We start from the raw sequence: 228,066 nt of genomic DNA on the forward strand, positions 1-228,066 counted from the left end.
CCGCCCGGTGACGCCACCGCGGTGTACGTGGTCGAACTCGACCCGTCCGACGGCCTCTACCCGCTCCCCTACATGGCGCGGCAGGCGGACGGATCGGCCTGGGAGGAGACCTCGGCGTCCCCGTACGCGCCGCCGGAGGCGGCCCGCCAGACCTTCTACCCGGACGCCCGCCGCCTCTACGAGGAGATCGAGCGGTTCGGCCTCGCCGACCACGGCACCCCCGTCGAGCTGCGGTCCCTCGCCGACTTCGCGTTCTTCCGCGCCGCCCCGTCCGGCGGCCCCACCGCGGGCCCCGGATCCGAGCGCCTCGGGCGGGACTTCTTCGTCTACTACCCGTACCACCTCCAGAGCGAGCCGGGCCTGGCGGAGCTCGCCCGGGCGACCAACCAGGTCCAGGAGGTCCTCGCCACGGGCGAGTTCGCCGGGGTGCAGTGGCTGGAGGGGAGCCCGACCGTCGACGAGACCCTGTACTGGCTCGGGCTGCTGATCGACACGAAGGTGCCGCTGGTCGGGCACGCGGCGCAGCGCCGCCACCAGTCCCTGAGCGCCGACGGCGACCGCAACGTGGTGGACGGCGTGAAGTACATCGCGTCGGGCGTCGCCCTGGACGAGCGGGGCGAGGACCGCGTCGGCGCCTGCGTGATCGTCGACGAACTCGTCTACTCGGCCCGGGACGTGACGAAGGTCGACGCCCGGCCGGGCGGCTACGAGGTCACCGGCGGCCACGGGGGGGTGGTCGCCGACCTCGGCGGCTACGGCCCCCCGCAGCTCACCTACCTGCCGGCCCGCAGGCACACCCACCGCTCGGAGCTGCGCCTCACCGTGCTCCCCGAGCGGGTGACCGGCGTGACCGGACGCCTGGACACCGGCGTGACCACGCTCGACGTCCGGACGAAGGACGACGGGGGCCTCGTGCCGGAGGCCGTGCCGTACGTGTCGATCACCAAGTACAGCCGGTACGCGGCGACCGGGACCGGCACCGACGATCCGCCCGTCGCCGAGGAGGAGGTCGAGATCCTGGCCCGGATCGACGCCAACCTCGCCCGCGCGCCGCTGTCGGGCTTCGTCTGCGAGGGCATGTCGCCGTTCGGGATGGCCGATCCGACGAGGAACGCGGCGCTCGGCGTCGCCGTCTTCGCCGGCATGCCGGTGGTCCGCACGGGCCGCGGCAACACCGGGGGCATGGCCTACCGCACCGATCCGACGTTCGTCTCGGGCAACAACCTGACGGCCACCAAGGCGCGCCTGCTGCTCATGGCCGCCCTGCTCAGGTTCGGCGCCCTGCCCCCGGCCGCGGACCCCTTCCGCCCGACCCCCGACGAGCGCGCGGCCACCGAGAAGGCGGTCGCCCGCTACCAGGACCTCTTCGACACCCACTGACCCTCCCCCGACGCCCCTGACGCCCTCCTTGGAGAACGGAACCCATGGGTACGTACGAGTACGTGGTGGCCGACGTCTTCACCGACGTCCCGCTGGAAGGAAACCCGACCGCGGTCTTCCTGGACGCCTCCGGCCTCTCCGCCGAGCGCATGCAGCGGATCGCGCGGGAGATGCAGCTGTCCGAGACCGTCTTCGTCCTCCCCGCCGAGGGGGACGGCGACGTGCGGGTCCGCATCTTCACCCCGGTGAACGAGCTGCCGTTCGCCGGACACCCCACCCTGGGCACGGCCGTGGTGCTCGGCGAGACGCACCCGGGGAAGGACCTCCGGATGGAGACCGCCAGGGGCACCGTGGTCTTCGAACTGGAGCGGGACGACGACGGGCGCACCGTCGCGGCCGGCATGTGGCAGCCCCTGCCCGTCTGGGGGCCCTACGACCGCGCGGACGAGCTGCTCACCGCCCTCGACCTGACGGACACCGGCAGCACCCTGCCGGTCGAGGTCTACGACAACGGGCCGCGGCACGTGTTCGTCGGCCTGGACGGCGTGCCCGCGCTCTCCGCCCTGGAGCCGGACCAGCGGATCCTCGCGAGGCTGCCCGACATGGCGGCCAACTGCTTCGCCGGATCCGGCACCCGGTGGCGGCTGCGCATGTTCTCGCCCGCCTACGGCGTGGTGGAGGACGCGGCCACCGGCTCGGCCGCGGGCTCGCTCCCCGTACACTTGGCCCGGCACGGACTGATCCCGTTCGGGGAGTGGATCGAGATCCGCCAGGGGGTCGAGATGGGGCGCCCCTCCACGATGCGCGCCCGCGCGACGGGGACACCGGAACGGATCGAGTCGGTCCAGGTGGCGGGGTCCGCCGTGGTCGTCGCCCGGGGCACGCTGTACGCGTAGCCGCCGGGGACGTACGACCGACCTGTCCACGGAGGAAGGGCCGCCGCGCGTGTCCATCAGATCATCGTCCCCCGACCGTTCCGGGCACCACGGCGTGCCGCGTACCGAAGGGCGGGGGGAGTGAGGGCCGCCGAGGACGACGGGCTGTTCGCGTTACCGGCGCCGGACGGCCCCCCGCCCGCACGGGCGGACGACCCGCCCCCCGCGGAGCCCGCGGGGGCGGGCGGGCCGCTGGCGGCGCGGATGCGGCCGCGCACGCTCGCCGAGTTCGTCGGCCAGACGCACCTGCTGGGTCCCGGCGCGCCGCTCCGGCGCCTCGCGGAGGGCGGGGAGGCGGTGTCGGTACTGCTCCACGGCCCGCCCGGCACCGGGAAGACCACCTTCGCGCGCCTGCTCGCCGGCGCCGCCACCCGGCACTTCGTCGCCCTCTCGGCGCTGTCCAGCGGGGTCAAGGAGCTGCGCGACGCGATGACCGAGGCGCGCCGCCGCCAGGGCCGCCAGGGCCGGCAGACCGTGCTGTTCGTCGACGAGGTGCACCGCTTCTCCCGGACCCAGCAGGACGCGCTCCTCGGCGCCGTCGAGGACAGGCTCGTGCTGCTCGTCGCCGCCACCACGGAGAACCCGTCGTTCTCGGTGGTGTCCCCGCTGCTCTCGCGCCTGCTGGTGCTGCGGTTCCGGCACCTGACCGAGGACGAGCTCCGCGCGCTGCTGCGCCGGGCGGTGCGGGACGAGCGCGGCCTCGACGGCGCGGTCACCCTGTCCCCGGAGGCCGAGGACGCCCTCGTGCGCCTCGCGGCCGGCGACGCGCGGAGCGCGCTGACCGCGCTGGAGGCGAGCGCCGACGGGGTGACGGGCACCGGCGGCACGGTGGTCGACGTACCGGCCGTGGAGCGGGCCGTCGCCGAGACGACCGTGCGCTACGACCGGCAGGGCGACCAACACCACGACGTGGTCAGCGCGTTCATCAAGTCGATCCGCGGCTCGGACCCCGACGCCGCGCTGCACTACCTGGCGCGCATGCTCGTGGCCGGGGAGGACCCGCGGTTCGTCGCCCGGCGGCTGGTGGTGCACGCCAGCGAGGACGTCGGCCTCGCCGACCCCACGGCCCTGCAGGCCGCCGTGGCCGCGGCGCAGACGGTCCAGCTCGTCGGCATGCCCGAGGCGCGCCTCGCCCTGGCCCAGGCCACCGTGCACCTGGCCACGGCACCGAAGTCGATCGCGGTGCTCACCGCGATCGACGAGGCGATGTCCGACGTACGGGCGGGCGCCGTCGGCGAGGTCCCCGCCCACCTGCGGTACAGCCGGTACGCGGGCGCGAAGGAACAGGGCAACGGCGTCGGCTACCGCTATCCCCACCGGAGGCCCGAGGGGGTGCTGGAGCAGCAGTACCCGCCGGACGAGCTGGTGGGGAAGGACTACTACCGCCCCACGGAGCACGGCGGGGAGCGCACCCTGCGCGAACGCCTGACCCGGCTCCGCCGCGCCGTCCGCGGCGGCGGCCCCGGTGGCTCCGGCGGTTCCGGAGGTTCCGGTGGTCCCGACGGGGAGCGGTAGGCGCCGGGAGCGCACCGAAGCGCCGGCCCCGTGTCCACGGGGCCGGCGCTCCGAAGGGCGTCACGCGACGGCGGTGCCCTCCAGCTCGATCATCTGACCGGGGATGGCCAGGCGCGTCACGCCGAGCATGGTGGTGGTCGGCGCGACGCCGGCGGCGCCCAGGCGGCCCGCCAGTACGCCGTAGTGCTGGAAGAGGAGGTCGACGTCGGTCGTGTAGACGTTCAGCCGGACGAGGTTCGCCAGGGACATGCCGGCCTCGGAGAGGACCGCCTCGATGTTGTCGATGCTCAGCGCCAGCTGGGCGGCCATGTCGCCCTCGTGCTCCGGCCTGCCTTCCTTGCTCATCGCCGTCTGACCGGAGATGTACAGGGTGCGCGAGTGCCCGGAGACGACCTCACCCTGGTTGAAGCCCATCTCGACCGACCACGACACCGGGTTGACCGCGTTACGTTCCATTGCCGCACCTGCTCCGTTCGGTTCACTGACACTACGGACGCCCATCGACCCGGCAGCCGCCGGGAACTGGCGTCGTGCGAAGGAGCCTGCCAACAAAACGTGACACCTATGGTCATGTATTTCGTTAGTGTTTTCTCATGCGCGCCGACCGGCTGGTCTCCCTGGTCCTCCTGCTGCGCCGGCACGGGCGGATGACCGCGGACGCGCTCGCCCGTGAGCTGGAGGTCTCCACGCGGACGGTGCTGCGCGACATCGAGGCGCTGTCCGTGGCCGGCGTCCCGGTCTACGCCGAGCGCGGCCGGCACGGCGGATTCGCGCTGCTGCCCGACTTCCAGACGACGCTCACCGGGCTGAACCACGACGAGGCGCTCGCCCTGCTGGTCGCCGGATCGCGGCGCGGCGCACAGGTCTTCGGCCTCGGCTCGGCGCTCGCCTCGGCCATGCTCAAGGTGGTCGACGCCCTGCCCGAGAACCTGCGGGACGACGCGGCCGGAGCGGCGCAGCGCCTGCTCGTCGACCCGGAGACCGACCTCCTCTCGCGCCGGGTGGCCCCCGAGGAGCTGTCCGACGCCGTCGTGGCCGAGGTCCGGCGCGCGGTGCTCGCCGGACACCGGCTGCGCATCCGCTACGAGGCCGTGGGCCAGGCCCCGAAGTGGCGCACCGTGGATCCGATCGGCCTGGTCACCGTGCGCGAGCAGGGCTATCTGCTGGCCAGGCGGGCCGACGAGGACCGCACGTACCGGCTGTCGCGCGTCCTGGCCGCCGAGGAGCTCGACGAGCCCGCGCGGCGCCCGGACACGGTCGATCTGGACCGGGCCTGGCAGGAGCGCAACGCGCGGTTCCGGACCGGCGGCGACAAGGTCGCCGTGCTCGTCCGGGTCAAACCGTCGCGCCGCGAGCACCTGGTCGGCACCGCCCTCGCCGTCTGCGCCGAGGAGACCGACGCGGACGGCTGGATACGCCTGAACGTGATCTTCCAGGACTCCCGCCACGCCGAATGGGCCCTGTGGCAGCACGCCGTCGACGCGGAGGTCCTCGCCCCCCAGTGGCTCCGCACGACCCTGCACGAACGCGCCGTCACGATCGCCGCCCGCTACGCCCGCCCCGACGCGCCCCCGCACCGCCCCGCACGGCCCGACCGGGGCCGGGCCGGTCGGCAAGAGGGGTACTAGCACCCCTGAGATCCGTGCGGCCGATCGTCATGCTGAGAACACAGCGAGACAGCGGCAAGTGCGAAGTGAGGGCGGGAAATGAATGCACGCACGGGCGAGATCGAGAAGACCGGCCGGAGCCTCGGTGGTTCCGTGGCGATGATGCTGCGGGGCGTGGCCCTGACGGGTTTGGCGATCTACGAGGCGCTGCTGCTCCTGTGGGTGTCGCTCATCGTCTGCCTCTGCCTCGTCGGTATCGGAATCCCGCTCCTGCCGGGCGCGTTGAACGCGGTCCGCAAGGACGCGCGAACCCAGCGCAGGCTGGCCGGGGAATGGTCCGGCATCCGGGTCGCGTCCTCGCACCTGCCCGAACCGGCCACTCCCCCCGGCCCGGCCTGGAAGCGGGCCCATCGGATGCTCGGTGACGGCGCCACCTGGCGGGACCTGCTCTGGGCCCTGGTCAACCCGCTGGTCGGCCCCCTGATGGCGCTCCTCCCCGCGGCCGCGGTCGTGGGCGGACTCTGGGGCCTGAGCCTCACGTTCCTGTGGGACGGCCTGCCCGAGTCCTGGAACGGCGTCTGGTTCACCTTCATCCCCGTGAACAGCCAGACCACGGCGATCCTGGCGGGGGCCCTCGGCCTCGTGGAGCTCGCGGCCGGCCTGACCCTGCTGCCCCGCCTGATGCTGCCGCTGCACGGCCGCTGGGTGCGCCTGATGCTGGGCTCCACCCGTGCCGCGCTGACCAACCGTGTCGAGCACCTCGCCAGCACCCGTTCCGACGCCATGGACATGAACGCCACCGAACTGCGCCGGATCGAGAGGGACCTGCACGACGGTGCCCAGGTGCGTCTCGTGGCCCTGGGCATGACCCTCTCCGCCGCCGAGTCCCTGGTCGAGCGGAACCCCGAGGCCGTACGTGCCCTCCTCGCCGAGGCCAAGGACAACTCGGCCAAGGCCCTGAACGAACTCCGCGACCTGGTGCACGGCGTACACCCGCCGCTGCTCGCCGACCGGGGCCTGGTGGACGCCATCCGCACCCTCGGCCTGGAACTCCCCCTGCGGGTCCACGTCACCGGCTCGATTCCCGGCCGGCTGCCGGCCCCGGTGGAGTCCGCCGCGTACTTCGCCATCGCCGAGCTGCTCAGCAATGTCACCAAGCACGCCAAGGCCTCCGAGGCCACCGTCGACATCCGGTACTCCGACCACAGCCTGCGGGTCGCCGTCCACGACGACGGTGTCGGCGGCGCCGACCCCCGCAACGGCACCGGCCTGGCCGGGGTCGAGCGCCGGCTGGCCGCCTTCGACGGCCTCCTCGTGGTCACCAGCCCGCTGGGCGGCCCCACTTCGGCCGCCTTCGAGATCGCCTGCGAACTCCTCAGCGGTTCCGCGACCGACGACGTCCCGGCGACCTGACCCCCGGCTCCGCTCCACTCCGCTCCAGGAAACGACATGTGCCCGACGCTCTTACCACCGACCGAAGGACCTCTCGACATGCCGGTCAGCAATCGCCACTTCGCCTCGCGGATGGGGCGCTGGGGCGCCACCCATCCGTGGACGGCCATCCTCCTCTGGCTGGTCGTGGTCGTGGGCGCCTTCTCCATCGGCACCGTGATCGAGACCAAGCAGGCCACCAACCAGGACCTGCTGGTCGGCGAGGCCGCCGAAGCCGCCCGGCTCATCGAGGAGAACGGGCTGCGGAACCCCGCCGCGGAGAACATCCTGATCGGCACCCGCGCCGACCGGGCGACCGCCGCGCAGACGGCCGAGCGGACCGCCGCGGCCACCGAGCTGCGCCGACGGCTGGCGGCCCTCCCCGAGGTCGCCTCGGTGAGCGACCCGATCGGCTCGCCGAACGGCAGGGCACTGCTGCTCCAGGTCTCGATGAAGGGTGACGCCGACACCGCCGCGGACCGGGTGACCCCGCTCCTGACGGCCACCGCCGACACCCAGAAGCAGCACCCCGGCCTTCTCATCGAGCAGGCCGGCGACGCGTCCGTCAAGCACGACTTCCAGGAGTGGCTCGCCAAGGACCTCCAGAAGGCGACCGTGATCAGCGTCCCCGTGACCCTGGCGATCCTGCTCCTCATCTTCGGCGCGCTCGTCATGGCCGGTGTGCCGGTACTGCTCGGCCTGATGGCGGTCGCCTCGACGATGGGCCTGTGGGCCCTGGCCTCCCATCTCGTGCCGGACCCCGGCATGGTGACGGACGTGATCGTCCTGATGGGCCTCGCGGTCGGTGTCGACTACTGCCTCTTCTACCTGCGCCGCTACCGCGAGGAGTGCGCCAACGGCTACGACCCGGCCTCCGCGGTCGGCATCGCGGCCGCCACCTCCGGTCACTCCGTGATGGTCTCCGGGATCGCGGTGATCGTCTCCGCCGCGGGCCTCTACCTCTCCGGTGACGTGATGCTGGCCTCCATGGCCACCGGAGCGATCATCGTGGTCGCCGTCGCGATGGTCTCCGCGGTCACCGTCCTCCCCGCCCTGCTGGTCAAGCTCGGCCGTGCCGTCGACCGCCCCCGCGTCCCGCTCGTTCGGCGGCTCTCGCAGCGCAACGGAACCCCCCGTGTGTGGGGATTCCTCCTCCGCCCCGCCACCCGGCGCCCGCTGATCTCCCTCGTCGTCGCCGTCGGCGGCCTGGTGGCCCTGGCGCTGCCCGCCCTGGACATGAACCTGAAGGCCACGCAGGTCGACGACTTCCCCCGCTCGCTGAGCACGATGCGGACCTACGACCGCCTGGTCGACGCGTTCCCCTCCACCGCGAACACCGACACCGTCGCCGTACGGGTTCCGGCCGGCGAGAGCGAGCAGCTGCGCGCCCGGATGACCCGGCTGTCCGAGTCCGTCCGGCAGGACCCCCTGTTCGCCACGGACAGCCCGCCCCGGATCCGCTACTCCGCGGACGGCCGCGGCGCGGTCCTGGAAGCCGGCACGCCGACCGCCCCGGGCACCGACCCGGCCCGTGACTCCGTCACCCGCCTGCGCGCCGACCTGGTACCGGACGCGCTGCGGGGCGTGCCGGGCGTCGAGTACGCCGTGGGCGGGGCGCAGGCCGAGGACATGGACTACACGTCCAACCTCAACAGCCGGCTGCCCCTGGTGATCGGGGGCGTGTTCGCGCTGACGTTCCTGATCATCCTGCTCGCCTTCCGCTCGGTGGTCGTGGCCATGACCACCGTGGTGCTGAACCTGCTGTCCGTCGCCGCCTCGTTCGGCTTCCTCTGCCTGGTCTTCCAGCGGAACTGGGCCGAGGACCTGCTGGACTTCACCTCGACCGGGCACGTGGTGTCCTGGGTGCCGATCCTGCTGTTCGTGATCCTGTCCGGGCTCTCGCTCGACTATCACGTCTTCGTGGTCAGCCGGATCAGGGAGAGCGTGGTCGCCGGCATGACGACGAAGAACGCGGTGGTGGACGGGATCACCCGCACCGCCGGTGTCGTGACCGGGGCCGCGGCGGTCATGGTCGCGGTGTTCGCCACCTTCGGCACGCTGACCTTCATCGAGATGAAGCAGATCGGCGTCGGTCTCGCGGTGGCGATCGTCATCGACGCGACGATCATCCGGATCTACGTCCTGCCCGCCGCGATGACCCTCCTCGGCCGGGCCAACTGGTGGCCGTCGCGGACCGGCCCCTCCGGCAGCCTCCCCGAGTCGCGGCGCTCCGCGGAGACGTTCCGGGACACGGCCCGCGTCTGATCCGCACGCGGCGGGCCGGCGGCCCGGTCGGGGCGGGGACCCCACGGTCCCCGCCCCGCGCCCTCGATCAGCCGTCCGTCAGCCTCGCGTCAGTGCCCATCAAGCATAGTGGTCACGGAAGTTGACCACGACGGACAGACAGGACGACCGAAGATGAGCAACCCGTTCGACGATTCCGAAGGCACCTTCCACGTGCTGGTCAACGACGAGAACCAGCACAGTCTGTGGCCGTCCTTCGCCGAGGTGCCCGCGGGCTGGCGCCCGGTGCTGAGCGATGCCGCTCGCGAGGACGCCGTGCGCTACGTGGAGGAGAACTGGACCGACCTCCGCCCGCTGAGCCTCGTCGAGCACGGGGCCTGATCCCGTGACGGCTCACGCACCGGCGGCGATCGAGGCCGAGGGCCTCCGCAAGAACTACAAGGACCACGAGGTCCTCAAGGGGATCGACCTCCACGTCCCCGCGGGCACCGTGCTCGGGCTCCTCGGCCCCAACGGGGCCGGCAAGACGACGACCGTCCGCATCCTCAGCACGCTGCTGCGGCTCGACGGAGGACGCGCCACGGTGTGCGGTGTCGACGTGTCGAAGCACCCCCGCGAGGTGCGCCGGAGGATCGGCCTCTCGGGCCAGTACGCCGCCGTGGACGAGGAACTGTCCGGACGGGAGAACCTGGTCCTGCTCGGCCGACTGCTCCATCTGGGCACCCGGGCCGCCCGCGCCAGGGCCGAGGAGATGCTGTCCCGGTTCCATCTGACCGATGCGGGCGACAGACCGCTGCGGGAGTACTCGGGCGGCATGCGGCGCAGGCTGGACCTGGCGAGCACCCTGGTGGGCAGCCCGCGGGTCATCTTCCTGGACGAGCCGACGACCGGCCTCGACCCGAAGAGCCGGCTGGATCTGTGGGCCGTCGTACGGGAGCTCGTGGCGGAGGGCGTCACCGTCCTGCTGACCACGCAGTACCTCGAAGAGGCCGACGAGCTCGCCGACCGCATCGCGGTGATCGACAAGGGCCGGGTGGTCGCCGAGGGTTCCGCCGACGAACTCAAGCGCAAGGTGGGCGAGGAGCGCCTGGAGATCACGGTCACCGACCCCGCCGACCTCCCCGCGGCGCTGACCGCGCTGAACGGGGTACTGACCGGAGAGCTGACCCGGGACGACCAGAGGGGGGTCCTCGGCATCGAGCTGAGGGACGGACTGGCCGGCATCGCCGGTGCGGCGGCCGCACTGCACCGGGCGGGCATCCCCGTGTCCGACTTCGCCCAGCGGCGGCCCTCGCTGGACGAGGTGTTCCTGACGCTGACCTCCCACCGGGCGGCGTAGCCGGATGCCGGAGCGGGCAGCGGTCACGTGCCTGGTGCTGTGGGCGCCCGCGCTCGACCGCGCCGGGCTCCGCGGGCTCATGTCGGCCGAGGAGCGGGCCCGGTACGAGCAGTTCTCGGAGCCCTCCGACCGGGCGCGGTTCGCCTCGGCGCGGGCTCTGGTCCGGACCGCGATGGGCCGCGCCACCGGTGTCGCCCCGGACCTCGTACCGTTCGACCGGCGGTGCCGGTACTGCGGCGGCCCGCACGGGAAGCCGCGGGTCCCCGGCGCGACCACGAGGTTCTCGCTCTCCCACTCCGGCGGCCTCGTGGTCCTGGCGCTCGCCGAGGGCGCCGAGCCGGGGATCGACGTGGAACGGATCTCCGCCCGGCAGGTCGGACGGCTGGCGCCCCGCGTGCTGTCCGCCGGGGAGCTACGGGATCTGGAGGCCGTGCCGCCCGGGGAGAGGTCGGCGGCCTACCACACCTACTGGACGCGCAAGGAGGCGATCCTCAAGGCCGTCGGCCGGGGACTCTCGTCCTCCTTGCGGGGCATCTCCGTGTCCGGGCCGGACGCGCCGGCGGAACTGACCGAGTGGAAAGCCGACTTCGCTCCGCCGGACATCGCCATGTCCGACCTGCGGCCGGGCCCCGGGTACGCGGCGGCCCTCGCCGTCGAGACCCGTGGGCCCGTCGACCTGGTCGAGCGGCACCTGGTCGATCCGCTGGACGTTCCCTGACGGCTCCGGACCGGTCACCGGCCGGCGAAGGCCAACCCCGCGTCTATCGCCGGGTCCTGCATGAGGATGGCCTCCTGGATCCGTCGCATCTTCTTCCTCGGCTCCAGGCCCAGTTCGGTGTTCAGCCAGGCACGCACCCGCTGGAAGACGGCCAGCGCGTCGCCCTGCCGGCCCATGCGGTAGAGCGCGAGCATCAGCAGCTCCGCCATCCGCTCCCGCTCGGGGTGCTCGCAGGCCAGCTGCTCCAGCGCGCTGACGACGGCGGCCTCCCGGCCGATGCTCAGCCTCGCCTCGTAGAGGTCCTCCAGCGCGCCGAGCCGGCGGCCGGCGAGCCGGTTCGCGTAGGCGTTGCATCTGAGCCCGCCGGCCACGTCCGCGAGCGCCTGGCCGCGCCAGAGGCGGAGCGCCTCGTCCAGGATCCGCGCCGCCTCGTGCGGCGAGGTGTGGAGGAGTGCGGAGCCCCGGGTGGCCAGGCCGTCGAACCGGTGCGCGTCGACGGCGTCCGGCGGGAGGTCGAGGAGGTACCCGTTGGCCGAGGTCCGCACCAGCAGGTTGCCCGGCACACCGGTCACGCTCTCCAGGGAGATCCGCAGTCGGCGCATGTTGGCCTGGAGCGCGTTCTTCGGGTTCTTGGAATCCTGGTCGGTGGAGAGTTCCTCCATCAGGAGGTCGACCGATACGACCTCTCCGGGAGTGAATGCCAGAACCGCCAACAGGGTTCGCACACGGTTCGCCCCGAGGTTACGGGCATGGTTTCCCACCGTAACCTGCGTCGATCCGAGAAGCTCTATCGAGAGTGGCGTATCTACCGGATGGTAAGATTTCACTGATCCCCGTTCAAAATGCTTCGATCACTAAATGGTCGACTCGCATTCCGCTTCCGACGGCACTCGCCCTGAGGTGGTGTCGGCTGGAATCCGAGCGAGCCGAAGAAGGGGTGACGTCGCATTTGGGCGTGCCAAGCCACTGGTCGAACGCAAGAAATCCCCCCGGACACTGCGGTCGTTTGGAGCGGCTCGCGGCCTTCATCGCGTCTGGCCGGCCACGACAGGCCGATCCAGCCCCCAAACCTTGATCTTCTCAAATGTAAACCTAGCATGCGCCATTCGAACAGAGCTTTCCCTCGACTGGCCGAAAGCTCATTGTTCTGAACGGCTTTGACAATCTGTCAATAATCGCCGTTCGAGGCGCGGCGGTACTCGTCGTGCGGGGCCGACCGGGCCCGGGGCGCCCGGCTACGGGCGCCCCGGGGGCATCACAGCAGGTCGATCCGCTGACCGACACCCAGGTCCAGCGCCGTGCGGTGGACCGCGTCGATCAGCCCGACGTCGAGGATGGACATGCCGAACGGGTTGCTCACCACATAGCCGCTCTTCGGCCGGATGGCCGGAATCTGACCGAGCAGCACCTGGCCGAGCGTGCCCTCCACGGACCGGCCGGCCCCGCGCTCGGGAGCCCCCACCGTGCCCGGCCGGGTCACCTTCCCCTCCTGGAGCAGACTGCCCAGGATCCGCCGCGGGTTCTCCTCGATCAGGTCGAGGTCGTCCCCGTAGACGGCCTGCGCCCCGAGGAAGACCTCCTCGGTGAGGTCGCCGAGGGAGACGTGTGCGACGAAGCTCCCCGGGGCGAACGGGTCGGCACGCAGGTACGGTTCGCTGCTCGTGGTCAGCGTGACGGTGACGGGCGTGGCCCTGATGGCCTCGTCCGCCGTGCCGGCGACCGTCACCTTCAGCTGCGGGTGCTTCCCGTCCGCCCAGGCGACCAGCTCCGCCGCGCGGTCGACGGACAGGTCGAAGACGACCACCGTGCGCACGTCGGGGAAGGCGCCCACCAGCAGGTCCAGGTGCGCACGGGCCAGGGCCCCCGTGCCGATGAGCGTGATGCCGTCCCACCGCTCCGGGCCGAGCGCCCGCAGACTGACCATCGTGTACGCGGCGGTACGGACGGCGCTCAGGTAGCCGGCCTCCGCTATCAGCTTGGGCCGGGCGGTCTCCGGGTCGAAGACGAAGCTCAGCCCGCCGGCCCGCTCGATCCCCTTGGAGGGGTTGTTCACCGCGGCGTTGATGAGCTTCATGCCGTACACCGGGCCCTCCTCCCGGTGCAGGGCTCCCAGCATCGCGATGGCGCGGCTGTAGGCGCCGTCGCTGTTGGTCCAGGGCAGGTAGCCCTCGGCCGGGATCTCGGTGCGCCCCGCGGCCTGGACGCGCAGGACGTCCGCGGCGACCTCGACCGGGTCCAGCTTGTCCAGGCAGGCGAGTACGGCCGGACGGCTGAGAAAGATCAGGCTCTCCTGGGACATGGGTTTTCCTCACCTCTGGGAATCGGGATGCGCTCCGGCGCCATGACACGACCGTGGCAAGAAACCGACCGTATGACGACCGGTCGGCGGCGCCTGCCGGTGAAGGAACGGTTCCGGAATCGCGGAGTGCACACGGACCCCGACTGCGTCCTGCGGCGGGCTGTCGCAGAGTAGCCGACCATCTCCCTTTGCCAGTAGGGGAGTTCATGCGAATCTCGCGTGTTGTGGACACGGAGGCGTCCGCGTGAAACCGGCCGGTCCCGGCCGCTCGAATGCCGTCAGCGCTCGGTCAGCGGCATGTCAATTCGGCCTACTAACTTGATCAGCGTCCCCTTGGAGCGCACGGCTCGGGGGATCAGGTGTGCATGGGGACCGCCCGGCCGGTCAAGACACGGTGGTCCGCATTCAGCGCTCCGTGCCGACCTGTTCTTTCGACGACCGCGCTGAGAGGAGCAGGCCAGCCGTGACCTCGCTGACCGAAGTATCAAGCCACTGGCCCACCCAGGTTTCCCTCACGAGCCGCCAGGAGGCCCTGGGCCTGACCGATACGGAACTGCGCCGCTACGGACGAGGCTTCGGCCTGTCCGACATCTGCTGGGACGACACCGAGTCCGAGACGCAGAGCCTGCTGGCCGCCGTCCAGAAGCTGTCCCTGCTGCGGGGCCGGGAGGACCGGGTCCGCTACGTGCTCCGGGCCAAGACCCAGCGGTTCACGTCGCCCTACCCGCTGAGCCCGCTGCACGAAGTGCGCCGCGAGGCCGGCCTGCGCCACGCCAGGACCTTCGCCCTGACCGAACAGGCCTGCGCCTCGGGCCTGCTCGCCGTCGACGTGGCGGGCATGCTGCTGGCCGAGGAGGAGGACCCCGACGCGCTGGCCCTGGTCCTGGTCGGGGAGAAGGCCCACGGCCGGATCTCCCAGGTCCTGGACGGCATGGGCATCACCGGCGAGGGAACCGCGGCGGTGCTGGTCTCCGCTCACGGCGCCAAGGACCGGGTCCTGGGCTTCGCGACCAGGACCGTGTCGGTGGGCGACCCCGGGCTGTCCATGGTCGACGAGGCCTTCGTCCGCTTCCGGGAGATGTACGCCGACGTCCTCATGGAGGTCGTGGGCAGCGCGCTGGACCGGGCCGGGCTCACCGCCGAGGACATCAGCCTGGTGCTCCCCCACAACGTCAACCGGATCGCCTGGGTCAGGCTCAGCGACCGGCTCGGCGTACCCGTGGACCGGATATTCCTGGACAACATCCCGCGGACCGGGCACTGCTTCGGCGCGGATCCCTTCATCAACTACGCCACCGCCACCGAACTCGGGCGGCTCGACCCCGGCGACCGCTACCTCATGGTCTCGGTCGGGCTCGGAGCGAGCTTCGCCGCGATGGTCGTGGAGCACTGACGTGAACCCACAGCGAGAGAGGCCCGAGGTGACCGGCACGGAATTCAACCGGCGACTGAAGTCCGCGGTGGCCGACGGCCCGTCGGGCGCCCTGGTCTTCCTCGGAAACTTCGAGGTCGAGGAACAGTGGGCCCGCGGCGAGACCGGGCTGCCCCGGCTCTCCTCCGCGGGCAACACCGCCGTGGTCAACCGCATGGACGAGTTCGCGCTGCTGCTCGGCGACGTCGACGACCACGTCGTCCTGAAGACCGAACCCGACCCCGGTTACCTGGCCTACCTCCGGGAGCTGGGCATCGGCCTCCCCACCGTGCACGTGGTGCGCGGCCAGCACCCCGGGAACACCGTCACCCAGGACGCCCTGGCCGACCCCCGGCTGTCGGCCGTCCTGGGCGAGCTCGGCGCGCAGGGCGCCCTGCTGTCCCCGCACGGCGTCTCGGAGTGGGAGGAGGACCTCGCCGGCAAGGCGGGCATCGCCCTCGCCGCGCCCTCCGCCGAGCTGTGCAAGGCGGTCAACAGCAAGGTCTACAGCCGCCGCGTCGCCGACGAGCTGGGCCTGCGCCAGCCGCGCGGCTGGGCCTGCGAGACCCTCGGCGAACTGCGTACCGCCGTCGCCGCCGCCGCCGAACTGCTCGACGCGGGCACCACGATGCTCCTCAAGGAGGCCTACGGCGTCTCCGGCAAGGGCATCGCGGAGATCGATAGCACCCGGCGCCTGGAGCGGACGGAGCGGATGGTCGCGAACTCCGCGCGGAAGTCGGGCGCCGAGGGCATCGCGTTCGTCCTGGAGGAGAAGGTCGCGAAGGTCGCCGACCTGAACTACCAGTTCACCATCGCCCGTGACGGAGCCGTCCGGCTCGACTTCGTCAAGGAGGCCATCACCGAGGGCGGCGTCCACAAGGGGCACCGCTTCCCACCGCGCCTGACGGCCGCGCAGCACGAGGTGATCGACGCGGCCGCCGGGCTGCTCGGCCGCCGGCTCGCCGACGACGGCTTCTTCGGCGTGGTCGGGGTGGACGCCATGCTCGACCCCGACGGCGGGGTGTACCCCGTGATCGAGATCAACGCCCGCAACAACATGTCGACCTACCAGGTACGGCTCCAGGAGCAGCTGCTCGGCGAGGGCCGCCTGGCCCTCGCCCGCCACTACCCGCTGGTCCTGGAGCGGGCGCTTCCCTTCGACACCCTGCGGCAGGTGCTCGGCGACCTCCTGCTCGACCGCCCCGGCGGCAGCGGCCTGGTCGTCAACAACTACGCCACGGTCAACGCCGGTTCGTCGGCCGGCAGCCCGTTCAACGGCCGTCTCTACGGTCTGGTCATGGGCGATTCGCCCGAAGAGCTCGCCGCGCTGGACGAAGCCGTCGGCGCGCGGCTCGGACCCGCCGGAGCGCTGGGCGCCTCCGGGGTCCGGAGCTCCGCCCGACCCTAGTGGAAAGGACAGAAATGACAGTCGAGTCAGCCGAGTTCCAGGTGCAGGGCCTCCGCATCACCGACCTCGTCGCCGAGTTCGGAACACCCCTGTACGTCTACGACGGCGAGGCCCTGCGCTCCCGGATCACCGCACTGCGCGAGCTCATGCATCCGCGCCTCGAGTTCTTCTACTCGCTGAAGGCCAACCCCAACGTCTCGGTGTGCGCGCTGCTGCACGCGCACGGGGCCCGGGCGGAGGTCTCCTCGATGGCCGAGCTGCTCACCGCGCGCAAGGCCGGCGTGCAGCCCCGCGACATCATCTTCCTCGGCCCGGGCAAGAGCCGCGCCGAGCTGACGGAGTGCCTGGACCAGGGCATCCACGCGATCATCTGCGAATCGCTCCCCGAGCTGGACCTGATCGAGGAGATCGCCGCGGAGCGCGGTGTGGTGGCCCCGGTGGCGCTGCGCGTCAACCCCGGCTTCGCGGTCAAGGGCTCCGGCCTCACCATGGGCGGCAAGCCGCGCCAGTTCGGCATCGACGAGGCCCAGCTGCTGGCCGCCGGACCGCTCGGCAAGCAGTTCGACCACATCCGGCTCATGGGCGTACAGGCGTACATGGGCACGCGCATCCTCAGCGAGGACGCGATCGTGGAGAACACCCGCCGCATCCTGGAGACGGCCGGCCGCATCGCCGACCACCACGCCTTCGACCTGGACATGGTCGACGTCGGCGGGGGTCTGGGCGTCTCCTACTTCGACGGCGAGCGCGACCTGGACCTCGGGGTGCTGGCGGAGACCGTCAACCCGGTCCTGGACGCCTTCGCGCAGAGCCACCCGAAGACCCGGCTGATCATGGAGCTGGGCCGGTACCTGGTGGCGGAGAGCGGGACGTACGTGACCCGCGTGCGCTACACCAAGACCTCGCTCGGCGAGAACTTCGCCGTCGCGGACGGCGGCACCAACCACCACATGGCCGCCGTGGGCATCGGTTCCTTCGTCAAGCGCAACTTCCCCATCCGGCTGCTCAACCGCTACGACGAGCCCGCCACGGAGATCTGGAACATCACCGGTCCCCTGTGCACGCCCAACGACACGCTGGGCAAGAAGGTCGGCCTCCCGACGCTGCGCGAGGGCGACCTGATCGGCGTCGAGCGTTCCGGGGCGTACGGGCCGACCGCCTCGCCCGTGAACTTCCTGAGCCACGGCTACCCGGCCGAGGTGCTCATCGACGAGGGCCGCGCCCACCTGGTGCGCACGGCCGACAGCGCCGAGGACCTGCTGGCCAAGCAGCACCTGCTCGACCTGACGCCGGCCGACCACTAGGGCCTGCCGGACGGGCCCCAGGGCCCGTCCGGATCCTGCCGCCGACCTCCCTCACACCGCACCGACGCCGAAAGGGCGCTATCCACATGACCGAGACCACCGAGACCACGGCCGGCCCGCAGGTCGTCAGCGCGATCACCGAGGCCCTCGGGGCCGTCCTCCAGCGCGACCTGGGCGACCTGGCCCCCGACACGAAGCTCTTCGAGACCCTGGGCCTGGACTCGACCGGGGTGCTCGACCTGCTGCTGCGCCTGGAGGAACTCCTCGACGCGGAGTTCGACACCGACGAGCTCGAAATGAGCCACTTCGCCACGGTGCAGTCGCTCGCCGACTTCATCACCACCGAGCTCGGCCGCTGACGATGTCGCTCGCAGCAGCGCCACCGGCCGGCGCCGGTACGCGGCCGGCCCCCCGTACGGGTCTCGCGGTGACCAAGGCCGTCCACCGGACCTTCGGCCGCGGAACCACCGCGCTCGGCCAGGACGCCGAGCGGCGGTTCTTCCCCAGCCACACCGGGCACGCCGGTGTGGCCCTCCGCGAGGAGCTCCTGGACACCGCGGTGGGCAACACCTTCGAGCACATGGGCGCCGAGCTGCTCGCCGAACTGGGCGAGCAGCCGGAGACCGACCTCGTGGTCCTCGCCTACTCCACACCGGACTTCCTGCCGACCCTGCTCACCGCGCCCACGCTGACGGAGCGGCTGCCCGGCCGGCCGCTGCTCCTCGGGGTGGCCGACCAGGGGCCGTCGGCCCCGTTCAGCGCCCTCGCGCTCGCCCGGAACTACGCCCGCCGGCACGGTTTCCGGCGGGTACTGGTCCTCGCCTTCGACCAGCACGTCATGCCGTACGACGTGCCGGGCTCCGGCCCGCGCGGGCTGGCCGGGGACGGCGCGGTCGCCCTGGTCCTGGAGGCCTCCGGGGACAACTGCCGGGTGCGCCAGATCTGCGGGCTGAGCCCGCAGGAGGTGCCCGAGCGGCTGGCCGCGCTGATCCGGGAACTCGACCCGGAGGGCACCGCCGAGGTGGCGGCGGGTCCCGGGATCGATCCGGCCTGGAAACTGCCGGTGGCGGCGGCCTCGGTGCGCCGGGCACCGGAGGGCTACCCCTGCACGTCCGTGCTGGGCGCGCTCGCCGAGCGCCTTCCGGCGGCCGGCGGGGGCGCGGCGCTGCTCGTCGAGTACGACCCGGTCCTGGGAGACCTGTCGGTCTGCAGAGTCGATCCGGCAGCGGCCGCATGACGGCGACGGATCACGGACCGGTGCCCGTCGCCCGGCCGTCGGCACCGCCCGTCCAGGACGTGGCGCGCCGGGAGGGCCTCGCGCCCGCCCTGCGCCTGCTCCTGCGCGAGCACGGCCCTCGCTCGGCACCCCGCGGACCGTCCGGGTTCGCCCTGCTGCCCGAGGACTGGGCGGCGGGGTGCACGGTCCTGCGCCGCTACCCGCTCGCCGGGGGCCCGGTCGTGGTCGTCCGTGACCCGCGGCCCGCCCCCGAAGGCGGGGGCGGCGCCCTCGACCGGAGCGAGCTGCTCCGGCTCCGCCTCGGGGTGGTCGAGGGCCTGCGCGACGCCTGCGTCGACCACCTGGCCGCCCGGCCGAGCGGCGAGAGCACCGTCCTGATGCAGCCCATGGTCAAGGGGCAGCTGGCCGAGGCGCTCGCGCAGCAGCTGGAGCTGTCCGCCCTGCTGGATTCCGGCACCCGGCCGCAGGGCCCGTTCCTCCGGAACGTGCACGGGCAGATCACCCGCAACGGGCGGTCTCTGCTGCGGCTGCTCGGCGCGTACGGATACCTCGCGGACGGGCCGGGAGCGACGGCGGAGGCCTCCGAACTGCTGGCCGACATCCACGACCCCGTGAAGGAGGACAGGTGAGCGAACCGGACGGCAGGCTGACCGCCTTGCGCGGACAGGCCCGCGAATGGGCGGCCGACTTCCGCGCGGCCGCACTGGAACTGGACCGGGACCCCGAGCTGATCAAGGACTGCCTCGACCTGCCGGGAGTACGGTTCCTGAGCACCTTCGGCGTACCCGCCGCCTTCGCGACGGAACCGCCGGCCGTGGGCCCGTACCGCTTCGACGGCACGAACGGCCTGGAACGGGCGGTGGTGCTGGAGGAGTTCGCCGCCGGTGACCTCGGCATGACCCTGGCCGCGCCGGGGCCGTCCATGTCGGGCGTCCTGGTCGCGAAGCTCGGCGACGAGGAACAGCAGGAGTGGTTCTTCGGCCGGATGACCGCCGCCCCGACCTGGACGTGCTTCGCGCTGACCGAGCCCGATCGGGGATCGGACGCCTCCGCGCTGGGCACCTCCCTGCGCGAGGAGGACGGCGAGCTGCGGCTGACCGGCGCCAAACGGTACGTCGGCAACGCCGCCCGCGCACGGTACGCCACCGTGTTCGCCCGTACCCGGCCCGGCCCGCTCGGGGTGACGGCGGTCCTGCTGGACACCGAGTCCGAGGGGTACCACGCCGAGCCGCTGGACAGCCTCGGGATCCGCGGGGCCCGGATCGGGCAGATCACCCTCGACGGGGCGGTCGTCGCCCGCGACCGCGTCCTCGGCCGGCATCTGTCGCCCGCCCGGCGCGGCATCTGGGCCTCCGTCCAGGTGTTCAACGAGCTCCGGCCGACGGTCGCGGCACTGGCCCTGGGCGTCGCGGGGGCGGCCCACGCCTACGTACGGGAGCACTACGCCGGGGCGCGCGGCGAGGACCGGGACCGCATCGAGGTGCTGGGCCGGCGGATCGACGCCACCAGGGCGCTGGTCCACCGGGCGGCGTCGGCCGTGGACGCGACCGGAGACGGGTACCTCGCCTCCGCGGCGAAGGCCCGGGCCTGCGCGCTGGCGGAGGAGACGACCCTGGCGGCCTGCGAGTTGCTCGCTCCCGCCGCCCGGCCGTCCCACCCGCTCCTGGACAAGCTGGTCCGGGACGCGCGAGGAGTCGAGTTCATGGAGGGGACCCGGAACATCCAGCACCTCAACCTGTTCCAGGGGCTGAGGTCCGGGAAGGTCGGCGCGTGAACGCCGTACGGGCCCCCCGCGGGTGGTCAGACCCTGTTCAGGTACGTCAGGACGGCCATGACCCGGCGGTTGTCGTCCTTCGACGGCGGCAGGTCCAACTTGGCCAGGATGTTGTTGATGTGTTTGGCCACCGCCTTCTCCGTGATCACCAGTCCGGCCGCCACGGCCGCGTTGGACCGGCCCTCGGCCATGTACCCGAGGACCTCGCGCTCACGATCGGTGAGTCGGGAGATCTGCTGGTCCTGGGAGTTGTGGCTCATCATCCGGGACACCACGTCCGGGTCCATGACCGTTCCGCCCGCGGCGACCTGGTGCAGCGCCTCGATGAACTGGGAGCTGTTGAACACCCTGTCCTTGAGCAGGTAGCCGACCCCGCCCTCACCGTCGGCGAGGAGTTCCCGCGCGTAGAGCTGGTCGACGTACTGCGACAGCAGCAGGGAGGGCTGGCCGGGCCGGCGGCGCCGGGCGTCGAGGACGGCCCGCAGCCCCTCGTCGGTGTGCGTGGGGGGCATCCGGATGTCGACGAGGGCGATGTCCGGTTCGTGTTCGGCGAGCGCCCGGGTGAGCTCGGGACCCGTACCGACCGCGGCGACGATCTCGAATTCGTTCAGCTCCAATAGTCGCGTCAGCCCCTCGCGGAGCAGGAACTGGTCTTCCGCGAGCACCAGACGCATGTCATTTCCCCCACTGATCCCCATCAGCCCCGGCCCGGTCGGGACAGGGCTCCGGGGGCCACAAGCTAGCAACGCCCGGTTGTGACGGGCAAGCAAGGCGCGACAAGCGGTCAGCGTCTGGTCAACTGATTGTCAGCGGCGTTTGGCAAGCTTTCGGAGTCCGATACCGAAAGGGCATTTGACCGCTCATGGCCGATGAAGACATCTCAGCAGCAGGCGAGCCGGCTGGTTGACGACCTCCGCCGGACACATCGACGTGGAGAGTGTCCCATTCAAGTCATATCCGCCCCACATGAATTCAATGCCACCGACCTCTACGTCGATCTCGCATCCGTCGTCGGTGAACGTCTGATCCTGAAGTGCGAGGGATTCAATTTCGCCGGCTCGATCAAACTCAAGGCAGCCCATGCGATGGTCTCCGCCGCGGAACGCGCCGGCGACCTCCGCCCCGGCTCGACCATCGTGGAGAGTTCCTCGGGCAATCTGGGCGTGGCGCTCAGCATCGTCGCCTGCAACCGGGGTTACCACTTCATCTGCGTCACCGACTCCCGCTGCACCCTCGCCTCGCGCCAGCTCATGCAGCTCCTGGGCAGCGAGGTGCACGTGGTCACCGAGCCGCATCCGGTCGACGGCCTGCTCGGTGCCCGCATCCAGCGGGTCCGTGAACTGTGCGCGGGAGTCAGCGATTCCGTCTGGCTCAACCAGTACGCCAACCCGAACAACTGGATGGCCCATCACCAACTGACCGGCCCGGAGATCCTGAAGGCGTTTCCCGACCTCGGCGTCCTGTTCGTCGGCTCCGGCACCACCGGGACGCTCATGGGATGTGCGCGCTACATGCGGGAGCACAAGCCCTCGGTACGGATCGTCGCGATCGACGCCGCCGGTTCCGTCACCTTCGGCGGTCCGTCGCAGACCCGCATGATCCCCGGTCTCGGGACGGGCGTACGGCCGCAACTGCTCGACGAGTCCTACGTGGACGACGTGGTCATCGTGCCGGAGATCGACACCATCCGGTCCTGCCGGCAGCTGGCCCGGCGCGGGTTCCTCTTCGGCGGCTCCACCGGGACCGTCGTGAGCGGGGCCACCGCGTGGCTGGCCGAGCACCCCCTCGCGGCGGACGTCTCGGCCGTGGCCATCGCCCCCGACCTGGGAGAGCGCTACCTGGACACCGTCTACCAGGACCAGTGGGTGAGCGACCTCTACGGTCCCGGGGCCCTCCAGGAGGCGGTGGCGGCCGAGAGCCACTGACCCCTCCTCCGTCCCGGCACCCGGGTCCCTCCGCACCGCACGTCCTGCGCCGCCGGGCGGGCGTCGTCCTCACCGGCACACCTTGTCCGCAGCACTCATGGAGATCGTCATGACTTCGCCCGCCCTTCCTGAACTGCCCCTGACGGGGGCCCAGAAAGGCATCTGGTTCGACGAGCGGCTGTCGAGCGGTCGGCTCGCGTACAACATGGCCGACTACCTGGACGTCAGCGGGCCGCTCGACGAGCCGCTGCTCCGGCGCGCGCTGCGGGTGGTCCTGGAGGAGGCGGAATGCGCCCGTGCGCGCTTCTTCGACGTGGACGGACTGCCGGTGCAGCGGATCGAGCCGCTGGACGGGCTTCCCCTGGAGGTACGGGACGTCAGCGGAAGCCCGGACCCGGTCGCCGAGGCGCTGAAGCTGATGGACGAGGACCTGCACCGGCCGTTCGAGCTCGTCGGCGGGCTGCTCTTCCGTACGGTCCTCTTCCGCGTGTCCGAGGGCCGCACCCTGCTCTACCTGGCCATGCACCACCTGCTGTCCGACGGCTACAGCCGGCTGGCGGTCTACCGGCGCCTCAGCGAGGTCTACGGGGCGCTGAGCGCCGGCGAGGAACTGCCGGGGGACCCGCTGCCCCCGCTGCACCTGCTGCTCCAGGAGGAGACGGAGTACCTGGAGTCGCCGGCCCTGGAACGCGACCGTCGCTTCTGGGAGGCCCACCTCGGCGGCGGGGCGGAACCGGTCAGCCTCGCTCCCGGTGACCCCGTCCCGGGCACCGGCTTCCTGCGCCGCACCCACGAACTCGACGCGGCCGTCGCCCGGCGCCTGCGGGCCGCGGCCTCCGCCGCCGGGGTCACCTGGCCCACCTTCGCCATCGCCGCGACCGCGGCCTACGTGGGCAAGGCCGCCGGCCGTGCCGACGTGCTCCTGACCCTCCCCATGACCGCGCGGCTGACCGCCACCGCGCGCAAGGTGCCCGGCATGGTGGCCAACTACCTGCCGCTCCCGGCCCGCGTCGGGCCCGCGATCACGGTGTCCGAGCTGCTGGGCAGCACCTCGAAGGCGGTCGCCCGCTCCCTGCGCCACCAGCGCTACCCGGCCGAGCGCATCCGCCGCTCCCTCGGCATGCAGGCCGACCGGCGGCCCTTTGGTCCCTTCATCAACGTGCTGCCGCAGACACCGGAGTTCCGGCTCGGGCTCTGCGAGGCCCGGCTGCACAACCTCTCCACCGGCATCGTCGACGACCTCATGATCACCGTCCTCGACGGCGCCGACGGCAGCCTCGAACTGCACATGAACGGCAACCCCGAGCGGTACTCCGAGTCCGAGGTGGTGGACCACCTGCGCCGTTTCGGCGCGTTCATGCAGGGCCTCGCCGCCGTCGACCCGGCCACGCCCCTGGGCCGCCTCGACCTCCTCACCGAGCAGGAGCGCGACGCCCTCCTGGCGGCCGGCACCGGACCCCACGGCGAGACGCCGACGGAGGACGTGGTGGAGCTCGTACGGAAGTTCGCCGCCGCCACGCCCGCCGCCCTCGCGGTCACCGACGGCACGACGGACGCCTCCTACTCCTCACTGGCGATCTGGGCGGACGAGCTCGCCGAGACGCTCGCCACGGCCGGAGTCGGCCCCGGCACCCTGGTCGGCGTCCTCGCCGAGCCGAGCGCCGCCTTCGTCGGCGCCGTCCTGGGCGTCCTCGGCGCGGGTGCGGCCTGGGTCCCCCTCGACGTACACGCGCCGGCCGCCCGCATCGACGGCCTGATCGCCGACGCCCGGATCGGCCACCTGCTCGTCGGGCCCGGTCTGCAGGACCTGGCCGCGGAGCTCGGCGACGGCAGCCTACGAACCCACCCGCTGCCCGGCGGCCTGACCCCGTACCCGATGCCGCTGGACGGGCTGCGCGCGCCGGTCGGCGTCCCGGACGACCTGGCGTACGTCATCTTCACGTCGGGCTCCACGGGCAGGCCCAAGGGCGCCATGGTCCACCGCGGCGGCATGCTCAACCACCTCTGCGCCAAGATCGACGACCTGGGGCTGACCTCCGCCGACCGGGTCGTGCAGAACGCCCCCGTCACCTTCGACGTGTCGGTCTGGCAGATGCTGGCCCCGCTCGTCGTCGGCGGCACCGTCCACGTGGTCCCCCGCGAGGTCGCCGCCGACCCCGACGCCCTCTTCGCCACGGCCACCGACGGCCACGTCACCGTCCTGGAGGTCGTCCCCACGCTGCTGCGCGCGGCCCTCGACCACTGGGACACCGCCCCCGGCGCGCCGGCCGCCCGGAACCTGCGCCGGCTCGTCGTGACCGGCGAGGCCCTCCCGCCGGACCTCTGCGCGCGCTGGTGGCAGCGCTTCCCCGAGATCCCGATGGTCAACGCGTACGGCCCCACCGAGTGCTCGGACGACGTCACGCACGCCGTGCTGCGCGTGAACGACCCGATCGGCGTGCGCGTGCCCATCGGCGGCCCCGTCCGCAACACCCGGCTCCACGTCCTCGGCGACGACCTGCGGCCCGTGGCCCCCGGCGCGATCGGCGAGCTGTACGTCGGAGGCGCGGGCGTCGGCCGCGGCTACCTCCTGGACCCGGTCAAGACCGCCGCCACCTTCGTGGCCGACCCGTTCGCGCCCGTACCCGGCAGCCGCATGTACCGCACCGGCGACCACGTGGTCCAGCGCCCGGACGGGCAGCTGGAGTTCCTGGAGCGGCGCGACCACCAGGTGAAGATCCGCGGACACCGTGTCGAGCTCGGCGAGATCGAGGCCGTGCTGCGTTCCCTTCCGCACGTCGTCGACGTCGCCGTCACCGCCCTCGAGGACCCCGGCGGCAGGGCCCGCCTGGTGGCCTACCTGGTCGCTCCCGACACCGAACCGGCTGCCGTCCGGGACGCGTTGGCCGACCTGCTGCCCTCGTACATGGTTCCCGCCGGCTGGATCCCGCTTCCGGCGCTGCCGCTGACCGCGCACGGCAAGGTCGACCGCCGCGCGCTGCCCGCGCCGGTCGGATCGGGCACCGCCGAGACCGCCGCCGCACCCCCCGTTCCCGTTCCCGTTCCGGCCGCCGCGGCCGGGCAGCGCGGCCGCCTCCCCCGCAACCCCGCCGAGCAGGTGCTCCGCGAGATCTTCGCCCAGGTCCTGGGCCTCGACACGGTGGGCGCGGACGACGCCTTCTTCGCCCTGGGCGGAGACTCGATCAGCTCCATCCAGGTGGTCGGCCGTGCCCGGTCCCGGGGCATCGTCCTCACCCCCCGCGACATCTTCTCCCTCAAGACCCCCGCCGCGCTCGCCGCCCTCGTGGCGAACGCCACCGGCGCGACCGTGCCGACCGCCGCCGGCCCGACCGCCGCCGAGGACGGGGTCGGCGAGGTCGAGCCGACTCCGATCATCGCCCAGCTCGCCGAGGACCTCGGCGAACTCTCCGGGCCCGCAGGGCAGTTCAACCAGCACGTCCTGCTCCGGGTGCCCTCCGCGATGACGGCCGGCAACCTCGCCCCCGCCCTGCAGGCGCTGCTCGACCGGCACGACGCGCTGCGCCTGACGGTGACCGAGCCCGCGCCCGGCATCTGGTCGCTGCACACCGCCGAGCGCGGCTCCGTGGCCGCCGACCGGCTGATCAGCGTCGTGGACGCCTCCGGCGCCACCGGCGATCCCGACGCGCTGGAACGGCTCGTCGCGGCCGAGGCCGACACCGCGCGGACCCGGCTCTCCCCGACCGACGGGGTCACGCTCCAGGCCGTGCTCCTCCACGGCGGCCCCGGCCCCACCTCGCACCTGCTGCTGCTCGCCCACCACACCGTCGTCGACGGCGTCTCCTGGCGCATCCTGACCGGCGACCTGGAAGCGGCCTGGACCGCCACCGCGGCCGGCCGCACGCCCGCCCCGGAGCCGGTCGCGACCTCCTACCGCCGCTGGGCCACCACCCTCGCCGCGCAGTCCCGCACGCCCGCGCGCATCGCCGAACTGCCCTACTGGCAGGCACAGCGCGAGGACGAACCGTCCGTGATCGGCAGCCGCCCGCTCGACCCGTCCAGGGACACCTACGGCACCGCCCGGCGACTGCGGCTGGAACTGCCCGCCGACCAGACCGCGGCCCTGCTGACCGCGGTGCCCGCCGCCTTCCACGGCGAGATCAACGACGTCCTGCTCGGCGCGCTCACCCTGGCCGCCGCCGACTGGCGCGGCCGCTCCGCGCCGGACTCCGCGCGTCCGCTCCTGATCGAACTCGAAGGACACGGCCGCGAGCAGATCGCCGACGACGTCGACCTCTCCCGTACCGTCGGCTGGTTCACCACCGTCTTCCCCGTCCGCCTCGACATCGGCGCCCTGGACCGGGAGGAGGCCCGGGCCTCCGGTCCCGCCCTCGCCACCGCCGTCAAGCGGGTCAAGGAGCAACTGCGCGCCGTCCCGGACCGCGGGATCGGCTACGGCCTGCTGCGCCACCTCAACCCGCGCACCGCCCGGCAGCTGGCCGCGGTGCCCGCCCCGAGCCTCGGCTTCAACTACCTCGGCCGGTTCCGCGTCGACGGGACGGCCGGCCCCTGGACCCACGCCGGCGGCTCCTCGGTCGTCGCCACCGGCTTCCACCCGGACACCCCGCTGCGCCATGTCCTGGCGGTCACCCCGGTGACCGAGGACCACGCCGACGGCCCGCGTCTGGTCGCCGACTGGCTGTGGGCGGACGGGCTCCTCGACGAGACGGAGGTCCGTGAACTCGCCGAGGCCTGGTTCGCGGCCCTGCGCGCCCTCGTGACCCACCTGGAGCTTCCGGGAGCCGGCGGCCACACCCCCTCCGACCTGCCCCTGGTGGCGCTGAGCCAGGAGGAGATCGACGGGATCGAGCACGCCGAGGACGCTCCGGGGGGCACCGCGGTCACGGACGTGCTGCCGTTGACGGCGATGCAGCGCGGCATGCTGTTCCAAACCGAGTTCGACCGGCGGGGGACCGACCTCTACACCCTGCAGGTCGCGGCCGACCTGATCGGCGCGGTGGACGCGGACGCCCTGGAGCGCGCCCTGGCCACCCTCGTGGACCGGCACCCCGGCCTCGGCGGGGCCTTCCACCACCGGGAATCGGGCGAACCGGTCTCGGTGCTGCGCACGGGAGTCCGGGTACCCCTGCGCCGCGTCGACCTGTCCGGGCTCGCACCCGCCGAGCGGCGGGCCGAGCTGGACCGGCTCGCCGAGGGCGACCGGCTCCTGCGCTTCGACATGACCCGCCCGCCGCTGATGCGATGGGTCCTCGTACGACTGGACGACGAGCGCCACCGCCTCGTCTGGACCCTGCACCACATCCTGGTGGACGGCTGGTCCATGCCCGTCCTGGTGCGCGAACTGCTCGCCTGCTACCAGGGCGGGGACGCCGCCGGAACCCTCCCGCCGGCCGTTCCCTTCCGCGCCTACCTCTCCTGGCTGGCCGGTCAGGACCACGACGCGGCCAAGGCGGCGTGGGCCGCCTCGCTCGCCGGACTGGAGGAGCCGACCCTGCTGTGCGGAGCGGCACCCGACCGGCTGCCGGTCGACCCGGAGTCCGTGCCCCTGCGGCTGACCGCCGAGGAGACCGCCGAGCTCACCGGCTTCGCCGCGCGCCAGGGCCTGACCACCAACACCGTGTTCCAGGGCGCCTGGGCCGTGCTGCTCGGCCGGCTCACCGGCCGCTCCGACGTGCTGTTCGGGGCGACCGTGTCCACCCGGCCGGCCTCGCTGCCGGGCGTGGAGAGCATCGTCGGGCCGTTCCTGAACACGCTGCCGGTCCGGGTGGCCCTCGACCCCGGCGAGCCCGTCGGAACGTTCCTGCTGCGGCTCCAGGACACCCAGTCCGCCCTGCGGGACTTCGACCACCTCGGGCTCGCCGAGATGCTCACCGGCAGCCCGGCGCTGGCCGCGTACGGCGAGCCCTTCGACACCGCCCTCGTCTTCGAGAACTTCCCCCCGGCCGAGGCTGCCGGCGGCGCCGCCACCGACCGGGGCGGCCTGCGGATCGGCGACGTCACGGCCCGCGACGCCCGCCACTACCCGCTCAGCATGGTCGTCCTGCCCGGCCGGGAGATCGAGGTCCGCTTCGACTACGCGCCCGACCTCCTGACCCGTGACGAGGTCGCGGCCGTCGCACAGCGCTTCCGCGGGCTGCTCCTGGACCTCGCCGCCGCACCCGGCCGGGGCACCGGCCGGCTCGACGTCCTGACCGGGGACGAGAGCGCGCTGCTGCGCAAGTGGAACGACACCACGAGCGCCACCGACGTCGGCATCCCCGGCGGAGTGGTGGAGCGGGTACGCGAGTTCGCCCGGACCTCCCCCACCGCCACCGCCGTGGCGGACGGGGAGCACGAGGTCTCCTACGCCTCCCTCGTCCGCTGGTCGGACGAGCTGGCCGGGCGGCTGACCGCCGCCGGGGCGGGCCCCGGCTCCCTCGTGGCGGTGCTGGCCGAACCGGGCGCGGCCTTCGTCGGCTCCGTGCTGGGCGTCCTGCGGGCGGGTGCGGCCTGGGTCCCGCTGGACGTCGGTGCCCCGGTGGCCCGCATCGCCTCGCTGGTCTCGGACTCCGGGGCCCGGTGCCTGCTGGTGGGCCCGGGGTGCGAGAGCCTGGCCGCCGAGGTGGTGAGCCTGGCCGGCGACGGCCTGGGCATCCTGGAGACGGCACCCGGCTTCGAGGACGTACCGGAGGCACCGGACGGTCCCGCGCGTCCTCCCGGCCTCCCGGGCGACCTCGCCTACGTGATCTTCACGTCCGGGTCCACGGGCAGGCCCAAGGGCGCGATGGTCCACCGCCTCGGCATGGAGAACCACCTCCTGGCCAAGATCGAGGACCTCGCCCTGGGCGCCGGGGACCGGGTCGTGCAGAACGCCCCCGTCACCTTCGACGTGTCGGTCTGGCAGATGCTGGCCCCGCTCGTCGTCGGCGGCACCGTCCGCGTGGTCCCCCGCGAGGTCGCCGCCGACCCCGACGCCCTCTTCGGCGTCGTGTCGGCCGAGGACGTCACCGTCCTGGAGGTCGTGCCCTCCCTGCTCCGGGCCGCCCTGGAGGCCTGGGACGCGGCGGGCGCCGCCGCCGACGCGGGCGGGCTGCGCCGGCTCGTGGTCACCGGCGAGGCGCTCCCCGCCGACCTGTGCGACCGCTGGTGGGGCTGGTTCCCCGCCATCCCCCTGGTCAACGCGTACGGCCCCACCGAGTGCTCGGACGACGTGACCCACGCCGTGCTGCACGCGGAGGACCGGCCCGGTGCCCGGGTGCCGATCGGCGCGGCCGTCCGCAACACCTTCCTCCACGTCCTGGGCGACGAGCTGCGCCCGGTACCGGTGGGCACGGTCGGCGAGCTGTACGTCGGCGGGGCCGGCGTCGGCCGCGGCTACCTCGCCGACCCCGCCAGGACCGCCGCCGCCTTCGTCGCCGACCCCTTCGCCGGGACCCCCGGCGCCCGGATGTACCGCACCGGCGACCGCGTGGTGCGGCGGCCGGACGGACAGCTGGAGTTCGTGGAGCGCCGTGACCACCAGGTCAAGGTGCGGGGCCACCGGATCGAGCTCGGCGAGATCGAGGCCGCCCTGCGCGCCCTGCCGCGGGTGACCGACGCCGTGGTGGCCACCCTCGATGACCCGTCCCGGGCCACCCGCCTCGTCGCCTACGTCGTGGCACCGGACGCCGACGACCTCGCGGGAACCCGGGCCGCCCTCGCCGAGGCGCTGCCGGAGTACATGGTCCCGTCCGTCTGGGTCGCACTGCCCGAACTGCCGCTGACGGCCCACGGGAAGGTGGACCGCAAGGCCCTCCCCCACCCGGCCGGAGCGGCCGACACGGCGGCCGCCGGCGCCCGGCGGGAGGGCCGCGACCCGGTCGAGCGGGCCCTGTGCGAGGTGTTCGCCGAGGTGCTCGGAGTCGACGCCGTCGGCATCGACGACAACTTCTTCGCCCTCGGCGGGGACTCCATCAGCTCCATCCGGGTCGTGGGCAGGGCCCGCGCCCACGGCATCGTGATCACCCCCCGGGACGTCTTCGGACACCGCACCCCCCTCGCCCTCGCGGCCGTCGTCGCCGCCTCCGAGCCCGGCGTACCGGCGCCCCGGCCCGCCACCACGCCGCAGGCACCGCTCCTGGAACTGAGCGACGACGAGATGGACGAACTCGACACTGAGCTGGAGTCATGAGAGAGCACACGGTGAAATCCGCGCGAAAGAGCGAGTTCCTGCCGCTCGCACCGCTGCAGCAGGGCTTCCTGTTCCACGCGGACTTCGTGGAGCAGGGCCTCGACATCCATGTGCTGCAGCTGGTGGCCGACCTCGACGGCCCGCTGGACGAGGACCGGATGCGGGCCGCGCTGGGCGGGCTGCTGGAGAACCACGCCGGTCTGCGGGCCTGCTTCCGGACCCGCCGCAACGGTGAACCGGTCCAGGTCGTTCCGCACGACGTCGACGTGCCGTGGGAGACGGTGGACCTCTCCGCCCTCGCCGGGGACGAGCAGTCGGCCGAGCTGGAACGGATCACCGGGGCGGACCGGGCCCGCCCCTTCCGCCTCGACCGCCCGCCGCTGCTGCGCTGCACCCTCGTCCGGCTGGGCGGGCAACGGTTCCGGCTGCTGCTGACGGTCCACCACATCGTCCTCGACGGCTGGTCGATGCCGATCATGCTGGACGAGCTGTTCACCCGGTACGCGACCGGGGAGGCGGGCGCCGCCCTCCCCGCACCGCACTACCGCGACTACCTCGCCTGGCTCGCGCGGCAGGACCGCGACGCCGCCCGCGACGCGTGGCGCTCCGCCCTGGCCACGGTCGACGAGCCCACGTACGTCGCCCCGCCCGACCCGACCGGTGCGCCGTCGCTCCCCCGGGCGGTGAGCACCGCCCTCGGCCCCGAGGAGACCGCACGCCTCACCGAATGGGCCCGCTCCCGCGAGCTGACCCTGGGCACCGTGGTCCAGGGCTGCTGGGGGGTCCTCGTCGGCCGGCTGACCGGCCGCACCGACGTGGTGTTCGGCATGGTCGACTCGGGGCGCCCCGCCGAACTGCCCGGCGTCGAGTCGATGGTCGGCATGTTCGCCAACACGCTGCCCGCCCGCGTCCGCCTGGACTCCACGCGCACCGTGGCCGAGCTGCTCACCGGCTTCCAGCACCAGCAGAGCGAGCTGCTCCCGCACCGCCACCTCGGCCTCGCCGACGTACAGGAGCTCGTCGGTGTCGGCAGCCTGTTCGACAGCGCCGTGATGTTCCAGAACTACCCCAGGACCGACGGCGCCGCGTTCACCGCGCTGACCGGCCTGGTGCTGCGGCGCTCCGACATCCGCAACGCCACCGAGTTCCCGCTGAGCCTGGTCGCCCTGCCCGGTACCGAACTGGAACTGACGGTCCAGTACCGCCCGGAGCTCTTCGGGGCCGAGGAGGCCGACCTGCTGGTCCACCGCCTCGCCTCCCTGCTCGCCCGGGTGCCGGCCGCCGCGGACCTGCCGCTCGGCCGGCTCGAACTGATCGAGCCGGAGGAACGGGAGCTCGTCCTGCGGACGTACAACCGGACCGAGGCGCCCGCACCGGCCGCGCTGCTCCCGGAGCTGATCGCCGACCGCGCCGCCGCGGACCCCGACCGGGTCGCCGTGGAATGCGCGGACGACTCCCTGACGGCCGCCGCCCTGGAGGACCGCGCCGACCGCCTCGCCCGGCTGCTGATCAGCCGCGGCACCCGGACCGGCGGCCTGGTGGCCCTCGCCCTGCCCCGCTCCGCGGACCTGGTGGTCGCCGCCCTGGCCGTGCTCAAGACCGGCGCCGCGTACCTGGCCATCGACCCCGACCACCCGAGCGACCGCATCGGCCTGATGCTCGACGACGCGGCGCCCACCGTGCTGCTGAGCACCACGGACACGGCGGAGGCCCTGCGGTGGACGGGCGCCACCGTCCTGCTCGACGACGCGGACACCGCGGCGGAACTGCTCGGGCAGCCCGCCGGCCCGCTCTCCGACGCCGAACGCGGCGGGAGCCTGAGCCCGGACCTCCCGGCGTACGTCATCTACACCTCCGGCTCGACGGGCCGCCCCAAGGGCGTCGTCGTCCCGCACGGCGCCTTCGTCAACCTCGTCGACGACATGGTCCGCCGCGTGGCCGTCACCGGGCGGGACCGCCTCCTCGCCGTGACGACCTTCGGGTTCGACATCGCGATGCTGGAGCTGTTCGTCCCCCTGGTCGCCGGCGCCGGCCTCGTCCTCGCGGACCGGGCCACCGTCCAGGACCCGGCGGCCCTCGCGGCGGCGATCACCGCCGGCGGCGCGACCGTCGTGCAGGCCACGCCGAGCCACTGGCAGGCACTCGTCGCCACCGCCCCCGAATGCCTCGCGGGCCTGCGCCTGCTGACCGGCGGGGAGGCGCTCGGCGAGCCGCTGGCCGCCGCGCTCGTGGAGGCCGCCGACACCGTCTTCAACGTCTACGGCCCCACCGAGACCACGATCTGGTCCACCTCCTCGGTCCTCGACGGCACCCGCCCGGGCGCCCCGTCCATCGGCCGGCCCATCGCGAACACCCGGGCCTACGTCCTGGACCAGGCGCTGCGGCCGGTCCCCCGCGGAGTCGTCGGCGAGCTGTACATCGCCGGCACCGGGCTGGCACACGGCTACCTGGGCCGCCCCTCGCTGACCGCCGAGCGCTTCGTCGCCGACCCCTACGGGCCCGCGGGGACCCGGTTGTACCGTACGGGCGACCTGGTCCGCCGGGGTTCCGACGGGCTGCTCGACTACATCGGCCGGGTCGACCACCAGGTGAAGGTGCGCGGCTACCGCATCGAACTCGGCGAGATCGAGACCGTGCTGACCGAGCTGCCCGAGGTCGCCCGCGCCGTGGTCGTCGCCCGCGAGGTCGGGCCCGGCGACACCCGGCTCGTCGCCTACCTGGTGCCGGAGGGGGACGCCGGCGGGGGCGCGCCGGCCCTGGACACCGCGGCCGTCCGGGAGCGGGTCAAGGACGCGCTGCCCGACTACATGGTCCCCTCGGTCCTCGTGCCTCTCGACACCTTCCCGCTGACCCCCAGCGGCAAGGTCGACCGCAAGGCGCTGCCCTCACCCGAGCTGGAGCGGGTCGCCGGCCGGGAGGCCGACGGCCCCGTCGAGGAGATCCTCCGCGGGCTGTTCGCCGACGTCCTCGGGCTGCCCGACGTGGGCGTGGACGACGACTTCTTCGCGCTCGGAGGGCACTCCCTGCTGGCCACCCGGCTGGTGAGCCGGGTACGCGGCGCCCTCGGCGCGGAGCTGTCCGTACGATCCCTGTTCGATCACCCGACCCCTGCCGCGCTCGCGGCCCGCCTGGACACCACGCCCGCGGCCCGCACGCCGCTGCGCGCCCTGCCCCGGCCCGGCTTCCTGCCGCTGTCGCACATGCAGCGCCGGATGTGGTTCCTCAACCGTCTGGACCCCGAGGCCGGCGGCTACCACGTCTCCCTGGCCGTCCGGCTGCGCGGCGAGCTCGACGTCGCCGCCCTGCGGGCCGCCCTGGCCGACGTGAGCGAGCGCCACGAGGTGCTGCGGACCGTCTTCCCGAGTGTCGGCGAGGAGCCGGGTCAGGTCGTGCGCGACGCCCTGGAATCCCGCCCCGCGCTGGAGCCCGTCCCCGTACCCGGCGGCGAGCCGGCCCTGGACGCGCTCCTGGACGCGGAGGCCGACCGTCCCTTCGACCTGACCCGCGAGCTGCCCCTGCGCGCCCGGCTCTTCTCGCTCGGCGAGCGGGACAACGTCCTGCTGCTGGTCGTCCACCACATCGCCTTCGACGGCTGGTCCGTCCCGGTGCTGGCCGCCGACATCGCCCGCGCCTACCGTGCCCGCGCCGCGGGCGAGCTGCCCGACCGGGCCGGACTGCCCGTCCAGTACGCCGACTTCTGCCTCTGGCAGGAGCGGGAGCTGGGCTCCGAGGAGGACCCGGACAGCCTGCTCCGTCGCCAGCTGGCGTACTGGACGGAGGCCCTGCGCGGCATCCCGGAGGAACTGGCCCTGCCCAGCGACCGTCCGCGCCCGCCGATCGCGAGCCACGCGGGCGACGTCGTGCCGTTCACCGTCCCGCCCGGGCTCCACGAGCGGATCACCCGCCTGGCCCGCGCGTCAGGGGTCAGCCCCTTCATGGTCGTCCAGGCCGCCCTCGCCGCCACCCTCGGCAAGCTGGGGGGCGGTACCGACATCCCGCTCGGCTCGCCCGTCGCGGGCCGCACCGACGAGGCGCTGCACGACCTGGTCGGCTTCTTCGTCAACACGCTCGTGCTGCGTACCGACACCAGCGGCGACCCCACCTTCCAGCAGCTGCTGCACCGCGTCCGCGAGGCCGACCTGGGCGCCTTCCAGCACCAGGACCTGCCCTTCGAGCGGCTGGTGGACGCGCTGAGCCCGGCTCGCTCGCTGTCGCGGCAGCCCTTGTTCCAGGTGATGCTGGCCTTCCAGAACACCGATCGGCCGACGTTCGACCTCCCCGGCCTGGAGTCGGAGTTCGTCGGATCCGGCTCCACGGCGGCCAAGTTCGACCTCGTCTTCGAGTTCACCGAGGCCGGCCCCGGTGAAGGCCTGGCCGGACGCCTCGAGTTCGCGACGGACCTGTACGAACGCGGCACGGCGCGGCTGATCGTCGACTCCTTCCTCCGCCTGCTCGAAGCGGCCGTCACCACCCCCTCCGCACGCCTCAGTCACCTGGACGTCCTGGACCCGCGGGAGCGGAGACGGCTGTTGGAGGACTGGAGCACCGGCTCCCGTCACGCCGTGGAGTCCACCGACACCGTGCCCGGCCTCTTCGAGTCCTGGGCCGCCCGCCGAGCCGGGCATCCCGCGTTCGTCTCCGACGAGGTCACACTCGACTACCGGGAGCTGGACGAGCGGGCCAACCGCCTCGCCCGCGAACTCCTGGCCCGGGGGGCGGGTCCGGGACGCTTCGTGGCCCTGGTGCTGCACCGCTCGCCCGAACTGTTGGTCTCCGTGCTGGCGGTGCTCAAGTCCGGCGCCGCGTATCTGCCCGTCGACCCGGCCTATCCCGTCGACCGCGTCACCCACATGCTGACCGACTCCGGAGCGCACCTGCTGGTCACCTCGGCCGCCGTGCTCGACTCCGGAGTCCTGCCACCGGAGACCTCCACGGGGGCGCGGTGCCTCGTCCTGGACGACCCGGACACCGGCACCCTGATCGCGGGCCACTCCGCGGCCGGACTCGACGACGCCGAGCGCGGCCACCCGCCGACCCCGCGGGACCCGGCGTACCTCATCTACACCTCCGGTTCCACGGGCCTGCCCAAGGGCGTGCTGGTCTCCCACGGCACCGCGACGGCCCTGGCCGCCGACCACCAGGAGCGTTTCGGCCTGGGGCCGCACACCCGGGCCCTGCAGTTCGCCTCCTTCAGCTTCGACGCGGCCGTCTGGGAGATGTGCGTCTCCCTGCTGGTCGGCGGCGCTCTGGTGCAGGTTCCGGACGACCGGCGGGCCGGCCTGCCGCTGGCCGAGTTCATCACCCGGCACCGGGTCAACCTCGCCGTGCTGCCGCCCGTGGTCATGGACGCCTTCCCCGAGGAGGCGCACCTGCCCGAGGAGCTGCTGATGATGGTGGCGGGGGCGGCGATGGCCCCGGAACTCGCCGAGCGCTGGGCACCGGTCACCAAGCTCCACAATCTCTACGGCCCGACCGAGAACACCGTGTGCACCACCGCGAGCGACCGGATCACCGGCGGCCGCCCGCCGATCGGGCGGCCCGTCGCCGGCCACCGCGTCTACGTCCTGGACCGACACCTGGCCCCCGTCCCGCCCGGAGTCGTCGGTGAGCTCTACGTGGGCGGCACGAGCCTCGCCATCGGCTATGTGAACCGGCCCGGCGTGACCGCCGAGCGGTTCGTCGCCGACCCGTACGGCCCGGCGGGATCACGTATGTACCGGACCGGCGATCTCGTACGCTGGCGTGCCGACGGCGCCCTCGACTACGTCGGCCGGGTCGACCACCAGGTGAAGCTCCGCGGCTTCCGCATCGAACTCGGCGAGATCGAGAGCGTGCTGCTGGAGCACCCGCGGATCGCGCAGGCCGTGGTGGTCGCCCGGGAGGACCGGCCGGGCGTCCAGACCCTCGTCGGCTATCTGGTGACCGTCCCCGGCGCCACCGTCGAGGACGGCGAGGTACGCGACCGGCTCGCCCGGCGGCTGCCCGACTACATGGTGCCGTCCGCGCTGGTCACCCTGCCCGAACTGCCGGTGACCGTGAACGGCAAGCTCGACCGGGACGCGCTGCCCGCGCCCGACCTGCGGGCGGCGGCCGGCCGCGAAGCCGTCACCGAGACCGAGAAGGCGCTGGTCCGGGCCTTCGCCGACGTGCTCGGGCTCGACGCCCTCGGCGTCGACGACGACTTCTTCGCCCTCGGCGGCAACAGCATCGGCACCGTCCAGGTGGTGGCCCGGGCCGCGAAGAGCGGGCTCGAACTCACCGTGGCCGAGGTGTTCACCCGGCGGACGGCCTCCGCGCTCGCCGCCCTGGTGGACGGCCGCGCGGCGGGAGCGGAACACCTGGCCCGGCAGTTGCGGACCGGCTCGCTCGGCGAGGACCCGCAGGACGCGTTCGCCCCCGTGCTCGCGATCCGGCCGACCGGCTCGCTGCCCCCGCTGTTCTGCGTGCACGGCGGGCTGGGCACGAGCCTGCCCTATCTCGGGCTCGCCGGGTACCTCGACGAGCGACGGCCGATCATCGGACTCCAGGCGCCGCAGGTGAGCGGGGCCGAGCCGGCGCCGAGCATCGAGGCGCAGGCCGAGTCGTACCTGGAGCGCATCCGGGAGGTGCAGCCCGAGGGCCCGTACCACCTGCTGGGCTGGTCCTTCGGCGGTCTGCTCGCCCACGAACTGGCCGTCCGGCTGCGGGCCGACGGCGACGAGGTCGCCTACCTCGCCAATCTGGACGCCTTCCCCTACGACCACGCGCTCGACGGGCCGCTGCCCGACCGCGACGAACTGCTCGGCCGCTTCCTGGAGTACCTCGGGGAGGACCCGGAAGCGGCGGCCGGCGAAGCCCCGGACCCGGCCGCGGTCGCCGGAGTGCTGCGGCGCCACGGCGGTGCCTTCGGCTCCCTGACCGAGCAGGACATCGAGCGCCTGGTGACGGTGATGCGCCACCACGTCGAACTCGCCGAGCGCCACGAACCCGGCCGCTTCGACGGGGACATGACGCTGTTCGTCGCGACGTCCGGGCGCTCGGCGGCGGACACGAGGACCGCCGCCGGCCGCTGGGGCGGTCATGTCGCCGGAGCCGTCCGTGTCCATGAACTCCCGCACGCCCACGAACATCTGATGCATCCGGAACCGCAGGCGGAGGTCGGTGCGATCGTCGACGCGGAGCTGCGGCGGATCGACCCGCGCTCCCGAGGAGAGGCAGCCATGGCCACAAGCACCCGAACTCCGGTCGTGGAGGTCGCACACGCCCCCGCTTCCCCTCCCGCGGTCACGAACGGCCGCCCCGTCACGGAGACGTTCGCGCTGGCGGGCAGGCGGCTGCGCCATCTGCGCCGTACACCGGGGCGGCTCGTCGGGATCGTGCTCAATCCGCTGGTGATGCTGCTGGCGGTGGGCTACCTCTTCAAGGACGCGATCGTGGCGCCCCAGGGGGGTGACTACCAGGAGTACCTGATGGCGGGCATCGCGGTGCAGGTCGGTCTGGCCGGCATCGGGCCGACCGCGATCAGCATCGCCATGGACCTCCGGGCCGGACTGATGGACCGGTTCCGCTCCCTGCCCATCTCGCGGGCCGCGGTGCTGGTGGCGCATGCGCTGGCCGATCTGCTGGTCGGCCTCGCCGTCCTCGCGGTGATCACGCTGGTGGGTCTGGCCATCGGCTGGCGTCCGCACGGCGACCCGCTGTCGGTGGCGGCCGGTTTCGCCGTGGCCGGCGGGTTCATCTTCGTCATGGTCTGGGTCGGCATCACCCTCGGGATGATGGTCAAGAACGTCGAATCCATCGACTCGATCGGCGCCCTGGTCCTGGTCGTCTGCACCTTCCTGTCGAACGCGGTCTTCCCGGCCGCTGCGATGCCGGCCTGGCTCCGTCCGGTCGTCGAGTGGAACCCGATCAGTGCGGTGGCCGACTCCTGCCGCCACCTGTGGGGCAACCCCACGGCGAACAGCACGGGCTTCCCCGGCGAGCACCCGCACCTGGTCGTGTCCATGTGGTTCGCCGTGCTGCTGGTCGGCACGGTGTGGACGAGCCTGAGCCGCTTCCGCCGGGCGGCCGTGTAACCACCGGCCCACCACCCACGCGTCCGCGCAGGACCCACGAGGCTCCGGATCTCCGCCCACGGCGGGCCGGAGCCTCAGGCGCGTCTGAGGAACTCAAGGGCCGTGACGGCCCGTCACGGCGGGGGAGACTCAGTGTGCCGCGGCGAGGACCGGCGAAAGAGCCCGTCCGCCGCCTGCCCTCCGGGCCGGGGAATCCGGCCCTCCCGAACCTCTGCACCACTCCACAGGACGCCGCTGACCTGCGACGCACAGGTCACACGCGCCCGCTTCGGCTGATTCCCATGGCCAACCAAAAGAGAAAACCCCAGGTCATTGGCCTGACCTGGGGTTCATCATGGAGCCGCCTTCGGGATTCGAACCCGAGACCTACGCATTACGAGTGCGTTGCTCTGGCCAACTGAGCTAAGGCGGCAAGCCGTGCCGTCCCATGGTGGGTGCAGCGGCGTCGCCAAGTCTACACAGTTTCCGGGGGTGGTCCGACCACCCCCGGACAGGGCCTACGAGCAGCGCTTTCCGTCCCGGGGAGGGGTGCCTTCGAGGAGGTAGGTGTTGATCGCCGTGTCGACGCAGTCGCTGCCGCGGCCGTAGGCGGTGTGGCCGTCGCCCTCGTAGGTCAGGAGGGTGCCGGAGGAGAGCTGGGCGGCGAGGGACTCGGCCCACTTGTACGGGGTCGCCGGGTCGCGGGTGGTGCCGACGACCAGGATCGGGGCGGCGCCCTCCGCGGTGATGCGGTGGGGGCGGCCGGTGGCCGGGGAGGGCCAGTAGGTGCAGTTGAGGGCCGCCCAGGCGAGGCCCCGGCCGAAGACCGGGGAGGCCTTCTCGAAGGACGGGACGGCCTTCGCCGCGTCGGCCGGGCCCCGGTAGGCGGCCGGCAGGTCGAGGCAGTTCACGGCGGCGTTCGCGGCCATCAGGTTGGCGTACTCGCCGTCCGGCTCGCGCTCGTAGTAGCTGTCCGCGAGGGCCAGGAGGCCCGCCCCCCGGCCGCCCTTCGCCTGGGCGAGGGCCTCGCGCAGCTGGGGCCAGGCGCCCTCGTCGTACATCGCCGCGATCACGCCCGTGGTGGCGAGGGACTCGCCGAGCTTCCGGCTCTCCCCCGTGGGCAGCGGCTCGGCGTCCACCGCGCGGAAGAACTTCTTCAGCGCCTCGCCGGCCGCCGGGACCGACCCGGTGCCCAGCGGGCAGTCCGGCCTGCCGACGCAGTCGGCGGCGAAGGCCCGGAAGGCGGTCTCGAAGCCGGCGGTCTGGTCGCGGTTGAGGTCGAGCGCGGGGAGCGAGGGGTCCATCGCCCCGTCGAGGACGAGCCGCCCGACCCGGTCCGGGAACAGCTCCGCGTAGGTCGCGCCGAGGAAGGTGCCGTACGACGCCCCCACGTAGCTGAGCCGCTCGTCGCCGAGGACCGCCCGCAGCACGTCCATGTCGCGGGCCGTCTCCACGGTGGAGACGTGCGGCAGGACCTTCCCCGAGCGCTTCGCGCAGCCGGCCGCGAAGTCCTTGAAGGCGGCGCTGAGCGCGTCGGTCTCGGCCGCGTCGTCGGGGGTCTGGTCGACCTGCGTGTACGCGTCCATCTGCGGGCCCGTCAGGCACTCGACCGGCTCGCTGCGGGCGACCCCGCGCGGATCGACCGCCACCATGTCGTACCGGGCGCGGACGGGGGCCGGGTAGCCGATGCCCGCGTACGCCTGGAGGTAGCCGACGGCGGAGCCGCCGGGCCCGCCGGGGTTGACCAGGAGCGAACCGATCCGCTTCCCCGGGCCCGTGGCCCGCACCCGGGAGACCGCCAGCTCGATCTCCTCCCCGTCCGGCTTCGCGTAGTCGAGCGGGGCCCGCAGGGTCGCGCACTGGAAGCCCTCCACCCCGCAGTCGCGCCACTTCAACTTCTGGGCGTAGAACTCCTTCAGCGCCTCGGGCGCGGCGGAGGGCGCCGATCGGCCCTGGGCCGTCCCGCGGGGCGCGGCGGCGTCGCTCCCGCCCGAACAGCCGGAGAGGATCAGCCCGGCCGAGGCGAGGGCCACGGCGGTCGTACGGAGCAAGCGCCTGGAGTCCATCCCCGGAGCGTATCCGGCCCGGTACGGAACGTGTCCAATCGTGTCGGGTCGTGTACGGGACGTGTACGAGCCCCTCTTTCCGGCTCCTCCTTCCCGGGCGCCCCGCTACCGCAGCGCCATCGTCATCGCCTCCACCGCGAGCAGCGGCGCCACGTTCCGGCCGAGGGCCCTGCGGCAGGCGAGGACGGCCTCGATGCGGCGGAGGGTCAGCTCCGGGGCGGTGTCGCGGGCGATCGTCTCCAGGGAGTCCCGCACGTCCTCGTTCGCCAGGGGGGCGCGGGAGCGGAGCTGGAGGGCGAGGACGTCCCGGTAGAAGCCGGTCAGGTCGGTGAGGGCGAGGTCCAGGGTGTCGAGCTGGGTCCGGCGGCCGCGCCGCTTCTGCTTCTCCTCCAGCTCCTTCATCATCCCGGCCGTGCCGCGCGGCATCCGCCCGCCCTGCACGGCCCCGAGCGCCGCCTTCAGCTCCTCGGTCTCCTTGGTGTCGATCTCCTCCGCGACCTGCTTCGCGTCCTCCGCCGCCGTGTCGATCAGCTCCTGGGCGGCCTTGAGGCAGCCGCCGATGTCCGCGACCCGCAGCGGCAGCTTGAGGACGACGGCGCGGCGCGCGCGGGCCCGCTCGTCGGTGGCGAGCCGGCGGGCCCGGCCGATGTTCCCCTGGGCGGCCCGGGCGGCGGCCAGGGCCGTCCCCGGCTCGATGCCGTCGCGCCGCACGAGCACGTCGGCCACGGCCTCCACCGAGGGGGTCCGCAGGCTCAGGTGGCGGCAGCGGGAGCGGATCGTGGGCAGCACGTCGTCCAGGGAGGGGGCGCAGATCAGCCAGACGGTGCGGGGGGCGGGCTCCTCCACGGCCTTCAGGACGCCGTTGCCCGACTTCTCGTTGAGCCGCTCGGCGTCGGTGACCAGGATGACCTGCCAGCGGCCGTTGGCGGGCGCGGTGAAGGACTTGCGGACGGTGTCGCGCATGTCGCGGGCGAGGATCTCCGTACCGACGGCGGAGACCGTCGTGACGTCGGCGTGGGTGCCGACCAGGGTCGTGTGGCAGCCGGTGCAGAACCCGCAGCCCGGCGCCCCGCCGAGCGCGCGGTCGGGGCTCACGCACTGGAGGGCCGCCGCGAAGGCCCGCGCGGCGTCGACCCGGCCGGCCCCCGGCGGGCCGGTGAAGAGCCAGGCGTGGGTCATCTTCGAGGCCTCGGGGGCGGGCCCGCCGGTCTCGTGGGCGGTCACGAACGCGTCGGCGTCGCGCGCCGCGGCGGCGAGCTGCTCCTCGACCTGGCTCTGTCCGACCAGGTCGTCCCATACGGCCATGTCTGCCCCTCCTCAGGTACGCCCTCCATTGTGGGGCAGCCCTCTGACAGCCCCCGCGCGAAGCCCGCCGGCCGGGAACCCGAAGGTCCCCGGCCGGAAGGAGCGGTCAGAGGGGTCGAGCGGCGGCGTCAGCGGCGGCGCCGGGGCTCCTCGTCCTCGTCCTCGTGCGGGCCGAACAGCTCGTCCGCCAGCGTCGGCAGGTCGTCGAGCGGGGTCTCCTCGGCCCAGTCGGAGCGGCGGCGCGGCCGGCCGTCCTCGTCGAGCTGGGGCAGCTCCCGGGTACGGTCGTTCGCCCCGTACGGCTCGTCCTGGGACGCACCACCGGAGCCGGCCGCCCGCTCGTCGCGGAAGAAGTCCTTCGGCAGCCGGTCGGCGGCAGCGGCAGGACGACCGGACGTCCGGGGATCCCGGCCCTCCCGGTCCGCCCGGGGATCCCGTACGGGAGGCAGCACGGCCGTCTCGTCCGCGCCCCGCTCGTCGCGGACCTGCGGAAGCACGGCGGTCTCCGCCTCCGGCCGGGGCTCCCCGTCGAGGCGCACGATCGGCGTGGCCACGGTGACCTCGTCGGGCGAGACGGTCGGGGCGTCCGGCTCGGCGGGACGGGCCCCGTCCGGCTTCACGACCGGCGTCGGCACGGTGACCTCGTTCGCCGACACCTCGGCGGCGCGGGCGGCGCGCTCCGCCGCGGCCCGCGCGGCGGCCTCGGCCTTCTTCCGCTCCGCCCGTTCGGCCGCCTCCGCCGCCTTCGCGCAGGCCTCCCGCTCGGCCGCGGCCTCGGCGTCGGCCGCCGCCCGCTCCGCCGCGGCCTTCTCCCTGGCCGCCTGTTCGCGGGCGGCCCGCTCCCGGGCCTCCTTCGCCTCGGCCGCCCGCTGGGCCGCGGCCTGCTCCGCCGCGGCGCGTTCGGCGGCGGCCCGCTCGGCCGCGGCCTTCGCGGCGGCCTCGGCCGCCAGCCTCTCCGCGGCCGCCTTCGTCGCGGCCTCCTCCGCCGCCTTCGCGGCGGCGGCGGCCTCGGCGGCCCGGCGGGCCTCCTCGGCGCGGAGCAGGGCCTCCTCGGCCTTGCGCTGCTTCTCCTGGCGGAGCGCCTCGGCCTCGGCCCGCAGCCGGGCCTCCTCCTCGGCCTCCTTGCGGAGCCGCTCCTCCTCTTCCTTGCGGGCCTTCTCCTCGGCCGCGAGGCGCTTGCGCTCCTCCTCGGCGGCGCGTTCGGCGGCGATCCGCTCCTCCTCGGCCTTCCGCCGGGCCTCCTCCGCCTGCCGTTCGGCCTCCAGGCGGCGCGCCTCTTCCTCCTCGCGCCGCTTGCGCTCCTCCTCCTCGGCGCGCAGCTTGGCGAGCTGCGCCTGGCGCTCACGCTCCAGGCGCTCCTCCTCGGCCTTGCGGGCGGCCTCTTCCTCGGCCTTGCGCCGCGCCTCCTCCTCGGCCTTGCGGCGGGCCTCCTCGGCGGCCTTCACCTCGGCCTCGGAGAGCGGCAGCATCCGGTCGAGCCGGTGGCGGACGACGGTGGTGACGGCCTCCGGCTCCTGGCCGGCGTCGACGACGAGGTAACGGCTGGGGTCGGCGGCGGCGAGGGCGAGGAAACCGGCCCGTACGCGCGCGTGGAACTCCGGCGGCTCGGACTCCAGCCGGTCGGGCGCCTCGGTGAACCGTTCCCGCGCGGTCTCCGGGGAGACGTCGAGCACGACGGTCAGGTGCGGGACGAGGCCGTCGGTCGCCCAGCGGGAGATGCGGGCGATCTCGGTCGGGGACAGGTCGCGGCCCGCGCCCTGGTAGGCGACGGACGAGTCGATGTACCGGTCGGAGAGGACGATCGCGCCCCGCTCCAGGGCCGGCCGGACCAGGGAGTCGACGTGCTCGGCGCGGTCGGCGGCGTACAGCAGGGCCTCGGCGCGGTTCGAGAGCCCCGCCGACGACACGTCGAGGAGGATCGAGCGGAGCCGCTTGCCGATCGGGGTGGCGCCGGGCTCGCGGGTGACGACGACCTCGTGGCCCTTGGCGCGGATCCAGTCGGCGAGCACCTGGACCTGGGTGGACTTCCCGGCGCCGTCGCCGCCCTCCAGGGCGATGAAGAAGCCGGTCGGGGAGGGCGCCTGGGCCGGGTCGGAGCCGCGCAGCGCGTCGCGCAGGTCGCGCCGGAGCGGGACGCCCGCGCGGTCGTCGGTCTTGGCGAGGACGAGCGCGGCGACCGGGAGCAGCAGGGCTCCGGTGAGGGCGAGCGTGAAGGCGGCGCCGCCGTGCTCCAGGACGGAGCCGCCGGGGGCGAGCCGGTGCGGGCCGATCGCGGCGGCGAGCAGCGGGGCGGCGAGCGCGCCGATGCCCATCGCGAAGCGGGCGGTGGCCTGGAGGTGGTCGGTGGTCCGGGCCCGGCGGGGCTCCTCGGTCTCCTGGTCGATCAGGACGTGGCCGGTGTTGGCGGCGACCCCGGCCGCGTAGCCGGCGAGGACGGAGAGGAGGAGGACGGTCGCCGTGTCCGGGACCAGGCCCGCGGCGATCAGGGCGACCCCGGTGACGGTGATCGCGAGGGCGAGCAGTCGGCGCCGGGACAGGGCGGGGAGCACGGAGCCCGCGGTGCGGATGCCGACGGCGGTGGCGCCGCTGAGGGCCAGGATCAGGAGGGCGTACGTGACGGGGCCGCCGCCCAGGTCGTCCGCGTGGAGCACGGCGACGGACGCGGCCGCGGCGATCGCCCCGGCGACGGTGGCGCAGGCGAGGACGAGGAGGGGCAGGATGCCGGTGCGGCCCTTGCCCGCGTCGACGCCCTTGGTCGCGCCCTTGACCGTGCCGACGCCCTTGCCCGAGTCCGTACCCTTGCCGGCCTTGTCGGCCTTGCCGTCCGCGTCTCCCTTGTCGGCCGTGTCGGCCTTGGCGGTCTTCTTCGCGGACGGTCGGCGCAGGCCCTCCAGGGGCGAGCGGGGCCGGGGCGTCTCCCCGCCCGGCAGCGCCATCGCGTACAGGACGGTGACGGAGGCGGCGAACAGGCCGGCGGCGACGTACGAGGCCAGGGCGGCCTGGTGCAGCGAGAACCAGTCGATCCCGAGGCCCAGCAGCTCGCCGGCCAGGGCGGCGACGAGCAGGACGACGGCGGCGGCCGGGACGGCGAGGAAGCCGGTGCGCTGGGACAGCCGGCGCAGCGCGCCCAGGTGGTCCGGGAGCGGCCGTACGGCGGCGCCCTCCAGGGGCGGGGCGGGCAGCAGCGCGGGCGCGGCGCCCTCGCGGCTGATCGTCCAGAGCCGCTCGGCCGCGCCGGTGACGAAGACGGTGCCGAGCAGGTACCAGAGGGCGCTGCCCGGGGTCCAGTCGATCCACAGGGGCGCGACGACGAGGAGTGCGATCCGCACGCCGTCGGCGCCGATCATGGTCCAGCGCCGGTCGAGCTTCCCGCCGGGCCCGGTGAGGGCGATCAGCGGTCCGAGGAGGACGGCCCCGAAGAGGACGGAGGCGAGCAGGCGTGCGCCGACGACGGCGGCCACGGCGAACGCGGCCCCCCGGTAGCCGCCCCCGAGCGCGTCCTGCGTCACGGCGGCCTGGAAGCCGAGGAGGACGAGGACGAGGAGGGCGAGGGCGTCGCCGGTACTGCCGAGCAGGTGGGCGCTCCACAGCCGGCGCAGCGGCTGGTGGCGCAGGAGGGCGCGTACGGCGCGCTCCCTGGAATCCGCGACGAGGGCGGCGTCGGAATCGCCGAGACGGTCTGGCTGCTCTGCTCGCGTCATCCGTCCACCCTATCCGGACGGCCTTCCTCCCCGCGGCCTCCGCCCGAACATCCGGACGAGGCTGTGACGGAGGGGCGGCGAAGGGGCGCGGGAGGGGCGGCGGAGGGGCGGGGACCTGGGTCCCCGCCCCTCCGCCGCCCCTCTTCGCGGTCGTCCCGGAGGCCGGCTACTCCGCCCGGTCGGCCTTCGAAGCCGGAGCGGACGCCGCAGCCGTCGCCTTCTTGGCCGTCGTCTTCTTGGCCGCCGCGGTCTTCGCCGTCGTGCTCTTGGCCGCCGTCGTCTTCTTCGCGGCCGTCTTCTTCGCCGCCGTCTTCTTGGCGGGGGCGGCCTTCTTCGCGGCGGTCTTCTTCGCCGGGGCCTTCTTGGCGGTCTTCTTCGCCGGTCCCTTGGCCCGCTTCTCGGCGAGCAGCTCGTAGCCGCGCTCGGGCGTGATCGTCTCCACGCTGTCGCCGGTCCGCAGCGTCGCGTTCGTCTCGCCGTCGGTCACGTACGGGCCGAACCGCCCGTCCTTGACGACCACGGGCTTCTCGCTGACCGGGTCGGTGCCCAGCTCCTTCAGCGGCGGCTTGGCCGCGGCCCGCCCCCGCTGCTTCGGCTGCGCGTAGATCGCGAGGGCCTCCTCCAGCGTGATCGTGAAGAGCTGCTCCTCGTCGGTGAGCGACCGCGAGTCCGTGCCCTTCTTCAGGTACGGGCCGTAGCGGCCGTTCTGCGCGGTGATCTCCACGCCCTCGGCGTCCGCGCCGACGACCCGGGGCAGGGACATCAGCTTGAGCGCGTCCTCCAGGGTCACCGTGTCGAGGGACATCGACTTGAAGAGCGAGGCGGTGCGCGGCTTGACCGCGTTCTTGCCGGTCTTCGGGGTGCCCTCGGGCAGGATCTCGGTGACGTACGGGCCGTACCGGCCGTCCTTCGCGACGATCTGGTGGCCGCTGACGGGGTCGGTGCCCAGCTCGAAGTCGCCGCTCGGCTTGGCGAGCAGCTCCTCGGCGAGCTCGACGGTCAGCTCGTCGGGCGCGAGGTCGTCGGGGACGTCGGCGCGCTGGTGGCCCTCGGCGTCCTTCTCGCCGCGCTCGACGTACGGGCCGTAGCGGCCGACGCGGAGCACGATGCCGTTGCCGACGGGGAAGGAGGAGATCTCGCGCGCGTCGATGGCGCCCAGGTCGGTGACGAGCTCCTTGAGACCGTTGAGGTGGTCGCCGTCGCCGTTCCCGGCGTCCGCCGCGCCGCTCCCGCCGGCGATCTCGCCCTCGCCGAAGTAGAAGCGCTTCAGCCACGGCACGGCCTGGGCCTCGCCGCGCGCGATGCGGTCGAGGTCGTCCTCCATGCGGGCGGTGAAGTCGTAGTCGACGAGCCGCCCGAAGTGCTTCTCCAGGAGGTTGACGACGGCGAAGCTCAGGAAGGACGGCACGAGCGCCGTGCCCTTCTTGAAGACGTAGCCGCGGTCGAGGATGGTGCCGATGATCGAGGCGTACGTCGACGGGCGGCCGATCTCGCGCTCTTCCAGCTCCTTGACCAGCGAGGCCTCGGTGTAGCGGGCCGGCGGCTTGGTCGCGTGGCCGTCCGCCGTGATCTCCTCGGCGCCCAGCGCGTCGCCCTCGGCGACCTGCGGCAGGCGCCGCTCGCGGTCGTCGAGCTCGGCGTTCGGGTCGTCGGCCCCCTCCACGTACGCCTTCATGAAGCCGTGGAAGGTGATGGTCTTGCCGGAGGCGCTGAACTCGGCGTCGCGGCCGTCGGAGGACCGGCCGCCGATCCTGACGGTGACCGAGTTCCCGGTCGCGTCCTTCATCTGGGAGGCGACGGTCCGCTTCCAGATCAGCTCGTACAGCTTGAACTGGTCGCCGGTCAGCCCGGTCTCCGCCGGGGTGCGGAAACGATCACCCGAAGGGCGGATCGCCTCGTGCGCCTCCTGCGCGTTCTTGACCTTGCCCGCGTAGACGCGCGGCTTCTCCGGCAGGTAGTCGGCGCCGTACAGGTGCGTGACCTGCGCGCGGGCCGCGGCGACGGCGGTGTCGGAGAGGATCGTGGAGTCCGTACGCATGTAGGTGATGAAGCCGTTCTCGTACAGCTTCTGCGCCACCTGCATGGTCGCCTTCGCGCCGAAGCCCAGCTTGCGGCTCGCCTCCTGCTGGAGGGTCGTGGTCCGGAAGGGGGCGTACGGGGAGCGGCGGTACGGCTTCGACTCGACCGAGCGCACGGAGAACGCCGTGTCGGCGAGCGCGGCGGCCAGCGCCCGCGCGTTCCGCTCGTCCAGGTGGAGGACGTTCGCGGTCTTCAGCTGCCCGTCGGGGCCGAAGTCGCGGCCCTGCGCGACGCGCCGGCCGTCGACCGACGCGAGGCGCGCGACCAGCGAGGACGGGTCGGAGGCGTCACCCTTGCGGCCGGTGGAGAAGGTGCCGGTGAGGTCCCAGTACTCGGCGGAGCGGAAGGCGATGCGCTCGCGCTCGCGCTCGACGACGAGCCGGGTGGCGACGGACTGGACGCGGCCCGCCGACAGCTTCGGCATGACCTTCTTCCACAGGACCGGCGAGACCTCGTAGCCGTAGAGGCGGTCGAGGATGCGGCGGGTCTCCTGGGCGTCGACCATGCGCTGGTTGAGCTCGCGCGGGTTGGCGACGGCGGCCTGGATCGCGTCCTTGGTGATCTCGTGGAAGACCATCCGGTGGACCGGGACCTTGGGCTTCAGGACCTCCTGGAGGTGCCACGCGATGGCCTCGCCCTCGCGGTCCTCATCGGTGGCGAGGTAGAGCTCGTCGGACTCGGCGAGCAGCTCCTTGAGCTTCCTGACCTGCGCCTTCTTCTCGGCGTTGACGACGTAGACGGGCTGGAAGTCGTGCTCGACGTCGACCCCGAGGCGGCGCACCTCGCCGGTGTACTTCTCGGGCACCTCGGCGGCGCCGCTGGGGAGGTCGCGGATGTGCCCGACGCTCGCCTCGACGACGTAGCCGGGGCCGAGGTAGCCCTTGATCGTCTTCGCCTTGGCAGGCGACTCGACGATGACGAGTCGGCGGCCGCCGTGTGCGGTCTCGCTGGTCGGGGACAACTTCGCTCTTCTCTCCGGTTCGGCACTCTCTGGGCACGTACGGGGGCACGTACGGGGCGCGTACGGCATGGGCACGCACGGCAGCGGCACGGACGGTGACGCTCCCGTCGCTGCGGAGTGTGACGGTACAACCCGCCCCCGTGTCAAACGGCGAAAGCCCGCAACGGCCACTCGAACGGTAACCCGAGTCCTGGCATTCCTGCCGCCCGGACTCCCGGACCGGCGGGGCGGGACGCGCGCCGGGGTGCGGCGGCGGAACCGGAGAAGGTGGTCAGAGGCGGCCGAAGCACCAGACGCCGAGGGTGAGGAAGACGGCGCCGGAGAGGCTCGTCAGCGCGACGGCGGCGCGCGGGGGGATCCCGTGGGCGACGGGCTCGCGGTGCAGGGCGCGCACGGTGGTCCACAGCAGCAGCGCGCCTCCGAACAGCGTGAACGCCGCTCCCGCGAAGATCGCCGGCCCGCTCTCCATGCCCGTACCCCGTTCCGTTCACCTGCGGTGTTCGTCTCCCGGAGGGGAGGCTCGCACCCCCGGAAGACGCGGGCGCGAACTCCGGGTGAACGCCGCGGGCCGTCCGGCCGGGTTTCACGAGTGCAGCCGGCGGCACCCTGCCGCCCGCTCCTCCTTCGACCTGCCGCCGCTCCACCTGCCCCCTCTCCTGTCGCCCATGTCACCCCTCTTTCCGGACGTCGTTTTCCTCACGTCACGTCGAGCGTGGCCCGGCGGGCGCGGGCAGGCCGAGGACGAGCGCGGCGGAGTCCGGTGCCGGGGCGAGGGCGGGACGGCGCCGAGGGTGCCGTCCACGCAGGAGGCGGAAGCTGCGAGGGCGGCTTTTCCGATGGGTTGGAGAAGATCGTCGGCGACACCCGGTTCACTGCCCGGGCAGGCGAAGAAGGAAACCTGAAGGAGCGGTCCCACCAGCAGAGTTCCGACGAACACCGGCGGGTGGCCCGGTCGGGCAGCGCCCGGTGGGAGAGCGCTCCGCCGACGGCCACGAGCCGGGCGGCGAGGAGGAAACGGAACAGGTGGACGGCGGGGGTCGCGCGGGCGAGCGGGACGGGGCCCGGTCCGGTTCGAGCCGTGTCACCCGCCCGACCTGATCCGTATCAAGCGCCCTCCCCCGAAGCCCCTCCGTCGACGGGCAGCAGGAAGCCCTCCTCCACGAGGAGCCGGATCGCCTGCGGGGTGCGGTCGCGCAGCAGGACCGGGTCCTCGCCCATCAGCTGCCCGATGGCGTCGAGGATGCGGCCCGCGCTGAGGGTGCCGTCGCAGACGCCGGCGAACCCGGCGCCGACGTGGTCGACCCGGGTCGCGCGGCGCATGCCCCGGTTCTGCCGGAGCACGACGTGCTCCGGGTCCTCGGCGCCGGGCAGGCCGACCTGCTCCTGGACCACCTCGGGCGCGAGGACGAACCGGTCGGCGAGGAGGGCCGCGTCGTCGTGGGTCCGCAGGTAGTCCTGGCGCTCGAAGTGGGCGAGGACGGTGGGGCCGAGGGGCTGTTCGACCGGGTGCGGCCACTCCTCGATCACGATCGAGGGCTCGACCGCGCCGGAGGCCACCGCTCCGTTCCGCCGGATCGTGATCCAGCCGAAGCCGACCGCGCGCGTCTTGCGGGCCTCGAACTCGTCCAGCCAACGGGCGTACGCGGCCCGGTAGGCGGCCGGGTCGCCCCGGTGGTCGCCGCTGTCCCGCAGCCACAACTCGGTGTACTGGGTGACGTCCTGGACCTCCCGCTGCACGATCCAGGCGTCGCAGCCGCGCGGCACCCAGGACCGCAGCCGCTCCTGCCACTCCTCGCCGTCCACGTGCTGCCAGTTGGCGAGGAACTGGGCGTACCCGCCGTCGTTCAGCCGCTCGCCCGCCTGCTGCACGAGCGTGCGGCACAGGTCGTCGCCGCCCATCCCGCCGTCCCGGTAGGTGAGTCCGGCGCCGGGGGAGATCACGAACGGCGGGTTGGAGACGATCAGGTCGTACGTGTCGTCCCCGACCGGCTCGAAGAGCGAGCCGGTGACCAGCTCGGCCTCCGGGACCCCGGAGAGGGCGAGGGTGAGCCGGGTGAAGTCCAGGGCGCGCGGGTTGAGGTCGGTGGCGGTGACCCGGGTGGCGTGCCGGGCGGCGTGCAGGGCCTGGATGCCGGAGCCGGTGCCGAGGTCGAGCGCGGCGGAGACCGGCGTGCGGACGGTGATGCCGGCGAGGGTGGTGGAGGCGCCGCCGACGCCGAGGACGACCGCTGCCCCTGCCTGGCGGCCTTTCTTCCCGACGCCGCCCGCACCGCCGACGGCGCAGCCCAGGTCGGAGACGATGAACCAGTCCTCGCCGTCGGGCCCGCCGTACGGCCGGACGTCGACGGTGGCGCGCACGGTGTCGTCCTCGCGGAGCACCCAGCCGTCGGCGACGGCCTCGTCCAGCGGGAGCGCGGCGGCGGCCCGCGCGTGCTCGACGGGCTCCTGGAGCAGGAAGAGCCGGACGAGGGTCTCCAGCGGACCGTCGCCGCCGGTGGCACGCAGGGCGGGCACGGTCTCGCTGCGGGCGAGCGCCGCGTAGGCGGGGGCGCCGAGCAGGTCGAGCAGGCCGTCGGCGGTGAAGTCGGCGGCGAGCAGCGCCTCGCGCAGACGGGCGGCGTGCGCGGGCACCGGGAGGCGGGGAGTCAGGCTGGTCGTACTCACCGCTCCATTGTGACGGCCACCACCGACATCGGCGGCCACCGACATCGGCAGCCACCGGCATCGGCCACCGCCCGCACCGACCGCCACCGGGGCGGCCGCCCCGGAGCAGGAGCGCCGGGCGCCCTACTCCTCGCTCTTGGTGGCCGTCGCCGCCCCGCCCGGCTTCGCCGACGCACCCCGGGAGGGCTCGGTGGCGCCGCCCGCGTCCGCGGTGGAGCCGGCGCCCGGGGAGGCGGAGCCCGAGGGCTTCGGCGGGGTCGAGACGGTGGGCTTCTGGCAGCCGGGCTGCTTGGCCATCGCCTTGCCGAGGTCGCCCTCCTCCAGCTTGGCGAGGGCCTGCTGGTCCATCTTCTCGATCTTGGTCAGCCCGTTGGCGACGTTCTGGAGGCCGTCCGCGAACTTCTGCTGGTTCGACGGGTCGAGCGCGTCGACCTGCTTCTTCAGCCCCTCGTAGGCCACCGCGGTCTCGTTGAGCTCCTTGACCGCGTCCTGCTTGATCTTCTCGCCGTTCTCCACGGGCGGGGCGCCGGCGCTCTCGACGGCCTTGGCGAGGGCGCGGTCGGCGTCGGCGATGTCCTGGAACGCCTTCGAGTCCGCGGCCTGGATCTCGGCGGGCTTGCTGTCGGCCGCCGTCGAGATGATGATCTGGTGGGCGTCGGCGCGCTTCTGGATCTGGGGCTTGGCCTGGTCGCAGAACGTCTTCGCCCAGTCGTCCACCTTGTTGCCCTCGTCGCCGCTGCAACCCGACAGCGCGAGCACCAGTACCGCGCCGCCGGACAGTGCGGCCGCAAGCTTCTTGTTCAACGGTTCGGTCCCTTCCAAGGCTCTCGGCCCCGGAACATACACGCCGAACGGGCTACTTCCACCTTTCGTACGACTGGTTCCTCCCGTATTGAAGCCTTTTGAACCAAGGGAGAGACCGCTCACGCCCCCCGTCGTCTCCGTGAATGAGACGGATGCCACGTCAGGAGACGTCCACGGAGCGCCTCTTGGAGAGGAGGACGGCGACGATGACGACGAGCAGCGCGACCACGGCGACGGCCGCCCGCACCCCGGCGTTCGCGTCGTCCCCGTGCCCGAACCGCACGACCGCCGGGGCGATGAGCAGCGCGACCAGGTTCATGACCTTCAGGAGGGGGTTGATCGCCGGTCCCGCCGTGTCCTTGAAGGGGTCGCCGACGGTGTCCCCGATGACGGTCGCCGCGTGCGCCTCGCTGCCCTTGCCGCCGTGGTTCCCGTCCTCGACCAGCTTCTTCGCGTTGTCCCAGGCGCCACCGGAGTTGGCGAGGAAGACCGCCATCAGCGCCCCCGTGCCGATCGCCCCGGCGAGGTACGCGCCGAGCGGGCCGACGCCGAGCGCGAAGCCCACCGCGATCGGGGCCGTCACGGCGAGCAGTCCGGGCGTGGCGAGTTCGCGCAGCGCGTCCTTGGTGCAGATGTCGACGACCCGCCCGTACTCCGGTTTCTCGGTGAAGTCCATGATCCCGGGATGTTCGCGGAACTGCCGCCGCACCTCGTACACCACCGATCCCGCCGACCGGGACACGGCGTTGATCGCGAGGCCCGAGAAGAGGAAGACGACCGAGGAGCCCAGGATCAGGCCGAAGAGGTTGTCGGGCTGCGAGATGTCCATGGAGAGCGTCAGCGCGCCCGCCTCCACCCCGACGTCGGCGACCGCGGTGGCGATGGCGTCCCGGTACGAGCCGAAGAGCGCGGCGGCGGCCAGGACGGCGGTGGCGATGGCGATGCCCTTGGTGATGGCCTTGGTGGTGTTGCCGACGGCGTCCAGGTCGGTCAGGACCCGCGCGCCCGCGCCCTCGACGTCCCCGGACATCTCCGCGATGCCCTGGGCGTTGTCCGCGACCGGGCCGAAGGTGTCCATGGCGACGATCACGCCGACGGTGGTGAGCAGGCCCGTCCCGGCGAGCGCGACCGCGAAGAGCGCCAGCATGATCGAGGCCCCGCCGAGCAGGAACGCCCCGTACACGGTGAGGCCGATCAGGAGCGCCGTGTAGACGGCGGACTCCATGCCGAGGGCCACTCCCGCGAGGACGACGGTCGCGGGGCCGGTGAGCGAGGACTTCCCGACGTCCCGTACGGGCCGCCGGTTCGTCTCGGTGAAGTAGCCGGTGAGCTGCTGGATCAGGGCGGCGAGGACGATGCCGAGGGCGACGGCGACCAGGGCGAGGACGCGCGGGTCGCCGTCGTGCCCGCGGAGGCCGGGCTCGGTGACGCCCTCCAGTGCGGCGTAGGAGGAGGGCAGATAGGTGAAGGCGGCGACGGCGACGAGCCCGAGGGAGATCACCGCCGAGACGAGGAAGCCGCGGTTGACCGCGCTCATCCCGCCGCGGTCGGTGCGCCGGGGGGAGACGGCGAGGATGCCGATCACGGCGGTGACCACGCCGATCGCGGGCACGATCAGGGGGAAGGCGAGGCCGTGGTCGCCGAAGGCGGCCTTGCCGAGGATGAGCGCGGCGACCAGGGTGACGGCGTACGACTCGAAGAGGTCGGCGGCCATGCCGGCGCAGTCGCCGACGTTGTCCCCCACGTTGTCGGCGATGGTGGCGGCGTTGCGCGGGTCGTCCTCGGGGATGCCCTGCTCGACCTTGCCGACCAGGTCGGCGCCGACGTCGGCGGCCTTGGTGAAGATGCCGCCGCCCACGCGCATGAACATGGCGATGAGGGCCGCGCCGAGCCCGAACCCCTCCAGGACCTTGGGCGCGTCGGCGGCGTACACGAGGACGACGCAGGAGACGCCGAGCAGCCCGAGGCCGACGGTGCACATGCCGACGACCCCGCCGGTGCGGAAGGCGAGCCGCATGGCCCGGTGCGCGACCTCGGCCGGGTCCTTCTCCGGCTCGCCCGGTGCCGGGGCGGCGTCCCTGGCCGCGGCGGCGACCCGTACGTTCGCCCGCACGGCGAGCCGCATGCCGACGTACCCGGTGGACGCCGAGAACAACGCCCCGACCAGGAAGAACAGGGACCGCCCGGCGCGCTGCGACCAGGTGTCGGCGGGCAGCGCGAACAGCAGCAGGAACACGACGACGGCGAAGACGGCGAGGGTCCGCAGCTGCCGCCCGAGATAGGCGTTGGCCCCTTCCTGCACGGCGGCGGCGATCTCCCGCATCCGCTCGGTCCCCTCGCCGGCCGCGAGCACCTGGCGGGTGAAGAACCACGCGACGACCAGCGCGGCGAGGGCGACGGCCGCCACGACGACCACGATCGCCCGGTTCCCACTCGTGAGCACCGCCCCGGCGAGGGGGACGAGGGAAGGGGGGTCCATGAGGACGGATCGGTCCATGGGGACGGATCATAGGGAGACGAACCGGCACATACGGGGACCCGGAAACCCCCGCGCGGCTGCCCCGAAGACAGAAGAAAAGGAAGAAAGAGTTACGGGGAGAGGCCCCACAACACAGGCCCTCTCCCCGAACCGCTACCACTCCCGCACCCCACCGGACCGAAAGGTCTCAGGACAGGACGTCCGCCGGGCTCACCGGCCAGGTCATGCGGAGGGTGCCGCCGTCCGCGCCGGCGCTCACCTCGACGTCGTCGACGAGCCCTCGGATCACCGCGAGGCCCATCTCGTCCTCGCCGTCGGCGTCGTCGAAGTCCTCGGCCGGGGCCGCGGCGCGCGCGCCGGGGACCCCGACGGCATCGGCCGCCGCCACCCCCGCGCCCGGCACCTCGTCGCCGACCTCGATGGAGAACGACTTCTCCTCCTCGGTCAGGACGACCCGGATGGGGGTCGTGACGTCGTTGCTGCGGTGCAGCCCGACGGCACGGGAACACGCCTCGCCGACGGCGAGGCGCACCTCGTCGAGGACCGCCTCGTCCACCCCCGCCCGGCGCGCCACCGCGGCCGCCACCAGGCGGGCCGTCCGGACGTGCTCGGGCTGGGCGCTGAAGCGGAGTTCAACGGTGGCCATGCGAACCCCCTGGGCTCAGTCGACGGCGTTGACGGCCTCGTCGACCGAGGTGTGGATCGGGAACACCTTGGTAAGGCCCGTGATCCGGAAAATCTTGAGAATGCGCTCCTGGTTGCAGACGAGGCGCAGCGAGCCCTCGTGGGCACGGACGCGCTTCAGGCCGCCGACGAGCACACCGAGGCCGGTGGAGTCGAGGAAGTCCACGCTCTCCATATCGACGACCAGGTGGTAACTGCCGTCGTTCACCAACTCGACCAACTGCTCGCGCAGCTTGGGCGCGGTATACACATCAATCTCGCCACCGACCTCGACGACCGTACGGTCACCACCAGCGCCGGTCACATTGCGAGTCGACAGGGACAGGTCCACGGATCCTCCAGCACCTTGCTATCGGGCGATCGTTCTCCCGGGTCTCCCGGACGGGGCCGAGGAACGGATTGCCAGCCGCGATGGCATTCAATCACTTACCCACAGCCATGCACGACGCCTTGGAAGCATTGTCCGTCATGGCAGTGACACACTCGACGCCGATGGCCAAGAATCACCGCCCCAGTCGTCCCGCCGGGGACAGGGGCAGCCGCCCCTCTCCCGGCATGCTCCTCGACCGGCTCTCCTCGGGCGAGAGCCGAGCCGCGCGCATCACTCATACGGAGCACATGCCCGCCCGGGCGGGTCGTCATGCGGTCTGGCCGCACCGCATCCGCCCGGAGGTGATCGCGGCGATCCAGGAAGCCGGGATCGAGCACCCGTGGGCCCACCAGGCGCAGGCCGCCGAGCACGCCCTCGACGGCGAGTCCGTGGTGATCGCCACCGGCACCGCCTCGGGCAAGTCGCTCGCCTACCTCGCCCCGGTCCTGTCCACCCTCCTGGACGGCTCCGAGGCCCCCAACGGGCGCGGGGCCACCGCCCTCTACCTCGCCCCCACCAAGGCCCTCGCCGCCGACCAGCGGCGCGCCGTGCGGGAACTGGCCGCCCCGCTCGGCAACCGGATCCGCCCCGCCCTCCACGACGGCGACACGCCGGTCGAGGAGCGCGAGTGGGTCCGCCAGTACGCGAACTACGTGCTCACCAACCCCGACATGCTGCACCGGAGCATGCTTCCCTCCCACCCCAGGTGGTCCTCCTTCCTGCGCGCCCTGCGCTACGTCGTGATCGACGAGTGCCACACCTACCGGGGCGTCTTCGGCTCCCACGTCGCCCAGGTGCTGCGGCGCCTGCGCCGGGTCTGCGCCCGGTACGGCTCCGAGCCGGTCTTCCTCCTCGCCTCGGCCACCTCCGCCGACCCCGCCCGGACCGCCGGCCGCCTCACCGGCCTGCCGGTCACGGAGGTCTCCGACGACGCCTCCCCGCGCGGCGAGCTGGTCTTCGCCCTGTGGGAGCCGCCGCTGACCGAGCTGCGCGGGGAGCGCGGCGCGCCCGTGCGCCGCACGGCCACCGCCGAGACCGCGGACCTGCTGACCGACCTGACCCGGCAGAACGTCCGCTCGGTCGCCTTCGTGCGCTCCCGACGCGGCGCCGAGCTGATCTCGGTGATCGCCCAGGAACGCCTCGCCGAGACCGACCGCGCCCTGGCCCGCCGCGTCGCCGCCTACCGGGGCGGCTACCTGCCCGAGGAGCGCCGCGCCCTGGAACGGTCCCTGCACTCCGGGGAGCTCCTGGGCCTGGCCGCCACGACCGCCCTGGAGCTGGGCGTGGACGTCTCGGGCCTGGACGCCGTCCTGATCGCCGGATACCCGGGGACCAGGGCGTCCCTGTGGCAGCAGGCGGGCCGCGCCGGCCGCTCGGGCGAGGGCGCCCTCGCGATCATGGTCGCCCGGGACGACCCGCTGGACACCTTCCTGGTCCACCACCCGGAGGCGATCTTCGAGCAGCCGGTCGAGTCGACCGTCCTGGACCCCGACAACCCCTACGTCCTCGCCCCCCATCTGTGCGCCGCGGCGGCGGAGCTGCCGCTGACCGAACCCGACCTGGCCCTCTTCGGCCCGGCCGTCCCCGACCTCCTCCCCCAGCTGGAGACGGCCGGTCTGCTGCGCCGCCGCTCCACCGGCTGGTACTGGACCCGCCGCGAGCGGGCCGCCGACCTCACCGACATCCGGGGCGGCGGCGGGAGCCCCGTCCGGATCGTGGAGGCCGGCACCGGCCGCCTCCTCGGCACGGTCGACGAGGCGGCCTCCCACACCTCCGTCCACGAGGGCGCCGTCCACCTCCACCAGGGCCGCACCTACCTGGTCCGGGAGCTCGACCTGAAGGACTCCGTGGCCCTCGTGGAGGAGGCCGTCCCGCCGTACTCCACCACCGCCCGCGACACCACCTCCATCGCCGTCCTCGACACCGACACCGAGATCCCCTGGGGAGCCGGCCGCCTCTGCTACGGCTCCGTCGAGGTCACCAACCAGGTCGTCTCCTTCCTCCGCCGCCGCCTCGTCACCGGCGAGGTGCTCGGCGAGACCAAGCTCGACCTGCCGCCCCGCACCCTGCGCACCCGGGCCGTCTGGTGGACGGTCACCGAGGACCAGCTCGACGCCGCCCGGATCAACCCGGAGATCCTCGGCGGCGCCCTGCACGCCGCCGAGCACGCCTCCATCGGCATGCTGCCGCTCTTCGCCACCTGCGACCGCTGGGACATCGGCGGCGTCTCCGTACCGCTCCACCCCGACACCCTGCTGCCCACGGTCTTCGTGTACGACGGGCACCCGGGCGGCGCGGGCTTCGCCGAACGGGCCTTCCACACGGCCCGCGCCTGGCTGGCGGCCACCCGGGAGGCCATCGCCTCCTGCGAGTGCGAGGCGGGCTGCCCCTCCTGCATCCAGTCCCCGAAGTGCGGCAACGGCAACGACCCCCTCCACAAGCGCGGCGCGGTCCGCCTCCTCACGGAACTCCTCCGCGGAGCCCCGGAGAACCGGGAGGGTCGCGAGGGCCGGGAGGATCAGGCGGATCGGGATGGCCCGGAGGCACCGGAGGGGGCGCCCAAGGACCGGCCGGCGGACCCGGCGGGAGCCCTGGAGGCCCCGCCCGGGACCTGACCTCCGGCCGGTACGGGCCGCGCACCACCCGCGCGGTCACCTCGGCGACCTCGCCCCGCACCGCACACCGCACCAGCTCGGCGCCCTGCGCACCGGTCACCCGGGAGGCGGCGGCGCACGCCTCGGCCTCGCCCCACAGGGCCCGGTCGGCGGCGGCGAGGGCGGCCAGGTCGGCGGCCCCGCCGGCCCGGTGCCGGGCCACCACCGCCTGGCCCAGCGCGAGCACCGCCCCGAACACCACGCACAGCGCACAGGCCGCGAGCGCCGTCCACACGGTCGCCGCCCCCCGGTCCCCGCGGCGTCCGGGGAGACGACGACCCGGACGGCGGCCTCCGGGGCGGCGACGGGCAGAACAGCAGTCTCCGGGGCGGCGACGGGCCCTCACGGCGGGCCTCCGGGACCAAGATCCCCGAGGAGTCCGGTGTCCTCCGCGAGGGACGCCGCCTCCGCCCGCAGGGTGAGGCCCAGGCCCCGGGGGCCGGGGGCCGCCGCCTCCACCGTCACCCGCCACAGTTCCCCCGAGCGCGTCACCGTCACCCGGGCCCCCTCGGGTGCCGCGGTCCTCGCGGCCGCCTCCGCGGCGGCCACCGGCTCCGAGCGGGCCGCGGCCCGCGCCCCCGCCCTCGCCGCGTCCACGCACCGGATCTGCGCGGCGGCCGCGAACAGCGACCAGAGCAGGGTCACCGTGAACAGCGCCAGGACGGGCAGGACCATCGCCGCCTCCACGGTCGCGAAGCCCCGGTCGGAACGACACGTCTCAGAACGACGCATCGAGCGCCTTCCCGATCATCGAGTTCAGTGCCCCCGAGACCGTCCCGCTGGTCACGACCTTGTAGAGCACCGCGGCGAACGCCGCCGCCGCGATCGTCCCCACCGCGTACTCGGCCGTGCTCATTCCCGTGTCACGACGCGCGGCCTCCCACCGCGACCGCCACCACGCACCGACCCGCCCCTTGAGCGTCCCCACCGCCGCTGCCGCCGCCGTCACTGCCGCTGTCCCCGCCATGTCGTTCTCCTCGTCCCGTTCGTTCCGTCGTGTCTCGTGGTCGTGCATGTCTCGTGGTCGTGCGTGTGTTGTGGTCGTGCGTGTGTTGTGGTCGTTCGTGCCGTGTGTCGTGCGTGTCTTCTCGTGGTCGTTCTCATCCGTGCAGCAGGCCCGTCGCGAGGCCGATCACCACCGGGGCCACCCCCACCGCCAGGAAGGCCGGCAGGAAGCAGAGGCCCACGGGTGCGCTGATCAGGACCTGGGCCCGGCGGGCCCCGGCCGCCGCCGTGCGGGCGCGGGCCGCTCGCAGGGCCGTCGCGTACCGGGCCACGGCCTCCGCCGAGGGCGCTCCCGAGGAACCGGACCGCTCCAGGCAGCGGGCGAGCCCCGCAGCGCCCGGTATCGCGCCGAACCTCCGCCACACCTCGGCCGGTTCGCCGCCGAGGCGCAGTTCGGCCGCCGTGCGGGTCAGGCGCTCTCCGAGCGGACCGCCCAGCGACCGGCCCACCGCCTCCGCCGCCTCCCCGGGCCCGGCCCCCGAGGCGGCGCAGGCCGCCAACAGATCTGCCGCCAGGGGGAGATGGCGCGCCGCCTCCTCCTCGTCGGCCCGATCGACCGAGGCCCGACGTCCGCGAAGCCGTCCCCGTACCCCGCAGGCCACCAGCACGCCCGCGCCCAGGCCGGCGAGCCCGCCGAGGAGCACCCAGCCGAGGCCGGCCGCGACGACCGGGGCCGCCCAGAGGCCCATCCGCGAGGGACCCGGCCGGACTTTCCGGGCCGGCGGCACCGGTGCCGGCGTTCCGAGGAGGTTCCGTGCCCGCTTCCGCGTCCGGCGTGCTCCCAGCTCGCGCAGCGCCTCGCGCACACCCTGTGCGCACAGGCACACCGCCGCCGTCAGGAGCGCCCCCGTCCGGAGGGTGTCCAGCGGCATCACGCCCGCTCACCTCCCCGTACGATCCGTGCGGCCCACCACAGCCCGGCCGCCTCCAGGGCCCCGCCGACGGCCAGGCAGCCCAGGCCGGCCGGGGTGTGGAGCAGTACCCGCAGCGGGTCGGCCCCGAGCGCCGTACCGAGGGCGAGCCCCGCCGCCGGGAGCAGCGCGAGGACGGTCACCGTGGCCCAGGCACCGGCCAGTTCGGCCCGCAACCGCTCCCGCTGCTCGTGGTGGCCCCGCAGAGAGGCCTCCAGCCGGTCGAGTCCGGCGGCCAGGCCCGCGCCCCCGTCGACGGCCACCTGCCAGCAGGCCGCCATGCCCGCGAGGCCGTCGGCGCCGTCCTGCCGGGACGCCCTCCGCAGGGCCTCCGGCACGTCCCCGCCGAACCGGGCCGCCGCGAGCACCCGGGCCTCCTCGCCGCCCAGGGCGCCGGTCTCCCGGGCCGCGAAGGACAGCGCCTGCGCGGGCTGCCAGCCGGCCCGCAGCTCTCCGACGACCGCCCCGCACAGGGCCGCGACCCGCTCGGCCCGCGCCTCCCGCTCCCTCCGCCGCCCGGCGGCCCGCAACCGCCGCCCGACCAGGGGGACCGCGAGCACCCCCGCCACCAGCGGCAGCGGTGACTCCCCGAGCAGCGCGAGGGCCCCGGCCACCGGCAGGCACAGCCATGCCCGCCGCCCCCGCAGCCGGGCCCGCCAGCGCGCGACCACCACCGCCCACGTGTCGGTGCCGGACTCCTCGGTCGGGCCGCCCGCGAGCACCGCCCGCGCCCGGCCGGCCCCGCGCCGCCGCTCGACCGCCCACCACAGCAGGGCGAGTCCCGCGCAGAGCACCGCCGCGCCCCGCGCCGCAGCCCGTACCGCCTCCGGCTCCGCCGTCACCACGCTTCCCCTCCGATCAGCGTCCCCAGCCGTTCCCAGCCCCGCTCCCGCTCGAATCCGGCCGTACCCCACCGCAGGGCGGGGACCGTCCGGACCAGCCCCTCCCGGTCGCGCTCCAGGACGTGGATCTCGGCGATCCGCCGCCGCCCGTCCCGGTCCCGCACGAGGTGGAGCACGACCGAGAGCCCGGCGGCCAACTGGCTGTGCAGGGCGGCCCGGTCGAGCCCGGCCGCCGTCCCCAGGGCTTCGAGCCGCGCCGGCACGTCCGCCGCCGTGTTGGCGTGGACCGTCCCGCAGCCCCCTTCATGGCCCGTGTTCAAAGCGGCCAGAAGGTCTACCGCTTCACCGCCGCGCACCTCACCGACCACCAGCCGGTCGGGCCGCATCCGCAGCGCCTGCCGGACCAGGTCCCGCAGGGTGACGAGCCCGGCGCCCTCCTGGTTGGCGGGCCGCGCCTCCAGGCGCACCACGTGCGGGTGGTCGGGCCGCAGCTCCGCCGAGTCCTCGGCGAGCACGATCCGCTCCCGCTCCCCGACCAGGCCGAGCAGGGAGGCGAGGAGCGTGGTCTTGCCCGTGCCCGTGCCGCCGCTGACGAGGTACGAGACCCGGGCGTCGATCAGGGCCCGCAGGACCGGGGCGCCGCCGGGCGGCACCGTGCCCGCCGCGGCCAGCTCCTCCAGGGAGAAGGCGCGCGGGCGCACCACCCGCAGCGAGAGGCAGGTCGAGCCGACCGCCACCGGCGGCAGCACGGCGTGCATGCGGGTGCCGTCGGGGAGCCGGGCGTCCACCCAGGGGCGGGCGTCGTCGAGCCTGCGTCCGGCGACGGCCGCGAGCCGCTGCGCGAGCCTGCGGACGGCGGCGGCGTCGGGGAAGGACACCGGGGCCCGTTCGAGTCCGGTGCCCCGGTCCACCCACACCCGGTCGGGGGCGGAGACCAGGACGTCGGTGACCGCCGGGTCGGCGAGCAGGGGTTCGAGGGGGCCGGTGCCGATCAGCTCGCACCGCAGCTCCTCTGCCGCTCCCAGTACTTCCGCGTCACCGAGCAGCCGCCCCTGGGCCCGCAGCGCCGCCGCGACCCGGGCCGGGGTGGGCTCGGCCCCGCTCGCCGCGAGCCGCTGCCGCACGGCGTCGAGCAGGCCCGTGCCGCCGCCTTCGCCCCAGGTGCCGGTCATGCCGCACCTCCGGGCGTGAGCACGCGCTCCCAGAAGGCGGCGCAGAACCGGCCGAGCGGCCCCCGGGGCTCGGCGCCCGGCGGGAGGCCCGCGTCCTGGTCGGCGACGATCCCCGGGTCGTAGGGGAGTTCGCCGACGAGCGGCAGCCGCAGCGCGTCGGCGACCCACCGCTCGTCGAGTCCCGTCGCGTACGGTCCGCGCACCACGGCCCGCAGGTCGCGCACGGCCGTCCCGAGGGCCGCGGACGTGCGGTGGGCCGCCGCGACCGCCCTCAACTCCCCGGGCACGACGAGCAGTCCGAGGTCGAGCTGGGCCAGGGCCTCGGCGGTCGGCCGGTCGGTCCCGCGCGGCAGGTCGACCACGACGACCCCGCCCCGGCGGCGCGCGGCGGCGAGCACGGACCGCACGGCCTCGGGCGGCACCGGCGGCGCGGGCTCCCTGCCCCAGCTGAGCACCCGGACGCCCCGCACCGACGGCAGTGACTCCTCCAGGGCACCGCTCGCGAGCCGGCCCTTCGACGCGGCGAAGTCGGGCCACCGCCTGCCCTCCTCGCGCTCGCCGCCGAGCAGCACGTCGAGCCCGCCGCCCAGCGGGTCGCCGTCGAGGAGGAGGGTGCGGTGTCCGGCCCCGGCGGCGGCGAGGGCGAGCCCGCAGGCCAGGGTGGAGGCGCCCGCGCCCCCGCGGCCGCCGACGACGCCGACGGTCAGCGCCTGCCGGCCCGCTCCTTCGGCCGCGTCGGCGATGCGGTCCACGAGGAGGCCCTCGGCGTCCGGGAGCCGCAGCACGCTCTCCGCGCCGATCTCCACGGCGAGGCGCCACAGCCCTGGGTCGTCCCGGTCGTGCCCGACGAGGAGGGTCCCCGGCCGGCGCACCGCTCCCCGGCAGCGGGCGGCGGCGTCGTCGCCGACCAGGACGAGCGGCGGGTCCGTCCAGCCCGCCCCCCGCTCGGGCACCCGGTGGTGCACCTCGGGTTCGACCCCGGCCGCCGCGCAGAGCCGGAGGAGGTCGTCGAGCAGCCCGAGGTCCTCGGTGACGATCAGCGGTCCGGCCCGCCGCGCCTCGTCCCCGTCCGGCACCTCCGGCCCCCGGGCCTCCGCTCCCCGCGTTCCGAACCCCACGCCCCCGGGCCCGACGCCTCCGGGTCCCACGGCCCCCGGCCCCCTCGCTCCGGGCCTCCGCGCCCAGGCTCCCCTCGCTCCGGCGTCCCGCGCCGACGAGCCCCGATCCGTGCTCCCGGCCCCGGAAGTCCTGGATGCCTCCACGGCACACACCCCTCTCGTGATTCCTGCCGTCCGCGAACTTCGCGACAGGAATCACCGTGGGGCCGCCCGGGAAATCGTGGGGATCCCGACGAAAAACTGTGGATAAGGGAGGGCCTGTGAATAACCGCGTCACCCCTCCGGAGACTGCCCGGAACGCATCCCGACGGTTACTCTGAGTGAGGAATCGAGAGTGCGACAGCCCGATGGCCGACCCGTGGCCGAGGGGCGAAGAGAAGGGAGCGGGCGATGCCACGCGGGCCCGAAACGGCTCCGGACATGCGACGACCCCCGCCGGGGGGGAGAGCGGGGGTCGTCTCTCCGGCCGACTCGGGGGGGGGAGGAGCCGGACCGGGGTAGCACGGTCGCGAACGATCCGTGACTTCCATGGTGTACCCGAGAGGCTTCTCAGGCAAACCCACGCGCCCCAGCGTACGCCGAATGGCGGGCACCTATGCTCGGGCTCGTGGAAAACCACTCCTTGCCGCGCGCAGCCGCCTTCTTCGACCTGGACAAGACGGTCATTGCGAAGTCCTCGACGCTGACCTTCAGCAAGTCCTTCTACCGGGGCGGGCTGATCAGCCGCCGTGCCGCCCTGCGGACGGCCTACATCCAGTTCGTCTTCCTGGCGGGCGGGGCCGATCACGACCAGATGGAGCGGATGCGCGAATACCTTTCCGCGCTCTGCAAAGGCTGGAACGTCGCCCAGGTGAAGGAGCTCGTCGCCGAGACCCTTCACGATCTGATCGACCCGATCATCTACGACGAGGCCGCCTCCCTCATCGAGGCCCACCACGCCGCCGGCCGGGACGTCGTCATCGTCTCGACCTCCGGCGCCGAGGTGGTCGAGCCGATCGGCGAGATGCTCGGGGCCGACCGGGTCGTCGCCACCCGGATGGTGGTCGGCGAGGACGGCTGCTTCACCGGGGAGGTGGAGTACTACGCGTACGGGCCGACGAAGGCCGAGGCCGTCCGGGAGCTGGCGGAGTCGGAGGGCTACGACCTCGCGCGCTGCTACGCGTACAGCGACTCGGCGACCGACATCCCCATGCTGGAGGCCGTCGGCCACCCGCACGCGGTCAATCCCGACCGGGCGCTGCGCCGCGAGGCCGTGGCCCGGGAATGGCCGGTTCTCACCTTCAGCAGGCCGGTCCGGCTCAAGCAGCGGCTGCCCGAGTTCCGGATGCCGCCCCGGCCCGCGCTCGTCGCCGCGGCGGCCGTGGGAGCGGCCGCCCTCGGAGCCGGGCTCGTCTGGTACGCCGCCCGGCGCCGGCAGGCCGCCCTCGGGGCCCCTCGGACCGCCGTCGGCTTTGCCCGAACTTGAACGAAACCCCAAGAAGTGGGACGAGCACTTTCGCTTCCACCCCAAGAGGAGTAAAAAGGAATCAGGCCCGCGAGACCTAGGACATCCGAGAGGATCACCTGTTGAGCATGAAGGCCCCACGGACCTAGCACGAAAGCCAGGTACCCACGCGACGTCGACCCGTCGATTACGGGCCAGCCGCACCAGGCGACGGGCAAAGTTCCCGGCCTGATGGGCACATATCGAGGACGCTTGGTAACTGGGCGGACGTGCCAGCGGCGGTACCTGTACAGGTACCGCCGCAACCCTTTCCGAGACCAAGCCCCGGACCCGACCCCTCAGGCCGCGCCGCGCTGGAGCGCCTCGCAGACGGCCGTCGACTCCCGGACCCCCAGCTCGACCGAGCGCCCGCAGTGCGCGATCCAGGCCCCCATGCCCTCCGGGGTCCCCGACAGATAGCCCTCGAAAGCGGCGAGGTACGCGGCCCGGCCCTGCTCCGCGTGGCCGACCTCGGCCGGGCAGATCCCCTTGGGGTCGAGGCCGCTGCCGACGAGCGCGATCCGCTCGGCCGCCCGCGCGACCAGGCCGTTGTGCGAGGTGAAGGGGCGCAGCGCGAGCAGTTCGCCGTGCACCACGGCGGCGGTCACGAGCGCCGGGGCCCCACTGCCCGCGACGATCAGCTCCGCGAGGCCGTCGAGCCGTCCGGCGACCTCGGCGGGCGTCGGCACGGGGCCCTCGATCAGCGGCTCGTCGACCCGCTCGCCGTCCAGCCGGGGCCGACCCACCGAGTCGTCCGGTTCGCCCGCGGCGACCAGGTGGAGGCGGGCGAGCACGCGCAGCGGCGACTGGCGCCAGATGGAGAGGAGCTGTCCGGCCTCGGCGCTCAGGCGCAGGGCGGCGCCGACCGTGCGGGCCTCGGGGTCGGCACTGAAGTCGGTGCGCCGGCGGACCTCCTCCAGGGCCCAGTCGGCACCGGACAGGGCGGCCGAGCCGCGCGCTCCGCGCAGGGCCGCCTCGGAGGAGATCTCGTTGCTGCGCCGGCGCATCACGCGGTGTCCGTAGACCCGGTCGACGGCCTTGCGTACGGAGTCCACCGCGTCGGCGACGCCCGGCAGGGAGCCGAGCGCGGCCAGGGGGTCAGAGGCGTGCGTACTCATAGGTAGGGAGGCTACGCGCCCGACGGCCCCGCCCCACGATGGAGTGGTCTTCTTCACGCAACCCGACCACGAAAAGCGATCGTGCGGCTACCCTAGGTGAACATGAAGATCGCTTTCGTCGGGAAGGGCGGCAGCGGCAAGACCACGCTGTCCTCGCTCTTCATCCGCCACCTCGCCGCCAACGAAGCTCCGGTCGTCGCCGTCGACGCGGACATCAACCAGCACCTGGGCGTCGCGCTCGGCCTGTCCGAGGCGGAGGCCGCCGCGCTGCCCGCGATGGGCGCGCACCTGCCGCTCATCAAGGAGTACCTGCGGGGCACCAACCCGCGGATCGTCTCCGCCGACACGATGATCAAGACGACTCCGCCCGGGTCGGGCTCCCGGCTGCTGCGGGTCCGCGAGGACAATCCGGTGTACGAGGCGTGCGCGCGTCCGGTCCGGCTGGACGACGGCGAGGTCCGGCTGATGGCGACCGGCCCCTTCACCGAGTCGGACCTCGGGGTCGCCTGCTACCACTCGAAGGTCGGCGCGGTGGAGCTCTGCCTGAACCACCTGGTCGACGGCCCCGACGAGTACGTGGTCGTGGACATGACTGCCGGCTCGGACTCCTTCGCCTCCGGCCTCTTCACCCGCTTCGACATGACGTTCCTGGTGGCGGAGCCGACCCGCAAGGGGGTCTCGGTCTACCGCCAGTACAAGGAGTACGCGCGGGACTTCGGCGTCGCGCTCAAGGTCGTCGGGAACAAGGTGCAGGGCCCGGACGACCTCGACTTCCTGCGCGAGGAGGTCGGGGAGGACCTGCTCGTGACGGTGGGCCACTCGGACTGGGTGCGCGCGATGGAGAAGGGCCGCCCGTCCCGCTTCGAGCTCCTGGAGGCGGAGAACCGCATGTCGCTCCAGGCCCTCCAGGACGCGGCGGACGACTCGTACGCCCACCGCGACTGGGAGCGGTACACGCGGCAGATGGTCCACTTCCACCTGCGGAACGCGGAGAGCTGGGGCAACGCCAAGACCGGGGCCGACCTGGCGGCGCAGGTCGACCCCGGTTTCGTGCTCGGCGAGCCGCTGGCGGTCTAACGGCCGCCTCCGGGCCGGGTCAGCCCGCCGCGGGAGCGGCGGCGCCCACCGGCTTCGCCGGGGAGGCGGGGGCGGCCGGTGAGGAGAGGAACTCCTTCCAGCCGGCCGCCGGGGCCTCGCCGACCTTCAGGGTGCGCATCTTGGCGACGACGTCGGGGTCCTGGGCGTCGAGCCAGTCGGCGAGCTGGCGGAAGGAGACGCACTTGACGTCCTTCTGCACGCAGACGGTGGCGATGGTCTCCTCGATGGCCCGCATGTACGTGCCGCCGTTCCAGGACTCGAAGTGGTTGCCGATGATCAGCGGCGCGCGGTTGCCCCGGTAGGAGCGTTCGAAGGCCTGCACCAGGCCGTCCCGCATTTGGTTGCCCCAGTACCGGTGCTGGGAGGGGTCGCCCTGGGTGGTGCCGGGGGACTGGTTGACCAGGAAGTTGTAGTCCATGGACAGCGTCTGGAAGGCGCGGCCGGGGACGGGCACGAGCTGCAGCGACAGATCCCAGAGGCCCAGGTCCTTCTTGGGCCAGATCTGGTCGTTGACGCCGCTGGTGTCGTAGCGGAAGCCCATCTGCGCCGCCGCCTGGACGAAGTTCTTCCGGCCCTCCAGGCAGGGGGTGCGGGCGCCGACGAGCTCCTTGTCGTAGTCGAAGGGCAGCGGCTGCTCGGCGCTCAGGCCGGCGTTCGTCTTCCAGGTCTTGACGAAGGACTTGGCCTGGTTGATCTCGCTCTTCCACTCCTCGACGGACCAGGTGCCGACGCCGCCGTCGGGACCGCAGAAGTGCCCGTTGAAGTGGGTGCCGATCTCGTTGCCGTCCTGCCAGGCCCCGCGGAGTTCGCGGACGGTGGCGCGGATGCCCTCGGTGTCGTTGAAGCCGATGTCGGAGCGGCCGGCGCTGTGCTGCGGCGGTTCGTAGAGGTGCTTCTTCTCCTCGGGCAGCAGGTACACGCCGCTGAGGAAGTACGTCATGGTGGCGTTGTACTTCTTGCCCACCTGGCGGAAGTGGGAGAACAGCTTCTGGCTGTCCTCGCCCGCCCCGTCCCACGAGAAGACCACGAACTGCGGCGGGGTCTCGCCCGGCTTGAGGCGCTGCCAGGCCGGCTGCTTCGGCTGGGCGCCGGTGAAGGCGGTCGAGCCGTCGCCGATCAGCCGGGGCACCGTCTGCGGGGCCGCGGCCGGGCCCTTCTTGGCGCCCGGGCCGCCGCCCGGCGTGCCCTTCGTGGCGTCGCCGTCGGAGCCCGAGCAGCCGGCGACGCCGGTGATCAGGGCGACGGTGAGGGCGCCGGCGGCGAGCGCCCTCCTCTGGGCAGTGGTCCTTCTCCCGGCGGCTGTCATCCGCCCACCTCTCCTCGGTTCCGTACGGGCGGCGTCAACGTCGCACCGCGACGGCCGGGGAGATGAAACGACAAGCGGAAAAATGCCCTCCGATCACTGGAACAGGTGAATCACTGCCCCATTTGCCCGGAAAGTAATGCCCGAGTCTTTACTCTCCATTACGATCCCATTACTGAGCGTTGATGATTTCTTCGAAGGTCTCGCGTCGAGACCCTTGCCGCACATCCCGCCGCTGTACGCCGTGATCCACGGCCGCGAGCCCCACGTCCGTTCCGCACGAGCCGCGACCGCGCCACCCCGGAGGAGACGGGAACATGACCCTCTGCACCCCCGACCGCACGACCACCCGACCCCGCGTCCAGCGGCCGCACAGCCCCCCGGGGGGACCGCGCCGCTTCCGCATCGCCTCCGTCGACGTGTCCGCGTCGATCGCCGTCTTCCTGATCGCGCTGCCGCTCTCGCTCGGCATCGCCCTCGCCACCGGAGCCCCGCTCCAGGCCGGACTGGTCGCCGCCGCCGTCGGCGGCCTCGTCGCCGGCCGCTTCGGCGGCTCCCCGCTCCAGGTGAGCGGCCCCGCCGCCGGCCTCACCGTCGTGACCGCCGAGCTCATCCGGCTCTACGGCTGGCGCACCACCTGCGCCATCACCGTCCTCGCCGGCCTCGCCCAACTCGGCCTGTCCGCCCTGCGCGTGGCCCGCTCCGCGCTCGCCGTCTCGCCCGCGATCGTGCACGGCATGCTGGGCGGCATCGGCGTCACCATCGCCCTCGCCCAGCTGCACATCGTGCTCGGCGGCACCCCCCAGAGCTCCCCCGTGGACAACGCCCTGGGGCTGCCCGCCCAGTTGGCGCACGTCCAGCCGGCCGCGTTCTCCATCAGCGCGCTCACCGTGGTCGCGCTGCTCTGCTGGCCGCGCCTGCCGGGCCGCGCCGGGAAGCTCCTGCGCAAGGCCCCGGCCGCGCTCGTCGCGGTGGCGGGCGCGACGGCGGTGGCGGTGCTCGCCGGACTCGCCGTGCCCCGCGTCGACCTGCCGTCCTGGAGCAGTCACGCCCTGCCGGGGATGCCCGAAGGCCCGGTCCTCGGCATCGCCGCCGGCGTGCTCACGATCACCCTCGTCACCAGCGTGCAGTCGCTGCTCTCCGCCGTCGCGGTCGACAAGCTCGTCGCCGCCCGCCCGGACCACGGCCTGGGCATCCCGCGCACCGCCCTCGACCGCGAACTCGCCGGACAGGGCATGGCGAACGTGGTCTCCGGCGCACTCGGCGGGCTCCCCGTCGCCGGGGTCGCGGTCCGCAGCGTCGCCAACGTCACGGCGGGCGCGGTGAGCCGCGCCTCCACCATGCTGCACGGCCTGTGGATCGTGCTCGCGGCCCTGTTGCTCGTGCCCGTGATCGACCTGATCCCGCTGCCCGCGCTCGCCGCCCTCGTGATGGTGGTCGGCATCCAGATGGTCAGCATCACCCACATCCGCACGATCACCCGCCACCGCGAAGTCGTCGTCTACGCGGTGACGCTGACCGGAGTCGTCCTCATCGGCATCCTGGAGGGCGTCGCCCTCGGCATCGGCGTGGCCGTCGCGGTCGCCCTGCACCGGCTCACCCGCACCCGGATCACCCGCGAGGAGCGGGACGGACGCCAACTCCTCCGCGTCCGGGGCCAGCTGACGTTCCTCGCCGTGCCCCGGCTGAGCCGGGCCCTGCACCAACTGCCGTCCGGTTCCGACGTGGTGGTCGAGCTGGACGGGTCGTTCATGGACCACGCGGCGTACGAGACGCTGAGCGACTGGACGGCCGGGCACCTCGCCCACGGCGGCACGGTCGAGACGACCGGCCCCGCCGGCACCCGGATCGCCGACCCCTCCCCCGGCGCGGCCCCGCACTCCTGCTGCCGCCCCTGGACCCCCTGGCACAACCACCAGTGCGGGGAGCCGCCGGCCGAGCCCGCCGAAGCCGACGGGGCGGGTGCGGACAGGGCCGCGCCGGGGCTGAAGCTGGCGAGCGGCATCGGCAAGTTCCAGCGGAACACCGCCCCGCTCGTACGGGACGAGCTGGCCCGGCTCGCCCGGGAGGGCCAGCGCCCCTCGCAGCTCTTCCTGACCTGCGCCGACTCCCGCCTGGTCACCAGCATGATCACGTCGAGCGGCCCCGGTGACCTCTTCACCGTGCGCAACGTCGGCAACCTCGTCCCGCTCCCCGGCGAGGAGAGCGGGGACGACTCGGTGGCGGCGGCGATCGAGTACGCGGTGGAGGTGCTGCGGGTCGAGTCGATCACCGTCTGCGGCCACTCCGGCTGCGGCGCGATGCAGGCCCTCATGAACGCCGGTCCGGACGACCCGCCGTCCCCGCTCCGCCGCTGGCTCCGGCACGGCCGGCCCAGCCTGGAGCGGATGGCGAGCAGACGCCACGCATGGGCCCGCATCGCGGGACGCCTGCCGGCCGACGCGGTCGAGCAGCTCTGCCTGACCAACGTCGTCCAGCAGTTGGAGCACCTGCGGGCGTACGAGTCGGTGGCGCGCCGGCTCGCCGACGGCAGCCTCACGCTGCACGGGATGTACTTCCACGTGGGCGAGGCGCAGGCGTACCTGCTCGGCGGCGCGGACGAGCCGCAGGGCCACGGCGCCCATGACTCCTACGGTTCCTACGACGCCTACGACGAGGTGTTCACCCGCGTCATGCCGACCGGCCCTGCCCCCGGACCGGAAGCCGACCCGAAGGCCGAACCGAAGGCCGAACCGGAAGCCGACCCGGCGGACGAGCGGTCGGCCCGGCTGGAAACGGCGCACGCCTTCTGAGCGGGCACCCTCTCCCGATCCCACACCCCGGAGCGCACGAGCCCTCGCGCCCCGGAGCGCACGTGATCCCGTCCCCCGGGGCGCACGCGCCCTGAACCGTCGGGGCCGTCCGTCCGTGAGACTGTGTGGCCCCTCCTCCCACCGCTCGGGAGGAAGGGCCACCCCACATCAAGCCACCCACAGGTCTAAACCAATTCCCTGGAGACTCTTGTCACCCGGGCATCTGACTGGTGAGCTATGACGCGGGACACATACGCACAGAGGACGCCCTGGGAAAGGGAGATGTCGTGAGCAACGAAAGCCTGGCCAATCTGCTTCGCGAGGAGCGCCGCTTCGCGCCGCCTGCGGAGCTGGCGGCGGACGCCAATGTGACGGCGGAGGCGTACGAGCAGGCCAAGGCGGACCGGCTGGGCTTCTGGGCCGAGCAGGCCAAGCGGCTGACCTGGGCCACCGAGCCGACCGAGACCCTGGACTGGTCGAACCCGCCGTTCGCCAAGTGGTTCGCGGACGGCGAGCTGAACGTGGCGTACAACTGCGTCGACCGGCACGTCGAGGCCGGGCACGGCGACCGGGTCGCCATCCACTTCGAGGGCGAGCCGGGCGACAGCCGCGCGATCACCTACGCCGAGCTCAAGGACGAGGTCTCCAGGGCGGCCAACGCGCTGACCGAGCTGGGCGTCCGCAAGGGCGACCGGGTCGCCGTCTACCTGCCGATGATCCCCGAGGCGGCCGTCACGATGCTGGCCTGCGCCCGCGTCGGCGCCGCCCACTCGGTGGTCTTCGGCGGCTTCTCGGCCGACGCCGTGGCCTCCCGCATCCAGGACGCCGACGCCAAGCTGGTCGTGACCGCCGACGGCGGCTACCGGCGCGGCAAGCCGAGCGCCCTCAAGCCGGCCATCGACGAGGCCGTCGCCAAGTGTCCGCAGGTCGAGCACGTCCTCGTGGTCCGCCGCACGGGCCAGGACACCGCCTTCACCGAGGGCCGCGACGTGTGGTGGGACGACATCGTCGCCCGCCAGTCCGCCGAGCACACCCCGGAGGCCTTCGAGGCGGAGCACCCGCTCTTCATCCTCTACACCTCGGGCACCACGGGGAAGCCGAAGGGCATCCTGCACACCTCCGGCGGCTACCTCACCCAGGCCGCCTACACCCACCACGCCGTCTTCGACCTCAAGCCGGAGAGCGACGTCTACTGGTGCACCGCCGACATCGGCTGGGTCACCGGCCACTCGTACATCGTCTACGGCCCGCTGGCCAACGGCGCGACGCAGGTCATGTACGAGGGCACCCCGGACACCCCGCACCAGGGCCGGTTCTGGGAGATCGTGCAGAAGTACGGCGTCACCATCCTCTACACGGCGCCGACCGCGATCCGCACGTTCATGAAGTGGGGCAACGACGTCCCCGCGAAGTTCGACCTGTCGAGCCTGCGGGTCCTCGGCTCGGTCGGCGAGCCGATCAACCCCGAGGCCTGGGTCTGGTACCGCGAGCACATCGGCGCCGGCAAGACCCCGATCGTGGACACCTGGTGGCAGACCGAGACCGGCGCGATGATGATCTCGCCGCTGCCGGGCGTCACCGAGACCAAGCCGGGCTCCGCCCAGCGCCCGCTGCCGGGCATCTCCGCCACCGTCGTGGACGACGAGGCCAACGAGGTGCCGAACGGCGGGGGCGGCTACCTGGTCCTCACCGAGCCGTGGCCGTCGATGCTCCGCACCATCTGGGGCGACGACCAGCGCTACATCGACACGTACTGGTCCCGCTTCGAGGGCAAGTACTTCGCGGGCGACGGCGCCAAGAAGGACGAGGACGGCGACATCTGGCTGCTCGGCCGGGTCGACGACGTCATGCTCGTCTCGGGCCACAACATCTCGACGACCGAGGTCGAGTCGGCCCTCGTCTCCCACCCGTCCGTCGCCGAGGCGGCCGTCGTCGGCGCCGCCGACGAGACGACCGGCCAGGCGATCGTCGCCTTCGTGATCCTGCGCGGCACGGCCAGCCAGGACGAGAACCTCGTCGCCGAGCTGCGCAACCACGTCGGCGCGACCCTCGGCCCGATCGCCAAGCCGAAGCGGATCCTGCCGGTGGCGGAGCTGCCGAAGACCCGCTCGGGCAAGATCATGCGCCGTCTGCTCCGCGACGTCGCGGAGAACCGGGAGCTGGGCGACGTCACCACGCTGACCGACTCCTCGGTCATGTCGCTCATCCAGACCCAGCTGCCGGCCACCTCCAGCGAGGACTGAGCCGGAGCCGGTACGAAGGGAACGCCCGCCCCCGGAAAGCACCGTCCGGGAGCGGGCTTTCCCGTACGCCCTCCCCGAGGGGACGAACCGGGAGAAACTCCCTAGGCTGCTTCTCACCGGATGCCCCACCGCCTCCTTGGGTATGGTGTGGGTCGCGTCAGGAACGCGACAGAAGGACCCAGGTGCGCCGGGAAGTCTGGTCGGCATGTGCTTCGCCCTGCCCGCCCGACGGAGGTCTCCCGCATGTCCGCGCCCACCGACCGCAAGTTCCTCGGTCTGCTCCCCCTGCCCGAGCGCCGCTACCTCACCGACGCCCTGCGCACCGAGACCGTCGGCGGCATGCTGCTCCTCCTCGCCGCCGTCGCGGCCCTGATCTGGGCGAACACCCCGCTGAGCGGCAGCTACGAGACCGTGCGGGACTTCCACTTCGGCCCCGCCGCCCTCGGCCTCGACCTCTCCGTCGAGCACTGGGCCGCCGACGGCCTCCTCGCGGTCTTCTTCTTCGTCGCCGGCGTCGAGCTCAAGCGCGAACTCGTCGCGGGCGAGCTGCGCGACCCCCGGGCCGCCGCGCTCCCCGTCGTCGCCGCGCTCTGCGGCATGGCCGCGCCCGCCCTCGTCTACACCCTGGTCAACGTCCTGGGCGACGGTTCGCTCGACGGCTGGGCCGTCCCCACCGCGACCGACATCGCCTTCGCGCTCGCCGTCCTCGCCGTGATCGGCACCTCGCTGCCGTCCGCGTTGCGCGCCTTCCTGCTCACCCTCGCCGTCGTCGACGACCTCTTCGCCATCCTGATCATCGCGGCCTTCTTCACCTCGGACCTGGACTTCGCCGCGCTCGGCGGCGCCGTCGCAGGCCTCGCCGTCTTCTGGCTGCTGCTCCGCAAGGGGGTCCGGGGCTGGTACGTGTACGTGCCGCTCGCCCTGGTGATCTGGGGCCTGATGTACAACAGCGGCGTCCACGCCACCATCGCCGGCGTCGCCATGGGCCTGATGCTCCGCTGCACCACCCGCGAGGGCGAGGAGCACTCCCCCGGCGAGCACATCGAGCACCTGGTCCGCCCGTTCTCGGCCGGTGTCGCGGTGCCGCTGTTCGCCCTCTTCTCGGCCGGCGTCAGCGTCTCCGGCAAGTCCCTCGGGGACGTCTTCACCCAGCCGGTCACGCTCGGCGTCGTCCTCGGCCTCGTCGTCGGCAAGGCCGTCGGCATCTTCGGCGGCACCTGGCTCACCGCCCGCTTCACCCGGGCCCAGCTCAACCCCGACCTGTCCTGGCCGGACGTCTTCGCCCTCGCCACCCTCGCCGGGATCGGCTTCACCGTCTCGCTCCTCATCGGCGAACTCGCCTTCACCGACGACCCGGCCCTCACCGACCAGGTGAAGGCCGCCGTCCTGACGGGCTCGCTCGTCGCGGCCGTCCTCGCCGCGATCCTGCTGAAGCTGCGGGTCCGGAAGTACAGCGCGCTCTACGCGAACGAGGAGCGCGACGAGGACGAGGACGGCATCCCGGACATCTACGAGGAGAACAGCCCGGAATACCACCTCCGGATGGCCGCGATCCACGAGCGGAAGGCCGCCGAACACCGACAGCGCGCCCAACTGGCGGGGGCATCGAGCGAGGAGGGCGACCGTCCGGCATGATCTGAGTCGGACCGTAGACGAGGAGAGGGAGCAGCGATGAGCGACCTGTACGACAAGGGCGAGCCGAGCCTCGGCCAGCTGGTCGCCTCGGCGACCGCCGAGATGTCGGCACTGGTGCACGACGAGATCGCCCTGGCGAAGGCCGAGCTGAGGCAGGACGTCAAGCGCGGCGCGATCGGCAGCGCGGCGGGCGTCGCGGCCGGCGTGGTGCTGCTGTTCTCCCTGCCGATGCTGAGCTTCGCGCTCGCGTACGCCATCAACACCTGGACCGGCGGGCACAACGGCAACGGGGGCTGGAACCTCGTCTGGTGCTTCCTGCTCTCCTTCACGGCGAACGTGCTGCTCGCGGGGCTCCTCGGCCTCCTCGCGTACTCCAAGTTCAAGAAGGTCAAGCCGCCGGAGAAGTCCATCGCGTCCGCCAAGCGGACGGCCGCGATCGTGCAGAACGTCAAGCCGCACCCGCGCCCCGAGGCGCCCAAGGCTCTGGTCAAGGGCTCCGTTGACCTGGACAAGGGCACCGTTGTGGCACGCTCGTCCGTATGACCCTTCCCGAGAGCAGCACCGCCGGCGGCGGACCCGTACGGCTCGACGGGCCGTGGACCCACCGGGACGTGGCCGCCAACGGCGCCCGCTTCCACATCGCCGAGATGGGCGACGGGCCGCTGGTGCTGCTCCTGCACGGCTTCCCGCAGTTCTGGTGGACCTGGCGCCACCAGCTGCCCGCCCTCGCCGAAGCCGGGTTCCGGGCCGTCGCGATGGACCTGCGCGGGGTCGGCGGCAGCGACCGCACGCCCCGGGGTTACGACCCCGCCAACCTGGCGCTCGACATCACGGGCGTCGTCCGCTCGCTCGGCGAGCCGGACGCGGCGCTCGTCGGGCACGACCTGGGCGGCTACCTGGCCTGGACGGCGGCCGTGATGCGGCCCAAGCTGGTGCGCCGGCTCGTGGTCTCCTCGATGCCGCACCCGCGCCGCTGGCGCTCGGCGATGCTCTCCGACTTCTCCCAGTCGCGGGCCGGTTCGCACGTCTGGGGCTTCCAGCGGCCGTGGCTGCCGGAGCGCCGGCTCGTCGCGGACGACGCCGCGCTCGTGGGGGAGCTGATCCGGGACTGGTCGGGGCCGCGGCCGACCGGCGACGAGGAGGCGGTCGAGGTGTACCGGCGGGCGATGCTCGTCCCCTCGACGGCGCACTGCTCGATCGAGCCGTACCGCTGGATGGTGCGGTCGCTCGCCCGCCCGGACGGCATCCAGTTCAACCGGCGCATGAAGCGGCCGGTGCGGGTGCCGACGCTCCATCTGCACGGCTCCCTGGACCCGGTGATGCGGACCCGCAGCGCGGCCGGTTCGGGCGAGTACGTGGAGGCGCCGTACCGCTGGCGGCTCTTCGACGGCCTCGGGCACTTCCCCCACGAGGAGGACCCGGCGGCCTTCACCACGGAGCTCGTCAACTGGCTGAAGGACCCCGAGCCGGACCGCTGAAGGAACGCGGGGCAGGTCGCTGACGCACCGTCGGACCCCTGTCCGGCGAACGGAGTTGCCTCGAACGGCCATGTGCCTCGCGCATACTCCAATTGGCGGGCCCCGGGGAGGTTACCGACCTTGGGGCACGGGCAGACGTCCGGGTATGGGCTGGACGCACGACTATGGTGACACGACGGCACGCGACCGCGGCTCGGCCGCCGGACCGGGACCCCTCGAAAGGGGCGGACCTCCGGAGCCGGGCCGTACGCACGCCGTGCAAGGGGTGGGGATCTCGCGCATCCTGCGCCGCCGGGCCCGCTGGGTCTCGGCCCGGCTCAGGCACACCCGCGGCTGACCCCCCGGACCTTCCGGAGGAAGTGAGCGGCAGCGGCGGTACGAGGGGGCCGCGGGGGCTTCAGAGGGCGCAGCCCTGGGTGTCGACCTGCTGGTTGGCCGCCAGGCCGCGCTCGACGTCCCCCCGGACCTCGTCGGCCGTCAGGGCGTAGCCCGTGTTCGCGTCGTCGCGGGAGCGGGCGAAGATCACGCCGTACACCTCGCCGTCCTCGGTGAGGAGCGGGCCGCCGGAGTTGCCCTGGCGGACCGTCGCGTACAGCGAGTACACGTCCCTGTTCACCTCGCCGCGGCTGTAGATGTCGGGACCGGGGGCGTCGATGCGGCCCCGGACGCGCGCCGAGCGCACGTCGTACGCGCCGTTCTCCGGGAAGCCGGCGACGATCGCGCCGTCCCCGCTGCGGGCGTCCTCGTCGGTGAAGACGAGCGGCGTGGCCTTGAGGTCCGGCACGTCCAGGACGGCGATGTCGCGCTGCCAGTCGTAGAGGACGACCTTGGCGTCGTAGAGCTTGCCCTCGCCGCCTATCTGGACGGTCGGCTCGTCGACGCCGCCGACGACGTGGGCGTTGGTCATGACGCGGCGCTCGCCGAAGACGAAGCCGGTGCCTTCGAGGACCTTGCCGCAACTCTGCGCGGTGCCGACGACCTTCACGATGGAGCGCTGGGCGCGGGCGGCGACCGGGCTGTCCGCGAGCGCCGGGTCGGGGGGCGTGACCGGGGTGATGGGCTCGTTGACGAAGGGGCTGAAGACCGGCGGGAAACCGCTGCGGGCCAGAGTGGAGCGGAAGTCGGCGAACCAGCCCGAGGCCTGTTCCGGCATCACCCGCTCCAGGCCGAGCAGGACCCGGGAGCTGCGCACCTCCTTGCCCAGGGTGGGCATCGTGGTGTTGGCGATGAGCGAGCCGATCAGCCAGGCCACGAGCAGCATCGCGACGACGTTGACCAGGGCGCCGCCCGTGGCGTCGAGGGCGCGGGCGGGCGACCAGGTGATGTGCCGGCGGAGCTTGTTGCCGAGGTGGGTGGTGAAGGCCTGGCCGACGGAGGCGCAGACGATGACGATCATCACGAAGACGACCGTCGCCGTGGTGGAGACCTCGCTGTTGTCGGTCAGCTCGTTCCAGAGGACCGGGAGCAGCAGGACGGCGACGAGACCGCCGCCGAGGAAGCCGATCACCGAGAGGATGCCGACCACGAATCCCTGGCGGTAACCGATGATCGCGAACCACACGGCGGCGAGCAGCAACAGGATGTCCAGCACGTTCACCGTCAATAGCCTCGCAGATTCGTTTCCGGTCGCCCCGGGGTCAGCCTGTCATGAGCGCCAGTCGAGCGGGACCTGTCTGGTCCTGTCCCAGGGCAGCTCCCAGCCGGCGAAGTGGAGCAGCCGGTCGATCACTCCGGCCGTGAAACCCCAGACCAGGGCGGATTCGACCAGGAACGCCGGACCCTTGTGGCCGCTGGGGTGGACGCTGGTCGCGCGGTTCCTGGGGTCCGTGAGATCCGCCACGGGGACGGTGAAGACGCGGGCGGTCTCGCCGGGGTCGACGGCGTCGACCGGGCTCGGGGCGCGCCACCAGCCGAGGACCGGGGTGACGACGAAGCGGCTGACGGGGATGTAGAGCCGGGGCAGCACGCCGAAGAGCTGGACGCCGGCGGGGTCGAGGCCGGTCTCCTCCCGGGCCTCGCGCAGGGCGGCGCGCAGCAGCCCGCCGTCCTCGGGGGTGCCGTCCTCGGGGTCGAGGGCGCCGCCGGGGAAGGAGGGCTGTCCGGCGTGCGAGCGGAGGGTGCCGGCGCGCTCCATGAGGAGCAGTTCGGGGCCCCGCTCGCCCTCGCCGAAGAGGACGAGGACGGCGGACTGGCGTCCGTCCCCGCTCGCGGGCGGCAGGAAGCGGCTCAGCTGCTCGGGCCGGACGGTGCGGGCGGCTCGGTCGACGGGGGCGAGCCAGGCGGGCAGGCCGTCGCGGCTGACGAGGCCGCGGGCCTCGTATCCGTGCGGCTCGGGCCCGTGGGCCTCGTGCCCCTGGGTCTCTTCTTCAGTGCGCGTCATAGGCACCCCCGTTGGTTCACAACGCGATGGACGGACGGGATCGTTCCCGGGGCCCGCCCCCGGTCGGAGGGGGCGGGGGGCGTCGGGCTCAGCCGCTCGCACCCAAGGGCGGTGCCGGGCGGCCCGGGTAGTCGGGCGGCGGGTTGAGCCGCTGGCCGGGGAAGCCGCCCTTCTCGTACTTGAGCAGCTTCGCCGCCTTCTCGGGGTCGGTCTCGCCCTCCCCGTACGAAGGACAGAGGTGGGTGATCGGGCAGGCGCCGCACGCGGGCTTGCGGGCGTGGCAGATGCGACGGCCGTGGAAGATCACCCGGTGCGAGAGCATGGTCCACTCGCTCTTGGGGAAGATCGTGGCGACCTCGGCCTCGATCTTCACCGGGTCGTCGGACTCGGTCCACCTCCAGCGCCGGGCGAGGCGCATGAAGTGGGTGTCGACGGTGATGCCGGGGACCCCGAAGGCGTTGCCGAGGACGACGAAGGCGGTCTTGCGGCCGACGCCGGGGAGTTTGACGAGGTCCTCCAGGCGGCCGGGGACCTCGCCGCCGAAGTCGTCCCGGAGGGCGGCGGAGAGGCCCATGATCGACTTGGTCTTGGCGCGGAAGAAGCCGGTCGGCCGGATCAGCTCCTCGACCTCCTCGGGCACGGCGGCGGCGAGGTCCTCGGGCGTGGGGTACTTCGCGAAGAGGGCGGGGGTGGTCTGGTTGACCCGCAGGTCGGTGGTCTGGGCGGAGAGGACCGTGGCGACGAGCAGTTCGAAGGGGTTGCGGAAGTCCAGCTCCGGATGGGCGTACGGATAGACCTCGGCCAGCTCGCGGTTGATCCGGCGCGCCCGGCGCACCATCGCGAGCCGCGACTCGGGCTTGGCGGCACGGGACGTGCCCGGCTCGGCGGCCCGGAGCGACTCGGACTTGGACGCGCGAGGCGACGCGGGCTTGGACGCGCGGGGCGTCCCCGGCTCCGCCGTGCGAGGCGTCCCCGGTTCGGCCGTGCGGGGCGATCGGGAGTCGGCCGCGCGTCCCGGCTCGGGCGCAGACTTCCGATTTGTCGCCTTCGCCCGTTTCGACGCACCGTGTTCGCCCACGGCGGAATTACTTTCGGCCGACACTCTTCCAGCCCCCTTGGCCTGCGCTCTCACCGGCGAGTTGGACACGCGGCCAGCCTAGGGGCCGCCACCGACATCTGCCCCGGGCACGGCCGATCAGCCCCCGATCGGGCCCCTGACGTACGGAAGTGCGGCACGGTGCGTCAAACTTGTTGTGATTGATCGCACTGTTTTGTACGTCCGGCATCATGGGATCCGGATCCCGTGAGCAGGTCGACAGTATGGAGAGAACTCGTGGACGACGTTCTGCGGCGCGCCCCGCTCTTCGCGGCGCTCGATGACGAGCAGGCTGCCGAGCTGCGCGCCTCGATGAGTGAGGCGACGCTTGCCCGTGGCGACGCGCTCTTCCACGAGGGCGACCCCGGCGACCGCCTGTACGTGGTCACCGAGGGCAAGGTGAAGCTGCACCGCACCTCCCCCGACGGCCGCGAGAACATGTTGGCCGTCCTCGGCCCCGGCGAGCTCATCGGCGAGCTGTCCCTCTTCGACCCGGGCCCGCGCACCGCCACCGCGACCGCGCTGACCGAGGTCAAGCTGCTCGGCCTGGGCCACGGCGACCTCCAGCCCTGGCTGAACGCGCGCCCCGAGGTGGCCACCGCGCTGCTGCGCGCGGTCGCCCGGCGCCTGCGCAAGACCAACGACCAGATGTCCGACCTGGTCTTCTCCGACGTGCCGGGCCGGGTCGCCCGCGCGCTCCTCGACCTGTCGCGCCGCTTCGGCGTGCAGTCGGAGGAGGGCATCCACGTCGTGCACGACCTCACCCAGGAGGAGCTGGCCCAGCTCGTCGGCGCCTCCCGCGAGACGGTCAACAAGGCGCTCGCGGACTTCGCCCAGCGCGGCTGGCTGCGCCTGGAGGCCCGCGCCGTGATCCTCCTCGACGTGGAGCGCCTCGCGAAGCGCTCGCGGTAAGCGGGAGGCACGCACGCGCGTACACGTGGAGAAGGCCGCCCCCGGCTCCCGGGGGCGGCCTTCCGCGTACGTACGCGCGTCCTACCGGATCAGCGCTTCGTGCCGTCCACGATCACCGGGGCGGAGCCGCCGTTCGCGCAGGGCACCGCGTAGATCGGGTTCGCCGCCGCCGCCTCCTTGAAGGCGTCGATGCACTGGTTCATCAGGACCTTGTCGGTCAGCGAGTCGTTGAGGATCTTGTTGGCGCGGGCGATGCCCTCCGCCTCGATCCGGCGCCGGTCGGACTCGGCCTTGGCGGTACGGGCGGCCTCCAGGGCGCGCTCGGTCGCCTGCTGCTGCTGGATCTTGCGGTCGATCTGGTCCTGCAGCGCCTTGGACGGCTTCACGTTGCGCAGGTTGACCGTGGTCACGTCGATGCCGCGCGGGGCCAGGCGCTCCTTGACCAGGGCGGCGATCTCCGCGTTGATCTTCTCGCGGGCGGAGCTGTAGCCCTCCTCGCTGGTGTGGCGGGCGAAGACGTTGCGCACGATCTCCCGGCTGTCCGGGAAGACCAGCCGCTGCTGGATGGCGGCCTCGCTGCCGGCGAGCCGGTACAGCTCCACGGCCTTGGTCGGCGCGACCGCCCACTTCACGGTCACCTCGGCCTCCATCACACCGCCCTGCGAGGAGCGGACCTCGACCACGTCCTGGTCGGAGAGGTTCAGGTCCACCGGGCGGGTGGAGAAGGAGGTGACCGTGGTGAACGGCGAGATCACGTTCACGCCGGGCGTCATGGGCGAACCCACCTTGCCGAAGGTCACCGGCACGCCGACCTCGTACGCGCCGACCACGTGGACGACGCTGGTGATGCCCGCGAGGAGGGCGGCGATCAGCGCGCCCAGCGCGCCGAGGCGGAGGGCGGAGCGGTCCATGGAGCGCCCCACGAAGTAGAGCACCACCGCCGCTATGAGCAGAAGAATGGCCAGGACGAACACGAGAAATCCCCCCGGTGGAACGATGGCCGAGACAACGGACGTAAAGGGACCGTAAAGCATGGCGTGCTCCCCGGGCCATGCCGCGTCCCGGCAGCCGCACCCCGGCCCCCGTTGCCGGACCCCGACCCGCCCCCGACCCGGGGGCGGCGCTCAGATCAGCCCGCGCTCCCGCAGGTACTCCAGCTGCGCCCGCACCGACAGCTCGGCCGCCGGCCACAGGGACCGGTCCACGTCCGCGTACACGTGGGCCACGACCTCCGGCGCCGTACGGAGGCCGTTCTCGGCGGCCGTCTCGACCTGGGCGAGCCGGCTCGCCCGGTGCGCGAGGTAGAACTCCACGGCCCCCTGCGCGTCCTCCAGGACCGGCCCGTGGCCCGGCAGGACCGTGCGCACCCCGTCGTCGACGGTCAGCGACCGCAGCCGCCGCAGCGAGTCCAGGTAGTCCCCGAGGCGCCCGTCCGGGTGCGCGACCATCGTCGTCCCGCGCCCCAGGATCGTGTCCCCGGTCAGGACCGCCCGGTCGGCGGGCAGGTGGAAGGAGAGCGAGTCCGAGGTGTGGCCGGGCGTCGGGACGATCCGCAGCTCCAGGCCGCCGACCGTCACCACGTCCCCCTCGCCGAGCCCCTCGTCGCCGAGCCGGAGCGCCGGGTCGAGGGCCCGCACGGGCGTCCGGGTCAGCTCGGCGAAGCGCCCGGCGCCCTCCGCGTGGTCCGGGTGGCCGTGGGTCAGCAGGGTGAGCGCGACCCGCTTGCCGAGCTTCCCGGCGGTGTCGATCACGTTCCGCAGGTGCCCCTCGTCGAGCGGGCCGGGGTCGACGACGACGGCCAGGTCCGAGCCAGGCTCGGAGAGCAGCCAGGTGTTGGTGCCGTCGAGGGTCATCGCGGACGGGTTGGGCGCCAGGACGTTCACGGCCCGCTCGGTCGCCGGTCCGGTGACCACGAGCCCGCGCGGCTGTCCGGGCAGGGCGGCGGCGTCGCTCATCGCGCGCCCCCGGACGGGATGATCTTGGTGAACTCCTCGTGGCCCGGCCAGCTCAGGACCAGCTCCTCGCCCTCCAGGCGCGCCTGGGCGAGCACGGGCGCCAGGTCCCGCGCCTGCGCCGCCGCGAGGGCCTCGGCGGCCGTCCCGTACGGCTCCAGGGTACGCAGGGTGGAGATCGTCGGCGGCATCATCAGCAGCTCGCCCCGGTCGTAGCCGGCGGCGGCCTCCGCCGGGCGGATCCAGACCGTGCGGTCGGCCTCGGTGGAGGCGTTCCGGGTGCGCTGCCCGGCCGGGAGGGCGGCCACGAAGAACCAGGTGTCGTACCGGCGCTGTTCGAACTCGGGCGTGATCCAGCGGGCCCAGGCGCCGAGCAGGTCGGAGCGCAGGACGAGCCCGCGCCGGTCGAGGAAGTCGGCGAAGGACAGCTCGCGGGCGACGAGCGCCTCCCGGTCCCGCTCCCAGTCCTCGCCCGTCGTGTCCCCGACGACCCCGTCCGCGGTCTCCCCGGCGAGCAGCACGCCCGCCTCCTCGTACGTCTCGCGCACGGCGGCGCAGACCACGGCCTGGGCCTGCGCGGGGTCGTCGAGGCCGAGCCGGGCCGCCCAGGTCTCCCGGGACGGGCCCGCCCAGCGCACCGGATGCTCGTCGCGCGGGTCGACGCCGCCGCCGGGATAGGCGTACGCGCCGCCCGCGAAGGCCATCGAGGTGCGGCGGCGCAGCATGTGGACGTCGGGCCCCGCGGCCCCGTCCCGCAGGAGCAGGACGGTGGCGGCGCGCCGGGGCTCCACCGGGGTCAGCTCGCCGGCGGCGAGGGCGCGGATGCGGTCGGGCCACTCCGGCGGGTACCACTGACCGTTCGACTGCTTCGACTGACCATTCGACATGGCCGGATGCTATGCGCAAGCGCGGGAATGCACGAGGGCGAGCCGCCGGCCGGGGCTCCACGCGCGCGTGGGCCGGCCGCCCCGTGCGGGGTGGCCGGCCCACGCGCGTGCGTGCGGCAGGAGGGGCGGTCAGGCCTCGGTCAGCTCGACCTGGACCTCGACCTCGACCGGGGCGTCGAGCGGCAGCACGGCCACGCCGACGGCGCTGCGCGCGTGCACGCCCTTCTCGCCGAGGACGGCGCCGAGCAGCTCGCTGGCGCCGTTGATCACGCCCGGCTGCCCGGTGAAGTCGGCGGCGGAGGCGACGAAGCCGACGACCTTCACGACGCGCTTGACGCGGTCGAGGTCACCGGCGACCGACTTCACGGCCGCGAGGGCGTTGAGCGCGCACGTGGCGGCGAGCTGCTTGGCCTCCTCGGCGGTCACCTCGGCGCCGACCTTGCCGGTCACCGGGAGCTTGCCCGCCACCATCGGGAGCTGGCCCGAGGTGTACACGTAGACGCCCGACTGCACGGCCGGCTGGTACGCGGCCAGCGGAGGGACGACCTCCGGCAGGGTCAGGCCCAGCTCGGCGAGCTTCGCCTCGACGGTCCCGCTCACGACTTGGGCCGCTTCAGGTAGGCCACGAGCTGCTCGGGGTTGTTCGGCCCGGGCACGACCTGGACGAGCTCCCAGCCGTCCTCGCCCCAGGTGTCCAGAATCTGCTTGGTCGCGTGCACCAGAAGCGGCACCGTGACGTACTCCCACTTGGTCATGGGCCCGACTGTATCCGCTGCCGGGGGGCGGCTCTCCGAGGCGGCTCCACCGAGCCGTCCCCCGAGACGTCCCCTAGGGAGGTTCTCGGGGGCGGCCTCCTGATTGGGCGCGGCCGCCAGTGGTTAGGCTCGACAGCGTGAGCAGGCTCCAGGTCGTCAGCGGCAAGGGCGGTACCGGTAAGACGACGGTCGCCGCCGCCCTCGCCCTCGCCCTCGCGACGGAGGGGAAGCGGACCCTCCTCGTCGAGGTCGAAGGCAGGCAGGGCATCGCACAGCTCTTCGAGACGGAGGCGCTTCCGTACGAGGAGCGCAAGATCGCCGTCGCCCCGGGCGGCGGCGAGGTGTTCGCGCTGGCGATCGACGCCGAGCGCGCGCTCCTCGACTACCTCCAGATGTTCTACAAACTGGGCAGCGCGGGGCGGGCCCTGAAGAAGCTCGGCGCGATCGACTTCGCGACGACGATAGCGCCGGGCGTGCGGGACGTGCTGCTGACCGGCAAGGCGTGCGAGGCGGTCCGGCGGCGGGAGAAGGACGGTCGCCCGACCTACGACCACGTGGTCATGGACGCGCCGCCCACCGGCCGCATCACCCGCTTCCTCAACGTCAACGACGAGGTGGCCGGCCTGGCCCGGATCGGCCCGATACACAACCAGGCGCAGGCCGTCATGCGGGTCCTCAAGTCCCCCGAGACGGCGGTCCACCTGGTGACCCTCCTGGAGGAGATGCCGGTCCAGGAGACGGCGGACGGCATCGCGGAGCTCCGCGCGGCCGAACTGCCGGTGGGGCGGGTCGTGGTGAACATGGTCCGGCCGCACGTCCTCGACGCCGCCGCGGTACGGGCCGCCTCCGGCGACCACCGGGAGGCGATCGCGAGGGCCCTGGCCTCCGTCGGTGTCGCGGGGTCCACGAAGCTGGTCGAGCCGCTCCTCGACCAGGCGTCCGAGCACGCCCGGCGGGTGGAGCTGGAGCGGGCGCAGCGCGCCGTCCTGGAGGGCATCGGAGTCCCCGCGTACGAGCTTCCGTACCTGGGGGACGGGGGAGACATCGCGGGGCTCTACCGGCTGGCGAAGGAACTGCGGAGGCAAGGGGTGGGCGCGTGACGGAGAAGACTGCGACCACCGCCACGGGCGGGCCCGCCGCCGGACACGACGCGGCTCCCGCCCCGGCCGCCGCTGAGCGCGACACCGCCCCCGCCGGGCTCGACACCGCGCCCCTCCTGGAGCTGGATCCGCTGCTCGACGACCGGGGTACGCGCATCATCGTGTGCTGCGGCGCGGGCGGGGTCGGCAAGACGACCACGGCGGCGGCCCTCGGCGTGCGGGCGGCGGAGCGCGGGCGGCGCGTCGTCGTCCTCACCATCGACCCGGCCCGCCGCCTCGCGCAGTCGATGGGCATCGGCTCCCTCGACAACACCCCGCGCAAGGTGGAGGGCATCAAGGGCTCCGACGGCGGCGAGCTGCACGCGATGATGCTCGACATGAAGCGGACCTTCGACGAGATCGTCGAGGCGCACGCGGACCCCGCGCGGGCGCGGGCGATCCTGGAGAACCCCTTCTACCAGTCCCTGTCGGCCGGGTTCGCCGGTACGCAGGAGTACATGGCGATGGAGAAGCTGGGCCAGCTCCGGGCGCGCGACGAGTGGGACCTGATCGTCGTCGACACCCCGCCGTCCCGGTCCGCCCTGGACTTCCTGGACGCGCCGAAGCGGCTCGGGTCCTTCCTGGACGGAAAGTTCATCAAGCTGCTCATGGCCCCGGCGAAGGTGGGCGGCCGGGCCGGGATGAAGTTCCTGAACGTCGGCATGTCGATGATGACGGGGACGCTCGGAAAGCTGCTGGGGGGTCAGTTCCTCAAGGACGTGCAGACGTTCGTGGCGGCGATGGACACGATGTTCGGCGGTTTCCGGACCCGCGCCGACGCCACGTACAAGCTGCTCCAGGCCCCGGGCACGGCCTTCCTGGTGGTGGCCACGCCGGAGCGGGACGCGCTGCGCGAGGCCGCGTACTTCGTGGAGCGGCTGGCTGCCGAGGAGATGCCGCTGGCCGGTCTCGTCCTCAACCGGGTGCACGGCAGCGGGGCCGCCGGCCTCTCGGCGGAGCGGGCGCGGGCCGCCGCGGAAAATCTTGACGAGGGCCGCATTGTGGATCAGGGGGACGGGAAGACTGGTCAGCGTGGCTCCCCGGCCACCGACCCCGAGCCTTCCAATCTCGCCACCGCCGCCACACCTGCCGCATCTGCCGCACCAGCCGGGTCCGAGGCTGCCCCCACAGCCGCGACCGGTCCGGCCGCACAGCACGCCGACGTACTCGGCGACGAAGCGCGCAACGACGAAACACACGGCGACGAAACACACGACGCCGCAGCACTCGGCACCGAAGCACTCGACGCCGTGGACGTACGGCAGCTCACCGCGGGACTCCTCCGCCTGCACGCCGAGCGCATGCGGGTGCTCGCACGGGAACAGCACACGCGCGACCGCTTCACCGCGCGCCACCCCGAGGTGGCGGTGGCCGAAGTGGCCGCCCTGCCCGGCGATGTGCACGACCTCGCCGGGCTGCGGGCCATCGGCGACCGGCTCACCGGCGGGCGAACGCCCTCGGCCTGAGCCGTCTCCGTCGTCCCCGGATCGCGTCCGGGGCGTCTCCCACACGTCGGGGGCGCACGCCCCGGCGCGTCTAGCCGACCGCCGCGTACTCCTCGTACGTCGCGTCGTCGTCCATCGCCACGGGCAGCAGGCCCGCTCCGCGCTCGTACTCCGTGCGCGCGGTCTCCAGGAGCCGGCGCCACGAGGTGACGGTCGGTCTGCGGCGCAGCAGGGCGCGGCGCTCGCGCTCCGTCATGCCGCCCCACACGCCGAACTCCACGCGGTTGTCGAGGGCGTCGGCGAGGCACTCGGTCCGCACCGGGCATCCGGTGCACACCGCCTTGGCCCTGTTCTGCGCCGCTCCCTGCACGAAAAGTTCATCCGGATCGGTAGTGCGGCAGGCCGCCTGCGCACTCCAGTCAGCTACCCAGCCCATACCGGCGCCGTCCTCTCCCGAATCGAGGCTCCCCCACGGCGGCAGCGGCATATTCACCGCTGCCAGTTGGGACGTTACGGAAGGTGGGCACAGCGCAACACCCCCTTCGGGCCCAATCTTGAATGGCCCGAACGGACTATGCGTGCGCGTCAGATCACCCAGGGGAGTGATCGATGGACATGCGTGGGATAAAGGACATACCCCGCGGATATGCCCTTCCTCAGCGGTGTCACTTCGGACACCGCGTGACGCATGAGCCGGAATCGGACACGAGCTTCCCGCGTTTCGGGTCACGGGAATTCATGCCGTCGTCACAACCGGGCCTTGTTGTCGGACCGCACTGCTGTGACAGTTGTGAGCAGCTTAGGCCAAGGCCTGGGCGCGTGTCCGGCGAATGGAAACCTGGGCGCACGCGCGTGCCCGGATGTCACGGTCCGGTACCCGAACGCTCCGAGAGGCCCCCGCTCCCGCTGTTCGCTCATGTCTACGGATTAGGCTGCCCCCCATGGCAAAGAAGCGCTCGGGCGGTGGTCTGACCGGGACCCAGCAGGCCGCCAAGTTCCTCGGTGTCAGTGTGCTCGCCGGAGCCGTGCTGGCAGGCATCGCCCTGCCCGCGGCCGGGGCACTCGGGCTGGCCGCGAAGGGCACGGTCGAGGGGTTCGACGAGATCCCCTCCAACCTGAAGACCCCGCCGCTGAGTCAGCGCACCAAGATCCTCGACTCCGAGGGCGGCCTGATCGCCACGGTGTACTCGCGGGACCGGACGGTCGTCCCGCTCGACAAGATCTCCCCGTACATGCAGAAGGCGATCGTCGCGATCGAGGACGGGCGCTTCTACGAGCACGGGGCGGTCGACCTCAAGGGCGTGCTGCGCGCGATCAACCGCAACGCGCAGTCCGGCGGGGTCTCCGAGGGCGCGTCGACGCTCACCCAGCAGTACGTGAAGAACGTCTTCGTCGAGGAGGCCGGCGACGACCCCGAGAAGGTCGCGCAGGCCACCCAGCAGACCATCGGCCGCAAGGTCCGCGAGCTGAAGTTCGCGATCCAGGTCGAGGAGGAGCTGGGCAAGAAGAAGATCCTGGAGAACTACCTCAACATCACGTTCTTCGGGCAGCAGGCGTACGGCATCGAGGCCGCCTCGCAGCGGTACTTCTCCAAGCACGCCGCCGATCTGAACCTCGGCGAGGCGGCGATGTTGGCCGGACTCGTCCAGTCGCCCAGCCGCTACGACCCGATCAACGACATCGAAGAGGCGACCAAGCGCCGCAACGTGGTCCTCCAGCGGATGGCCGACGTGAAGGACATCAGCCAGGCCGAGGCGGACGAGGCGAAGGCCGCCCCGCTGAAGCTGAAGGTGAAGACCCCGAAGAACGGCTGCATCACCGCCGTCCACGGCGCCGGCTTCTTCTGCGACTACGTCCGCAAGACGATCCTCACCGACCCGGTCTTCGGCAAGACGTCCGAGGAGCGCCAGAAGCTGTGGAACCTGGGCGGCCTCACCGTCAAGACCACGCTCAGCCCGCGCGCGCAGGCCGCCGCCAACGAGGCCGCCACCGCGAAGGTCAACAAGGACGACCCGGTCGCCGCCTCGGTGGTGCAGGTCCAGCCCGGTACCGGCAAGATCCTCTCGATGAGCCAGTCCCGCCCGTACGGCCTGGATCCGAAGAAGCACGAGACGACGCTCAACCTCGGCGTATCCAACCGGATGGGCGGCAGCACCTACGGCTTCCAGGTCGGCTCGACCTTCAAGCCGATCACCGCCGCCGCGGCCCTGGAGAAGGGCATCAGTCCCGCCCAGACCTACACCACGCCGTGGAAGATCGAGCTGGAGAAGAGCTCCTTCCGCACCTGCAAGGGCACCCCCTCCGGTTACGACAAGTGGCAGCTGCAGAACGAGCTGGAGGAAGAGGCCGGCACCTGGGACATGACGGGTGCGCTCGGCAAGTCCATCAACACCTACTTCGCGCTCCTGGAGCAGCAGGCCGGCCTCTGCGAGACCGTCCAGATGGCGCGGAAGCTGGGCTACGAGCGCGGCGACGGCAAGCCGATCGAGGAGAACGCCTCGATCACCCTCGGCGGCGAGGTCAGCACCCCGCTGTCGATGGCGTCCGCCTACGCGGCCTTCGCCAACCGGGGTCTGTACTGCACCCCGGTCGCCATCGAGTCGATCAAGGCCGCCAACGGTGACAAGCTCAACGTGCCGCAGACGAAGTGCACGCGGGCGATGAGCGACCGGACCGCCGACACCATCAACCAGATGCTGAAGGGTGTCGTCGAGGACGGCACCGGCACGAAGGCCGGTCTGAGCGACCGCGACAACGCGGGCAAGACCGGCACGACCAACGAGCGCAAGGACGCCTGGTTCGTCGGCTACACCCCGAACCTGTCCACCGCGGTCTGGGTGGGCGACGACATCGGCGAGAAGGACACGTCGATGTTCAGGATCACCATCGGCGGTGAGTACTACCCCAAGGTCTGCGGCGGCTGCCTCCCCGGTCCGATCTGGAAGATCGCGATGACCGGCGCGCTGGATGCCGGACAGACCCCGTCGTTCACCCCCGTCTCCGTGCCGCGGGCCGACAAGCCCGAGGACAAGGAGAAGGAGGGCGAGCAGGGCCCGAACAAGCCGGGGAAGCCGAACAAGCCCCGCGACGGCAAGCCCGGTGACCGCAGGCCGAACATCCCCGGGATCACGCTCCCGCCGGGCATCTTCGACTGATACCGGCCCCACCGCGTAATGAGAGAGGGCGCCCCCGCATGACGGGGGCGCCCTCTCTCTTTGTCGTCTCGGCGGATCAGCCCGCGAGCAGCTTCTTCACGGCGGCGGCGACCCGGCCGCCCTCGGCCCGGCCGGCCACCTTCGGGTTCACGATCTTCATGACGGCGCCCATGGCGCGCGGCCCCTCGGCGCCCGCCGCCCTCGCCTCCTCGACGGCCGCCGCGACGATCCCGTCGAGCTCCTCGTCGCCGAGCTGCTTCGGCAGGTACGCGTCGAGGACGAGGCCCTCGGCCCGCTCGCGCTCGGCGGACTCGGGGCGACCGCCCTGCTCGAAGGCGTCCGCGGCCTCGCGGCGCTTCTTCGCCTCCTTGGCGATCACCTTCTGCACCTCGTCGTCGGAGAGTTCGCGCTTGGTCGTGCCCGCGACCTCCTCCTTGGTGATCGCGGTGATGGTCAGCCGCAGGGTCGAGGAGCGCAGTTCGTCGCGCTCCCTGATCGCGGCGTTGAGGTCGTCCTGGAGCTTCGCCTTGAGCGTGGTCATGACCCAAGTGTGGCAGGTGCCCCACCCCCACCGCCCGCGCATTTCCCTCGCGCGGGTCTGCGACGATAAGGGGATGCGCGCACGGTACGGGATCCCCCTGAAGATCACGGCAGGCCTCACGGCGACGGCCGCGGCCGGACTCGTCTACGCGGCGGGCTTCGAGGCCCGCTCCTTCCGGCTTCGCCGGGTGACGATCCCGGTACTCCCCCGGGGCATGGGCGACCTGCGGGTCCTCCAGGTCTCCGACATCCACATGGTGAGCGGCCAGCGCAAGAAGCGGGCCTGGCTCCAGTCGCTCGCCGGGCTCCGCCCGGACTTCGTCGTCAACACCGGCGACAACCTCTCCGACACCGAGGCGGTGCCGGAGGTCCTGGACGCGCTCGGGCCGCTGATGGAGTTCCCGGGCGTGTACGTCTTCGGCTCCAACGACTACTACGGCCCCAAGCTGCGCAACCCCGCCCGCTACCTCCTGGAGAAGGCGCAGGGCCGCCACGGCCTCAACGGCAACAAGCCGGCCGTCGGCGCCGTCCACAACCCCTGGGAGGGGATGCGGGACGCCTTCGACGCGGCGGGCTGGGTGGACCTGACCAACACCCGGGGCCGGCTGAAGCTGTCGGGGGCCGAGCTGGCGTTCACCGGCCTGGACGACCCGCACATCAAGCGGGACCGGTACGAGCGGGTGGCGGGCGGCCCGGACCCGGACGCCGACTTCACGGTGGGCGTGGTCCACGCCCCGTACCTGCGCTCCCTGGACGCCTTCACGGCGGACGGGTACGAGCTGGTCCTGGCCGGGCACACCCACGGCGGGCAGCTCCGCGTCCCCCTCTACGGGGCGCTCGTCACCAACTGCGACCTGGACACGGACCGGGCGCGGGGCCTCTCCACCCACACGGCCGGGGGCCACACGTCCTACCTGCACGTCTCTGCGGGCTGCGGCACCAACCGCTACACCCCGGTCCGCTTCGCCTGCCCCCCGGAGGCCACCCTCCTCACCCTGACGGCCCGCCCCTGACCCCGGGGCGACGCCCCCGAATACCGGATTTCGCCTCAGCGCGCGCGTGGGCTAAAGTAATCGATGTCGCCGCGACGTGAACGCACAGAGCAGCGACATCGGGGTGTAGCGCAGCTTGGCAGCGCGCTTCGTTCGGGACGAAGAGGTCGTGGGTTCAAATCCCGCCACCCCGACAGCCGAAACACCAGGTGAGGGCAGTTACTGGATTCAGTAACTGCCCTCACCTGTTTCTGTCCCGGGTGTCCGTTCCCGTCCCGGGCGGGGGGGGTGCGGCGCCGGAAGGCGCCGCGGCCCGCCCCCGGGCTCCGCTAGATCACCGGCGGCCGTCCCAGCCGCGTCATGCGCAGTACCGTCGACCAGCGGATCGGGGTGCGGGGGCCCGCCGGGTGGCGGATGCCCTCGGCGAAGCCGGCGAACCAGGCGCCGAGGCCCGGGAGGGAGCGGGTGCGGGCCAGGGTGAGGAGGGTCCAGACGCCGAGGTAGACGGGGACCAGGAGGGCCGGGAGGTTGCGCTTGGCCAGCCAGACGCGGTTGCGGGCCGTCATCCGGTGGTAGACGGCGTGCCGGGCCGGGCTGGTCTTCGGGTGCTGGAGGAGGAGCTTCGGCTCGTAGACGACCTTCCAGCCCGCGTCCAGGGCCCGCCAGGCGAGGTCCGTCTCCTCGTGGGCGAAGAAGAAGTCCTCCGGCCAGCCGCCGATCTCGTCGAGCATCCGCATCGACAGGCCGTGGCCGCCGCCGAGGAAGGTCGTCACCTCGCCGCCGCGCAGCGGGTCCTTCGCCCCGAGGCGGGGCACGTGGCGGCGCTGGGTCTCGCCCGTCTCGTCCGCGATGCGGAACGAGACCACGCCGAGCGCCGGGTCCCCGTCGTACAGGTCCGCGAGGCGGCGGAAGACGTCCCGGTCCACGAGGAGGCCGTCGTCGTCCAGGTCCACCACCACGTCCACGTCGCCGAACGAGCGGAGCGTGTCGAGCGCGACGTTCCGGCCGCCCGTCACCCCCCGGTTCTCCGGGAGTTCGACCCCGGTCACGCCCTCGGGCAGCTCCGGGAGCGTGCCCGTGCCGTTGCCGACGACCACGATCCGGGCGGCCGGCTCGTCCTGGTCCGCCACCGCGTCGAGCAGCGCCCGCAGTTCGGTCGGACGCGTGCCCATCGTCAGTACCGCCACACCCACACGCGGTCGCGCCACGGTCCGCTCCGTTCTCTGTTCGCCAACGGCCCTCGAAGAGCCCCGGAGGCCTTTTCGGGCGCGATGCTAGCCGCACCGCGACACCTTCCGTTCACCCGCACCACGGATGTCGTGCACCGGCAGGGCGTTCGGAGGGGGAGCGCGGCGAGGAGCGCGACCGCACGGCTCTACGCTGGTTCCCTTCCGTCAGGTTGATCGATCTTCGAAAGGGTGGTCTCCAGGTGCTGGTCGCGGACCGATATCGGCTTCACGTGTGTATCGGCCGGGGCGGCATGGGCGAGGTGTGGCAGGCCACCGACGAGGTCCTCGGCCGGGCCGTGGCCGTGAAGCTGATGCTGGCGAACGCGGCCGACCCCTCCGCGGGCGACCGGTTCCGCCTGGAGGCCCAGACCGCCGCCCGGCTCAGCCACCCGCACGTGGTGGGCGTCTTCGACTTCGGCACCTGGGACGGGAAGCTGTTCCTCGTCATGGAGCTGGTCGAGGGCGACAGCCTCGCCGGAAGCCCCTCCGACCCCCTGGTCCTGCCGCCCGAGCGGGTCGCCGTGGTCGCCGCGCACGCCGCCGCCGGGCTCGCCGCCGCGCACCGGCAGGGCGTGGTGCACCGGGACATCAAGCCGGGGAACCTGCTCGTGGACGCCGAAGGGACCGTGAAGCTGGCCGACTTCGGCATCGCCCGCTTCGTGGACGACCCCTCGGCCGCGCTCACGACGACCGGTCAGATCGTGGGCACCGGCCTCTACCTGGCGCCCGAGCGGGCCCTCGGGCAGCCCGCCTCGCCCGCCTCCGACGTGTACTCCCTGGGCTGCGTGCTCTACCAACTGCTGTCCGGCAGACCCCCGTTCCGCGCGGACACCGCGACCGCCCTGCTCTACCAGCACATCGACACCCCGCCGGCGCCGCCCACGCGCCTCGGGGTCGCGCTGCCGCCCGAGTTCGAGTCGTACCTGCTGAGCCTGCTGGCGAAGCAGCCGGAGCAGCGCCCCTCGGCGCAGGCCATCGCCGACTGGTTCTCCTCCGGCGCCTGGCGCTCCTACCACCAGGCCCCGCCCGCCCCGGGGCCGCGGCACCACGCCGGGCCCGCGCCCCTGCCCGCACCCGCGCCCCTGCCCCGGCACGTGAACGCCCCCACCCCGCCGCCGACCGCGGCCGTGGCCGCCGCGCCCTCCTCCCGGCGGCGCGAGCGCCCGGCCGCCGGCAGCGGGCTCGCGGAGCTCTCCCGGCGCCGCCCGCGCAAGACGGCGGCCGTGGCCGGTGCCATCGCCTTCGTCGTCTTCATGATGATCGGCATGGCCTGGCTCTCCTGAGGCCCCCGGTCGGCAGGTGCGCCCGCGCCCGCGTCCGCTCAGTACGACCTCGGTGCCATCACCAGCGGGTCCCCCTCGTCCGCCGGGACCAGCAGGCAGCGCGGCACGCCGGGGCCCGACGTCACCCGTACGGTCACCGTCGTCGGCGGGTCGGTCGGCAGTTCGACCGGGAGGGCGACCTGACGGTCGTGCCCGATCGTGACCCGGGCCGTCTCCTTGCCGTCCACCAGGACGTCGACGACCGCCGAGTGCCCGGTCTCCACGGTCACGGAGACCGAGTGCCCGAGATGGTCGATGTGGAAGTGGTGCCGTCGTCTCATGGGTCACCTCCGTACCTCCCAGGGTAGGTAGGGCCCGCCCCTCCCGCCCCCTTCCCGCTCCGGTGCGGTTCCGGCGTGCGCGCGTGGGGGGCCGGTGTTCAGATGGACCGGTACGCGTCCTCCCGGACCCTCTTGTACCGGTACGACGAGCACCGCCCGCGCGGAACGGAGCACCCGCCCATGAGCGACACCCTCCCCCCGTTCGAGGACACGACGGACTTCGAGAACGCCGACCGGGGCTTCCTCGCCGCCCTCGTCCCCGGCACGGTCACGGACGACGGCGGGCGGACGGTCTGGGACGGCGACGCCTACCGGTTCCTGGAGGCGGACTGCCCCGACACCGCGCACCCCAGCCTCTGGCGCCAGTCCCGGCTCTGCGCCCGGCAGGGGCTCTACGAGGTCACCGAGGGCGTCTACCAGGTGCGGGGCCTCGACCTGTCGAACATGACCCTGGTCGAGGGCGAGCGCGGAGTCGTCGTCATCGACCCCCTGATCTCCGTGGAGACCGCCGCCGCGGCCCTCGCGCTCTACCGGGAGCACCGCGGCGACCGCCCGGTCACCGGCCTGATCTACACCCACTCGCACGGCGACCACTTCGGCGGCGCCCGGGGCGTCCTCCCCCACGGCACCGAGGAGGGCGTCCCCGTCCTCGCCCCGGCCGGCTTCCTGGAGCACGCCGTCAGCGAGAACGTGTACGCGGGCAACGCCATGACCCGCCGGGCGGTCTACATGTACGGGTCGAACCTGCCGAAGGCACCGGACGCCCAGATCGGCGCCGGACTCGGCCAGACCACCTCCATCGGCACCATCAGCCTGATCCCGCCGACCGTGGACATCACGGAGACCGGCCAGGAGGAGACGGTCGACGGCCTGCGGATCGTCTTCCAGCTCACGCCGGGCACCGAGGCCCCGGCCGAGATGAACTTCCTCTTCCCCGACCTCCGCGCCCTGTGCCTGGCCGAGAACGCCACGCACAACATGCACAACGTCCTGACCCTGCGCGGCGCGGTCGTCCGGGACGCCCGGATCTGGTCCGTGTACCTCGACGAGGCGATCGAGTACTTCCACGGGCGGTACGACGTCGCCTTCGCCTCCCACCACTGGCCGACCTGGGGCCACGACGAGGTGGTGCGGTTCCTGACCGAGCAGCGCGACCTCTACGCGTACCTGCACGACCAGACGCTGCGGCTGCTCAACGAGGGCCTGACCGCGCCGGAGATCGCCGAGACGATCGAGCTGCCGCCGGCGCTCGCCCGCGCCTGGCACGCGCGCGGGTACTACGGCTCCCTGAACCACAACGCGAAGGCGGTGTACCAGCGCTACCTGGGCTGGTTCGACGGCAACGTGGCCCACCTGTGGGAGCACCCGCCGGTCGAGCTCGCGAAGCGGTACGTGGCGGTGGCGGGCGGCCCCGCCGAGACGCTCGCCAAGGCACGCGCGTACGTGGAGGAGGGCGACCTGCGGTTCGCCGCCACCCTCCTGAACCACCTGGTCTTCGCCACCGCCCCGGAGGTCCCCGTCGGCGAGGAGCGCCCGGCGAGCGCGGTCCACCAGGAGGCCAAGGAGGTGCTCGCCGGCGTCTACGAACGGCTCGGGCACGGCTCCGAGAACGGCCCCTGGCGCAACTTCTACCTCACCTCGGCGCAGGAGCTGCGGGAGGGGATCAGCGGCGAGGTGATCGACATGACCAACCCCGAGATGGCGGCGGCCCTCACCGTCCCCATGCTGGTCGACTCGCTCGCCGTCGCCATCGACGGGCCGCGCGCCTGGGACGACGACCTGACCGTGGACCTGGTCCTGACGGACGACCCGGAGGGCGGGCGGCGGCGCCTCACCCTGCACAACGGCGCCCTCACCCACCGGACGGTCACCGACCCCCGGACGCCCGCCGGGCTGACCCTGACCCTGTCCAAGCCGCAGCTCCTCGGCCTGCTCGGCGGGCAGGGGCCCGGGGAGCTGGGGGTCGGGGTGGAGGGCGACCCCGCCCTGTTCGCCCGCCTCCTCTCGTACGTGACGAAGCCGGACCCGCGGTTCCCGATCGTGACGCCGTAACCAGTGAGGACCCTCTCCAGGGCTCCCCGGGCTTCCAGGGGGCTCCTCAGGGCCCTCAGGGCTCCTCGGAGAGGGCGAACAGGCCCAGGCGCGCGCCCTCTTCGTGCGCCCGGCGCAGCCCCTCCCCGCCGAGCGCCTCCCGCAGGGCCCGCTCGCTGCGCCTCCGCGCCGTCGCGGCGGAGGCCGCCGGGCGGTACGCGTCGCCGAAGGCGGAGGTCCGCAGCACGTCCACGGCGCCCAGGAGGTGGACGGCGGCCACGGGCCTCCCGGTCGCGATCCGCAGCTCCGCGAGGAGTTCGGCCGCGCAGGACGCGCCCGCCGCCGAGCCGAGCGTCAGATGGCCGCGCAGCGCCCGCCGGGCGTGGTCGGCGGCCCTCTCCCGCTCCCCGTCCCAGGCGAGCAGCTCGGCACGCGCGTGGTGCGCCCAGGCGTCCGCCCACAGGTCGCGCCCCGCCCAGGCCCACCGCCCGGCGCGTTCGAGCGGCAGCCGGTCCAGGGCCTCCTGCGCCGCCTCCGGGTCGGTGCGGGCGAGGGCGAGGGCGAGCCCGGCCCAGCCCATCTCGCGGCCGGGGCCGAAGTCCGGCGGCACCTCCGTCAGGGCCAGCGCCTCCCGGAACTCGGCCGCCGCCGCGCGCGTGCGCCCCTGGTACAGGGCGGTGGAGCCGCGCAGCTGGGCGAGCAGGCCCAGGCAGCGGTCGTCGCCGTCGCGCACGGCCGCCGCCCAGGCCCGGACGAGGAGCGGGTCGGCGTCCTCGGGGCGGCCCGCCTCCAGCTCCAGGTGGGCGGCGAGCCACAGGGCGCGGGCGGGCGGCGGCCCGGGGTGCAGGGCGAGGGCGTGCCGCAGCCGGGCCCGGCCCTCGGCGACCCGCCCGCAGGCCACCCACAGGAACCACAGGGAGACCGCGGTCTCGACGCTCGTACCGGCCTCGGCGCCCGGGGACAGCGGCGCGGTCGTGGGGTCCATGGCGGCGGCCAGGTCCGGGAGTTCCCGCAGGGCGAGGTCGCGGGCGTCGAGCTGCCGCCCGCTCTGCCAGCGGTCGGCGGCCCGCCGGGCGAGCCGGGCGCACCACCCGCGGTGGCGCAGGACCACGGACGGGCGGTCGCCGCGCTCGGTGAGCCTGCGGGCGCCCACCGCGCGCACGGGGAGCGGCATCCAGTAGCGGGGCGCGTCCTCCTCGCCGTCGAACAGGTCGTCCACGGGCAGGAGCGCGAGGGGCGCGAGCCGGTCCAGGACCGTCTGGACGCGGGTCGGGGGGAGCGTGCCGGAGGCGCACACCTCGCGGACCGCGTCCCGGCAGAAGACGCCCTCGAAGACGGAGAGCCGCTCCCACAGGAGCCGTTCCTCGGGTCCGCAGCGGGCGTATCCGCTCTCGGCGGCGGCGAGCTGACCGGCGGTCACGGGCTCGCCCCACAGCAACTCGACCTCCGGACGGCCGCCGAGGCCTCCGGCTCCCCCGCTCCCGGATCCCCCGGTGTCCCCGCCCCGGGCGGCCCCGGCACCCTCGACGCTCCCGGCGTTCCCGGCGCTCCCGGCACCCCCGATGTCCCTGATGTGCCCGATGCGCCGGACACGCCCGGTCGTGCCCGCGGCCGGTTCCCCGGCCGGTCGGCCGGTCAGGCGTCCGTTCCCCCGCAGATGCCCCGTCATCCCCGCCCTTCCCTGCTCATTTCCCGCTCGTTCCCCGCCCGCTCCCGCCGGGCCCCGTTCCGGCCCGCCCACGCGCGCGCGTGGCGGGGCTCCGGGTCGTCGTGTCCACGGGCCGTGCCCGCGCGCCGTGTTCGCGCGTTGTGCCCGACGTCATGGCGAAGGCCACCGCCACGGGATTGAATGCACGTGCCCAGGTGCACATCCTGGGGCGCCTCGGAAGCCGGGGGCGGGGTTTGCCGGGGATCGGCCAAGGAGACACATGGATACCGGGGAATCCGTCCTGGGAGAGGCGGATCTGGCACTGATCCACGCACTGCAGATGGCTCCGCGCGCCAGCTGGACCCAGCTCTCGGCCGTCCTGGAGGCGAGCCCCGACACCCTCGCCCGGCGCTGGGAGCACCTCAGCGGCAAGGGCTACGCCTGGAGTTCCCTGCTCGCCTCCCGGCACGGCAAGGAGTCCACCCTGTACGCGTGGGTGGAGCTGGAGTGCGTCGCCGGGGCCATCGAGGCCACCGCGGGGGAACTCTCGGAGGACCCCTGCACCCTCGGCGTCCACCAGGTGACCGGCGACGCCGACCTGGTGCTGCTCGTCGCCTCCCCGGACCTCTACGCCCTCGACGCCTACCTCGCCGACCGGGTGCGGCGCCTGCCCGGGGTGCTCAGGTGCCGGGCGCAGGTCGTCACGCGGCTGCACAACCGCCCGTACCGGTCGCGGATCGACCAGCTCACCCCCGGGCAGGTCCAGCTCCTCACGGAGCTGACGGGCGGGGAGCGCCGGAACCGGACCCACGCGCGCGCGTACCCGTACGTCACCGACCTGGACCGGCGGATCGTCGCGGAGCTGGCGGGGGACGCGCGCCGCAGCGCCGCCGAGCTCGCCCGGCAGTGCGGCACGAGCGAGTCGACGGTACGGCGCAGGCTGGACGTCCTGGCGGCGACCGGCGCGTTCCACCACCACTGCCTGCCCGCGCCGCGCTTCTCCGGGCGCCCGATGTGGGCGCTGGTCACGGCGGACATCCCGCCCGTCGAGGTGCCGGAGACGGTCGCCGCGCTCGGCCGGCTGCGCCAGACCCGGCTCGTCACCTCGGTGACCGGGCCGTACAACCTGGCGCTCGCGATGTGGCTCCGTACCGTCGACGAGCTGCACGAGGTGACGACGGCGCTCGTGCGGGCCGCGCCGGCGTTGCGGATCACCGGCACCTCGCTCTCGCTGCGCACGCACAAGATCGGGGCGCAGGTCCTCGGGCCCGACGGGCGGCGGACGCACCACGTGCGCCCGGAGCGGAGCCCCTGAGGGTTCAGGCCGGGCGGGACGCCTTCACCGAGTACGTCAGCGGGACGCGGGGGCGGTCCGCGGGGAAGCGGTAGCAGCCGTCCTCGTGCCGCTGGAGGACGCCGTAGCGGGGAACGGGCGAGACGTCGTGCTCGTGCAGGAAGTCGATCCGCAGGCCCGCCCGCGCGAGCGCCGTGACGACCTCGCCGACCGGATGCGCCCGTTCCCCTCCGGAGTCGGGGTCGGGGTCGGGATCGGTGTCGGGGTCCGCGTCCGGCCCGGTGTCCGTCCACGGGTCGCGGACGAAGTGCTCGCGGACGAAGTAGTCGTGCACGATCCGGCTGCCGGTCTCGTCGTCGAGGGCGTCGGCCAGCGGATGGGGCTCGACGAGGTAGAGGAAGCCGCCGGGGGCGACGAGCGCGGCGGCGGTCTCCGCCCAGCGCTCGACGTCGGGCAGCCGGCGCAGCGCCCCGCCGCCGGTGTGGACGACGTCGTACGCGCGGTCGGGGACGGCCTCGGCCGCGTCGTACACGTCGGCGGCGACGAAGGCGGCCCGGTCCTGCGTGAGGCCCAGGTCGGCGGCGAGCGCGCGGGCGGTCTCGACGGCCTGCTCGGAGGGGTCGAGGCCGACGACGTGGGCGGCGCCCCGCCGGGCCCAGGAGAGGGTGCCCAGGCCGGTGCCGCACGGGAGGTGGAGCAGGGTCCGCCCGGTGACGTCCCCGACCTCCGCGACCTCGAAGTCCCGCAGGACGTCCTCGCCCGCGCGGTCGGCCCCGTGGGGGTCCTCGGGGGTCGGAGAGTCCATGTCGGCGAGGTTATCCACAGGCTGCGGAGCACGCGACCCGAATGTCCGTCGGCCGGAGCATGATGGGTGCCATGACTGAGAGCGAGAACCCCGAGAACCCCGCGAGCCCCGACGCGCCCGTCTGGGAGCAGCGCTTCCGCGCGCCCCGCGTCTCCCTGCCGGAGTGGGCCGAGGAGGCGCCGGACCGCTCGCTGTTCGTGTCCAACGCGACAGGGACGTACGAGCTGTACGCGTGGGACCGGGCGACCGGGGAGCAGCGGCAGGTCACGGACCGGCCGAACGGGACGACGGACGGGACGCTGTCCCCGGACGGCGCGTGGATCTGGTGGTTCGCGGACACCGACGGGGACGAGTTCGGGGTGTGGATGCGGCAGCCGTTCGCGGGCGGCGCGGACGAGCCGGCCGTGCCGGACCTGGCCCCCTCCTATCCGGCGGGGCTCGCGATCGGCCGGGAGGGCACGGTCGTGGTGGGCCGCTCCACGGACGAGGAGGGCTCGACGGTCCATCTCGTACGGCCCGGGGGCGGCGAGCCGGTCGAGATCTACCGGCACCGGGAGTCGGCCGGGGTCGGAGACCTGTCGTACGACGGCTCGCTGGTGGCGGTCGAGCACACCGAGCACGGGGACGCGATGCACTCGGCGCTGCGGGTCCTGCGCGCCTCGGACGGGAGCGCGGTCGCGGAGCTGGACGACACCAAGGGCGGCACGGAGGAGCTGGGCCTCACGGTCCTCGGCTTCGCCCCGGCCGCCGGGGACACCCGGCTGCTCGTCGGCCACCAGCGGCGCGGGCGCTGGGAGCCGATGCTCTGGGACGTGGCGACTGGCGCCGAGACCGATCTGCGGCTCGACCTGCCGGGCGACGTGTCGGCGGAGTGGTGTCCGGACGGCTCGGGCCTGCTGATCGTGCACGGCTACGAGGCCCGCAGCGAGCTGTGGCGGTACGAGATCGCCACCGGCGCCCTGGTGCGGGTGGAGACCCCGGCCGGCACGGTGTCGAGCGCGACGGCCCGGCCGGACGGCAGCGTGGAGTACCTGTGGTCCTCGGCCGCCGAGCCGCCGGTGGTGCGGTCCACGGACGGCGGGGTCGTCCTGGATCCGCCGGGCCCGAAGGCGCCGCCGTCGCTGCCGGTGGAGGACGTGTGGGTGGAGGGCCCCGGCGGCAGGGTCCACGCGCTCGTGCAGCGCCCCGCGGAGGGCGAGGGCCCGTTCCCGACGATCTTCGAGGTGCACGGCGGTCCGGCCTGGCACGACAGCGACGCCTTCGCGTCGGGCCCGGCGGCCTGGCTGGACCACGGGTACGCGGTGGTGCGGGTCAACTACCGGGGCTCGACGGGATACGGCCGGGAGTGGACGGACGCGCTGAAGCACCGGGTCGGCCTGATCGAGCTGGAGGACGTCGACGCGGTCCGGGAGTGGGCGGTGGCGAGCGGGCTCGCGGACCCGGAGCGGCTGGTCCTGTCCGGCGGCTCGTGGGGCGGCTATCTGACCCTCCTCGGCCTGGGCACCCGGCCGGACGCCTGGGCGGTCGGCCTCGCGGCGGTGCCGGTCGCGGACTACGTGACGGCGTACGAGGACGAGATGGAGGCCCTGAAGGCGCTGGACCGGACGCTCCTGGGCGGCTCGCCGGAGGAGGTGCCCGAGCGGTACGCGGCCTCGTCGCCGCTGACGTACGTGGACGCGGTGAAGGCGCCGGTGCACATCTCGGCCGGGGTGAACGACCCGCGCTGCCCGATCCGCCAGATCGACAACTACGTCGACCGGCTCGCGGCCCGGGGCGCGGTCCACGAGGTGTACCGGTACGACGCGGGGCACGGCTCCCTGGTGGTGGAGGAGCGGATCAAGCAGGTCGCCCTGGACCTGGCGTTCGCCGCGAAGCACCTGGGGACCCGGCCGGTCGAGGGCCCGTCCGGCGGATCGGGGGCGGACGGGCCGCGGTCGGGCACCCGGGCGACGGGGGGCTGAGCGGTCTTGCGTACCGTGGGGGGCGTGTACCGGTTCCTGAACACTCCCCGCTGGTGGGGGATCAACCTCTTCGTCCTCCTCGCGATCCCGTTCTGCGTCTTCATGGGGACCTGGCAGCTGGGCAAGTTCGAGGACCGCGTCGACTCCCACCAGGAGGCGGAGGAGCGGCCGGCCGTGAGCGCGGCGAAGGCCGAGCCGCTGGAGTCGCTGCTCCCGGTGGACAAGGAGACCTCGGGCCGCGCGGCCGAGGCGCGCGGCCGGTTCGGGGACCAGTTCCTCGTGCCGGGCCGCGAGCTGGACGGCCGGGCCGGGTCGTACGTCCTGACGCTGCTGCGGACGGACGGCGGCCGGTCCCTGCCGGTGGTCCGGGGCTGGCTCCCCGAGGGCGGGCGGGCGCCCGCCCCGCCGTCCGGCGAGGTCACGGTGGTGGGCGCGCTCCAGGCCTCGGAGAACCAGGGGTCGAAGGGCGTGAACACGGCCGGCGGGCTGCCCGAGGGGCAGCTCGGCATGATCAGCGCGGCGTCCCTGGTGAACGTGGTGACGGACGACGTCTACGACGCCTGGATCACCCTCGCGGACTCCCCCGCCGGTCTCACGCCGGTCCCGGCGGCGGCCGCGGCGGGCACGGGCCTGGACGCAAAGGCGTTCCAGAACCTGGGCTACACGGCGGAGTGGTTCGTCTTCGCCGGCTTCGTGCTCTTCATGTGGTTCCGCCTGGTCCGCCGCGAGGCGGAGGCCTCCCGGGACGCGGCGCTGGGGCTGTAGGCACCCGGAGCCCCAGGGCCGCCGAGACCGCCGAGGCCACGGAGCCACCGGGCCACCAGGACCACCGGGCCCTCAGGACCACCAGGTCCTCAGGACGCGCTCAGGACGCGTCCAGGAGGCCCGTGCGGTAGACCGTGCCGGAGCAGGCGTTGGGGACGACGGCCGCCTGGGAGGGGCCGCCGGGCTCCGCGGTGTGGCTGACGACGACACTGCCGTCCGCCGGGCCGTCCGTCAGGACGAGCTGGGCCGCCGGGCCGCCGTCGGCCGGGCCCGGCTCCGGGCTGCCGCCGGAACCGCCGGGGCCCGTGCCCCCGCTGGGCTCGGGGTTGCCGGTGGGCTCGGTCGGTGCGGGCGTCGGGGGCGGTGTGGTCGGCGGGTCCACGGGGGTGGTCGGCGTCGGGGTGGGGGTGGCCCCGGTCGTCGGGCAGGTCTCGCTCGGCACCCAGACGAACTTCACCTCGTAGGAGCCCTTCGGCTTCAGGAGGAGCCGGGAGGACTCCCGCGCGGCGCCGGCCAGGGCTCCGCCCGCGTCGCCGGAGGTGTGCCGGACCACCGTGATGCGCCCGGGATCGGCCGCTCCCCGGGCCTGGAAGCCGACGGCCCCGGGGCCGTCCACGACGCAGGCGCTGCCGGAGACGTTGACGACGCGGAAGCTGCCGTACACCTTGCCCTCGGCGTCGGGTCCGCCGGCCTGCGCGCCGCCGGCGCCGAGCTGGCCGGAGGCGCAGCGGTCGGCCCCGGGGGCGATCTCCTGCGTGTCCCCGGAGGCCTCGCCGGGGGCCCCGGCGCCGTCCTCGGGCTCGCCGGAGGACCCGTCGGTCACGCCCGTCCCGCCGTCCGGGCTCGGGGACGCGCTGTCCGCGGGGGGCTTGACGCTCTGGCCGCCCTCGACGCCGGTCTCGGCGCCGGTGCCGCCCTGGGCCTCCTCGCCGTGGCCGGCGTTGACGGGGCTGGCGGTGGTGGTCCCCTCCGAGGAGGCGACGTGCACGAAGGCGGGTACGGCCGTTCCGATGAGGACCGCGGCGGCCGCGGCGCCCACGACGGCCTGCCGCTTGCGGGCCCGCCGGGCGGGCACGGCACGGCGCAGGTGCTCCAGCGAGCCGAGGGAGGGTTCGAGGCCGTCCACGGCGCCGTGGAGCATCCGCCGCAGCGCCAGTTCCTCGTCCCCGGCGTCGCCGCCGTCCTCGCCGGCACCGGGCTCGATGTTCACCATGCGCTGTCCACTCAGATCGTCACGTTCGTCTCGGGCGCGGGCTCCGGAGCCCCCGGTGACCTTACGGCCCCCGGCGCCCGTCCCGCGTTCCTCGGGCTCCCCGTGGTCCTCGGCGCGGTCCTCGGCCCCCGCCCCGTGGTCCCCGGCGGCCCCGGGGCCGCGGTCACGGCCCTCCGGCGCCGCGCCGTCCTCCGGGACGGCCCCCTCCTCGGAGGCCCCGCCCCTCTCGCCGCGCGTCCCGCTCACGACGCCGCTCCCATCGCGACGCGCAGCGCCGCGATGCCCCGCGAGCCGTACGCCTTCACCGAGCCGAGGGATATCCCCAGCGTCTCGGCGACCTGGACCTCGGTCATGTCCGCGAAGTACCGCAGGACGAGCACCTCGCGCTGGCGCCGCTGGAGCCCGCGCATCGCCTTGATCAGGTCGTCGCGCTCCAGGCGGTCGTACGCCCCCTCCTCCGCGCTGGCCATGTCCGGCATCGGCTTCGTGAGCAGCTTGAGGCCGAGGATGCGGCGGCGCAGCGTGGACCGGGAGAGGTTCACGACGGTCTGGCGCAGGTAGGCGAGGGTCTTCTCCGGTTCGCGGACCCGCTTGCGGGCCGAGTGGACGCGGATGAACGCCTCCTGGACCACGTCCTCGCAGGAGGCCGTGTCGTCGAGGAGCAGCGCGGCGAGGCCGAGGAGCGACCGGTAGTGGGCGCGGTAGGTCTCGGTGAGGTGGTCGACGGTGGTGCCGACGGCCGGGGCGCCCTCGTCGCTCGCGCGGGGCGACGGGATGCCGTCCACCCGGTGGGACCGGGAATCGGTGGGCACGGGGGCGATCACCGGCATTCCGCCGAGGGCCCGCGGGCGCCGGAACGGGGCGACGACGGGTCCGCGTACGGAGTCGGCGACGCCGCTCCGTACGGGGAGCAACGCCGTGCCCGCGCCGCGCAGCGGGGCGATGGTCGCGATGTCGAGTACCTCTGCCACGCCTGTTGGACGCGCCTGCCCCGGGCAGGGTTGTACGCGCTCGCCGTCCTTTTCGACGGCGGGTTGTTCGTCCTCATGCGTAACCGTTCTCCCCCGATGCCCCGCTTTCACAGCGCGCCCGGCGCCACACGCCCATGGGTGCCCGCAGAGACGCGCCCCGCCCAACTACTGGTTGCAGCAAGGGGGAAGTGCATCGTCGTCCAGGACATCACCGCAGTTCAAGGGATATCTGACGCCTTTTTGCTCACAGGTCGTTCACAGATCGCACAAATCCGTGACACACGTCTCCCCCCGGACGGGCGGCCGGGGGAGCCACCGTACGGGGGGAGTCGCGAAAGGTCCGGGGAGGGCCGGGCGGGGTCAGCGCCCGGTGCCTCCGTAGACCACGGCCTCGTCCGAGTCGCTGTCCAGGCCGAAGGCGGTGTGGACGGCGCGCACGGCCTCGTTGACGTCGTCGGCGCGGGTGACGACCGAGATGCGGATCTCGGAGGTCGAGATCAGCTCGATGTTCACGCCCGCGTCGGAGAGCGCGCGGAAGAAGTCCGCGGTGACGCCCGGGTTGGTCTTCATGCCGGCGCCGACCAGGGAGATCTTGCCGATCTGGTCGTCGTAGCGCAGCGAGTCGAAGCCGATCGCGCTCTTCGCCTTCTCCAGGGCGTCGATGGCCTTGCGGCCCTCGGCCTTGGGGAGGGTGAAGGAGATGTCCGTGAGCCCGGTGGAGGCGGCGGACACGTTCTGGACGATCATGTCGATGTTGATCTCGGCGTCCGCGACGGCGCGGAAGATGGCCGCGGCCTCGCCCGGCTTGTCCGGCACGCCGACGACGGTGATCTTCGCCTCGGAGGTGTCGTGGGCGACACCCGAGATGATGGCCTGCTCCACCTTGGAGTCCCCTGTCGGTTCGTTGCTGACCCACGTGCCCTGGAGTCCGGAGAAGGACGAGCGGACGTGGATCGGGATGTTGTAACGGCGCGCGTACTCGACGCAGCGGTGCAGCAGCACCTTGGAGCCGGAGGCGGCGAGCTCCAGCATGTCCTCGAAGGAGATCCAGTCGATCTTCTTCGCCTTCTTCACCACGCGCGGGTCGGCGGTGAACACGCCGTCGACGTCGGTGTAGATCTCGCAGACCTCGGCGTCGAGCGCGGCGGCGAGCGCCACGGCGGTGGTGTCCGAGCCGCCGCGGCCCAGGGTGGTGATGTCCTTCTTGTCCTGGGACACGCCCTGGAAGCCGGCGACGATGGCGATGTTGCCCTCGTCGAGGGCGGTGCGGATCCGGCCCGGCGTGACATCGATGATGCGCGCCTTGTTGTGGACCGAGTCGGTGATGACACCGGCCTGGCTGCCGGTGAACGACTGGGCCTCGTGGCCCAGGTTTTTGATCGCCATGGCCAGCAGGGCCATGGAGATCCGCTCCCCGGCGGTCAGCAGCATGTCGAACTCTCGCCCGGAAGGAATCGGGGATACCTGTCCGGCGAGATCGATCAGCTCGTCCGTCGTGTCGCCCATCGCGGAAACCACGACGACCACCTGGTGGCCGTTCTTCTTGGCGTCCACGATCCGCTTGGCGACGCGCTTGATGCCTTCGGCATCGGCAACGGAGGAGCCTCCGTACTTCTGCACGACAAGGCCCACGTGCGCTCCTCGCTCAGTCTGTGCCGCAGCCGGCGCTGCGATCGGCTCAGTCTAACGAGGGACTCGAAAACGCCTACGAGGTATCGCATGCTGAGACAACCTGCTCAGCAAGTGATCACCGGGGCGAAAAAGCCCCGGTGACGCCCCGGTCACCCGTCGGCGATCCCGGCGCTCCGACGGCCTCGGCGCTCCGGCGCTCCCGGCGCTCCCGGCGATCCCGCGATCTCAGTGCTTCAGCGAGCGCAGCCCCAGCGGTCCCGCGATCTCCTGGATCATCACGCGGCCCGCCTCCTCCGCCAGGTCGTCGTCGCCCAGGTCCTCGTCCGTGTCGAGGCCGTCCAGGGCCGCGAGGGGCTGGTCGAGGCGGACGTGGGCGACGAGGGACTGGAGGGCGCGGAGGGTGGCCGAGGCGGTCGGGCCCCAGTTGGAGAAGTACGAGAACTGCCACCACCACAGGGCCTCGCTGGTCCGGCCCGCCCGGTAGTGGGCCAGGCCGTGGCTGAGGTCGGCGACGACGTCGGCCAGGTTGTCGGAGATCCGGGCCGGGACGGGGGCCTTGCGGGGCTCGTACGGGTCGAAGACCTCGGAGAAGACGTCAACCGGCTCCAGGAGGGCGGCGAACCGCTCGCGCAGGTCGTCCGCGTCCGGCTCCGGACCGGTGTCCGTCTCGTACCGCTCGTCCGGGACGATGTCCTCGTGGGCGCCGAGGCGCCCGCCCGCCAGGAGCAGCTGGGAGACCTCCAGGAGCAGGAAGGGCACCGTGCTGCCCGGCTCGTCGCCCTTGGCCACCTCGGTGGTCGCGACGATGAAGCTCTCGATGGAGTCGGCGATCTGGACCGCGAAGTCGTCGGGGTCCTGCGTGACGGAGTGCAAGGTGGGGTCAGACATGGGACTGCCTTCCTCGGAGCACCCACGCGTGGGCTGGGTCGTCATACATCCAGGTCGTCGTCATACGTCCAGGCCGTCGTACGTCCGTCGTCACACATCCAGCAGCCTCCGGCCCTCGAAGGCGCGGCCCAGGGTCACCTCGTCCGCGTACTCCAGGTCGCCGCCGACCGGGAGTCCGCTCGCGAGCCGGGTGACCCGCAGGCCCATGGGCTTGATCATCCGCGCCAGGTACGTCGCGGTGGCCTCGCCCTCCAGGTTCGGATCGGTCGCGAGGATCAGCTCGGTGACCGTGCCGTCCGCGAGCCGCGCCAGCAGCTCGCGGATGCGCAGGTCGTCCGGGCCGACGCCCTCGATGGGGCTGATCGCGCCGCCGAGGACGTGGTAGCGGCCGCGGAACTCGCGCGTCCGCTCGATCGCCACGACGTCCTTGGGCTCCTCGACCACACAGATGACGGTCACGTCCCGGCGCGGGTCCCGGCAGATGTTGCACTGCTCCTGCTGTGCCACGTTGCCGCAGACCGCGCAGAACCTGACCTTCTCCTTGACCTCCAGGAGGGCGTGCGCGAGCCGGCGGACGTCCGTCGGCTCCGCCTGGAGGACGTGGAAGGCGATCCGCTGCGCGCTCTTGGGACCGACGCCCGGCAGCCTGCCCAGCTCGTCGATGAGGTCCTGAACCACGCCTTCGTACAACGGAACGCCCTTCTCGGGTGTGCTTGATTCTTACGGTAGTGGCTGGGGCCGGGCCTTAGAAGCCCAACGGGAGCGGTGCTGCGGACGACCCCGCGGACGGCCCCTGTGGACAGACCCGCGCACGGGTCTCAGAAGCCGAGGCCCGGCATGCCGCCCATGCCCTGCGCCAGCGGGCCCAGCTTGGCCTGCTGGAGCTGCTGCGCGTTGTCGTTGGCGGCCTGCACGGCGGCGACGATCAGGTCGGCCAGCGTCTCGGTGTCCTCCGGGTCCACCGCCTTGGGGTCGATCACCAGGCCGCGCAGCTCGCCGGAGCCGGTCACGGTCGCCCTGACCAGGCCGCCGCCCGCCTGTCCGTCGACCTCGGTGGCCGCGAGCTCCTGCTGCGCCCGGGCGAGGTCCTGCTGCATCTTCTGGGCCTGCTGGAGGAGCTGCTGCATGTTGGGCTGGCCGCCACCGGGAATCACGGTCACTCCTGAGGGTCGATGTGCACGGGTCGATGTGCACGGGTCGATATGTCTGGCTCGGTACGCCGAGCCTACGTGCTCCCCGCCCGCCCTGCCTCCACCACTCTTTCGAGTGAGAAACTGCGGGCTCCTCTACCTGATCAACACCCCCTTGTGGGCGGAAATCCCGGGATTCCGGGCCCATCGCCCTCCATTCGGCGGTAGGAAGGGCAGGCACCACGTGCACCGCACGTCACAGAAGGACATGAGCGACACGAGCGCCGGGCCGAACAGAGGCGCTGGGCCGAACAGAGGAGTCCCCCGGTGAGCCAGCAGCCGGAGATGCAGCCGCCGGGGCACCCCGGGGGAGACGTCCGTCCCGAACCGACCGGCCGTGATCTGACCGGCCGCGATCCGGGCGGCCGTGACCTGACCGGCAGGGCCTTCCCCCTGGGGGACTGGGGCGAGCCGGCGGAACGGCTCGACGAGCTGTACCGCTGGGTGGAGGCGAACGCCCTGCGCACCGCCGAGTGGTACCTCTCCGACCGGGTGTGGAAGCGCCGCGCCGCCCGCCTGCTGCGGATCGGGACCGCCGTCGGGGTGATCGCGGGCGCCGCGCTGCCGCTGCTCGACCTGACCGGGGTGGCGGCGGGCACGGCCGGCTGGGGCTACCTGTCGCTGCTGCTGGGCGCCGCCTGCATGGCCTGCGACCGGTACTTCGGGGTGACGTCGGGCTGGATAAGGGACGTGGCGACGGCGCAGGCGGTGCAGCGGCGCCTCCAGGCGCTCCAGTTCGACTGGGCCTCGGAGAGCGTCCGGGAGGTCCTGGGGCCCACGGAGGGCACCGCCAGCGAGGCGGCCGAGCGCTGTCTGGGCGTGCTGCGCCGCTTCTCGGAGGACGTGACGGAGCTGGTACGGGCGGAGACCGCCGACTGGATGGTCGAGTTCCGCTCGGGTCCGGCGCCACTGGCGCTCCAGTCGGTCGGCGTGGTGCCGTCCCGGCCCGAGGCCGCCCCGCCGTCGGGCGGGCGCTTCCCGCTGCCGCCGGGCACCCGCCCGAACATGCCGCGCCAGCGGCCCCCGGAGGCCCGCTGAGGCCCCCGGGGGCGCCGGGAGCAACAAAGCGGCTAGCTCAGGATGATCATCGAGCCCTGGGCCAGGCTCCTGGTCGCCGCCGCGTGCAGCCCCAGCCACACGTGCCGCTCCCGGGCGAAGGGCCCCTGGTCGTACGGGGAGGGGCCGACGGCCGGCTCCTCCAGGGCGGTCGGCCGCTCCGGCGGCAGCGGGGCGGCCGGCGGGTTCGCCGGGTCGATGCCGATCGAGGGCGCCACGAACTGGAGCTCGCGCAGCAGGCCGTGCGAGGAGCCGAGCGGACCGCCGCCCTCCAGGAGCTCGTCGCTGGCGAGCGGCGCGGGGAAGTCGACCGGCACGTACGCGCCCGCGTGGTCGTAGTGCCAGACCAGGTGCGACTGCTGGGCGGTCGCCTCGAACATCTCCAGGAGCTGTTCGTAGTCCCCGCCGAGCTCGCCGACCGGCTCGACCGGCAGGCCGTGCACCTGGAGCAGGTAGGCGCGGCGCAGGAAGTGCAGGGCCTCGTAGTCGAAGCCGGCGACCGGGGCGACGTCGCCGGAGAGCCCCGGCATGTACGCGTAGACGGGCACGGTCGGCAGGCCCGAGGCGCTGAGGACGGCGTCGTAGGCAGCGATCTCTTCGGCGAAGGGGTTGTCGGGGCTGTGGCACAGCACGTCGACGAGGGGGACCAGCCACAGGTCACAGGCCAAGGGAGGCTCGCTCTCCGTCAGTTGCAGGGACGGCCAGGGTAGTCGGATCGTCCGACCACGCCCACCCGCTGAGGACCTGCCCCCGGAGCCGCCCCCTCAACCCGCCGGACCCCGCCGCCCGAGAACCGCGCCGACGGTCAGGCCCCGCCCCGGCGCTCCGGGGCCTCCAGCCGGTCCGCCCACTCCAGCGAGTGCGCGTTGTAGGCCCGTACGACCGCCAGGGCCGCGTCCGCGTCGCCGCGGGTGACCGCGTCGACCAGGTCCACGTGCCCGCTCCACAGCCACCCCAGGAGGTCCCGTTCGGAGCGCAGGTGGGGGACGGAGAAGACCCAGGCCTGGACGCGGAGCCGGTGCAGGAAGTCCGCGAGGTGGTCGTTGGCGGCGACCAGGCGCCCCAGCTCGTGCCAGTAGCGGATGTCGTACCCGATGAGGACGTCCAGGTCGCCGGCGCGGGCCGCGCGCGCGGCGGCCTCGCCCCGGCGGCGCACGGAGACCAGCGCGACCCCGACGCCGGGCTCGGGGCCCTGGGGCGGGCACGGGAGGGCGGTGGCGCGGCGCCGGAAGATGCCGTCCACGACGAGCATCCGGGCCTCGACCATGCGCCGGTAGTCGTCCACGGAGTACTGGTGGACGCGGAAGCCGCGGTGCTGGTCGGAGTCGAGGAGGCCCTGCGCGCAGAGGTCCACGAGGGCTTCGCGCACGGGCGTGGCCGAGACGCCGTACTGCTCCGCGATCTGCTTGACGGTGAACTCCCGCCCGGCCTCGAGACGGCCCGCGAGCACTTCGTCACGGAGAGCGTCCGCGATCTGCCGACTGAGGGTGCTGCGGGTGACGGCTCCGCTCGCGGGCATGGTGGTGGGTCCCCTCCGTCCGGTTCCGGACACCCTAGTCCAGACGGAGGGAACCTCTCCGGTACCGCTCGTACCTGCGGTGACGCGGTTCCGTACCGGTGGTTACGCGGTGTGCTCGTCGGCCACCGAGAGGGCCGCGTCCAGGGCCGCCAGGCCCTCCTTGGCCTCTGCCTCGGAGACGTTGCAGGCGGGGACGGCGTGGGTGCGGTTCATGTTCACGAAGGGCCACAGGCCGTGCTTCTTCGCGGCGGCGGCGAAGGCGGCCATGGGGGCGTTGGCCTCGCCGGACGCGTTGTACGGGACGAGCGGTTCGCGCGTCTCCCTGTTCCTCACCAGGTCGAGGGCCCAGAAGACGCCGAGGCCGCGGACCTCGCCGACCGACGGGTGGCGCTCGGCGAGCTCGCGCAGGCCGGGGCCGAGGACGGTCTCGCCGATGTGCGCGGCGTGCTCGACCACCTTCTCGTCCTCCATCACCCGGATCGTGGCGACGGCGGCGGCGCAGGCCAGCGGGTGTCCGGAGTAGGTCAGGCCGCCGGGGTACGGGCGCTTGTCGAAGGTGGCGGCGATCTCGGCGCTGATGGCGACGCCGCCGAGCGGCACGTAACCGGAGTTCACGCCCTTGGCGAAGGTCATCAGGTCGGGCACGACGTCGAAGTGCTCGGCGGCGAACCACTTGCCCGTGCGGCCGAAGCCGGCCATGACCTCGTCCAGGACGAAGACGATGCCGTACCTGTCGCAGATCTCGCGCACGCCGGCGAGGTAGCCGGGCGGCGGGGTCATGATCCCGGCGGTGCCGGGGACGGTCTCCAGGATGATCGCGGCGATGGTCGCCGGACCCTCGAAGGCGATCGTGTCCTCCAGGTGCTGGAGGGCCCGCGCGCACTCCTCCGCCTCCGTGGTGGCGTAGAAGGGCGAGCGGTAGAGGAACGGCGCCCAGAAGCGCACGACGCCCGCGGAGCCGGTGTCGGAGGCCCAGCGGCGCGGGTCGCCGGTCAGGTTGATGGCGGTGGAGGTGGCGCCGTGGTACGAGCGGTAGGCGGAGAGCACCTTCGTGCGGCCCGTGTGCAGGCGGGCCATGCGGACGGCGTTCTCGACGGCCTCGGCGCCGCCGTTGGTGAAGAAGATCTTGTCCAGGTCGCCCGGGGTGCGCTCGGCGATGAGGCGTGCGGCCTCGGAGCGCACGTCCACGGCGAAGGCGGGCGCGAAGGTGGCGAGCCTCCCGGCCTGCTCCTGGATCGCGGCGACGACCTTCGGGTGCTGGTAGCCGATGTTGGTGTAGACGAGGCCGCTGGTGAAGTCGAGGTAGCGGTTGCCGTCGTAGTCCCAGAAGTACGAACCCTCGGCGCCGGCGACGGCGAGCGGGTCGATCAGGCCCTGGGCGGACCAGGAGTGGAACACGTGGGCGCGGTCGGCGGCCTTGACGGCGGCTCCGGCCCGCGGGTCGGGTGCGGCGTGAGGGGTCATGCGGCCGAGGGTAAGGAACCGCAGGTGGGAAGGGCCATGGCCATCTTGTCCACCGAGACCGGGAGGGACGCGACACGTTGCCCCCCGGCCGCCATCATTGACAGCATCCTGTCGAGATGACAGTCTCCTGTCATGACATCCGAGAGCGGCACCACCACCGTCCACCTCGCCGTCTACGACACCCTCGCGGACTGGGAGACCGGCCACGCCACGGCCTGGCTCGCCCGCGCGGGCCACACGATCAGGACCGTCGGCCCGGTCGCCGGCGAGCCCGTCACCACCCTCGCCGGAATCCGGATCGTCCCCGACCTCGCACTGGACGACCTGCGCCCCGAGGACAGCGCCCTGCTGATCCTGCCGGGGGCCGAGAAGTACGACGAGGGCGACGAGCTGGCCCCGTTCGCCGCCAAGGCCCGCGCCTTCCTCGACGCCGGGGTCCCGGTCGCCGCGATCTGCGGCGCGACGGCGGGCCTGGCCCGCGAGGGCCTCCTCGACGACCGCCGCCACACCAGCGCGGTCTCCTTCTACCTGGCCGCCACCGGCTACCAGGGCGCCGAGCACTACGTCGAGGCGGACGCGGTGCGGGACGGCGACCTCATCACGGCGGGCCCGACCGAGCCGGTCGCCTTCGCCCGCGAGATCTTCGCCCGCCTCGGCGCGTACGAGGGGAAGCGGGACGCCTGGTTCCGCCTCTTCCACGACTCGGACCCGGCGGCCTTCGCCGAACTGAACGGATGAGCCACGAGCCGCAGGACGCCCTGTCCCGCACGGCCCTGGGCGTCTTCCGCCTGAACGGCCAGTTCCTCGCCGTCTCGGAGAAGCTGGCCGAGCCGGCGGGCCTGACCGCCGCCTGGTGGCAGGTCCTCGGCGCCGTACTCCCCGAACCCCTGCCGGTCGCCGGGATCGCCCGCGTCATGGGCATCACCCGCCAGAGCGTCCAGCGGGTGGCCGACCTCCTCGTACGGGAGGGCCTGGCGTCCTACGAGCCGAACCCGGCCCACCGCCGCGCCAAGCTCCTCGCCCCCACCGAGGAGGGCCGGGCGGCCGTCCACCGCATCGACCCGGGCCACGCGGAGCTGGCCGCGCTGCTCCAGCGGGAGCTGGGCGGCCCGGAGGCGTTCGAGGAGACGGTACGGGTCCTGGAGCGGCTGTCGGCGGCGCTCGACGGGGTGGAGAGGGCGGGGCGCGACTCCTAGGCGGTCGCGTCCGGTTCGGGGAAGACGCAGAACTCGTTCCCCTCCGGATCGGCCATCACCCACCACTCGATCTCGTGGTCGCGCGCCCGGACCACGGTCGCCCCCATGGCCACGAGCCGGTCGGGGTCCCCCCACACGTCGAGGTGCATGCGGTTCTTGACCGTCTTCTCCTCCGCCACCGGGTTGACCCAGATGAGCGGCCCGGCCCCCGCCCCGTCCACGAGGGGAACCGGCCACTCCCGCGGGCGCGTGCTCCCGTCGGCCATGGGACTGCGCGCGTAACCGATCGCCGCGCACCACCAGTCGGCCAGCGCCTGGTGGTCGACCGCGTCGATCGCGAGGTCCTTGAAGCGGGCCGGGGCGTCGTCTCCGTTTCTCATGCGCGCCATACAAGCACCGGCGGCCGGTTCACCGGTCGTTCCGGCAGGCGAACAACTCCGCGACGGCGCTTCGCAGGAGCAGCGGGTGCACGAACCGGTCGGCCTCCGACGGCGGACACCGCCACGCGAGCGGCCAGGTCCGGCCGGTCAGCGCGGGCACGGGTACGTAGCTCACGTGCGCCGGTCCCGCGTTGAAGCGGGTCACCCCGCGCGGCCACGGCTTGTGCGCCGTCGTCCCCGGCGGGACCAGGAAGTAGACCCCACGCCGCCCGTTCGCCTCGATGACGACCGGCCCCGGGTCGCCGCCGGTGAGCGCCTCCATCCAGTCGGCCAGCCGACGCCCGTCGTCGCCGTCCACTCGAACGGCGTCGAATTGTACGCCCGCCTTACGGAGTTGGAATCCGGAAACTGGAATCCAGTCCACGTTCACTTCCCGATTCTCTTCAATCACGGAGACATGCTCCCGCGCCGACGCTAGCGTTTTCCACGACTGCTGACGGTGCGTCGGTAACTGCTTGACCTGCGCCAACGCGCCCTACAGGAAGTCGAATTCGGCGGGGAACAGTTGAGTCCGGTTGAGTTCGATTGGGGAACGCGGATGGCGCGATCGGAGAACAAGGAAACGGCGGGCCCGGTGGCACGGATGGTCGCCACCGTGGTCAAACGAATGCGGGTGAAGGAAGGATTGACGCAGGAACAGCTCGGAGCCCGAATGGGGTACACGGGCGCGGCGATCAGCGCGCTGGAGACGCTGGCCCAGCCGGTGAGCGACGGCATGATGGTGCAGCTGGAGGCGGCGCTCGGCGGCGGCACGGGCATCTTCGCGGAGATGCGTCCGCTCGTACGACTGGAGAAGCTGCCGGAGCTGTTCCGGGACTACGCGCAGATCGAGCAGAAGGCGCTGAGCCTGTGCCTGTACTCGACCCCCAACATCCACGGCCTGTTCCAGACGGAGCCGTACGCGCGGGCTCAGATCGCGGGTGGGTACCCAACGCCCTCGGAGGAGCGGGTCGAGGAGCTGGTCACGGCTCGGATGGACCGCAAGGCGATCTTCGACAAGAAGCCGCTCCGGCTGATCGAGCTGATCCTGGACGAGGCGGCGCTGCTGCGGAAGTACGGCAGCGAGGAGGTCATGCGGGAGCAGTACCGCCACCTACTGGAGTGCGCGCGGCGCAAGAACGTCACGATCCAGGTCCTGCCCCTGGACGTCGGTCTGAGCGGGGAGAACGCTGGGGCACGAGGCGAGTTGAACCTGGTGGAGACCGACGAGCACACCCGGCTCGTCTACATGGAAGTCCAGGACGAGAGTGTGCTGATCACCGACCCTGTGAAGGTGAGCACGTACGCCCAGCGTTATGCGAAGATCCGGGCACAGGCCCTGGACCCTCGCGCCTCACTGGGCCTCATCGAGCGGTTGGCGGGAGAGGGAACATGAGCAACACCCTGCACTGGTTCAAGTCCAGCTACAGCAACGACAACGGCGGCAACTGCGTCGAGGTCGCCTTCGACTGGCGCAAGTCGTCGTACAGCGGCTCCAACGGCGGGGACTGCGTCGAGGTCGCCGCCTGCCCGCACGCCGTGCACCTGCGGGACTCCAAGCAGCAGGACGGCGGGCCCACGTTCGCCGTGGAGCCCGCCGCCTGGTCCGCGTTCGTCGCGTGGCAGAACTGACCGCTAGCAGTACAGGTTCGCGCCGGTCGGGACGCCCAGGATCTGGGTGAACTGCTGGTACCTGGTGACCCGGCTCTGCACCTGGGCCGGGTTGCCGCCGTTGCACTCCAGGGTGCCGTTGATCGAGCGGATCGTCTCGCCGAAGCCCGCGCCGTTGACCATGGCGTTGTGGCCGGTCATCGTGCCGGGGCCGTTCTGGGTGTTCCAGTACCAGAGGCCGGTGGACATGGCGACGGCCGGGTCCTGCTCGACCCGCCACGGGTTGTTCAGGAGGTCGATGCCGAGGGCGTCACCGGCAGCCTTGTAGTTGAAGTTCCAGGAGAGCTGGATCGGGCCGCGGCCGTAGTACGCGGCCTGGCCGGCGGGGCAGCCGTAGGGCTTCCCGGCGTCGCAGTAGTGCGGGTAGTTGGCCGTGTTCTGCTCCACGATGTAGTAGAGCCCGGCGGTCTCGTGGGAGACGTTGGCGAGGAAGGCCGCGGCCTCCTGCTTCTTCACCGTGTCGCTGCCGGTGTTGGCGAAGGCCGGGTACGACTTGAGGGCGTTGACGAGGCCCGCGTACGTGTAGAACGGGTTCCGGTTCGGGAACATCTGGTTGAACTGGGCCTCGGAGACGACGAAGCCGTTGTTCTGGCCGCCGTCGTCACCGCCGCCGGTGCCGCAGGCGCCCTCGTCGCGCCAGACGTCCGAGGAGCCGGGGCGCTCGTTCTGCGTCCACCACTTCGCGTACCAGTTGCGGCCGTTGTACGAGGCGGTCTTGCCGCCGGTGTAGACCGTGGAGGAGTTCCAGGCGGTCACACAGGCGGGGGCCGCCCCCGCCGAGGCCGCGGGGAGCATGACGGCCACGCCTACGGCCGTACAGAGCGCGGCGAACAGCGTGAGCAACTTGCGGAGCATCGCTCGTCCTTCCGGGTGGGGGGGTCCGGGATCGGATGGGAAGGGCCAGCGAAGCGCGATTGGTCTGGACCTGTCAAGGTCTAGACCAGAAATCGTGACAGTGGTATCGGGAGGGCGAACTACCCCTTTGTAAAAGCGGGTTCAGTCGAAACGGATGTGGCGGGCGCCGACCGCCGCCCGGCGCAGGCGGGCGCGGAGGGCGCCGTCGGTGTCGGGCGCGAGGACGAGGCCGGCCGAGGCGGCGATGCGGTCCGCCACCCGCGGGACCGTGAGGCGGTCGGTGTGGACGTGCTCCGCGAACTCCTCGCCGCGCAGCCGGTCCAGGCACAGGTCGAGCCTCGACACGGCGAAGCTCTCCCGGCGCAGCGGGGCGTCCTTCCCGCCCAGGACCCGCACCGCGTGCCCGAAGCCGCGCTCGCGCAGCCGGCGCAGGACCGTCGCGCGCTCGGCGAGGAGCGCGAAGTGCCGCACGTCGTGGCCGGACGCGCGCAGCCGCCCGACGGTCTCCTCGAAGTACCGGGGCTCCACGACCGTCATCGGCGCGATCACCACGCCCGGGTGCCTCCGCAGGGCCAGGTCCAGGACCTCGTACACGCCCTGCCGCCAGGCCGGGAGGTCCTGGAAGTCGCCCCGGAGGCCCGGCGGCGTCATGCGGTGCAGGCCGAAGCCGACGTGCTCGGGATCGCAGACGACGCTCCCCGGCAGCCGCCTGCGCAGCTCGTACGCGGTCTGCGTCTTGCCCCCGCCGAACGGCCCGTTGATCCAGATCAGCATTCCCCGACCCTAGGGCGTGTCGGGGACGGGCGGTCAGATCAGGAGCACGATCCGGCCCGGCCGGTGGCCGGCCTCCGCGCGGCGGTGGGCCTCGGCGGCGGAGGCCAGGGGGACGATGTCGGCCGTCCGGGTGGTCAGTTCGCGGGCGGCGACGCTGTCCAGGATGCCCTTCAGGCGGGCGGCGTCCGGGCGGGGGCGGATCGCGGTGACGTCGATGTCCCGGACCCGGTCCGGCAGCCGCTCCCCGGAGGCCGAGACGAAGGTCCCGCCGTCCCGCAGGGCGGGCAGCAGCGGGGCGCCGATGAGCGCGGCGTCTAGGACGGCAGCGACCCCCTCGGGGACGTGGGCGCGCACCTTGGCGACGACGTCCGCCGGGTCGCCGCGCGGGACCAGCTCCTCGGCCCCGAGGGCGAGCAGCTCGTGCCGGTCGCCCTCGTCGGCGAGGGCGATCACCCGGTGGCCCGCGGCGGCGGCGTGCTGGACGGCGAAGCGGCCCACCACCCCGCCGGCCCCGCTGACCAGGACCGGGGCGCCCTCGGGAAGCTCCAGGAGGTCGACGGCCTGGGCCGCCACGAGCGCGGAGAGCGGCACCGAGGCGGCCGTCGTGAAGTCCATGTCGTCCGGGATCGGCGCCAGCCACTCGGGAGCGGCGCGGATCACCTCCGCGTACGAGCCCTCGCCCGTCCCCTCCGACACCCAGGGAATGAAACCGGCCACCCTGGTCCCCTCGGGGAGGCCGGGCGCGGCGTCCAGGAGCACGCCCGCGAAGTCGAAGCCCAGGACGAAGGGCGGGGCCAGCTCGCCCAGGAAGGCGGCCCACTGCCCGGAGCGGATCCGCAGGTCCGCCTGGTGCACGGCGGCGGCCTTGAGCCGTACGCGCACCCGGCCCGGGACGTCACCGGCCTCCGGGTCGGGGCGGTTGGCGATCCTGAGGACCTCGGGTCCGCCGTAGGAGATCACTTCGACGACGCGCATGGGGCACTCCTGTACCGCTCGTGTGCTGCTCGTGTACTGCTCGCGTGCTTGCTCGCGTACTCCTCGTACGGAAGCCCCCTCGTGGCCATTACACAGAGGCTCCCCACCCCCGGCAACCGCTGATGACCCGCCCGCGCGACGCCCCGGGAACGCGGCCGGGCGGGCCGTCGGGAGGGGCATCGGGAAGGCGGCCGGGCGGGCTCTCGGGAACGCGGCCGGAATCCGGCTTGCGGAAGGGAGAACTCCAGGTGACGGGTGGCGACGCCCCCCACGGAACCGCACACGCGTCCGTACCGTCACGCGCATGGACTGGCTCACCTCCGAGAACCTCATCGCCGTGGTCACCGCGCTCCTCGGCGTCCTGGTCTCGATCGGCGTCGCCTGGTACCAGTGGTGGGTGCTGCGCCAGCGGCGGATCGGCTACCGCGTCCAGCTCGACACGGCCATCGGCGACGGGGCGAACGGAGCCGCCGCCAGCACCGGCACCGGCACCGGCGCGGCCGTGCGGCGCGGCTACTTCAACGCCAGCCCCGGCCTGGAGGACGCCACCCTCGTCCTGCTCAGGATCGAGAACGACGGCGCCCTGTCCGTCGCCCACGAGCACTACACGGACGGGGACGACCACGGGCTCACCGTGGAGTTCACGGGACGGCACGTGAAGGCGGTCGTCGTCACCGCCCCCGACCACCCCCGGCTCCTCAGCCACTTCCCCGAGTCCTGGACGGGCCCCGCCGAGGGCGCCACCAGCATCGCCCTGCCGAAGGTCCCGCTCAACCGGGGCGCCTACTACAAGCTGCTCGTCCTCCTCGGCGGCGGCCCGATCGGCGGCGCGGTCGAGGTCGACGGCAGCATCTCCGAGGGCCGCGTCCACCCCACCCGCAGCCTCACCCCCGACGACAAGCCGCCCGTCTTCAGCCGGGCCGCGCTGTCCGTCACGGTCGGCCTCACCGCCTGCGTCGTCGCCCTCGCCGCGATCATCGTCCGGGAGGAGGTCCCGCCGCCGATCGGCTGCGCCCGGGGCACCCTCACCGTCACCGGCTCGACGGCCTTCGCACCCGTCGCGAAGGAGCTCGCGAAGCGGTACGAGGAGGACTGCGCGGGTGCGACGGTGCTCGTGGACGCGCACGGCTCGGCCACCGGCGTCCGGGAACTGGACGCCGCCGGGAAGAAGGCGGCCGCGGCGAAGAAGGGCCCGCCCGCCGTCGTCGCGCTCTCCGACGGACACAAGCCGAACGGCCACCCGGAGCTGCGGGGGACCCCGGTCGCCGTCTCCCTCTTCACCCTCGTCGTCCACGACGGCGTCCCCGTCACCACCCTCACCCGGGACCAGATCCGGAGCATCCACCGGGGCGACGTCACCAACTGGAGCGTGCTCGGCGGCCCGAACCTGCCGATCCGGCTGGTGAGCCGGAACGCCGGCTCCGGCACCCGGGAGGTCTTCCAGCGCCGGGTCCTCGGGGAGAACGAACCGGCCCACTCCTCCCTCGACTGCGAGCACCGCGACGACCCCCGGGCGAAGGTGACCCGTTGCGAACTCGACTCCACCGAACAGGTCCTGGAAGCCGTCGCCCGGATCCCCGGGGCCGTCGGCTACGGCGAACTGCGCGCGAGCGGCACCGTGAAGGGCCTGCACCGGGTGGCGATCGGCGGCCGCGACGCCGACGTCGACGAGCTGGGCACGTCCGACTACCCGTACCGGGAGATCGAGTACGCCTACACCTGGGGCGAGCCGCCGGCCGGCTCCCTGGCGGCCAGTTTCCTCACCTACCTCACCCGGGGCGCCGGCCAGGACGTCGTCCGCGTCCACGGCCACCTGCCCTGCGCGACCCCGAAGGGGCTGCGGGTCTGCGGGGAGGAGTGAGGCCCCCCGGGGCGCCCGGAGCGCTCGAAGGGACACGGGGACGGGCGCCGACCGGTCTGGCATGCTCTGACGACGTGGAGCCATTGAACGCGGAAGACCCGGTGCGCATCGGCCCGTTCCGGCTGATCGGCCGCCTCGGGGTCGGGGGGATGGGCCGGGTGTTCCTGGCGCGCTCGGCCGGGGGCCGGACGGTCGCCGTGAAGGTGGTGCACGCGGAACTGGCCTCCCAGGACGAGTTCCGGCGCCGGTTCGCCCGCGAGGTCGCCGCCCTGGAGCGGGTCGGCGGCACGGGCACGGCCCCCGTCCTCGGCTCGGACACCTCCGCCGAGGCCCCCTGGGTCGCCGTCGGGTACGTGCCGGGCCCCTCGCTGCGGACGGTGGTCGGCGACGAGTACGGGCCGCTGCCGACGGAGACCGTACGGACCCTGGCGTCCGGGCTCGCCCGCGCCCTCGGCCACATCCACGCCGCCGGGCTCGTCCATCGCGACCTCAAGCCCTCGAACGTCCTGCTGACCGTCGACGGGCCGCAGCTCATCGACTTCGGCATCGCCCGCGCCCTCGACACGGTCGCCGACGGCGGCAACCTCACCACCACCGGGGCCGTCGTCGGCTCGCCCGGCTTCATGTCGCCCGAGCAGGTGCGCGGCGAGCGCCTGACGCCCGCGTCGGACGTCTTCTGCCTGGGCTCGGTCCTCGTGTACGCGGCGACCGGGCGCGCCCCGTTCGGCACGGCGGACAGCGGCGTCCACGCCACGATGTTCCGCATCGCCCACGACGAGCCCGACCTGGCGGGCCTGCCGCCCGAGCTCTCCGGCCTGATCCGGGCCTGCCTCGCCAAGGACCCGGCGGCCCGCCCCGCGACGGACGAGCTGGTCGGGACGCTCCCGGTCGCCGACCCCTGGCTCCCGGCGGACGTCCTGGCCCGCCTGGGCCGACACGCGGCACGGCTGCTGGAGGCGGAGGCGGAGGCGGAGGCGGAGGCGGGGCCGGACGCGGGGGCGGGCGCGGTCTCCGGGGCCGAGCGGTCCGGCCGTACGGCCGCCGGGGCTCCGGCCCCCGTTTCCGCCGACCCGACCGGGGCCACGTCCGCCGGCCTGCCCGGGGCCGCCGCCGACCCGTCCGGGGCCACGCCCCCCGCCCCGACCGGGCCCGTCGTCACCCCGTCCCGTCCCCGGCGCCGCCGGGCCCTGCTCGCCGCCCTCACGGCCCTCGCGGTGGCGGCCGCGGCCACCGCCGCGTACACCTTCTGGCCGGGCCCGGCCACCGGTACCGACGGGAAGGGGAAGCGGGGGACGGGCAGCACCTCCCCCGCCCCCGCGGGGATCGTCCCGGCCGCCTTCCTCGGCGCCTGGGAGGGCGTGCTCCAGGGCGGCGAGGACCACCCCCGGGAGACCGCGCGCATCGAGATCACGCAGGGCCCGGCCGGCGCCAAGAACGCCGTCTACACGCAGGTGTCCGAGAACCGCCTGTGCATGGGCCGCTCCCGGCTCGTCTCGGCCGACGAGGACAAGGTCGTGTACGGCGAGTCCGACGTGACGACCAGCGTGCCCGCCGCGCGCTGCACCCCGGCCGCCCACCAGACCCTCGCCCTGCGCTCCCCCGACGTCCTGGAGTGGACCTCGGGCGCCGCGAAGGCCACCTTCCGCAAGGCCCCCACCGGCACGTCCGTCGTCCCCGCCCGCTTCCTCGGCGAGTGGCAGAACGTCCCCCGGCCGGAGGTCTACGGGGACCAGGACGGGCGGTACGGCACGTGGGTGACGGTCACGCAGGGGCCGGTCGGGACGCAGGTGGTCCGGTTCCGGGACGTCTTCCCGCGCCTGGACGAGGAGGGCGCGCCCACCCCCGAGACGGTCTCCTGCGGCTCCACCGCCCTCCTCGGCGGCGCCGGGAACCTGCTGGTGATCGGCCCGCAGGTGCGGGACCGGGGCGCCTGGGACCCGGAGTGCGCCGAGAACGGCTCCGGCTACCTGGGGATCGTGAAGTGGAAGGGCGAGGACCGGCTCCTGGTGTACCCGATGGTGGACGCGGAGCCGGGCGAGTACCGGCGGCGTTCCTAGAACGGGCGGGGGCCCGCGCCCCGGTCGGTGACCGGGGGCGGGCCCTCGCACGTACTCCTTCCGGAAGGCTTACAGGAAGGAGTTGATCTCGATCGTCTCGGTGCGGCCGGGGCCGACGCCGATGGCGGAGATCGGGGCGCCCGACATCTCCTCCAGGGCCTTCACGTAGGCCTGCGCGTTCTTCGGCAGGTCGGCGAAGGTCTTGGCCTTGGTGATGTCCTCGGACCAGCCCGGCAGCATCTCGTAGACCGGCTTCGCGTGGTGGAAGTCGGTCTGCGAGTAGGGCAGCTCCTCGACGCGCTTGCCGTCGATCTCGTACGCGACGCAGACCGGGATCTGCTCCCAGCCGGTGAGCACGTCCAGCTTGGTGAGGAAGAAGTCGGTCAGGCCGTTGACGCGGGTGGCGTAGCGGGCGATGACCGCGTCGAACCAGCCGCAGCGGCGGTCGCGGCCGGTGGTGACGCCGCGCTCGCCGCCGATGCGGCGCAGGTCCTCGCCGTCCTGGTCGAACAGCTCGGTCGGGAACGGGCCGGCGCCGACGCGGGTCGTGTACGCCTTGAGGATGCCGATGACCCGGCTGATCTTCGTCGGGCCGACGCCGGTGCCGGTGCAGGCGCCGCCGGCGGTCGGGTTCGAGGAGGTGACGAAGGGGTACGTGCCGTGGTCGACGTCGAGCAGGGTGCCCTGGCCGCCCTCGAAGAGCACGACCTTGTCCTCGTCGAGCGCGTTGTTGAGGATCAGGGTCGTGTCGGCGACGAACGGCTTGATCTGCTCCGCGTACTGGAGCATCTCCTCGACGATCTGCCCGGCCTCGATGGCCCGCCGGTTGTACAGCTTGGCGAGGAGCTGGTTCTTCCCCTCCAGGGCCGCTTCGACCTTCTGGGTGAGGATCGACTCGTCGTACAGGTCCTGGACCCGGATGCCGACGCGGTTGATCTTGTCGGCGTAGGTCGGGCCGATGCCCCGGCCCGTGGTGCCGATCTTGCGCTTGCCGAGGAACCGTTCCGTCACCTTGTCGAGGGTGACGTTGTACGGGGTGATCAGGTGGGCGTTGCCGCTGATCAGGAGCTTCGACGTGTCGACGCCGCGCTCGTTCAGTCCGCTCAGCTCGGAGAGCAGGACCGCCGGGTCGACGACGACACCGTTTCCGATCACCGGGGTACACCCCGGCGAGAGGATTCCGGAAGGGAGAAGATGCAGCGCGTACTTCTGGTCGCCTACGACGACCGTGTGGCCGGCGTTGTTGCCGCCCTGGTAGCGCACCACATAGTCAACGGATCCACCGAGCAGGTCGGTGGCCTTTCCCTTGCCCTCGTCACCCCACTGAGCACCGAGCAGCACAAGTGCGGGCACAGGCGTACACCCCTTCCGGGTGGGGCATGTCCAAGGTCAGGGGGCGTACGCCGCCTCACCGGTGTGCCCCGGAATAGACGAAGCCCCTGGCGCAATAGCGCAAGGGGCTCTTGCACAAAGATGCTACCCGAGGAAGGACCGAGGTGTCGGATCACGACCAGCTGCTGGTCATCGTCGACCCGGTCGCCCGCCGAAGCGACGGCGAGTCCGTACGGATCGCGAAGGATGTCCTGTCCGCGGGCGCGGAGGCGAAGATCTGCCTGCCGGAGGGTCCGGAGGAATTCTCCCGGGCCCTGGCCCGGCGCGGCTCCCGGCGCCCCGTACTGCTCGGGGACGACCACGCCCTGCTGCGCGCGGTGACCCTGCTGCACCGCGAGCGGGACCTCGCGGAGGGGGCCCTCTCCCTGGTCCCGATCGGCGCCCCGGAGGCCCTGGAGGTCGCGCACGCGCTCGGCGTGCCGTCCTCGACCCCGGCGGCGGCGCGGGCGGCCCTGGAGGGGGCGGTGCGCCGCCTGGACCTCCTGGTGGACGACAGCGACGGCGTCGTCCTCGGGGACCTCCTGGTCCCGGCCGTCCCGGTCCCGGCGCCGGCGGCCCCGTCCGTCTGGGGCACCTGCCGCTCCCTGGTCCGCACCCTGGTCCCCCCGGCGGTCCGCACGCACCCCCTGCGGGTGGAGGCGGACGGCGTCCTCCTCGCGGACGTGGACGCCCCGCTGGAGGCCCTGACGGCCCGCTCGGTCGCCGGCACGGCCGAGGTGACCGTCCGTCCCCCCGCCGCCCCGCCCCGCCGCGCCACCGCCCACACCCTCACCGTCTCGGGCCCGGACTTCCGCTACCGCGCGGACGGCCGCCTGACGGGGCCGGTGCGGCGGCGGACGTGGACGGTGCGGGCGGGGGCGTGGGGGTTGCGGCTGCCGAGGGTGTGAGGGCCGGGACTGCCGAGGGGGCGAGAACCGCTCTCCTAGAGCGGGTGTCGTTCGGTCCCGACGACCGGGCTGCGGCGTTCGAGCAGGATCACGTCGCGCCAGGTCCCGTGGTGGCGGCCGAGGCGTTCGCGGACGCCGACGGTGCGGAAGCCGGCGCGGTGGTGGAGGGCCAGGCTGGCGGTGTTCTCGGGGAAGACCCCGGACTGGACGGTCCAGACGCCGGCGGCGTCGGTGGAGGCGAGCAGGGCGGTGAGCAGGGCGCGGCCGACGCCCCGGCCCCGGGCGTCGGGGTGCACGTAGACGGAGTGCTCGACGACGCCCGCGTAGGCGCAGCGGTCCGAGACGGGAGTGACGGCGGCCCAGCCGACGACCTCGCCCGCGCGGTCGACGGCGACGAGGCGGTGGTCCGGCAGGCGGGAGGCGTCGAACTCCGGCCAGGTGGGCGCGGTGGTCTCGAAGGTCGCGTGCCCGGTCGCGATGCCGAGCCGGTAGATCTCCAGGACCCGGTCGGCGTGCTCGGGGCGCATCGCGGCGAGGCGTACGGCGTCGCTCACGCGCGGGCCTCGACGCCCAGCTCGGCGAGCAGGTCGCGGACGCGCCGCTCGACGGCGTCGCGGATGGGGCGGACGGCTTCCACGCCCTGGCCGGCGGGGTCGTCGAGCGTCCAGTCGAGGTAGCGCTTGCCGGGGAAGTACGGGCAGGCGTCGCCGCAGCCCATGGTGACGACCACGTCGGAGTCCCGTACGGCCTCGGTGGTGAGCACCTTGGGGGTCTCGGCGGCGAGGTCGACGCCCACCTCGGCCATGGCCGCCACGACGGCCGGGTTCACGGCGTCGGCGGGGGCGGAGCCGGCGGACCGCACCTCGACGCGGTCGCCGCCGAGGCGGGCGAGGAAGGCGGCGGCCATCTGGGACCGTCCGGCGTTGTGGACGCAGACGAAGAGGACGGAGGGGACGGGCGGGGGCGGGGTGGGGGTCATGTGGGCACTTCCTGGGACGGGGCGGGGGCGGGAGCGGTCCCGGCTTCGGGGACCTGAACGACTCCACGGGTCCGGCCGAACAGAGCGGCGGCCAGGGCGACTCCGGCTCCGGCGCCCAGGAGTTGGGCCGCGACGAAGGGCGGTACGGAGGCGGGGGCGATGCCCGCGAAGGTGTCGGAGAAGACCCGGCCGACGGTGACGGCCGGGTTGGCGAAGCTCGTGGACGAGGTGAACCAGTAGGCCGCGCCGATGTAGGAGGCGACCAGCACCGGGGCGAGGTGCCGCTGCCCGGTCCGGCCGAGTCCGAGGACCAGGAGGACGAGGCCGCCGGTCGCGACGGTCTCGGCGAGCCAGAGGTGGTCGGCGGACCGGTCGCGGGTGGAGAGGGAGACGAGGGGGCCGGCGAACAGGGCGTTGGCCAGGACCGCGCCGCCGACGGCCCCGGCCGTCTGGGCGGGCAGGTAGGCGGCGACGTCGCGCGGCGTCGGTCCGGTGCCGTCGCGGCGCCCGGTCCACCACAGGGCCAGGGTGACCGCCGGGTTGAAGTGGGCGCCGGAGACCGGGCCGAGCAGGGCGATCAGCACGCCGAGGCCGAGGACGGTGGCCAGCGCGTTGGCGAGCAGCCGGACGGCGGAGTCCTGGGTCAGCTCGGCGGCCTGGATCCCGGAGCCCACGACGACGGCCACGAGGGCCGCCGTGCCGACCAGTTCGGCGAGCGCGCGGCGCCGCAGCGACGCCTCCATCAGGGCGTCTCCGCCGGGACGGCGTCGGCCGGGGTCCGCAGCAGCGAGGAGAGCCGGGCGAGGGCGGCGGGCAGGACCCAGTAGTAGACCCAGGTGCCCCGGCGCTCGGAGCCGACCAGGCCGGCGTCGCGCAGCACCTTCAGGTGGTGGGAGATCGTCGGCTGGGAGACGTCGAACGGGCCGGTGAGGTCGCAGACGCACGCCTCGCCGCCCTCGTGCGAGGCGATCAGCGAGAGCAGGCGCAGCCGTACCGGGTCGGACAGGGCCTTGAACATCTTGGCCAGATCGACGGCGGAGTCCTCGTCCAGCGGTTCCCGGACCATGGGCGAACAGCAGACCGCCGCCTCCGCCTCGCCCCGCTCGACCAGGGGCAGTTCCCATTTCGACATGCGTCGATATTGACATCCATCTATCCCGGTGACAACCTCGATCTCGCCACGCTGTATCGACATCCATCGAATCAGGGAGACCGTCATGTCCCGCGTCCAGCTCGCCCTGCGCGTCGCCGACCTCGAAGGCTCGATCGCCTTCTACTCGAAGCTCTTCGGCGTGGAACCCGCCAAGCGCCGCCCCGGATACGCGAACTTCGCCGTCACCGAGCCGCCGCTCAAGCTCGTCCTGATCGAGGGCGAGACCGGCGAGGACACCCGGCTCGACCACCTCGGCGTCGAGGTCGAGAGCACCGACCAGGTCACGGCGGCCACCACTCGCCTGAAGGACGCCGGCCTCACCACCGCCGAGGAGAACGACACGTCCTGCTGCTACGCCCTCCAGGACAAGGTCTGGGTCACGGCCCCCGGCAAGGAGCCGTGGGAGATCTACGTGGTCAAGGCCGACGCCGACACCCTCGCCAAGGCCGCGGACACGCCCTCCGCCTGCTGCGCCCCGGCCTAGCCCGGGAGTTCCGCGACGACCGGCGTGCTCCACGGGCGCGAGCGGGTGGCGCGGGACGGCCGGAAGGCCTCGCCGGGCGAGCCGGCCGTCACACCTCCACCACCAGCTCCTCGAACCCCCTGATCACGTACCCCGGCTTCCGCACCGGCTCCGAGACCAGCCGCAGCCCCGGCGCCCGCCGCAGCAGCTCGGCGAAGACCGTCGTCAGTTCCAGGCGGGCCAGGGGTGCGCCCAGGCAGTAGTGGATGCCCGCGCCGAAGGCGAGGTGGGGGTTGTCGGGGCGGGTGAGGTCGAGGGCGTCGGACGTGGGGCCGAAGCGGGACGGGTCGCGGTTGGCCGAGCCGAGGAGGAGGGCGACCTCCGAGCCTCGGGGGATCAGCAGGCCGTCGAGTTCCATGTCGTCCAGGACCCAGCGTTCGAACATCTGGAGCGGGGTGTCGTAGCGCAGGAGTTCTTCCACAGCTGTGGACAAGTTTTCGAGGCGTGGGCGGACGCCCTCCTGGAGGAGGATCCGCCAGCCGTTGACCGTGGTGTTCACCGTCGCCTCGTGGCCCGCGTTCAGGAGCAGGACGCAGGTCGAGATCATCTCCTGTTCCGTCAGCTCCGGGACGGCGAGGAGGGCCGAGATCAGGTCCTCTCCAGGGGTCTTGCGGCGCCTCGCGAACAGTTCGCGGAGGTAGGCCGAGAACTCGACCGACGCCTCCACCGCCCGCCTCACCGTCTCCTCCGACGGGTTCAGCTCGAACATCCCGCAGATCGCCGCCGACCAGGGCCGCAGCAGCCCCCGCTCCTCGTCCTCCTCCGGGATGCCCAGCATCTCCGCGATCACCGCGACCGGCAGCGGTTCCGCCACCATCGCCTGGAGGTCGCCGCCGCCCGCCGCCACCAGGTCCCCGACCAGGCCGGCGGCCAGGCGCCGTACCGTCGGGGCCAGGTTCTCCACCGTCCTCGGCGTGAACGCCTTCGACACCAGGCGCCGGATGCGGGCGTGGTCCGCGCCCTCCAGGTCCAGGAGCCCGTGGTCGTTCAGGGTGTGGAAGGGCTCGTGCGCCGGGTCCGGCGCCTCCCGGCCGAACTCCTCGTGCGTGAAGCGGTGCGTGTACGTACGGCCCAGGCGCCGGTCCCGGAGCAGCGCCGAGACGTCCTCGTGGCGCGGGATCAGCCACTGACGGGTCGGCTCGTGCCAGTGGGCCCGGCCCGCCGCCCTCAGCTCGGCGTAGGCGGGGTAGGGGTCGGCGACGAACTCCGGCGACCAGGGGTCGTACGCGGCGGCATCCATGGGGGCGTCCATGGACGGACGCTACCCGCCGACCCGTACCAGCCCCGCCTCGTACGCGAACACCGCCGCCTGCGTCCGGTCCCGCAGCCCCAGCTTCACCAGGATCCGGCTCACGTGCGTCTTGATCGTGGACTCCGCGACGACCAGGTGGTCCGCGATCTCCGCGTTCGACAGGCCCTGCGCGATCAGCACCAGGACCTCCGTCTCGCGCTCGGTCAGCTCCCCGATCTGCGCCATCGCCGGCGGGCGCGGGGAGGTCCCCGGCGCCTTCGCGAACTCGGTGATCAGCCGCTTGGTGACGGTCGGCGCGAGCAGCGCCTCGCCGGCCGCGACGACCCGGACCCCGTCCGCGAGCTGCCGGGCCGAGGCGTCCTTGAGCAGGAAGCCGGAGGCCCCGGCGCGCAGCGCCTGGTACACGTACTCGTCCAGGTCGAACGTGGTCAGGACCAGCACCTTCGCGTCCGCGTCGGCCGCCACGATCTCCCGCGTGGCCTCGATGCCGTTCAGCTCCGGCATCCGGATGTCCATCAGGACCACGTCCGGGCGGAGGGCCGCCACCTGGGCGATCGCCTCCCGGCCGTTGACCGCCTCCCCGACGACCTCGATGTCCGGCATCGCGCCGAGCAGGACCGAGAAGCCCTCCCGGACCATCATCTGGTCGTCGACGATCAGCACCCGGATCACGACACCGCCTCCTCACGGCTCACGGGGACGAAGGCCGTCACCTCGTAGCCACCGTCGTCGGTCGCCTCGGCCGTCATCTCACCGCCGAGCATCGTCACACGCTCCCGCATCCCGGTGATGCCGTGACCCGCTCCCGGCGACGGCTTCACCAGGCCGCGCGCCGGACCGTTGGCGATCCGCAGGCCCAGGCCGCCGAGCACGTACGACACCTCGACCTTCGCCGCCGCGCCCGGCGCGTGCCGCAGCACGTTCGACAGGGCCTCCTGGACGATCCGGTACGCGGACAGCTCCACGCCCTGCGGCAGCTCGCGCACCGCGCCGGTCACCGTCTTCTCGATGTCGAGGCCGGCCTCGCGGACGTTCGCGACCAGCGCGTCCAGGTCGGCCAGGGTCGGCTGCGGGGCGTCGGGCGCCTCGTAGTCCTCGGCCCGGACGACCCCCAGGATGCGGCGCAGCTCGGTCAGGGCGGCGACCGCGTTCTCCCGGATGGTGAGGAAGGCCTGCTCCAGCTCCGGCGGCGGGTTCTCCACCCGGTACGGTGCGGCCTCCGCCTGGATGGCGACCACCGACATGTGGTGGGCGACGACGTCGTGCAGCTCGCGGGCGATCGTGGTCCGCTCCTCCAGGAGGGTCCGCTTCGACCGCTCCTGCGCGGTGACCGTCTGCTGCGCGGTGACCTCGCGGTCGGCCTGGCGGCGGATCTGGAAGACGGCGACGGTGAGCAGGACGAGCGCCGAGACGAAGAGCATCGGCACGGAGTCGGAGCCGCGCCCCGTCCCCAGGAACATCTCCGTGAAGAGGCAGAAGCCCGCCGTCACGACCCACATCCACACCCCCGTGCGGGGGCGGGTGCGGGCGGCGACCACGGTGAGGACCACCAGGTGGGAGAAGAACGTCGTGTGCGACCAGGGCCAGCCGCCGTCGTAGTCGCTGAGGTAGCCGATGAAGGGTGCCGAACCGAGCGAGGCCCAGAAGGCGAGGACCGGCCGGACCAGGGTGAGCAGCACGATCGCGGGCGGCGCGCAGGCGACCACGAGTGCCAGCGGAGCGAAGTGGGTGTCGACGCTCTCGTACCCCGCGGCGAAGGCGATGAAGGCAGCGAACGCGACGACCGCGTGCGGGAAGAACCCCGCGCGGGCCCGTATCCGCTTCGGCAGGAGGCGTGCCAACCGGCTGGTCGCCTCCACGGGTGCCAGCGGCCGGTAGGCCAGGGCGTCGTCGAAGAGCTCCTGGCGCAGCCCGCCGAGGACGGCCTGGACCAGGTGGAACTCGGGGGCCCGGCTCGTCCCGGGGGTCTGTGTCTGAGTCACGCCGATTACGGTACGGGGGCCGTACGGGGCGGGTCGTCCCGCTCCGTACGGATCCTTCCCCGTCCGCCCTGAGTACTACGAAGGGCCACGGGCTCCGTCACCAGGCCAGCTGGGCGATCTCCTCCGCCACCACCGCGCACGCGTCCGTCGCCGGGTCGATCGGCGGGAAGTGGCCGGTCTCCTCCAGGAGCGTCAGGCCGACCGTCTCGCCCGCCTTCGCCGCCGCCTCCGCGTACGCGTCGGCCACCGCGTACGGCACGACCACGTCCTCGCGGCCCTGCACGACGGTGGTCGCGATGCCGGTCGGCAGGAGGAGGGCCGGGTCGGCGGAGGCCGCCCGCTCCTCGTACGCCTCGGGGCCGCCGAGGAGTTCGGTGACCGCGCCGCCGCACACCCCCAGCTCGACCGCCCGCGCGAAGTGGGCGATCGGGGCGAGGGCGACGACCCCGCGCAGCGGCGGCGGGGCCGGCAGCCGCCACGGGGAGCCGGCGGGCAGGACGTGCCGGGCGGCGGCCCACAGGGCGAGCTGCCCGCCGGCCGAGTGCCCGGTGAGCACGATCCGGCCGGTGTCGGCCTGCGGCAGGTGCGCGGCGGCCAGCTCCGGTACGGCGTCCAGGGCGGCGGCCACGTCGTCGAAGGTCTCGGGCCAGCGCCCGGCGACCGGGGCCGTGCCGCCCTGGCGCGGGAGGCCGCCGCCGCGCCGGTACTCGACGCTGGCGACGGCGAAGCCGCGCCGGGCCAGGAAGTCCGCGAACGGCGACAGGTGCGCCCGGTCGTACGGCGCCCGCCAGGCGCCGCCGTGCAGGGCGACGACCAGCGGGGCCCGGTCGCGCCCGTCGCGCGGGGCGTGGAAGTCGACCACCTGGTCGGGGTGGTCGCCGTACGCGGCGGTGGCGTCCGGGGCGACGACCGGGTGCGAGAAGGCCGACGCCTCTTCGGCGGCGTCGCGCGCGGCGGGATCCATGGCTGTTCCAACCTCTCGGGTACGGGGCCGAATTGGCCTGACCTGCGGGGACGGTACCAGGACCGGAGCCCCGCGGATCAGGTGATCATCGGACCGTACGACCGGCCGGAGACCACGCGCCTCCTACTCGGCGGGAGCGCCGGCCGGCACGTCCGCGAGGACCTCCGCCAGGACCCGCGCCGCCCGCTCCGCGTCCGCGAACCCGACGTACAGCGGCGTGAAGCCGAACCGCAGGACGTCCGGGCGGCGCAGGTCGCCCACGACCCCGCGCCGGATCAGCTCGGCCATCACGGCCGGGGCCTCGGCGCAGCGCAGCGCGACCTGGCTGCCGCGCTCGCCGTGCGCCTCGGGCGTGACCGACGCGACCCGGCCCTCCGGGGCGTACGCCCGGACGCACTCCAGGAAGAAGTCCGTCAGGGCGAGGGACTTGGCCCGCACGTCCTCGACCGCGACCCCGTCCCACACGTCGAGCGCCGCTTCGAGCGCCAGCATGGAGAGGATGTCGGGGGTGCCGACCCGGCCCCGCACGGCGCCCGCGGCCGCCTCGTACCCGGGGGTCATGGCGAACGGGTCGGCGTGCGAGTTCCAGCCGGGCAGCGGCGAGTCGAAGGCGGCCTGGTGGCGCTCGGCGACGTACAGGTAGGCGGGCGAACCGGGTCCGCCGTTCAGGTACTTGTACGTGCAGCCGACGGCCAGGTCCACCCCGTGCGCGTCCAGGCCGACGGGCAGGGCGCCCGCGCTGTGGCACAGGTCCCAGACGGCGAGCGCGCCCGCCGCGCGCAGGGCGGCGGTGATGCCCGGCAGGTCGTGGAGCCGGCCGCTGCGGTAGTCCACGTGGTTGACGAGCGCGGCGGCCGTGCGCGGGCCCGCCGCCTCCGCCATCGCGGCCGGGTCGAGGGGCACGATCCGGTGACCCGTCATCCGCGCGGCCGACTCCGCGATGTACCCGTCCGTGGGAAAGGTCGAGGCGTCCACCAGGATCTCGTCGCGTCCGTCGCCCGCGAGACGGGCGGCGGCGACGAGCGCCTTGAAGACGTTCACGCTGGTCGAGTCGCCGACCACGACCTGCCCGGGTCCGGCGCCGACGATCGGCGCGATCCGCTCGCCGATCCGTTCGGGCGCGGTCCACCAGCCGGACTCGTCCCAGGAGCGGATGCGCAGCTCGCCCCACTCGCGGGTGATGACGTCGGCCATGCGGGCGGGGACGTGGGCGGGCAGCGCGCCGAGCGAATTGCCGTCGAGGTAGACGGTGTCCGCGTCGAGGGCGAACTTCTCGCGGTGCCCGGCGAGGCCGTCGGCGGTGTCGAGGTCGCGGGCCCGGGCTTCGAGGTGCTCCTCGCGACGGCCCTTGAGGCGGTCCTTGAGCTGGTCCTTGAGGCGGCCCTTGAGGAGGTCAGACATGGCTGCGGGCCGTCCAGAGCTCGGGGAACACGTTCTTCTGGGCCCGCTTCTCCAGCCAGGCCACACCGGCCGAACCGCCGGTGCCGGTCTTGGCGCCCATCGCGCGCCGGGTCGCCACCAGGTGGTCGTTGCGCCAGCGCCAGACCAGCTCGGCCACGTCGCTCAGGGCCTCGCCGAGCCGGACCAGCTCGCCGTTCTGGTCGGGGTCGGCGTAGATCCCGGCCCACACCGCCTCGACCTCGGGCGAGGGCTCGTACCGCCCCGCGAGGTCGCGGTTCAGGACGGCGGCGGGCACGGGCAGGCCGCGCCGGGCGAGCAGGCCGAGGACCTCGTCGTACAGGCTCGGCTCGTGGAGCGCCTTCTCCAGCTCGGCGTGGACGCGGGGCGCGCCCCGGTGCGGGACGAGCATGGACGCGGACTTCTCGCCGAGCAGGAACTCCATCCGCCGGTACATCGCGGACTGGAAGCCGGAGCCCTCGCCCAGCGAGCCCCGGTAGGAGTTGAACTGGGCGGGGGTGAGCTGGGCGAGCGGGTGCCAGGAGTGGTTCAGGGCCTCCAGCTCGCGCACGGAGCGCTTGAGCGCGTCCATGGCGACGGGGACGCGGTCCTCGCGCAGGGCGCGGCTCGCGGTCTCCCACTCGTGGACGATCACCGTGAACCACAGCTCCATGACCTGGGTGGTGACCAGGAAGACCATCTCGCCGGGGTCGTCCGAGCGGAGGTGCTGGAGGTGGGTGAGGACGTCCGCCTGGACGTAGTCCTCGTACGGCGTCGTGCCCGCGAAGTCGAGGTTTGGGGCCTCGGCGGCCGCGTCGGCCCCGGAAGCGCCGGAAGAGGTCCCGGAGGCGCCGGAAGAGGCTCCGGAGGTGTCGGGGTCGGGAGAGACCCCGGAGGCATCGGGAGAACCCGGGAAGGTGGACATTTCTGTCTCCTCGGTACGTTCTACCGGGTAGCGGTCCGCTCGCACCGTGCGGCACCTCGTGCGGCACGGGAGCTCCGGTCCCCTCGGGAGGCGCGCTCCGTCGCACGCCGTCCCAACGGCATCATGGCACGATCGGCCCCGTGATGTAGCTCCCGTCTTCGCTGTACGGATAAGCGTTCGAAACGCAGCCGTCCAGGCCCTTGATCTGCTGCATCATCGCGGGCGCGGGCTTTCCCGGCCCCGGGCAGGCCATGTGCTGCCGGATGCCGATCTCGTGCCCGACCTCGTGGTTGATGATCAGGTGCCGGTACTCGGCGGGCTCGCCCGCGAAGGTCGGGGAGCCGAGCATCCACCGGCGCAGGTTCACGACGACGCCCTCGGTGGTCTCGCAGTTCAGCTCGCCGCCGGTGTCGAGGCCCTCGCGCAGGCAGAGCGCGTCCGCCGTGTCGGGGGTGGCGATCCGGATGACGAAGTCGGCGGCCTCGCCCTCGGAGACCAGCTGGAAGCGGCCCCGGCCGTGTGCGGCCCAGCCGCGCGGGTGGGCCAGGATCCCCTGGATCTCGGCGGCCGTCTCCGCCGCCCGCAGGCCGGTGCCGTGCTCGACCTGGACCCGGTAGCGGCGCAGCTCGCCGCTCGCGCCGGTGGGGGCGCCGGAGGCCCGGGCGGTGGCGAAGGTTCCGGGGCCGGACTTCGGCACGTCGGCCTTCCTCGGGGTGCCCCCGGACGTCGGTTTCGGCTTCGGGGCGGGGGGCGGCGTCGGTTTCGGGGTGGCCCCGGGCGTCCGCTTCGGCTTCGGCGACGGGGTCGGTTTCGCCGTGGTGGGCCGGGGCGCGGGCGGAGCGGTCGCCGGGGCCGCGTCCTCGGCCCCGGGGCCGGAGGCGGGGAGGGCCGGGGCGGCGGCCGTGTCGTCGGCCGTCCCGCCGTTGAAGTGCGCGAGGGCGGCGCCGCCGCCGAGCGCGAGGGACGCCAGGACCAGGGCGGGGAGGGCGAGCCGGCGCACGGGTCCGCGTCTGTTCCCGCCCCGCCTCCGCCGGCGGCTCTGTGCCCGCCGCCGTCCTGCGGATCCGGATCCGGACGCGGATGCGGCGCGCTTGCCCACGGCAGACTTCTCCCCTGCTTCGGCCGGTTGTGGGGGAAGAGGAGCTGGGGCCTCGGTACCGGCGTGTGTCGGTCCTGCGGTTCCGGGGATCGTACCGACCCCTTTCGAACAGACTCGAAAAACGCGGGGTCGGTTCCGAGAAAACGCGCGTCTTCTCCGAGCGACTCCTCGGAAAAGACGCGCGGCTTCGGGAAAGCGCCGGGGCGGCGGCCGTCGAACGGCCGCCGCCCCGGGAATCCGCCGGACTCAGCCGAGCGTCTCCGCCGCCGTCTCCGAGGAGTCGCGCAGGAAGGCCGTGCAGCGCTCGTACTCCTCCTTCTCGCCGATCTCGCCGGCCGCGCGGGCCAGGGCGTGCAGCGCGCGCAGGAAACCGCGGTTCGGCTCGTGCTCCCACGGCACCGGGCCGTGGCCCTTCCAGCCGTTGCGGCGCAGGGCGTCCAGGCCCCGGTGGTAGCCGGTACGGGCGTAGGCGTACGACTCGACGACCCGGCCGCCCTCGAAGGCGTCGTCGGCGAGGCGCGCCCAGGCGAGCGAGGAGGTCGGGTACTTCGCGGCGACCTCCGCCGGGGCCGTGCCGCTCGCGAGCAGCTCGCGCGGGCCCGGCTCGTCGGGCAGGTGGGTGGGGGCGGGTCCCCCCAGCAGGTTCTCGTGGATGGCCATGGGGCCAGTCTGCCTCAGCGCCGGGGCCCGGACGGCCCCGACGGCCTCAGGACGTCCGCAGCCGGGTCGCCGTCCTGATCAGCGCGTCCACGCCCCGTTCCGCCTTCTTCCGGGGACAGCCCACGTTGAGCCGGACGAAACCCGGCGTGCCGTACGTGCCGCCCGGCATGATCGCGACCCGTTCCGCCGTCACCAGCTCCTCCTGGAGCCGGGTCTCCTCGATCCCGAGGGGCCGCAGGTCGATCCAGGCCAGGTAGCCGGCCTGCGGGGGCTCCCAGACCACCCCGGGCAGGCCCTCGGCAAGGCGTTCCCGGACCAGCTCCATCGTGCCCGCGACATAGCCGCGCAGCTCGTCCAGCCAGGCCGCGCCCTGCCGGTACGCGGCGATGTGGGCGGTCAGCGAGAGCACGGCGGGCGAGGCGAGGCCCTCGCCGGTCTCCATGCGCCGCACGAACGCCTCGCGCTCGTCGGGGTCGCCGACGATCCCGTACGAGCCGGAGAGCGCGGGGAAGTTGAAGGCCTTGGTGCCGGAGGTGACCAGCGCCCAGCGGCGCCCCCGGCCGCGCTCCGCGATCCGGGTCCACGGCACGTGCCGGTGCCCCTCGGCGGTCAGGTCCGCGTGGATCTCGTCGCTGACGACGCTCACCCCGTGCCGCTCGGCCAGCTCCGCGAAGGCGGTCAGCTCCGCCTCCGTCCACACCCGGCCGGTCGGGTTGTGCGGGGAGCAGAGCAGCAGCATCCGGCTGTCCGGCCGGGCCAGCTCGCGCTCCAGGGCCTTCGCGTCCCCGACCGGGACCCCGCGCAGCTCGCGCCCGAGCCCGGTCACGGCCTTGCGGAAGCCGTCGTACGTGGGGGTGTGGACGACCACGCCGTCCCCGGGCTCCGTCCACATCCGCAGGAGCTGCGAGAGCTGGTTGAGCACGGAGGGCGCGTACACCAGGGAGTCCGGGTCGATCGCGGTGTCGTACCGGCTCGCGTACCAGTGGCGTATCGCCTCGCGGAAGTCCCCGAGCCGCCAGTCCGTGTAGCCGAAGACCCCGTGGTCGACGCGCTCGCGGAGGGCGGCGAGGACCTCCGGCGGGGAGGCGAAGTCCATGTCGGAGATGGTGAAGGGCAGCAGGTCGGGCACGCCGAAGCGGTCCGCGATCCCGTCCCACTGGACGGACCAGGTCCCGCGCCGGTCGTTCTCCCGGTCGAAGTCGTACATCAGGCCCTCTCGCCCCTCTCGTCGGCATGCGAAGGGCCCGCCACCCCGGGAAGCGGGGTGCCGGGCCCTTCGCCCTTCACGTGCTTACTTCAGCTTGGTGCCGGTCGAGCGCAGCGCGGCGCACGCCTCGGTCACGCGGACGGCCATGCCGGCCTCGGCCAGCTTGCCCCAGGTGCGCGGGTCGTAGGTGGACTTCTTGCCGACCTCGCCGTCGACCTTCAGGACGCCGTCGTAGTTGCGGAACATGTGGTCCACGACCGGACGGGTGAAGGCGTACTGGGTGTCGGTGTCGAGGTTCATCTTCACGACGCCGTTCTCCAGGGCGGTGGCGATCTCCTCGGCCGTGGAGCCCGAGCCGCCGTGGAAGACGAAGTCGAACGGGTCGGCCTTGCCGAACTTCGCGGCGACGCCCGCCTGGAGGTCCTTGAGCAGCTCGGGGCGGAGCACGACGTTGCCCGGCTTGTAGACGCCGTGCACGTTGCCGAAGGACGCGGCGAGCAGGTAGCGGCCCTTCTCGCCCAGGCCCAGGGCCTCGGCGGTGCGGATCGCGTCGTCCACGGTGGTGTACAGCTCGTCGTTGATCTCGTGGGTGACGCCGTCCTCCTCGCCGCCGGTCGGGGTGATCTCGACCTCGAGGATGATCTTGGCGGCGGCGGCCTTCGCGAGCAGCTCCTGGCCGATGGCCAGGTTGTCCGCGAGGGTCTCGGCGGAGCCGTCCCACATGTGCGACTGGAACAGCGGGTTCTCGCCCCGGGCGACGCGCTCGGCGGAGACCTCCAGCAGCGGACGGACGTAGCCGTCCAGCTTGTCCTTGGGGCAGTGGTCGGTGTGGAGGGCGACCGTGATGTCGTACTTCGCGGCGACGATGTGCGCGAACTCGGCCAGGGCGACGGCGCCCGTGACCATGTCCTTGTTGTACTGACCGCCCAGGAACTCGGCACCGCCGGTCGAGATCTGGATGATGCCGTCGCTCTCGGCCTCCGCGAAGCCGCGCAGAGCAGCGTGCAGGGTCTGGGACGAGGTCACGTTGATGGCCGGGTAGGCGAACTTGCCTGCCTTCGCCCGGTCGAGCATCTCGTTGTAGACCTCGGGGGTTGCGATGGGCATTCGTCCGCTCCTTGTGATGTGCGGGGTGTGTGCTGTTGCTGTCCCTGACCTGGGGGCGACGTCATCGTCGCCCCCATCCTTCCAGACTCTTGTCCGGGCTCCCATGGGCCCGGCACGCCGAGGGGCGGGGTGTTTCACGTGAAACACCCCGCCCCTGGCGAAAAGTGCAGGTCAGAGCCGTTCCGCCCCCGACCCGGGTCCTACGTCACGACTTCGCGGCAGTTACGCCAGGCCGAGATCGCCCAGCTGGTAGCCGGTGAGGTACGGAAGTCCCGCCTCCGCGATGGCACCGGCGGCGCCCCGGTCCACGATCGTCGCCACGGCGACGACCTCGCCGCCCGCCTCGCGGACGGCCTCGACGGCGGTCAGCGGCGAGCCGCCGGTGGTCGAGGTGTCCTCGACCACGAGGCAGCGGCGGCCCTTGACGTCCGTGCCCTCGATGCGGCGCTGCATGCCGTGCGCCTTCTGCGCCTTCCGTACGACGAAGGCGTCCAGGCGCTGCCCGCGCGCGGCGGAGGCGTGCAGCATCGAGGTGGCGACCGGGTCGGCGCCCAGGGTCAGACCGCCGACGCAGTCGAAGTCCAGGTCGGCCGTGAGGTCGAGCATGACCTGACCGACCATCGGCGCGGCCTCGCCGTCCAGCGTGATCCGGCGCAGGTCGATGTAGTAGTCGGCTTCCCGACCCGAGGAGAGGGTCACCTTGCCGTGCACCACGGCCTTGTCCTTGATCTGCTGGAGCAGCTCAGCGCGTACGTCAGTCATGCTCCTGAGCTTAAGGGGCCTCCTGGTCAGAGGCGCCGCCAGCTCCACGTGCTCTCGACCTCCAGGGGGTCGATCGGGGTGACCAGGTGCGGGTGGGTGTTGAGGCCGTTCGGGGGGCCGGACTGCGGCTCGACGCAGACCGCCTCCGCCTGCTCGTCGTAGATCACGACCCACTCGGCCCGGCTGGTGACCTTCAGCTCCAGCTCCTCCGGCCAGGTGAGGGTGACGTCGACGCCGTCGGGCATGCCGAAGCAGTCGTCCCAGGGGCCGGGGAGGGGGTCGATCCGGCGGCCGGTGGGGAGGTGGTTCTCGCCGCGCTCCTCCTGCCAGGCGGGCGCGAAGTCGACCCGTACGTCCTGGCCGCCCCGCCCGAGGTTGCGCAGGAACCACGGGTGCCAGCCGGCCTGGGCCGGGAACGAGTCGTCGTAGGACTCGACGCCGAAGCGGAGGGCGAGGGAGTCCTCGGCCAGCTCGAAGACCTGGGTGACCCGGCCCCCGTACGGCCAGGGGTCGCCCAGCTCGCAGACGAAGACGGCCTCGGTCGCGGAGGTGCGGGCGGTCTTCCAGGCGAGGTCGCGGACGGTGCCGTGGATGGCGTGCGGGGGCGCGTTGACCGGGAGCCGGTGGACGGTGACCCCGTTGCGGAAGCGCCCGTTCTCGGTCCGCCCGCACCAGGGCACCATCGGGAAGCACCCGTACCGCTCGCCCTGGCGCAGCACCTCGGTGCCGCCGATGCGCAGGCCCTCGATCCGGCAGCCGTTGTCGGGGTTGATGGTCAACTCGGCGTCGCCCGCCGTCAGTCGCGTCTGCATGCTCACGCTTCGACCCTAAGCCCGCGGGGCACGGAACGCGGCCGACCGGTTCGGCGGCGTCGCCGGGGTGCCCCGAAGAGCACCCTCCGGCCTCAGCGCGCCGGCCCGATCCCCTCCGGGAGGGCCGCCACCAGGACGGCGACGGCCTCCTCCGCCGTCCCGGTGCGTGCGAGCAGCTTGCCTCGGTTCCGCACCGCGTACAGTCCGTCCTCGTCGTACGGGCGGATGCCGTACCCGATCCCCGCCTTCCGGGCCTCCTTGACACTGGTGGAGAACCAGAGGTTGAAGTGGCTGTTGACCGGCATCAGCCGACGGAGCACCGGCTGGGGGATCGAACGGCTCCCGCTCGTGGTCGAGGGCCCAGGGCCTGAATTCGATGAACGGGGCGCGCGCCCTGGTCTCCCCGAGGCTGGCGCCGCCCGTCCACGCCGCTGCGGCCCTGGCCACTTCGGCCAGGTCCATGGTCCATCCACCGGCCAGGGGGGTGCCGTGGTCCTGGACGTACATCTGGAGAGTCCGACATCTCTTTCCGGGTGGGACCACCACCGCGCGCCGACCGCGCCCCGCGTCGACGTATTCCGCGAGGCGACGCGTCTCCCCGTCCGACTCGGGCAGGACGAGCCCGAGCCCCTCGGCCGTACGCCCCAGCGCGGCCCGCAGGGCCCCGCCCTCGTCCCAGCCACCCCTGTCGAGCCCCATCCCGAAGTCCACCCCGTCAGGATGGGCGATCGCCCCGGGCCGCGGCCGTTCTCAGCGGCGGCGGCGCAGGGCCCGGCTCACGACGACGGCGGAGGCGAGGGCGAGGGCCGCGGCCGGGGCGATCCAGCGCAGGGTGGCCCCGGCGCTGGTCGTCTCCGGTGCGGGGACGGGGGCGTACCGGCCGCGCGGCGGGGCGTGGTCGACCTCCTCGGCGCTCCGGCCGATCATGGTCCGGCGCGCGTGGGCGGCCTCGGCGGCGGGCTGCGGGGCGGGGAACTCGATCGGCGCCTCCCCGAAGCCCTCGTCGGGGAGGGGGTCGAGGGCGGGGGGCGGCACCGGGGCGTCGAGGCCGGGGGCGCGGTCGGAGGGCTCCTCCACGCCGTCGTCCACACCGTCGTCGTCGGCGCCTTCGGTGACTCCGGTGCCTTCGGCGTCTTCGGTGCCGAGCGCGTCCAGTACGTCGGGCACGTCGGGCGCGTCAGGCACGTCGAGTACGGGATCGACACCGGCACCGGCGCCCTCGCTCCCGGTCTCCCCCGCGGCCCCCGTCACCGCCCCCACGAACCGGTCGAGCAGGCGGGCGCCCGTCGTGGCCCGGGTCTCGTCCGTCTCGTCGGCGAGCCGGCCGGTCGCCGTCAGGGCGCCCGTGAAGCTCAGGTTCGTGCCCTCGGCCACCGGGGTGAGGACGACGGTGAGGGACAGTTCCGCCCCGCCCTTGCCCCGGGCCTCGGTGCCCTCGCCCTCATAGGTGATGGCGCCGTCCCGCTCCACGATCCGCACCGCCCCCCGGTAGGTGATGGTGTGGCCGCCGACCCGGACCTTGAGCCGCCCGGTCAGGGGCTCCGCGTCGGCGTCCCGCTGGAGACCGGGCACGCAGCGCACCACGCGGGCCGGGTCCGTGAGCGTCGCGCGCAGGGCCTCGGCCGGTACCGGGACGAACACCTCATGCTCCATGGGAGCCGAGCCTACTCAGAGCGGGCCGCCGCGTCGCCCGTTCGCCCCGCACCGGACGCCTCCACTCCTCAATCGCCGTACCGCGGGTGCACCAGCGTCGAGGAGGGCGGGGTCTCGGCCCCCCGGGTCCGTTCGGCGCGGCGGGCGGCGTCCGCCAGGGTCTCCGCGTCGAGCGAGCGCGGCCGGGGGCCGCCGGGGGCGAGCCCGAGGGCGGGCGGCCGGTCGCCCGGGACGGCCAGGAGGAAGCCCCAGTCGCAGGGGCCCGGGCCCGTACCGGCGGAGCGGTCGGCGCGGTCGGGGCCCGCGGCGAAGCCGGGGGTGCGGCCGCTCGCGCTGTAGGGCCGGGTCGCGAAGCCGGCGGCGCGCAGGGTGGCGTCGACCGTCCAGTAGGTGTGGGGCCGGTCGGTGACCGAGCCCGCGTGGACGGCGAACCGCCCGGACGGGCCGAGGATCCGGGCCACGAGCCCGTAGAACTCCTCCGAGTACAGCTTGGTGCTGGGGGTGATCCCGGGGTCGGGCAGGTCGGAGAGCACCACGTCGTAACGTTCCCGCACCCGGTCGGCGGCGCCCCGCAGCCAGTGGAAGGCGTCCTCGTGGACGACCCGGACGCGCGGGTCGCGGAACGCCTGCGCGTTGAGCCGGGCGAGCGCCGGGTCGGTGCGGGCGAGGCGGACGACCCCGGGGTCGAGCTCCACGACGGTCACGGACCGGACGCCGGGGTGGCGCAGCACCTCGCGGACGGCCATCCCGTCCCCGCCGCCGACGATCAGGACGCGCGCGTGCGGCCCGTTCATCGCGGGGTGGACGAGCGCCTCGTGGTAGCGGTACTCGTCCTCTCCGGAGACCCGGAGCCGGCCGTCGAGGAACAGGTCGGGCGGCCCCTCCGGGCCCCCGGTCACCACGACCTCCTGGAGGTCGGTGTGGACGGCGACCCGCACGTCCTCCCCGTACACGGCCCGGCGCGCGGCCTGCTCGAAGTCGTCGACGAGGACGGTCGCGGTGGCGAGGACGGCCAGGACGCCCAGGTTCACGGCGAGGAGCAGGGCCCGGGAGCGGGCGGTCAGGTCGCGGCGGAAGACCCAGAGGACGAGCCCGCCGCCCGCGACGGCGTTGACCGCGCCGGTGACGAGCGCGCCGGTCAGCTGGCCGAGCCAGGGAAGCAGCAGGAACGGGAAGGCGAGGCCGCCGACCAGCGCGCCGACGTAGTCGGCGGCGAAGAGGTCGGCGACCGTCCCGGCCGCGTCGTCCGGCTCGCCGGACCCCGGCTCCCGCCCGGTGCGCTGTATCAGCGACATCAGGAGGGGGATCTCCGCGCCGATGAGCACCCCGATCGCGAGCGAGAACGCCACGACCACGTACCGCGATTCGCCGAGCCAGGCGAAGGCCGCGTACAGCACCATCGCCGAACAGCCGCCGACCAGCGCGAGCGCGGCCTCGACCAGGCCGAAGCCGACGGCGGCGCGGCAGCGCAGCCGCTTGGCGAGGAGCGAGCCGAGACCCATCGCGAACACCATCACGGAGAGCACGACGGACGCCTGGGTGACCGAGTCCCCGATCAAGTACGAGGAGAGCGCCACCAGTTCGAGCTCGTAGACCAGGCCGCAGGCGGCGCAGACGAAGACCACCGCGAGGACCGGGAACCGTACCGCCTCGCGCGGCCGGACGGGCCGCCGCGCGGGCTCCCGCCGTACCCGCTCCTCGGGTGGCACGGTCACGGTCTGCTCGATCATGCGGTAACGCTACGTCACGGCCCGAGCGCCCCTGGTCACCCACACGGGTGCACATGGGGCTTTCGGGGGGCGCATCAGAGTGCGGCGGGCATACGCGCACCGATCCTGGTCCTGGTCACCACCAACTGCCCTTCCTGCGGGTAGGCGTGCCAGGTGCGCCACCGCACCTGCCCCTCGTGGCGCTGGGCCAGCATGGCGGTGAAGGCGTGCGGGGAGCCGGGGAAGGTGCCGGCGAGTCCGTTCGGGTGGTCGGCGACGAGCGCGAGCAACTCCTGCGCGCGGCCCGCGAAGGAGCCGTCCGAGAGCGTCTCGACGCGCGCGGCGAATTCGTAGTCCCAGCCGCCGACGCGCTTGGAGACGCCGAGCGGGAGGGGGGTGCTGCTGCCGGGCATGCACGCCACGGTCTCCGAGCACGTGCGCCCCTCCTCCTCCAGGAGGACCTGATGGGAGGCGCCGAGAAGTCTCAACTGGAGCTTGGCGCCGGAGAGTTCGAGGTCGAGGACGGCGAGGGCGGGCAGCGGCTCGCGCCCGAGCGCCCAGGCCAGATCGGCCGCGCGCGTGTCGGTGTAGGAGGTCTTCAGGGTGGTGAGCATGGGTCGGCTCCGCAAACACGGTTTGACGGGTGGGCCGGGGGCGCCCCGGTGAGGGTTTTCACCGGGAGTGGGGAATCGCCGGCTCGGGTCCACACACGGTCCGAGGGCTGTCTCTGTCAGGAGCGAGAGAACCACGGACGCCGGACGACTCGCAGCGTTTTTACCCAACTTGCCGTGGTTTCCAACCCCTTCGGGGACCCCACAGTTCACTTGTTCAACCGGTTTCGACCGCCGGGGCGCACGCCGGCGGACGACTCCGTGTGCTCGGGACCGCCGACGACCGCGCCCCCTTGTGACGGCGGGCCGCCGACACCCCCGTGGCCGGCGGCCCGCCCGCTCAGCTGCCGCCGCAGCCGCCGCCCCCGCAGGAGCTTCCGGAGCCGCAGGAGCTTCCGGAGCCGCAGGAGCCGCCGCCGATCCAGCCGCCGCCGCTGTCACCGCCTCCGCCGCTCCTCCGGCGCCCGCTCCGCTTCGTACCCCCGGAGCGGGCGGCCGCGACCCGGTACGCGGCGACGGACCTGCGGATGGACGCGCGCCGGGCGGCGGCCACGCGCCGCTTCTCCGCGGTGGCGGCGAACGCGACGACGACCACGATCGCGACCGCCAGGACGATGCCGATGATGAATGCCATGAGTACTGCCCCCGTTCTTCTGTGCGAGGGGGATTCCCATGCCGTTCCCGGCCCAAAGCACACTTGAGCAAGTCCAGAGCTTGGGCTCAGGATGGCGGGCATGACACGACCGCCGCTCAACCGCCGCCTCGCCGAGTTCGGCACGACGATCTTCGCCGAGATGTCCGCGCTCGCCGCGAGAACCGGGGCGATCAACCTCGGCCAGGGCTTCCCCGACACCGACGGTCCGGAGGAGGTCAGGGAGGCGGCGGTGCGCGCCCTGCGGGACGGCCGGGGCAACCAGTACCCGCCGGGCCCGGGCGTCCCCGAGCTGCGGACGGCGATCGCGGACCACCAGCGGGAGCGGTACGGCCTGGAGTACGACCCCGACGCGGAGGTCCTCGTCACGGCGGGCGCGACCGAGGCGATCGCGGCCTCGCTCCTCGCCCTGGTGGAGCCGGGCGACGAGGTGATCGCCCTGGAGCCGTACTACGACTCGTACGCGGCCTGCGTCGCGATGGCCGGCGGAACCCGCGTCCCCGTCACGCTCCGGCCCCACGAGGGCGCCTACGTCCTCGACCTGGACGAGCTGCGGGCCGCCGTCACCGACCGGACGCGGCTGATCCTGCTCAACACCCCGCACAACCCCACCGGCACCGTCCTGACCCGGGCCGAGCTGACGGCCGTCGCCGAGCTGGCGGTCGAGCGGGACCTGCTCGTCGTCACGGACGAGGTCTACGAGCACCTGGTCTTCGACGGCGCCGAGCACGTGCCGATCGCGAGCCTGCCGGGCATGCGGGAGCGCACGGTCACCATCTCGTCGGCCGGCAAGACGTTCTCGTTCACGGGCTGGAAGGTCGGCTGGATCACCGCGAGCCCCGAGCTGACCTCGGCCGTCCGCGCGGCCAAGCAGTTCCTCACGTACGTCTCCTCCGGCCCGTTCCAGTACGCGGTCGCCGAGGCGCTCCGGCTCCCGGACACGTACTTCGATGGCCTGCGCGCCGACCTGGCGGCCAAGCGGGACCTGCTGAGCGAGGGCCTCGCCCAGGCGGGCTTCGAGGTCTACCGCCCCTCCGGCACCTACTTCGTCACCACCGACATCCGCCCCCTCGGCGCCACCGACGGCTTCGCCTTCTGCCGCTCCCTGCCGGAGCGCGCCGGCGTCGTCGCCATCCCCAACGCCGTCTTCTACGACCACCGCGACGAGGGCGCCCCCTTCGTCCGCTTCGCCTTCTGCAAGCGGACCGAGGTCCTGGAGGACGCCGTCTCCCGCCTCAAGCGGCTGGCCTGAGGCCATGAAGAAAGGAGCCCGGCCCCCCCTTTTCCGGGGGCCGGGCTCCTTCGCGCTCGGGCGGGGCTCAGGCCTCGTCGCCCTCGGCCTTGTCCTCCGGGGACTCCAGGCCGAACTGCTCCACGATCCACTTGTCGAACTCGATGGAGGCGCGGACCCAGCTCACCGTGGAGGACACGAAGTGCTCCAGGGCGACGCCGGTGCCGATCAGCATCTGGGCCTCGCCGATGAGGCGGAGGGTGGCGGAGCCGTCCTCCTCCTCGTGCAGGTGGGTGTAGACCTTGGGCCACAGGGTGCGGCGGTTCCAGTCGTCGATCGCGTCGAGGATCCTCGCGCGGTCGTCGGCCGAGTGTGGGCGGTCGTAGAACGTCCGGACCGAGAAGACCTGCTGCTCCGCCTCGCCGCGGAACATGAAGTAGGTGCGGAACTCCTCCCACGGCGCCGCGAGGTCGCCCTCGTCGTCGACGACGTACTTCAGCTCCATCTGGTCGAGGAGCTGCTTGACGAGGTCCTGGTCGGGGACGACGGGGCCCGCCGGTCCTGCGGCCTGAGGCTGGGGCTGGCCCCCGAAATTCGGAATCGAGGACGGGTCGATGCTCACCGTGTATTTCCCTTCGTACGGATGCTCGCCATCCTCTCCCATCCCGGGCGGTCCGTGGCAACCCCCGCTCCCGCGATCCGCTGCGGGCTGACAAGATCTGGTGCACATGGGGGAAGAGAAGGCACCGAAACGCAAGCCGGTGAAGGCGCGGCCGTGGACCTGGGTCTGGGCCACAGCCGTCATGACGGTGATCTGCGCTGGGCCGCTGGCCCTGCTGGCCTGGGGCGCGATGGCCTGGGACGAGATCGGCGAGGCGAAACCGGCCGACTGCTCCGACGTGATGACCTTCGCCCGGGGGACGCTCCCGGCGGACGCGCGGGACGCCCGGTGCACGGCGGCGCACTGGCAGGACACGGTGGCCGAGGCCGAATTCCGGACGGACCGGGCCGGGGCCTGGCTGGCCGCCACCTATCCGGCCGGGGAGACCGCGTACTCCTGCGAGGTGGACGTGTGCGTGCGGGCGTCGTACGACGAGGTCCTGTTCGTGGACGTCTCGATCGCGTACGAGGACGGGGGGACCGCCCTCGTACGCGTCAAGGCCTTCGACCTCTGACCTGCGGCTAGCGGGCCGCCGGCCCCACGATCAGGCCGTCCTCGAACCGGTCCACGCGGACCGTGTCGCCGTCGCGGACCTCGCCCGCCAGGATCTCGCGGGCGAGCCGGTCGCCGATCGCCGTCTGGATCAGGCGGCGCAGCGGCCGGGCGCCGTACGCCGGGTCGTTGCCCTCGTCGGCCAGCCACTCCAGGGCCTCCGGGGTGACGTCCAGGGTGAGGCGCCGCTCGGCGAGCCGCCTGGCGAGCCGGTCGATCTGGAGCCGGGCGATCCGGCCCAGCTCGGCCCGGTCGAGGGCGGAGAAGACCACCAGGTCGTCCAGCCGGTTCAGGAACTCCGGCTTGAAACTGGCCCGCACGACCTCCAGGACCTGCTGCTTCTTCACGTCCTCCGGGGTCGCCGGGTCCACCAGGTACTGGCTGCCCAGGTTCGAGGTCAGGATCAGGATGGTGTTGCGGAAGTCCACCGTCCGGCCCTGCCCGTCGGTGAGCCGCCCGTCGTCCAGGACCTGGAGCAGGACGTCGAAGACCTCCGGGTGCGCCTTCTCGACCTCGTCCAGCAGCACCACGCTGTACGGGCGGCGGCGGACCGCCTCCGTGAGCTGGCCGCCCTCCTCGTATCCGACGTAGCCGGGGGGCGCGCCGACCAGCCGGGCGACGGAGTGCTTCTCGCCGTACTCCGACATGTCGATGCGGACCATGGCCCGCTCGTCGTCGAAGAGGAAGTCCGCGAGCGCCTTCGCCAGCTCGGTCTTGCCGACGCCGGTCGGGCCGAGGAAGAGGAAGGAGCCGGTGGGACGGTCGGGGTCGGCGATCCCGGCGCGGGTGCGGCGCACCGCGTCGGAGACGGCCCGGACGGCCTCGGACTGGCCGATGAGCCGCTTGCCCAGCTCGTCCTCCATGCGGAGCAGCTTCTGCGTCTCGCCCTCCAGGAGGCGGCCGGCGGGGATGCCGGTCCAGGAGCCGACCACGTCCGCGATGTCGTCGGGGCCGACCTCCTCCTTGACCATGGTGTCCTTCGAGGTCTCCTGCTGGGCCTCGGCCTCGGAGGCCTCCTCCAGCTCCCGCTCCAGGGCCGGGATCTCTCCGTAGAGCAGCTTGGAGGCGGTGTCGAAGTCGCCGTCGCGCTGGGCGCGCTCGGCGCGGCCGCGGGCCTCGTCCAGGCGCTCCTTCAGCTCGCCGACCCGGTTGAGGGACTGCTTCTCCTTCTCCCAGCGGGCGGTGAGGCCGCGCAGCTCCTCCTCGCGGTCGGCGAGGTCGCGCCGCAGCTTCTCCAGGCGCTGCTTGCTGGCCGCGTCGGTCTCGTTCTTCAGGGCCAGCTCCTCCATGCGGAGCCGGTCGACGGAGCGCTGGAGCTCGTCGATCTCGACCGGGGAGGAGTCGATCTCCATGCGGAGCCGGGAGGCGGCCTCGTCCACGAGGTCGATGGCCTTGTCGGGCAGGAAGCGGGAGGTGATGTACCGGTCGGAGAGGGTCGCGGCGGCCACGAGGGCGGAGTCGTTGATCTGCACCTTGTGGTGGGCCTCGTACCGGCCCTTGAGGCCGCGCAGGATCGCGACGGTGTCCTCGACGGTCGGCTCGGCGACCAGGACCTGCTGGAAGCGGCGCTCCAGGGCCGGGTCCTTCTCGATCCGCTCGCGGTACTCGTCCAGGGTGGTCGCGCCGACCATGCGCAGCTCGCCGCGGGCCAGCATCGGCTTGAGCATGTTGCCCGCGTCCATGGCGGAGTCGCCGCCGGCGCCCGCGCCGACGACCGTGTGCAGCTCGTCGATGAAGGTGATGATCTGCCCGTCGCTCTCCTTGATCTCGGAGAGGACGGTCTTCAGGCGCTCCTCGAACTCGCCGCGGTACTTCGCGCCGGCGACCATCGCGCCGAGGTCCAGCGAGACGAGCCGCTTGTTCTTCAGGGACTCGGGGACGTCGCCCTTCACGATCCGCTGGGCCAGGCCCTCGACGACGGCGGTCTTGCCGACGCCGGGCTCGCCGATGAGGACCGGGTTGTTCTTGGTGCGGCGGGAGAGCACCTGGACCACGCGCCGGATCTCGTGGTCGCGGCCGATGACCGGATCCAGCTTGCCCTCGCGCGCGGCGGCGGTGAAGTCCGTGCCGAACTTCTCCAGCGCCTTGTACTGCCCTTCCGGGTCGGGTGTGGTCACCCGGCGTCCTCCCCTGTTCGTCTCGAAGGCGTCAAGGAGCCTCTTCGCGCTCGCACCCTGCCGGTCGAGGATCTCACCGGCCCGGCCGCCCTTGGCGGCGATGCCGATGAGCAGGTGCTCGGTGGAGACGAAGTCGTCCCCGAGCTCCTTGGCCCGCTGCGCGGCGTCCGCGACGACCGCGAGCAGTTCGCGGTTGGGCTGCGGGGGCGCGACCGTGGACCCGGCGACGCTCGGCTGCGCGGCGAGCAGCCGCTCGGCCTCGGCGCGCACGGCGGCCTGGTCGGCCTCGACGGCGGCGAGCAGGTCGGTGATGTTCTCGTTGTCCTGACCGGCGAGGAGGGCGAGCAGTAGATGCGCCGGGGCCAGGTCCGGGTGCCCCTCGGACACGGCGCGGCTGCTCGCCGCGTTGAGCGCGTCCCGGCTCCTGTTGGTCAGTTCGGCGTCCATGTGCGGTGCTCCTCCTCGGCGTGCGGTGCCTGCGCGGATCCCGTACGGATCCACTCCATGACTTCTGTGACTCCTCCAGAGTACACAAAGTTGAGCCGGTACCGCTCAAGTTAACGGCGGGAGTCCTCCCCGGGTAGTTTCCGGGCATGGCAACGGATCCCAGGAACCCCTCCGACTCGTACCTCGGCTTCTGGCGCGAGTACCACATGTGCACCCTGACCACCCCGCGTCCGGACGGCACCCCGCACGTGGTCGCGGTCGGCGTCACGTACGACCCCGAGGGCGGGTACGCGCGCGTGATCACCAACAAGAACAGCCGGAAGGTCGCCAACGTCCTGGCGGCGGGCGCGGACGGCGCGCGGGTCGCGGTCTGCCAGGTCGACCGGGGGCGCTGGGCCACCCTGGAGGGCGTCGCCCGGATCCGTACGGAGGCGGAGGTCGTCGAGGACGCCGTCGCCCGTTACGCGGAGCGCTACGGCCGCACCCCGACCCCCAACCCGGACCGGGTCGTGATCGAGATCGCCCTCACCCGGGCGATGGGCCGCGCCTGACGCGCCCCGGGGCGCCCGGAGAGGACGCGGGCGCTCCGGAAAGGGCGCGGGCGCCCGGAAGGACACGGGCGCAGCACAGCGGCGCCATCGCGTTTCAGGTCCGCGATGGCGCCGCTGTGTGGGGGAAGTGCCTGGGCGACCTACAACGACGGGGGGATCGCTCAGGCACTGCGGGGGGTGGCGGTGATGGTCTCGGGCTCGATCAGCTGGTGGTCGCGCTGGTCGAGGTTGACGAAGATCATGCCGTACCGGATGGCACAGCGGATGGGCTGCGGGGCGCCGCGCGGCCGGCGCAGGCACCGGTAGGCGCGGACGTCCTCGTCCTGCTCCCGGGCGACGACGATCGGCTCTCCGAAGAGGGTCACCTTCAGCGAGTCGCCACGGTGGGGGATGGCCGTGGCGAGATCGATGAAGTGCCATCCGGAGCGGTAGGCCGAGGCCATCTCCCGCCGGAACCTGCGGTCGTCCGGCGGGACGCTCACGCTCCGACGCCCCTGGGCGCGGTCTCCCACGAGGGCTCGCCCTCCAGCGGGGCGACCTCCCACGAGGGCTCGCCGACCTTGGCGAGGACCTCACGTGCCGGCGCGGTCTCCCACGAGGGCTCACCCAGCGGGGCGACCTCCCACGAGGGCTCACCGGGCTTGGCGAGGACCTCACGTGCCGGGGCGGTCTCCCACGAGGGCTCGTTCTGCCCCGCCACCGAGTGCGCCGGATGCGTCTCCCACGAGGGCTCGCCAACGGCGAGCGCACCGAGAGCAGCCGCCGCAACGGCTATGGCGCCAAGTGCACGAACCATCCTGGTCATGGCCGATCTCCACCTCTTTTGATCACTACCTCCCCCCCGCGCTCTAGACGATGGCTCACACCAGCTCCTTTTCACCACCCAAGCCGGGCATCATGTTCCTGTAATGCATAACCCTGGGGGGGTGTAAATGGGGCTTGAATGTGACGATTCCGCACATAACCACAGTCGCGGGGAACTGTGCGCCGTGGGCAAGGAGCTGTACGCGAAGGCCCTCCGCACGGGCCGAATAGCCCGTTCGGAGGCCGAGGCCGCCCCCTGCCTCAAGGAACTGTCGCTCCTGCACCCGGATCCGGACGACAGCCGGTGGCTGCACCCGATCCCGCCCACGATCGCCCTGAACCAGCTCATCCACCCCATAGAGCAGGAGATCCAGGCGCGCCGCCAGCACGCCATCGCCCTGGCCGACGTGTTCGAGCCGTTCCTCGCCATCCACACGCCGGACCCCTCCGCCACCCAGGCCATCACCGTCCTCGAGGGTCTCAGCGTCATCAACGCCACGCTGGACCGCGTCATCAACGAGTGCACGACCGAACTCCTCACCGTCCAGCCGGGCAGCGGACGGCGCCCCGAGACCCTCGAAGCGGCCCTGCGCCGCATGGAGCCCCTGCTCGACCGGGGCGTCCGGATGCGCACGCTCTACCAGCACACCGCCCGGCACCATCCCGCCACCCTGGCCTACGTCGAGCGGGTCGCCCCCTACGGGCTCGTCCTGCGCACCCTCGAGGAGATCATCGACCGGCTGATCATCGTGGACCGCAAGGTCGCCTTCGTGCCGGCCCGCAGCGACCGCCAGGTCGCCCTGGAGCTGCGCCACGAAGGGCTCGTCCAGTACCTCGTCGGCGTCTTCGAGCAGTTCTGGCTGCACGGCGTGCCCTGGGACGAGGAGATCCCCTACAGGCCCCCCGTGGACGGCATCGGCGGCGTCCAGCGCTCCATCGCTCGGCTCCTCGTGGAGGGGCACGTGGACGAGGCCATCGCCCGCCGGCTCGGGATGAACGTGCGCACCTGCCGGGCCCACATCGCCAAGCTCGCCGCCACCCTCGGCAGCGGCAGCCGGGCCCAGCTCGGCTACCTCATCGCCCAGTCGGGCATCCTCGAACAGGACGACCCAGCTCAGTGAACACCCCCATGGACAGGAACACGGGCGCGGACGTGCGGATCGAACTCGACGGCGCCGCCGGGACCCTGCGCGTCTCCGGACCGGGACTGCCCGTCGTGGAGCTCGTAAGGGCCCCGGGGACCGAGCCCGCGGACCACATCCCGATCGGCACCCGCAGGGCCGCCCTCCTCACCCTCACCGTGGACGGCGCCCCGGCCGTCCTCCGCCCCGCCCGGGGACGGCTGCTGCGCCGCTCCTACCGGGTGGACGCCGTCGTCGGCGGGGTCCGCCACCGGCTCGTCCCCTGCTCGTACGCGGAGAGCCGGCTGACCCGGAACGGGCGGCGGCTCGGCACCCTGATCTCCACCGGGGACGGGCGGGTGGACCCCGAGTGGCTGCCGGACCGCGGCCCCGAACCGCTCGACGTCGCCGTCGGCACCGCCCTCGCCGCCGCCTTCGGCACCGGGGCCGCCCCGTGGTGGGAGACGCTCGGCGACATCGTGGCCGAGCTGATCCCCTGATCCTCCGAAGACACGCGCGAGGCCCCCGCCACGGCTGTGACGGGGGCCTCACGGCACGAAGTACGGGGCTAATCGCCGCGCTTGGGGCGCCAGACCACCAGCGCGCTCGCCTGCTGCACGTCCTGGTACGGCACGAGGTCGCGCCGGTACGAGGCGTGCACCTGGGCCTCGCGCTGCCGCATCGCCGCCGCCGCGCCGTCCACGGCCGCCGACAGCTCGGCGATCCGGCTCTGGAGCGCGGCGACCTGGTTCTCCAGTTCGATGATGCGCTTGATCCCGGCCAGGTTGATGCCCTCGTTCTGCGACAACTGCTGCACCTGGCGGAGCAGTTCGATGTCGCGGGCCGAGTAGCGCCGCCCCCGGCCCGCCGTGCGGTCCGGGGAGACCAGGCCGAGCCGGTCGTACTGGCGGAGGGTCTGGGGGTGCAGACCGGAGAGCTGGGCCGCCACCGAGATGACGTACACCGGCGACTCGTCGGTCAGTTCGTACGGATTGCGTCGGCGCCCTTCCACCGGGTCACGCTCCCTTCGCGGCCTGGAACAGCTCGGCCCGCGGGTCCTCGGAGGCGGTCGCCTCGCGGTAGGTCTCCAGGGCCTCGCGTGCCTTGTCGTCCAGTTCCTTCGGCACGGCGACCTCGACCGTGACGAGGAGGTCTCCGCGCGTCCCGTCCTTGCGGACCGCGCCCTTGCCCCGGGCGCGCATGGTGCGGCCGTTCGGCGTGCCCGCGGGCAGCTTGAGGGTGACCGCGGGGCCGCCGAGGGTCGGCACCTTGACCTCGCCGCCGAGCGCCGCCTCCGTGAAGGAGACCGGCACCGTGACGGTGAGGTTGTCGTCCTTGCGGCCGAAGACCGGGTGGGCGTCGACGCGCACCACGACGTACAGGTCGCCGTTGGGCCCGCCGCGCTCGCCCGGCGCTCCCTTGCCGCGCAGCCGGATCTTCTGGTTGTCGCTCACGCCGGCCGGGATGCGGACCTGCATGGTGCGCGAGGACTTGGCCCGGCCGCTTCCCTTGCAGACGTCGCAGGGGGTCTCGGCGATGAGGCCGCGCCCCTTGCAGTCCACGCAGGGGTCGGTGAGCGAGAAGCCGCCGCCGCTGCCGCGCGAGACCTGCCCGGTGCCGACGCAGGTCGGGCACACCCGGGGGGTGCCGTTCTTGTCGCCGGTGCCCGAACACGCCGTGCACGGCTGCTGGCTGGACATCCGCAGCGGTACGGTCGCGCCCTCGATGGCCTCGGTGAAGCTGAGCGTCACCTCGGACTCGACGTCCTGACCGCGCCGCGGCTGGTTGCGGGCGCCGCCCCCGCCGCGGTTGAACAGGCCGCCGAAGACGTCCCCGATGCCGCCACCGCCGCCGCCGAAGCCGCCGGCCCCGCCCTGGGCGCCCCCGAAGAGGTCGCCCAGGTCGAAGTTGAACGAGCCGCCGCCGGGACCGCCGGCCCGGAGGCCGCCGTTCCCGAAGAGCGCGCGGGCCTCGTCGTACTCCTTGCGCCGCTTGGGGTCGCCGAGGACGTCGTTCGCCTCGGAGATCTCCTTGAAGCGCTCCTCGGCCTTGGTGTCGCCCTTGTTGGCGTCCGGGTGGTTCTCGCGGGCGAGCTTCCGGTACGCCTTCTTGATCTCGGCCTCGGTGGCGTCCTTGGGGACGCCGAGGACCTTGTAGTAGTCCTTCTCGACGAAGTCCTTCGTGCTCATCGACGTCCCTCCTTCCGGACGATCGTTGCGTCACCCCTCGTCGGGGGCACCGCTCTCCTCGTCGGCCGACTTCTTCTCGTCCTTGGCCGGGGCCGCGCCCGGCTGGGGCTCGGCGACGGCCACGCGGGCGGGCCGGATGGTCCGCTCGCCGATCCGATACCCGGGCTGCAGGATCGCCACGCAGGTCGTCTCGGTGACGTCCGGCGCGTACGAGTGCATCAGGGCCTCGTGGATCGTCGGGTCGAAGGGCTCGCCCTCCTTGCCGAACTGCTGCAGACCCATCTTGGCGACGACGGTCTCCAGCGATTCGGCCACCGACTTGAACCCGCCCACGAGCTCGCCGTGGTCCCGGGCCCGGCCGACGTCGTCGAGCACGGGAAGGAGCTCGGACAGGAGGCTCGCGACGGCGATCTCCTTGACCGTGACCCGGTCCCGCTCCACGCGGCGACGGTAGTTCTGGTACTCGGCCTGGAGCCGCTGGAGGTCCGCGGTGCGCTCGTCGAGCGCGGAGCGCACCTGGTCCAGCTGGGCCGTGAGGCCCGCGTCGGAGGCCGGCTTCTGGTTGCTTGCGTCCCCGGCCGGGGCCGTCGCGTCCTCCTGGGCGGAGTTCTCGACGGCCTCGGCGGCGTCGTCAGGGGTGGCGCCGGAGGGGACGTCGGGCTTCTCCTCGAAACCCGGGGTCTCCTCGGTCACGCCTGGCCACCCTTCTTGGGCTCGTCGTCCACGATCTCGGCGTCGACGACGTCGTCGTCCGCCTTCGCCTGGCCGGCACCGGCGTCGCCGCCGGCCGCCTGGGCGCCCTGGGCGTCGGCGTAGAGCGCCTGGCCCAGCTTCTGCGAGACGGCCGCGACCTTCTCGGTGGCGGTGCGGATCTCGGCGGTGTCCTCGCCCTTGAGCTTTTCCTTCAGCTCGGCGAGAGCGCCCTCGACCTCGGACTTGACGTCGCCGGGGACCTTGTCCTCGTTGTCCTTGAGGAACTTCTCCGTCTGGTAGACGAGCTGCTCGCCCTGGTTGCGGGACTCGGCGGCCTCGCGGCGGCGGTGGTCCTCCTCCGCGTACTGCTCGGCCTCCTGGCGCATCCGGTCGACCTCGTCCTTCGGCAGCGAGGAGCCGCCGGTGACGGTCATCTTCTGCTCCTTGCCCGTGCCCAGGTCCTTCGCGGTCACGTGCATGATGCCGTTGGCGTCGATGTCGAAGGCGACCTCGATCTGCGGGACGCCGCGCGGGGCCGGCGGGAGGCCGGTCAGCTCGAACATGCCGAGCTTCTTGTTGTACGCCGCGATCTCGCGCTCGCCCTGGTAGACCTGGATCTGCACGGACGGCTGGTTGTCCTCGGCCGTCGTGAAGATCTCGGACCGCTTGGTCGGGATCGTGGTGTTGCGCTCGATGAGCTTGGTCATGATGCCGCCCTTGGTCTCGATGCCGAGGGACAGCGGGGTGACGTCGAGGAGCAGGACGTCCTTGACCTCGCCCTTGAGGACACCGGCCTGGAGGGCGGCGCCGATGGCGACGACCTCGTCCGGGTTCACGCCCTTGTTGGCCTCGCGGCCGCCGGTCAGCTCCTTGACCAGCTCGGCGACGGCCGGCATGCGGGTCGAGCCGCCGACGAGGACGACGTGGTCGATCTCGGAGAGGGCGATGCCCGCGTCCTTGATGACGTTGTGGAACGGGACCTTGCAGCGCTCCAGGAGGTCCGAGGTCAGCTGCTGGAACTGGGCGCGCGTGAGCTTCTCGTCCAGGTGCAGCGGGCCCTCGGCGGAGGCCGTGATGTAGGGCAGGTTGATCGTGGTCTCGGTCGAGGACGAGAGCTCGATCTTCGCCTTCTCGGCCGCCTCGCGCAGACGCTGGAGGGCCATCTTGTCCTTGGCCAGGTCCACGCCGTGGCCGTTCTGGAACTGGGTCACCAGGTAGTCGACGACGCGCTGGTCCCAGTCGTCGCCACCGAGGTGGTTGTCACCGTTGGTGGCCTTCACCTCGACGACGCCGTCGCCGATCTCCAGGAGGGACACGTCGAAGGTGCCGCCACCGAGGTCGAAGACGAGGATCGTCTGGTCGTCCTTGTCCAGGCCGTAGGCCAGGGCGGCCGCGGTCGGCTCGTTGACGATGCGCAGGACGTTGAGGCCCGCGATCTCACCGGCCTCCTTGGTGGCCTGGCGCTCGGAGTCGTTGAAGTACGCCGGGACGGTGATGACCGCGTCGACGACCTTCTCGCCCAGGTAGGCCTCGGCGTCGCGCTTCAGCTTCTGCAGGATGAAGGCGCTCATCTGCTGCGGGTTGAAGTTCTTGCCGTCGATCTCGATCTTCCAGTCGGTGCCCATGTGGCGCTTGACCGACCGGATGGTCCTGTCGACGTTGGTGACGGCCTGGCGCTTGGCCACCTCGCCGACGAGCACCTCGCCGTTCTTCGCGAAGGCGACGACGGACGGCGTGGTCCTGGCGCCCTCGGCGTTGGTGATGACGGTGGGCTCGCCGCCTTCCAGAACGCTGACGACGGAGTTAGTCGTGCCCAGGTCGATGCCGACCGCACGTGCCATTTCGATTCCTCCAGCTGACTGACTTGAGTGGTACTGGCTCAAGGATGCACGACTCCCGGGACCGAGTCAACAGACCTGAGTCGAAGCGACTCAACTCTTCGCCTTCCGGTTCACTCAAAGATCCGGTCCGGAGGGGTGGAGAAGCGCGTCATTCCCCCTCCCGGGAGGGGGACCCGTGAGAGAGTCCGGGTGCCCCTTCCCGGGCAAAGCGGGCATATTCCACGAATATCCCATGATTCTCACGCGGAAGGATGTGGGGGAATGGCGGTCGGTGGAGACGCGGGGGCCGACGCGGGCGTGGGAGCCGGCGGAGGTACGGGGCTCGGCGGAGGCGCGGCGGTTCGCGGGGGCGCGGTGGCCAAGCGGGGCTTCGACGTTCTGGGCGGGCTCGTCCTCCTCGTCGTCCTCTTTCCCCTGCTCGCCGTCGTCGCCCTCTCGATCGCGCTCGGCTCGGCGGCCCCCGGCCGCGGGGTGCTGCGCCGCCGGACGGTGGCGGGTCTGGAGGGGCGGCCCTTCACGATGCTGACCTTCCGCACCAGGAGCCCGCTGGCCGCGCTGCCCCTGCTGCTGCACGTCGTCACGGGCCGGATGTCCCTGGTCGGACCGTGTCCGCTGACCCCGGGCCACCGGGAGTGCGCGGGCGAGGGGCGCCGCCGGCTCTCCGTACGGCCGGGGCTCACCGGACCGTGGCAGATCAGCGGCCGCTCGGACCTGCCGTGGGAGGAGCGGGAGCTGCTCGACCTCCACTATGTGGACCACCACTGGCTGGGGACGGACCTGCTCGTCCTGGCGCGTACGCTTCCAGCAGTGCGCAGACGCCGTGCGGCGGGTCGCCCGGCGCGCGTCGCCTGAGCTCCGGCAAGGGTCGCCCGGACCCCGGGAAGGGTTGCCTGAGCGACACAGATCACCGCGAGGGCCCCTGCATCAGCGGGCCCGGAGCGGGTAATCTCAGCACGGACTAAATAAGTTACCGCTTAGTAGGCTCAGCTCAGGCACTGAGCGGGCCCGCTCGAGGAGCCCGTCATGCAACTCGCCGCGATCATTGTGTCGCTGACGCTGACCGTGGTCGGCGTTGCCCTGCTGGCTCGTGCCATCGGCCAGTTCGTCCGGTACTTCAAGCTCGGCCAGCCCGTCCCGGCCGGGACCCGGACCGACAACCCGTACCAGCGCAGCGTGACCCTGGTCAGGGAGTTCCTCGGCCACACGCGCATGAACCGCTGGGGCATCGTCGGCTTCGCCCACTGGTTCGTCGCGGTCGGCTTCCTGACCCTGCCGCCGACGATCGTCACCGCGTACGGCCAGCTGTTCCAGGCCGACTGGACGCTGCCGGTGATCGGCGGCTTCCTGCCGTACGAGCTGTACATCGAGTTCATCGGCACGATGACGATCCTCGGCATCGCCACGCTGATGGCCATCCGGCTGCTGAGCCTGCCTTCCCGACTCGGCCGCAAGTCGCGCTTCGCCGGCTCCAAGGCGGGCCAGGCGTACTTCGTCGAGTACGTCATCCTCACCATCGGCCTGGCGATCTACGTGCTGCGCGGCCTGGAGGGCGCGATCCACCACGTCGAGCACTACGAGGCCGCGTACTTCGCCTCGTACCCGCTCGTCCTGGCCTTCAAGGGCCTGAGCATCGGCACGCTCCAGACGCTCATCTACTTCACCGCCATGATCAAGCTGAGCACCACCATGATCTGGATGATCACGGTGTCGCTCAACACCAACATGGGCGTGGCCTGGCACCGCTTCCTGGCCTTCCCCAACATCTGGTTCAAGCGCAAGGCCGACGGCTCCACCGCGCTCGGCGCCCTCCAGCCGATGACCACCGCCGGCAAGGAGATCGACTGGGAGGACCCGGCCGAGGACGCCGTCTTCGGCGTCTCCCAGGTCGAGCAGTTCTCCTGGAAGGGCCTCCTGGACTTCTCCACCTGCACCGAGTGCGGCCGCTGCCAGTCGCAGTGCCCCGCCTGGAACACCGGCAAGCCCCTCTCCCCCAAGCTCCTGATCATGTCGCTGCGCGACCACGCGCACGCCAAGGCGCCCTACCTGCTCGCGGGCGGCGGCAAGACCATGGAGGGCGACGAGAAGGCCACCGAGGAGCAGCTGAAGGACGTCCCCGCGTCCGCCCTGGCCGAGGCCGAGCGCCCGCTGATCGGCACGGTCGAGGAGAACGGCGTCATCGACCCGGACGTCCTGTGGTCCTGCACCACCTGCGGCGCCTGCGTCGAGCAGTGCCCGGTCGACATCGAGCACGTCGACCACATCGTGGACATGCGCCGCTACCAGGTGATGATCGAGTCCGCGTTCCCGTCCGAGGCGGGCACGATGCTCAAGAACCTGGAGAAGAAGGGCAACCCCTGGGGCCTGGCGAAGAAGCAGCGCGTCGAGTGGACCAAGGAGGTCGACTTCGAGGTCCCGATCGTCGGCAAGGACGTCGAGGACCTCACCGAGGTCGACTACCTGTACTGGGTCGGCTGCGCCGGCGCCCTGGAAGACCGCGCCAAGAAGACGACGAAGGCCTTCGCCGAACTCCTCCACATCGCGGGCGTCAAGTTCGCGATCATGGGCGGCGAGGAGAAGTGCACCGGTGACTCGCCCCGCCGCCTGGGCAACGAGCCGCTGTTCCAGCAGCTCGGCGCCGAGAACGTCGCCATGCTGAACATGGCGTTCGGCGAGGACGACGAGGACGAGACGACGAAGAAGCCGAAGTCGGCCAAGAAGATCGTCTCGACCTGCCCGCACTGCTTCAACACCATCGCCAACGAGTACCCGCAGCTCGGCGGCGACTACGAGGTCATCCACCACACCCAGCTGCTCCAGCACCTCATCGACGAGGGCAAGCTGATCCCGGTGACCCCGGTCGAGGGCCTGATCACCTACCACGACCCCTGCTACCTGGGCCGCCACAACAAGGTCTACACGCCCCCGCGCGAGATCATGTCCGCCGTCCCCGGCCTGCGCCAGCAGGAGATGCACCGCCACAAGGAGCGCGGCTTCTGCTGCGGCGCCGGCGGCGCCCGGATGTGGATGGAGGAGCGGATCGGCAAGCGCATCAACAACGAGCGCGTCGAGGAGGCCCTGTCCCTCGACCCCGACATCGTCTCCACCGCCTGCCCGTTCTGCCTCGTCATGCTGACCGACTCGGTCAACGGCAAGAAGAACGACGGCAAGGCCAAGGAGTCCGTCACGGTCGTGGACGTCGCCCAGCTCCTCCTGGACTCGGTGAAGACCCCGGTCGACCCGGAGCCGGCGGAGGAGTCGGAGCCGGAGCCGGAGCCCGCCGCGTAAGCAAGCACCTGTTCAGGAGAACGGCCGCCCCGCACTGCACCGCGCGGGGCGGCCGTTCCCGTACGTACCGTCCCTTAGGGGATGTCACAGGTCAGCCGCAAAGGAGCGCCCCGGCGGCGGAAGCGGGTACGTTCATTGACGTGGCTGGATTCAGGAACGGACGCGGCCGGGACAACCGCCCCCCGCAAGGACAACCGCAGCAGGCGCCGTACGGGTACGACGCGGCCCCGCCGCCCCCCGCACGGCAGCAGTGGCCCCAGCAGGGCCAGGGGCAGCCGCCGTACGGGCAGCAGGGCGCCCCTCAGGGCGGACAGCGGCCCTACGGCGAGCCGGAGTACTTCGGCGACCCGTACGGGCAGCAGCACCCGCACGCGGTCACGGCGAACAACCCGGGCCACACGCAGATGTTCAGCGTGGACGACCCCTACGGCCCGGCCACGGACCACCACGCCGGCGCGGCGCCCGTCCCGACGGGCCCCCGGCTGCACTGGAAGGCCCTCCTGAGCGGCATCGTGCTGCGCCCCGCGGACACGTTCCTGCGGATGCGGGACCACGCCGTCTGGGGCCCGGCCCTGATCGTCACCTTCCTCTACGGCCTGCTGGCGATCTTCGGCTTCGACACGGCCCGCGAAGAGGCGATCGACGCGACCCTGTCGACGGCGGTCCCGTACGTCCTGATGACCGCCCTCGGCTTCGTCGTCGGCGGACTGATCCTGGGCGCGGTCACCCACACCCTGGCCCGCCAGCTGGGCGGCGACGGCGCCTGGCAGCCCACGGTCGGCCTGTCGATGCTGATCATGTCGATCACGGACGCGCCCCGCCTGGTCTTCGCCCTCTTCCTGGGCGGCGAGAACGGCCTGGTGCAGGTCATCGGCTGGCTGACCTGGCTGGCGGCGGGCGCCCTCTTCACGGTGATGGTGAGCCGCTCCCACGACCTCCCGTGGCCGAAGGCCCTGGGCGCGTCGGCGATCCAGCTGGTGGCGCTGCTGAGCCTGATCAAGCTGGGCACGCTGTAGGAGCCGTAGCGGCTGTACGAGGAAGGCCCCCGCCGACGTCCCGGCGGGGGCCTTCCTCGTGATCCGGGGGCTCAGGCGTCGAGGACCTGACCCTCACGACGAACGACGGGCGGTTCGACGCTCCAGGGAAAATTGATCCACTCGTCGGTCTTCTTCCACACGTACTCGCACTTCACGAGGGAGTGGGACTTCTCGTAGATGACGGCCGAGCGGACCTCGGCGACGTGGTCGACGCAGAAGTCGTGGACGAGCTTGAGGGTCTTGCCGGTGTCGGCGACGTCGTCGGCGATGAGCACCTTCTTGTCGCTGAAGTCGATCGCGTTGGGGACGGGCGCCAGCATGACGGGCATCTCCAACGTGGTCCCCACGCCGGTGTAGAACTCCACGTTCACCAGGTGGATGTTCTTGCAGTCCAGGGCGTAGGCCAGGCCGCCGGCGACGAAGACGCCGCCGCGGGCGATGGAGAGGACGACGTCGGGCTCGTAGCCGTCGTCGGCGATGGTCTGCGCCAGCTCGCGGACGGCGAGGCCGAACCCCTCGTACGTCAGGTTCTCGCGTACTTCACTCATGGCTGCGACCGCCTCACACCTGGGTCCGATGGAAGTTCATGAAGGAGCGGGAGGCCGTCGGCCCCCGCTGGCCCTGGTACCGCGAGCCGTACCGCTCGCTCCCGTACGGGAACTCGGCGGGCGAGCTCAGCCGGAACATGCACAGCTGGCCGATCTTCATCCCCGGCCAGAGCTTGATCGGCAGGGTGGCGAGGTTCGACAGCTCCAGGGTGACGTGCCCGGAGAAGCCGGGGTCGATGAACCCGGCGGTGGAGTGGGTCACGAGCCCGAGGCGCCCCAGGGAGCTCTTCCCCTCCAGGCGGGACGCGATGTCGTCCGGGAGGGTGATGACCTCGTAGGTGGAGGCGAGGACGAACTCGCCCGGGTGCAGGATGAACGCCTCGTCGCCCTCCGGCTCGACCTCGCGCGTCAGGTCCAGCTGCTCGATGGCGGGGTCGATGTGCGGGTAGCGGTGGTTCTCGAACACCCGGAAGAAGCGGTCAAGCCTCACGTCGATGCTCGAGGGCTGCACCATGGATTCGTCGTACGGGTCGATGCGCACCCGTCCGGCATCGATCTCGGCCCGGATGTCCTTGTCTGAGAGAAGCACGCCCCCACGATACGCAGGGGGCGCGGACCTGCCCCAATCGGCAGGGTCCGCGCCCAGGCGCTCCCGGCTCAGCGCCGTTCGAGCTCCACCGGTACCGCGTGCCGCAGCCGCGCGCACCGCGGACACCGGATGAGCCGCCCGGGCCCGATCCGCCCGGCCCCGAGCTGCTGGAGCGGGAACGAGGCGGTACTGAACACGTGCCCCTCGGCACAACGGACGACGGTGCGCTCCACGGAACCCATCAAGTCCCTTCCCCTACACATACGGTGGACGAGACAGCCACCTTAGGCGACCGCGGGCCCCTCCCCGGGACGGCACTCCGCACACGCACCGGAGGGACGACGACTTCGCCTCGGGTGGCACATGGGGTACAGTGTGCAACGATGCGGCAGAGATCATCGGGCCGCTGCGCGGATGTAGTTTAATGGTAGAACATGAGCTTCCCAAGCTTATAGCGCGGGTTCGATTCCCGTCATCCGCTCGTGAACGAAGCCCCAGGTCAGAGACCTGGGGCTTCGTCGTGGAGCAAGTGGGGGGTTCACCGGCGCCGGAGTCGTCAGGACGCCGACACAAGGGGATCAGTAGTACTCACGCATGATCTCGGTGGCCCACTCGGGCTGGCTGGTGGTGCCGCGGGGGCCGAACTCGGCCATGTACGGCTTGATGTCGAGTACGGGGGTGCCGTCGACCGCGTCCAGGCCCTGCACATGGACGTCGAGTCCGTCGACTCGCAGCAGGCGGCAGCGGGAGACCCCGAGACGGTTGGGGCGGTTCTTGCCGCGCTGGGCGAAGATGCCGACCAGCGGCCAGTCGGTGTTGCCGCGTGGGTGCCGGGCCCCTGTCTCCACCTTCTCCACTGGTACCCGGTCGAAGTGGTAGACGACCTCCACGTGCGAGAAGGAGTCCAGGCCCGCGAGCGCGTCGGGCTCGAACCGCTCGTCCAGCCGGATCACCGCCGACACCTCGCCCCATTCGTCGTCCCGGACCTCGGCCCGGCCTCCGACGATCCGACCGACCGGATCCGAGACGATCTCCACGGGCGTGCCGCTCTCTGACATGTGCTGCGCCTTTCGCGAGACGGGAACGATCACGGGACACCGTACGTCGCGTACGGGGGCATGCGGCGGGGTGTCACACGGCTTCGGGAGCAGGCGTTCGCCAGAACGCCCGCAGCTGTTCGTGCGGTCGCCGCAACACGTCCCTCGGCTCCGCGTGGTCCGTCACGGACCCGTAGGACGCGGAGTGGATCGTCGGGCACAGCGGGGTCATCACCCCACCCAGCGCCCTGCTGCGTGGAAACGCGATGCACCGGTGTCCAACCCTCGTGGAACCGTGCCCCAGCCGTGCCCTTCGGAGCGGTGAACAGCGGTCAGGACAGGTGTCGGCGGGGCAGCGTGAAGCGTCACAGCAGAGCACATTTCCGCAGGTCAGGCGCTTGATTACCCGGCTGGGCATCGGTGATTCCCAAGCTTGTAGCGCGGGTTCGATTCCCGTCATCCGCTCCACTGCAAAGCCCCAGGTCGGCGACCTGGGGCTCGTTGTTGCCCAGACCTCTCCGCGCTCGCGTGCCGTGCAGGCGCCGCAAGAGGTCGTTTCGTTTGGCCGCGAAAGGCCGAGCGCCGTCTATGGCTGGTCGCCGGCGGATGCCCCCGACCGATGGAGCGCGGTGTGCTACCCCACGTCTCAAGCCGTCGGCCGACTGAGAAAGCGGTAGGAGGCCGGACACCACGGCTCGTGTCCGGCCTCCTGCAGTCCCGCCAGCCGTCCGGTACATCGCACGTGGTCATAATGCGCGGGTGAGCAGACCTCCCGTGCCGTTGCCCGCCGAGCACATACCGCCCGGCACCGCCGAGTGGCGGACTCCGAACGCCGAGCGTTGGCTCGCTGCCGCGCCCGCCCGGTGGGCGCACCCTCTGTGGACGCTGCCGGCGCTGGTCGCCTCGCTGGCGTGGGACATCGCGGAGGCTCCCGTCGCCCCCTGCACGTCCACCGCCCCGTGCGGCACCGACTGGCTGGGCCTCGGGATGGCCGTCGTGTCGCTGCTGACCCTGTACTGGGTGTGGCGGCAGCCGCGGCTCGCGCTCGCGGGGCTCGCGGCCACGCTGACGGGGTTCGCCGTGGAGGGCGGCTTCACGTCGGCGCTCGGCGAACCGTCCGCGCTCGCGTTCCTGATGGCCGTCGCGTTCACCACCGCCGGGCTCATCCATCGACTCGCCGCCGCCGGGCGGCAGCGGGCGCGGGCCCTGGAGGCGGCCGGGCCGGTCGCGCAACCACTGCCCGCCGCCGCGCGGACGTTCCGCCGGGGTCGGCTCTCCTTCGTCCTGGCCGCCCTGCTGCTGGGCGTCGCCGGGTTCGGCTGCTGGCAGGTGCAGCAGGTCGTCGACGCGTACGAGGAGCGGGCCGCGGGAGCCACGCGCCTGTCCGGGCGGGTCACGGCCCTGGAGCAGGACGACGACATCGACATCGTCACAGTGGAGGCCGACGGGCGTACCCATCGCTTCGAGACGGCCTACCCCGAGGACTTCCCCGTGGGCAGCCGGGCCGACATCGTCGTGGACGGCGACTGGGCGGCGCTGGTCGCGGAGCCGTACGACGCCATCGGCTGGGAGCTGCTGGCGGTGGCCGGCTCCGTCGCAGGGCTGGCGTTCCTCGCCAACGGCGTGGACGGACGGAGGCGTTCGCAGCGGCTGCGGCGCGAACCGCTGCCGGTGCTGCACGTGCTGGTGCGCGAGGGGCACGACGACGGCCGCACCTGGGTGTTCGCGGCCGACGACCCGGAGGGCCTTCGGCCGATCCTGCACTTCCATTCGCTGTACGCCTTCGAGGAAGAAGAGGAAGAAAAGGAGGACGAGGACGGCGGCGACGCAGCCGTCGTTGAACTCGACAGGATCACGGAGATCCTCAAGGGCGAGGATCCTCCCCCGCCGCTGCGGGAGGCCGTTCTGTACGGCGTCCCCCACGCCGGCGCCGAAGTCGCCTTCGTCGCGTTCGACGACGAAGACGACGTCGAAGTGTCGGTGCAGTGCAGTGTCACCGCGGTGAAGCCGGTCGGCCCGAGGTCGACGGGGCACGGGCAGCGGCGCCACGAGCGAGAGAACCCGCAGCGGCCCCGCGACGAGATCGCCGCCGGCATGACGCCCTCGGCGGGCCCGCGCACGTGGACGGCTCACGGCTTGTCGCGCGCCGTGGGTCTCGGCCTGCTGCTGGTGCAGGGCGGCGGCATCTGGGCCGCGCTCGAGGACGGACCGTCGTGGCACTGGCTGTGGCTCGTCGTGGGTCTGCCGTGGCTGGTGACGGTCGTGGCGACGGCGCTCACCTGGCGGATCACCGCCGACCGTGACGGGCTGTGGGTGACCGGGGCGTGGCGCGTAAGGCGGGTCCCGTGGAACGTGATCACGTCCGTGCGCCACTCCGACGACGGCATCCGGATCGGCCGGGCCGAGGACTCCTCCGTCGAGCTGTCCCCCACCGGCTGGGCATGGCTGGAGCGCCACCTGGGCCGCGAGCCACATGCGGTGCGCACCGTCGAGGAGCTGCGGGCGCTGCTGCTCCACCCGGAACTACGGCCGCTGGAAGAGGCACCGGCGGGACGGCAGGGCATGCCGGTCGGACCGCCACTCGTGGTGGTGTCGGCGCTGTGGGGTGTGGCGGTGCTGCTCCTCCTGTGACCGGGCCGCTTCGGCGTTCCGGGAGACGCGACCGTCCGTCAGTCGGCGCTCACCGGTCCTGGAGTGCCGGAGCGGCATGTCGACCCCGGCCCCGAAGCTCACGTCGGCGCACGAACCACCAGACCGCGGGCAGCAGAACGAGCCAGGCGACCATCTGAAGCGGGACGCCGGTGAGGTCTCCCCCACGACCATGGCCGGCACAGCGCACAGCATCGCACCGAACGCCGCCTTGCCATGGACCACGAGGAGCCGGGGCAGCCCTCGTCGCCCGTAGCGGCGCGCCCGGGTGAGCACCCGCCCTCCGGCGCAGGCGGTGAAGACGCCGGCCGGTAGCAGGGCCGGCCCCACCGCGGTCGCGAGCTGCGGCTCACCCAGGGGGTGTCGGCCGTCTCCTGGGACCGGCCGTCCTTGGCCACCGCGACCACGTAGTCCTGCCACAGCGTGAAGGTCACGGCGTCACCCGGCCGCAGGTCCTTGAGCAGGGGACCGGGCGCGCCCGTGTCGACGTCGCCCGAGGCCTCCCCCAGGCCCCTGAGGCGCACTGAGAATTCGTCGTACTCAGCCTCGTCCCTGATCACCGTTCTCACGACGGTCGCCGTCACCTCACGGAGGCAGTCCTCGGCCCCGCCTGTGGAAGCGGGGCACGGAGAGGCCGCGGCATACGCCCGCTCGTCGTCGATCAGCTCCGGCACCACGCCCAGGAGAATCGCCCCCGCGAGCAGGATCACCACGAGGCCCAGAAGGGCCGCGGAGGCACCCCGTGCCTGGTGCCAGACCGTACGTCGACGTACGGAGGCCGAAGCCGTCGGCAGGGTGAGACGCGGCGGGCCGTCAGACATTCGGCCTCCCCGCTCGAACCGCTCGCGCCTGTGCGGTCACCGTGAAGACGGCGACGGCCACCGAAGCCCCGGGTCCGGTGGCGAGCGGATCCCCCACGGCCCGGCCCGCCGCAGACCGGAGAAGCTCCACGGTGCCGAGGACGACGGAACCGGAGCAGTCGGCAAGCGCCGCGTCCGCCGCACTGATGGCTGCCATCGGCGAAACCGGCGACTGGGCCCGCCGACGTTGGAAGGCCCGGCGTCACCCACCGGAGAAGCGCGACACCTCCTCTGGCCCCCTGACGGAAGCCCGTGCCACAACGTGCCAGTAGGAGCAGTAAACAGCGGTCACCAGAGGGGCCGACGAGTCCACTCCTACATCGCTCCCGACCATCTTCTCGGCAGGTCAGAGGCTATGCAGGCCCTCGAACGCCGGGTGATTCCCAAGCTTGTAGCGCGGGTTCGATTCCCGTCATCCGCTCCACGGCAAAGCCCCAGGTCAGCGACCTGGGGCTTTCTCATGGGCACGCGATGACGCGTGCGATGCCCGCCCACCCGGCGGAGGGCAGGTTCCCACCCACGACCAGGACGGCGAGGACGGCCGACACGGGGGGCGGTGTTGCCGTGTCGGGCTCTGTCGCTGTCGCGGAGACCCATGTCCCCAAAGAGCGTTCGGCTCCGGCCAGGTCAGCGACGCGGCCCTGACCCGGGGCCGCAGCCTGCTTTCAGGCGGGCCTGACGACGTCCAGCCGTTCGGGCGACGGATCGTATCCGGCCGCCTTGTACGTGGCGACGGCGCCGACGTTCGAGCTCTCGGCGGCGACGAGCGCGCTGGAAGCACCCATCTCGCGCAGCATCGCCGCAGCGGCGACGCTGATCGCCGTCCCGTGGCCGCGACCGCGATGGTCGGCGTGGACACCCATCGGCTCCAGAAGACCTGGCCTTCCTGGTCCGGCCGACCAGACCGTCGCGGCGGCCACCGCGTTGTCCTGGTCGTCGTAGCCGATCAGGCAGCGGGCATCGGCGTACACCGGCCCGGCCGCCAGGACGTGCCAGACCTCCTCGGTGAACACCGGGCTGCCGAACGCCGAGCGGTGCACCGCGGTCCGCGTTGCCGCCGTCTGCGGACCGGCCACCTCGATACGCAGCCCAGAGTCCTCCACCGGCTTGGAGAGGTCGCGGCGCAGCGGCGTCCACGGCTCGTCCAGGTTCCAGCCCGCCTCCAGGAGTACCTCGCGGAGCAGGGCTCCGTCGGGGACCTCAAGACCGACTTTCCCGGGTGGCAGGACCCTGCGCTCCGGATCATCGAGGTCCGCCAGCAGCTGACGTGCCAGGGCCTCGTTCTGTCGCAGGTCCGGCGCGGTCGTAAGTCGCAGCACATCGGGGCCGTCCAGGTAACCGACGGCAATGATCCGCCCGTCCGCGCTCCAGGTGCGTACGGCACCCGCCAGCTTCTCCGCGCCCAGGGCCCAGGCCCAGCCGAGGTCCCCCGGGTGGAGCTGCAGCGGCGTCCGGTCGTCCTGCCATGCGCGGAGCGCGTCCACGGCCCCGGTCAGCTCGTCGACGCCGGGCTCGTTCAAAACGATCGTCATATCCCCCGTACCCCACACCACTGCGGTAACCGGTCGCACCCGATTTTTCACCGAACCAGTATTCCCACAGGTCAGATGCCCTTGGTCCATCCAAGTGCCGAGTGATTCCCAAGCTCGTGGCGCGGGTTCGATTCCCGTCATCCGCTCTTGTGTGAAGCCCCGGACCACTGGCCCGGGGCTTCTTCGCTGTCCGAGTCCGTCCAGGAGCCGCGCACCACGCGTGCGCCACACGCTCTCCGTGGCGTCCGTCCTGCGGCCTTCTCGCGGACCGCCCGCGTCGCCCCGTCGAGGCCGGCCACCGCTCCCCCACCCCTCGCGATCCGGGCCCCGGACAGGACGCCTCGAGCCCGCGTGCCCGCGCGAGGTCCGCCCCCGGCCGTCCGTGCGCCCGGTCGTCGCCCTCGTACGCCGACGGGACGCTCCGACACCGGGGCCCACGGGCGAGATCAGGCTCCCGACGGAGCGTCATGACCGTTGGACGGCGAGGAAGACGGCTGCGCAGTGGGCGGCGAAGGCTGCCACGGTCAGCGCGTGGAAGACCTCGTGGAAGCCGAACCAGCGGGGCGAGGGATCGGGGCGCCGGAGGGCGTAGACGACCGCGCCCGCGCTGTAGAGAAGGCCGCCGGTCACGATCAGGGAGACCACGGCCGCCCCGCCACCCCGCAGGAAGTCGGGCAGGTACCCCACGGGTGCCCAACCCAGGGCCAGGTAGCAGGGGGTGTACAGCCAACGGGGAGCCCCGACCCACAGGACGCGGAAGGTGATGCCGGCCAGCGCGCCCGTCCACACGGTCCACAACAGGACGGACCACTGGTCGGGAGAGAGCAGGAGGACGGCGAGCGGGGTGCACGTGCCGGCGATGATCAGGAAGATGTTGGCGTGGTCGAGGCGACGCAGAACGGCCTCGCCGGGCGGCCCCCAGGTGCCGAGGTGGTAGACGGCACTGGTCCCGAACAACAGCCAGGCCGTGGCGGAGTACACGGTGCAGGCCAGCACGGCCCGCGGCTCCCCCGCACGGCAGATGAGGACGATGCCCGCCACCAGCGACACGGGGACCATGCCGGCGTGGAGCCAGCCGCGCAGCCTCGGCTTGGCCTGTTCCGCAAGCTCGGCGGCCAGTTCGGCCGGACCGGCGGCGGGACGGGCGCCCTCGGCGGCACCGTCGTGACGTGGTCCGGGGGCGGGACCGGCCGGCCCGTGCCCCACGGCCGCCGGTGCGGAAGGGCCACTGCCGGCTTCGGCGCCATCTGGGGACACCGCCTCCTCCGGTCCCGAACCGGTCCGTCGGGGATCGCGGGCGACCATGTGCACATCGTAGGAGCCCGCCCGGAGGAGATCCCGGAACCCCACCCCGCGGCACTCCGCTTGACGAGCTCCGGCCCCGCAGGCGGCTCCCCGCCGTCGAAGCGCGTCGGGCCGACCGGCCGGGTCGGGGCGGACGCCTGGGAACCGCCCGGCGGAAACCCTTTCGCCGGGAACCACTCGTCCGGCCGCGGGGCGCAGTAGGCTGGGATTACCGGAAGTAACTCGCACATCCGCCGCCATGCGGACGTCGTTTCCGGCGATCAAGACACTGGGCCGCTCCGCGGAGCGGCCCAGGAATGGGTCCGCGATCATGAGCACCATCGCTCCGCCGCTCCCGGCACGTCTGGCCCTGACGCCGGGGACCACCCCCGCCTTGTTGGACGGCGCCTGGTGGCCCCGCTCACGCGATCTGGCAGTCGAGCTTCCGTCGCTGGTCGACGCGGTGCGGGACCGCTTCGGGCGCATCACGCGCGTCACGGTGAACCCCGCCCGCTGGCCCGTCGTCCCCCACAAGGTCCCCGCCACCGGGCACACCGTGCACGTGGGCTGGTTCACCGAACAGGACCCCGACAAGATGATCCTGCTCTCCTACGCCGTCGGCCGCTGCGACCTGCTGGTGATCCCGCCCGGGACCGAACCCGCCGCGGCAGCCCGGCTCATGGCCGCCGCCACCGTCCCCGGCGGCGTCCTCACCGCCGGCGCACTGCTGTCCGGCGAAGCCGCGGCCGGCCGCGGCGCACGGGACGCCCGAAGCCGCGAGGACTCCTGGGAGACCGATGGCGGGGCCGCCCCGCCGGTCCTCCGGCACCCGGTCGTCGGGGCACGGATGATCTCCTTGCCGGGAAACGTGCGGAGGTGACGACGTGGAGATCCTGATCACGCTCGCGGCGGGAGCCGCCCTGATCGTGCTCGGCCTGTTCCTGATCCACCGGCTCAACGCCCAGCACGACGCGCGCATCGCGGCCCACCGCTTCGGCGATCCCTTCCCGGCCGTCGCCCGGCCACCGGGTCACAGCACCCGCGGTTTGTCGGGACAGGCGCCCGGCCGCAGACGCACGGGCATCCGGTCCTGACCCTCGAACCACTCCTCCGGCCGAAGGCCGCGGGCGGTGCATCCAGCACCCGGGACGACCCGCCCGGCGGCCCGCTCCACCTTTCGTCACCAACCCACCCGAAGTCATGCAATGGAACCAGGATCGAGCACTCTCACGTGCGGCGATCCGGAAGGGCGGCCCTGGCGTAGTGAATGCGCCGGGGCCGTTGTGACGACCGCCGCCGCGAGGTTCCCGCGTCCACGAACCGAGGCACACCATGGTCCTCCTCATTCTCCTGCTGATCGCCGCGATCACGCTGATCGTCATCGGCGCGGCCGTCGACGGGATGCTGTACCTGGCATCCATCGGCACGCTCCTCCTCGTCGTGGGTGCCCTCTACCTCGCCGTGAGGTCGGTACTGCACCGCCGGCGCCCGGCGCACTGAGGCCCTCTCCCCACCGCCGGCCCCCCGGACCGAGCGCGACGCGTGGCCGGGCCGACGGGCACGCGCACCGGTCGCGCGCCCTCGTCCGCTCTCGTACGAAGCCCCGGGTCGGGCGGCCCGGGGTCTCGCCCTCACCCGGGCCCCTCCAACCGTCACCGGGCCGCGTGACGGCAGGCGGAGCGGCAGGAGCACAGGGCCCGGTCTCCTTTCGCGGTCCGGGTCATGACGGTTCCTCGGGCCCGGTCGTCGGGGAGGGAAGGACGGCGACGAGGATCTCGGCGGCCCGCGCCACGTTGTCGGCACGGACCGCACGGGCCATGGCCGTGCGCGCGGCCTCGGGCTCGGTGTCCGGCGGCACCACCATCAGCGCGAAGTGGTCCTCGTCGCCACGGGTGATGAGGACGGTGTCGTCGCCGACGGGGAAGGAGTCGAAGTGGACGACCCGGCCGTCGACGGTCAGACGGGTCGGGATGCCGTTCCAGGCGGAGGCGTCCAGGCCGACCCGGGTGAGGGGGCCGAGGTGCTCGGTCAGGGCGGTGACCAAGGGCGGGAACTCCCGTTCGACGTCGCGCGTGCGCGGCCACCACGCGCCGTCGAGGAGGCCCTGCCGGGACCGCGTCGTCTCCAGGCGGAGCAGGGCGGTGCCCGGCCGGACGGCACGGTGGACCTCGTCGGGCAGGAGGAGCGGGGACGTGGGGGAAGTGCCTGCGTCGGTCATGACCGGTCCGCCTGTCTGCAGGAGGTCGCTGCCGCCCGGGGTGTGACCGCGACGGGTGCGGACCGGCGGTGCGGGGCCTCGTTTCCTTCACCGTACTCCGGGGGTTCCGCGCGTGCGCCGCTCCGTCGACGCAGGAGGTCGGCACCACCGGGGACGTACGGTGGACGTACCGGGAAGCGCGCCAGGCCCGCTCCGGGCGCTCGCGGACGCGTCCCGGGCGAAAGGACGGTGCCCGCCGTGGAGCACAACGACCCCGAAGCCCTGCCGGCCCCCGGACACGCCGAGGTGCGCGTCGTCGCCGCCACCCCGGACGCCGCCCGCGCGGTGGCGGAGGTCCTCCGCCACTGCTTCGCAGGCGGCGAGCAGCGCAGCTACCCCGCTCCGGACGGAGGCGTCCGCCTCCACCTCACCGTCGACACCACTCGCACCGCCGGCCCGGCCCGGTCCTGGCTCTCCACCAGCAGGCCCCCGAGCGGCACCGGCCCCCACTCCGAGGAACCCTGACCGGTTCCCGACGGCAGGACGGTACGACGCCCTCCCCCCGACGGGTACGCGTGGCGGCCCCGGCCGCCGTGCAGCATCCTGAAAGCCGCACCACGGTGCCGCCGGAACCGCACACCGGCGTCGGCCCCGGTCGTCGCCCCGCCGCCCGTCTGGAGGCCCCGGATGACCGTCGGACGGTACGAGCACGGGGGCCCCGACCGCTCGGAAGGCTTCGGGGAGGCGCTGCTGGGCGGGCTCCTGGACCGCGCGCACGAGCTGCCGCCCGACCGGGTCGGGCCCGCCGTCGCCGACCTGCTGGCCCGGCTCGGGGGCCGGGAGTCGCAGATCCTGCTCCAGGACTACGGGCAGCAGAGGCTGGTGCCCCTTCCCGGGGAAGGCCTGGCGGGCGGCGAGCCGCTGCCGGTCGACCACTCGGATGCCGGCCGGTGCTTCCTCACCTCACGCCCGGTCGAGACCGCGTCGGCCGAGGGGGTACGGGTCCACCTGCCCCTGCTGGACGGCGGCGACCAGGCCGGGGTCCTGGCCGTCACCCTGGACGCGGTCGACGACGACGACCGCCGCATCCTGCGCAGGGTCGCGGGTCTGGTCGCCGACCTGTTGCAGACCAAGAACGGCTACACCGACCTCTTCTTCCGCACCCGCCGCGGCGAACCGATGAGCGTCGCCGCGGAGATCCAGTGGTCGCTCCTGCCGCCGCTGGCCATGTCGATGCCCCGCGTCGCGGTCGCCGGGGTCCTGGAACCCGCCTACGACGTGGCCGGCGACAGCTTCGACTACGCCCTGAACGGCGATGCCCTCCACCTCGCCGTGATCGACGCGATGGGACACGGCCTGGACGCGGCGACCATGGCGACCGTGGCCATCGGCGCGTACCGGCACGCCCGCCGGATCAGCGTCGAGCTGTCCGAGATCTACCTCTTCATGGACCGGGCCGTGGCCGAGCAGTTCGCCCCCGACCACTTCGTCACCGCGCAGATGATGCGGCTGGACACGGACACCGGCCGTCTCCAGTGGGTCAACGCCGGGCATCCCGCCCCCATGCTGGTCCGCGAGCACCGCGTCGTACGCCGCCTGGACAGTCCCACGACCCTCCCCGTCGGCTTCGGAGGGGACCAGCCGCAGATCGGCGAAGTGACGCTCGAACCCGGCGACCGCGTCCTCTGCTTCACCGACGGCCTGGTCGAGGAGCACGAGAGCGGACGGGAACAGTTCGGCGAGGACCGGTTGATCGACTGCGTCCACCGACTGGACCGGGCCGACCGGAGCGTCCGTGCCGTGGCGCGCGACCTGTCCCACACGCTCGTACGCGCCCGTGACGGGGCCACCACCGACGACGCGACGCTCGTCCTCGTCGAATGGCGTGGATGACGGAAACCCTCGTGTCAGGCGGCGCGGCCGCGAGGAGGGACCCGGTCGTACGCCCTCGCCGGGCTCCTGCGCGGAGTGCGTCGGAGGTGCCGGGAGCGCCTCGTACGTACCCCTCACGGAAGCCCGGGGACGGGTCGGCCTCATGACCGGCACCCACCTCCCACCCGCCCGGCACGCCCGGTGCCGACACCGCGAGCCTCCCCGGCCGGCCCGCCGGACGGCGCCCGGTGGCCGTACTCGCGCGATCTCGCCGCCGAACCGCCCCCTGTCGGGAAACCGTCCGGCCGCCGCGTCCCGTTCGCCTCCGGCACCGTGCCCCGGCCGTGCCCTTCAAGGCGGTGAACAGCGGTCAACAGGGGTGCTCGGGGAGTGTTCGAGGGCATTCGAAAAGCCGTCTCGGAGCACGTTTTCGCAGCTCGAGCCAGGGTTGGCCAAGTCGAGTGACGGTGATTCCCAAGCTTATGGCGCGGGTTCGATTCCCGTCATCCGCTCGTAGAGACGAAGCCCCAGGTCAGAGACCTGGGGCTTCGTCGTTGTCCAGACCTCTCCGGGCGTCACGCGCCGGGGTGGCCGGGAGCGGTCAGAACTCCAGCACCTCGCGGTCGAGCGGATAGCGGGCGTGGTGGGGGCCGTCGTACGGGGAGGGCGTGATGGGGAGGACGCCGGTGGGTTGGATGCCCAGGTTGTCGTCCCAGATCCGGGGTTCGACCTGTCCGACGACGCGGAACTTCCGGAAGGTGAACGGCGGGCTGTCGGTCGGGAAGAACTCGGGCGTGGTCATCACCTGGAAGTGCAGGTGCGGGGTGGTCGAGTTGCCGCTGTTGCCGATCAGCCCGAGGACCCGGCCGGGTTCGACGTGGTCGCCTTCCCGGACCTCGATCGAGCCGGGCGTCAGGTGGGCGTAGAGCAGGTAGCGGCCGGGCGCGACCTCCACGGTGACGTGGTTGCCGACGGTCTCCTCGATCGGCGGGACCGGCGGCGTGACGGGCGGCGTGTTGTCCGGGATCCCGTCCTGGACCTCCACCACCCTGCCGCCGGCCGCCGCCACGACGGGCTGCCGGTAGCTCAGGTAGCTGGCGAGCCGCGCGGGGTCGCCCTCCCAGGTCTGCCCCTGCTCGCCGACCCGGTACCAGTCGATCGCGAAGCGCTGCGGCACGTAGAAGCGGCCGTTGATCGGGCCGAGGCCGCGCCGGTGGTGGGTGTTGCCGCAGCACGACTCGCTGGAGTACCAGGTGCCGGGACGGACCGGCGCGTCCAGGTTCAGCGGCTCGGTGCGGTCGGTCGGGGTGATCTGGACCGTCTCCTCGAAGGGGGAGGGGCCGGAGGCGGTGAGGACGGCGCCCGAGAGGTGGTGTTCGAGGACCCTGGGCACCCGCTGACCGCGGTCGAGGACCAGGTCGAGCCAGACGACCCACTGCTGGGAGCCCGGGATGACGGTCGGCACCGGCCCCGGCGGCGCCGGGGTGTACCCGTCCGCACCCGGCAGGGGGTCGCCCACCGGGTTGGCGGCATCGGCCAGCGCCTGCCCGCTCAGCGAGCCCACCACCCGGCGCGTGCGGACGTCCCGGACCTCGACGCGGTCGAGCCTCACCCGTGCGCTGCTGGGCAGCGCGTTCGTGGTGAGCAGCTCGTACGAGAGGTGCGTCTTGCCGTCCGTGGCGCGGAACGGCGCCGGCTCGGTCATCACGGCCGCCGTCAAGGGCGTGAACTGGGGGCCGGGCGCCGGTGCGGTCGGGCCGGTGCCGTATCCGGGGGCCGACGAGGCCGTCAGCATGCCGACCGCGAGCGCGGCGGCGGCGAGCCCGCGACGTAGCGGGCCGCGGCCGGTGCGGTTACGAGGGTGGCGCTCTGCCATGGTGCTCTTCCCGTCGTCGGGTCCGGAACCGTGAAGGGCACCGGCACGCCCCACGCCGAGGCGCAGGCCCATGTAATCCGGCCGAGCGGCGCTTCCGGCAAACGGCGCCGGGGCCGGTGCCGAACTACACCCGTCCAGCCGCACCGGACCGCCGAGCGGGAGCCGGCACGTGCCCCGTCCGCGCCCTCCAAGATGGACGGCCGAAGCAGCGGTGATTCCCCAGCTTGTGGCGCGGATTCGATTCCCGTCATCCGCTCGTAGAGACGAAGCCCCAGGTCAGAGACCTGGGGCTTCGCCGTCGTGCGAGAAGCTCAGGGTCCTGGGCAACACCGGTGCGGGCCGGTCGGCCCGGTGTCGAAGTGGCACTCCGTCCACGCGGGTAGACTCTTTGTCACGGAATGGCCTCGCGCCAGGGCGGGACCGACCATCCTGGCCGCTGTGCGCAGGGTTGGCCGGGACTGCGGACGTACGGGGGCGACGCGATGGGATCGGACATGTCCGGGCTGGGGCTGTCCGCCCCTGAAGAGGCCGTGTACCGGCACTTCCTGAGGAATCCGGACACCTCCGACGACGAGATCCACACCCTGCTGGGTCTGGATCGGCGCGAGGTGGACGCGAGCGTGCGCCGCCTGTGCGCGCTGGGGGTGCTGAACCGCACCGGACCGGGCGCGCTCGCGGCCGCGGACCCGGAGACCACCGTGGACCGCCTCACCGACTTGTGTCTGCGGGAGCTCCACAGGGAGCTCGCCCGGGTCACGCAAGCCCGGCACCTGGTCGCCGAGTTGCGCCGGGAGCAGCCCAGGGAGGCGGTTTCCGCTCCGCGCATCGAGCGGCTGGCGGACGTCGAGCGCATCCGCGCCCGGATCGACGACCTCGCCTTCTTCGCGCGCGAGGAGATCCTCTCGGTCGAACCGCACGTCGAGCTGACGCCCGAGAACATCGCCCACGCCCGTCCCCTCGACCAGCGCTGCCTGCGGCGCGGCGTGCGGATCCGAAGCGTCGTACCGCGCATGGCACTCGGCCATCCGCCCACCGTCGGCTACCTGCGCGAACTCGCCTCGCAGGGCGCGCAGATCCGGGTCGCGCAGGCCGTCACCGAGCGTGTCCTCGTCTACGACCGCAGCACCGCCCTGGTGCCCGTGGACCCTGATGACACCGCGCGCGGCGCACTGCTCGTTCGTGAGGACGGTCTCGTCGCCCATGTGCTCGCCCTGTTCGAGAAGATCTGGAGCGAGGCGGAGCCCCTTCCGTCGCACGACGGGGACGGCGACGGTCCCGACCGGCCGACCGAGCTGGAACGGCGCGTCCTGGAATCGATGTGCCGGGTCAGCAAGGACGAGATCGGCGCCCGCGAACTCGGCATCTCCGTCCGCAGCTACCGGCGCCACGTGGCTGACCTGATGCAGCTGCTCGGCGCGGTGGGACGGCCGCAGGCCGCTCTGCTGGCTCGCGAGCGTGGCTGGATCTGACCTCTCACTCGTGAGCGTCGGCCAGGGACCAGCCGCGCAGCGCGCGGTCCCGCAGCGCCCCGGTCACGGCCGCGCGCGCCGCGTCCGGACCGGCCCCGACCCGCAGCGTGATCCGGTCCGCCGACACCCGTGCGGAGCAGGGCCAGTCCGGTGGCAGCAGGGCCAACAGGCGGATCACCGTCAGGGGAGCGGCGGGCGAGTTCGCGGCCAGGCGCACGACACGGACCTCCACCTCGGAGCCGCTGTTCCCGCCGCTCATGACGCCGGGCCGAGAACCGGAGGCGTACGGATGCCGAACTCGTTCCGCAGGGCGGAGCGCGCGGCCCAGTAGCCGGACATGCCGTGCACGCCGGGTCCGGGCGATGTGGACGCCGAGCAGAGGTACACCCCGCGCAGCGGAGTCCGGTAGGGGTCGAACCGGGGCACGGGGCGCAGCAGGGACTGGGTGAGCGTGATGGCCCCCGCCAGGATGTCGCCGCCCACGTAGTTCGGGTTGTACGCCTCGAGGTCCGCGGCGGTGACGGCCCGCTCGGCCAGGACCGTGTCCGCGAAGCCGGGAGCGTGCCGCTCGATCGCGGCCCGGATCATCGGCAGCGGATCACGCGTGTCGCCGTTGGGCACGTGCGCGTAAGCCCAGACCGGCCGCCTGCCCCGCACCTCCCGTCCGGGGTCGGTGACGGCGGGATCGACGAGCATGACGAACGGTTCGTCGGTCGGGACACCGCGCGCCGCGAGGGTCTCCTGCCGCAGCATCGTGGCACGGTTGCCACCGAGGTGAACCGTGCCCGCGCGGCCGACCTCGGGGTCGAGCCACGGGATCGGCGCGGAGACCAGGAAGTCCGCCTTCGCCGCGCCGGGGCCGTACCGGAAGCGCGCCAGGGCCTTCGCGTAGCGGGTCGGCAACCTGTCCTCGGCGAGGGCGAGGAACCCCTTCGGCGCCACGTCCAGCAGGACGGCCCGTGCGCCCCGCAGCTCCCGCAGGTCGGCGACGGGCGCTCCGGTCCGGATACGGCCGCCGTGCGCCACCAGGTCGTCGGCGAGTGCGCGGGCGATGACGGTGCTGCCGCCCTTCGGCAGGGGCCACCCCGTGCTGTGGCCGAGGTGCCCGAGCAGCACGGCTGTCGCACCGGAGGCGAGGCTGGGCAGCCGCCCGACCGCATGCGCGGCCACGCCGGTCAGCAGCGCGGACGCCTCCTCGGTCGCGAACCCGTGGAAGGAGCTGCCGTGACGCAGGACGCGCGACGCCAGCAGGGCCGGGGCGGCGAGGTCGTCGGGCCGGGACCGCTGCCCGGACAGCACGAAGTCGACGACGCCCGTACTGTGCGCGACCAGGGGCTCCATGAGCCTGCGCCACCGGGCGCCGTCGGCGCCGAGTCCGGCACAGGTGGCCGCGAGGTCGCGGTGTGCCAGTGCGGCGGGCCGCCCGTCGAGGGGTTGGGCGTAGGAGATCGGAGGGTGGAGCAGTTCCACCCCTCGGGCAGCGAGGTCGAACTCGCGGAAGAACCGCGAGGCGGGGGCCATGGGGTGCACCGCGGCGCAGATGTCGTGCACGACCTCGCTGTCGAAGAGCGGGGCGGTGCGCAGCCCGCCGCCGATGTCATCGGCACGTTCGCGGATTTCGACGCGCAGACCGGCGCGTGCCATGGTGACCGCGGCGGCGAGCCCGTTGGGGCCGCTGCCGACGACGGTGACGTCGACGGCCGTCATCCGGTTGCCGTCATCTCGGGGTCTCCTCGGTCCCGCGGGGCCTTCTTCGCCTCGGCGAGCGGCTTCGGCCCGACCCGGTCCGTCCGGCCGGGCCGGCCGCCGAGCCGGTGCACGACCGCCCGGACGGCCGTGCCGGCGGGGTTCCGGTGAGCGCCTCGGTGAGGGAGCCGATCTCCACGTACGCGTCCGGGTCGTGGCCGTGCTCGGCCCGTACGGAGCCGGTGCCGGAGGTCGCGCGCATCGGGGCGGGGCGCGGGAACCGCCTCATCCGCCGGTCCATTTCCGCAGCAGCGCCCGACGCTCGGGCGGCTTCGGGGTCGTATCGCCCGCGCCCCCTGCCCACCTCGTGAGCGTCCGGGGAGACGCGTCGCCGTCGACGAACCGGGCGAGGAGGTCCTGGGAGAGGGTGAACTCCTCCTCGTCGTACGCACCGGCGGCGGCCGAGTGGACGGACAACTCCTCCGTACCGGACGCGGTTTCGAGCCGCAGCAGCATCTCCGGCGGTTCGCCGACGCCGCCCAGTGCCGCCGTGAGCACGGCCTCCACGGCGAGCGCCAGCCGCCGGCGGGAGACGCCGCGCACCGGGGCGCCCTCGACGGTCGCGGAGCGCAGTTCCTCCCACGTCCACGTCCGGTGGTCACCGGCCTCGCGGGCCTCCACGCCCTGCTCGGTCAGCCGCACCCCGCGGCCCTCGGTGCCCGGCGGGGCACCCACGTACACCGCGTCCGCGGTGATCCAGAACAGTCCGACCATCGCCACAGTTGACTCCCGTTCGTGTCGTACGCCCCGTCCGGGCGATCAGCCAGCATTCTCGGCGGAGGCCGTCCGCGTCGCCGTGACGGCGGACCGTTCCGGCCGTCCGGCCCGTTCCCGTACGGCCGCCGTGACGCGGTCGCGGACCCGGCCCGCCAGTCGGATCCCCGCGGAGAGCGGCCGGCTCAGGAAGATCAGGTCGCAGGCCACCATGGTGAGGGCGAACCCGGTGAGCCCCATGAAGAAGGCGATCGACAGGTGGAAGCCGATCGACGCCACGGCCGCCCAGGGGCGTAGCTTCGGTACGAGCACTCCCAGGGGGAAGTAGACCAGGAACAGGGTGGTGGCGTAGGTGCCGCCGATCACCAGCAGATCGTTCCCGTACACCAGCCGTGAGAATCCCGGGAGTTCGAACTCCGGGATGCGCATGATGTAGAAGAGCGCCGTGCCGTCCTGCCACAGTTTGCCCTGCACCTTGTAGAGGCCGCTGGTGACGTACACGAGGCAGATCTGCGCCGCGACGGCGAGCACGCCCAGGTTGTGCAACGGGGTCTGTGCGGCGCGCAGCCCGGCGGGCAGCCGGTCCTTGACCCGCCCGGCCAGGCCGCTCGTCAGGGAGAGCCTGTCGTAGCAGCGGGTCAGCATCAGCATGGGGATGACGAGGTACGCCAGGTTGTCGCCGCCGTCGAGCAGGAACTGGTTCCGTTGGTAGACCGACCACAGGAACACCCCGTGCAGGGCGAGCACCGGTCGTCCTCCGACGCCCAGCGTGACCCCGAGCGCCAGCAGCATGCCGAGGTGGAAGACCAGCTCGAACCAGGCCGTCGAGGTGCTGACCGCGTAGAGGCTGAAGGTGTCCGTCTCGTCCAGGACGGTGAGGAAACGGCTCCAGGACTCGACGCCCGAGGGGCCGAAGAGATAGTGCCGATCGGCGTACTGCGAGGCGTAGAACATGAAGCCGACGAAGCCGAGCAGGACCCGCGTGCCGGAGACTCCCAGGACGGCGAACGACGTGGAGCCGATCCGGTCCAGCGAGGTCAGGGAACGGCTCGCCCGGGCGCGCAGGCGCGCGCGAAGTGAGGTGATCACCGCAGCTCGTCCGCCTTCAGCCAGTCGAAGTCCTGCACCTGCACCGTGTCCTCGCCGGCCTTCGCCGGGGCGTTGCGCTTCGACCAGGGCGGCAGTTCGCGCACGTACATGCGCACCTGGATCCGCTGGGGATCACCGCCGCAGGCGTCGGGCATCTGGGTCAGTGAGTAACGGGAAAGGAAGCGGACCGCGTTGTCCTGCGCCTTCTGCTCCTCCGGCATCAGGCGGACCTCGCCCCCACCGTCCTTCCGGTCCTTCCGGTCCTTCGCGATGTCGTCCTCGTGCTTCTCCCGCAGCCGGTCGAGCAGCGGGTCGGTCGCGTTGATGGACTGCATCGGCGCGGAGACCAACCGTGACATGCGGGAGGGGAAGAACCTGCTCTCCTGTGCCTCGCGCACGTAGGTGGTGGTGACGTCGTGGTAGTCGGTGACGCTCCCGTCCCGGCACTGGGCCCGGGCCAGCACGCCACGGTCGTCGGCGAGCGGGTCCGGCGCGAAGAGCATCCAGTTCTGTGCGAAGTAGGGGTTCAGGTAGCCCTTCACCTCGTCGAAGTGCCGGACCTTCAACGGGGTGGCGGGGGCCTGGGAGAAGGCGGCGAGGGCGAAGTGAAGGCCCAGGAGGGCGGCGCCGCCGAGCAGCACCGCCCTCCTGGTCACGAGGTGACTCGTCACTTGTCGAAGACCTCTTCGACGGACGGCGCGCCCTTGCTGGTGGTGTCCGCCGGGGCGGAACCGAGGCTCGCGATCCGGACCACGTTGCCGACCTGGCTGCGGATGGCCTGGGTGCCGGCCAGTGCCTTGCCGTGGACGACCGCGGCCTTGGCCACGGAACCGATCCACATCGGCTTCATGTCGATCTCCGGCTCGGCCGTCTGAGCGGCGGAGGCGGTCACCAACGGTGCCGCGGCCTGGGCAGGGGCCTGCATGGCGAGCAGGGCGGCGACGCCGCCGAGAACCACACCGGCACCGGCAATTGCCTTCTTCACTGTCTTCTCCCGTTGTTTTTTCTTCCGGTCCGTCGGTTCACTGCCAGCCGTTGACCGGCGTGCACAGCCGGTTGACGGGCAGCGGCAGCACGCGGTCGCCCGTGTGCTTCTCGCACAATCTCTTGAGCGCCCGCCCCACCAGGTCGTGCGAAGCGTTTTCCCGTGTTGACGCCGACGGCACGGGCCGATGCTCCGCGGTGGCACCGGCCGTACCTGTCGATCCCCAGACGATGGCCGCGGACACGGCCAAGACGATGACCGGCCTGACGTGAACCGAACGGCGCCTGGATTGGGCGTTCACTTGCTTCCCCCTTGGCCTGACGGGTCGTTCCGACAAGGAAGACGATGCCATCGGGACAGCAGCGTCGGGCCTGTTGGACATGTCAGCTTCCTGCACGGGCCCTGCACTTTCCTGCCGCGCCGCCGCACTGGCCCCGGCCGTTCGGCTCACACCGCCGAGGGCGACCTGCGGCCTTGGACGGGTCGCGCCCTCCAGGCGGGCCGGCGACCAGATGCTCGTCCTCCTCCTTGCGGGCGCGCGCCACGGCCCGGACCTCGTTCCCGTAGAGGCGGTGAACAGCGGACGGCAGAGGCAGCCCACGCCAACTCCTCTTGATTCACTGGGGAGTTGGGGTTAGGGTCTACGGCGACATCGCGTGTCGGTCACCGGCTGGGTGAGGCATGGAGGTGTCGGGACATGCCTTCGGAGGCATTCCTTGTCAGTCGATTTGAATCACACGATCGTCCACGCCCGGGACAACCGGGAGTCCGCCGAGTTCTTCGCGGACCTTCTCCGTCTTGAGATCACCGCCGAATGGGGTCCGTTCATCGCGGTCGCCCTGGGCAACGGCGTCACCCTGGACTTCGCCACCGTCCCCGCGGACAGCATCACCCCCCAGCACTACGCCTTCCTGATCTCCGAGGAGGAGTTCGACTCGGCGTACGCGCAGATCAGACAGCGCGGCATCGAGCACTACGCCGACCCCCACCGGAAGCAGCCCGGCACGGTCAACCACAACGACGGTGGCCGCGGCGTGTACTTCATGGACCCGGCGGGGCACGCCATGGAACTCATCACCGTGCCGTACGGCGGCTGGACCTCGTAACCGCACGCCCCGAGGACCGCACCCCATCGCGGAGTGCGGTCCTCGGCCGCAGTCCGGCCCCCTTCCGCCGCAGCCCGGTCACACCCCTCCCCAGGAGCAGCACTTTGTCACCCGATCCGGCAGCGCTACGACGACGCCGGCATCGACCGGTTGCGGCGCGCCGCCTGGTGGGACTGGCCCTCCGACCTCGTCACCGAGCACGCCCGCACCATCATGGCCGGAACACCGGCCGACATCGCCCGCATCGCCACCGAACACGGATGGGACAAGTCCCTTTGAACCATGTGCCCCAGGTGTCCATCGAAGAGCACGCGGTGGCCGACCCCGCGGCCGGACCCTACGCCCTCACCACGGGACCGGACGGCGCCCTGTGGTTCACCCTCGTCCACGGCGACCGGATCGGGCGCCTCGTCCCCGGCCGGGAGCCGACGAGCCACCGCCTCGCCCCCGACAGCGGGCCGACCGTCATCACCCCCGGCCCCGACGGCGCCCTGTGGACCGCGCTGGAGATCGGCGCACTCGCCCGCGTCGCCCCGGCGGACAGCACCCCCTGAGCGGACTGCTCCCCCTTTCCCGCGTCGTCGGCAGTGGCCGCCCGCGCGGTGGCCCGCTGCCTCGCCCCGGGCCCGCCGGGGCTCTCGCCGTACCGCGAACCGGGCCTGAGCGACGGTGTGCCGAAGGCGGGCGGGGCGGTACCGACCGGTGTCCGCGCGGAGGAGTCCGCCGCGGGTCTCCGCGTCACCGGGGCGTGCGCACCGGACCGGTGGAGGGCTTGCTCATGGCCGGGCCCCGGCGGTGAGGAAGGACGTCAGGGCGGGGGCGAGGAGGTGCGGGGCGATGTCGTGTTCCTGGCCGGGGAAGACCTGGAGGGTGAAGTTCCCGCCGAGCGCGGCGAGTTCCCGCGCGCCGGTGAGCATGTGGGGCGCGCCCGCGTCGCCGCTGCCGACGAGGACGGGGATCGTCACCGTACGCCAGCGGTCGCCTGAGAGGGGGCGGCCGGACATGGTCTCGCCCATGATCCGTCCGTCGTGGGGCAGCGTGGGGGCGGTGGCCTCCATGTCGGCCCAGAAGGGTGCCTGCCGCATGCCCTCGACGGCCTCGGCCGGCAGGCCCACGGCCGCGGTCATGAAGTAGGCCACCGCGTCGCCGTACGCGCCCCGCTCCACGAGCCCTTCCAGGTGGGCCACGTAGTCGGCGGGCAGCGGCGGGCGGCTGTCGTCGGTGACGAAGGGCGGCTCGTACAGGGCCAGTCGGGTCACGGCGCTCCCCCGGGCCGCGGCCTCCAGCGCCAGTACGGCGCCGGACGACATGCCGAAGAGCATGGCCTCTCCGCCCGCGCGCTCGATCAGCGCGTCCAGGTCCTCGACCTCGCGCCGCACGTCGTAGGACGGCCCGTCGCCGCTGTCGCCGCGGCCCCGGCGGTCGTAGGTGAACACCGTGAAGTGTCCGGACAGCAGGTCGGCCAGTTCCGCCGACGCGTGCCGCGTCATGAAGGCGCCGCCGACGAGTACCAGCGCCGGGCCCGCGCCCCGCCGCTCGAAGGCGATGGCCGTGCCGTCGACCGAGAAGACCTTGTCCATGCGAGAACCCCCATAGGTACGCGGTTCGGCCGGAGGACCCCACCGCTTCGGAACTGGACGGTACAGTACTCACACGAGTACTGGTCAGTCCAGTACCCTTCGGGGGCGGGGAACGCCGGACAGAAGGAGACGCAGATGGACAGCCGTTCGGCACGCAAGCACCAGGCGATCCTGGACGCCGCGACCGCCGTGTTCCTGGACAAGGGGTACGCGGGGACGAGCATGGACGACATCGCGAAGCTGGCCGCGGTCTCCAAGCAGACCGTCTACAAGCACTTCTCGGACAAGGAGAAGCTCTTCGCCGAGATCGTCCTGGCGACCACCGACCGGCTCGACACCGCGATCGACCTGCTGGCCGACGTCCCGGCCGACGCCGCCGCCCTGGAAGAGAACCTGACCCGGCTCGCCCGCCAGTTCCTGGACACCCTCACCCATCCCCGGGTCATCCAGCTGCGGCGCCTGATCATCGCCAACGCCGACGTCTTTCCCGACCTGGGCACCGAGTGGTACGAGAAGGGCTTCGAGCGGGGGCTCGCCCGTCTGGCCTCGACCTTCCGGCGCCTGGCCGACGAAGGGCTGCTCCGCATCGACGACGCGCTCCTGGCCGCGAACCACTTCTCCGGGCTGCTGCTGTGGATTCCGGTGAACAGGGCCATGTTCACCGGACGCTCCCAGCACACCGAGGCCGACCTCGACCGGTACGCCGCCGCCGGCACCCGGGTCTTCCTCGCCGCCCACCGCTGATCACCGCCGCCGAGCACCGCCGACCACCGCCGAGCACCAGACCGCGACAGCCGGTCTTCCAGGACGGGAAAGAGGCCGCATGACCTGGTCCGAACGCACCGTGGAACGCGACGGCGTCCGACTCTCCTGCCGCGACTGGGGCGGATCGGGGACCCCCGTCGTCCTGCTGCACGGGCTGGCCGGGCACGCGGGCGAATGGGACGCCGTCGCCCGCGACCTGAGCCCCCGCCACAGGGTCGTGGCCGTCGACCAGCGCGGCCACGGCGCCAGTGAGCGCCGCCCTCGGAACGTCTCCCGGTCCGCGTACGTCGCGGACGTCGTCGCCGTACTCGAAGGGCTCGGCCTCCGGCGGCCCGTCCTGGTGGGCCAGTCGCTGGGCGGCCACACCGCCATGCTCGCCGCCGCCGCGCACCCCGGGCTCTTCCGCGCCCTCGTCCTGGTGGAGGCCGGTCCGGGCGGTCCGAACCCGAACGTACAGGCGGAGATAGGGGGTTGGCTCGACGCCTGGCCCCGGCCGTTCCCGTCACGGGAGGCCGCCGTCGAGTTCCTCGGCGGCGGTCCGGTCGGCGAGGGGTGGGCGGCCGGCCTCGTGGAGCGCGACGGCGGCTGGTGGCCGCGCTTCGACCGCGACGTGATGGTCGGATCGCTGGCGGAGAACGCCCGGCGGTCCTTCTGGGACGAGTGGTCGAAGGTGGCCTGCCCGACCCTGGCCGTCCTCGGCCAGGTCGGCATCATCCCGCCCGAGGAGATCGGCGAGATGCTCCGGCGACGGCCGGAGACCGTGGCCCTGAGCGTCCCCGGGACGGGCCATGACGTCCACCTGGAGCGGCCGGACGTCTTGGGGCACGTACTCCGTGAGGTGCTCGGAGGAGTCACCACGAGCCGGACGGCGTGATCACGCTCCCGTTCACCGGCCGCTGTCCTCGGCGAGCGTGTGGGCGACGAGGGCGTTGGCGTGGCCGTGGCCCAGGCCGTGCTCGGACTTGAGCCAGTTGACGAGCTCCATGTGCTTGGTCAGCGGGGAGGTGCGGATGAGGTCCTTCCACTCGGTGATCGGACGGCCGTACTTCTTCTCGATGGACGGGAAGTAGCTGGCAGGGCCCTTCACTTCGGCGCTCATGGGTGTCCCCGTTTCGTAGCGTGGTGATCGTGATGATCTTGGTGGTGTCGATGATGCCCGTGGGGGCGACGGTCGGCTAGGGCCTGTCCGGCGGATCAGGGTCGGGTAGGCCGCGTCGTCTGGTGCGGTGCCTCGCAAGGCGCCGGGGCGGGTCGATAGCGGAGCTATCGGGCCGTTTCGGCAACGCGGCGAGGTGCCGTGCCAGGCGTCGCGGCTCCGGCCATGATCCGCCGGACAGGCCCTAGCGGTTCGCCGGGATGCCGGTCAGGCGGGCCGTCACCGCGGCCAGCCACAGCAGGCCGAGCCCCGCGCCGGCGGTGAAGGCCAGGACGGAGGCGGCCGAGGCCGTAAAGCCCGCGAGGACGACCACCGGTACGAGGCGGGTGGCGACGGCCCAGCCCCGCAGGCCCCGGGCGGCGAGCGGACGGGCCAGGACGACGAACGCCGCGCACAGGGCGAGATAGCCGACCATTCCGCCGAGCATGTGGACGGCTCCGTGCCCGCTCATCGCGGTCGCCTCGGGGGCCCCGGCGGGGAAGCCCGCCCCCGCGTCGGCCGGGAAGGCCGCCGCGACCCAGAAGGAGACGGCGAACACGCCGACCAGGGCCGGGCCCCACGTACCGCCCGCACCGCCGCGCAGCGCCCGTCGCAGTCCGGCCGCGCCGGCGAGCAGCAGCGCGCCGGTGAGTACGAAGTTCACCGTCTGGATCCAGCCCGCCTCGCCCAGGGCGAGCTGGCTGATCGCGTTCCGGGTGAAGTCGAAGCCGTCCCGCGCGAAGCCCTGGGCGAGCCCGGCCGCCAGGAACAGCGGGCCCGCCGCCATGCCGCCGCTCGCGGCCCGGCGTGCCGCCGGGCGCGGTGCGGACGCTCCGGAGACGACGTCGTGCGGGGCGGTCAGCGTGTGGGCCATGGCGGGCCTTCCTTCCGTCGGTGGTTTCGCTTGTACGACCGGCGGTACGGGGCGGAGTCATCGCTCCCGGCGATGTGGGCCGGGTCACACGGCCCCCGGGGCCGGGGCGGCCGGGACGAGGTGGATCGGGGCCACCCCCATGAACGCGGACGAGCGTCGCGCCCGTCGTCATCGGCACCGGCCCGAGCCCGGGAAGCCGGGAGGTGGTTGGTGGGAAGGTCCGGGGGCTGACAGGGTGGGGGCATGCGGTACTGCGAGCGCCACGAGATGCACAACTGCGCGGACTGCGCCCCGCGTACGCCCCGCGGTGGCGCGCCCGCCGGCGTGTGGGACGGGTGGCCGGCGGCCGCGATCATCGTCCACGCCGGCGGCAAGGCGCACCTTCCGGGGTGCAGGCACATCGAACCGGCCGACGTCCGGCCGCCCCACTACGGCTGGGTGCCCGCACCGTCCGCCGGGGCGTGGCGGCGCCTCTCCCCCTCCGACCCGCTCCGCGCCACCCACGGCAACACCGAGCGGGTGGCCGTGAGCCGCTGCATGAGTTGCGACGCGTCGCAGTGAGGTGCGGGGGCCCCTTCGTACGCGGTGAGGGGGAGGCGTGCGGACCAACCCGTGGATGAGGCGGCTCCTGGCGGACGCGGGGCCGGACACGCCCTCCCCGGCGGACGTGCCCCCGCTGTTCCGGGAGGTCGTGGAGGAGGGGTGGTCGACGACCGGGAGCGGGGCGCGGGTGCTGACCGCCCTCCGGCCCGAGCGGGACGGGTTCCACTCCGACCGCCTGGCGGAGGAGACCACGGTCAACGGGCGCGGCATGACGGACCACGACCTCCCCGTCGGGCCCGCCGCCGTGGACGAGCGGGCGCGCGTGCTGCTGCGCCGGTGCCTGGCGTACTCCGCCGCCTGTCTGCGCGCGGCGCGGGACCGTTTCGGGGACGACGCGGTACGGGCGTACGTCTCGCTGTCGTTCGGCGGCCTCGACGAGGACCTCCTGACCGCCTCCGTCACCTTCTGCACGCCCCTGCCGGACGTCCTGCCCCACATCGCCGCCCTCGAACGGGTGCGGGACGCCGCCGTGGCCGAGCTCTCCGTGCACGACTGCTCGGACCGGGAAGGGCCGTGGCGGGGCTGACCGCGCCCGCGTGACCGGCCGGCCGGCGGGCCGCCCCCGGGCGCCCTCGCTCCCGACCGCCGTCTACCACGTGCCCGAACGCGTCTGGGGCCGGCAGATCCTGCGCAACGCGCCGGCCCTGGCCGGACTCGTCCTCGGCACCGTGCTGGGCGGCACGTACGGTCCCCCCGTCGCGGTCCCGGCGGCGACCGGGGTCACCGCCTTCTTCCTGAACGTCCGGTTCCTGGGCCTGCTCGGCACGGTCGAGGACGGGCCCACGCTCCACGCCCGCGGCATCGGCGTGGGCCCGCACGGCAACCTCGTGGTCATCCCCTGGAGCAGGATCAGGACGCTGGAACTCGTACGGCGCGACGGATGGACGGACCTGGTCCTCCGCATCCGTACGCGGCGGCTCTCCCCGCTCGGCTCCGCGCCCCGTCTGCCGGACGCGGTCCACGCGTTCGGCCGGAGGTACGGGGTCGTCGTGCACGACCAGTACGGAGGCACCCCGGCCTAAACGACGCCCTCGTCCGCGAGTTCGCCGGCGGCCGTCGCGCCCGGGCGTCTCCTCAGTACTGCTCCGGAGTGGCGTGCGATCAGGGTCGCCACGTGGTCCCAGGGGCCGTAGCCGTCCCGGGTGGCCAGGTGGCCGCCGCCGGGGACGACCTCGACGGTGGCGCCCCACGCGTCCGCGAGCGCCGCGCCGCGCTCCCGCGACAGGTACGGGTCGTCGTCGGAGACCACCAGGTGGACCGGCAGCGGCAGTACGGAGGCGGGCAGGGGCGCCTGGCGGCGGATGGCGGCCGGCGCGCCGGGGGCCTCGACGTCGGCCGGGGCGACCAGGAGGGCGCCGGTGACCCGCGCGTCGTGGCACGTGGCGGCCCACTGGGCGACGGTGACGGAGCCGCAGCTGTGGCCGACGAGGAAGACCTCGCCGTGGACGGCGCGCACGGCCTCGTCGAGCCGGGCGACCCAGCGGTCGCGGTCGACGGTCTCCCAGTCGTCCTGGACCACCCGGGAGAAGCCCTCGTAGGTGTTCTCCAGGTGGGTCTGCCAGTGGTTCGGTCCGGAGCCGGTGTAGCCCGGCACGGTCAGGAAGCGCACGGTCCCGCCTTTCGGGGTCGGTGGCCCGGTTCCGCCGTCCTCGGCACGAGTGGGGCGCACACCCGCTCCGGGCGATTTCCACGATCGGGGGCCGGAACGGTCCGGGCGGCCGTGCTCGTGCGTTGCGACGCCGTTGTTTCCGTTCGGGCCCCCGGATCTTCCGGAGCCCCGCGTTCCCCTCCCCGACGGGGTGCGATCCTATCCCGCGTCCGTCCCGCGCCCGTCCCGCGCCCGTCCCGCGCGAGGAAGCGGCGGGGCCTCGCATCCGTGCTCCCCCGCCCGGCACTTCGCTTCGGGGGAAGTCAACCGTCATGGAAAGGAAGAGAGTTGCACGAGAGGAAGGCCTCATGACCGCCCCCACCCCGCAGGACCTGGTCCGCGAGTTCCACCGGGCCTTCGGCCTCGGCACCGGTTCCGGCGGCCCGGCCGCCGTCCCGCCGGAGCTGGCCCGGCACCGCCAGGCGCTCCTGGAGGAGGAGGTGGCCGAGGTCGCGGAGGCGACGGAGGGGGGCCGCCTCGTGGACATCGCGCACGAACTGGCCGACGTCGTCTACATCGCGTACGGCACCGCCCTGGTCCACGGCGTGGACCTCGACGCCGTCCTCGCCGAGGTCCACCGCGCCAACATGTCGAAGCTCGGCCCGGACGGCCGCCCGGTCCTCCGCGAGGACGGCAAGGTCCTCAAGGGCCCGTCGTACCGGCCGCCACGCGTCGCGGAGGTCCTGGCGCGCCAGGAGCGGCGGGAGGGGACGGGGGCCTGAGCCGGTACCGGGGCCGGGGCCGGGATCAGGGCCGGACCGGCCAGGCCGCGTCGACGAGTCGCGCCCTGAGGCGCGCCGGCAGGGAGGCGAACCCGCACCCGGCCCCCAGTACGCCGAGTGCCCCCGTACCGCCCCGCTCCGCGACCTCGCCATGCCGCCCTCCCCCCTCGCCCTCACCGGTGGTGCGCTCCTACCGCGTCATCCGCCGGCCGTGAGGACACTGCCGGGCTCCGGCAGTCCTGGAGGGCCCGGAGGTGCGGACGCGGCGCACTCCTCCCCCACGGCCCCTTCGCGGACCGGCCCCTCCGGCTCCTCCGACTCTTCCGGCCCCTCGAACCCTTCCGGCTCCTCCGAACGCCGCGCCTCGATGCGGGCGCGGGCCCACGCGGGACGGCACATGGCGACCCCCTCCTTCCGGACCGGACGGGTCAGCGGAGTTCCTGGACGCGGATCAGGTTGCCCGCCGGGTCGCGGAAGGCGCAGTCCCGGATGCCGTACGGCTGCTCCGTCGGCTCCTGGACGACCTCGGCCCCGGCGTCCCTCACCTTCGCGAAGACGGCGTCGAGGCCGGGGGTGGCGAGGAGGATCCAGCCGTACGTGCCCTTGGCCATCATCTCGGTGACGACGCGGCGCTCCTCCTCGGTGACCCCGGGGTCGGCGGCGGGCGGCGCGAGCAGGATCGACGTGCCGGGCTGCCCGGGCGGGCCGACCGTGATCCAGCGCATCGTCCCCTCGCCGACGTCGCTGCGGACCTCGAAGCCGAGGGCGTCGCGGTAGAAGGCGACGGCGGCGTCCGGGTCGTCGTGCGGGAGGAAGGTGGTGTGGATGGTGATGTCCATGGACCTCACGCTAACTTCGGGCGCCCGGACGGCGCTTCTCGGATCCTGACCGATCCCGGACCCGGCTCGATCGGCCCCGGCCCCGGTTCGATCGGCCCGCCCCCGGACCCGGCTCAGTGGTGGAAGCCCGCGCGCTCCTCGTCCGCCGGCTTGCCCCGCCGGAGGCGTTCCAGGGAGTCGCGCATGTCCCGGGCGAGCAGGTCGATCTCGTCCCGGCCCACCCCGTGCCGGATCAGGACGCGCTGGATCACGGTCTCCTGCCGGTCGGCGGGCAGCGGGTACGAGGGGACCTGCCAGCCGCGCATCCGGAGCTGGTCGGAGAGGTCGTACAGGCTGAAGCCCGCGCCCGCCGGGTCGGCGAGGGTGTACGAGACGGCCGGCAGCGCTCCCTGCCCGTCGTACAGCAGGGTGAACGGGCCCATCTCCGCCACCTGCCCGGCCAGGTACCGGGCCGTCTCCGCGCACACCCCCTGGACGCGCCGGTATCCGGCCCGCCCCAGGCGCAGGAAGTTGTAGTACTGGGCGACGATCTCGCCGCCGGGCCGGGAGAAGTTGAGGGCGAAGGTCGGCAGGTCGCCGCCGAGGTAGTTGACGTCGAAGACCAGGTCCTTCGGCAGCAGGTCGGCGGTGCGCCAGACCGCCCAGCCCACGCCGAGGGGCGCGAGGCCGTACTTGTGGCCGGAGGCGTTGATGGAGGAGACCCGTTCGAGCCGGAAGTCCCAGACCAGGTCCCGGTGGAGGAAGGGGGCGACGAAGCCGCCGCTGGCCGCGTCCACGTGGATCGGGACGTCGAGCCCCGTCTCCTCCTGGATCCGGTCGAGCTCGGCGGCGATCTCCGCGACCGGCTCGTAGTCGCAGGTGAAGGTGACGCCGAGGATCGCGACGACGCCGATCGTGTTCTCGTCGACGTACTCGCGCAGCTGGTGCGGCCGCAGGCCGGTCGCGCCCTCCTCCAGCGGGACCTGGCGCAGCTCGACGTCGAAGTAGCGGGCGAACTTGTCCCAGCAGATCTGGACCGGCCCGGCGACGATGTTGGGCCGGTCGACGGGCTTGCCCTCGGCCCGGCGCCGCTCCCGCCACCGCCACTTCAGGGCCAGGCCGCCCAGCATGGCGGCCTCGCTGGAGCCGGTGGTGGAGCAGCCCATGGCGCGGCCGCCCACCACCTCGGGGGCGTTCCACAGATCGGCCAGGATGTTCACGCACCGCGCCTCGATCTCGGCGGTCTGCGGGTACTCGTCCTTGTCGATCATGTTCTTGTCGAGGCACTCGTCCATCAGGCGCCGGACCTCGTCGTCCGACCAGGTCGTGCAGAACGTCGCCAGGTTCTGCGCGGCGTTGCCGTCGAGCAGCAGCTCGTTGTGGAGCATCGCGTAGACGGCCTCCGGCAGGGAGGGCTCCTCGGGCATGCGGTACTTCGGCAGGACCCGCTCGCTGAGCGGCGAGGCGAACACGTCCGTCCTCGCGTCCGTGCTCGTCGGGGCCTTCATCTCGTGGAGCGCCACGGCTTCCCCTTCGCTCGACGGCTCGACGGCACGCCCGCTGCGGGCGGCCCCGTGCCTCCCATCAACCCACGGGGGCGGGGGCGGCGCCCGGCGGCGGGGGAGGGCTTGGCCCGGGCGGGTGAGGGGGCGCCCCCGGCCCCTCCACCCGTCGCCTTGACGGCCCCGCCCCCTCCGACCTGCGGTTCCGTACGACGGGCCGGGCCGGGGTTCACCCGTTGGACGGGTGACGTCCTGGCGGCACCGGCCTCCGGCGGGCCCGCCGCACCCGCCCCGACCTGCGGGAACGGCGCCCCCGGAGCAGTTCGACACGGCCGGCCGGGCTGATACCGGCACCAGGGGACAAGCAGTACGTTCCGGGAGAAGTGGATCACCGTCGACGCTCCCCCTGTCAGCGTCGATGCTCCCCCTGCCCGCCGAGGCCGAAAGGCGACCCGCATGAGCAACAGCACCGCATGGAAGGAAGCCGACTCCGGCGACGCCGCCGAGGGCTACGACTCCTACGACGACCTCCCCGAGCGCCTCATCGGCTACCCGGCCGTCTTCCACGCCCTCGGCATCGGCTCCTCCGCCGTCCGTACGGTCCTGGACCACGGCTGCGGGCCCGGCAAGGTCGCCGCCCGGATCGTCGAGGCCTCCGGCGCGCGGGTCGTGGCCGCCGACGTCTCGCCGCACATGCTGGCCGTCGCCCGCGCACGGCACGCGCACCCGAGGATCGAGCACCGGCTGATCGAGGGCGACGGGCGCCTCGCGTTCCTCGACGACGGCTCCGTGGACGCCGCCATGTCCTGCTTCGTCTACGTCACCGTCGGGGAGGTCGAGACCCTGCACGAGATCGCCGCCGAGGTCCACCGCGTCCTGCGCCCCGGCGGCCGGTACGCCGTCCTCGACGCCAACCCGCGCAGCACCGGCATCCGCTTCTCCACCTTCCGCACCGGCGAGCCCGGCCGCGTCTACACCAAGGGCGAGGCGCGGCCGACCCGCCTCGAACTGCCGGACGGCGCCGGGCGGCTCGACCTGACCGACCACCACTGGCCGTGCCGGACCTACCTCGACGTCCTGGGCAAGGCCGGCTTCACCGACCTGGACGTCCACGAGCCCGTCCTCCCCCGGCACTCGTCCCTCCTGGGCGGCCGCCCGGCGGAGGCCGACCACCCGCCGTTCCTCGTCGTCTCGGGCGTGAAGAGGTGAGCTGGGGCATGAAGAGGTGAACTCGGGCGTGAAGAGGTGACGAGCCGGCGGAAGAAATCTGTTCCCGCGAAGTGAGAATTCAGCACCACGCGCCGTGAGGATTTCTCACCGGACCACGCGGAAAGAATTACTCACACCGCACTCCGCCGTTCACCGTGCTACCTTCGACATCAGTTGCAGTTGTGGTTCCCGAAGCATGAGCATCAACGGTCATGAGAAGTGCCGGTCCTTTCCGGCTGGGGCGATCATCGCGGCGACACGGAATCCGCACGGTGTGGATTTCCGAGCACTGCCCCGAAGGAGAAAAGACATGGCTTCCGGTACCGTCAAGTGGTTCAACGCGGAAAAGGGCTTCGGCTTCATCGAGCAGGACGGTGGCGGCCCCGACGTGTTCGCCCACTACTCGAACATCGCCTCCCAGGGCTTCCGTGAGCTCCAGGAGGGCCAGAAGGTGAACTTCGACATCGCGCAGGGCCAGAAGGGCCCGACCGCGGAGAACATCGTCTCCGCCTGACGCTGTCACTGCCGCGCGGCGCTCCTCACGGAGCGCCGCGCGCAGCACGAGCTGGGGCCCGCACCTTGGGGTGCGGGCCCCAGCTCTTTGCATAGAAGGACCCGTCGATTTCGGTCCGGCTTGTCTCGCAATTGTCCGTGCCGCTTTCCGCCGCGGAAATTCCTTGATACGCGCCGCATCGAGGAAGGTTCGCCATGAACCGCACACGCACGCACGCGCATTCCGCCGGCTCCGCCCGCTCCGCCCGTTCGCAGCCCCCCGGCCGCGGCCGTCCCCGGAGCGGCGGCCGGGCCCCCTCGGGCCCGCCCGCCGAGTTCGCGCCCCCCCGGACGGTCACCCCCGCGCTGCCGGCCGTCGAGACGTTCGCCGCGCTCGACCTGCCCGCCCCGCTGCTCGCCGCCCTCGCCGCCGAGGGCATGACCGTGCCCTTCCCGATCCAGGGCGCGACCCTGCCGAACACCCTCGCGGGCCGCGACGCGCTGGGCCGCGGCCGGACCGGCTCCGGCAAGACCCTGGCCTTCGGCCTGGCGCTGCTCGCCCGGACCGCCGGGAAGCGCGCCGAACCCCGGCGGCCCCTCGCCCTGGTCCTCGTGCCCACCCGCGAGCTGGCCCAGCAGGTGACCGACGCCCTCGCCCCGTACGCCCGCTCGCTGCGGCTCCGGACGACCACCGTCGTCGGCGGGGTGTCCATCGGCCGCCAGACGCACGCACTCCGCTCCGGCGCCGAGGTCGTCGTCGCGACCCCCGGCCGCCTCAAGGACCTCGTCGAACGCGGCGACTGCGCGCTCGACCGGGTGGAGACCACCGTCCTCGACGAGGCCGACCAGATGGCCGACATGGGCTTCATGCCGCAGGTCACCGAGCTGCTCGACCAGGTGCGGCCGGAGGGGCAGCGGATGCTGTTCTCCGCGACCCTGGACCGCAACGTGGACCTGCTCGTACGCCGCTACCTGAACGACCCCGTCGTCCACTCGGTCGACCCGTCCGCCGGCGCGGTCACGACCATGGAGCACCACGTGCTGCACGTGCACGGCTCCGACAAGCAGGCCGCCACGACGGAGATCGCCGCCCGCGACGGGCGCGTGATCATGTTCCTCGACACCAAGCACGACGTCGACCGGCTGACCCGCGACCTGCTCCTCAGCGGCGTACGGGCCGCCGCGCTGCACGGCGGGAAGTCGCAGGCGCAGCGCACCCGCACCCTGGCGCAGTTCAAGACCGGGCACGTCTCCGTGCTGGTCGCCACGAACGTCGCCGCCCGCGGCATCCACGTCGACCACCTCGACCTCGTCGTCAACGTCGACCCGCCCGCCGACCACAAGGACTACCTGCACCGCGGCGGACGCACCGCCCGCGCGGGCGAGTCCGGCAGCGTCGTCACCCTGGTCACCCCGGGCCAGCGCCGGGGCATGGTCCGCCTCATGGCGGACGCGGGCATCCGGCCCCGCGTGACCGAGGTCCGCTCCGGCGGGGACGAGCTGCGCCGCATCACCGGCGCGCAGGCCCCGTCCGGCGTCCCCGTCGTCATCACGGCCCCCGCGAGCGAACGACGCGGCGCCCCCACCCGCTCCCGCCGGGGCCGCCGCCCCCACCGCCCCGCCGCCGCGTAGCGCCTGCGCGCACGACCGCCGGGAAGCGCCCCGGGCCATCCGGAGCACCCGGACACCGGGGGCGTCCGGACGCCCGAGTACGTCCGACACGCCCGGCACCCGGCGCGCCGGACGTCCCGGAGCACCCGGCACCCCGCGCGCTCAGGCGCCCCGGAGCGCCCGCTCCCCGGACGCCCTGCGCACCCGGACTCCCGGGTACGCCCGGCATCCGGCGCGTCCGGGCCGGTCGCGCTCCCCCGTACGACGTCCCCCCGTCACTTCCCCCGCAGGAGGCACCCCCTGACACCGCCGCTCCGCAGGACCCCTTCCCACGAGGCCGCGACGCAGGCCTCCGACCACATGACCGTCGAGGTGGCCCTGTCCGTCATGGCCGCCGCCCGGACCGGGCAGCTGCTCGTCTGCGACGGCGACGACCGGCCCACCGGCCTGGTCACCCGGGCCCAGCTCGCCGCCGCACGCGCCGCCTCCTCGTACACGGACCGGCTCCGCCTCCGGGACGTCGTCGGCGCCGTCGCGCCCGCCCACTGAACCGCCGCCCCAGCCCGTACTCCCCCGACACCCCCGAGAGGCATCATGCGCTGTGTCATCGCCCGTTTCCCGTTCGACCTGACGAAGAGCGGCGTGCTGGACTCGATGAAGGGCGTCAAGCCCGAGCCGGGCACCGGCGAGTTCGTCACCATCGGCCGCCGCCAGTACCCCGCGAAGCAGGTCGGCGCGGTGCTCACCCGCCAGGACCGGCGCGACTTCAGCGCCGGCGAGGTCGTACGGGCCATGACCCGCCTCGGCTTCACCTGCGGCACGTTCCCCGCCGGAACCGTCGAAACCTCCGGAACCGTCGCGATCGTCTGACCGGACGACCGGACGACCGAACGACGTGGGCCCGACCAGTGCGTACTGGTCGGGCCCACGTCGTTCGGTCGGCGGCGGCTCAGTGGTCGGAGTACCTGAAGTCGCCCACCGTCCACGCGCTGACGTCCGCGATCGCGACGCGGTACATCCCGCCGGTCTCGGGGATGCCCACCGTGCCCTGCAGGATCCGGGCCAGGTGGAAGTGGAGGTGCGTGGGAAGTTCGTCGTCCTTCCGTTCGGTGGGGGTGAACACCCCGGAGAACTCGCCCAGCCGGGCCGAGTCCGTCAGGACCTCCGACACCCGCTCTCTCCAGAGGGCCTCGGGGGCCAGGCGCCCGGTGATGACCACGCCCCCCGCGACCACGGTCAGGGACATCTGATTGCTCTGCCCGGACTCCACCGTGGCGGCAATGTCAATCAGCAGTTCGTCAGGCTTCGACATGAGAGCCGATTCTAGGCGGCGCGCCCTCCGGTGGTTGAATTTCCCCCGGGGCCCAGGTGCCGCACGGCGCCCGGGCCCCGAAGCGGCCCCCAGAAGAGGTGCAGATGACAGCGGACAATCCGCTCGGCGACCGACTCGACGACGACGACTACCCGGCCTACACCATGGGTCGGGCGGCCGAGATGCTCGGCACGACCCCGGGCTTCCTCCGCGCCCTCGGCGAGGCCCGCCTGATCACCCCGCTCCGCTCCGAGGGCGGCCACCGCCGCTACTCCCGCTACCAGCTGCGGATCGCGGCCCGCGCCCGGGAACTGGTCGACCAGGGCACCCCGGTCGAGGCGGCCTGCCGCATCGTCATCCTGGAGGACCAGCTGGAGGAGGCCCAGCGCATCAACGCGGAGTACCGGCGGGCGGCGGAAGAGCGCGCGGCACAGGACCCCGCCGGGCGGACGGCACAGGACCCGACCGGGCGCCCGGCGGAGGACCGGGCCCGGCGCCCGGCGGCAGGTCCCGCCGGAGGGGCCGCACAGGACCCGCCGGGCAGGCCCTGACCCGTCCGGGCTCCCCCGGTTGCCGCGCCTCCCGGGCCGTCCGAGCGTGGGGTGATCGTCCGTCGCGCGGCGCCCGGAGGGCCATGAGCAGTCTCGACACCCCGGCCGACGTCCCCCGGCCACGGCCGGCGGCGGTGCGGCCCGCGCCCACCACCCTCACCTGGGTGACGCCGGCCCTGATGACGACCGCGTCGGTGGCCAGCCTGCGGGCGGCGCCGACGATGGCCGTCTACGGCCTGGCCTGCGTGTTCCTCTACCTCGTCCCGGCCGTCGTGTTCCTGCTGCCGACCGCCCTGGTCTCCGCCGAGCTCGCCTCCGGCTGGAGCGGCGGCGTCTACCGCTGGGTGTCCGAGGGGCTGTCCAAGCCGCTCGGGTTCCTCGCGGTCTGGTGCCAGTTCGCGATGACGATCTCCTACTACCCGAGCCTGCCGGCCTTCGTGGCCTCCACCATCGCGTACGTCATCGACCCCTCCCTCGCCTCGAACGGCCTCTACACCGCGATCGTGATCATGGTCCTGTACTGGACCGGCGTGTGGGTCTCCTCGCGCGGCACCAAGGCCTCGCCGGGCTCTCCAGCTGGGGCCTGATCATCGGGACCCTCGTGCCGGGCACGGTCCTCGTCGTCCTCGGCACGGTGTTCCTCGGACAGGGCAACCCGTCGGCCGCGCCGATGGACGCGAACCACCTGCTGCCGCAGTGGACGGGCCTCGCCGGCCTCGTCCTGATCGACAACAACTTCCTGTCGTACTCCGGCATGGAGATGAACGCCGTGCACGTCTCCTCGCTCAAGGACCCGGCGAAGGAGTACCCCAAGTCGATGTTCCTGGCGGTGGGCCTGGTCCTGCTGATCCCGGCGCTCTTCCTGAAGTTCCGCAAGCCGGACTGGCGCACGGCCGACGCGGCTCCCGGCACGGCTCCGACCGAGGGAGGGCAGGCATGAGCCCCACCCGCTTCGCCTCCGAGCACCGGTGGATCTACTGGGGCGCGATCCTGATCCTGGTCGCCCTCGTCGTCACCGGCCTGATCCGCTACGAGTCCGTGAAGAGGAACAACCAGACGCTGTCCAAGGCCAATCAGCTCCAGGAGGAGCTGGTCAGGGCCGGATACCCCTTCCCCGACACGGACACCGTCGAGCGGCTGCTCGGCACGGACGGCGGGCAGGTCTGCGAGGCGCCGGGCAACGCCCTGAAGACGGCCCTGTGGAAGATCCGGCAGTCCAACGGCGCCACCGGGCCCGGCCAGCGGCCGGTCATCTCCGACGACCGGGCCGTCGAGGCCGAGCGGATCGTCCTGAAGGTCTACTGCCCCGACAAGCTCGACGAGTTCGAGGAGGAACTGGCGGACCTCAAGACGGACGGCACCGTACGCCGGTGAGCGGCGGGGAGCCGGTGGGTGACGGGAAGCCGGTGGGTGACGGCGGGCGGCCTCCCCTCGCGCCGCCCGCCACCGGCCCCGTACCCGTACCCGACCCCAACCCCGCCCCCGACCCCGACGCCCTCCACGGCTTCCTCCGCGAACTCGCCCGCTTCACGCTGCGGTTCAGCGGCGAGGGCGCCGAAGGGGCCGACCGGGGCCCGGGGCGGCCCGCCCGTTCCCCCGGCGGAGCCCGTACGCGATCATGTCCTCATGAAGCTGCGTTGCGCCGTACTCGACGACTACCAGGGTGTCGCCCTCTCCTCCGCCGACTGGAGCCCGCTCGCCGACCGCGTCGAGGTGCGCGTCCTGCGGGAGCACATCGCCGACCGGGACGCGCTCGTCGCCGCCGTCGAGGACTGCGAGGTCCTCGTCGTCATGCGGGAGCGGACGCCGGTCGACGCGGCGCTCCTCGACCGGCTGCCCCGGCTGCGGCTCCTGATCACCTCCGGCCTGCGCAACGCCTCGATCGACGTCGCCGCCGCCCGCGCCCGGGGCGTCACCGTCTGCGGCACGGAGAGCAGTCCCACGCCGCCGACCGAGCTGACCTGGGCGCTCCTGCTCGGCCTGGCCCGGCACGTGCCGGCCGAGGCGCGGGCGGTACGGGAGGGCGGGCCCTGGCAGTCCACCGTCGGCGCCGACCTGGCCGGCCGGACCCTGGGGCTCGTCGGCCTCGGGAAGATCGGCGCCCGGGTGGCCCGGATCGGCCTCGCCTTCGGCATGGACGTCGCCGCCTGGAGCCCGCACCTGACGGAGGAGCGGGCGGCCGAGCACGGGGCGCGGTACGTGAAGGACCTGCGGGAGCTGATGGCGGAGGGCGACTTCGTCTCGCTGCACATGGTGCTCTCCGACCGCACCCGGGGCCTGGTCGGGGAGCCCGAGCTGCGGGCGATGCGCCCGTCCGCGTACCTCGTCAACACCTCCCGGGCCGGCCTCGTCGACGGCGGGGCGCTGCTGCGGGCGCTGCGCGAGGGGTGGATCGCGGGGGCGGGCCTCGACGTCTACGACACGGAGCCGCTGCCCGCCGACGACCCGCTGCGCACCCTGCCGAACGTCCTGGCCCTCCCCCACCTGGGGTACGTGACGGAGGGCAACTACGGGCGGTACTTCGGGCAGGCGGTGGAGGACGTCGAGGCGTTCCTGGCGGGGGCGCCGGTGCGCGAGCTGGGCTGACGCCTGAAGGCCCCGGCTACCCCAGGCTCGTCCGGGCCAGGTCCAGGAACTCCTCCTCCGTGAGGCCCAGTTCGCGGGCCTCCGCCGCCGCCTCGCGCAGCCGGGAGACCAGGCGGGCGCGGTCGGGGGCGGTGGCGCCGGGGACGACGACGGCGCCCCGGCCCCGGCGGAGTTCGATCAGGCCCTCCTCGCGGAGCCGCTGGTAGCCGCGGAGGACGGTGTGGACGTTGACGCCGAGGGAGTCGGCGAGCTCCCGGGCGGCCGGGAGGCGTTCGCCGGGGACGGCCGAGCCGTCGGCGAGCGCGCCCCGCACGCAGGCGGCGATCTGGTCACCGAGGGGGACGGCCGAGGCCGGGTCGACGCGGAAGAGCACGGTCAGAGCCTCCCACGCCGTTCCACCAGGGTGTTGAGGAGGGCGGCCGCGGTGTGCGCGTCGGACACGGTGACCGCGAACTCGCGCCCGCTGTCCCGCCGTACGACGAGGGCCTCGCCGGAGCGCAGGACGACGCCCGTGCGCTGCGGCCACACCCGGTAGCCCCAGCCGCCGAACTCGGAGACGGGGTCGACGTCGCGGACGGTGGCGCCCGTGACCTCGGCGAGCGGGACGCGGACGCGGGGCCGGGGCACGAGGGCGGGCCGGACGGTGAGGCCGCGCCGGTCGACGGTGACCCGGACGCGGGCGAGGGCGAGCCCCGGCACCCCGATCACCAGGCCGAGGAGGGCGAGCCAGGCCGCGGGCCACGGGGCCAGGAGCAAAGTGACGGGGACGGTGGCGAGGGCGAGGACCGCGAGGACGGTGAGGGGCCGGGAGGCGCTGACGCGGGACCAGCCGGCGACCTCGCTCGGGCCGAGCGGGAGCCGGGGGCCGTCCGCGGCGCCGGGGCCGGCGGCCGGCTCCTCCTCGGGGACGAGCCGGGTCAGGGCCAGGCCGGCGAGGGCGAGGAGGGCGGCACCGGCGGCCGCGAGGGTGAGGTTGGCGAGGGGGGAGACGACCTCGGCCGCGTCGGCGGCGTCCAGGTTGTCCCGCAGGATCAGGACGAGCAGCGTCCCGGTGAACCCGGCCGTGGCCCACGCGCCCCAGAGGACGTTCCGGCGGACGAAGAGGTTCCAGCCGACGGCGACGCCGAGGATCAGGGCCGTACTGACGAGCGCGTAGCCGGCGCGGCCGGTGAAGCCGTCGGCGCGGCCCCCGCCGTCGGGGCCGAAGTGGGTGGCGAGGGGGTCGGGCAGCCGGTCGTACCAGAGGGCGAACGCCGGCAGGTGGGCGGCGAGGACGAGCACGAAGGGGAGCGCGGCGAGCGCGCGGAGACGAGGTGTGGCACGGTTCATGAAAACCTCCCTTGTTCGCACTCTATTAGAACAATGCGGTTTGAGGGAGGCCGGGGGGACGGTGGTGCGGGAACGCGAAACGGCCCGGCCGCACGGGCGGCCGGGCCGTGACGCCGTACGGGACGGCGTGAAAGGGGTTTACGTCAGTCGTCCGAGCCGTCCGCGCCCTCTTCGAGGTCGCCCTCGGTCTCCAGGAACACCTGCCGCAGCGCGGCCAGCGTCTCCGGGTCCGGCTTCTCCCACATGCCGCGGGACTCGGCTTCGAGGAGGCGCTCCGCGATGCCGTGCAGGGCCCAGGGGTTGGCCTCCTTCAGGAAGGCCTGGTTCTCCGGGTCGAGGACGTACTCCTGCGTCAGCTTGTCGTACATCCAGTCCGCGACCACGCCCGTCGTGGCGTCGTACCCGAAGAGGTAGTCGACGGTCGCCGCCAGCTCGAACGCGCCCTTGTAGCCGTGGCGGCGCATCGCCTCGATCCAGCGCGGGTTGACCACGCGGGCCCGGAAGACGCGGGAGGTCTCCTCGACCAGGGTGCGGGTGCGGACGGTCTCGGGACGGGTCGAGTCGCCGATGTACGCCTCGGGGGCCGTGCCCTTGAGCGCGCGGACGGTCGCCACCATGCCGCCGTGGTACTGGAAGTAGTCGTCCGAGTCCGCGATGTCGTGCTCGCGCGTGTCCGTGTTCTTCGCGGCGACCGCGATCCGCTTGTACGCGGTCTCCATCTCGGCCCGCGCCGGGCGTCCTTCGAGCCCGCGCCCGTACGCGTAACCGCCCCACACCGTGTACACCTCGGCGAGGTCGGCGTCCGTGCGCCAGTCGCGGGAGTCGATCAGCTGGAGGATGCCCGCGCCGTACGTCCCCGGCCGGGAGCCGAAGATGCGGGTGGTGGCGCGCCGCTCGTCGCCGTGCTCGGCGAGGTCGGCCTGCGCGTGCGCCCGTACGTAGTTGTCCTCGGCGGACTCGTCCTCCAGGCCGGCCACGAGCCGTACGGCGTCGTCCAGGAGGCCGATGACGTGCGGGAACGCGTCGCGGAAGAAGCCCGAGATGCGCAGGGTGACGTCGATGCGCGGGCGGCCCAGCTCGGCGAGCGGGATCGGCTCCAGGCCGTTGACGCGGCGCGAGGCCTCGTCCCACAGCGGGCGGACGCCGAGCAGGGCGAGGGCTTCGGCGACGTCGTCGCCGGCGGTGCGCATCGCGCTCGTGCCCCACAGGGAGAGGCCCACGGAGGTCGGCCAGTCGCCGTTGTCGGTGCGGTAGCGCTCCAGGAGCGAGTCCGCGAGCGCCTGGCCGGTCTCCCAGGCGAGCCGGGAGGGGACGGCCTTCGGGTCGACGGAGTAGAAGTTGCGGCCGGTCGGCAGGACGTTGACCAGGCCCCGGAGCGGGGAGCCGGACGGGCCGGCCGGGACGAAGCCGCCGTCGAGCGCGTGGACGGCGTGCGCCAGCTCGTCGGTGGTGGCGGCCAGGCGCGGCACGACCTGCTCGGCGGCGAACCGCAGCACGGCCCGGACGTCGGGGCCGTGGTCGGCCGCGACCGACTCGACCGCCTCGACCGCCCAGTCCGCCGCCTCCATCGCCTCGACCAGCTCGCGCGCCTTCGCCTCCGCCTCGTCGGCGGTGGTGCGGGTCGCGGCCGACTCGTCCAGGCCCAGGGCCTCGCGCAGACCCGGCAGCGCCTGCGTGCCGCCCCAGATCTGGCGGGCGCGCAGGATGGAGAGGACCAGGTTGACCCGGGCCTCGCCGGTCGGGGCGCCGCCGAGGACGTGCAGGCCGTCGCGGATCTGGGCGTCCTTGACCTCGCACAGCCAGCCGTCGACGTGCAGCAGGAAGTCGTCGAACCCGTCGTCCTCCGGGCGCTCTTCGAGCCCCAGGTCGTGGTCGAGCTTGGCGGCCTGGATCAGGGTCCAGATCTGGGCGCGGATCGCGGGCAGCTTCGCCGGGTCCATGGAGGAGATCTGCGCGTACTCGTCGAGCAGCTGCTCCAGGCGCGCGATGTCGCCGTACGAGTCGGCGCGGGCCATCGGCGGCACCAGGTGGTCGACCAGGGTGGCGTGCACGCGCCGCTTGGCCTGGGTGCCCTCGCCCGGGTCGTTGACCAGGAACGGGTAGACCAGCGGGATGTCGCCGAGGGCCGCGTCCGGGCCGCAGGCGGCGGACAGGCCGGCGTTCTTGCCGGGCAGCCACTCCAGGTTGCCGTGCTTGCCCAGGTGCACCATGGCGTCGGCGCCGAAGCCGCCGTCCTCGGCGCGGGCCGCGATCCAGCGGTAGGCGGCCAGGTAGTGGTGGGACGGCGGCAGGTCGGGGTCGTGGTAGATCGCGATCGGGTTCTCGCCGAAGCCGCGCGGCGGCTGGATGAGGACGAGGAGGTTCCCGCGCCGCAGGGCGGCGAGCACGATGTCGCCCTCCGGGTTCCGCGACCGGTCGAGGAACATCTCGCCGGGCGCCGGGCCCCAGTGCTCCTCGACCTGCGTCCGCAGCTCCTCGGGGAGGGTGGCGTACCAGCGCTTGTAGTCGGCGGCCGGGATGCGGACCGGGTTCTTCGCCAACTGCTCCTCGGTCAGCCAGTCCTGGTCGTGGCCGCCGGCCTCGATGAGGGCGTAGATCAGCTCGTCGCCGTCGCCCGACACCAGACCGGGCAGCTCCTCGGCGGGCCCGAAGTCGTACCCCTCCTCGATCAGCCGGCGCAGGAGCGAGACGGCGGAGGCGGGGGTGTCGAGGCCGACGGCGTTGCCGATGCGGGAGTGCTTGGTGGGGTACGCGGAGAGGACCAGCGCGAGCTTCTTCTCGGCGTTCGGGATGTGCCGGAGGCGGGCGTGCCGCACGGCGATCCCGGCGACGCGGGCCGCGCGCTCGGCGTCCGCCACGTACGCGGGCAGGCCGTCCTCGTCGATCTCCTTGAAGGAGAACGGGACGGTGATCAGGCGCCCGTCGAACTCGGGGACGGCGACCTGGCTGGCGGCGTCCAGCGGGGACAGGCCCTCGTCGTTCTCCTCCCACGCGGACCGCGAACCGGTCAGGCAGAGGGCCTGGAGGATCGGCACGTCGAGCGCGGCGAGCGCGCCCGCGTCCCAGGCCTCCTCGTCGCCGCCGGCCTGCGCCTCGGCGGGCTTGGTGCCGCCCGCCGCGAGCACGGTGGTGACGATGGCGTCGGCGGTGCGGAGGGTGTCGAGCAGTTCCGGCTCGGGCGCGCGCAGGGACGCCACGTACAGCGGGAGGGCCCGCGCGCCCGCGTCCTCGATCGCGTCGCACAGGGCGCCGACGAAGGCGGTGTTGCCGCTCATGTGGTGGGCGCGGTAGTAGAGCACGGCGACCGTCGGGCCGTCCCCGTCCCGGGCGGTCCGCTCCAGCGGGCCCCAGGTGGGGGCGGCGGCCGGGGCCTCGAAGCCGTGGCCGGTGAGCAGGACGGTGTCGGAGAGGAAGCGGGCCAGCTGCTCCAGGTTGGCGGGGCCGCCGTGCGCCAGGTAGGCGTGCGCCTCGGTGGCGACGCCGACGGGCACGGTGGACGCCTCCATCAGCTGCGCGTCGGGCGCCTGCTCGCCGCTGAGCACGACGACCGGCTTTCCGGCGGCGCGGATCGCGTCGAGTCCGTCCTGCCAGGAGCGGAGGCCGCCGAGGAGGCGGACGACGACGAGGTCGGCGCCGTCGAGGAGGCCGTCGAGATCGGCGAGCGGGAGCCGGGAGGGGTTGGCGAACCGGTACTCGACCGGGCCGCCGGCCGCGCGGGCGCTGAGCAGGTCGGTGTCGGAGTGCGACAGCAGCAGGAGCATGGCGAGGCAGGCCTTCCTCGGGGTTGTCCGCGCCCCGGGTGGTCGTGTGGACGGCAGGAGTTCCTGACTCACCGGCCCGATGGCGCCGGGCCGGCTCACAGTGGCGGGACCGCGCCGGAATCTCACCGGGCTTCCTCCCCGGGGTCCTGGGACCCCATGCCGACTCGCATCCTAGATCGTGGGCCGTGGGGGCTGGAGGGAGCGGGAGGGTCGGACGGATCACACCGGGCCCGGGGGCGGACGGCGGGACGGTGCTTCCGCGCCGGAGGCCCGGCCGGCGGCGCATCCCGGCCGGAGGGCCGAGCGGCCCGTCGGCACACCCCCGCCGAAGGACCGGACAGCCCGTCGGCACACCCCGCCGGAGGACCGGACGGCCCGTCGGCTCGTTCCCGCCGGCAGGCCGGGCGGGCCTCCGCCGCACCCCCGCCGGAAGACCGGACGGCCGACTCGCGCACCCCGCCCGGCGCTCCGAGTCAGGCCGGTCACACCCCGTCGGCCCTCGGTTTCCCGTGGGTATGCTCGCCGCCATGCCGCCCACCCCGACCCCGACGCCCGCCCCCGGCGCACCCCGTGCGCGGGAGCGCGGCGACGCCTGCCCCGGGGCGCTGCGGCTGCACTCCGCCGACGACGGGCACCTGGCCCGACTGAGGCTGCCCGCAGGGAGGTTGACGGCACGTCAGGTCGAGGTCCTGGCGCACGCGGCCGAGACCCTGGGCGACGGGCGGATCAGCGTCACCTCGCGCGGGAACGCCGAGCTGCGCGGCCTGGCCGGCGACTGCGGGGCGGAGCTCGCGGCGCTCCTGGCGGAGGCGGGCCTGCTGCCCTCCCCCACCCACGAGCGCGTCCGCAACATCGTGGCCTCCCCGGCCGCAGGACTCGACGGACTCGGCGCGGCCGACGTGCAGTTGTGGGCCCGCGAGCTGGACGAACGGCTCTGCGCCGCGCCCTGGGCCGCCGCGCTCTCGGGCCGGTTCCTCTTCGTCCTGGACGACGGCCGCGGCGACGTCACCGGCCTCGGCGGGGATGTGACCTTGGTCGCAGTGGCCCCCGGCGCCGCGCTCCTGCGCCTCGGCGACCGGACCGTGCGCGTGGCCGCCGCCGACGCCCCGCGCGCCGCCCTCGCCGCCGCCCGCGCCTTCCTGACCGCCGCCCGCGAAGCCGGTACGGGCGCCTGGCGCGTCCGGGAACTGCCGGAGGGCTCCGGGGTGGACGTCCGGGCGGCGCTCACGACGGCCGGGATCGCGGCGGAGCCCGTACGGGAGCCCCTGCCGCCCCACGGCGCACCCCCCGCCCTCGCCCCCGGCCCCCTGGGCCCCGCCTCCCTCCACGTCCTCGCCCCCCTCGGCCGGTTCACCGCCGGCCGGCTGCGGGCCCTGTTGCCCGCCGACGAGGTGCGGTTCACGCCCTGGCGCGGGGCCGTCGTCGTCGGGGCGGACCCCGGGCGGCTGTCCGGCCTGGAGGCGCACGGCCTGATCACCCGCCCCGACTCCCCCTGGGTCGGCGTCAGCGCCTGCACCGGGCGGCCCGGCTGCGCCAAGTCCCTCGCGGACGTGCGGGCGGACGCGGTCCCCGGCCGTCCCGGCCTGCCCGTCCACTACTCCGGCTGCGAGCGCCGCTGCGGACACCCGCACGGCGACTGGGTCGACGTCCTCGCCGCCCCAGGCGGCGGCTACCTGGTCGACGGCGCCCCCGTCCCCCGTACCGACCTGACCCCCGCGGTCACCACGGCCCGTACCGCACCCCGCACCGCGCCCCGTACAACGAGATGAGCGAGAACAGGATGTTCGACTACGAGAAGGACGGCACGGAGATCTACCGCCGTTCCTTTGCCACGATCCGCGCCGAGGCGGACCTCACGGGCCTGCCCGCCGACGTCGCCCAGGTGGCGGTCCGGATGATCCACGCCTGCGGCATGACGGACCTCGTCCAGGACATCGCGTACTCGCCGGGCGTCGTCGCGAGCGCCCGCGCCGCGCTCCGGGCGGGCGCGCCGATCCTCTGCGACGCGCAGATGGTCGCCAGCGGCGTCACCCGCAAGCGGCTGCCCGCCGACAACGAGGTGCTCTGCGCGCTCTCCGACCCGTCCGTCCCGGCCCTCGCCGCCGAGCTGGGCACCACCCGTTCCGCCGCCGCCCTCGAACTGTGGCGGGACCGCCTCGAAGGCTCCGTCGTCGCCATCGGCAACGCGCCCACCGCCCTCTTCCACCTCCTGGAGATGGTCGCGAAGGGCGCGGGGCGGCCCGCCGCCGTCCTCGGCATACCGGTCGGCTTCATCGGCGCCGCCGAGTCCAAGGACGCCCTCGCCGAGAACACCCTCGGCCTCGAACACCTCGTCGTCCGGGGCCGGCGCGGCGGCAGCGCCATGACGGCCGCCGCGATCAACGCCCTCGCGCACGAAGCGGAGATCCAGCAGTGACCGTGACCCCGGCCGGAAGCACCGTCGGCAAGCTGTACGGCGTGGGGCTCGGGCCCGGCGACCCGGACCTCCTGACCCTCGCCGCCGTGAAGGCCATCGCGTCCGCCGACGTGGTCGCGTACCACTCGGCCCGCCACGGGCGCTCCATCGCCCGCTCGATCGCGGCCCCGCACCTGCGCGAGGACCACGTCGAGGAGCGGCTGATGTACCCGCTCACGGTGGAGACCACGGACCACCCGGGCGGTTACCGGGGCGCCCTGAACGACTTCTACGAGGAGGCGGCGGCCCGCCTCGCCGCCCACCTGGACGCGGGCCGCACGGTCGCGGTCCTCGCCGAGGGCGACCCGCTTTTCTACGGCTCGTACCAGCACATGCACAAGCGCCTCGCGCACCGCTACGACACGACCGTGATCCCCGGCGTGACCTCGGTGAGCGCCGCCGCCGCCCGGCTCGGGGAGCCGCTGTGCGAGGCGGAGGAGGTGCTGACGATCGTCCCGGGCACGCTGCCGGAGGACGAGCTGACGGCCCGGCTCGCGGGCACGGACTCGGCGGTCGTGATGAAGCTGGGCCGCACCTTCCCCACCGTGCGGCGGGCCCTGGAGCGGGCCGGGCGCCTGGAGGACGCGCGGTACGTGGAGCGGGCGTTCATGGCGGGCGAGCGGACGGAGCGCCTGGCGGACGTGGACCCGGAGTCGGTCCCGTACTTCTCGGTCGCCGTGCTGCCCTCCCGCATCGACGAGGAGCCGCCGGTACGGGAGCGGGGCGAGGTCGTCGTGGTCGGCACGGGCCCGGCGGGCGCGCCCTGGCTGACGCCGGAGTCGCGCGGGGCCCTGCTGAACGCGGACGACCTGGTCGGCTACACCACCTACCTGGACCGGGTGCCGGTGCTGCGCCCCGGGCAGCGGCGGCACGGCTCCGACAACAAGGTGGAGTCGGAGCGCGCCGAGTTCGCCCTCGACCTGGCCCGGCGCGGGCACCGGGTCGCGGTCGTCTCGGGCGGCGACCCGGGCGTCTTCGCGATGGCGACGGCGGTCCTGGAGGTGGCGTCGGAACCGGAGTACGCGGACGTTCCCGTACGGGTCCTCCCGGGGGTGACCGCCGCCAACGCGGCCGCCGCGGCGGCGGGCGCCCCGCTCGGCCACGACTACGCGACGATCTCGCTCTCCGACCGCCTCAAGCCCTGGGACGTGATCGCGGACCGGCTGCGCGCGGCGGCCGGCGCGGACCTGGTCATCGCCCTGTACAACCCGGGCTCCAAGTCCCGCACCCACCAGGTGGCGGCCGCCCGCGACCTCCTCCTGGAGCTCCGCTCCCCCGACACCCCGGTGGTCGTCGCCCGCGACGTCGGCGGCCCCGAGCAGTCGGTCCGGGTCCTCACCCTGAAGACCCTGGACCCCTCCGAGGTCGACATGCGCACCCTCCTCCTGATCGGCTCCTCGCAGACCCGGGCGGTGGAACGCGGCGACGGCCGCACGATCACGTGGACGCCGCGCCGGTACGGCCAGGGCGTGTCCGGCGGATCATGGCCGGACACGCCCTAGGACTCGGTACCCGAGGACCAGGGCGGCGGCCTCCTCGGGGGTCGTCGCCGTCCGTACGCCCTCCGGGACCGGGGGCCGGCGGACGACGACGACCGGGATGCCGGACTCGCGGGCGGCGGTCAGTTTCGGGGCGGTGGCCGTGCCGCCGCTGTCCTTGGTGACGAGGACGTCGATCCGGTGGCGGCGCAGCAGTTCGCGTTCGCCGTCGAGGGTGAAGGGGCCCCGGTCGAGGAGGACCTCGGTGCGGGCCGGCACCGGGGCCTCGGGGGCGTCCACCGAGCGGACCAGGAACCACTCCGGGCGGTCGGCGAAGGCGGCCAGGCCCATGCGGCCGGTGGTGAGGAAGACGCGGTCCCCGAGGCCGTCGAGGGCGGTGGCGGCCGCCGCCAGGGAGCCCACGTCGCGCCAGTCGTCGCCCTCCTCCGGGACCCAGCCGGGGCGGCGCAGGGCGAGCAGGGGAACATGGGCGGTGGCGGCCGCCCGGGCCGCGTTGAAGCTGATCCGCTCGGCGAAGGGATGGGTGGCGTCGATGACCGCGTCCACCGCGTGCTCCCCCAGCCAGGCCGCGAGCCCGTCGGCGCCGCCGAAGCCGCCGATCCGGACCTCGCCCTCGGGCAGCCGGGGCCGGGCGACCCGGCCCGCGAGCGAGCTGGTGACCCGGACGCGGGGGTGGAGCAGCCCCGCGAGGGCGCGGGCCTCGGTGGTCCCGCCGAGAATGAGTACGTGCACAGGAGCCCCTTCGTGAGTTCAGGCGGCGGGCGCGAGGCCCAACTCAAGCACACCGGTCTGCGCCCGGGCTGGACGACCGGTGCCTGTGCGACGGCGGCGACGACGGCCGCGTACACGGCCCTGCTGACCGGGGACTTCCCGGACCCGGTGACGATCACGCTGCCGAAGGGGCAGACGCCGGCGTTCGCGCTCACGGCCGAGGAGCGCGCCGGGGACACGGCCATGGCGGCGGTGGTGAAGGACGCGGGCGACGACCCGGACGTCACGCACGGGGCCGTGATCCGCTCGACGGTACGGCTCCTGCCGCCGGGCTCGGGCGTGGTGTTCCGGGCTGGCGAGGGCGTCGGCACGGTCACCCTCCCCGGGCTGCCGCTCGACGTGGGCGAGCCGGCGATCAACCCGGTGCCCCGGCAGCTGATGCGCGAGCACGTGGCGCGGGTCGCCGCCGCGCACGGCGGCACGGGCGACGTCGAGATCACGATCTCCGTCGACGGCGGCGCCGAGATCGCCCGCTCCACCTGGAACCCCCGGATCGGCATCCTCGGCGGCCTGTCGATCCTCGGCACGACCGGGATCGTCGTCCCGTACTCCTGCTCGGCCTGGATCGACTCCATCCGGCGGGGCGTGGACGTGGCCCGCGCGGGCGGCCTCACGCACGTCGCCGGCTGCACCGGCTCGACCTCGGAGCGGACGGTGACGGGCCTGTACGACCTGCCGGAGATCGCCCTGCTCGACATGGGCGACTTCGCGGGCGCGGTCCTCAAGTACGTGCGCCGCCACCCGGTGGACCGGCTGACGGTCTGCGGCGGCTTCGCGAAGCTCTCCAAGCTGGCCGCCGGCCACCTGGACCTGCACTCGGCCCGCTCCCAGGTCGACAAGGGCTTCCTGGCGGACCTGGCCCGCACGGGCGGCGCGTCCGAGGCCCTGGCGGCGGAGATCGCCGCCGCGAACACCGGCCTGGCCGCCCTCCGCCTCTGCGAGGCCGCCGCCGTCCCCCTCGGCGACCTGGTCGCCGCCCGCGCCCGCGACGAGTCCCTGACGGTCCTGCGCGGCGCCCCGGTCGCGGTGGACGTGATCTGCATCGACCGGGCGGGGACGGTGGTGGGGCGGTCTTCGGTGCGGGGGCCGGGGGCGTGAGACCGGCACGACGTGCGGACCGGGAGGCCCGACCCTAGGCTGGGCGGCGAACACCCGACGAGCGACCGAGAGGGAGTCTCATGTCGAAGCGTGGCAACAAGCGGCGGGCCCGGAAGAAGAAGGGCGCGAACCACGGCAAGCGGCCGAACACCTGAGCCGAGTGGTCGTGACGGAGGGGCCCCGGGGATCTCCCCGGGGCCCCTCCGCGTGCGCGCCGCGTGCGCGGTCGTCAGCAGGTGTGGCGGTCGCGCGCCGGGTCGTACAGGTGGCTGTCGCGGAACTCCGAGGCCGCCAGGGTGCGGCCGACGATGATGACGGCCGTCTTCGTGATCCCGGCCGCCTTCGTCTGCTCCGCGATGTCGTCCAGGGTGCCGCGCAGGACCACCTCGTCGGGGCGGCTGGCCATCGCGACGACGGCGGCCGGGCAGTCCGCGCCGTAGTGGGGGACCAGCTCGGCGACGACCCGGTCGACGTAGCGGGCGGCGAGGTGGAGGACGAGCAGGGCGCCGCTGCGGCCCAGGGTCGCCAGGTCCTCGCCCTCCGGCATCGGCGTGGCCTGCTGCGCGATCCGGGTCAGGATGACCGTCTGGCCGACCGTGGGGACGGTCAGCTCCCGCTTCAGCGCGGCCGCCGCCGCCGCGAAGGCCGGGACGCCGGGCACGACCTCGTACGGGATGCCGAGCGCGTCCAGGCGGCGCATCTGCTCCGCGACCGCGCTGAACACCGACGGGTCCCCGGAGTGCAGCCGGGCCACGTCCTGCCCCGCCTCGTGGGCGGCGGCGATCTCCGCGACGATCCCGTCCAGGTCCATCCGGGCCGTGTCGACGCGCCGCGCGTCCGGCGGGCACTCGGCCAGCAGCTCGACGGGGACGAGGGAGCCGGCGTAGAGGCAGACCCCGCACTTCGCCAGGGTCCGCGCGCCGCGCACGGTGATCAGGTCGGCCGCGCCGGGGCCCGCGCCGATGAAGTAGACGGTCATCCCTCTTCAGAACCTTTCGTGACGGACCACTGCGTGACCGGCATCGCCTGTCGCCAGCCGGTGAAGCCGCCCACGGGGACGGCGGTGGCGACCGCGAGCCGGACGAGTTCCCCGCCGTGGCGGCGGTGGGCCCCGGCGAGCAGCGCCTCGGATTCGAGCGTGACGGTGTTGGCGACGAGCCGGCCGCCGGCGGGCAGCGCGTCCCAGCAGGCCGCGAGCAGGCCGGGGGCGGTCAGGCCGCCGCCGACGAAGATCGCGTCCGGGGTCGGGAGGCCCGCCAGGGCCTCGGGGGCGGGGCCGGTGACGACCCTCAGGGCGGGGACGCCGAGCGCGTCGGCGTTGCGGGCGATGCGGGCGGCCCGCACGGGGTCCTTCTCGATCGCGACGGCCCGGCAGGCGCGGTGGGTCCGCATCCACTCGATGCCGAGGGAGCCGGAGCCGCCGCCGACGTCCCAGAGCAGTTCGCCGGGGGCGGGGGCGAGCGCGGCGAGGGTGGCGGCGCGCACGTACCGCTTGGTGAGCTGCCCGTCGTGCTCGTACGCCTCGTCCGGCAGGCCCGGCGCGGCGCCGAGCCGCAGGGCGCCCGGGTCGCGTACGCAGTCGAGCGCGAGGACGTGGAGCGCGTCGGTCCGCTCGTACGGCCAGGTCCCGGCGGTCGCGTCGAGGAGCCGTTCCCGGGGGCCGCCGAGCTGTTCCAGGACCCGCATCCGGGTGCCGCCCCAGCCGGTGTCCCGGAGGTACGCGGCCACGTCGGCGGGGGTCTCCGGGCCCTCGCCCAGGATCAGGACCCGGCGCCCGGGGTGCAGGGCGGCGGCGAGGGCGGCGAGCGGCCGGGCCACCAGGGACACCGTCTCGGTCTCCTCCAGGGGCCAGCCGAGCCGGGCGCAGGCGTACGAGACGGAGGACGGATGCGGGTGGATCCGGAGCCGGTCGGCGCCGACGGTCTCCGCGAGGGTGCGGCCGATGCCGTAGAAGGAGGGGTCCCCGCTGGCCAGGACGGCGATCGCGCGTCCCGCGTGGGCGGCGAGCAGGCCGGGCACGGCCGGGCGGAGGGGGGAGGGCCAGGCGATCCGCTCGCCGGGGCAGTCGCCGCCGGGCAGCAGGTCGAGCTGGCGGGGGGCGCCGATCAGCACCTCGGCGGCGCGCAGGACGCGGCGGGAGGCCTCGGGGAGCCCGTCCCAGCCGTCCGCGCCGATCCCGACGACCGCTGTCGCACCCGCTGGTGCGTCCGACGACGCGCCCGATGCCGCACCCGACAGCGCATCCGGTATCGCACCCGTCGCACCGTTCACACCCGTACCGTCCACGCCGCCGAACTCTACGGGAGCCCCGGCCTCCCCTTCCGCGTGGCCGTGCTCACTTCTGGGCGTGCTGCCCCACGTAGAAGAGGATCCAGACGAAGCCGGCGAAGGCGTGCGTGGCGAAGACGTACACGAAGACGCGGAGCATCACGCCGCGCTCTTTCCAGCGCTCGTCGTCGGTCCCGGGATCGGTCATGCCCTCCAGCGTACGGGCCCGCCGCCCGGCTCCCGGGGCCCGGAATAGGGAGGGGGCTCGCACCGTTGGACGAGATGATTTAAGATTCAACCACTAGTCGGGAGCGGGAGAGGCACCCGGCAACGCGAGAGGTGAGCACGATGCAGTTCGGGATCTTCACCGTCGGCGACGTGACGACCGACCCCACCACCGGCCGCACCCCCACCGAGCACGAGCGGATCAAGAACACCGTCGCCATCGCGCTCAAGGCGGAGGAGGTCGGACTCGACGTCTTCGCGACCGGGGAGCACCACAACCCGCCGTTCGTCCCGTCGTCCCCCACCACCCTCCTCGGGCACATCGCCGCCCGCACGGAGAACCTGGTCCTGTCCACGTCCACGACCCTGATCACCACCAACGACCCGGTGAAGATCGCCGAGGACTACGCGACCCTCCAGCACCTCGCCGACGGGCGCGTGGACCTGATGATGGGCCGCGGCAACACCGGCCCGGTCTACCCGTGGTTCGGTCAGGACATCCGCCAGGGCATCCCGCTCGCCATCGAGAACTACGCGCTGCTCCACAAGCTGTGGAGGGAGGACGTGGTCGACTGGGAGGGCAGGTTCCGCAGCGCCCTCCAGGGCTTCACGTCCACCCCGCGCCCGCTCGACGGCGTCCCGCCGTTCGTCTGGCACGGCTCCATCCGCTCCCCGGAGATCGCCGAGCAGGCCGCCTACTACGGCGACGGCTTCTTCGCGAACCACATCTTCTGGCCCAAGCAGCACACCGAGAAGATGGTCCGGCTCTACCGGCAGCGGTACGCGCACTACGGCCACGGCACCCCCGAGCAGGCGATCGTCGGCCTCGGCGGCCAGGTCTTCATGCGGAAGAACTCGCAGGACGCGGTACGGGAGTTCCGCCCGTACTTCGACAACGCGCCGGTCTACGGCCACGGCCCCTCCCTGGAGGAGTTCAGCCGCGAGACCCCGCTGACCGTCGGCTCCCCGCAGGAGGTCATCGAGCGGACCCTGTCCTTCCGCGAGTACGTGGGCGACTACCAGCGCCAGCTGTTCCTGGTCGACCACGCCGGACTGCCCCTGAAGAGCGTCCTGGAGCAGCTCGACCTCCTCGGCGAGGAGGTCGTCCCGGTGCTGCGCAAGGAGTTCGCGAACCTGCGCCCGGCCGGCGTCCCCGCCACCGCCCCGCTCCACCCCGCCGTCGTGAAGTCCCAGGAGGTCTGACCCCATGCGCACCCTCAAGCTGGTCGCCGTCTCCGCCGGCCTCAGCAGCCCCTCCTCCACCCGGCTCCTCGCCGACCGGCTCCTCCAGGCCGCCCGCTACCGGCTGGCCGAGCAGGAGTACGCCGTCGACGTCGAGGTGGTCGAACTCCGCGACCTGGCCGTCGACATCGCCCACCACTTCGTCACCGGCTTCCCCTCCGGGAAGCTCCAGGAGACGATCGACACGGTGACCGGCGCGGACGGCGTCATCGCGGTGACCCCGGTCTTCACGGCCTCGTACAGCGGTCTGTTCAAGTCGTTCTTCGACCTGCTCGACCCGACCGCGCTGACCGGCGTCCCGGTCCTGATCGGGGCGACCGGCGGCACCGCCCGCCACTCGCTGGTCCTGGACCACGCCCTGCGGCCGCTCTTCGCCTACCTGCGGGCCCTCACCGTCCCGACCGCCGTCTACGCGGCCTCGGAGGACTGGGGCTCGGGCGGCGACGAATACACGGAGGGCCTCCCGGCCAGGATCAACCGGGCCGGGTACGAGTTCGCGGACGCGGTCGCGGCCCGGCCGGCCCGTGAGGCCGACGAGGACGAGGTCGTGCCGTTCGAGCGCCAACTGGCCGATCTGCGCCTCGACTGACCGCCCGGCCCAACCGATTTGTTACGTTGGAGGCGGATCGCGCAGATGTGCCGTAGGACGGACGGAGGTCGGCGATGGCCGGCAGGATCGTGGTGGGCGTGGACGGGTCGGAGCCTTCGCTCAAGGCCCTGACGTGGGCGGCCGGGCAGGCCGCCCTGACCGGGGACTCCCTGGAGGCGGTCATCGCCTGGGAGTACCCGGCCTCGTGGGCGACGCTGATGCCGGGCGTGCCCCCGGAGTTCGACCCCGAACGGCTCGCCGCACAGATCCTGGACCAGGCCCTGGCCGACGCGCTCACCCCGGAGGCCGCCGCCGACGCCGTCCGCACGGTGGTCGGCGGCAACGCCGCGCAGGCCCTGGTCGACGCGGCGAAGGGCGCGAGCCTCCTCGTCGTCGGCGACCGCGGCCACAGCGGCTTCCGTGCGGCCGTCCTCGGCTCGGTCTCCACCCAGGTCGCCCAGCACGCGCCCTGCCCGGTCGTGGTCGTCCGGGGCGAGGGCGTGCAGCCCGTCTAGGGCCTACCCGACCCTGATCCGCCGGACAGGCCCCAGTCCGTACGGGCGCTGTCCGCCGGCAGCACGTCCGCCACGACGCACGACGCGTTGTCCGGGCCGCCCCGCCCGTCGGCGAGCGCGAGCAGGGCGCGGGCGGTGTCCTCCGGGCCCGCGCCGGCCGCCAGGGCGGTCCGCAGCTCCGCATCCGGCACGACCGCCGACAGGCCGTCCGTGCACAGCAGCCAGCGGTCCCCGGGCCGCCCCTCGTGCAGGCTCAGATCGGGCACGGACCCTCCCTCCGCACCGTCGAGGGCCCGCAGGAGCAGCGCCCGGTCCGGATGCGCCGCCGCCTCCGCCGGGTCGAGTTCGCCCGCGTCCACCCGCGCCTGCACGGCGGTGTGGTCGCGGGTGAGGCGTACGAGGTCCCCGTCCCGCAGCAGGTACGCGCGCCCGTCCCCCACGTGCGCGAGCGCGAGCCGGGAGCCCGTCCACACCCCGGCCGTCAGGGTCGTCCCCGAGCCGGGCGCCGCCGCGCCGACCCCCGCGTCCGCGCGGTGCACGGCGTCCTCCAGGGCGTTGAGCAGGTCCCCGGCCCGGCCGCCGGGCGCCGGAAGCCCCTCGACGGCGGAGAGGGCCGCGAGGGCGGCTCCGGCCGCCAGGTCCCCCGCCGCGCCGTAGCCGTCCGCGACGGCGAGCAGGCGCGGGCCGGCGTGCGCCCGGTCCTGGTTCGTCTCCCGCACGCGTCCGCACTCCGAGAGCGCGGCGGCGAGCAGGGCGTGGGGCCGTACGACCGCGGTCGTCATGTCGTTGTCCATCCCGGTGTTCCCTCCCAGTCGGTCCAGCAGGGAGGCCGCCAGGCCGCGCCGTTCCGCCGTCTCGGCCTCGACCCGGGCCCAGTGGGCGCGGACCGCGCGGGCCGCCGCCCCCGGGTCCGTGCCGTGCAGCGCGCACACGTCCCGGACCCCGGCGAGCGGCATCCCGATCCGCCGCAGCCAGGCCACCAGCCGGGCCCGTTCCACCTGCGCGCCCGCGTAGTACCGGTAGCCGGTGTACGCGTCGACGCGGGCGGGCGGGAGCAGGCCGAGCTCGTCGTAGCGGCGCAGCGCCTTGGCGGAGAGCCGGGACGCGCGGGCGAACTCCCCGATCGTCATGAGCGGTTCCGGTACCGCAGCCGCTCCGGCCGCTCCGTACCGCTTCCCCGCCCCGTCCCGTCCGTGCCGTTCCACCGGCGTGCCACCTCCCCCGCCGGGCACCCCGTGGCGCCCGGCCCCACCGATGCTCGACCTTCCCCGGCGGGGAAGGTCAACCGTCCCCCGTACCGTCCCCGGGCCCGCTACTTGCGGTTGTACAACCGCATCGTCACCCAGCCGAAGGCGAGGACGAAGACCGCCGACCAGCCCAGGGACCAGGCGATGTCCACGCCCGGCCAGCCGCCCGCCATCAGTTCGCGGACCGCGCTCGCGACGTGGGTGACCGGGTTGTTGTTCACGAAGGCCTGGAGCCAGCCCGGCATGGTCCTCGGGTCCACGAAGACGTTGGACAGGAAGGTCAGCGGGAAGATCACCATCATCGAGACGCCCATGACGGACTTCTCGCTGCGCAGCAGCAGGCCGAACATGGTCCAGATCCACGAGAAGGAGAACGAGAACACCAGGAGCAGCACGACCCCGAGGAGCACCCCCGGGAGCCCGCCCTCCGGCCGGTAGCCGATGACCACGCCGACCGTCAGCATCACGGCCGAGGCGATCAGATAGCGCACGACGTCGCCGAGGAGGTAGCCGACCATCGGCGCCGGACGCCAGATCGGCAGCGTGCGGAAGCGGTCGAAGACGCCCTTCTCGATGTCGGTGTTGACCGAGACGCCCGTGTACATCGTGATCATCACGACGCTCATCACCAGGATGCCGGGCAGCAGGAACTGGACGTACGAGGAGACCGAGCCGGCCAGCGCGCCCCCGAAGAGGTACGTGTACATCAGCACCATCATGATCGGGAACGCCGTCACGTCGAACAGCTGCTCCGGCACGTGCTTGATCTTCAGCATGGCCCGCCAGCCGAACGTCATCGAGGCGGAGAGCGCGCCGGGGCGGGGCGGGCGGGTGCGCCGGACGAGCAGTTCCGCCAGCTCCTCCGCCCGGGGGGCCTCGAAGTCGGCGTCGGTCGTGCGCGTGTCCTTGTTGGTGGAGACGGTGGTCATGCCGCCGTTCCTTTCCTGTCCGTCAGCGCCAGGAACACCTCGTCGAGGCTGGGCTGTCCGAGCGCGAAGCTGTCGACCGTGATCCCGGCCCGCGCCAGCTCCGCGAGCGCCCGCGCCGCCTGTTCGGCGGCGCCGAGGTCCGTCCCGTGCCCGTCGACGGTGGCGGTGAGCGCGACCGGGTCCGGGTCGAGCTGCACGGTGGCCCGCAGGGCGCCGCGCAGGACCCGCTCGGCCTCCTGCCGCCGCCCGGGGTCCCGGAGCCGCACGTGCACCGAGCCCGAGCCGACCGAGGCCTTCAGCTCGCCCTTCGTGCCCTCCGCGATCACCTTGCCGTGGTCGATGACGGCGACCCGGGAGGCCAGCCGGTCCGCCTCGTCCAGGTACTGGGTGGTCAGCAGGACGGTGGTGCCCTGGGCGACCACCGCGCGGACGATGTCCCAGACCTGGTTGCGGCTGCGCGGGTCGAGGCCGGTGGTCGGCTCGTCCAGGAAGAGCAGGTCGGGGGTGTTGAGGATGGACGCGGCGATGTCGATGCGGCGCCGCATGCCGCCCGAGTAGTTCTTGATCTGCTTGTCGGCGGCCTCCGCGAGTCCGAACGCGGCGAGCAGCTGCTCCGAGCGCTCGCGGGCGGCGGGCCGGGAGTGGCCGAGCAGCCGGGCGAGGAGGACCAGGTTCTCCGTGCCGGTCAGGTCCTCGTCCACGGAGGCGTACTGGCCGGTGAGGCTCACGCGTCCCCGTACGGCGTCGGCGTCCTTGACGACGTCCTTGCCGAAGACGCCGGCCCGGCCGCCGTCGGGGCGGAGGAGGGTGGCGAGCATCTTGACGACGGTCGTCTTGCCGGCGCCGTTGGGGCCGAGGAGCCCGTAGACGGTCCCGGCGGGGACGCGCAGGTCCACGCCGTCCACGGCCCGGTTGGTGCCGAAGACCTTGACCAGGCCCTCGGTCTCGATGGCGAGGTCGGCCATGCGGTTTCCTCCGTCGTCCCCGTGCTGTAGGAACCCCGGTCAGTAGGGCGCGGGCCGGCCCGCCGCGTCCTCGTGCGTGTAGAAGGAGTAGTGGGCGGCGACCGTGTTGACCGCGAAGACGGCCAGGCCGAGGCCGCTGGACGACAGGACGCTGGCGCCGGACAGGCTGAAGAGGAACCCGACCGCGCAGCCCGACAGGACGCCCCACGCGGGGGCGCGCAGCTCGCGGCGCAGGGACCGGCCCTGGTGGTGGAGCACGTGGATGCCCACGGCGATCACGGCGGCGGAGACGAGGCCGAGCCAGAGCTGCCCCAGGGTGGTGGGGCCGCCGTGGCGGGCGACCGTCGCCGCGTAGAGGCCGTACAGGACGCCGACCAGGATCGGGCCGGCCCAGCCGTGCGTATTGATCCGGCGCCGCTGGGCGGGCACCGCTGCGTGTGCGGCCATGGCAGGAGCTCCTTCGTCTCTGGCGCGCGCGGCGCCGCTGACCCCTTGGTTCCCGCACCCTCCAGGGCACACCCGCGACCGGCGCGCCGCAAGTGGATCAGCGGGGTCCGGACGCCGCGAGGGCCGCGAGGCGGGCGAGGGCGTCGTCCAGGACGGCGTGCGGCGGGGAGGCCAGGCCCACCCGGACCGCGCGGGGCGCCGCCCCCGGGCCCGTCGCGAAGGCGCTCCCGGGGGTGACCGACACGCCCGCGCGTGCGGCGGCCGCCGCCGTGAAGGTCTCGGCCCGCCAGGGCGCGGGCAGCTCCCACCAGCAGAAGTAGGCGTACGGGGAGGTCCGGAAGGTGTGCCCGGCGAGCCGCCGCAGGACCAGGGCGTGCCGGGCCGCCGCGTCCGCCCGCTTGGCGGCGACGGTCTCCGCGACCGTCCCGTCCCCGGCCCAGCGGGTGGCGGCGGCGAGGGCGAAGCCGTCCGCCGTCCAGGCGCCGGCGCGCAGCGCCTCCGCGAGCGCGGCGCGCAGCCGGCCGGGGGCGACGAGGTAGCCGACGGTCGGGGCGGGGGCGAGCCGCTTGGAGAGGCCGTCCACGAGGACGACGCGTTCGGCGGCGTGCGCGGCGAGCGGGGCGGGCGCCGAGGGGTCGAGGAAGGCCCAGGTGACGTCCTCGACGGCCGTCAGGTCGAACCGGCGCAGGAGTGCGGCGAGTGCGGCCCGCCGCTCCTCCCCGGCGGTCGCCGCGAGCGGGTTGTGCAGGGTCGGCTGGAGGTAGACGGCGGCGAGCGGCGCCGCCCGGTGGGCCTCCGCGAGCGCCCCGGGCCGTACCCCCTCCGCGTCGAGGGCGAGGGGCACGAGCCGGATGCCGAGCCGTTCGGCGAGGGCCTTGAGCGGCGGGTACGTCAGTTCCTCGACGCCCAGGCGCCCGCCGGGCGGCACGAGCGCGGAGAGCGCGGCGGCGACGGCCCGGCGGCCGCTCCCGGCGAAGAGGACGCTCCCGGGGTCGGGGGCCCAGCCGGGCCTCGCGAGCACCGACACGGCCGCGTCGCGGGCCTCCGGGGTGCCGTCGGCGGCGGCCGGGCGGGCCAGGGTCCCGGTGAGGACGCCGGGCCGGGCGAGGGCCGCGAGCGCGCGGGCCATCAGCTCCGGCTGGCCGTCCACGAACGGGTAGTTGAGCTGGAGGTCGACGGGCGCGGCCCCGGTCGCCTCGACGAGCGCGGGCCCGGACGGCGGAGGGGCCGCCCGGACGAAGGTGCCGCGCCCGACCTCCCCGACGACCAGGCCCCGGCGCGCCAGCTCCCCGTACACCCGGATCGCCGTCGAGTTCGCGATCCCGTGCCGCCGGGCGAAGACCCGCTGGGGCGGCAGCCGGTCGCCGGGCCGCAGCCGTCCGTCCCGTACGGCCGCCTCGACGCGGTCCGCGATCCTCCGGTACTCCTCCACGGGCACCCCTCCTCCGTCGCAGCCCCATTGCACCGAGGGCAAAGTTTTCATTGCACCGAGAAGTCGGCGCTGCCTAGCCTGCCGCCATGCCCGTCTCCCGAACAGCCACCGCCGAGACGCACTACGAGGACCGGGGCTCCGGCCCCGTCCTCCTCCTCGTCCACGGCCACCCCTTCGACCGCACCATGTGGGAACCCCAGCTCGACCGCTTCTCCCGCACGCACCGGGTGATCACCCCCGACCTGCGCGGCTACGGCCTCAGCCCGCTCGGCGCGAGCCCCGGCTCGACCGGCCTCGACGTCTTCGCGGAGGACCTGGCCGCCCTCCTCGACCACCTCGGCGTCGAGGACTGCGTCCTCGCGGGCCTCTCCATGGGCGGCCAGATCGCCATGGAGTTCCACCGCCGCCACCCCGGCCGCGTCCGGGGCCTGGTCCTCGCGGACACCTTCCCCGCCGCCGAGACCGAGGAGGGGAAGGAGGCCCGGAACGCCATGGCCGACCGGCTCCTCGCCGAGGGCATGCGGGGGTACGCCGACGAGGTGCTGGACCGGATGGTCGCCCCGTACAACACGCACGCCGCGCCCCACGTGCACCGCATGATGTGCGCAACCGACCCCGTCGCGGCGGCCGCCGCCCTGCGCGGCCGGGCCGAGCGCCCCGACTACCGGGCGTCGCTGGCCGCCGCCACCGTGCCCGCGCTCGTCGTGGTCGGCCGGGACGACACGTACACCCCGGTCTCCGACGCGGAGGAGACCCACGCGCTGATCCCCGGCTCCGCGCTCGTGGTGGTCGAACGGGCCGCGCACCTGCCCAACCTGGAGCGGCCCGAGGAGTTCGACGCGGCCCTGGAGGCGTTCCTGCGTTCACTCGAACGGACCGCCTGAAGGTTCGCCGGCGTGCGGACGCTCCCACGATGGGGCCATGAGCCAGAACGACGACGGGACCGCGCGTCCGGGCCAGGGCCAGAGCCAGGGCCAGCACGCGGCGCCGCCCCGCAACCCGAACGCAGCGCCGCCCCGCAAGCAGAGCACCGCAGGTGCCTGGGCCTCCGGCGGCACCCTCTTCGCCGGTGTCCTCATGCTGGTCACCGGCTTCATGGACATCTTCCAGGGCATCGCCGGCATCGCCGAGGACGACGTCTACACCCGCGTCGGCGACTACGTCTTCAAGTTCGACCTCACCACCTGGGGCTGGATCCACCTGATCCTGGGCGTGGTCCTCGTGATCGCCGGCTACGGCGTCCTCAAGGGCGCCGAGTGGGGCCGGGTCGCGGGCATCGTGCTCGCCTCCCTCAACATCATCTTCCACTTCCTCTTCCTGCCCTACCAGCCCTGGTGGTCGCTCTTCTCCATGGCCGTCTCGATCTTCGTGATCTGGGCGCTGGCCACGGACGAGGCGTACGGCCCGGACGAGAGGTACTGAGGGACGTGGGACGCACCGCCGGAGCCGCCGCGGCCCTCGCCGCGGCGCTCGCCCTCACCACCGGCTGCGACGCCGCCAAGGACGCGGCCGGCGGTGCCGTCTCCTCGGCGACGGCCGCGGTCGCCTCGGCCGCCGAGCAGAAGATGAACGAGGTCAAGGACGGGGTGGACGCCAAGGCCGACGTGAAGGCCGGGGAGCCGCGCGCCGACGGCGACCGGACGGTCACGGAGATCACCGCGACCAACCCGAAGGACCAGAACGCCGACTACACGGTCCTGGTCAACTTCCGCGACGGCGAGGGCAAACTGCTCGACTCCGTCGTCCTGAACGTCGACGCCGTGGCCCCGGGGAAGTCCAAGTCCGGCACGGCCCGCAGCAACCGGCAGCTCACGGGCGCGACGAAGGCGGAGATCGGTCAGGCGCTGCGGCACTGAGGGGCCGGGGAGGGGTGGGCTTGGGGGAGGCACGGAGCCGGGGGTACGGCACCCGGGGACGGCCCCGTCCGCCGGGTCCGTCCTGCGACACTGAACGGCGTGGACTCCGACCCCGTTCTCGCCGCCGCGCCGAAGCCGTCGTCCGGGCCGAAGCCCCCGCCCGGGGCCGTCGTGGCGGGCGCCGGCCCGGGACCCGTTCCGCGGCCCGGGCGCGCGGCCGCGTGGGCGGGCGGGCTGCTGCTCGCCGTGCCCGCCCTGGTCACCGCCTGCCGCCTGCTCGACACGGACGGGATCACGCCCGTCCCGCAGCTCCTCTCCTTCCTCCCCTGGCTGACCGTCCCCGCAGGACTCGGCCTGCTCCTGGCCGCCGTCGCCCGCCGCCGGGGCCTCGCCCTCACCGCCGTCGTCGTCCTCGCCGCCACCGCCTGGAGCTCCCTGCCGTACACGACGTGGACCACCATCGGCCACGGCCTCCCCGTCGCCCGGGTCCGCGTCCTCGCCGCCAACGTCGAGTTCGGCCAGGCCACGGACGCGCTGATCGCCACCGTCCGGCGCGAGCGCCCCGACCTCGTGTACGTCTCCGAGTGCGACCGCGCCTGCGGACGCGCCCTCACCACGGCCTTCGCGGACGAACTCCCCCACCACGCCTCCGTCGAGGCCGGCGGATCGGAGGGCTCCGTGCTGCTCAGCGCCCATCCGCTGCGCGACTGGCGGGAGATCCCGGCGACCATGGGGATGCCGGGCGCCACGGCCGAGATCGCCGGGCGCTCCGTGCGCGTCCAGCTCGCCCACCCGATGCCGCCGCTCCCCGGCCAGGTGGACGTGTGGAAGCGGGAACTGGGCCGCATCCGGGACTTCGCCGCCCTGCGCACGGGCCCGACGCTGATCGCCGGGGACTTCAACGCCTCCCAGGACCACGCCGCCTTCCGCGCGATCCTCAGGGACGGGCGCCTGCGGGACGCGGCCTGGGCGGCGAGGAAGAGCCGCGCCGCCACCTGGCCCATGGAGGGCCCGGTCCCGCCGTACGTGCAGATCGACCACGTCCTGGTCAGCGACGAGTTCAGCGTGGACGACGTCCGCTTCCTCGACCTCGACGGCACCGACCACCGGGCCGTCCTCGCCGACCTCGACCTGCGGGGAGAGCGCTGATCGGCCACGCTGGAAGGCATGGACAACGAGGAGATCCTGGACGACATCGGCGCCCTGGTCGAGGAGGAGCGCTCCCTGCGGCAGCGCACCGGCGGCCTCCTCCCCGAGGAGCGCGCCCGCCTGGCCGCCCTCGAAGTGCGCCTCGACCAGTGCTGGGACCTGCTGCGCCAGCGCCGCGCCAAGGAGGAGTTCGGCGAGGACCCCGACACGGCGACCCTCCGCCCGGCCGCCGAGGTGGAGTCGTACCGCAACTGAGCATCCGTGGCAGGCCGGTTGTCGGACCCCCCTGGCAGAGTGCCCGGCATGGAACCGTCGAGTACCGAAGCGTCGGACGTGGTCGGGGCGCTGTGGGACCGGATGCAGGCGCGGGACTGGGACGGCCTGGCCGCCCTGCTCGCGGAGGACGCCGTGGTCGAATGGCCGGTCAGCGGTGAGCGGATCACCGGCCGGGACGACTACGTCGCGGTGAACCGCGAGTACCCCGAGGGCTGGTCGGTCCGGGTGCTGCGGATCGTGGCCGGGGACGGCGAGGCCGTCTCCGAGGTCGAGGTCCCGCACGAGGGCGTCGGGACGTTCCGCGCGGTGTCGTTCTGGACCGTCCGCGACGGCCGGATCGTCCGGGGCACGGAGTACTGGACGAGCCCCGGCGCGGACCCGCGCCCCGCCTGGCGGGCCGCGTACACCGAGCCCATGTGACCGCTCCCCGCTTGGCGGGCCGCCCCGACCGAGCCCGTGCGACCTCGCCGGGCCGCGCGGGCGCCCCGCCAGTACGTTGGGGGGCATGGCGAGATCCCGAGGAGCCGGACGGCTCGCCCCGCCCGCCTGGCTGACCGCCGGGATGCGGCCCGCGCCCGCGCCGGTCCCGTGGGCCGCCGTCCTGCGCGCCTCCGTCGCCCTGTCCGCGCCGCTCGCCGCCGGCCTGGCCCTCGACCGGCCCGCGTACGGGGCGCTGGTGTCGATGGGCGCCCTGTCCGGGGTCATCGGGGACACCGCCGACGCCTACCGGATGCGGGTCCTCAACATCGCCGTGCCGCAGCTCTTCGGGGCCGTCGGCGTCACCCTCGGCACCCTCGTCTTCGGGTACGGCTGGGCCGCCGTCGCCGTCCTCACCTGCGTCGCGCTGGTCTCCGGGATGATCTCCTCGATCGGCGCGGTCGCCTCCGTCTCCGGCCTCCTCCTGCTCCTCAACGCCGTCGTCGGCGCGGGCCTGCCCATGCCCGACCCGTGGTGGACGGCCCCGCTGCTGCTCGCCCTGGGCGGGTTCGTCGTCCTCGTCCTCACCCTCCTCGGCTGGCCGCTGCGCCGCGCCGCCCCCGAGCGGGCCGCCGTCGCCGCCACCTACCGGGCGGTCGCCGACCTCTACGAGGCCGCCGGGACCTCCGCGTACGACGAGAAGCGGCAGGCCGTCACCGCCGCCCTCAACCACGCCTACGACCTGGTCCTGGCCCGCCGGGCCCGGCAGCACGGCCGCGCGCCCGCCCCGGTCCGGCTGCTCGCCCGGCTCAACGTCGTCGTCCCGCTGGTCGAGGCCGCGCCCGCCGCCCATCTGCGGGCCCGGGTCGTCGGCCCGCTGTCCCCGGCGGTCCCTGCGGCCGTGCGGGACCTCGCGGACGCCGTCGAGGAGGGCCGCGCCGACGTCCCCGAGCCGGACCTGCCCGCCCCGGAGCGCCCCTCGGAGAAGGCCGTCGACCACGCGCTGCGGCACGCGGCGGGCGTCGTCCGCGAGACGGACCCCGAGCGCCACGACGTGGACGACCGGCTCGGCCGGCCCGCCGCCCTCCGCGTCCGGATCCGCCGGAACACCCGCTCCGTCCTCCTCTCCGGGGCCTCCTGGCGCTACGGCCTGCGGCTCGCGCTCTGCATCGGCCTCGCGCAGGCCCTGGTGTCGCTGGTCCCCGTGCCCCGCTCGTACTGGGTCGCCCTCACCGTCACCTTCGTCATGAAGCCCGACTTCGGCTCGGTCTTCTCCCGGGCCGTACTCCGCGCCTTCGGCACCGCCCTCGGCCTCCTCCTGGCCGCCCTCGTCCTCGCCGAGGTGCCCCGCGGCTGGTGGGACGTGCCCGTGATGATGGTGCTCGCGGCCCTGATCCCGGCGTTCTCCGCGAAGGGGTACGCCTTCCAGACGGCGGCCATCACGCCCGTGATCCTGCTGCTCTCCGACACCCTCAACCAGCAGGGCTTCGGCCTCGTCCTGCCCCGCCTCTACGACTCGCTCCTCGGCTGCGCGATCGCCCTCGTCGCCGGCTACCTGCTCTGGCCCGAGTCCTGGCGCACCCGGATCGGGGACCGGCTCGCGGACGCCGTCTCCGACACCGCCGACTACGTGGCCCGCTCCTTCTCCCCCGACGGGGACGCCGGCCCGCACGCCCGGCTGCGGGCCCGCCGGGCGCTCTACCGGGACCTGTCGACCGTCCGCTCCGAGTTCCAGCGGGCCCTGACCGAACCCCCGCCGACCGGCCCCCGCGCCGCCGCCTGGTGGCCGCTGGTCGTCGCCGTCGAGCGGATCGCGGACGCCACCACCGCCGCCCGCATCCGGATCGACCACGGCGCCCCCGCCCCCGCGCCCGAGGAGGCCGCCGAGGTGGAGCGGGAGCTGCGCGAACTCGCCGCCGGGCTGCGGACGGACGACACCCTCGCGGAGGTCCGCACCGAACTGCCCGGAGACGAGAACGGAGTCCTCGAACCGCTCCGCCAGGAGGTCCGCGCGGCCCGCGCCATCGCCGGTCCCGACCTGCGGTGAACCCCCTTCCGGGGGCGCACGGGGGAACTTACCGGCGGTCACGGAACGGAACCCTCCCCACCGCCGTTACCGGAAGCCGTCCCGGCGACTACGATGCGCCCATTCACGGTGATCCGCGCCCGCCACCGCCGGCAACCGACGCGGCGGACGCGCCACTTCGCCCTGTCTCACCCCCCGCGCCCCGAGGATCCGCCATGCGCACCACCACAAGCAGCAGAGGGCTCCAGCCCAATGTCCTCGGCACCTTCGACACGATCGTCATGGCCGTCGCCGGCAGCGCCCCCGCCTACTCGCTCGCCGCGACCACCGCCGTCCTCTTCGGCGCGGTCGGCGTCGGCGGCCCCGCCGCCCTGCTGTACTGCGCGATACCCATGCTCGGCATCGTCCTCGCGTACGCCCGGCTCGGCCGGATCGACGTCAACGCCGGCGCCGCGTACTCCTGGGTGGGCCGCACCCTCCACCCCTTCCTCGGCTTCCTCTCCGGCTGGGCACTCGTCTTCTCCACCACGGTCTTCATGGTGGCCGGCTCGCTGCCCGCCGGGTCCCTCACGCTCTCCCTGGTCGCCCCGGGCCTCGCCGACCACACCGCGCTCGCGGCGGCCGTCGGCGCCTGCTGGTTCCTGGTGATGCTGCTCGTCGTCCTGGGCGGCGCCCGGCTCACCGTACGGGCGCAGCTGATCATGTCCGGGGTCGAGATGCTGATCCTGCTCGGCTTCGTCCTCGCCGCCGTGGCCCACCGGGGCTACGCCACCGCCTTCGACTGGTCCTGGTTCGGCCTCGCCCAGTTCGACGGCCCCGGGGGCTTCGCCGCCGGCGCGCTGATCGCCGCGTTCTACTACTGGGGCTGGGACGTCACCAGCAACCTCAGCGAGGAGACCCGCAACAGCCGCCGGACCGCCGGGATCTCCGCGCTCGTCGGCGTCGGCTTCGTCTTCGTCCTCTTCGAGGCCATCACCGTCGCCGTCAACGTGCTGCTGAGCTCCGAGGAGATCCGCCGCGCCGGACCCAACGTCCTCGCCGTCGTCGGCCAGGAGGTCTGGCCCGGCGTCGGCGGCAAACTCCTCGTCGTCGCCGTACTGCTCTCCACCGTCGCCACCCTGGAGACCACCCTCATCCAGGTCACCCGCTCCCTCTTCGCGATGGGCCGCGACCGGACCCTGCCGGCCGCGCTCGGCACCGTCCACCCGCGCTGGAACACGCCGTGGATCGCGATCGCGACGGTCGGCGGGGCGGCGCTGCTGCTCTTCGCCGCCGCCGCGGCGGCCGGGTCCGTGCAGCAGATCCTCCGCGACGCCGTCTCCGCGATCGGCCTCCAGATCGCCTTCTACTACGGCCTGGCGGGCATCGCC

General features: G+C 73.3%; 208 protein-coding genes, 3 tRNA genes, 2 pseudogenes and 1 riboswitch (2 of these 214 running past the window's edge). Of the genes and pseudogenes, 98 read left to right on the forward strand and 115 right to left on the reverse strand.

Annotated features, from left to right (window positions below; translation table 11 throughout):
• The 3 genes from CP977_RS15935 to CP977_RS15945 form a co-directional block, all read left to right on the forward strand.
• On the forward strand, positions 1-1,380 hold the 3' portion of the coding sequence (locus CP977_RS15935) for an asparaginase domain-containing protein (protein WP_229991705.1). 297 nt of this gene lie to the left of the window's left edge; only the last 1,380 of its 1,677 coding nucleotides appear in the window; its start codon lies beyond the left edge, outside the window; its stop codon occupies positions 1,378-1,380.
• A 44-nt stretch (positions 1,381-1,424) separates the two neighbouring features.
• Positions 1,425-2,276 (forward strand): PhzF family phenazine biosynthesis protein, encoded by an 852-nt coding sequence (locus tag CP977_RS15940; protein ID WP_062754313.1) that lies wholly within the window; start codon positions 1,425-1,427, stop codon positions 2,274-2,276.
• A gap of 120 nt (positions 2,277-2,396) precedes the next feature.
• Positions 2,397-3,830 (forward strand): replication-associated recombination protein A, encoded by a 1,434-nt coding sequence (locus tag CP977_RS15945; protein WP_229991706.1) that lies wholly within the window; start codon positions 2,397-2,399, stop codon positions 3,828-3,830.
• Between the two features lie 60 nt (positions 3,831-3,890).
• Here CP977_RS15945 and CP977_RS15950 read toward each other — a convergent pair whose 3' ends face one another.
• Positions 3,891-4,286 carry a RidA family protein gene (locus CP977_RS15950; RefSeq protein WP_062754311.1) on the reverse strand — a complete coding sequence of 132 codons (396 nt, stop codon included), beginning with the start codon at positions 4,284-4,286 and terminating at the stop codon, positions 3,891-3,893.
• A 137-nt stretch (positions 4,287-4,423) separates the two neighbouring features.
• On the opposite strand from CP977_RS15950, the gene CP977_RS15955 reads away from it, so the two are divergent.
• The 6 genes from CP977_RS15955 to CP977_RS15980 all read left to right on the forward strand — a co-directional run bounded on the left by CP977_RS15955 (position 4,424) and on the right by CP977_RS15980 (position 11,169).
• Complete coding sequence (locus CP977_RS15955) at positions 4,424-5,458, forward strand: helix-turn-helix transcriptional regulator (RefSeq protein WP_079131142.1); 1,035 nt, start codon at positions 4,424-4,426, stop codon at positions 5,456-5,458.
• 78 nt (positions 5,459-5,536) lie between these two features.
• The gene (locus tag CP977_RS15960) at positions 5,537-6,850 is read left to right on the forward strand and encodes a sensor histidine kinase (protein ID WP_063915168.1); all 1,314 of its coding nucleotides are present in this window, start codon (positions 5,537-5,539) and stop codon (positions 6,848-6,850) included.
• 78 nt (positions 6,851-6,928) lie between these two features.
• Positions 6,929-9,133, forward strand: coding sequence for an MMPL family transporter (locus tag CP977_RS15965; protein ID WP_063915167.1), 2,205 nt, complete (start codon positions 6,929-6,931; stop codon positions 9,131-9,133).
• A gap of 153 nt (positions 9,134-9,286) precedes the next feature.
• Positions 9,287-9,493, forward strand: a complete 207-nt coding sequence (locus CP977_RS15970) for an MbtH family protein (RefSeq protein WP_062754308.1) — start codon at positions 9,287-9,289, stop codon at positions 9,491-9,493.
• A gap of 4 nt (positions 9,494-9,497) precedes the next feature.
• Positions 9,498-10,451, forward strand: coding sequence for an ATP-binding cassette domain-containing protein (locus CP977_RS15975; RefSeq protein WP_062754306.1), 954 nt, complete (start codon positions 9,498-9,500; stop codon positions 10,449-10,451).
• A gap of 4 nt (positions 10,452-10,455) precedes the next feature.
• On the forward strand, positions 10,456-11,169 hold the full coding sequence (locus tag CP977_RS15980) for a 4'-phosphopantetheinyl transferase family protein (RefSeq protein ID WP_063915166.1): 714 nt from the start codon (positions 10,456-10,458) through the stop codon (positions 11,167-11,169).
• Between the two features lie 14 nt (positions 11,170-11,183).
• Here CP977_RS15980 and CP977_RS15985 read toward each other — a convergent pair whose 3' ends face one another.
• Both CP977_RS15985 and CP977_RS15990 read right to left on the reverse strand, forming a co-directional pair.
• Positions 11,184-11,882, reverse strand: a complete 699-nt coding sequence (locus CP977_RS15985; RefSeq protein WP_234363789.1) for an AfsR/SARP family transcriptional regulator — start codon at positions 11,880-11,882, stop codon at positions 11,184-11,186.
• A gap of 542 nt (positions 11,883-12,424) precedes the next feature.
• Complete coding sequence (locus CP977_RS15990; RefSeq protein ID WP_062754299.1) at positions 12,425-13,468, reverse strand: ornithine cyclodeaminase family protein; 1,044 nt, start codon at positions 13,466-13,468, stop codon at positions 12,425-12,427.
• Positions 13,469-13,931: 463 nt separating this feature from the next.
• On the opposite strand from CP977_RS15990, the gene CP977_RS15995 reads away from it, so the two are divergent.
• The 7 genes from CP977_RS15995 (at position 13,932) to CP977_RS16025 (ending at position 20,602) form a co-directional block, all read left to right on the forward strand.
• The gene (locus CP977_RS15995) at positions 13,932-14,861 is read left to right on the forward strand and encodes a 3-oxoacyl-[acyl-carrier-protein] synthase III C-terminal domain-containing protein (protein WP_062754297.1); all 930 of its coding nucleotides are present in this window, start codon (positions 13,932-13,934) and stop codon (positions 14,859-14,861) included.
• Position 14,862: 1 nt separating this feature from the next.
• Positions 14,863-16,287, forward strand: coding sequence for a preATP grasp domain-containing protein (locus tag CP977_RS16000; protein ID WP_229991708.1), 1,425 nt, complete (start codon positions 14,863-14,865; stop codon positions 16,285-16,287).
• A 14-nt stretch (positions 16,288-16,301) separates the two neighbouring features.
• Positions 16,302-17,591, forward strand: a complete 1,290-nt coding sequence (gene lysA / locus CP977_RS16005) for a diaminopimelate decarboxylase (protein ID WP_152370334.1) — start codon at positions 16,302-16,304, stop codon at positions 17,589-17,591.
• Positions 17,592-17,677: 86 nt separating this feature from the next.
• Positions 17,678-17,950, forward strand: coding sequence for a phosphopantetheine-binding protein (locus CP977_RS16010; RefSeq protein WP_062754291.1), 273 nt, complete (start codon positions 17,678-17,680; stop codon positions 17,948-17,950).
• Between the two features lie 68 nt (positions 17,951-18,018).
• Entirely contained in the window at positions 18,019-18,828 is an 810-nt protein-coding gene (locus CP977_RS35200) for a beta-ketoacyl-[acyl-carrier-protein] synthase family protein (protein WP_152370335.1), read from the forward strand.
• A complete protein-coding gene (locus CP977_RS16020) occupies positions 18,825-19,457 on the forward strand; it encodes a hypothetical protein (RefSeq protein WP_199834594.1) in 633 nt (210 codons plus the stop codon). The genes CP977_RS35200 and CP977_RS16020 overlap by 4 nt, the downstream gene beginning before the upstream one ends.
• Entirely contained in the window at positions 19,454-20,602 is a 1,149-nt protein-coding gene (locus tag CP977_RS16025) for an acyl-CoA dehydrogenase family protein (protein WP_062754286.1), read from the forward strand. Before CP977_RS16020 ends, CP977_RS16025 begins: the two co-directional genes overlap by 4 nt.
• Before the next feature lie 26 nt (positions 20,603-20,628).
• On the opposite strand, the gene CP977_RS16030 is transcribed toward CP977_RS16025, so the two are convergent.
• Complete coding sequence (locus CP977_RS16030; protein WP_062754283.1) at positions 20,629-21,276, reverse strand: LuxR C-terminal-related transcriptional regulator; 648 nt, start codon at positions 21,274-21,276, stop codon at positions 20,629-20,631.
• Between the two features lie 270 nt (positions 21,277-21,546).
• Between CP977_RS16030 and sbnA the strand changes: the two genes are divergently transcribed.
• The 3 genes from sbnA to CP977_RS16045 all read left to right on the forward strand — a co-directional run bounded on the left by sbnA (position 21,547) and on the right by CP977_RS16045 (position 38,709).
• Positions 21,547-22,527 carry a 2,3-diaminopropionate biosynthesis protein SbnA gene (gene sbnA / locus CP977_RS16035; RefSeq protein WP_152371571.1) on the forward strand — a complete coding sequence of 327 codons (981 nt, stop codon included), beginning with the start codon at positions 21,547-21,549 and terminating at the stop codon, positions 22,525-22,527.
• A gap of 109 nt (positions 22,528-22,636) precedes the next feature.
• The gene (locus tag CP977_RS16040; RefSeq protein ID WP_152370336.1) at positions 22,637-30,655 is read left to right on the forward strand and encodes a non-ribosomal peptide synthetase; all 8,019 of its coding nucleotides are present in this window, start codon (positions 22,637-22,639) and stop codon (positions 30,653-30,655) included.
• A complete protein-coding gene (locus CP977_RS16045; RefSeq protein ID WP_183953369.1) occupies positions 30,652-38,709 on the forward strand; it encodes a non-ribosomal peptide synthetase in 8,058 nt (2,685 codons plus the stop codon). Before CP977_RS16040 ends, CP977_RS16045 begins: the two co-directional genes overlap by 4 nt.
• Positions 38,710-39,044: 335 nt before the next feature.
• Here the strand turns inward: CP977_RS16045 and CP977_RS16050 are convergent.
• From CP977_RS16050 to CP977_RS16100, 11 genes are all read right to left on the reverse strand, one after another.
• Positions 39,045-39,121, reverse strand: a tRNA-Thr gene (locus CP977_RS16050).
• Between the two features lie 85 nt (positions 39,122-39,206).
• The gene (locus CP977_RS16055) at positions 39,207-40,754 is read right to left on the reverse strand and encodes an alpha/beta hydrolase (protein WP_062754229.1); all 1,548 of its coding nucleotides are present in this window, start codon (positions 40,752-40,754) and stop codon (positions 39,207-39,209) included.
• 105 nt (positions 40,755-40,859) lie between these two features.
• Positions 40,860-42,059, reverse strand: a complete 1,200-nt coding sequence (locus tag CP977_RS16060; RefSeq protein ID WP_062754226.1) for a DNA polymerase III subunit delta' — start codon at positions 42,057-42,059, stop codon at positions 40,860-40,862.
• A 128-nt stretch (positions 42,060-42,187) separates the two neighbouring features.
• Positions 42,188-45,760: a dTMP kinase gene (gene tmk / locus CP977_RS16065; protein WP_152370337.1), complete on the reverse strand. Its 3,573-nt coding sequence runs from the start codon at positions 45,758-45,760 to the stop codon at positions 42,188-42,190.
• A 166-nt stretch (positions 45,761-45,926) separates the two neighbouring features.
• Entirely contained in the window at positions 45,927-48,800 is a 2,874-nt protein-coding gene (topA, locus tag CP977_RS16070) for a type I DNA topoisomerase (protein WP_152370338.1), read from the reverse strand.
• 271 nt (positions 48,801-49,071) lie between these two features.
• Complete coding sequence (locus CP977_RS16075; protein ID WP_062754219.1) at positions 49,072-49,269, reverse strand: hypothetical protein; 198 nt, start codon at positions 49,267-49,269, stop codon at positions 49,072-49,074.
• A 635-nt stretch (positions 49,270-49,904) separates the two neighbouring features.
• Complete coding sequence (locus CP977_RS16080) at positions 49,905-51,464, reverse strand: DUF7059 domain-containing protein (protein WP_152370339.1); 1,560 nt, start codon at positions 51,462-51,464, stop codon at positions 49,905-49,907.
• 123 nt (positions 51,465-51,587) lie between these two features.
• On the reverse strand, positions 51,588-52,268 hold the full coding sequence (locus CP977_RS16085) for a hypothetical protein (protein ID WP_062754215.1): 681 nt from the start codon (positions 52,266-52,268) through the stop codon (positions 51,588-51,590).
• Positions 52,269-52,428: 160 nt separating this feature from the next.
• Positions 52,429-54,765, reverse strand: a complete 2,337-nt coding sequence (locus tag CP977_RS16090) for a sodium-translocating pyrophosphatase (protein WP_152370340.1) — start codon at positions 54,763-54,765, stop codon at positions 52,429-52,431.
• Between the two features lie 169 nt (positions 54,766-54,934).
• On the reverse strand, positions 54,935-55,393 hold the full coding sequence (locus CP977_RS16095; RefSeq protein ID WP_030205959.1) for an ATP-binding protein: 459 nt from the start codon (positions 55,391-55,393) through the stop codon (positions 54,935-54,937).
• 15 nt (positions 55,394-55,408) lie between these two features.
• Positions 55,409-55,762, reverse strand: a complete 354-nt coding sequence (locus tag CP977_RS16100; RefSeq protein ID WP_030205962.1) for an STAS domain-containing protein — start codon at positions 55,760-55,762, stop codon at positions 55,409-55,411.
• A gap of 80 nt (positions 55,763-55,842) precedes the next feature.
• Between CP977_RS16100 and CP977_RS16105 the strand changes: the two genes are divergently transcribed.
• On the forward strand, positions 55,843-58,416 hold the full coding sequence (locus CP977_RS16105; RefSeq protein ID WP_229991709.1) for a DEAD/DEAH box helicase: 2,574 nt from the start codon (positions 55,843-55,845) through the stop codon (positions 58,414-58,416).
• A gap of 40 nt (positions 58,417-58,456) precedes the next feature.
• Here CP977_RS16105 and CP977_RS35205 read toward each other — a convergent pair.
• From CP977_RS35205 to ssd, 7 genes and pseudogenes are all read right to left on the reverse strand, one after another.
• A pseudogene (locus CP977_RS35205) lies at positions 58,457-58,801 on the reverse strand (Rv3654c family TadE-like protein); the annotation flags it as partial.
• A complete protein-coding gene (locus CP977_RS16115) occupies positions 58,798-59,187 on the reverse strand; it encodes a TadE family type IV pilus minor pilin (protein WP_152370341.1) in 390 nt (129 codons plus the stop codon). The pseudogene CP977_RS35205 and the gene CP977_RS16115, both read right to left, overlap by 4 nt.
• On the reverse strand, positions 59,174-59,470 hold the full coding sequence (locus CP977_RS16120; protein ID WP_229991710.1) for a DUF4244 domain-containing protein: 297 nt from the start codon (positions 59,468-59,470) through the stop codon (positions 59,174-59,176). The genes CP977_RS16115 and CP977_RS16120 overlap by 14 nt, the downstream gene beginning before the upstream one ends.
• An 85-nt stretch (positions 59,471-59,555) precedes the next feature.
• Positions 59,556-60,332 (reverse strand): type II secretion system F family protein, encoded by a 777-nt coding sequence (locus CP977_RS16125; protein ID WP_152370342.1) that lies wholly within the window; start codon positions 60,330-60,332, stop codon positions 59,556-59,558.
• Positions 60,332-61,213, reverse strand: a complete 882-nt coding sequence (locus CP977_RS16130; RefSeq protein WP_229991711.1) for a type II secretion system F family protein — start codon at positions 61,211-61,213, stop codon at positions 60,332-60,334. The genes CP977_RS16125 and CP977_RS16130 overlap by 1 nt, the downstream gene beginning before the upstream one ends.
• A complete protein-coding gene (locus tag CP977_RS16135; RefSeq protein ID WP_152370343.1) occupies positions 61,210-62,385 on the reverse strand; it encodes a TadA family conjugal transfer-associated ATPase in 1,176 nt (391 codons plus the stop codon). Before CP977_RS16135 ends, CP977_RS16130 begins: the two co-directional genes overlap by 4 nt.
• The gene (ssd, locus tag CP977_RS16140) at positions 62,382-63,503 is read right to left on the reverse strand and encodes a septum site-determining protein Ssd (protein WP_152370344.1); all 1,122 of its coding nucleotides are present in this window, start codon (positions 63,501-63,503) and stop codon (positions 62,382-62,384) included. Before ssd ends, CP977_RS16135 begins: the two co-directional genes overlap by 4 nt.
• A gap of 595 nt (positions 63,504-64,098) precedes the next feature.
• Here ssd and CP977_RS16145 point away from each other — a divergent pair.
• Positions 64,099-64,968 carry an HAD family hydrolase gene (locus CP977_RS16145; protein WP_062754201.1) on the forward strand — a complete coding sequence of 290 codons (870 nt, stop codon included), beginning with the start codon at positions 64,099-64,101 and terminating at the stop codon, positions 64,966-64,968.
• Between the two features lie 317 nt (positions 64,969-65,285).
• Here the strand turns inward: CP977_RS16145 and CP977_RS16150 are convergent, their stop codons facing one another.
• Positions 65,286-66,104, reverse strand: coding sequence for a Fic family protein (locus tag CP977_RS16150; RefSeq protein WP_062754199.1), 819 nt, complete (start codon positions 66,102-66,104; stop codon positions 65,286-65,288).
• Positions 66,105-66,206: 102 nt separating this feature from the next.
• On the opposite strand from CP977_RS16150, the gene CP977_RS16155 reads away from it, so the two are divergent.
• Entirely contained in the window at positions 66,207-67,181 is a 975-nt protein-coding gene (locus tag CP977_RS16155; RefSeq protein WP_109186890.1) for an ATP-binding protein, read from the forward strand.
• Positions 67,182-67,200: 19 nt separating this feature from the next.
• On the opposite strand, the gene CP977_RS16160 is transcribed toward CP977_RS16155, so the two are convergent.
• A complete protein-coding gene (locus CP977_RS16160) occupies positions 67,201-68,508 on the reverse strand; it encodes a polysaccharide deacetylase family protein (RefSeq protein ID WP_062754196.1) in 1,308 nt (435 codons plus the stop codon).
• A gap of 314 nt (positions 68,509-68,822) precedes the next feature.
• Here CP977_RS16160 and CP977_RS16165 point away from each other — a divergent pair, with 314 nt between their 5' ends.
• The 6 genes from CP977_RS16165 to CP977_RS34850 all read left to right on the forward strand — a co-directional run bounded on the left by CP977_RS16165 (position 68,823) and on the right by CP977_RS34850 (position 76,990).
• Entirely contained in the window at positions 68,823-71,297 is a 2,475-nt protein-coding gene (locus CP977_RS16165) for a SulP family inorganic anion transporter (protein ID WP_152370345.1), read from the forward strand.
• Positions 71,298-71,584: 287 nt separating this feature from the next.
• The gene (acs, locus tag CP977_RS16170) at positions 71,585-73,540 is read left to right on the forward strand and encodes an acetate--CoA ligase (RefSeq protein ID WP_152370346.1); all 1,956 of its coding nucleotides are present in this window, start codon (positions 71,585-71,587) and stop codon (positions 73,538-73,540) included.
• Between the two features lie 243 nt (positions 73,541-73,783).
• Positions 73,784-75,175 (forward strand): Na+/H+ antiporter NhaA, encoded by a 1,392-nt coding sequence (gene nhaA / locus CP977_RS16175; RefSeq protein WP_104860477.1) that lies wholly within the window; start codon positions 73,784-73,786, stop codon positions 75,173-75,175.
• 36 nt (positions 75,176-75,211) lie between these two features.
• On the forward strand, positions 75,212-75,718 hold the full coding sequence (locus tag CP977_RS16180) for a phage holin family protein (RefSeq protein WP_062754191.1): 507 nt from the start codon (positions 75,212-75,214) through the stop codon (positions 75,716-75,718).
• The gene (locus CP977_RS16185) at positions 75,715-76,653 is read left to right on the forward strand and encodes an alpha/beta fold hydrolase (protein ID WP_062754189.1); all 939 of its coding nucleotides are present in this window, start codon (positions 75,715-75,717) and stop codon (positions 76,651-76,653) included. Before CP977_RS16180 ends, CP977_RS16185 begins: the two co-directional genes overlap by 4 nt.
• 145 nt (positions 76,654-76,798) lie before the next feature.
• Positions 76,799-76,990: a hypothetical protein gene (locus CP977_RS34850; protein WP_033208166.1), complete on the forward strand. Its 192-nt coding sequence runs from the start codon at positions 76,799-76,801 to the stop codon at positions 76,988-76,990.
• 60 nt (positions 76,991-77,050) lie between these two features.
• On the opposite strand, the gene CP977_RS16195 is transcribed toward CP977_RS34850, so the two are convergent.
• The 3 genes from CP977_RS16195 to nth all read right to left on the reverse strand — a co-directional run bounded on the left by CP977_RS16195 (position 77,051) and on the right by nth (position 80,111).
• Positions 77,051-78,250 (reverse strand): MarP family serine protease, encoded by a 1,200-nt coding sequence (locus tag CP977_RS16195; protein ID WP_062757011.1) that lies wholly within the window; start codon positions 78,248-78,250, stop codon positions 77,051-77,053.
• Positions 78,251-78,298: 48 nt separating this feature from the next.
• Entirely contained in the window at positions 78,299-79,033 is a 735-nt protein-coding gene (locus CP977_RS16200) for an NUDIX hydrolase (RefSeq protein WP_062754187.1), read from the reverse strand.
• An 88-nt stretch (positions 79,034-79,121) separates the two neighbouring features.
• On the reverse strand, positions 79,122-80,111 hold the full coding sequence (gene nth, locus CP977_RS16205) for an endonuclease III (RefSeq protein ID WP_234363786.1): 990 nt from the start codon (positions 80,109-80,111) through the stop codon (positions 79,122-79,124).
• 255 nt (positions 80,112-80,366) lie between these two features.
• Between nth and CP977_RS16210 the strand changes: the two genes are divergently transcribed.
• Complete coding sequence (locus tag CP977_RS16210) at positions 80,367-81,041, forward strand: Crp/Fnr family transcriptional regulator (protein ID WP_015034542.1); 675 nt, start codon at positions 80,367-80,369, stop codon at positions 81,039-81,041.
• Between the two features lie 89 nt (positions 81,042-81,130).
• On the opposite strand, the gene CP977_RS16215 is transcribed toward CP977_RS16210, so the two are convergent.
• The 5 genes from CP977_RS16215 to sp36 all read right to left on the reverse strand — a co-directional run bounded on the left by CP977_RS16215 (position 81,131) and on the right by sp36 (position 84,635).
• Positions 81,131-82,015, reverse strand: a complete 885-nt coding sequence (locus tag CP977_RS16215) for a prohibitin family protein (RefSeq protein ID WP_152370347.1) — start codon at positions 82,013-82,015, stop codon at positions 81,131-81,133.
• Positions 82,016-82,165: 150 nt separating this feature from the next.
• Positions 82,166-82,996: an MBL fold metallo-hydrolase gene (locus CP977_RS16220; protein WP_062754180.1), complete on the reverse strand. Its 831-nt coding sequence runs from the start codon at positions 82,994-82,996 to the stop codon at positions 82,166-82,168.
• Positions 82,993-83,880 (reverse strand): NUDIX hydrolase, encoded by an 888-nt coding sequence (locus CP977_RS16225; protein WP_062754178.1) that lies wholly within the window; start codon positions 83,878-83,880, stop codon positions 82,993-82,995. The genes CP977_RS16220 and CP977_RS16225 overlap by 4 nt, the downstream gene beginning before the upstream one ends.
• Before the next feature lie 129 nt (positions 83,881-84,009).
• Positions 84,010-84,480: a RidA family protein gene (locus CP977_RS16230; protein WP_062754176.1), complete on the reverse strand. Its 471-nt coding sequence runs from the start codon at positions 84,478-84,480 to the stop codon at positions 84,010-84,012.
• Positions 84,477-84,635, reverse strand: a complete 159-nt coding sequence (gene sp36, locus CP977_RS16235; RefSeq protein WP_106969341.1) for a Sp36 family protein — start codon at positions 84,633-84,635, stop codon at positions 84,477-84,479. Before sp36 ends, CP977_RS16230 begins: the two co-directional genes overlap by 4 nt.
• A gap of 137 nt (positions 84,636-84,772) precedes the next feature.
• Here sp36 and bagA point away from each other — a divergent pair, with 137 nt between their 5' ends.
• The gene (gene bagA / locus CP977_RS16240) at positions 84,773-85,735 is read left to right on the forward strand and encodes an ATPase BagA (protein ID WP_062754174.1); all 963 of its coding nucleotides are present in this window, start codon (positions 84,773-84,775) and stop codon (positions 85,733-85,735) included.
• Entirely contained in the window at positions 85,732-87,240 is a 1,509-nt protein-coding gene (gene bagB / locus CP977_RS16245; protein WP_372460719.1) for an ATPase BagB, read from the forward strand. The genes bagA and bagB overlap by 4 nt, the downstream gene beginning before the upstream one ends.
• A 70-nt stretch (positions 87,241-87,310) precedes the next feature.
• Here the strand turns inward: bagB and CP977_RS16250 are convergent, their stop codons facing one another.
• Positions 87,311-87,655: a WhiB family transcriptional regulator gene (locus tag CP977_RS16250; protein ID WP_062754170.1), complete on the reverse strand. Its 345-nt coding sequence runs from the start codon at positions 87,653-87,655 to the stop codon at positions 87,311-87,313.
• A gap of 505 nt (positions 87,656-88,160) precedes the next feature.
• Here CP977_RS16250 and CP977_RS16255 point away from each other — a divergent pair.
• On the forward strand, positions 88,161-90,374 hold the full coding sequence (locus CP977_RS16255; protein ID WP_062754168.1) for a transglycosylase domain-containing protein: 2,214 nt from the start codon (positions 88,161-88,163) through the stop codon (positions 90,372-90,374).
• A 76-nt stretch (positions 90,375-90,450) separates the two neighbouring features.
• On the opposite strand, the gene CP977_RS16260 is transcribed toward CP977_RS16255, so the two are convergent.
• Positions 90,451-90,915, reverse strand: a complete 465-nt coding sequence (locus CP977_RS16260; RefSeq protein ID WP_030206032.1) for a GatB/YqeY domain-containing protein — start codon at positions 90,913-90,915, stop codon at positions 90,451-90,453.
• A 73-nt stretch (positions 90,916-90,988) separates the two neighbouring features.
• Between CP977_RS16260 and CP977_RS16265 the strand changes: the two genes are divergently transcribed.
• On the forward strand, positions 90,989-91,927 hold the full coding sequence (locus CP977_RS16265; protein WP_062754166.1) for a metallophosphoesterase: 939 nt from the start codon (positions 90,989-90,991) through the stop codon (positions 91,925-91,927).
• 99 nt (positions 91,928-92,026) lie between these two features.
• A tRNA-Pro gene (locus CP977_RS16270) sits at positions 92,027-92,100 on the forward strand.
• A 135-nt stretch (positions 92,101-92,235) separates the two neighbouring features.
• On the opposite strand, the gene CP977_RS16275 is transcribed toward CP977_RS16270, so the two are convergent.
• Positions 92,236-93,114, reverse strand: coding sequence for a glycosyltransferase family 2 protein (locus CP977_RS16275; RefSeq protein WP_104860475.1), 879 nt, complete (start codon positions 93,112-93,114; stop codon positions 92,236-92,238).
• 221 nt (positions 93,115-93,335) lie between these two features.
• On the opposite strand from CP977_RS16275, the gene CP977_RS16280 reads away from it, so the two are divergent.
• Positions 93,336-94,418: a serine/threonine-protein kinase gene (locus CP977_RS16280; protein ID WP_104860474.1), complete on the forward strand. Its 1,083-nt coding sequence runs from the start codon at positions 93,336-93,338 to the stop codon at positions 94,416-94,418.
• Positions 94,419-94,456: 38 nt separating this feature from the next.
• Here CP977_RS16280 and CP977_RS16285 read toward each other — a convergent pair whose 3' ends face one another.
• Positions 94,457-94,738: a hypothetical protein gene (locus CP977_RS16285; RefSeq protein WP_062754164.1), complete on the reverse strand. Its 282-nt coding sequence runs from the start codon at positions 94,736-94,738 to the stop codon at positions 94,457-94,459.
• A 180-nt stretch (positions 94,739-94,918) separates the two neighbouring features.
• Between CP977_RS16285 and CP977_RS16290 the strand changes: the two genes are divergently transcribed.
• Positions 94,919-96,790: an alkyl/aryl-sulfatase gene (locus CP977_RS16290; RefSeq protein ID WP_062757009.1), complete on the forward strand. Its 1,872-nt coding sequence runs from the start codon at positions 94,919-94,921 to the stop codon at positions 96,788-96,790.
• Between the two features lie 55 nt (positions 96,791-96,845).
• Here the strand turns inward: CP977_RS16290 and CP977_RS16295 are convergent, their stop codons facing one another.
• On the reverse strand, positions 96,846-98,438 hold the full coding sequence (locus CP977_RS16295) for a tetratricopeptide repeat protein (protein WP_268934019.1): 1,593 nt from the start codon (positions 98,436-98,438) through the stop codon (positions 96,846-96,848).
• 259 nt (positions 98,439-98,697) lie between these two features.
• Here CP977_RS16295 and CP977_RS16305 point away from each other — a divergent pair, with 259 nt between their 5' ends.
• On the forward strand, positions 98,698-99,732 hold the full coding sequence (locus CP977_RS16305) for an Lrp/AsnC family transcriptional regulator (RefSeq protein ID WP_062754162.1): 1,035 nt from the start codon (positions 98,698-98,700) through the stop codon (positions 99,730-99,732).
• Between the two features lie 4 nt (positions 99,733-99,736).
• Here the strand turns inward: CP977_RS16305 and CP977_RS16310 are convergent, their stop codons facing one another.
• Positions 99,737-100,516: a class I SAM-dependent methyltransferase gene (locus tag CP977_RS16310; RefSeq protein WP_152370348.1), complete on the reverse strand. Its 780-nt coding sequence runs from the start codon at positions 100,514-100,516 to the stop codon at positions 99,737-99,739.
• Between the two features lie 62 nt (positions 100,517-100,578).
• Here CP977_RS16310 and CP977_RS16315 point away from each other — a divergent pair, with 62 nt between their 5' ends.
• Positions 100,579-102,477, forward strand: coding sequence for a S9 family peptidase (locus CP977_RS16315; protein ID WP_109186948.1), 1,899 nt, complete (start codon positions 100,579-100,581; stop codon positions 102,475-102,477).
• A 24-nt stretch (positions 102,478-102,501) separates the two neighbouring features.
• Entirely contained in the window at positions 102,502-103,242 is a 741-nt protein-coding gene (locus CP977_RS16320; RefSeq protein WP_062754158.1) for an SURF1 family protein, read from the forward strand.
• 100 nt (positions 103,243-103,342) lie between these two features.
• Here the strand turns inward: CP977_RS16320 and CP977_RS16325 are convergent, their stop codons facing one another.
• From CP977_RS16325 to CP977_RS16355, 6 genes are all read right to left on the reverse strand, one after another.
• The gene (locus CP977_RS16325) at positions 103,343-104,701 is read right to left on the reverse strand and encodes a hypothetical protein (protein WP_229991712.1); all 1,359 of its coding nucleotides are present in this window, start codon (positions 104,699-104,701) and stop codon (positions 103,343-103,345) included.
• A complete protein-coding gene (locus tag CP977_RS16335; RefSeq protein WP_079131133.1) occupies positions 104,698-105,426 on the reverse strand; it encodes a SigE family RNA polymerase sigma factor in 729 nt (242 codons plus the stop codon). The genes CP977_RS16325 and CP977_RS16335 overlap by 4 nt, the downstream gene beginning before the upstream one ends.
• A gap of 360 nt (positions 105,427-105,786) precedes the next feature.
• Positions 105,787-107,058 carry an aspartate kinase gene (locus CP977_RS16340; protein ID WP_062754156.1) on the reverse strand — a complete coding sequence of 424 codons (1,272 nt, stop codon included), beginning with the start codon at positions 107,056-107,058 and terminating at the stop codon, positions 105,787-105,789.
• A gap of 225 nt (positions 107,059-107,283) precedes the next feature.
• A complete protein-coding gene (locus tag CP977_RS16345; RefSeq protein ID WP_062754154.1) occupies positions 107,284-107,946 on the reverse strand; it encodes a DUF5063 domain-containing protein in 663 nt (220 codons plus the stop codon).
• Positions 107,947-108,036: 90 nt separating this feature from the next.
• On the reverse strand, positions 108,037-108,636 hold the full coding sequence (gene recR / locus CP977_RS16350) for a recombination mediator RecR (protein ID WP_030206063.1): 600 nt from the start codon (positions 108,634-108,636) through the stop codon (positions 108,037-108,039).
• A gap of 128 nt (positions 108,637-108,764) precedes the next feature.
• Positions 108,765-109,100, reverse strand: a complete 336-nt coding sequence (locus tag CP977_RS16355) for a YbaB/EbfC family nucleoid-associated protein (RefSeq protein ID WP_079131132.1) — start codon at positions 109,098-109,100, stop codon at positions 108,765-108,767.
• Between the two features lie 321 nt (positions 109,101-109,421).
• Here CP977_RS16355 and CP977_RS16360 point away from each other — a divergent pair, with 321 nt between their 5' ends.
• Positions 109,422-110,174, forward strand: coding sequence for an SLATT domain-containing protein (locus CP977_RS16360; RefSeq protein WP_208421032.1), 753 nt, complete (start codon positions 109,422-109,424; stop codon positions 110,172-110,174).
• Between the two features lie 32 nt (positions 110,175-110,206).
• Here the strand turns inward: CP977_RS16360 and CP977_RS16365 are convergent, their stop codons facing one another.
• The 3 genes from CP977_RS16365 to CP977_RS16375 all read right to left on the reverse strand — a co-directional run bounded on the left by CP977_RS16365 (position 110,207) and on the right by CP977_RS16375 (position 113,175).
• Positions 110,207-110,860, reverse strand: coding sequence for a hypothetical protein (locus CP977_RS16365; protein ID WP_062754149.1), 654 nt, complete (start codon positions 110,858-110,860; stop codon positions 110,207-110,209).
• 137 nt (positions 110,861-110,997) lie between these two features.
• Positions 110,998-111,711, reverse strand: coding sequence for a GntR family transcriptional regulator (locus tag CP977_RS16370; RefSeq protein WP_062754146.1), 714 nt, complete (start codon positions 111,709-111,711; stop codon positions 110,998-111,000).
• A 102-nt stretch (positions 111,712-111,813) separates the two neighbouring features.
• Positions 111,814-113,175, reverse strand: coding sequence for an aspartate aminotransferase family protein (locus CP977_RS16375; RefSeq protein ID WP_152370350.1), 1,362 nt, complete (start codon positions 113,173-113,175; stop codon positions 111,814-111,816).
• Between the two features lie 132 nt (positions 113,176-113,307).
• Between CP977_RS16375 and CP977_RS16380 the strand changes: the two genes are divergently transcribed.
• Together CP977_RS16380 and CP977_RS16385 are read left to right on the forward strand one after the other, a co-directional pair.
• Positions 113,308-113,913 carry a DJ-1/PfpI family protein gene (locus CP977_RS16380; protein ID WP_152370351.1) on the forward strand — a complete coding sequence of 202 codons (606 nt, stop codon included), beginning with the start codon at positions 113,308-113,310 and terminating at the stop codon, positions 113,911-113,913.
• On the forward strand, positions 113,910-114,371 hold the full coding sequence (locus CP977_RS16385; RefSeq protein ID WP_152370352.1) for a MarR family winged helix-turn-helix transcriptional regulator: 462 nt from the start codon (positions 113,910-113,912) through the stop codon (positions 114,369-114,371). Before CP977_RS16380 ends, CP977_RS16385 begins: the two co-directional genes overlap by 4 nt.
• Here the strand turns inward: CP977_RS16385 and CP977_RS16390 are convergent.
• Positions 114,368-114,751 carry a VOC family protein gene (locus CP977_RS16390; RefSeq protein WP_152370353.1) on the reverse strand — a complete coding sequence of 128 codons (384 nt, stop codon included), beginning with the start codon at positions 114,749-114,751 and terminating at the stop codon, positions 114,368-114,370. The genes CP977_RS16385 and CP977_RS16390 overlap by 4 nt on opposite strands.
• 28 nt (positions 114,752-114,779) lie before the next feature.
• Positions 114,780-115,181 carry a hypothetical protein gene (locus tag CP977_RS16395; RefSeq protein ID WP_104860473.1) on the reverse strand — a complete coding sequence of 134 codons (402 nt, stop codon included), beginning with the start codon at positions 115,179-115,181 and terminating at the stop codon, positions 114,780-114,782.
• Positions 115,182-115,349: 168 nt separating this feature from the next.
• On the opposite strand from CP977_RS16395, the gene CP977_RS16400 reads away from it, so the two are divergent.
• Both CP977_RS16400 and CP977_RS16405 read left to right on the forward strand, forming a co-directional pair.
• Entirely contained in the window at positions 115,350-116,186 is an 837-nt protein-coding gene (locus CP977_RS16400) for a helix-turn-helix domain-containing protein (RefSeq protein ID WP_152370354.1), read from the forward strand.
• Positions 116,183-116,422: a DUF397 domain-containing protein gene (locus CP977_RS16405; protein ID WP_152370355.1), complete on the forward strand. Its 240-nt coding sequence runs from the start codon at positions 116,183-116,185 to the stop codon at positions 116,420-116,422. Before CP977_RS16400 ends, CP977_RS16405 begins: the two co-directional genes overlap by 4 nt.
• 3 nt (positions 116,423-116,425) lie before the next feature.
• On the opposite strand, the gene CP977_RS16410 is transcribed toward CP977_RS16405, so the two are convergent.
• From CP977_RS16410 to CP977_RS16420, 3 genes are all read right to left on the reverse strand, one after another.
• Positions 116,426-117,316: a glycoside hydrolase family 19 protein gene (locus tag CP977_RS16410; protein ID WP_109186866.1), complete on the reverse strand. Its 891-nt coding sequence runs from the start codon at positions 117,314-117,316 to the stop codon at positions 116,426-116,428.
• 141 nt (positions 117,317-117,457) lie between these two features.
• Positions 117,458-118,090: an AAA family ATPase gene (locus CP977_RS16415; RefSeq protein WP_062754129.1), complete on the reverse strand. Its 633-nt coding sequence runs from the start codon at positions 118,088-118,090 to the stop codon at positions 117,458-117,460.
• 33 nt (positions 118,091-118,123) lie between these two features.
• Positions 118,124-119,065 carry an NADP-dependent oxidoreductase gene (locus CP977_RS16420; protein ID WP_152370356.1) on the reverse strand — a complete coding sequence of 314 codons (942 nt, stop codon included), beginning with the start codon at positions 119,063-119,065 and terminating at the stop codon, positions 118,124-118,126.
• A 304-nt stretch (positions 119,066-119,369) separates the two neighbouring features.
• Between CP977_RS16420 and CP977_RS16425 the strand changes: the two genes are divergently transcribed.
• Positions 119,370-120,926 carry a substrate-binding domain-containing protein gene (locus tag CP977_RS16425; protein ID WP_152370357.1) on the forward strand — a complete coding sequence of 519 codons (1,557 nt, stop codon included), beginning with the start codon at positions 119,370-119,372 and terminating at the stop codon, positions 120,924-120,926.
• 74 nt (positions 120,927-121,000) lie between these two features.
• Positions 121,001-122,983, forward strand: coding sequence for a serine/threonine-protein kinase (locus tag CP977_RS16430; protein ID WP_152370358.1), 1,983 nt, complete (start codon positions 121,001-121,003; stop codon positions 122,981-122,983).
• Between the two features lie 69 nt (positions 122,984-123,052).
• On the opposite strand, the gene CP977_RS16435 is transcribed toward CP977_RS16430, so the two are convergent.
• The gene (locus CP977_RS16435) at positions 123,053-124,336 is read right to left on the reverse strand and encodes an adenylosuccinate synthase (RefSeq protein ID WP_062754118.1); all 1,284 of its coding nucleotides are present in this window, start codon (positions 124,334-124,336) and stop codon (positions 123,053-123,055) included.
• A gap of 143 nt (positions 124,337-124,479) precedes the next feature.
• Between CP977_RS16435 and CP977_RS16440 the strand changes: the two genes are divergently transcribed.
• On the forward strand, positions 124,480-125,262 hold the full coding sequence (locus CP977_RS16440; protein WP_229991713.1) for a diacylglycerol kinase: 783 nt from the start codon (positions 124,480-124,482) through the stop codon (positions 125,260-125,262).
• 35 nt (positions 125,263-125,297) lie between these two features.
• On the opposite strand, the gene CP977_RS16445 is transcribed toward CP977_RS16440, so the two are convergent.
• From CP977_RS16445 to CP977_RS16460, 4 genes are read right to left on the reverse strand one after another with little or no spacing between them, the layout of a single operon-like run.
• Positions 125,298-125,789, reverse strand: a complete 492-nt coding sequence (locus CP977_RS16445; protein ID WP_062757001.1) for a GNAT family N-acetyltransferase — start codon at positions 125,787-125,789, stop codon at positions 125,298-125,300.
• A gap of 23 nt (positions 125,790-125,812) precedes the next feature.
• Complete coding sequence (locus tag CP977_RS16450) at positions 125,813-126,241, reverse strand: arsenate reductase ArsC (protein WP_152370359.1); 429 nt, start codon at positions 126,239-126,241, stop codon at positions 125,813-125,815.
• Positions 126,238-126,984, reverse strand: a complete 747-nt coding sequence (locus CP977_RS16455; RefSeq protein WP_152370360.1) for an aquaporin — start codon at positions 126,982-126,984, stop codon at positions 126,238-126,240. The genes CP977_RS16450 and CP977_RS16455 overlap by 4 nt, the downstream gene beginning before the upstream one ends.
• On the reverse strand, positions 126,984-127,373 hold the full coding sequence (locus CP977_RS16460) for an ArsR/SmtB family transcription factor (protein WP_079131129.1): 390 nt from the start codon (positions 127,371-127,373) through the stop codon (positions 126,984-126,986). The genes CP977_RS16455 and CP977_RS16460 overlap by 1 nt, the downstream gene beginning before the upstream one ends.
• An 85-nt stretch (positions 127,374-127,458) precedes the next feature.
• On the opposite strand from CP977_RS16460, the gene CP977_RS16465 reads away from it, so the two are divergent.
• On the forward strand, positions 127,459-127,878 hold the full coding sequence (locus CP977_RS16465) for an ArsI/CadI family heavy metal resistance metalloenzyme (protein ID WP_062754114.1): 420 nt from the start codon (positions 127,459-127,461) through the stop codon (positions 127,876-127,878).
• Positions 127,879-127,966: 88 nt separating this feature from the next.
• Here CP977_RS16465 and CP977_RS16470 read toward each other — a convergent pair whose 3' ends face one another.
• The 17 genes from CP977_RS16470 to CP977_RS16550 all read right to left on the reverse strand — a co-directional run bounded on the left by CP977_RS16470 (position 127,967) and on the right by CP977_RS16550 (position 144,692).
• Positions 127,967-129,169: a cytochrome P450 gene (locus CP977_RS16470; protein WP_152370361.1), complete on the reverse strand. Its 1,203-nt coding sequence runs from the start codon at positions 129,167-129,169 to the stop codon at positions 127,967-127,969.
• A gap of 9 nt (positions 129,170-129,178) precedes the next feature.
• On the reverse strand, positions 129,179-129,841 hold the full coding sequence (locus CP977_RS16475) for a response regulator (protein WP_109186858.1): 663 nt from the start codon (positions 129,839-129,841) through the stop codon (positions 129,179-129,181).
• A complete protein-coding gene (locus tag CP977_RS16480) occupies positions 129,838-131,151 on the reverse strand; it encodes a sensor histidine kinase (RefSeq protein WP_062754110.1) in 1,314 nt (437 codons plus the stop codon). The genes CP977_RS16475 and CP977_RS16480 overlap by 4 nt, the downstream gene beginning before the upstream one ends.
• 97 nt (positions 131,152-131,248) lie before the next feature.
• A complete protein-coding gene (locus tag CP977_RS16485; protein ID WP_104860471.1) occupies positions 131,249-132,115 on the reverse strand; it encodes an alpha/beta hydrolase family protein in 867 nt (288 codons plus the stop codon).
• Between the two features lie 123 nt (positions 132,116-132,238).
• On the reverse strand, positions 132,239-133,516 hold the full coding sequence (gene kynU, locus CP977_RS16490) for a kynureninase (RefSeq protein ID WP_109186857.1): 1,278 nt from the start codon (positions 133,514-133,516) through the stop codon (positions 132,239-132,241).
• Positions 133,509-134,438 (reverse strand): tryptophan 2,3-dioxygenase, encoded by a 930-nt coding sequence (locus tag CP977_RS16495; RefSeq protein ID WP_062754106.1) that lies wholly within the window; start codon positions 134,436-134,438, stop codon positions 133,509-133,511. Before CP977_RS16495 ends, kynU begins: the two co-directional genes overlap by 8 nt.
• Before the next feature lie 121 nt (positions 134,439-134,559).
• The gene (locus tag CP977_RS16500; RefSeq protein WP_229991714.1) at positions 134,560-135,438 is read right to left on the reverse strand and encodes a DUF3152 domain-containing protein; all 879 of its coding nucleotides are present in this window, start codon (positions 135,436-135,438) and stop codon (positions 134,560-134,562) included.
• Between the two features lie 345 nt (positions 135,439-135,783).
• Positions 135,784-136,197 carry a DUF3151 domain-containing protein gene (locus CP977_RS16505; protein ID WP_030206138.1) on the reverse strand — a complete coding sequence of 138 codons (414 nt, stop codon included), beginning with the start codon at positions 136,195-136,197 and terminating at the stop codon, positions 135,784-135,786.
• A gap of 46 nt (positions 136,198-136,243) precedes the next feature.
• Positions 136,244-137,404: a MalY/PatB family protein gene (locus CP977_RS16510; RefSeq protein WP_152370363.1), complete on the reverse strand. Its 1,161-nt coding sequence runs from the start codon at positions 137,402-137,404 to the stop codon at positions 136,244-136,246.
• An 84-nt stretch (positions 137,405-137,488) separates the two neighbouring features.
• Positions 137,489-138,511, reverse strand: a complete 1,023-nt coding sequence (gene fbaA, locus CP977_RS16515) for a class II fructose-bisphosphate aldolase (protein ID WP_062754101.1) — start codon at positions 138,509-138,511, stop codon at positions 137,489-137,491.
• A gap of 222 nt (positions 138,512-138,733) precedes the next feature.
• Positions 138,734-139,273, reverse strand: coding sequence for an orotate phosphoribosyltransferase (gene pyrE / locus CP977_RS16520; RefSeq protein ID WP_062754099.1), 540 nt, complete (start codon positions 139,271-139,273; stop codon positions 138,734-138,736).
• Positions 139,274-139,299: 26 nt separating this feature from the next.
• Positions 139,300-140,085, reverse strand: coding sequence for an aldose epimerase family protein (locus CP977_RS16525; RefSeq protein WP_152371577.1), 786 nt, complete (start codon positions 140,083-140,085; stop codon positions 139,300-139,302).
• A gap of 92 nt (positions 140,086-140,177) precedes the next feature.
• Positions 140,178-140,768, reverse strand: a complete 591-nt coding sequence (locus CP977_RS35345) for a DUF6193 family natural product biosynthesis protein (protein ID WP_308433288.1) — start codon at positions 140,766-140,768, stop codon at positions 140,178-140,180.
• A 67-nt stretch (positions 140,769-140,835) separates the two neighbouring features.
• Positions 140,836-141,738, reverse strand: a complete 903-nt coding sequence (locus CP977_RS16535; RefSeq protein ID WP_062754093.1) for an SRPBCC family protein — start codon at positions 141,736-141,738, stop codon at positions 140,836-140,838.
• 68 nt (positions 141,739-141,806) lie between these two features.
• Entirely contained in the window at positions 141,807-143,468 is a 1,662-nt protein-coding gene (locus tag CP977_RS16540) for a polyamine aminopropyltransferase (protein ID WP_062754091.1), read from the reverse strand.
• A gap of 74 nt (positions 143,469-143,542) precedes the next feature.
• On the reverse strand, positions 143,543-144,061 hold the full coding sequence (locus tag CP977_RS16545; protein ID WP_062754089.1) for a DUF2617 family protein: 519 nt from the start codon (positions 144,059-144,061) through the stop codon (positions 143,543-143,545).
• Between the two features lie 337 nt (positions 144,062-144,398).
• Positions 144,399-144,692, reverse strand: coding sequence for a hypothetical protein (locus CP977_RS16550; RefSeq protein ID WP_167308917.1), 294 nt, complete (start codon positions 144,690-144,692; stop codon positions 144,399-144,401).
• A 100-nt stretch (positions 144,693-144,792) separates the two neighbouring features.
• Between CP977_RS16550 and CP977_RS16555 the strand changes: the two genes are divergently transcribed.
• Complete coding sequence (locus CP977_RS16555) at positions 144,793-145,962, forward strand: pyridoxal phosphate-dependent aminotransferase (protein ID WP_062754087.1); 1,170 nt, start codon at positions 144,793-144,795, stop codon at positions 145,960-145,962.
• Between the two features lie 67 nt (positions 145,963-146,029).
• Here the strand turns inward: CP977_RS16555 and CP977_RS16560 are convergent, their stop codons facing one another.
• Positions 146,030-146,563, reverse strand: a complete 534-nt coding sequence (locus CP977_RS16560; RefSeq protein WP_062754085.1) for a type III secretion system chaperone family protein — start codon at positions 146,561-146,563, stop codon at positions 146,030-146,032.
• A 106-nt stretch (positions 146,564-146,669) separates the two neighbouring features.
• On the opposite strand from CP977_RS16560, the gene CP977_RS16565 reads away from it, so the two are divergent.
• Positions 146,670-147,116 (forward strand): hypothetical protein, encoded by a 447-nt coding sequence (locus tag CP977_RS16565; protein WP_152370365.1) that lies wholly within the window; start codon positions 146,670-146,672, stop codon positions 147,114-147,116.
• Positions 147,117-147,123: 7 nt separating this feature from the next.
• On the opposite strand, the gene clpB is transcribed toward CP977_RS16565, so the two are convergent.
• Complete coding sequence (gene clpB / locus CP977_RS16570) at positions 147,124-149,718, reverse strand: ATP-dependent chaperone ClpB (protein WP_062754080.1); 2,595 nt, start codon at positions 149,716-149,718, stop codon at positions 147,124-147,126.
• A 146-nt stretch (positions 149,719-149,864) separates the two neighbouring features.
• On the opposite strand from clpB, the gene CP977_RS16575 reads away from it, so the two are divergent.
• Positions 149,865-150,269, forward strand: coding sequence for a pyridoxamine 5'-phosphate oxidase family protein (locus CP977_RS16575; RefSeq protein ID WP_062754078.1), 405 nt, complete (start codon positions 149,865-149,867; stop codon positions 150,267-150,269).
• Between the two features lie 161 nt (positions 150,270-150,430).
• Here the strand turns inward: CP977_RS16575 and CP977_RS16580 are convergent, their stop codons facing one another.
• Both CP977_RS16580 and CP977_RS16585 read right to left on the reverse strand, forming a co-directional pair.
• Positions 150,431-150,751 (reverse strand): Rieske (2Fe-2S) protein, encoded by a 321-nt coding sequence (locus CP977_RS16580; protein WP_062754076.1) that lies wholly within the window; start codon positions 150,749-150,751, stop codon positions 150,431-150,433.
• Positions 150,748-151,074, reverse strand: coding sequence for a hypothetical protein (locus tag CP977_RS16585; protein ID WP_062754074.1), 327 nt, complete (start codon positions 151,072-151,074; stop codon positions 150,748-150,750). The genes CP977_RS16580 and CP977_RS16585 overlap by 4 nt, the downstream gene beginning before the upstream one ends.
• A gap of 127 nt (positions 151,075-151,201) precedes the next feature.
• Between CP977_RS16585 and CP977_RS16590 the strand changes: the two genes are divergently transcribed.
• On the forward strand, positions 151,202-152,194 hold the full coding sequence (locus CP977_RS16590) for a hypothetical protein (protein ID WP_062754072.1): 993 nt from the start codon (positions 151,202-151,204) through the stop codon (positions 152,192-152,194).
• Between the two features lie 8 nt (positions 152,195-152,202).
• The gene (locus CP977_RS16595) at positions 152,203-152,694 is read left to right on the forward strand and encodes a hypothetical protein (protein WP_152370366.1); all 492 of its coding nucleotides are present in this window, start codon (positions 152,203-152,205) and stop codon (positions 152,692-152,694) included.
• Positions 152,695-152,762: 68 nt separating this feature from the next.
• On the opposite strand, the gene CP977_RS16600 is transcribed toward CP977_RS16595, so the two are convergent.
• Genes CP977_RS16600 through dnaK form a run of 4 tightly spaced genes read right to left on the reverse strand, consistent with a single transcriptional unit; the run spans position 152,763 to position 156,917 of the window.
• Positions 152,763-153,206 (reverse strand): heat shock protein transcriptional repressor HspR, encoded by a 444-nt coding sequence (locus tag CP977_RS16600; protein ID WP_152370367.1) that lies wholly within the window; start codon positions 153,204-153,206, stop codon positions 152,763-152,765.
• A gap of 4 nt (positions 153,207-153,210) precedes the next feature.
• Positions 153,211-154,383, reverse strand: coding sequence for a molecular chaperone DnaJ (gene dnaJ, locus CP977_RS16605; RefSeq protein WP_062754067.1), 1,173 nt, complete (start codon positions 154,381-154,383; stop codon positions 153,211-153,213).
• 30 nt (positions 154,384-154,413) lie between these two features.
• Entirely contained in the window at positions 154,414-155,076 is a 663-nt protein-coding gene (gene grpE, locus CP977_RS16610) for a nucleotide exchange factor GrpE (RefSeq protein ID WP_062754065.1), read from the reverse strand.
• Complete coding sequence (dnaK, locus tag CP977_RS16615; protein ID WP_062754063.1) at positions 155,073-156,917, reverse strand: molecular chaperone DnaK; 1,845 nt, start codon at positions 156,915-156,917, stop codon at positions 155,073-155,075. The genes grpE and dnaK overlap by 4 nt, the downstream gene beginning before the upstream one ends.
• A 261-nt stretch (positions 156,918-157,178) precedes the next feature.
• Between dnaK and CP977_RS16620 the strand changes: the two genes are divergently transcribed.
• The 3 genes from CP977_RS16620 (at position 157,179) to CP977_RS16630 (ending at position 161,218) form a co-directional block, all read left to right on the forward strand.
• Positions 157,179-157,769, forward strand: a complete 591-nt coding sequence (locus CP977_RS16620; RefSeq protein WP_152370368.1) for a sugar transferase — start codon at positions 157,179-157,181, stop codon at positions 157,767-157,769.
• Between the two features lie 171 nt (positions 157,770-157,940).
• Positions 157,941-160,202, forward strand: a complete 2,262-nt coding sequence (locus tag CP977_RS16625) for a (Fe-S)-binding protein (protein WP_152370369.1) — start codon at positions 157,941-157,943, stop codon at positions 160,200-160,202.
• Positions 160,203-160,342: 140 nt separating this feature from the next.
• On the forward strand, positions 160,343-161,218 hold the full coding sequence (locus CP977_RS16630) for a Yip1 family protein (protein ID WP_152370370.1): 876 nt from the start codon (positions 160,343-160,345) through the stop codon (positions 161,216-161,218).
• A gap of 71 nt (positions 161,219-161,289) precedes the next feature.
• Here the strand turns inward: CP977_RS16630 and CP977_RS16635 are convergent, their stop codons facing one another.
• Both CP977_RS16635 and dcd read right to left on the reverse strand, forming a co-directional pair.
• Positions 161,290-161,787: a phosphoribosyltransferase gene (locus CP977_RS16635; protein ID WP_062754055.1), complete on the reverse strand. Its 498-nt coding sequence runs from the start codon at positions 161,785-161,787 to the stop codon at positions 161,290-161,292.
• Positions 161,788-161,800: 13 nt separating this feature from the next.
• The gene (gene dcd, locus CP977_RS16640) at positions 161,801-162,376 is read right to left on the reverse strand and encodes a dCTP deaminase (RefSeq protein WP_062754053.1); all 576 of its coding nucleotides are present in this window, start codon (positions 162,374-162,376) and stop codon (positions 161,801-161,803) included.
• A 410-nt stretch (positions 162,377-162,786) separates the two neighbouring features.
• On the opposite strand from dcd, the gene CP977_RS16645 reads away from it, so the two are divergent.
• A tRNA-Gly gene (locus tag CP977_RS16645) sits at positions 162,787-162,857 on the forward strand.
• A 97-nt stretch (positions 162,858-162,954) separates the two neighbouring features.
• Here CP977_RS16645 and CP977_RS16650 read toward each other — a convergent pair.
• Positions 162,955-163,434 (reverse strand): SAM-dependent methyltransferase, encoded by a 480-nt coding sequence (locus CP977_RS16650; RefSeq protein WP_152370371.1) that lies wholly within the window; start codon positions 163,432-163,434, stop codon positions 162,955-162,957.
• Positions 163,435-164,172: 738 nt separating this feature from the next.
• On the opposite strand from CP977_RS16650, the gene CP977_RS16655 reads away from it, so the two are divergent.
• Complete coding sequence (locus CP977_RS16655) at positions 164,173-166,044, forward strand: hypothetical protein (RefSeq protein WP_229991605.1); 1,872 nt, start codon at positions 164,173-164,175, stop codon at positions 166,042-166,044.
• Between the two features lie 1,543 nt (positions 166,045-167,587).
• Here the strand turns inward: CP977_RS16655 and CP977_RS16660 are convergent.
• Complete coding sequence (locus tag CP977_RS16660) at positions 167,588-168,454, reverse strand: GNAT family N-acetyltransferase (RefSeq protein ID WP_152370372.1); 867 nt, start codon at positions 168,452-168,454, stop codon at positions 167,588-167,590.
• A gap of 465 nt (positions 168,455-168,919) precedes the next feature.
• A complete protein-coding gene (gene trhA / locus CP977_RS16665) occupies positions 168,920-169,711 on the reverse strand; it encodes a PAQR family membrane homeostasis protein TrhA (RefSeq protein WP_244412631.1) in 792 nt (263 codons plus the stop codon).
• 358 nt (positions 169,712-170,069) lie between these two features.
• On the opposite strand from trhA, the gene CP977_RS16670 reads away from it, so the two are divergent.
• The 3 genes from CP977_RS16670 to CP977_RS34105 all read left to right on the forward strand — a co-directional run bounded on the left by CP977_RS16670 (position 170,070) and on the right by CP977_RS34105 (position 171,238).
• On the forward strand, positions 170,070-170,618 hold the full coding sequence (locus CP977_RS16670; RefSeq protein ID WP_152370373.1) for a DUF5994 family protein: 549 nt from the start codon (positions 170,070-170,072) through the stop codon (positions 170,616-170,618).
• A 4-nt stretch (positions 170,619-170,622) separates the two neighbouring features.
• Positions 170,623-170,832 carry a hypothetical protein gene (locus CP977_RS16675; protein WP_152370374.1) on the forward strand — a complete coding sequence of 70 codons (210 nt, stop codon included), beginning with the start codon at positions 170,623-170,625 and terminating at the stop codon, positions 170,830-170,832.
• Between the two features lie 238 nt (positions 170,833-171,070).
• A complete protein-coding gene (locus CP977_RS34105) occupies positions 171,071-171,238 on the forward strand; it encodes a hypothetical protein (protein WP_167308916.1) in 168 nt (55 codons plus the stop codon).
• Between the two features lie 220 nt (positions 171,239-171,458).
• On the opposite strand, the gene CP977_RS16680 is transcribed toward CP977_RS34105, so the two are convergent.
• Entirely contained in the window at positions 171,459-171,956 is a 498-nt protein-coding gene (locus CP977_RS16680; RefSeq protein WP_062754039.1) for a DUF5994 family protein, read from the reverse strand.
• A gap of 237 nt (positions 171,957-172,193) precedes the next feature.
• On the opposite strand from CP977_RS16680, the gene CP977_RS16685 reads away from it, so the two are divergent.
• Both CP977_RS16685 and CP977_RS16690 read left to right on the forward strand, forming a co-directional pair.
• Positions 172,194-172,460 carry a hypothetical protein gene (locus CP977_RS16685; protein WP_062754037.1) on the forward strand — a complete coding sequence of 89 codons (267 nt, stop codon included), beginning with the start codon at positions 172,194-172,196 and terminating at the stop codon, positions 172,458-172,460.
• 162 nt (positions 172,461-172,622) lie between these two features.
• A complete protein-coding gene (locus CP977_RS16690; protein WP_062754034.1) occupies positions 172,623-173,828 on the forward strand; it encodes a PP2C family protein-serine/threonine phosphatase in 1,206 nt (401 codons plus the stop codon).
• Positions 173,829-174,408: 580 nt separating this feature from the next.
• Here CP977_RS16690 and CP977_RS16695 read toward each other — a convergent pair.
• A complete protein-coding gene (locus tag CP977_RS16695; RefSeq protein ID WP_152370375.1) occupies positions 174,409-175,683 on the reverse strand; it encodes a M23 family metallopeptidase in 1,275 nt (424 codons plus the stop codon).
• A gap of 494 nt (positions 175,684-176,177) precedes the next feature.
• Here CP977_RS16695 and CP977_RS16700 point away from each other — a divergent pair, with 494 nt between their 5' ends.
• A complete protein-coding gene (locus tag CP977_RS16700) occupies positions 176,178-177,152 on the forward strand; it encodes a helix-turn-helix transcriptional regulator (RefSeq protein WP_372460700.1) in 975 nt (324 codons plus the stop codon).
• 4 nt (positions 177,153-177,156) lie between these two features.
• Here the strand turns inward: CP977_RS16700 and CP977_RS16705 are convergent, their stop codons facing one another.
• From CP977_RS16705 to CP977_RS16735, 7 genes are all read right to left on the reverse strand, one after another.
• Positions 177,157-177,411 carry a hypothetical protein gene (locus tag CP977_RS16705; protein ID WP_063915162.1) on the reverse strand — a complete coding sequence of 85 codons (255 nt, stop codon included), beginning with the start codon at positions 177,409-177,411 and terminating at the stop codon, positions 177,157-177,159.
• A complete protein-coding gene (locus tag CP977_RS16710) occupies positions 177,408-178,859 on the reverse strand; it encodes a phytoene desaturase family protein (protein ID WP_152370376.1) in 1,452 nt (483 codons plus the stop codon). The genes CP977_RS16705 and CP977_RS16710 overlap by 4 nt, the downstream gene beginning before the upstream one ends.
• A gap of 264 nt (positions 178,860-179,123) precedes the next feature.
• Positions 179,124-179,612: a hypothetical protein gene (locus tag CP977_RS16715; protein WP_062754024.1), complete on the reverse strand. Its 489-nt coding sequence runs from the start codon at positions 179,610-179,612 to the stop codon at positions 179,124-179,126.
• 45 nt (positions 179,613-179,657) lie between these two features.
• Positions 179,658-180,701: an HTTM domain-containing protein gene (locus CP977_RS16720; RefSeq protein WP_062754022.1), complete on the reverse strand. Its 1,044-nt coding sequence runs from the start codon at positions 180,699-180,701 to the stop codon at positions 179,658-179,660.
• The gene (locus CP977_RS16725; RefSeq protein ID WP_152370377.1) at positions 180,698-181,372 is read right to left on the reverse strand and encodes a DUF5819 family protein; all 675 of its coding nucleotides are present in this window, start codon (positions 181,370-181,372) and stop codon (positions 180,698-180,700) included. Before CP977_RS16725 ends, CP977_RS16720 begins: the two co-directional genes overlap by 4 nt.
• Entirely contained in the window at positions 181,369-181,686 is a 318-nt protein-coding gene (locus CP977_RS16730) for a hypothetical protein (RefSeq protein ID WP_152370378.1), read from the reverse strand. Before CP977_RS16730 ends, CP977_RS16725 begins: the two co-directional genes overlap by 4 nt.
• Before the next feature lie 37 nt (positions 181,687-181,723).
• Positions 181,724-181,930 carry a hypothetical protein gene (locus CP977_RS16735; protein WP_152370379.1) on the reverse strand — a complete coding sequence of 69 codons (207 nt, stop codon included), beginning with the start codon at positions 181,928-181,930 and terminating at the stop codon, positions 181,724-181,726.
• Positions 181,931-182,402: 472 nt separating this feature from the next.
• On the opposite strand from CP977_RS16735, the gene CP977_RS16740 reads away from it, so the two are divergent.
• From CP977_RS16740 to CP977_RS16750, 3 genes are all read left to right on the forward strand, one after another.
• Positions 182,403-182,792 (forward strand): VOC family protein, encoded by a 390-nt coding sequence (locus tag CP977_RS16740; RefSeq protein ID WP_152370380.1) that lies wholly within the window; start codon positions 182,403-182,405, stop codon positions 182,790-182,792.
• A 150-nt stretch (positions 182,793-182,942) separates the two neighbouring features.
• Entirely contained in the window at positions 182,943-183,071 is a 129-nt protein-coding gene (locus CP977_RS35210) for a hypothetical protein (protein WP_260321829.1), read from the forward strand.
• A 14-nt stretch (positions 183,072-183,085) separates the two neighbouring features.
• Complete coding sequence (locus tag CP977_RS16750) at positions 183,086-183,346, forward strand: virginiamycin B lyase family protein (RefSeq protein WP_372460701.1); 261 nt, start codon at positions 183,086-183,088, stop codon at positions 183,344-183,346.
• Between the two features lie 222 nt (positions 183,347-183,568).
• On the opposite strand, the gene CP977_RS16755 is transcribed toward CP977_RS16750, so the two are convergent.
• Positions 183,569-184,372 (reverse strand): alpha/beta fold hydrolase, encoded by an 804-nt coding sequence (locus CP977_RS16755; protein WP_152370381.1) that lies wholly within the window; start codon positions 184,370-184,372, stop codon positions 183,569-183,571.
• A 135-nt stretch (positions 184,373-184,507) separates the two neighbouring features.
• On the opposite strand from CP977_RS16755, the gene CP977_RS16760 reads away from it, so the two are divergent.
• Positions 184,508-185,116 (forward strand): TetR/AcrR family transcriptional regulator, encoded by a 609-nt coding sequence (locus CP977_RS16760; RefSeq protein ID WP_062754010.1) that lies wholly within the window; start codon positions 184,508-184,510, stop codon positions 185,114-185,116.
• Positions 185,117-185,195: 79 nt separating this feature from the next.
• Positions 185,196-186,011, forward strand: coding sequence for an alpha/beta fold hydrolase (locus CP977_RS16765; protein ID WP_152370382.1), 816 nt, complete (start codon positions 185,196-185,198; stop codon positions 186,009-186,011).
• A gap of 12 nt (positions 186,012-186,023) precedes the next feature.
• Here the strand turns inward: CP977_RS16765 and CP977_RS16770 are convergent, their stop codons facing one another.
• Positions 186,024-186,236, reverse strand: a complete 213-nt coding sequence (locus CP977_RS16770) for a DUF4287 domain-containing protein (protein WP_062754006.1) — start codon at positions 186,234-186,236, stop codon at positions 186,024-186,026.
• 241 nt (positions 186,237-186,477) lie between these two features.
• Complete coding sequence (locus CP977_RS16780; protein ID WP_062754004.1) at positions 186,478-187,146, reverse strand: DUF998 domain-containing protein; 669 nt, start codon at positions 187,144-187,146, stop codon at positions 186,478-186,480.
• Between the two features lie 243 nt (positions 187,147-187,389).
• Between CP977_RS16780 and CP977_RS16785 the strand changes: the two genes are divergently transcribed.
• The 3 genes from CP977_RS16785 to CP977_RS16795 are packed head-to-tail and all read left to right on the forward strand — an operon-like array spanning position 187,390 to position 188,771.
• Positions 187,390-187,707 (forward strand): hypothetical protein, encoded by a 318-nt coding sequence (locus tag CP977_RS16785; protein ID WP_062754002.1) that lies wholly within the window; start codon positions 187,390-187,392, stop codon positions 187,705-187,707.
• A 37-nt stretch (positions 187,708-187,744) separates the two neighbouring features.
• Positions 187,745-188,275 (forward strand): hypothetical protein, encoded by a 531-nt coding sequence (locus CP977_RS34465; protein WP_229991606.1) that lies wholly within the window; start codon positions 187,745-187,747, stop codon positions 188,273-188,275.
• A 10-nt stretch (positions 188,276-188,285) separates the two neighbouring features.
• Positions 188,286-188,771: a hypothetical protein gene (locus CP977_RS16795; RefSeq protein ID WP_152370383.1), complete on the forward strand. Its 486-nt coding sequence runs from the start codon at positions 188,286-188,288 to the stop codon at positions 188,769-188,771.
• Here the strand turns inward: CP977_RS16795 and CP977_RS16800 are convergent.
• Positions 188,768-189,358: an RBBP9/YdeN family alpha/beta hydrolase gene (locus tag CP977_RS16800; protein WP_152370384.1), complete on the reverse strand. Its 591-nt coding sequence runs from the start codon at positions 189,356-189,358 to the stop codon at positions 188,768-188,770. The two genes, CP977_RS16795 and CP977_RS16800, sit on opposite strands and share 4 nt — an antisense overlap.
• Positions 189,359-189,705: 347 nt before the next feature.
• On the opposite strand from CP977_RS16800, the gene CP977_RS16805 reads away from it, so the two are divergent.
• Positions 189,706-190,119, forward strand: coding sequence for a pyrophosphohydrolase domain-containing protein (locus CP977_RS16805; RefSeq protein WP_062753998.1), 414 nt, complete (start codon positions 189,706-189,708; stop codon positions 190,117-190,119).
• 428 nt (positions 190,120-190,547) lie between these two features.
• Here the strand turns inward: CP977_RS16805 and CP977_RS16810 are convergent, their stop codons facing one another.
• Complete coding sequence (locus tag CP977_RS16810) at positions 190,548-190,958, reverse strand: VOC family protein (protein WP_109186833.1); 411 nt, start codon at positions 190,956-190,958, stop codon at positions 190,548-190,550.
• 113 nt (positions 190,959-191,071) lie between these two features.
• Positions 191,072-192,460 (reverse strand): glutamate decarboxylase, encoded by a 1,389-nt coding sequence (gene gad, locus CP977_RS16815; RefSeq protein WP_372460702.1) that lies wholly within the window; start codon positions 192,458-192,460, stop codon positions 191,072-191,074.
• A 435-nt stretch (positions 192,461-192,895) separates the two neighbouring features.
• Here gad and CP977_RS16820 point away from each other — a divergent pair, with 435 nt between their 5' ends.
• From CP977_RS16820 to CP977_RS16840, 5 genes are all read left to right on the forward strand, one after another.
• Complete coding sequence (locus CP977_RS16820; protein ID WP_062753992.1) at positions 192,896-193,648, forward strand: class I SAM-dependent methyltransferase; 753 nt, start codon at positions 192,896-192,898, stop codon at positions 193,646-193,648.
• Positions 193,649-193,958: 310 nt separating this feature from the next.
• A complete protein-coding gene (locus CP977_RS16825; protein WP_030206327.1) occupies positions 193,959-194,162 on the forward strand; it encodes a cold-shock protein in 204 nt (67 codons plus the stop codon).
• A 194-nt stretch (positions 194,163-194,356) separates the two neighbouring features.
• Entirely contained in the window at positions 194,357-195,772 is a 1,416-nt protein-coding gene (locus tag CP977_RS16830; RefSeq protein WP_152370385.1) for a DEAD/DEAH box helicase, read from the forward strand.
• A 339-nt stretch (positions 195,773-196,111) separates the two neighbouring features.
• Complete coding sequence (locus CP977_RS16835; protein ID WP_079131124.1) at positions 196,112-196,300, forward strand: hypothetical protein; 189 nt, start codon at positions 196,112-196,114, stop codon at positions 196,298-196,300.
• A 45-nt stretch (positions 196,301-196,345) separates the two neighbouring features.
• Positions 196,346-196,621, forward strand: a complete 276-nt coding sequence (locus tag CP977_RS16840; protein WP_062753990.1) for an SCO5918 family protein — start codon at positions 196,346-196,348, stop codon at positions 196,619-196,621.
• Positions 196,622-196,700: 79 nt separating this feature from the next.
• Here the strand turns inward: CP977_RS16840 and CP977_RS16845 are convergent, their stop codons facing one another.
• Positions 196,701-197,063, reverse strand: a complete 363-nt coding sequence (locus tag CP977_RS16845; protein ID WP_030206337.1) for a hypothetical protein — start codon at positions 197,061-197,063, stop codon at positions 196,701-196,703.
• A gap of 104 nt (positions 197,064-197,167) precedes the next feature.
• Here CP977_RS16845 and CP977_RS16850 point away from each other — a divergent pair, with 104 nt between their 5' ends.
• The 4 genes and pseudogenes from CP977_RS16850 to CP977_RS16865 all read left to right on the forward strand — a co-directional run bounded on the left by CP977_RS16850 (position 197,168) and on the right by CP977_RS16865 (position 200,200).
• Entirely contained in the window at positions 197,168-197,614 is a 447-nt protein-coding gene (locus tag CP977_RS16850; RefSeq protein WP_372460703.1) for a helix-turn-helix domain-containing protein, read from the forward strand.
• 83 nt (positions 197,615-197,697) lie between these two features.
• Positions 197,698-198,494 (forward strand): annotated as a pseudogene (locus CP977_RS16855) (amino acid permease); the annotation flags it as partial.
• A 56-nt stretch (positions 198,495-198,550) separates the two neighbouring features.
• Positions 198,551-198,988, forward strand: coding sequence for a hypothetical protein (locus CP977_RS16860; protein WP_152370386.1), 438 nt, complete (start codon positions 198,551-198,553; stop codon positions 198,986-198,988).
• Positions 198,989-199,240: 252 nt separating this feature from the next.
• Positions 199,241-200,200, forward strand: a complete 960-nt coding sequence (locus CP977_RS16865; protein WP_062753988.1) for a D-2-hydroxyacid dehydrogenase family protein — start codon at positions 199,241-199,243, stop codon at positions 200,198-200,200.
• A gap of 16 nt (positions 200,201-200,216) precedes the next feature.
• Here CP977_RS16865 and CP977_RS16870 read toward each other — a convergent pair whose 3' ends face one another.
• From CP977_RS16870 to cobN, 3 genes are all read right to left on the reverse strand, one after another.
• The gene (locus CP977_RS16870; RefSeq protein WP_062753986.1) at positions 200,217-200,573 is read right to left on the reverse strand and encodes a GntR family transcriptional regulator; all 357 of its coding nucleotides are present in this window, start codon (positions 200,571-200,573) and stop codon (positions 200,217-200,219) included.
• A 2-nt stretch (positions 200,574-200,575) separates the two neighbouring features.
• Positions 200,576-201,529 carry an SdpI family protein gene (locus tag CP977_RS16875; RefSeq protein WP_152370387.1) on the reverse strand — a complete coding sequence of 318 codons (954 nt, stop codon included), beginning with the start codon at positions 201,527-201,529 and terminating at the stop codon, positions 200,576-200,578.
• 143 nt (positions 201,530-201,672) lie between these two features.
• On the reverse strand, positions 201,673-205,290 hold the full coding sequence (gene cobN / locus CP977_RS16880; protein ID WP_152370388.1) for a cobaltochelatase subunit CobN: 3,618 nt from the start codon (positions 205,288-205,290) through the stop codon (positions 201,673-201,675).
• Between the two features lie 38 nt (positions 205,291-205,328).
• A riboswitch (cobalamin riboswitch) is annotated at positions 205,329-205,467 on the reverse strand.
• Between the two features lie 338 nt (positions 205,468-205,805).
• Here cobN and CP977_RS16885 point away from each other — a divergent pair.
• From CP977_RS16885 to CP977_RS16895, 3 genes are read left to right on the forward strand one after another with little or no spacing between them, the layout of a single operon-like run.
• Complete coding sequence (locus CP977_RS16885) at positions 205,806-207,059, forward strand: cobalamin biosynthesis protein CobG (RefSeq protein WP_152370389.1); 1,254 nt, start codon at positions 205,806-205,808, stop codon at positions 207,057-207,059.
• On the forward strand, positions 207,056-207,706 hold the full coding sequence (locus CP977_RS16890) for a precorrin-8X methylmutase (RefSeq protein ID WP_062753978.1): 651 nt from the start codon (positions 207,056-207,058) through the stop codon (positions 207,704-207,706). The genes CP977_RS16885 and CP977_RS16890 overlap by 4 nt, the downstream gene beginning before the upstream one ends.
• Positions 207,707-207,708: 2 nt before the next feature.
• A complete protein-coding gene (locus CP977_RS16895; RefSeq protein ID WP_109186941.1) occupies positions 207,709-209,247 on the forward strand; it encodes a precorrin-2 C(20)-methyltransferase in 1,539 nt (512 codons plus the stop codon).
• Here CP977_RS16895 and CP977_RS16900 read toward each other — a convergent pair.
• Positions 209,227-209,976 (reverse strand): cobalt-precorrin-6A reductase, encoded by a 750-nt coding sequence (locus CP977_RS16900; protein ID WP_152370390.1) that lies wholly within the window; start codon positions 209,974-209,976, stop codon positions 209,227-209,229. The two genes, CP977_RS16895 and CP977_RS16900, sit on opposite strands and share 21 nt — an antisense overlap.
• 12 nt (positions 209,977-209,988) lie before the next feature.
• Here CP977_RS16900 and CP977_RS16905 point away from each other — a divergent pair, with 12 nt between their 5' ends.
• Complete coding sequence (locus CP977_RS16905) at positions 209,989-211,113, forward strand: cobalt-precorrin-5B (C(1))-methyltransferase (protein ID WP_109186825.1); 1,125 nt, start codon at positions 209,989-209,991, stop codon at positions 211,111-211,113.
• A gap of 80 nt (positions 211,114-211,193) precedes the next feature.
• The gene (locus CP977_RS35510; protein ID WP_372460710.1) at positions 211,194-211,268 is read left to right on the forward strand and encodes a 50S ribosomal protein bL37; all 75 of its coding nucleotides are present in this window, start codon (positions 211,194-211,196) and stop codon (positions 211,266-211,268) included.
• 74 nt (positions 211,269-211,342) lie between these two features.
• On the opposite strand, the gene cobM is transcribed toward CP977_RS35510, so the two are convergent.
• The 3 genes from cobM to CP977_RS34110 form a co-directional block, all read right to left on the reverse strand.
• Positions 211,343-212,092, reverse strand: coding sequence for a precorrin-4 C(11)-methyltransferase (gene cobM, locus CP977_RS16910; protein WP_062753974.1), 750 nt, complete (start codon positions 212,090-212,092; stop codon positions 211,343-211,345).
• A complete protein-coding gene (locus tag CP977_RS16915; RefSeq protein ID WP_062756990.1) occupies positions 212,089-213,351 on the reverse strand; it encodes a bifunctional cobalt-precorrin-7 (C(5))-methyltransferase/cobalt-precorrin-6B (C(15))-methyltransferase in 1,263 nt (420 codons plus the stop codon). Before CP977_RS16915 ends, cobM begins: the two co-directional genes overlap by 4 nt.
• A gap of 97 nt (positions 213,352-213,448) precedes the next feature.
• Complete coding sequence (locus CP977_RS34110) at positions 213,449-213,589, reverse strand: DUF6126 family protein (protein ID WP_167308915.1); 141 nt, start codon at positions 213,587-213,589, stop codon at positions 213,449-213,451.
• 140 nt (positions 213,590-213,729) lie between these two features.
• Between CP977_RS34110 and CP977_RS16920 the strand changes: the two genes are divergently transcribed.
• The 3 genes from CP977_RS16920 (at position 213,730) to CP977_RS16930 (ending at position 215,952) form a co-directional block, all read left to right on the forward strand.
• Complete coding sequence (locus tag CP977_RS16920; RefSeq protein ID WP_062753972.1) at positions 213,730-214,809, forward strand: LLM class flavin-dependent oxidoreductase; 1,080 nt, start codon at positions 213,730-213,732, stop codon at positions 214,807-214,809.
• Between the two features lie 4 nt (positions 214,810-214,813).
• The gene (locus tag CP977_RS16925) at positions 214,814-215,437 is read left to right on the forward strand and encodes an FMN reductase (RefSeq protein ID WP_062753970.1); all 624 of its coding nucleotides are present in this window, start codon (positions 214,814-214,816) and stop codon (positions 215,435-215,437) included.
• A 74-nt stretch (positions 215,438-215,511) separates the two neighbouring features.
• Entirely contained in the window at positions 215,512-215,952 is a 441-nt protein-coding gene (locus tag CP977_RS16930) for a universal stress protein (protein ID WP_062753968.1), read from the forward strand.
• Here the strand turns inward: CP977_RS16930 and CP977_RS16935 are convergent.
• The 5 genes from CP977_RS16935 to CP977_RS16955 all read right to left on the reverse strand — a co-directional run bounded on the left by CP977_RS16935 (position 215,949) and on the right by CP977_RS16955 (position 220,972).
• Complete coding sequence (locus CP977_RS16935; protein WP_152370391.1) at positions 215,949-217,082, reverse strand: MerR family transcriptional regulator; 1,134 nt, start codon at positions 217,080-217,082, stop codon at positions 215,949-215,951. The genes CP977_RS16930 and CP977_RS16935 overlap by 4 nt on opposite strands.
• A 182-nt stretch (positions 217,083-217,264) precedes the next feature.
• On the reverse strand, positions 217,265-218,128 hold the full coding sequence (locus tag CP977_RS16940) for an ABC transporter permease (RefSeq protein ID WP_062753964.1): 864 nt from the start codon (positions 218,126-218,128) through the stop codon (positions 217,265-217,267).
• Positions 218,125-219,093 (reverse strand): ATP-binding cassette domain-containing protein, encoded by a 969-nt coding sequence (locus CP977_RS16945; RefSeq protein ID WP_152370392.1) that lies wholly within the window; start codon positions 219,091-219,093, stop codon positions 218,125-218,127. The genes CP977_RS16940 and CP977_RS16945 overlap by 4 nt, the downstream gene beginning before the upstream one ends.
• Positions 219,094-219,132: 39 nt before the next feature.
• Positions 219,133-219,540, reverse strand: a complete 408-nt coding sequence (locus CP977_RS16950) for a hypothetical protein (protein ID WP_062753960.1) — start codon at positions 219,538-219,540, stop codon at positions 219,133-219,135.
• Between the two features lie 97 nt (positions 219,541-219,637).
• On the reverse strand, positions 219,638-220,972 hold the full coding sequence (locus tag CP977_RS16955; protein ID WP_152370393.1) for a GntR family transcriptional regulator: 1,335 nt from the start codon (positions 220,970-220,972) through the stop codon (positions 219,638-219,640).
• 86 nt (positions 220,973-221,058) lie between these two features.
• Between CP977_RS16955 and CP977_RS16960 the strand changes: the two genes are divergently transcribed.
• From CP977_RS16960 to CP977_RS16995, 8 genes are all read left to right on the forward strand, one after another.
• Positions 221,059-221,856: an alpha/beta fold hydrolase gene (locus tag CP977_RS16960; protein WP_152370394.1), complete on the forward strand. Its 798-nt coding sequence runs from the start codon at positions 221,059-221,061 to the stop codon at positions 221,854-221,856.
• Positions 221,857-221,893: 37 nt separating this feature from the next.
• On the forward strand, positions 221,894-222,394 hold the full coding sequence (locus CP977_RS16965) for a DUF7144 family membrane protein (protein ID WP_062753952.1): 501 nt from the start codon (positions 221,894-221,896) through the stop codon (positions 222,392-222,394).
• A gap of 5 nt (positions 222,395-222,399) precedes the next feature.
• Positions 222,400-222,828, forward strand: a complete 429-nt coding sequence (locus tag CP977_RS16970; protein ID WP_062753950.1) for a hypothetical protein — start codon at positions 222,400-222,402, stop codon at positions 222,826-222,828.
• A gap of 99 nt (positions 222,829-222,927) precedes the next feature.
• The gene (locus CP977_RS16975) at positions 222,928-223,977 is read left to right on the forward strand and encodes an endonuclease/exonuclease/phosphatase family protein (protein ID WP_104860464.1); all 1,050 of its coding nucleotides are present in this window, start codon (positions 222,928-222,930) and stop codon (positions 223,975-223,977) included.
• A gap of 18 nt (positions 223,978-223,995) precedes the next feature.
• Positions 223,996-224,232: a DUF2630 family protein gene (locus CP977_RS16980; RefSeq protein ID WP_062753948.1), complete on the forward strand. Its 237-nt coding sequence runs from the start codon at positions 223,996-223,998 to the stop codon at positions 224,230-224,232.
• Between the two features lie 48 nt (positions 224,233-224,280).
• Complete coding sequence (locus CP977_RS16985) at positions 224,281-224,673, forward strand: nuclear transport factor 2 family protein (RefSeq protein ID WP_062753946.1); 393 nt, start codon at positions 224,281-224,283, stop codon at positions 224,671-224,673.
• A gap of 85 nt (positions 224,674-224,758) precedes the next feature.
• Positions 224,759-226,717 carry an FUSC family protein gene (locus CP977_RS16990; protein ID WP_152370395.1) on the forward strand — a complete coding sequence of 653 codons (1,959 nt, stop codon included), beginning with the start codon at positions 224,759-224,761 and terminating at the stop codon, positions 226,715-226,717.
• Between the two features lie 194 nt (positions 226,718-226,911).
• A protein-coding gene (locus CP977_RS16995) for an APC family permease (RefSeq protein ID WP_152370396.1) crosses the window boundary here: on the forward strand, positions 226,912-228,066 show its 5' portion. The gene runs 330 nt beyond the window's last position; only the first 1,155 of its 1,485 coding nucleotides appear in the window; its start codon is at positions 226,912-226,914; the stop codon falls past the right edge of the window.

It is taken from the genome of Streptomyces cinereoruber, assembly GCF_009299385.1.
GTDB lineage: Bacteria > Actinomycetota > Actinomycetes > Streptomycetales > Streptomycetaceae > Streptomyces > Streptomyces bikiniensis.

Coding starts and splice junctions, on each gene's coding strand:
- CP977_RS15940 (WP_062754313.1), top strand. CDS start 1,425: ATGGGTACGTACGAGTACGTGGTGGCCGACGTCTTCACCGACGTCCCG.
- CP977_RS15950 (WP_062754311.1), bottom strand. CDS start 4,286: ATGGAACGTAACGCGGTCAACCCGGTGTCGTGGTCGGTCGAGATGGGC.
- CP977_RS15955 (WP_079131142.1), top strand. CDS start 4,424: ATGCGCGCCGACCGGCTGGTCTCCCTGGTCCTCCTGCTGCGCCGGCAC.
- CP977_RS15960 (WP_063915168.1), top strand. CDS start 5,537: ATGAATGCACGCACGGGCGAGATCGAGAAGACCGGCCGGAGCCTCGGT.
- CP977_RS15965 (WP_063915167.1), top strand. CDS start 6,929: ATGCCGGTCAGCAATCGCCACTTCGCCTCGCGGATGGGGCGCTGGGGC.
- CP977_RS15970 (WP_062754308.1), top strand. CDS start 9,287: ATGAGCAACCCGTTCGACGATTCCGAAGGCACCTTCCACGTGCTGGTC.
- CP977_RS15980 (WP_063915166.1), top strand. CDS start 10,456: ATGCCGGAGCGGGCAGCGGTCACGTGCCTGGTGCTGTGGGCGCCCGCG.
- CP977_RS15990 (WP_062754299.1), bottom strand. CDS start 13,468: ATGTCCCAGGAGAGCCTGATCTTTCTCAGCCGTCCGGCCGTACTCGCC.
- lysA (WP_152370334.1), top strand. CDS start 16,302: ATGACAGTCGAGTCAGCCGAGTTCCAGGTGCAGGGCCTCCGCATCACC.
- CP977_RS16010 (WP_062754291.1), top strand. CDS start 17,678: ATGACCGAGACCACCGAGACCACGGCCGGCCCGCAGGTCGTCAGCGCG.
- CP977_RS16020 (WP_199834594.1), top strand. CDS start 18,825: ATGACGGCGACGGATCACGGACCGGTGCCCGTCGCCCGGCCGTCGGCA.
- CP977_RS16030 (WP_062754283.1), bottom strand. CDS start 21,276: ATGCGTCTGGTGCTCGCGGAAGACCAGTTCCTGCTCCGCGAGGGGCTG.
- CP977_RS16040 (WP_152370336.1), top strand. CDS start 22,637: ATGACTTCGCCCGCCCTTCCTGAACTGCCCCTGACGGGGGCCCAGAAA.
- CP977_RS16045 (WP_183953369.1), top strand. CDS start 30,652: ATGAGAGAGCACACGGTGAAATCCGCGCGAAAGAGCGAGTTCCTGCCG.
- CP977_RS16055 (WP_062754229.1), bottom strand. CDS start 40,754: ATGGACTCCAGGCGCTTGCTCCGTACGACCGCCGTGGCCCTCGCCTCG.
- CP977_RS16060 (WP_062754226.1), bottom strand. CDS start 42,059: ATGGCCGTATGGGACGACCTGGTCGGACAGAGCCAGGTCGAGGAGCAG.
- tmk (WP_152370337.1), bottom strand. CDS start 45,760: ATGACGCGAGCAGAGCAGCCAGACCGTCTCGGCGATTCCGACGCCGCC.
- CP977_RS16075 (WP_062754219.1), bottom strand. CDS start 49,269: ATGGAGAGCGGGCCGGCGATCTTCGCGGGAGCGGCGTTCACGCTGTTC.
- CP977_RS16090 (WP_152370340.1), bottom strand. CDS start 54,765: ATGGACCGATCCGTCCTCATGGACCCCCCTTCCCTCGTCCCCCTCGCC.
- CP977_RS16095 (WP_030205959.1), bottom strand. CDS start 55,393: ATGGCCACCGTTGAACTCCGCTTCAGCGCCCAGCCCGAGCACGTCCGG.
- CP977_RS16105 (WP_229991709.1), top strand. CDS start 55,843: ATGGCATTCAATCACTTACCCACAGCCATGCACGACGCCTTGGAAGCA.
- CP977_RS16115 (WP_152370341.1), bottom strand. CDS start 59,187: ATGCGTCGTTCTGAGACGTGTCGTTCCGACCGGGGCTTCGCGACCGTG.
- CP977_RS16120 (WP_229991710.1), bottom strand. CDS start 59,470: ATGCACGACCACGAGACACGACGGAACGAACGGGACGAGGAGAACGAC.
- CP977_RS16125 (WP_152370342.1), bottom strand. CDS start 60,332: ATGCCGCTGGACACCCTCCGGACGGGGGCGCTCCTGACGGCGGCGGTG.
- CP977_RS16135 (WP_152370343.1), bottom strand. CDS start 62,385: ATGACCGGCACCTGGGGCGAAGGCGGCGGCACGGGCCTGCTCGACGCC.
- CP977_RS16145 (WP_062754201.1), top strand. CDS start 64,099: ATGCTCGGGCTCGTGGAAAACCACTCCTTGCCGCGCGCAGCCGCCTTC.
- CP977_RS16150 (WP_062754199.1), bottom strand. CDS start 66,104: ATGAGTACGCACGCCTCTGACCCCCTGGCCGCGCTCGGCTCCCTGCCG.
- CP977_RS16155 (WP_109186890.1), top strand. CDS start 66,207: ATGAAGATCGCTTTCGTCGGGAAGGGCGGCAGCGGCAAGACCACGCTG.
- CP977_RS16160 (WP_062754196.1), bottom strand. CDS start 68,508: ATGACAGCCGCCGGGAGAAGGACCACTGCCCAGAGGAGGGCGCTCGCC.
- CP977_RS16165 (WP_152370345.1), top strand. CDS start 68,823: ATGACCCTCTGCACCCCCGACCGCACGACCACCCGACCCCGCGTCCAG.
- nhaA (WP_104860477.1), top strand. CDS start 73,784: ATGTCCGCGCCCACCGACCGCAAGTTCCTCGGTCTGCTCCCCCTGCCC.
- CP977_RS16180 (WP_062754191.1), top strand. CDS start 75,212: ATGAGCGACCTGTACGACAAGGGCGAGCCGAGCCTCGGCCAGCTGGTC.
- CP977_RS16185 (WP_062754189.1), top strand. CDS start 75,715: ATGACCCTTCCCGAGAGCAGCACCGCCGGCGGCGGACCCGTACGGCTC.
- CP977_RS34850 (WP_033208166.1), top strand. CDS start 76,799: ATGGGCTGGACGCACGACTATGGTGACACGACGGCACGCGACCGCGGC.
- CP977_RS16200 (WP_062754187.1), bottom strand. CDS start 79,033: ATGACGCGCACTGAAGAAGAGACCCAGGGGCACGAGGCCCACGGGCCC.
- CP977_RS16220 (WP_062754180.1), bottom strand. CDS start 82,996: ATGAGCGACGCCGCCGCCCTGCCCGGACAGCCGCGCGGGCTCGTGGTC.
- CP977_RS16225 (WP_062754178.1), bottom strand. CDS start 83,880: ATGTCGAATGGTCAGTCGAAGCAGTCGAACGGTCAGTGGTACCCGCCG.
- sp36 (WP_106969341.1), bottom strand. CDS start 84,635: ATGACCAAGTGGGAGTACGTCACGGTGCCGCTTCTGGTGCACGCGACC.
- CP977_RS16250 (WP_062754170.1), bottom strand. CDS start 87,655: ATGGGCTGGGTAGCTGACTGGAGTGCGCAGGCGGCCTGCCGCACTACC.
- CP977_RS16255 (WP_062754168.1), top strand. CDS start 88,161: ATGGCAAAGAAGCGCTCGGGCGGTGGTCTGACCGGGACCCAGCAGGCC.
- CP977_RS16260 (WP_030206032.1), bottom strand. CDS start 90,915: ATGACCACGCTCAAGGCGAAGCTCCAGGACGACCTCAACGCCGCGATC.
- CP977_RS16265 (WP_062754166.1), top strand. CDS start 90,989: ATGCGCGCACGGTACGGGATCCCCCTGAAGATCACGGCAGGCCTCACG.
- CP977_RS16285 (WP_062754164.1), bottom strand. CDS start 94,738: ATGAGACGACGGCACCACTTCCACATCGACCATCTCGGGCACTCGGTC.
- CP977_RS16290 (WP_062757009.1), top strand. CDS start 94,919: ATGAGCGACACCCTCCCCCCGTTCGAGGACACGACGGACTTCGAGAAC.
- CP977_RS16295 (WP_268934019.1), bottom strand. CDS start 98,438: ATGACGGGGCATCTGCGGGGGAACGGACGCCTGACCGGCCGACCGGCC.
- CP977_RS16305 (WP_062754162.1), top strand. CDS start 98,698: ATGGATACCGGGGAATCCGTCCTGGGAGAGGCGGATCTGGCACTGATC.
- CP977_RS16310 (WP_152370348.1), bottom strand. CDS start 100,516: ATGGACTCTCCGACCCCCGAGGACCCCCACGGGGCCGACCGCGCGGGC.
- CP977_RS16315 (WP_109186948.1), top strand. CDS start 100,579: ATGGGTGCCATGACTGAGAGCGAGAACCCCGAGAACCCCGCGAGCCCC.
- CP977_RS16345 (WP_062754154.1), bottom strand. CDS start 107,946: ATGTCTGACCCCACCTTGCACTCCGTCACGCAGGACCCCGACGACTTC.
- CP977_RS16360 (WP_208421032.1), top strand. CDS start 109,422: ATGCAGCCGCCGGGGCACCCCGGGGGAGACGTCCGTCCCGAACCGACC.
- CP977_RS16370 (WP_062754146.1), bottom strand. CDS start 111,711: ATGCCCGCGAGCGGAGCCGTCACCCGCAGCACCCTCAGTCGGCAGATC.
- CP977_RS16375 (WP_152370350.1), bottom strand. CDS start 113,175: ATGACCCCTCACGCCGCACCCGACCCGCGGGCCGGAGCCGCCGTCAAG.
- CP977_RS16380 (WP_152370351.1), top strand. CDS start 113,308: ATGACATCCGAGAGCGGCACCACCACCGTCCACCTCGCCGTCTACGAC.
- CP977_RS16385 (WP_152370352.1), top strand. CDS start 113,910: ATGAGCCACGAGCCGCAGGACGCCCTGTCCCGCACGGCCCTGGGCGTC.
- CP977_RS16390 (WP_152370353.1), bottom strand. CDS start 114,751: ATGAGAAACGGAGACGACGCCCCGGCCCGCTTCAAGGACCTCGCGATC.
- CP977_RS16400 (WP_152370354.1), top strand. CDS start 115,350: ATGGCGCGATCGGAGAACAAGGAAACGGCGGGCCCGGTGGCACGGATG.
- CP977_RS16405 (WP_152370355.1), top strand. CDS start 116,183: ATGAGCAACACCCTGCACTGGTTCAAGTCCAGCTACAGCAACGACAAC.
- CP977_RS16410 (WP_109186866.1), bottom strand. CDS start 117,316: ATGCTCCGCAAGTTGCTCACGCTGTTCGCCGCGCTCTGTACGGCCGTA.
- CP977_RS16415 (WP_062754129.1), bottom strand. CDS start 118,090: ATGCTGATCTGGATCAACGGGCCGTTCGGCGGGGGCAAGACGCAGACC.
- CP977_RS16420 (WP_152370356.1), bottom strand. CDS start 119,065: ATGCGCGTCGTCGAAGTGATCTCCTACGGCGGACCCGAGGTCCTCAGG.
- CP977_RS16425 (WP_152370357.1), top strand. CDS start 119,370: ATGGACTGGCTCACCTCCGAGAACCTCATCGCCGTGGTCACCGCGCTC.
- CP977_RS16445 (WP_062757001.1), bottom strand. CDS start 125,789: ATGCGCCCCGAGCACGCCGACCGGGTCCTGGAGATCTACCGGCTCGGC.
- CP977_RS16450 (WP_152370359.1), bottom strand. CDS start 126,241: ATGACCCCCACCCCGCCCCCGCCCGTCCCCTCCGTCCTCTTCGTCTGC.
- CP977_RS16455 (WP_152370360.1), bottom strand. CDS start 126,984: ATGGAGGCGTCGCTGCGGCGCCGCGCGCTCGCCGAACTGGTCGGCACG.
- CP977_RS16460 (WP_079131129.1), bottom strand. CDS start 127,373: ATGTCGAAATGGGAACTGCCCCTGGTCGAGCGGGGCGAGGCGGAGGCG.
- CP977_RS16465 (WP_062754114.1), top strand. CDS start 127,459: ATGTCCCGCGTCCAGCTCGCCCTGCGCGTCGCCGACCTCGAAGGCTCG.
- CP977_RS16470 (WP_152370361.1), bottom strand. CDS start 129,169: ATGGACGCCCCCATGGATGCCGCCGCGTACGACCCCTGGTCGCCGGAG.
- CP977_RS16485 (WP_104860471.1), bottom strand. CDS start 132,115: ATGGATCCCGCCGCGCGCGACGCCGCCGAAGAGGCGTCGGCCTTCTCG.
- kynU (WP_109186857.1), bottom strand. CDS start 133,516: ATGTCTGACCTCCTCAAGGGCCGCCTCAAGGACCAGCTCAAGGACCGC.
- CP977_RS16495 (WP_062754106.1), bottom strand. CDS start 134,438: ATGTCCACCTTCCCGGGTTCTCCCGATGCCTCCGGGGTCTCTCCCGAC.
- CP977_RS16505 (WP_030206138.1), bottom strand. CDS start 136,197: ATGGCCATCCACGAGAACCTGCTGGGGGGACCCGCCCCCACCCACCTG.
- CP977_RS16510 (WP_152370363.1), bottom strand. CDS start 137,404: ATGTACGACTTCGACCGGGAGAACGACCGGCGCGGGACCTGGTCCGTC.
- fbaA (WP_062754101.1), bottom strand. CDS start 138,511: ATGCCCATCGCAACCCCCGAGGTCTACAACGAGATGCTCGACCGGGCG.
- pyrE (WP_062754099.1), bottom strand. CDS start 139,273: ATGACTGACGTACGCGCTGAGCTGCTCCAGCAGATCAAGGACAAGGCC.
- CP977_RS16525 (WP_152371577.1), bottom strand. CDS start 140,085: ATGCAGACGCGACTGACGGCGGGCGACGCCGAGTTGACCATCAACCCC.
- CP977_RS16535 (WP_062754093.1), bottom strand. CDS start 141,738: ATGGAGCATGAGGTGTTCGTCCCGGTACCGGCCGAGGCCCTGCGCGCG.
- CP977_RS16540 (WP_062754091.1), bottom strand. CDS start 143,468: ATGATCGAGCAGACCGTGACCGTGCCACCCGAGGAGCGGGTACGGCGG.
- CP977_RS16545 (WP_062754089.1), bottom strand. CDS start 144,061: ATGCTCACCACCCTGAAGACCTCCTACACCGACACGCGCGCGGCCGAT.
- CP977_RS16550 (WP_167308917.1), bottom strand. CDS start 144,692: ATGGCATTCATCATCGGCATCGTCCTGGCGGTCGCGATCGTGGTCGTC.
- CP977_RS16555 (WP_062754087.1), top strand. CDS start 144,793: ATGACACGACCGCCGCTCAACCGCCGCCTCGCCGAGTTCGGCACGACG.
- CP977_RS16565 (WP_152370365.1), top strand. CDS start 146,670: ATGGGGGAAGAGAAGGCACCGAAACGCAAGCCGGTGAAGGCGCGGCCG.
- clpB (WP_062754080.1), bottom strand. CDS start 149,718: ATGGACGCCGAACTGACCAACAGGAGCCGGGACGCGCTCAACGCGGCG.
- CP977_RS16575 (WP_062754078.1), top strand. CDS start 149,865: ATGGCAACGGATCCCAGGAACCCCTCCGACTCGTACCTCGGCTTCTGG.
- CP977_RS16585 (WP_062754074.1), bottom strand. CDS start 151,074: ATGACCAGGATGGTTCGTGCACTTGGCGCCATAGCCGTTGCGGCGGCT.
- CP977_RS16590 (WP_062754072.1), top strand. CDS start 151,202: ATGGGGCTTGAATGTGACGATTCCGCACATAACCACAGTCGCGGGGAA.
- CP977_RS16595 (WP_152370366.1), top strand. CDS start 152,203: ATGGACAGGAACACGGGCGCGGACGTGCGGATCGAACTCGACGGCGCC.
- dnaJ (WP_062754067.1), bottom strand. CDS start 154,383: ATGAGCACGAAGGACTTCGTCGAGAAGGACTACTACAAGGTCCTCGGC.
- dnaK (WP_062754063.1), bottom strand. CDS start 156,917: ATGGCACGTGCGGTCGGCATCGACCTGGGCACGACTAACTCCGTCGTC.
- CP977_RS16620 (WP_152370368.1), top strand. CDS start 157,179: ATGGCGGTCGGTGGAGACGCGGGGGCCGACGCGGGCGTGGGAGCCGGC.
- CP977_RS16625 (WP_152370369.1), top strand. CDS start 157,941: ATGCAACTCGCCGCGATCATTGTGTCGCTGACGCTGACCGTGGTCGGC.
- CP977_RS16635 (WP_062754055.1), bottom strand. CDS start 161,787: ATGAGTGAAGTACGCGAGAACCTGACGTACGAGGGGTTCGGCCTCGCC.
- CP977_RS16650 (WP_152370371.1), bottom strand. CDS start 163,434: ATGTCAGAGAGCGGCACGCCCGTGGAGATCGTCTCGGATCCGGTCGGT.
- CP977_RS16660 (WP_152370372.1), bottom strand. CDS start 168,454: ATGACGATCGTTTTGAACGAGCCCGGCGTCGACGAGCTGACCGGGGCC.
- CP977_RS16670 (WP_152370373.1), top strand. CDS start 170,070: ATGAGCACCATCGCTCCGCCGCTCCCGGCACGTCTGGCCCTGACGCCG.
- CP977_RS34105 (WP_167308916.1), top strand. CDS start 171,071: ATGGTCCTCCTCATTCTCCTGCTGATCGCCGCGATCACGCTGATCGTC.
- CP977_RS16680 (WP_062754039.1), bottom strand. CDS start 171,956: ATGACCGACGCAGGCACTTCCCCCACGTCCCCGCTCCTCCTGCCCGAC.
- CP977_RS16690 (WP_062754034.1), top strand. CDS start 172,623: ATGACCGTCGGACGGTACGAGCACGGGGGCCCCGACCGCTCGGAAGGC.
- CP977_RS16695 (WP_152370375.1), bottom strand. CDS start 175,683: ATGGCAGAGCGCCACCCTCGTAACCGCACCGGCCGCGGCCCGCTACGT.
- CP977_RS16700 (WP_372460700.1), top strand. CDS start 176,178: ATGTCCGGGCTGGGGCTGTCCGCCCCTGAAGAGGCCGTGTACCGGCAC.
- CP977_RS16705 (WP_063915162.1), bottom strand. CDS start 177,411: ATGAGCGGCGGGAACAGCGGCTCCGAGGTGGAGGTCCGTGTCGTGCGC.
- CP977_RS16710 (WP_152370376.1), bottom strand. CDS start 178,859: ATGACGGCCGTCGACGTCACCGTCGTCGGCAGCGGCCCCAACGGGCTC.
- CP977_RS16715 (WP_062754024.1), bottom strand. CDS start 179,612: ATGGTCGGACTGTTCTGGATCACCGCGGACGCGGTGTACGTGGGTGCC.
- CP977_RS16755 (WP_152370381.1), bottom strand. CDS start 184,372: ATGGACAAGGTCTTCTCGGTCGACGGCACGGCCATCGCCTTCGAGCGG.
- CP977_RS16760 (WP_062754010.1), top strand. CDS start 184,508: ATGGACAGCCGTTCGGCACGCAAGCACCAGGCGATCCTGGACGCCGCG.
- CP977_RS16765 (WP_152370382.1), top strand. CDS start 185,196: ATGACCTGGTCCGAACGCACCGTGGAACGCGACGGCGTCCGACTCTCC.
- CP977_RS16770 (WP_062754006.1), bottom strand. CDS start 186,236: ATGAGCGCCGAAGTGAAGGGCCCTGCCAGCTACTTCCCGTCCATCGAG.
- CP977_RS16780 (WP_062754004.1), bottom strand. CDS start 187,146: ATGGCCCACACGCTGACCGCCCCGCACGACGTCGTCTCCGGAGCGTCC.
- CP977_RS16785 (WP_062754002.1), top strand. CDS start 187,390: ATGCGGTACTGCGAGCGCCACGAGATGCACAACTGCGCGGACTGCGCC.
- CP977_RS16805 (WP_062753998.1), top strand. CDS start 189,706: ATGACCGCCCCCACCCCGCAGGACCTGGTCCGCGAGTTCCACCGGGCC.
- CP977_RS16810 (WP_109186833.1), bottom strand. CDS start 190,958: ATGGACATCACCATCCACACCACCTTCCTCCCGCACGACGACCCGGAC.
- CP977_RS16820 (WP_062753992.1), top strand. CDS start 192,896: ATGAGCAACAGCACCGCATGGAAGGAAGCCGACTCCGGCGACGCCGCC.
- CP977_RS16825 (WP_030206327.1), top strand. CDS start 193,959: ATGGCTTCCGGTACCGTCAAGTGGTTCAACGCGGAAAAGGGCTTCGGC.
- CP977_RS16830 (WP_152370385.1), top strand. CDS start 194,357: ATGAACCGCACACGCACGCACGCGCATTCCGCCGGCTCCGCCCGCTCC.
- CP977_RS16835 (WP_079131124.1), top strand. CDS start 196,112: ATGACCGTCGAGGTGGCCCTGTCCGTCATGGCCGCCGCCCGGACCGGG.
- CP977_RS16840 (WP_062753990.1), top strand. CDS start 196,346: ATGCGCTGTGTCATCGCCCGTTTCCCGTTCGACCTGACGAAGAGCGGC.
- CP977_RS16845 (WP_030206337.1), bottom strand. CDS start 197,063: ATGTCGAAGCCTGACGAACTGCTGATTGACATTGCCGCCACGGTGGAG.
- CP977_RS16850 (WP_372460703.1), top strand. CDS start 197,168: ATGACAGCGGACAATCCGCTCGGCGACCGACTCGACGACGACGACTAC.
- CP977_RS16860 (WP_152370386.1), top strand. CDS start 198,551: ATGAGCCCCACCCGCTTCGCCTCCGAGCACCGGTGGATCTACTGGGGC.
- CP977_RS16865 (WP_062753988.1), top strand. CDS start 199,241: ATGAAGCTGCGTTGCGCCGTACTCGACGACTACCAGGGTGTCGCCCTC.
- CP977_RS16875 (WP_152370387.1), bottom strand. CDS start 201,529: ATGAACCGTGCCACACCTCGTCTCCGCGCGCTCGCCGCGCTCCCCTTC.
- cobN (WP_152370388.1), bottom strand. CDS start 205,290: ATGCTCCTGCTGCTGTCGCACTCCGACACCGACCTGCTCAGCGCCCGC.
- CP977_RS16885 (WP_152370389.1), top strand. CDS start 205,806: ATGCTCGCCGCCATGCCGCCCACCCCGACCCCGACGCCCGCCCCCGGC.
- CP977_RS16890 (WP_062753978.1), top strand. CDS start 207,056: ATGAGCGAGAACAGGATGTTCGACTACGAGAAGGACGGCACGGAGATC.
- cobM (WP_062753974.1), bottom strand. CDS start 212,092: ATGACCGTCTACTTCATCGGCGCGGGCCCCGGCGCGGCCGACCTGATC.
- CP977_RS34110 (WP_167308915.1), bottom strand. CDS start 213,589: ATGACCGATCCCGGGACCGACGACGAGCGCTGGAAAGAGCGCGGCGTG.
- CP977_RS16920 (WP_062753972.1), top strand. CDS start 213,730: ATGCAGTTCGGGATCTTCACCGTCGGCGACGTGACGACCGACCCCACC.
- CP977_RS16925 (WP_062753970.1), top strand. CDS start 214,814: ATGCGCACCCTCAAGCTGGTCGCCGTCTCCGCCGGCCTCAGCAGCCCC.
- CP977_RS16930 (WP_062753968.1), top strand. CDS start 215,512: ATGGCCGGCAGGATCGTGGTGGGCGTGGACGGGTCGGAGCCTTCGCTC.
- CP977_RS16935 (WP_152370391.1), bottom strand. CDS start 217,082: ATGACGATCGGGGAGTTCGCCCGCGCGTCCCGGCTCTCCGCCAAGGCG.
- CP977_RS16940 (WP_062753964.1), bottom strand. CDS start 218,128: ATGACCACCGTCTCCACCAACAAGGACACGCGCACGACCGACGCCGAC.
- CP977_RS16945 (WP_152370392.1), bottom strand. CDS start 219,093: ATGGCCGACCTCGCCATCGAGACCGAGGGCCTGGTCAAGGTCTTCGGC.
- CP977_RS16950 (WP_062753960.1), bottom strand. CDS start 219,540: ATGGCCGCACACGCAGCGGTGCCCGCCCAGCGGCGCCGGATCAATACG.
- CP977_RS16960 (WP_152370394.1), top strand. CDS start 221,059: ATGCCCGTCTCCCGAACAGCCACCGCCGAGACGCACTACGAGGACCGG.
- CP977_RS16965 (WP_062753952.1), top strand. CDS start 221,894: ATGAGCCAGAACGACGACGGGACCGCGCGTCCGGGCCAGGGCCAGAGC.
- CP977_RS16980 (WP_062753948.1), top strand. CDS start 223,996: ATGGACAACGAGGAGATCCTGGACGACATCGGCGCCCTGGTCGAGGAG.
- CP977_RS16985 (WP_062753946.1), top strand. CDS start 224,281: ATGGAACCGTCGAGTACCGAAGCGTCGGACGTGGTCGGGGCGCTGTGG.
- CP977_RS16990 (WP_152370395.1), top strand. CDS start 224,759: ATGGCGAGATCCCGAGGAGCCGGACGGCTCGCCCCGCCCGCCTGGCTG.